This is a genomic window from Streptomyces sp. NPDC001709, from assembly GCF_053596375.1.
Window position 1 is genome coordinate 1 of sequence record NZ_JBSFGB010000006.1, and the last position, 226014, is coordinate 226014.

At 70.1% G+C, this 226014-nt stretch carries 222 protein-coding genes, 2 tRNA genes, 1 other RNA gene and 2 pseudogenes; 119 read left to right on the forward strand and 108 right to left on the reverse strand.

Annotated elements, in window-relative coordinates:
• A partial coding sequence (locus tag ACWC0C_RS10710; protein ID WP_450863206.1) for a transglycosylase domain-containing protein occupies positions 1-2273 on the forward strand: 2273 nt, incomplete at its 5' end.
• A 67-nt stretch (positions 2274-2340) separates the two neighbouring features.
• On the opposite strand, the gene ACWC0C_RS10715 is transcribed toward ACWC0C_RS10710, so the two are convergent.
• From ACWC0C_RS10715 to ACWC0C_RS10725, 3 genes are all read right to left on the reverse strand, one after another.
• Positions 2341-4455, reverse strand: a complete 2115-nt coding sequence (locus ACWC0C_RS10715; RefSeq protein WP_450863208.1) for a SpoIIE family protein phosphatase — start codon at positions 4453-4455, stop codon at positions 2341-2343.
• A gap of 259 nt (positions 4456-4714) precedes the next feature.
• The gene (fomD, locus tag ACWC0C_RS10720) at positions 4715-5404 is read right to left on the reverse strand and encodes a cytidylyl-2-hydroxypropylphosphonate hydrolase (RefSeq protein ID WP_449195742.1); all 690 of its coding nucleotides are present in this window, start codon (positions 5402-5404) and stop codon (positions 4715-4717) included.
• Positions 5405-5499: 95 nt separating this feature from the next.
• A complete protein-coding gene (locus ACWC0C_RS10725) occupies positions 5500-6897 on the reverse strand; it encodes a class II fumarate hydratase (protein WP_450863210.1) in 1398 nt (465 codons plus the stop codon).
• Positions 6898-7010: 113 nt separating this feature from the next.
• Here ACWC0C_RS10725 and ACWC0C_RS10730 point away from each other — a divergent pair, with 113 nt between their 5' ends.
• Positions 7011-8525, forward strand: a complete 1515-nt coding sequence (locus ACWC0C_RS10730; protein WP_450863633.1) for a ricin-type beta-trefoil lectin domain protein — start codon at positions 7011-7013, stop codon at positions 8523-8525.
• A gap of 277 nt (positions 8526-8802) precedes the next feature.
• On the opposite strand, the gene ACWC0C_RS10735 is transcribed toward ACWC0C_RS10730, so the two are convergent.
• The gene (locus ACWC0C_RS10735; protein ID WP_450863212.1) at positions 8803-10473 is read right to left on the reverse strand and encodes a fumarate hydratase; all 1671 of its coding nucleotides are present in this window, start codon (positions 10471-10473) and stop codon (positions 8803-8805) included.
• Between the two features lie 168 nt (positions 10474-10641).
• On the opposite strand from ACWC0C_RS10735, the gene ACWC0C_RS10740 reads away from it, so the two are divergent.
• Both ACWC0C_RS10740 and ACWC0C_RS10745 read left to right on the forward strand, forming a co-directional pair.
• On the forward strand, positions 10642-11361 hold the full coding sequence (locus tag ACWC0C_RS10740) for a DUF1707 SHOCT-like domain-containing protein (protein WP_449195739.1): 720 nt from the start codon (positions 10642-10644) through the stop codon (positions 11359-11361).
• A gap of 177 nt (positions 11362-11538) precedes the next feature.
• On the forward strand, positions 11539-11916 hold the full coding sequence (locus ACWC0C_RS10745) for a WhiB family transcriptional regulator (protein WP_449195738.1): 378 nt from the start codon (positions 11539-11541) through the stop codon (positions 11914-11916).
• Positions 11917-12041: 125 nt separating this feature from the next.
• On the opposite strand, the gene glpX is transcribed toward ACWC0C_RS10745, so the two are convergent.
• Positions 12042-13076, reverse strand: a complete 1035-nt coding sequence (gene glpX, locus ACWC0C_RS10750) for a class II fructose-bisphosphatase (protein ID WP_450863213.1) — start codon at positions 13074-13076, stop codon at positions 12042-12044.
• Between the two features lie 127 nt (positions 13077-13203).
• Between glpX and ACWC0C_RS10755 the strand changes: the two genes are divergently transcribed.
• Positions 13204-13731: a DUF4245 domain-containing protein gene (locus tag ACWC0C_RS10755; protein ID WP_449195736.1), complete on the forward strand. Its 528-nt coding sequence runs from the start codon at positions 13204-13206 to the stop codon at positions 13729-13731.
• Between the two features lie 67 nt (positions 13732-13798).
• Here the strand turns inward: ACWC0C_RS10755 and ACWC0C_RS10760 are convergent, their stop codons facing one another.
• From ACWC0C_RS10760 to xseA, 3 genes are all read right to left on the reverse strand, one after another.
• Complete coding sequence (locus tag ACWC0C_RS10760) at positions 13799-14389, reverse strand: malonic semialdehyde reductase (protein ID WP_449195735.1); 591 nt, start codon at positions 14387-14389, stop codon at positions 13799-13801.
• A 143-nt stretch (positions 14390-14532) separates the two neighbouring features.
• Positions 14533-14757: an exodeoxyribonuclease VII small subunit gene (locus tag ACWC0C_RS10765; protein ID WP_449195734.1), complete on the reverse strand. Its 225-nt coding sequence runs from the start codon at positions 14755-14757 to the stop codon at positions 14533-14535.
• Positions 14754-15962 carry an exodeoxyribonuclease VII large subunit gene (gene xseA / locus ACWC0C_RS10770; RefSeq protein WP_450863215.1) on the reverse strand — a complete coding sequence of 403 codons (1209 nt, stop codon included), beginning with the start codon at positions 15960-15962 and terminating at the stop codon, positions 14754-14756. Before xseA ends, ACWC0C_RS10765 begins: the two co-directional genes overlap by 4 nt.
• 138 nt (positions 15963-16100) lie before the next feature.
• Between xseA and ACWC0C_RS10775 the strand changes: the two genes are divergently transcribed.
• Both ACWC0C_RS10775 and ppgK read left to right on the forward strand, forming a co-directional pair.
• A complete protein-coding gene (locus ACWC0C_RS10775; protein ID WP_449195732.1) occupies positions 16101-17108 on the forward strand; it encodes a 4-hydroxy-3-methylbut-2-enyl diphosphate reductase in 1008 nt (335 codons plus the stop codon).
• 29 nt (positions 17109-17137) lie between these two features.
• Positions 17138-17884 carry a polyphosphate--glucose phosphotransferase gene (ppgK, locus tag ACWC0C_RS10780; RefSeq protein WP_450863217.1) on the forward strand — a complete coding sequence of 249 codons (747 nt, stop codon included), beginning with the start codon at positions 17138-17140 and terminating at the stop codon, positions 17882-17884.
• Positions 17885-17950: 66 nt separating this feature from the next.
• Here ppgK and ACWC0C_RS10785 read toward each other — a convergent pair whose 3' ends face one another.
• Complete coding sequence (locus tag ACWC0C_RS10785) at positions 17951-18514, reverse strand: DUF6542 domain-containing protein (RefSeq protein WP_449195730.1); 564 nt, start codon at positions 18512-18514, stop codon at positions 17951-17953.
• A 199-nt stretch (positions 18515-18713) separates the two neighbouring features.
• On the opposite strand from ACWC0C_RS10785, the gene ychF reads away from it, so the two are divergent.
• Together ychF and ACWC0C_RS10795 are read left to right on the forward strand one after the other, a co-directional pair.
• Entirely contained in the window at positions 18714-19802 is a 1089-nt protein-coding gene (gene ychF / locus ACWC0C_RS10790) for a redox-regulated ATPase YchF (RefSeq protein ID WP_449195729.1), read from the forward strand.
• A gap of 545 nt (positions 19803-20347) precedes the next feature.
• On the forward strand, positions 20348-21487 hold the full coding sequence (locus ACWC0C_RS10795; protein WP_450863218.1) for a hypothetical protein: 1140 nt from the start codon (positions 20348-20350) through the stop codon (positions 21485-21487).
• 17 nt (positions 21488-21504) lie between these two features.
• Here the strand turns inward: ACWC0C_RS10795 and ACWC0C_RS10800 are convergent, their stop codons facing one another.
• The 29 genes from ACWC0C_RS10800 to ACWC0C_RS10940 form a co-directional block, all read right to left on the reverse strand.
• Positions 21505-21885, reverse strand: a complete 381-nt coding sequence (locus ACWC0C_RS10800) for a glutamate ligase domain-containing protein (RefSeq protein WP_450863219.1) — start codon at positions 21883-21885, stop codon at positions 21505-21507.
• Complete coding sequence (locus ACWC0C_RS10805; protein ID WP_450863221.1) at positions 21885-22433, reverse strand: C39 family peptidase; 549 nt, start codon at positions 22431-22433, stop codon at positions 21885-21887. The genes ACWC0C_RS10800 and ACWC0C_RS10805 overlap by 1 nt, the downstream gene beginning before the upstream one ends.
• A gap of 12 nt (positions 22434-22445) precedes the next feature.
• Entirely contained in the window at positions 22446-23537 is a 1092-nt protein-coding gene (locus ACWC0C_RS10810) for a D-alanine--D-alanine ligase family protein (RefSeq protein ID WP_450863223.1), read from the reverse strand.
• Entirely contained in the window at positions 23534-24343 is an 810-nt protein-coding gene (gene dapF, locus ACWC0C_RS10815) for a diaminopimelate epimerase (RefSeq protein ID WP_450863224.1), read from the reverse strand. The genes ACWC0C_RS10810 and dapF overlap by 4 nt, the downstream gene beginning before the upstream one ends.
• Positions 24344-24402: 59 nt before the next feature.
• Positions 24403-24558, reverse strand: coding sequence for a hypothetical protein (locus ACWC0C_RS10820; RefSeq protein WP_450863225.1), 156 nt, complete (start codon positions 24556-24558; stop codon positions 24403-24405).
• Between the two features lie 182 nt (positions 24559-24740).
• On the reverse strand, positions 24741-25283 hold the full coding sequence (locus tag ACWC0C_RS10825) for an NUDIX hydrolase (RefSeq protein WP_450863226.1): 543 nt from the start codon (positions 25281-25283) through the stop codon (positions 24741-24743).
• Positions 25280-25666, reverse strand: coding sequence for a hypothetical protein (locus ACWC0C_RS10830; protein ID WP_450863227.1), 387 nt, complete (start codon positions 25664-25666; stop codon positions 25280-25282). Before ACWC0C_RS10830 ends, ACWC0C_RS10825 begins: the two co-directional genes overlap by 4 nt.
• A gap of 92 nt (positions 25667-25758) precedes the next feature.
• Positions 25759-26601: a helix-turn-helix domain-containing protein gene (locus ACWC0C_RS10835; RefSeq protein WP_450863229.1), complete on the reverse strand. Its 843-nt coding sequence runs from the start codon at positions 26599-26601 to the stop codon at positions 25759-25761.
• 27 nt (positions 26602-26628) lie between these two features.
• A complete protein-coding gene (locus tag ACWC0C_RS10840) occupies positions 26629-27138 on the reverse strand; it encodes a DUF6879 family protein (RefSeq protein ID WP_450863231.1) in 510 nt (169 codons plus the stop codon).
• Positions 27119-27385 (reverse strand): hypothetical protein, encoded by a 267-nt coding sequence (locus ACWC0C_RS10845; protein WP_450863233.1) that lies wholly within the window; start codon positions 27383-27385, stop codon positions 27119-27121. The genes ACWC0C_RS10840 and ACWC0C_RS10845 overlap by 20 nt, the downstream gene beginning before the upstream one ends.
• Positions 27386-27494: 109 nt before the next feature.
• Entirely contained in the window at positions 27495-27770 is a 276-nt protein-coding gene (locus ACWC0C_RS10850; protein WP_450863235.1) for a hypothetical protein, read from the reverse strand.
• A gap of 73 nt (positions 27771-27843) precedes the next feature.
• Entirely contained in the window at positions 27844-30012 is a 2169-nt protein-coding gene (nrdJ, locus tag ACWC0C_RS10855; RefSeq protein WP_450863237.1) for a ribonucleoside-triphosphate reductase, adenosylcobalamin-dependent, read from the reverse strand.
• Positions 30013-30014: 2 nt separating this feature from the next.
• Positions 30015-30404, reverse strand: coding sequence for a hypothetical protein (locus ACWC0C_RS10860; protein WP_450863239.1), 390 nt, complete (start codon positions 30402-30404; stop codon positions 30015-30017).
• Positions 30401-30784, reverse strand: a complete 384-nt coding sequence (locus ACWC0C_RS10865; RefSeq protein ID WP_450863240.1) for a hypothetical protein — start codon at positions 30782-30784, stop codon at positions 30401-30403. Before ACWC0C_RS10865 ends, ACWC0C_RS10860 begins: the two co-directional genes overlap by 4 nt.
• Positions 30781-31110: a hypothetical protein gene (locus tag ACWC0C_RS10870; RefSeq protein WP_450863242.1), complete on the reverse strand. Its 330-nt coding sequence runs from the start codon at positions 31108-31110 to the stop codon at positions 30781-30783. The genes ACWC0C_RS10865 and ACWC0C_RS10870 overlap by 4 nt, the downstream gene beginning before the upstream one ends.
• Positions 31107-32306 carry a hypothetical protein gene (locus ACWC0C_RS10875; protein ID WP_450863243.1) on the reverse strand — a complete coding sequence of 400 codons (1200 nt, stop codon included), beginning with the start codon at positions 32304-32306 and terminating at the stop codon, positions 31107-31109. The genes ACWC0C_RS10870 and ACWC0C_RS10875 overlap by 4 nt, the downstream gene beginning before the upstream one ends.
• A gap of 3 nt (positions 32307-32309) precedes the next feature.
• A complete protein-coding gene (locus ACWC0C_RS10880; protein ID WP_123995392.1) occupies positions 32310-32516 on the reverse strand; it encodes a hypothetical protein in 207 nt (68 codons plus the stop codon).
• Complete coding sequence (locus ACWC0C_RS10885) at positions 32513-32878, reverse strand: hypothetical protein (protein ID WP_450863245.1); 366 nt, start codon at positions 32876-32878, stop codon at positions 32513-32515. The genes ACWC0C_RS10880 and ACWC0C_RS10885 overlap by 4 nt, the downstream gene beginning before the upstream one ends.
• Positions 32875-33339: a hypothetical protein gene (locus ACWC0C_RS10890; protein WP_450863247.1), complete on the reverse strand. Its 465-nt coding sequence runs from the start codon at positions 33337-33339 to the stop codon at positions 32875-32877. Before ACWC0C_RS10890 ends, ACWC0C_RS10885 begins: the two co-directional genes overlap by 4 nt.
• Positions 33340-33373: 34 nt before the next feature.
• Positions 33374-33790, reverse strand: coding sequence for a CHC2 zinc finger domain-containing protein (locus ACWC0C_RS10895; RefSeq protein WP_450863249.1), 417 nt, complete (start codon positions 33788-33790; stop codon positions 33374-33376).
• A complete protein-coding gene (locus ACWC0C_RS10900) occupies positions 33787-33939 on the reverse strand; it encodes a hypothetical protein (RefSeq protein WP_450863251.1) in 153 nt (50 codons plus the stop codon). Before ACWC0C_RS10900 ends, ACWC0C_RS10895 begins: the two co-directional genes overlap by 4 nt.
• The gene (locus ACWC0C_RS10905; RefSeq protein ID WP_450863253.1) at positions 33936-34313 is read right to left on the reverse strand and encodes a hypothetical protein; all 378 of its coding nucleotides are present in this window, start codon (positions 34311-34313) and stop codon (positions 33936-33938) included. Before ACWC0C_RS10905 ends, ACWC0C_RS10900 begins: the two co-directional genes overlap by 4 nt.
• A 3-nt stretch (positions 34314-34316) precedes the next feature.
• The gene (locus ACWC0C_RS10910; protein WP_450863254.1) at positions 34317-35189 is read right to left on the reverse strand and encodes an AAA family ATPase; all 873 of its coding nucleotides are present in this window, start codon (positions 35187-35189) and stop codon (positions 34317-34319) included.
• Positions 35173-35583 carry a deoxycytidylate deaminase gene (locus ACWC0C_RS10915; protein ID WP_450863256.1) on the reverse strand — a complete coding sequence of 137 codons (411 nt, stop codon included), beginning with the start codon at positions 35581-35583 and terminating at the stop codon, positions 35173-35175. The genes ACWC0C_RS10910 and ACWC0C_RS10915 overlap by 17 nt, the downstream gene beginning before the upstream one ends.
• A 62-nt stretch (positions 35584-35645) precedes the next feature.
• The gene (locus ACWC0C_RS10920) at positions 35646-36083 is read right to left on the reverse strand and encodes a hypothetical protein (RefSeq protein WP_450863258.1); all 438 of its coding nucleotides are present in this window, start codon (positions 36081-36083) and stop codon (positions 35646-35648) included.
• A gap of 115 nt (positions 36084-36198) precedes the next feature.
• Positions 36199-36690 carry a hypothetical protein gene (locus ACWC0C_RS10925; protein ID WP_450863259.1) on the reverse strand — a complete coding sequence of 164 codons (492 nt, stop codon included), beginning with the start codon at positions 36688-36690 and terminating at the stop codon, positions 36199-36201.
• A gap of 46 nt (positions 36691-36736) precedes the next feature.
• Positions 36737-37672 (reverse strand): hypothetical protein, encoded by a 936-nt coding sequence (locus tag ACWC0C_RS10930; protein WP_450863261.1) that lies wholly within the window; start codon positions 37670-37672, stop codon positions 36737-36739.
• Positions 37669-38097, reverse strand: coding sequence for a hypothetical protein (locus ACWC0C_RS10935; RefSeq protein ID WP_450863262.1), 429 nt, complete (start codon positions 38095-38097; stop codon positions 37669-37671). Before ACWC0C_RS10935 ends, ACWC0C_RS10930 begins: the two co-directional genes overlap by 4 nt.
• Positions 38098-38357: 260 nt before the next feature.
• Positions 38358-38807 (reverse strand): hypothetical protein, encoded by a 450-nt coding sequence (locus ACWC0C_RS10940; protein WP_450863263.1) that lies wholly within the window; start codon positions 38805-38807, stop codon positions 38358-38360.
• Between the two features lie 257 nt (positions 38808-39064).
• On the opposite strand from ACWC0C_RS10940, the gene ACWC0C_RS10945 reads away from it, so the two are divergent.
• The 3 genes from ACWC0C_RS10945 to ACWC0C_RS10955 all read left to right on the forward strand — a co-directional run bounded on the left by ACWC0C_RS10945 (position 39065) and on the right by ACWC0C_RS10955 (position 41157).
• Positions 39065-39949: a hypothetical protein gene (locus tag ACWC0C_RS10945; RefSeq protein ID WP_450863264.1), complete on the forward strand. Its 885-nt coding sequence runs from the start codon at positions 39065-39067 to the stop codon at positions 39947-39949.
• Between the two features lie 40 nt (positions 39950-39989).
• Positions 39990-40697 (forward strand): hypothetical protein, encoded by a 708-nt coding sequence (locus ACWC0C_RS10950; protein ID WP_450863266.1) that lies wholly within the window; start codon positions 39990-39992, stop codon positions 40695-40697.
• Positions 40698-40767: 70 nt separating this feature from the next.
• A complete protein-coding gene (locus tag ACWC0C_RS10955; protein WP_450863268.1) occupies positions 40768-41157 on the forward strand; it encodes a hypothetical protein in 390 nt (129 codons plus the stop codon).
• A 56-nt stretch (positions 41158-41213) separates the two neighbouring features.
• Here ACWC0C_RS10955 and ACWC0C_RS10960 read toward each other — a convergent pair whose 3' ends face one another.
• The 24 genes from ACWC0C_RS10960 to ACWC0C_RS11075 form a co-directional block, all read right to left on the reverse strand.
• Positions 41214-41414 (reverse strand): DUF7439 family protein, encoded by a 201-nt coding sequence (locus ACWC0C_RS10960; protein ID WP_450863269.1) that lies wholly within the window; start codon positions 41412-41414, stop codon positions 41214-41216.
• On the reverse strand, positions 41411-42238 hold the full coding sequence (locus ACWC0C_RS10965) for a C40 family peptidase (RefSeq protein WP_450863271.1): 828 nt from the start codon (positions 42236-42238) through the stop codon (positions 41411-41413). Before ACWC0C_RS10965 ends, ACWC0C_RS10960 begins: the two co-directional genes overlap by 4 nt.
• Positions 42239-42308: 70 nt before the next feature.
• Positions 42309-42647 carry a DUF2746 domain-containing protein gene (locus ACWC0C_RS10970; RefSeq protein WP_450863273.1) on the reverse strand — a complete coding sequence of 113 codons (339 nt, stop codon included), beginning with the start codon at positions 42645-42647 and terminating at the stop codon, positions 42309-42311.
• A 2-nt stretch (positions 42648-42649) separates the two neighbouring features.
• Positions 42650-43957, reverse strand: a complete 1308-nt coding sequence (locus ACWC0C_RS10975; protein WP_450863275.1) for a tail fiber domain-containing protein — start codon at positions 43955-43957, stop codon at positions 42650-42652.
• A gap of 12 nt (positions 43958-43969) precedes the next feature.
• Entirely contained in the window at positions 43970-46447 is a 2478-nt protein-coding gene (locus tag ACWC0C_RS10980; protein ID WP_450863277.1) for a Gp37-like protein, read from the reverse strand.
• Positions 46432-47274, reverse strand: coding sequence for a phage tail family protein (locus tag ACWC0C_RS10985; RefSeq protein ID WP_450863278.1), 843 nt, complete (start codon positions 47272-47274; stop codon positions 46432-46434). Before ACWC0C_RS10985 ends, ACWC0C_RS10980 begins: the two co-directional genes overlap by 16 nt.
• Positions 47271-51653, reverse strand: a complete 4383-nt coding sequence (locus ACWC0C_RS10990) for a hypothetical protein (protein ID WP_450863280.1) — start codon at positions 51651-51653, stop codon at positions 47271-47273. Before ACWC0C_RS10990 ends, ACWC0C_RS10985 begins: the two co-directional genes overlap by 4 nt.
• A 46-nt stretch (positions 51654-51699) precedes the next feature.
• Positions 51700-51963, reverse strand: coding sequence for a hypothetical protein (locus tag ACWC0C_RS10995; RefSeq protein ID WP_450863282.1), 264 nt, complete (start codon positions 51961-51963; stop codon positions 51700-51702).
• Between the two features lie 110 nt (positions 51964-52073).
• Entirely contained in the window at positions 52074-52412 is a 339-nt protein-coding gene (locus ACWC0C_RS11000) for a phage tail assembly protein (protein ID WP_450863283.1), read from the reverse strand.
• Positions 52413-52517: 105 nt separating this feature from the next.
• A complete protein-coding gene (locus ACWC0C_RS11005; protein WP_450863285.1) occupies positions 52518-53255 on the reverse strand; it encodes a phage tail tube protein in 738 nt (245 codons plus the stop codon).
• Positions 53256-53332: 77 nt separating this feature from the next.
• The gene (locus ACWC0C_RS11010; protein WP_123995368.1) at positions 53333-53827 is read right to left on the reverse strand and encodes a hypothetical protein; all 495 of its coding nucleotides are present in this window, start codon (positions 53825-53827) and stop codon (positions 53333-53335) included.
• Complete coding sequence (locus ACWC0C_RS11015; RefSeq protein WP_450863287.1) at positions 53827-54210, reverse strand: DUF5403 family protein; 384 nt, start codon at positions 54208-54210, stop codon at positions 53827-53829. The genes ACWC0C_RS11010 and ACWC0C_RS11015 overlap by 1 nt, the downstream gene beginning before the upstream one ends.
• On the reverse strand, positions 54210-54539 hold the full coding sequence (locus ACWC0C_RS11020; protein WP_450863635.1) for a phage head completion protein: 330 nt from the start codon (positions 54537-54539) through the stop codon (positions 54210-54212). Before ACWC0C_RS11020 ends, ACWC0C_RS11015 begins: the two co-directional genes overlap by 1 nt.
• Positions 54540-54541: 2 nt before the next feature.
• Positions 54542-55000 (reverse strand): hypothetical protein, encoded by a 459-nt coding sequence (locus ACWC0C_RS11025; RefSeq protein ID WP_450863288.1) that lies wholly within the window; start codon positions 54998-55000, stop codon positions 54542-54544.
• 80 nt (positions 55001-55080) lie between these two features.
• Complete coding sequence (locus tag ACWC0C_RS11030; protein ID WP_450863290.1) at positions 55081-56142, reverse strand: hypothetical protein; 1062 nt, start codon at positions 56140-56142, stop codon at positions 55081-55083.
• Between the two features lie 78 nt (positions 56143-56220).
• On the reverse strand, positions 56221-56742 hold the full coding sequence (locus tag ACWC0C_RS11035; protein WP_450863292.1) for a hypothetical protein: 522 nt from the start codon (positions 56740-56742) through the stop codon (positions 56221-56223).
• Position 56743: 1 nt separating this feature from the next.
• Positions 56744-57868: a VG15 protein gene (locus ACWC0C_RS11040; protein WP_450863294.1), complete on the reverse strand. Its 1125-nt coding sequence runs from the start codon at positions 57866-57868 to the stop codon at positions 56744-56746.
• Entirely contained in the window at positions 57865-59286 is a 1422-nt protein-coding gene (locus ACWC0C_RS11045) for a phage portal protein (RefSeq protein WP_450863296.1), read from the reverse strand. The genes ACWC0C_RS11040 and ACWC0C_RS11045 overlap by 4 nt, the downstream gene beginning before the upstream one ends.
• A 33-nt stretch (positions 59287-59319) precedes the next feature.
• Positions 59320-60516 (reverse strand): terminase, encoded by a 1197-nt coding sequence (locus ACWC0C_RS11050; RefSeq protein ID WP_450863298.1) that lies wholly within the window; start codon positions 60514-60516, stop codon positions 59320-59322.
• A 127-nt stretch (positions 60517-60643) separates the two neighbouring features.
• Positions 60644-60970 carry a hypothetical protein gene (locus ACWC0C_RS11055; protein ID WP_450863299.1) on the reverse strand — a complete coding sequence of 109 codons (327 nt, stop codon included), beginning with the start codon at positions 60968-60970 and terminating at the stop codon, positions 60644-60646.
• A 37-nt stretch (positions 60971-61007) separates the two neighbouring features.
• Positions 61008-61436 carry a phage terminase small subunit gene (locus ACWC0C_RS11060; protein ID WP_450863301.1) on the reverse strand — a complete coding sequence of 143 codons (429 nt, stop codon included), beginning with the start codon at positions 61434-61436 and terminating at the stop codon, positions 61008-61010.
• Between the two features lie 23 nt (positions 61437-61459).
• Positions 61460-61684: a hypothetical protein gene (locus ACWC0C_RS11065; RefSeq protein ID WP_123995360.1), complete on the reverse strand. Its 225-nt coding sequence runs from the start codon at positions 61682-61684 to the stop codon at positions 61460-61462.
• Positions 61685-62009: 325 nt separating this feature from the next.
• Entirely contained in the window at positions 62010-62228 is a 219-nt protein-coding gene (locus ACWC0C_RS11070; protein WP_450863303.1) for a hypothetical protein, read from the reverse strand.
• Positions 62229-62421: 193 nt separating this feature from the next.
• Positions 62422-62931 (reverse strand): DNA cytosine methyltransferase, encoded by a 510-nt coding sequence (locus ACWC0C_RS11075; RefSeq protein WP_450863305.1) that lies wholly within the window; start codon positions 62929-62931, stop codon positions 62422-62424.
• A 1329-nt stretch (positions 62932-64260) separates the two neighbouring features.
• Between ACWC0C_RS11075 and ACWC0C_RS11080 the strand changes: the two genes are divergently transcribed.
• The 21 genes from ACWC0C_RS11080 to ACWC0C_RS11180 all read left to right on the forward strand — a co-directional run bounded on the left by ACWC0C_RS11080 (position 64261) and on the right by ACWC0C_RS11180 (position 74034).
• Positions 64261-64665, forward strand: a complete 405-nt coding sequence (locus tag ACWC0C_RS11080; protein ID WP_450863307.1) for a hypothetical protein — start codon at positions 64261-64263, stop codon at positions 64663-64665.
• A gap of 85 nt (positions 64666-64750) precedes the next feature.
• A complete protein-coding gene (locus ACWC0C_RS11085; RefSeq protein ID WP_450863308.1) occupies positions 64751-65377 on the forward strand; it encodes a hypothetical protein in 627 nt (208 codons plus the stop codon).
• A 73-nt stretch (positions 65378-65450) separates the two neighbouring features.
• Positions 65451-65517, forward strand: an RNA gene (locus tag ACWC0C_RS11090) — hammerhead ribozyme type II.
• A gap of 28 nt (positions 65518-65545) precedes the next feature.
• Positions 65546-66013, forward strand: a complete 468-nt coding sequence (locus ACWC0C_RS11095) for a hypothetical protein (RefSeq protein ID WP_450863310.1) — start codon at positions 65546-65548, stop codon at positions 66011-66013.
• Between the two features lie 33 nt (positions 66014-66046).
• Positions 66047-66292 (forward strand): hypothetical protein, encoded by a 246-nt coding sequence (locus tag ACWC0C_RS11100; RefSeq protein WP_123995353.1) that lies wholly within the window; start codon positions 66047-66049, stop codon positions 66290-66292.
• Positions 66293-66366: 74 nt separating this feature from the next.
• On the forward strand, positions 66367-66906 hold the full coding sequence (locus ACWC0C_RS11105) for an antirestriction protein ArdA (protein WP_450863312.1): 540 nt from the start codon (positions 66367-66369) through the stop codon (positions 66904-66906).
• A 32-nt stretch (positions 66907-66938) separates the two neighbouring features.
• Positions 66939-67226: a hypothetical protein gene (locus ACWC0C_RS11110; RefSeq protein WP_450863314.1), complete on the forward strand. Its 288-nt coding sequence runs from the start codon at positions 66939-66941 to the stop codon at positions 67224-67226.
• Positions 67223-67465, forward strand: a complete 243-nt coding sequence (locus ACWC0C_RS11115; RefSeq protein ID WP_450863315.1) for a hypothetical protein — start codon at positions 67223-67225, stop codon at positions 67463-67465. The genes ACWC0C_RS11110 and ACWC0C_RS11115 overlap by 4 nt, the downstream gene beginning before the upstream one ends.
• Before the next feature lie 54 nt (positions 67466-67519).
• Positions 67520-67705: a hypothetical protein gene (locus ACWC0C_RS11120; RefSeq protein WP_450863316.1), complete on the forward strand. Its 186-nt coding sequence runs from the start codon at positions 67520-67522 to the stop codon at positions 67703-67705.
• A gap of 17 nt (positions 67706-67722) precedes the next feature.
• Entirely contained in the window at positions 67723-67968 is a 246-nt protein-coding gene (locus tag ACWC0C_RS11125) for a hypothetical protein (RefSeq protein WP_450863318.1), read from the forward strand.
• Positions 67969-67998: 30 nt separating this feature from the next.
• Positions 67999-68406 (forward strand): hypothetical protein, encoded by a 408-nt coding sequence (locus ACWC0C_RS11130; protein WP_450863320.1) that lies wholly within the window; start codon positions 67999-68001, stop codon positions 68404-68406.
• Positions 68407-68481: 75 nt separating this feature from the next.
• Positions 68482-69063 (forward strand): hypothetical protein, encoded by a 582-nt coding sequence (locus tag ACWC0C_RS11135; RefSeq protein ID WP_450863322.1) that lies wholly within the window; start codon positions 68482-68484, stop codon positions 69061-69063.
• A gap of 16 nt (positions 69064-69079) precedes the next feature.
• Positions 69080-69406, forward strand: a complete 327-nt coding sequence (locus ACWC0C_RS11140) for a hypothetical protein (RefSeq protein ID WP_450863324.1) — start codon at positions 69080-69082, stop codon at positions 69404-69406.
• 75 nt (positions 69407-69481) lie between these two features.
• Positions 69482-70186: a hypothetical protein gene (locus tag ACWC0C_RS11145; protein ID WP_450863325.1), complete on the forward strand. Its 705-nt coding sequence runs from the start codon at positions 69482-69484 to the stop codon at positions 70184-70186.
• Positions 70187-70204: 18 nt separating this feature from the next.
• Entirely contained in the window at positions 70205-70768 is a 564-nt protein-coding gene (locus ACWC0C_RS11150; protein WP_450863327.1) for a deoxynucleotide monophosphate kinase family protein, read from the forward strand.
• Between the two features lie 29 nt (positions 70769-70797).
• Positions 70798-71238, forward strand: coding sequence for a hypothetical protein (locus ACWC0C_RS11155; protein WP_450863329.1), 441 nt, complete (start codon positions 70798-70800; stop codon positions 71236-71238).
• Between the two features lie 19 nt (positions 71239-71257).
• Positions 71258-71509, forward strand: coding sequence for a hypothetical protein (locus ACWC0C_RS11160; protein WP_450863330.1), 252 nt, complete (start codon positions 71258-71260; stop codon positions 71507-71509).
• A gap of 22 nt (positions 71510-71531) precedes the next feature.
• Positions 71532-71774 (forward strand): hypothetical protein, encoded by a 243-nt coding sequence (locus tag ACWC0C_RS11165; RefSeq protein ID WP_450863331.1) that lies wholly within the window; start codon positions 71532-71534, stop codon positions 71772-71774.
• Between the two features lie 60 nt (positions 71775-71834).
• Positions 71835-72530, forward strand: a complete 696-nt coding sequence (gene thyX / locus ACWC0C_RS11170; protein ID WP_450863637.1) for an FAD-dependent thymidylate synthase — start codon at positions 71835-71837, stop codon at positions 72528-72530.
• Entirely contained in the window at positions 72527-72709 is a 183-nt protein-coding gene (locus tag ACWC0C_RS11175) for a helix-turn-helix domain-containing protein (RefSeq protein ID WP_123995340.1), read from the forward strand. The genes thyX and ACWC0C_RS11175 overlap by 4 nt, the downstream gene beginning before the upstream one ends.
• 44 nt (positions 72710-72753) lie before the next feature.
• Positions 72754-74034: a tyrosine-type recombinase/integrase gene (locus tag ACWC0C_RS11180; RefSeq protein ID WP_450863333.1), complete on the forward strand. Its 1281-nt coding sequence runs from the start codon at positions 72754-72756 to the stop codon at positions 74032-74034.
• 216 nt (positions 74035-74250) lie between these two features.
• Here the strand turns inward: ACWC0C_RS11180 and ACWC0C_RS11185 are convergent, their stop codons facing one another.
• From ACWC0C_RS11185 to ACWC0C_RS11200, 4 genes are all read right to left on the reverse strand, one after another.
• Positions 74251-74832, reverse strand: coding sequence for a Uma2 family endonuclease (locus ACWC0C_RS11185; protein ID WP_450863335.1), 582 nt, complete (start codon positions 74830-74832; stop codon positions 74251-74253).
• A gap of 294 nt (positions 74833-75126) precedes the next feature.
• Positions 75127-76473 (reverse strand): SufS family cysteine desulfurase, encoded by a 1347-nt coding sequence (locus tag ACWC0C_RS11190; RefSeq protein ID WP_450863337.1) that lies wholly within the window; start codon positions 76471-76473, stop codon positions 75127-75129.
• A complete protein-coding gene (locus ACWC0C_RS11195; RefSeq protein WP_450863339.1) occupies positions 76460-77839 on the reverse strand; it encodes a family 2B encapsulin nanocompartment shell protein in 1380 nt (459 codons plus the stop codon). Before ACWC0C_RS11195 ends, ACWC0C_RS11190 begins: the two co-directional genes overlap by 14 nt.
• A gap of 397 nt (positions 77840-78236) precedes the next feature.
• Positions 78237-79403, reverse strand: coding sequence for a serpin family protein (locus ACWC0C_RS11200; protein WP_450863639.1), 1167 nt, complete (start codon positions 79401-79403; stop codon positions 78237-78239).
• A gap of 272 nt (positions 79404-79675) precedes the next feature.
• Between ACWC0C_RS11200 and ACWC0C_RS11205 the strand changes: the two genes are divergently transcribed.
• The 5 genes from ACWC0C_RS11205 to ACWC0C_RS11225 all read left to right on the forward strand — a co-directional run bounded on the left by ACWC0C_RS11205 (position 79676) and on the right by ACWC0C_RS11225 (position 84901).
• Positions 79676-80428 (forward strand): GntR family transcriptional regulator, encoded by a 753-nt coding sequence (locus ACWC0C_RS11205; protein WP_449195725.1) that lies wholly within the window; start codon positions 79676-79678, stop codon positions 80426-80428.
• Positions 80429-80830: 402 nt separating this feature from the next.
• Entirely contained in the window at positions 80831-81022 is a 192-nt protein-coding gene (locus ACWC0C_RS11210; protein WP_449195724.1) for an SPOR domain-containing protein, read from the forward strand.
• A 30-nt stretch (positions 81023-81052) separates the two neighbouring features.
• The gene (locus ACWC0C_RS11215; RefSeq protein ID WP_450863342.1) at positions 81053-81493 is read left to right on the forward strand and encodes a (deoxy)nucleoside triphosphate pyrophosphohydrolase; all 441 of its coding nucleotides are present in this window, start codon (positions 81053-81055) and stop codon (positions 81491-81493) included.
• Positions 81494-81613: 120 nt separating this feature from the next.
• Positions 81614-82042 (forward strand): ATP-binding protein, encoded by a 429-nt coding sequence (locus ACWC0C_RS11220; RefSeq protein WP_449195722.1) that lies wholly within the window; start codon positions 81614-81616, stop codon positions 82040-82042.
• A gap of 270 nt (positions 82043-82312) precedes the next feature.
• Positions 82313-84901 (forward strand): SpoIIE family protein phosphatase, encoded by a 2589-nt coding sequence (locus ACWC0C_RS11225; RefSeq protein WP_450863344.1) that lies wholly within the window; start codon positions 82313-82315, stop codon positions 84899-84901.
• A 37-nt stretch (positions 84902-84938) separates the two neighbouring features.
• Here ACWC0C_RS11225 and ACWC0C_RS11230 read toward each other — a convergent pair whose 3' ends face one another.
• Positions 84939-86570 (reverse strand): hypothetical protein, encoded by a 1632-nt coding sequence (locus tag ACWC0C_RS11230; protein ID WP_450863346.1) that lies wholly within the window; start codon positions 86568-86570, stop codon positions 84939-84941.
• Positions 86571-86651: 81 nt separating this feature from the next.
• Here ACWC0C_RS11230 and ACWC0C_RS11235 point away from each other — a divergent pair, with 81 nt between their 5' ends.
• Positions 86652-87749: a hypothetical protein gene (locus ACWC0C_RS11235; RefSeq protein WP_450863348.1), complete on the forward strand. Its 1098-nt coding sequence runs from the start codon at positions 86652-86654 to the stop codon at positions 87747-87749.
• On the opposite strand, the gene ACWC0C_RS11240 is transcribed toward ACWC0C_RS11235, so the two are convergent.
• From ACWC0C_RS11240 to ACWC0C_RS11255, 4 genes are read right to left on the reverse strand one after another with little or no spacing between them, the layout of a single operon-like run.
• Positions 87736-88500 carry a succinate dehydrogenase/fumarate reductase iron-sulfur subunit gene (locus tag ACWC0C_RS11240; protein ID WP_450863350.1) on the reverse strand — a complete coding sequence of 255 codons (765 nt, stop codon included), beginning with the start codon at positions 88498-88500 and terminating at the stop codon, positions 87736-87738. The genes ACWC0C_RS11235 and ACWC0C_RS11240 overlap by 14 nt on opposite strands.
• Entirely contained in the window at positions 88497-90434 is a 1938-nt protein-coding gene (locus ACWC0C_RS11245) for a fumarate reductase/succinate dehydrogenase flavoprotein subunit (RefSeq protein ID WP_450863351.1), read from the reverse strand. The genes ACWC0C_RS11240 and ACWC0C_RS11245 overlap by 4 nt, the downstream gene beginning before the upstream one ends.
• 22 nt (positions 90435-90456) lie before the next feature.
• Positions 90457-91278, reverse strand: a complete 822-nt coding sequence (locus tag ACWC0C_RS11250; protein ID WP_450863353.1) for a hypothetical protein — start codon at positions 91276-91278, stop codon at positions 90457-90459.
• Positions 91279-91302: 24 nt separating this feature from the next.
• Positions 91303-91596 carry a hypothetical protein gene (locus ACWC0C_RS11255; RefSeq protein WP_449195715.1) on the reverse strand — a complete coding sequence of 98 codons (294 nt, stop codon included), beginning with the start codon at positions 91594-91596 and terminating at the stop codon, positions 91303-91305.
• A gap of 289 nt (positions 91597-91885) precedes the next feature.
• Here ACWC0C_RS11255 and ACWC0C_RS11260 point away from each other — a divergent pair, with 289 nt between their 5' ends.
• From ACWC0C_RS11260 to ACWC0C_RS11290, 7 genes are all read left to right on the forward strand, one after another.
• Entirely contained in the window at positions 91886-94150 is a 2265-nt protein-coding gene (locus ACWC0C_RS11260) for an ABC transporter substrate-binding protein (RefSeq protein WP_450863355.1), read from the forward strand.
• 153 nt (positions 94151-94303) lie between these two features.
• Positions 94304-96220 carry a translational GTPase TypA gene (typA, locus tag ACWC0C_RS11265; RefSeq protein ID WP_449195713.1) on the forward strand — a complete coding sequence of 639 codons (1917 nt, stop codon included), beginning with the start codon at positions 94304-94306 and terminating at the stop codon, positions 96218-96220.
• Between the two features lie 403 nt (positions 96221-96623).
• Positions 96624-97658, forward strand: coding sequence for an ABC transporter permease (locus ACWC0C_RS11270; protein ID WP_449195712.1), 1035 nt, complete (start codon positions 96624-96626; stop codon positions 97656-97658).
• 58 nt (positions 97659-97716) lie between these two features.
• Positions 97717-99525 (forward strand): ABC transporter substrate-binding protein, encoded by a 1809-nt coding sequence (locus ACWC0C_RS11275; protein ID WP_450863357.1) that lies wholly within the window; start codon positions 97717-97719, stop codon positions 99523-99525.
• Positions 99526-99612: 87 nt separating this feature from the next.
• On the forward strand, positions 99613-100593 hold the full coding sequence (locus ACWC0C_RS11280; RefSeq protein WP_450863359.1) for an ABC transporter permease: 981 nt from the start codon (positions 99613-99615) through the stop codon (positions 100591-100593).
• A gap of 10 nt (positions 100594-100603) precedes the next feature.
• Positions 100604-101668, forward strand: a complete 1065-nt coding sequence (locus ACWC0C_RS11285; protein WP_449195709.1) for an ABC transporter ATP-binding protein — start codon at positions 100604-100606, stop codon at positions 101666-101668.
• A 38-nt stretch (positions 101669-101706) separates the two neighbouring features.
• Positions 101707-102837 carry an ABC transporter ATP-binding protein gene (locus tag ACWC0C_RS11290; RefSeq protein ID WP_449195708.1) on the forward strand — a complete coding sequence of 377 codons (1131 nt, stop codon included), beginning with the start codon at positions 101707-101709 and terminating at the stop codon, positions 102835-102837.
• 176 nt (positions 102838-103013) lie between these two features.
• Here ACWC0C_RS11290 and ACWC0C_RS11295 read toward each other — a convergent pair whose 3' ends face one another.
• Positions 103014-103757 carry a class I SAM-dependent methyltransferase gene (locus ACWC0C_RS11295; RefSeq protein WP_450863361.1) on the reverse strand — a complete coding sequence of 248 codons (744 nt, stop codon included), beginning with the start codon at positions 103755-103757 and terminating at the stop codon, positions 103014-103016.
• A 130-nt stretch (positions 103758-103887) separates the two neighbouring features.
• Between ACWC0C_RS11295 and ACWC0C_RS11300 the strand changes: the two are divergent.
• Positions 103888-104121 (forward strand): annotated as a pseudogene (locus ACWC0C_RS11300) (hypothetical protein); the annotation flags it as partial.
• A gap of 618 nt (positions 104122-104739) precedes the next feature.
• Here the strand turns inward: ACWC0C_RS11300 and ACWC0C_RS11305 are convergent.
• The 5 genes from ACWC0C_RS11305 to ACWC0C_RS11325 all read right to left on the reverse strand — a co-directional run bounded on the left by ACWC0C_RS11305 (position 104740) and on the right by ACWC0C_RS11325 (position 110838).
• Positions 104740-105783: an ABC transporter ATP-binding protein gene (locus tag ACWC0C_RS11305; RefSeq protein WP_449201346.1), complete on the reverse strand. Its 1044-nt coding sequence runs from the start codon at positions 105781-105783 to the stop codon at positions 104740-104742.
• 26 nt (positions 105784-105809) lie between these two features.
• Positions 105810-106847, reverse strand: a complete 1038-nt coding sequence (locus tag ACWC0C_RS11310; RefSeq protein WP_450863363.1) for an ABC transporter ATP-binding protein — start codon at positions 106845-106847, stop codon at positions 105810-105812.
• Positions 106848-106897: 50 nt separating this feature from the next.
• A complete protein-coding gene (locus ACWC0C_RS11315; RefSeq protein WP_449201348.1) occupies positions 106898-107878 on the reverse strand; it encodes an ABC transporter permease in 981 nt (326 codons plus the stop codon).
• A 97-nt stretch (positions 107879-107975) separates the two neighbouring features.
• Positions 107976-109730 carry an ABC transporter substrate-binding protein gene (locus ACWC0C_RS11320; RefSeq protein WP_450863365.1) on the reverse strand — a complete coding sequence of 585 codons (1755 nt, stop codon included), beginning with the start codon at positions 109728-109730 and terminating at the stop codon, positions 107976-107978.
• A gap of 79 nt (positions 109731-109809) precedes the next feature.
• Positions 109810-110838: an ABC transporter permease gene (locus tag ACWC0C_RS11325; RefSeq protein ID WP_450863367.1), complete on the reverse strand. Its 1029-nt coding sequence runs from the start codon at positions 110836-110838 to the stop codon at positions 109810-109812.
• A 482-nt stretch (positions 110839-111320) separates the two neighbouring features.
• Here ACWC0C_RS11325 and ACWC0C_RS11330 point away from each other — a divergent pair, with 482 nt between their 5' ends.
• From ACWC0C_RS11330 to ACWC0C_RS11350, 5 genes are all read left to right on the forward strand, one after another.
• Positions 111321-112940, forward strand: a complete 1620-nt coding sequence (locus tag ACWC0C_RS11330) for a peptide ABC transporter substrate-binding protein (RefSeq protein WP_450863369.1) — start codon at positions 111321-111323, stop codon at positions 112938-112940.
• Positions 112941-112945: 5 nt separating this feature from the next.
• Entirely contained in the window at positions 112946-113866 is a 921-nt protein-coding gene (locus ACWC0C_RS11335; protein WP_449201353.1) for an ABC transporter permease, read from the forward strand.
• Positions 113859-114839, forward strand: coding sequence for an ABC transporter permease (locus ACWC0C_RS11340; protein WP_449201354.1), 981 nt, complete (start codon positions 113859-113861; stop codon positions 114837-114839). The genes ACWC0C_RS11335 and ACWC0C_RS11340 overlap by 8 nt, the downstream gene beginning before the upstream one ends.
• Before the next feature lie 216 nt (positions 114840-115055).
• On the forward strand, positions 115056-116057 hold the full coding sequence (locus ACWC0C_RS11345; RefSeq protein ID WP_450863372.1) for an ABC transporter ATP-binding protein: 1002 nt from the start codon (positions 115056-115058) through the stop codon (positions 116055-116057).
• A complete protein-coding gene (locus ACWC0C_RS11350; RefSeq protein ID WP_449201356.1) occupies positions 116023-117120 on the forward strand; it encodes an ABC transporter ATP-binding protein in 1098 nt (365 codons plus the stop codon). The genes ACWC0C_RS11345 and ACWC0C_RS11350 overlap by 35 nt, the downstream gene beginning before the upstream one ends.
• A 116-nt stretch (positions 117121-117236) precedes the next feature.
• On the opposite strand, the gene ACWC0C_RS11355 is transcribed toward ACWC0C_RS11350, so the two are convergent.
• Positions 117237-119372 carry a prolyl oligopeptidase family serine peptidase gene (locus tag ACWC0C_RS11355; protein ID WP_450863374.1) on the reverse strand — a complete coding sequence of 712 codons (2136 nt, stop codon included), beginning with the start codon at positions 119370-119372 and terminating at the stop codon, positions 117237-117239.
• 164 nt (positions 119373-119536) lie between these two features.
• On the opposite strand from ACWC0C_RS11355, the gene ACWC0C_RS11360 reads away from it, so the two are divergent.
• The 9 genes from ACWC0C_RS11360 to ACWC0C_RS11400 all read left to right on the forward strand — a co-directional run bounded on the left by ACWC0C_RS11360 (position 119537) and on the right by ACWC0C_RS11400 (position 129884).
• Complete coding sequence (locus ACWC0C_RS11360) at positions 119537-119731, forward strand: hypothetical protein (RefSeq protein ID WP_270081818.1); 195 nt, start codon at positions 119537-119539, stop codon at positions 119729-119731.
• A 43-nt stretch (positions 119732-119774) separates the two neighbouring features.
• Positions 119775-122255: an MDR family MFS transporter gene (locus ACWC0C_RS11365; RefSeq protein WP_450863377.1), complete on the forward strand. Its 2481-nt coding sequence runs from the start codon at positions 119775-119777 to the stop codon at positions 122253-122255.
• A gap of 124 nt (positions 122256-122379) precedes the next feature.
• The gene (gene mshB / locus ACWC0C_RS11370; protein ID WP_450863379.1) at positions 122380-123234 is read left to right on the forward strand and encodes an N-acetyl-1-D-myo-inositol-2-amino-2-deoxy-alpha-D-glucopyranoside deacetylase; all 855 of its coding nucleotides are present in this window, start codon (positions 122380-122382) and stop codon (positions 123232-123234) included.
• A complete protein-coding gene (locus tag ACWC0C_RS11375; protein ID WP_450863380.1) occupies positions 123231-123647 on the forward strand; it encodes a DUF6113 family protein in 417 nt (138 codons plus the stop codon). The genes mshB and ACWC0C_RS11375 overlap by 4 nt, the downstream gene beginning before the upstream one ends.
• 159 nt (positions 123648-123806) lie before the next feature.
• Entirely contained in the window at positions 123807-126224 is a 2418-nt protein-coding gene (locus tag ACWC0C_RS11380) for a hypothetical protein (protein ID WP_450863382.1), read from the forward strand.
• Positions 126225-126404: 180 nt separating this feature from the next.
• Positions 126405-127334: an ABC transporter ATP-binding protein gene (locus ACWC0C_RS11385; RefSeq protein ID WP_449201362.1), complete on the forward strand. Its 930-nt coding sequence runs from the start codon at positions 126405-126407 to the stop codon at positions 127332-127334.
• Positions 127331-128071 carry an ABC transporter permease gene (locus tag ACWC0C_RS11390; protein WP_449201363.1) on the forward strand — a complete coding sequence of 247 codons (741 nt, stop codon included), beginning with the start codon at positions 127331-127333 and terminating at the stop codon, positions 128069-128071. Before ACWC0C_RS11385 ends, ACWC0C_RS11390 begins: the two co-directional genes overlap by 4 nt.
• Positions 128072-128076: 5 nt before the next feature.
• Positions 128077-129273 carry a sensor histidine kinase gene (locus tag ACWC0C_RS11395; RefSeq protein WP_450863641.1) on the forward strand — a complete coding sequence of 399 codons (1197 nt, stop codon included), beginning with the start codon at positions 128077-128079 and terminating at the stop codon, positions 129271-129273.
• On the forward strand, positions 129270-129884 hold the full coding sequence (locus tag ACWC0C_RS11400; protein WP_449201364.1) for a response regulator: 615 nt from the start codon (positions 129270-129272) through the stop codon (positions 129882-129884). Before ACWC0C_RS11395 ends, ACWC0C_RS11400 begins: the two co-directional genes overlap by 4 nt.
• Before the next feature lie 4 nt (positions 129885-129888).
• Here the strand turns inward: ACWC0C_RS11400 and ACWC0C_RS11405 are convergent, their stop codons facing one another.
• Both ACWC0C_RS11405 and ACWC0C_RS11410 read right to left on the reverse strand, forming a co-directional pair.
• A complete protein-coding gene (locus ACWC0C_RS11405) occupies positions 129889-130755 on the reverse strand; it encodes a transglutaminase family protein (RefSeq protein ID WP_450863384.1) in 867 nt (288 codons plus the stop codon).
• Positions 130756-131473: 718 nt separating this feature from the next.
• Positions 131474-132466: pseudogene (locus tag ACWC0C_RS11410) on the reverse strand (GNAT family N-acetyltransferase); the annotation flags it as partial.
• A 140-nt stretch (positions 132467-132606) separates the two neighbouring features.
• On the opposite strand from ACWC0C_RS11410, the gene fdxA reads away from it, so the two are divergent.
• Both fdxA and ACWC0C_RS11420 read left to right on the forward strand, forming a co-directional pair.
• Complete coding sequence (gene fdxA / locus ACWC0C_RS11415; RefSeq protein ID WP_023546973.1) at positions 132607-132927, forward strand: ferredoxin; 321 nt, start codon at positions 132607-132609, stop codon at positions 132925-132927.
• 128 nt (positions 132928-133055) lie between these two features.
• Complete coding sequence (locus ACWC0C_RS11420) at positions 133056-134147, forward strand: bifunctional succinyldiaminopimelate transaminase/glutamate-prephenate aminotransferase (RefSeq protein WP_450863642.1); 1092 nt, start codon at positions 133056-133058, stop codon at positions 134145-134147.
• 118 nt (positions 134148-134265) lie between these two features.
• On the opposite strand, the gene ACWC0C_RS11425 is transcribed toward ACWC0C_RS11420, so the two are convergent.
• Together ACWC0C_RS11425 and ACWC0C_RS11430 are read right to left on the reverse strand one after the other, a co-directional pair.
• Positions 134266-134685, reverse strand: coding sequence for an ATP-binding protein (locus ACWC0C_RS11425; protein WP_450863386.1), 420 nt, complete (start codon positions 134683-134685; stop codon positions 134266-134268).
• A 298-nt stretch (positions 134686-134983) separates the two neighbouring features.
• Positions 134984-135976, reverse strand: a complete 993-nt coding sequence (locus ACWC0C_RS11430; RefSeq protein WP_450863388.1) for a heavy metal transporter — start codon at positions 135974-135976, stop codon at positions 134984-134986.
• Between the two features lie 98 nt (positions 135977-136074).
• Between ACWC0C_RS11430 and dapE the strand changes: the two genes are divergently transcribed.
• Positions 136075-137154: a succinyl-diaminopimelate desuccinylase gene (dapE, locus tag ACWC0C_RS11435; RefSeq protein WP_450863390.1), complete on the forward strand. Its 1080-nt coding sequence runs from the start codon at positions 136075-136077 to the stop codon at positions 137152-137154.
• Positions 137155-137258: 104 nt separating this feature from the next.
• Positions 137259-138017, forward strand: a complete 759-nt coding sequence (locus ACWC0C_RS11440; RefSeq protein WP_449201370.1) for an LOG family protein — start codon at positions 137259-137261, stop codon at positions 138015-138017.
• A gap of 176 nt (positions 138018-138193) precedes the next feature.
• Here the strand turns inward: ACWC0C_RS11440 and folP are convergent, their stop codons facing one another.
• Entirely contained in the window at positions 138194-139054 is an 861-nt protein-coding gene (gene folP / locus ACWC0C_RS11445; protein WP_450863391.1) for a dihydropteroate synthase, read from the reverse strand.
• 137 nt (positions 139055-139191) lie between these two features.
• Between folP and ACWC0C_RS11450 the strand changes: the two genes are divergently transcribed.
• From ACWC0C_RS11450 to ACWC0C_RS11460, 3 genes are read left to right on the forward strand one after another with little or no spacing between them, the layout of a single operon-like run.
• A complete protein-coding gene (locus ACWC0C_RS11450) occupies positions 139192-139548 on the forward strand; it encodes a DivIVA domain-containing protein (RefSeq protein WP_449201372.1) in 357 nt (118 codons plus the stop codon).
• The gene (locus tag ACWC0C_RS11455; protein WP_450863393.1) at positions 139545-140135 is read left to right on the forward strand and encodes a DNA-3-methyladenine glycosylase I; all 591 of its coding nucleotides are present in this window, start codon (positions 139545-139547) and stop codon (positions 140133-140135) included. Before ACWC0C_RS11450 ends, ACWC0C_RS11455 begins: the two co-directional genes overlap by 4 nt.
• A gap of 5 nt (positions 140136-140140) precedes the next feature.
• On the forward strand, positions 140141-140782 hold the full coding sequence (locus ACWC0C_RS11460; RefSeq protein WP_450863395.1) for a GNAT family N-acetyltransferase: 642 nt from the start codon (positions 140141-140143) through the stop codon (positions 140780-140782).
• Positions 140783-140917: 135 nt separating this feature from the next.
• On the opposite strand, the gene chcB is transcribed toward ACWC0C_RS11460, so the two are convergent.
• Entirely contained in the window at positions 140918-141721 is an 804-nt protein-coding gene (gene chcB / locus ACWC0C_RS11465; protein WP_450863396.1) for a 2-cyclohexenylcarbonyl CoA isomerase, read from the reverse strand.
• Between the two features lie 372 nt (positions 141722-142093).
• Between chcB and ACWC0C_RS11470 the strand changes: the two genes are divergently transcribed.
• On the forward strand, positions 142094-142261 hold the full coding sequence (locus ACWC0C_RS11470) for a DUF3117 domain-containing protein (RefSeq protein ID WP_069778857.1): 168 nt from the start codon (positions 142094-142096) through the stop codon (positions 142259-142261).
• A gap of 84 nt (positions 142262-142345) precedes the next feature.
• On the opposite strand, the gene ACWC0C_RS11475 is transcribed toward ACWC0C_RS11470, so the two are convergent.
• Positions 142346-143044 carry an O-methyltransferase gene (locus tag ACWC0C_RS11475; protein WP_449201393.1) on the reverse strand — a complete coding sequence of 233 codons (699 nt, stop codon included), beginning with the start codon at positions 143042-143044 and terminating at the stop codon, positions 142346-142348.
• A 245-nt stretch (positions 143045-143289) separates the two neighbouring features.
• On the opposite strand from ACWC0C_RS11475, the gene sigE reads away from it, so the two are divergent.
• From sigE to ACWC0C_RS11500, 5 genes are all read left to right on the forward strand, one after another.
• Positions 143290-144000, forward strand: a complete 711-nt coding sequence (sigE, locus tag ACWC0C_RS11480; protein ID WP_449201376.1) for an RNA polymerase sigma factor SigE — start codon at positions 143290-143292, stop codon at positions 143998-144000.
• On the forward strand, positions 143997-145055 hold the full coding sequence (locus tag ACWC0C_RS11485) for a zf-HC2 domain-containing protein (protein ID WP_450863397.1): 1059 nt from the start codon (positions 143997-143999) through the stop codon (positions 145053-145055). The genes sigE and ACWC0C_RS11485 overlap by 4 nt, the downstream gene beginning before the upstream one ends.
• Before the next feature lie 134 nt (positions 145056-145189).
• Entirely contained in the window at positions 145190-147082 is a 1893-nt protein-coding gene (locus tag ACWC0C_RS11490) for a trypsin-like peptidase domain-containing protein (protein ID WP_450863399.1), read from the forward strand.
• A gap of 84 nt (positions 147083-147166) precedes the next feature.
• Positions 147167-147634 carry a sec-independent translocase gene (locus ACWC0C_RS11495; protein WP_449201379.1) on the forward strand — a complete coding sequence of 156 codons (468 nt, stop codon included), beginning with the start codon at positions 147167-147169 and terminating at the stop codon, positions 147632-147634.
• 239 nt (positions 147635-147873) lie between these two features.
• Positions 147874-148539 (forward strand): hypothetical protein, encoded by a 666-nt coding sequence (locus ACWC0C_RS11500; protein ID WP_450863401.1) that lies wholly within the window; start codon positions 147874-147876, stop codon positions 148537-148539.
• A 90-nt stretch (positions 148540-148629) separates the two neighbouring features.
• On the opposite strand, the gene ACWC0C_RS11505 is transcribed toward ACWC0C_RS11500, so the two are convergent.
• Genes ACWC0C_RS11505 through ACWC0C_RS11515 form a run of 3 tightly spaced genes read right to left on the reverse strand, consistent with a single transcriptional unit; the run spans position 148630 to position 151703 of the window.
• Positions 148630-149763, reverse strand: a complete 1134-nt coding sequence (locus tag ACWC0C_RS11505) for an Mrp/NBP35 family ATP-binding protein (protein WP_449201381.1) — start codon at positions 149761-149763, stop codon at positions 148630-148632.
• A 43-nt stretch (positions 149764-149806) separates the two neighbouring features.
• Positions 149807-150421 carry a DUF1003 domain-containing protein gene (locus ACWC0C_RS11510; RefSeq protein WP_449201382.1) on the reverse strand — a complete coding sequence of 205 codons (615 nt, stop codon included), beginning with the start codon at positions 150419-150421 and terminating at the stop codon, positions 149807-149809.
• Positions 150411-151703 (reverse strand): magnesium transporter MgtE N-terminal domain-containing protein, encoded by a 1293-nt coding sequence (locus tag ACWC0C_RS11515; protein ID WP_449201383.1) that lies wholly within the window; start codon positions 151701-151703, stop codon positions 150411-150413. The genes ACWC0C_RS11510 and ACWC0C_RS11515 overlap by 11 nt, the downstream gene beginning before the upstream one ends.
• A gap of 238 nt (positions 151704-151941) precedes the next feature.
• On the opposite strand from ACWC0C_RS11515, the gene ACWC0C_RS11520 reads away from it, so the two are divergent.
• Positions 151942-152691 carry a hypothetical protein gene (locus tag ACWC0C_RS11520; RefSeq protein ID WP_450863404.1) on the forward strand — a complete coding sequence of 250 codons (750 nt, stop codon included), beginning with the start codon at positions 151942-151944 and terminating at the stop codon, positions 152689-152691.
• A gap of 36 nt (positions 152692-152727) precedes the next feature.
• On the opposite strand, the gene ACWC0C_RS11525 is transcribed toward ACWC0C_RS11520, so the two are convergent.
• Together ACWC0C_RS11525 and ACWC0C_RS11530 are read right to left on the reverse strand one after the other, a co-directional pair.
• Entirely contained in the window at positions 152728-153243 is a 516-nt protein-coding gene (locus ACWC0C_RS11525; protein WP_450863406.1) for a hypothetical protein, read from the reverse strand.
• Between the two features lie 24 nt (positions 153244-153267).
• Positions 153268-154398 (reverse strand): magnesium and cobalt transport protein CorA, encoded by a 1131-nt coding sequence (locus tag ACWC0C_RS11530; protein ID WP_449201386.1) that lies wholly within the window; start codon positions 154396-154398, stop codon positions 153268-153270.
• 457 nt (positions 154399-154855) lie between these two features.
• Here ACWC0C_RS11530 and ACWC0C_RS11535 point away from each other — a divergent pair, with 457 nt between their 5' ends.
• The 4 genes from ACWC0C_RS11535 (at position 154856) to ACWC0C_RS11550 (ending at position 157977) form a co-directional block, all read left to right on the forward strand.
• Positions 154856-155440 carry a suppressor of fused domain protein gene (locus tag ACWC0C_RS11535; RefSeq protein ID WP_450863408.1) on the forward strand — a complete coding sequence of 195 codons (585 nt, stop codon included), beginning with the start codon at positions 154856-154858 and terminating at the stop codon, positions 155438-155440.
• 181 nt (positions 155441-155621) lie between these two features.
• Entirely contained in the window at positions 155622-156263 is a 642-nt protein-coding gene (locus tag ACWC0C_RS11540; RefSeq protein WP_449201388.1) for a DUF6758 family protein, read from the forward strand.
• 188 nt (positions 156264-156451) lie between these two features.
• On the forward strand, positions 156452-157309 hold the full coding sequence (locus ACWC0C_RS11545; protein ID WP_450863410.1) for a PHP domain-containing protein: 858 nt from the start codon (positions 156452-156454) through the stop codon (positions 157307-157309).
• A 62-nt stretch (positions 157310-157371) separates the two neighbouring features.
• Positions 157372-157977: a MarC family protein gene (locus ACWC0C_RS11550; RefSeq protein WP_449201390.1), complete on the forward strand. Its 606-nt coding sequence runs from the start codon at positions 157372-157374 to the stop codon at positions 157975-157977.
• Between the two features lie 68 nt (positions 157978-158045).
• On the opposite strand, the gene ACWC0C_RS11555 is transcribed toward ACWC0C_RS11550, so the two are convergent.
• Complete coding sequence (locus ACWC0C_RS11555) at positions 158046-158198, reverse strand: hypothetical protein (protein WP_099054875.1); 153 nt, start codon at positions 158196-158198, stop codon at positions 158046-158048.
• 207 nt (positions 158199-158405) lie between these two features.
• On the opposite strand from ACWC0C_RS11555, the gene ACWC0C_RS11560 reads away from it, so the two are divergent.
• On the forward strand, positions 158406-159311 hold the full coding sequence (locus ACWC0C_RS11560) for an NYN domain-containing protein (protein ID WP_449201394.1): 906 nt from the start codon (positions 158406-158408) through the stop codon (positions 159309-159311).
• A gap of 10 nt (positions 159312-159321) precedes the next feature.
• Here the strand turns inward: ACWC0C_RS11560 and ACWC0C_RS11565 are convergent, their stop codons facing one another.
• Positions 159322-160203, reverse strand: a complete 882-nt coding sequence (locus tag ACWC0C_RS11565; protein ID WP_449201391.1) for an alpha/beta fold hydrolase — start codon at positions 160201-160203, stop codon at positions 159322-159324.
• A 159-nt stretch (positions 160204-160362) separates the two neighbouring features.
• Positions 160363-162912, reverse strand: a complete 2550-nt coding sequence (locus tag ACWC0C_RS11570) for a DEAD/DEAH box helicase (protein WP_450863413.1) — start codon at positions 162910-162912, stop codon at positions 160363-160365.
• A gap of 506 nt (positions 162913-163418) precedes the next feature.
• Here ACWC0C_RS11570 and ACWC0C_RS11575 point away from each other — a divergent pair.
• Complete coding sequence (locus ACWC0C_RS11575) at positions 163419-164156, forward strand: ferritin-like fold-containing protein (RefSeq protein WP_449200634.1); 738 nt, start codon at positions 163419-163421, stop codon at positions 164154-164156.
• A gap of 142 nt (positions 164157-164298) precedes the next feature.
• Here the strand turns inward: ACWC0C_RS11575 and ACWC0C_RS11580 are convergent, their stop codons facing one another.
• The 4 genes from ACWC0C_RS11580 to ACWC0C_RS11595 all read right to left on the reverse strand — a co-directional run bounded on the left by ACWC0C_RS11580 (position 164299) and on the right by ACWC0C_RS11595 (position 166171).
• Positions 164299-164568, reverse strand: coding sequence for a hypothetical protein (locus ACWC0C_RS11580; RefSeq protein WP_449200635.1), 270 nt, complete (start codon positions 164566-164568; stop codon positions 164299-164301).
• 171 nt (positions 164569-164739) lie between these two features.
• The gene (locus tag ACWC0C_RS11585; RefSeq protein WP_449200636.1) at positions 164740-164967 is read right to left on the reverse strand and encodes a DUF3107 domain-containing protein; all 228 of its coding nucleotides are present in this window, start codon (positions 164965-164967) and stop codon (positions 164740-164742) included.
• A gap of 166 nt (positions 164968-165133) precedes the next feature.
• Complete coding sequence (locus ACWC0C_RS11590; protein WP_449200637.1) at positions 165134-165775, reverse strand: TetR/AcrR family transcriptional regulator; 642 nt, start codon at positions 165773-165775, stop codon at positions 165134-165136.
• A 168-nt stretch (positions 165776-165943) separates the two neighbouring features.
• Positions 165944-166171: a hypothetical protein gene (locus tag ACWC0C_RS11595; protein ID WP_449200638.1), complete on the reverse strand. Its 228-nt coding sequence runs from the start codon at positions 166169-166171 to the stop codon at positions 165944-165946.
• 286 nt (positions 166172-166457) lie between these two features.
• Between ACWC0C_RS11595 and ACWC0C_RS11600 the strand changes: the two genes are divergently transcribed.
• The 14 genes from ACWC0C_RS11600 (at position 166458) to ACWC0C_RS11665 (ending at position 183042) form a co-directional block, all read left to right on the forward strand.
• Positions 166458-167441 (forward strand): alpha/beta fold hydrolase, encoded by a 984-nt coding sequence (locus ACWC0C_RS11600; protein WP_449200639.1) that lies wholly within the window; start codon positions 166458-166460, stop codon positions 167439-167441.
• Positions 167442-167448: 7 nt separating this feature from the next.
• Entirely contained in the window at positions 167449-169233 is a 1785-nt protein-coding gene (locus ACWC0C_RS11605; protein ID WP_450863416.1) for a DUF3152 domain-containing protein, read from the forward strand.
• A 56-nt stretch (positions 169234-169289) separates the two neighbouring features.
• Complete coding sequence (locus tag ACWC0C_RS11610) at positions 169290-169385, forward strand: Ms4533A family Cys-rich leader peptide (protein WP_449200641.1); 96 nt, start codon at positions 169290-169292, stop codon at positions 169383-169385.
• 175 nt (positions 169386-169560) lie between these two features.
• On the forward strand, positions 169561-171279 hold the full coding sequence (locus tag ACWC0C_RS11615) for an ABC transporter substrate-binding protein (RefSeq protein WP_450863418.1): 1719 nt from the start codon (positions 169561-169563) through the stop codon (positions 171277-171279).
• Between the two features lie 4 nt (positions 171280-171283).
• Entirely contained in the window at positions 171284-172312 is a 1029-nt protein-coding gene (locus ACWC0C_RS11620) for an ABC transporter permease (RefSeq protein WP_450863420.1), read from the forward strand.
• The gene (locus tag ACWC0C_RS11625) at positions 172309-173307 is read left to right on the forward strand and encodes an ABC transporter permease (RefSeq protein ID WP_450863422.1); all 999 of its coding nucleotides are present in this window, start codon (positions 172309-172311) and stop codon (positions 173305-173307) included. The genes ACWC0C_RS11620 and ACWC0C_RS11625 overlap by 4 nt, the downstream gene beginning before the upstream one ends.
• Entirely contained in the window at positions 173304-174932 is a 1629-nt protein-coding gene (locus ACWC0C_RS11630; protein WP_450863423.1) for a dipeptide ABC transporter ATP-binding protein, read from the forward strand. The genes ACWC0C_RS11625 and ACWC0C_RS11630 overlap by 4 nt, the downstream gene beginning before the upstream one ends.
• A 201-nt stretch (positions 174933-175133) precedes the next feature.
• Positions 175134-176840, forward strand: a complete 1707-nt coding sequence (locus tag ACWC0C_RS11635; RefSeq protein WP_450863425.1) for a DUF3492 domain-containing protein — start codon at positions 175134-175136, stop codon at positions 176838-176840.
• Between the two features lie 383 nt (positions 176841-177223).
• The gene (locus tag ACWC0C_RS11640) at positions 177224-178396 is read left to right on the forward strand and encodes a hypothetical protein (RefSeq protein WP_450863427.1); all 1173 of its coding nucleotides are present in this window, start codon (positions 177224-177226) and stop codon (positions 178394-178396) included.
• Between the two features lie 325 nt (positions 178397-178721).
• Positions 178722-179681, forward strand: a complete 960-nt coding sequence (locus ACWC0C_RS11645; protein ID WP_449200647.1) for an NAD-dependent epimerase/dehydratase family protein — start codon at positions 178722-178724, stop codon at positions 179679-179681.
• Positions 179669-180418 carry a spherulation-specific family 4 protein gene (locus ACWC0C_RS11650; RefSeq protein WP_450863429.1) on the forward strand — a complete coding sequence of 250 codons (750 nt, stop codon included), beginning with the start codon at positions 179669-179671 and terminating at the stop codon, positions 180416-180418. The genes ACWC0C_RS11645 and ACWC0C_RS11650 overlap by 13 nt, the downstream gene beginning before the upstream one ends.
• Before the next feature lie 63 nt (positions 180419-180481).
• Positions 180482-181660, forward strand: a complete 1179-nt coding sequence (moeZ, locus tag ACWC0C_RS11655) for an adenylyltransferase/sulfurtransferase MoeZ (RefSeq protein ID WP_450863431.1) — start codon at positions 180482-180484, stop codon at positions 181658-181660.
• A gap of 180 nt (positions 181661-181840) precedes the next feature.
• The gene (locus ACWC0C_RS11660) at positions 181841-182671 is read left to right on the forward strand and encodes a hypothetical protein (RefSeq protein WP_450863433.1); all 831 of its coding nucleotides are present in this window, start codon (positions 181841-181843) and stop codon (positions 182669-182671) included.
• Positions 182668-183042: a winged helix-turn-helix domain-containing protein gene (locus tag ACWC0C_RS11665; RefSeq protein ID WP_450863435.1), complete on the forward strand. Its 375-nt coding sequence runs from the start codon at positions 182668-182670 to the stop codon at positions 183040-183042. The genes ACWC0C_RS11660 and ACWC0C_RS11665 overlap by 4 nt, the downstream gene beginning before the upstream one ends.
• Positions 183043-183154: 112 nt before the next feature.
• On the opposite strand, the gene ACWC0C_RS11670 is transcribed toward ACWC0C_RS11665, so the two are convergent.
• The 3 genes from ACWC0C_RS11670 to ACWC0C_RS11680 form a co-directional block, all read right to left on the reverse strand.
• Complete coding sequence (locus ACWC0C_RS11670; protein ID WP_450863436.1) at positions 183155-184714, reverse strand: alpha/beta hydrolase; 1560 nt, start codon at positions 184712-184714, stop codon at positions 183155-183157.
• A gap of 132 nt (positions 184715-184846) precedes the next feature.
• Complete coding sequence (locus tag ACWC0C_RS11675) at positions 184847-186391, reverse strand: alpha/beta hydrolase (RefSeq protein ID WP_450863438.1); 1545 nt, start codon at positions 186389-186391, stop codon at positions 184847-184849.
• Between the two features lie 75 nt (positions 186392-186466).
• On the reverse strand, positions 186467-189334 hold the full coding sequence (locus ACWC0C_RS11680; protein WP_450863439.1) for a lysylphosphatidylglycerol synthase domain-containing protein: 2868 nt from the start codon (positions 189332-189334) through the stop codon (positions 186467-186469).
• 186 nt (positions 189335-189520) lie between these two features.
• On the opposite strand from ACWC0C_RS11680, the gene ACWC0C_RS11685 reads away from it, so the two are divergent.
• The 6 genes from ACWC0C_RS11685 (at position 189521) to ACWC0C_RS11710 (ending at position 200387) form a co-directional block, all read left to right on the forward strand.
• Complete coding sequence (locus ACWC0C_RS11685; RefSeq protein ID WP_450863441.1) at positions 189521-189907, forward strand: MGMT family protein; 387 nt, start codon at positions 189521-189523, stop codon at positions 189905-189907.
• A gap of 257 nt (positions 189908-190164) precedes the next feature.
• The gene (locus tag ACWC0C_RS11690; RefSeq protein ID WP_450863443.1) at positions 190165-193569 is read left to right on the forward strand and encodes an ATP-dependent helicase; all 3405 of its coding nucleotides are present in this window, start codon (positions 190165-190167) and stop codon (positions 193567-193569) included.
• 117 nt (positions 193570-193686) lie between these two features.
• Entirely contained in the window at positions 193687-197211 is a 3525-nt protein-coding gene (locus ACWC0C_RS11695; protein ID WP_450863444.1) for a UvrD-helicase domain-containing protein, read from the forward strand.
• A 53-nt stretch (positions 197212-197264) separates the two neighbouring features.
• Positions 197265-198668, forward strand: a complete 1404-nt coding sequence (locus ACWC0C_RS11700) for a dipeptidase (RefSeq protein ID WP_450863445.1) — start codon at positions 197265-197267, stop codon at positions 198666-198668.
• Positions 198669-198817: 149 nt separating this feature from the next.
• Entirely contained in the window at positions 198818-199762 is a 945-nt protein-coding gene (gene nudC, locus ACWC0C_RS11705) for an NAD(+) diphosphatase (RefSeq protein ID WP_449200660.1), read from the forward strand.
• Positions 199763-199772: 10 nt separating this feature from the next.
• On the forward strand, positions 199773-200387 hold the full coding sequence (locus tag ACWC0C_RS11710) for a class I SAM-dependent methyltransferase (protein WP_450863447.1): 615 nt from the start codon (positions 199773-199775) through the stop codon (positions 200385-200387).
• A gap of 48 nt (positions 200388-200435) precedes the next feature.
• Here ACWC0C_RS11710 and ACWC0C_RS11715 read toward each other — a convergent pair whose 3' ends face one another.
• Positions 200436-200678 carry a mycoredoxin gene (locus ACWC0C_RS11715; RefSeq protein ID WP_449200662.1) on the reverse strand — a complete coding sequence of 81 codons (243 nt, stop codon included), beginning with the start codon at positions 200676-200678 and terminating at the stop codon, positions 200436-200438.
• A gap of 123 nt (positions 200679-200801) precedes the next feature.
• On the opposite strand from ACWC0C_RS11715, the gene ACWC0C_RS11720 reads away from it, so the two are divergent.
• The 5 genes from ACWC0C_RS11720 to ACWC0C_RS11740 all read left to right on the forward strand — a co-directional run bounded on the left by ACWC0C_RS11720 (position 200802) and on the right by ACWC0C_RS11740 (position 204750).
• Positions 200802-203054, forward strand: coding sequence for an ATP-dependent DNA helicase UvrD2 (locus ACWC0C_RS11720; RefSeq protein ID WP_450863449.1), 2253 nt, complete (start codon positions 200802-200804; stop codon positions 203052-203054).
• A 165-nt stretch (positions 203055-203219) separates the two neighbouring features.
• Positions 203220-203540 carry a hypothetical protein gene (locus ACWC0C_RS11725; RefSeq protein WP_449200664.1) on the forward strand — a complete coding sequence of 107 codons (321 nt, stop codon included), beginning with the start codon at positions 203220-203222 and terminating at the stop codon, positions 203538-203540.
• Between the two features lie 172 nt (positions 203541-203712).
• The gene (locus ACWC0C_RS11730; protein ID WP_023546912.1) at positions 203713-204081 is read left to right on the forward strand and encodes a WhiB family transcriptional regulator; all 369 of its coding nucleotides are present in this window, start codon (positions 203713-203715) and stop codon (positions 204079-204081) included.
• Positions 204078-204401 carry a hypothetical protein gene (locus ACWC0C_RS11735; protein WP_449200665.1) on the forward strand — a complete coding sequence of 108 codons (324 nt, stop codon included), beginning with the start codon at positions 204078-204080 and terminating at the stop codon, positions 204399-204401. Before ACWC0C_RS11730 ends, ACWC0C_RS11735 begins: the two co-directional genes overlap by 4 nt.
• A 136-nt stretch (positions 204402-204537) precedes the next feature.
• A complete protein-coding gene (locus tag ACWC0C_RS11740) occupies positions 204538-204750 on the forward strand; it encodes a hypothetical protein (RefSeq protein ID WP_450863452.1) in 213 nt (70 codons plus the stop codon).
• Positions 204751-204771: 21 nt separating this feature from the next.
• Here ACWC0C_RS11740 and ACWC0C_RS11745 read toward each other — a convergent pair whose 3' ends face one another.
• Complete coding sequence (locus ACWC0C_RS11745; RefSeq protein WP_449200667.1) at positions 204772-206142, reverse strand: ABC1 kinase family protein; 1371 nt, start codon at positions 206140-206142, stop codon at positions 204772-204774.
• The gene (locus ACWC0C_RS11750; protein WP_450863454.1) at positions 206135-207352 is read right to left on the reverse strand and encodes a TOMM precursor leader peptide-binding protein; all 1218 of its coding nucleotides are present in this window, start codon (positions 207350-207352) and stop codon (positions 206135-206137) included. The genes ACWC0C_RS11745 and ACWC0C_RS11750 overlap by 8 nt, the downstream gene beginning before the upstream one ends.
• A gap of 392 nt (positions 207353-207744) precedes the next feature.
• On the opposite strand from ACWC0C_RS11750, the gene ACWC0C_RS11755 reads away from it, so the two are divergent.
• The 4 genes from ACWC0C_RS11755 to ACWC0C_RS11770 all read left to right on the forward strand — a co-directional run bounded on the left by ACWC0C_RS11755 (position 207745) and on the right by ACWC0C_RS11770 (position 211703).
• Positions 207745-208341 (forward strand): M48 metallopeptidase family protein, encoded by a 597-nt coding sequence (locus ACWC0C_RS11755; protein ID WP_449200669.1) that lies wholly within the window; start codon positions 207745-207747, stop codon positions 208339-208341.
• A 129-nt stretch (positions 208342-208470) separates the two neighbouring features.
• Entirely contained in the window at positions 208471-210237 is a 1767-nt protein-coding gene (locus ACWC0C_RS11760) for a TerD family protein (protein ID WP_450863457.1), read from the forward strand.
• Positions 210238-210249: 12 nt separating this feature from the next.
• Positions 210250-210930: an AIM24 family protein gene (locus tag ACWC0C_RS11765; RefSeq protein WP_067128921.1), complete on the forward strand. Its 681-nt coding sequence runs from the start codon at positions 210250-210252 to the stop codon at positions 210928-210930.
• Positions 210931-210947: 17 nt separating this feature from the next.
• The gene (locus ACWC0C_RS11770; protein WP_450863459.1) at positions 210948-211703 is read left to right on the forward strand and encodes an AIM24 family protein; all 756 of its coding nucleotides are present in this window, start codon (positions 210948-210950) and stop codon (positions 211701-211703) included.
• A gap of 64 nt (positions 211704-211767) precedes the next feature.
• Here the strand turns inward: ACWC0C_RS11770 and ACWC0C_RS11775 are convergent, their stop codons facing one another.
• Positions 211768-212289: an NUDIX hydrolase gene (locus tag ACWC0C_RS11775; RefSeq protein ID WP_449200672.1), complete on the reverse strand. Its 522-nt coding sequence runs from the start codon at positions 212287-212289 to the stop codon at positions 211768-211770.
• Entirely contained in the window at positions 212286-213734 is a 1449-nt protein-coding gene (locus ACWC0C_RS11780) for a zinc-dependent metalloprotease (protein WP_450863462.1), read from the reverse strand. The genes ACWC0C_RS11775 and ACWC0C_RS11780 overlap by 4 nt, the downstream gene beginning before the upstream one ends.
• A 191-nt stretch (positions 213735-213925) precedes the next feature.
• Here ACWC0C_RS11780 and ACWC0C_RS11785 point away from each other — a divergent pair, with 191 nt between their 5' ends.
• From ACWC0C_RS11785 to ACWC0C_RS11800, 4 genes are all read left to right on the forward strand, one after another.
• Positions 213926-215038, forward strand: a complete 1113-nt coding sequence (locus ACWC0C_RS11785; protein WP_449200674.1) for an SDR family oxidoreductase — start codon at positions 213926-213928, stop codon at positions 215036-215038.
• Between the two features lie 87 nt (positions 215039-215125).
• The gene (locus ACWC0C_RS11790) at positions 215126-215587 is read left to right on the forward strand and encodes a molybdenum cofactor biosynthesis protein MoaE (RefSeq protein ID WP_450863464.1); all 462 of its coding nucleotides are present in this window, start codon (positions 215126-215128) and stop codon (positions 215585-215587) included.
• A 128-nt stretch (positions 215588-215715) separates the two neighbouring features.
• On the forward strand, positions 215716-215889 hold the full coding sequence (locus ACWC0C_RS11795) for a hypothetical protein (RefSeq protein WP_450863465.1): 174 nt from the start codon (positions 215716-215718) through the stop codon (positions 215887-215889).
• 50 nt (positions 215890-215939) lie between these two features.
• Positions 215940-217037 (forward strand): YlbL family protein, encoded by a 1098-nt coding sequence (locus ACWC0C_RS11800; protein WP_449200676.1) that lies wholly within the window; start codon positions 215940-215942, stop codon positions 217035-217037.
• Positions 217038-217116: 79 nt separating this feature from the next.
• On the opposite strand, the gene ACWC0C_RS11805 is transcribed toward ACWC0C_RS11800, so the two are convergent.
• Entirely contained in the window at positions 217117-217659 is a 543-nt protein-coding gene (locus ACWC0C_RS11805; RefSeq protein ID WP_449200677.1) for a PPA1309 family protein, read from the reverse strand.
• 164 nt (positions 217660-217823) lie between these two features.
• On the opposite strand from ACWC0C_RS11805, the gene ACWC0C_RS11810 reads away from it, so the two are divergent.
• The 4 genes from ACWC0C_RS11810 (at position 217824) to ACWC0C_RS11825 (ending at position 223100) form a co-directional block, all read left to right on the forward strand.
• A complete protein-coding gene (locus ACWC0C_RS11810) occupies positions 217824-220706 on the forward strand; it encodes a UPF0182 family membrane protein (RefSeq protein ID WP_450863644.1) in 2883 nt (960 codons plus the stop codon).
• Between the two features lie 41 nt (positions 220707-220747).
• A tRNA-Met gene (locus tag ACWC0C_RS11815) sits at positions 220748-220821 on the forward strand.
• A 204-nt stretch (positions 220822-221025) separates the two neighbouring features.
• The gene (locus ACWC0C_RS11820; RefSeq protein WP_450863468.1) at positions 221026-222885 is read left to right on the forward strand and encodes a sel1 repeat family protein; all 1860 of its coding nucleotides are present in this window, start codon (positions 221026-221028) and stop codon (positions 222883-222885) included.
• A 141-nt stretch (positions 222886-223026) separates the two neighbouring features.
• Positions 223027-223100: transfer RNA gene (locus ACWC0C_RS11825), tRNA-Met, on the forward strand.
• A gap of 105 nt (positions 223101-223205) precedes the next feature.
• Here ACWC0C_RS11825 and ACWC0C_RS11830 read toward each other — a convergent pair.
• A complete protein-coding gene (locus tag ACWC0C_RS11830) occupies positions 223206-223622 on the reverse strand; it encodes a Fur family transcriptional regulator (RefSeq protein WP_450863469.1) in 417 nt (138 codons plus the stop codon).
• Positions 223623-223778: 156 nt separating this feature from the next.
• Between ACWC0C_RS11830 and ACWC0C_RS11835 the strand changes: the two genes are divergently transcribed.
• On the forward strand, positions 223779-225230 hold the full coding sequence (locus ACWC0C_RS11835) for a catalase (RefSeq protein ID WP_449200680.1): 1452 nt from the start codon (positions 223779-223781) through the stop codon (positions 225228-225230).
• A 182-nt stretch (positions 225231-225412) separates the two neighbouring features.
• Here the strand turns inward: ACWC0C_RS11835 and ACWC0C_RS11840 are convergent, their stop codons facing one another.
• Positions 225413-225808 (reverse strand): CBS domain-containing protein, encoded by a 396-nt coding sequence (locus ACWC0C_RS11840; RefSeq protein ID WP_449200681.1) that lies wholly within the window; start codon positions 225806-225808, stop codon positions 225413-225415.
• Between the last annotated feature and the right edge of the window lie 206 nt (positions 225809-226014).

The window sequence follows — 226014 nt, forward strand, 5'->3', positions numbered from 1 at the left end:
CCGGCAGAGCCGGGGCCGCGCCCGGCCGGGCCGCGGCGCGCGCGTCCAAGCCCGGCAAGCCGCCCAAGGGCCGAATACGCAGGCTCTTCACCTGGAAGAAGGTCCTCGGCACGTTCTTCGGGCTCTGCCTGCTCGGCATCGGCGGCTTCATCGCCCTCTACATGCTGGTGGACATCCCCAAGGGCAACGCCCTCGCCAGGCAGCAGAGCAACATCTACAAATACAGCGACGGCACGATCATGGCCCGGGTCGGCAAGACCAACCGGGAGAGCGTGGACCTGGCTAAGGTGCCCAAGCCCGTCCAGCACACCTTCGTCGCCGCCGAGAACAAGACCTTCTACACGGACTCCGGCATCGATCTCAAAGGCCTGGCCCGCGGTCTGTACAACACGGCGATGGGCCGCGGCGCCCAGGGCGGCTCCACGATCACCCAGCAGTACGTCAAGAACTACTACCTCACCCAGAACCAGACGGTCAGCCGCAAGCTCAAGGAGATGGTCATCTCCTTGAAGGTCGACCAGAAGCTGACCAAGGACCAGATCCTCGCCGGCTACATCAACACCAGCTACTACGGCCGCGGCGCCTACGGCATCCAGGCCGCCGCCCAGGCCTACTACCGCACCGACGCCGAGAAGCTGACGGTCGAGCAGGGCGCCTACCTCGCCGCGCTCCTCCAGGCGCCGAGCCAGTACGACTGGGCCGTCGCGACCCCCACGGGCAAGAAGCTGGTGCAGAACCGCTGGAACTACGTCCTGGACAACATGGTCGGGCAACACTGGCTGGACCCCTCCGAGCGGCAGTCCATGAAGTTCCCGTATCCCAAGGACCCCCAGGGAACGCCGGGTCAGCAGGGCCAGAAGGGCTACCTGATCGACCTCGCCAACCAGCAGCTCGAGCAGCAGCTGATGAAGGACGAGAACATCAGCCGCTCCCAGGCGGAGGCCGAGGTGGTCGACCGCGGCTGGACCATCACCCTGAACATCGACAAGAAGAAGCAGGCCAAGCTGGTACAGGCGGTCAAGTCCCAGCTGACCGGCAATCTCGACCCGAAGAAGCGCAAGGTCGACGGCGCGGTGCAGGCCGGCGCCGTGTCGGTGGACCCCAAGACCGGCAAGATCGTCGCCATGTACGGCGGTGAGGATCTGTTCAAGCACTGGACCAACAACGCCACCCGCCGGGACTACCAGCCCGCCTCGACGTTCAAGCCGGTCATCCTCGCCTCCGCACTGGAGAACGGCGCCACCACCCAGGACGACAAGCCGATCAACGCCGACACGATCTACGACGGCACCAGCGGCCGTCAGGTCCTCGATCACGGGAGCAAGGTCGGCTTCGGCCCGCCGAACGAGGACAAGCGCGACTACGGCCCGATCACCGTCCAGCAGGCCATGAACAACTCCGTGAACTCCGTCTTCGCGCAGATGGGCGTGGACGTGGGCATGAAGAAGGTCATGAGCACGGCCCAGCAGCTCGGCATGGACACCGACGGCATGCAGGCGGTGCCCGCGCAGACCCTCGGCTCCATGGGCGCCAGCCCGCTGGAGATGGCCGGGATCTACGCCACGTTCGCCAACCACGGCAAGAAGGTGACGCCGAGCATCCTCAAGTCGGCCGAGCAGAGCACCCGTAAGGCCTCGATCCCCGACCCGATCGGCGGCCCGGTGATCAGCCGGACCGCCGCCGACACGGTGACCTCGGTGCTGACCGGCGTGGTCGACGACGGTACGGCGAAGACGCACGTGGCGGACAACCCGCTGCGCGACGGCCAGCAGGTGGCCGGCAAGACCGGTACCTCCGACGAGGACAGGTCCGCCTGGTTCACCGGCTACACGCCCGACCTGGTCACGTCCGTCGGTTTGTTCGGCGAGCAGAAGGGGTCCGGCCGCCATGTGTCGCTGACCGGCGCGGCCGGCCTGCTCGATCCCCTCGGCCGCCCCGGCCGCGTCAACGGCGGCGGCTTCCCGGCGCAGATCTGGGCCGCCTACACCTTCGGCGTGACGGACGGCGCCAAGTTCGACCTGGACACCACCCAGGGCGCGGCGGTCGCGCCGACACCGAGCCCGACCTACAACCGCACTCCGTCCAGCACCCCGTCGAAGACACCGACCAGCGCGCCGCCCACGTCGCACAAGCCGACCTCCCGGCCGCCGACCCGGACGCCGACCGGTACGCCGACCCAGTCACCCACGGGTACCCCGACGCAGTCTCCGACCACGAGTCCCACGCCGTCGGACAACATCTCCGATCCACCGCTCGACCCCGGCGTTCAGTAGCCGTAAAAGCGCCGAAGGGGCGCCCGGTACATACCGGGCGCCCCTTCGGCGCTTGACGTGCCGCCGCCTACACCCGGTTCAGCTCGAACCAGACCACCTTGCCCATGCTCAGCCGGGTCGCGCCCCAGCGCCGGGCCAGCTTGTTGACCAGGAACAGACCGCGGCCGCCCTCGTCCGTGGCCCGGGCCTGGCGCAGCCGGGGCAGTTGCGGCACGTCGTCGCCGACCTCGCAGCGCAGCACGTCCGTGCGCAGCAGCCGTAGCGTCACCGGCCGGGACGTGTACCGTACGGCGTTCGTCACGACCTCGCTGACCAGCAGCTCCACCGAATCCGACAGATCCTCCAGGCCCCAGCGGGCGAGCGCGCGCCGGGCCAGCCGGCGGGCCTGGCCGGGGGCCGTCTCCTCCGGCTCCAGCTGCCAGTACGCGACATCGCTCGGCGCGATCCCGTCGAAGCGGGCCGCGAGCAGCGCGATGTCGTCGTCCCGGTCGCCCGGGCCGAGCATGTCCAGGACCTCGTCGCACAGGGCTTCCAGCGGCGGCGGATGGTCCGGTCCGGTCAACTGGGCGGTCGCGGCGAGCTTTTCGCGCAGCTGCTCTATGCCGGTCCACACGTCCCGCAGCCGGGACTCCACCAGGCCGTCGGTGTACAGCAGCAGCGTGGCTCCGGCGGGCGCGTCCAGCTCGACCGCCTCGAAGTCCACCCCGCCGACGCCGATCGGTGCTCCCGGCGGCACCCGCAGCACCTCGGCCCGGCCGCCCAGGTGCAGCAGCACGGGCGGCGGATGGCCGGCGTTGGCGATGGTGATGCGGTGCGTGACCGGGTCGTAGACCGCGTACAGACAGGTCGCCATGCGGTCCGTGCCGAGCCGCTGCGCCTGCTCGTCCAGGTGGTGCAGCACCTCCTGCGGCGGCAGATCGAGATTGGCCAGGGTCTGCGCGGTGGTGCGCAGCTGGCCCATGATCGCCGCCGAGGTCATGGAGTGGCCCATGACGTCACCGACGACCAGCGCGACCCGGCTGCCGGGCAGCGGGATCGCGTCGTACCAGTCGCCGCCGACCCGCGCGGTCTCCGCGGCCGGCAGATACCGGGAGGCGAGCCGCACCCCGGTCGGGCGGGGCAGGGTCTCGGGCAGCATGGTGCGCTGCAGCTCGTCGGCGATGTAGGCCTCCCGGCCGTACAGCACCGCCTTGTCGATGCCGAGCGCGCTGTGCGTGGCCAGCTGGGCGGCCACCAGCAGGTCGTCGGCCTCGAACGCGAGCCGCTCCGGGCGGCGCAGGAACAGCGCCGCGCCGATCACCCGGCGCCGGCCGCGCAGCGGCGCGAGGATCGCGTGCTGCCCGGACGGTACGACCGTCTCGGCGCCGCCGCCGACCAGCTCGGGCAGCGCGGCCCGGGCGGCGGGCGCGTCGGCGAACACCGGGCGCACCCCGCGCAGCACCTCGTTCAGCGCGCCGCCGGGGCGCACCTCGCACAGCTCGGTGGTGAGCGAGGACAGCTCGGTCAGCGGGCTCGGCTCGGGCTCCGGGTCGAAGGCCGGCGGCAGCAGCACACCGTCGGTGTCCCGCTCCTCCGGAATCCGGTCGGTACGGCGCAGCCGCAGCACCACCGGACCGGTGGGCCGCTCGTCGCCGACCGGCAGCGGGTCGCGCAGATAGACCAGGATCGCGTCCGAGAACGTCGGCACGGTGGCCCGGCACAGGCCCATCACGATCTCGTCCAGATCGAGACCGCGCGCGATCCGCCGGGTGGCCGCGCCCACGAATCTCAGCCGGTCCCCGTCGCGCCGCATCGGCATCGGCCGGCCGGGAGGCAGACCGCGTCCCGTACGGCGCTCCTGACCGCCGGACGCCCGCTCCTGCTCGGCGCCGGGCTGCGGCGGAATGCCCTCCGGTGCGGGGCGCGGGCGGTGCGCGCCGGGTTCGGCGGCGGCGGGCTGGGAGTGCTCGGGGCCGTTGACTGGGGGCTCCTTCCCCTTGCCGACCGGGACCTGCGTCCCCTTGCCGTCCTTCCCCTTGCCACAGGGCGTGGCGGTGCCCGGTCCGGAGGAGGCTCCCTCCGCATGGGCCTGGACCGGTAAGGCCGGGTTCCCGGCCGGTTTCGGGGTACGCAAGAGCGCCCCGCGGCTCTCCGCGGGGTCGGCGCCCTGGGGGCGCTCGAAGGAGGTGGGCTGCTCCGTCACGCGTGTCGCATCCATCCGTACGGCACTGCACGCCGGGCGCGCAGTTGCTCCCGCAGAAGTCCCGATACCCGCAATACGTGCCCCAGGAACGGATTTCCCGCGTGGTCAGAGGTAGTTCCTGTGCCCTGGTGCCTCTCGCTCACGTGCTGCCGCCCCTCGGTGACGATCGGTCAAGCCCGGCACATGCTCCGGTAGTTGCTTGTGTGCGCCCTTGCGGAGGACGATCCTACGTTTCTTGCCCCGGGGCGCATCAAGGGTCTCATGAGGACACGTGCACGGGCGTACGGTCCCAGTCCTCGGGGAGAGAAGGTACCGCCCAGGACGGATCCGGGCGCCAGTGCTGCCAGCCGTCCGAGAACGGCGGCCCCCAGGCCTCGATCACCTCCACCGCGTCCCGCCCGGCCGCCCGGACCCGCTCGGCGGTCGCCGCGTCCATCAGCCCGTCCCGCTGGGCCTGCGCGAACTCGTCCTCGTCGCGCCAGTGCCAGCTTCGGTCGGGGTGCACGGAGATGTCCAGGAAGTAGTCCTCGGAGTCCACCCCGCCCGCCCAACGGGCCAGCGGCTGCTCAAGGTTGACGTACCAGTTCTTGAACCGCCAGCCCGGCTCCCAGAACAGCCACACCGACCAGGGCCGGCCGGGCTGGGCCAGCTTGAGCACGCCCGTGCCGAACCAGTGGTCCCGCTGCACCGTGCGCGGCTTGGTGTAGCGGGACTCCAGCGGCTCCAGATGCACGGGCTTGCCGTCGGCGAGGGCCGGCTTCATGCACTCGGTGCCCGGCGCCAGCCACACCGCAAGCAGATCCGCGTCATCGCGTACGACGGTGACGGGCCGGGCGATGTGGAAGTGCTCGCCGGCGTTCTCCCGGTAGCGCCACAGGATCCCGGTCCCGGGGGTCCAGTGGCTCGCACGTCCCGCGTCCATGCGTGTCATCGCTCCGTCGTCCGTCATGGACAGATATTAGGTGCCGTAGGCATACGACGCTGCGGTGCACGTCACGGTTGCGCCCGGCCCGGCGGCCGGTGGCCGGAAATGTTCGCCGGCGGTTACGGGTGCGTCATGCGCAGGACATCCAGGGCCTCGTCGAGCTGTTCCAGCGTCAGATCCCCGCGCTCGATGTACCCGTTCTCCAGCACGACCTGCCGGATCGTCTTGCGCTCCGCGAGCGACTTCTTGGCGACCTTCGCGGCTTCCTCGTAGCCGATGTACTTGTTCAGCGGGGTGACCACGGACGGGGACGACTCGGCGTACTCGCGGGTTCGCTCCCGGTCGGCGCTGATGCCGTCGATCGTCCGGTCGGCCAGCAGCCGTGAGACGTTGGCGAGCAGCCGGATCGACTCCAGGACGTTCTTGGCGATGACCGGGAGCATCACGTTCAGCTCGAAGTTCCCGGCGGCTCCGGCGGTCGCGATGGTGGCGTCGTTGCCGATGACCTGGGCGGCGACCATCAACACCGCCTCCGGCACGACCGGGTTGACCTTGCCCGGCATGATGGACGAGCCCGGCTGCAGATCGGGCAGCCGGATCTCGGCGAGCCCGGTGCGCGGCCCGGACGCCATCCAGCGCAGGTCGTTGGCGATCTTCGTCAGCCCGACCGCGATGGTCCGCAGCTGCCCGCTGGTCTCCACGATCCCGTCCCGGGCACCCTGCGCCTCGAAGTGGTCACGGGCCTCGGTGAGCGGCAGCCCGGTGGCCCGGGCGACCTCCTGGATGACGGCGGCGGAGAAACCGGGCGGGGTGTTGATACCGGTGCCGACGGCGGTGCCGCCCAGCGGCAGCTCGGCCAGCCGGGGGAGGGAGGCCGTCAGGCGCTCGACGCCGTACCGCACCTGGGCCGCGTATCCGCCGAACTCCTGACCCAAAGTCACCGGCGTCGCGTCCATCAGATGCGTCCGCCCCGACTTCACGACGTCGGCGAACTCCTCGGACTTGCGGGAGAGCGCGGCGGCGAGGTGGTCCAGGGCCGGGATCAGGTCGTGGGTGACGGCGGCGGTGGCGGCGATGTGGATCGAGGAGGGAAAGACGTCGTTGGACGACTGCGAGGCGTTGACGTGGTCGTTCGGGTGCACGTCCCGGCCGAGCCGCTCGCTCGCCAGGGTCGCGACGACCTCGTTGGTGTTCATGTTGGACGAGGTGCCGGAACCGGTCTGGAACACGTCCACCGGGAAGTGCTCGTCCCACGTCCCCGCGGCGACCTCCCCGGCCGCCTCCTGGATCGCCTCGGCGATCTCCTTGTCCAGCACGCCGAGTTCGGCGTTCACCTTGGCGGCGGCCGCCTTGATGCGGGCCAGCGCCTCGATGTGCGCCCGCTCCAGCCGCTGCCCGGACACGGGGAAGTTCTCCACGGCGCGCTGGCTCTGCGCCCGCCACTTGGCATGGGCCGGGACCCGGACCTCGCCCATCGAGTCGTGCTCGATCCGGTACCGCGGCTCTTCGGTCGTCATCGTCGTACCTCCGAAAAAGGGAGCACATGTCGTCGCATGTGTATTCCCTATGTGACTACTCGCCAGTAAATACCCGGGGTAACACCTGCTTCGGGGAGGCGTACATGAGTGTCATGAAACGCGTCGGATCCAGGATCAGATGGACGGCCGTCGCTGTCGCGGCGGCCGCCACCGTGTGCGCGGGCCTCACGGCCCCCGCCGCCCACGCGGCCCCGGCCACCGCGGGGGCCACCCCGCTCCCGCCCGACCTGGAACGCGTCCGCGCCGCCGAGGCCACCGCCCTCTACGGCGACCCGGCCGAGCGGCCCCTCGCCGACCGCAAGACCGCCCTGATCTCCCTCGGCGACAGTGAGATCTCCGGCGAGGGCGTCGGCACGTACGAGCCGGGCACGAACGGCCCGGACAACTGGTGCCACCGTTCGCCGGACGCCGCCATCCACCGCACCGGCATCCCCGCGGACGAGACGTACAACGTCGCCTGTTCAGGTGCCTCCACCGGCAACATCCGCATCGGCGGCAGCAAGCAGTACGCCGACGAACTCGTGCAGGGCGACAGCCTCGCCATCAAGGCCCGCAACACCCGGATCAAGATGATCGTGCTGGTCATCGGCGCCAACGACGACCTCCAGTTCGGCCCCGTCATGACCGACTGCGTCACCCGCTACGTCACCCTCCAGGGCCCCTGCCAACCCAAGTACGCGCCCGGCTGGCAGGCCCGCGTCGACGGCCTGGTCCCGAAGGTGGAGGCGACCGTCGCCGACCTCAAGACGGTCATGCGGGACGCGGGCTACGGCGACGACGACTACAAGCTCGTCGTCATGGGCTACCCGAGCCCCATCGGCCCCGACATCCACGACAACCCGAACTTCCCGGGCAAGCTCCCGGGCGGCTGCATGGGCTACGACTCCGACGCCGCGTGGGGCCGCGACACCGCCGTCCCGCTCTTCGAACGCGGCATGCGCAGGGCCGCCGAGGACAGCGGCGCGTACTACCTCGACGACTCCCGCCTCTTCCACGGGCACGAGGTCTGCATGGAGGACACCTGGGCGCGCGGCCTGTACATCGACCTCTCCAACCCGTTCCCGCCCGACTCCAACTCGGTACGGCAGTCCTTCCACCCCAACTACCGGGGCCACGGCGCCTTCGCGTCCTGCCTCACCCAGTTCTACGACTCCGGCTACCGCGAGGCGGGTTGCGCCGACCCGGCGAGCACGGGCAGCCCGAAGCTGTACCAGGGAGCCTGGGACGAGGCGTTCCGGCCGCTGACCGACGAGGCCACCGGTAACTGCCTCGACGCGTCGGGCGGTTCCAGCGCGAACGGTACGGCGATACTCGGCTGGGACTGCCACGGCGGCCGCAACCAGGGCTGGTGGTACGACCCCGAACAGCGCTCCCTGCACGTGGAGTTGACCCAGGACCGCTGCCTGGACGTGCCGGGCGGCTCCTACACCGCCGGCACCGGCCTGATCCTGTGGAACTGCCATGGCGGCACGAACCAGCAGTTCGTCCGCCAGTCGGGCTCGATCCGCCCGGCGGCGGCAACGGGGCTGTGCCTGACACAGGCGGCGGCGCGGGACCGGGTCCGGCTGCAGAACTGCGACGGATCGGCCGCCCAGCACTTCAGCTGACCACCCAGGGGGCTCCGCCCCCTGGATCCCCGGCCCACGCCCACCCACCACCCGACTCGGTGGGCCGAGAGGGCCCCTGGGCCGGGTCCTGGAAGAAGTCGTTCGACTTGTTCGTCCGGCAGCACCACTCAGCCCGTCCGGCGTCTGAGGACGAGGCCGTCCAGGCCGAAGCGGGGTCTGGGGGCGGCGGCCCCAGCGGGGTCGAAGGGGCGGAGCCCCTGGGGGTGGGACGGGTAGGGGCGGCGGGGGCGAAGTCCCGCCCTCGCCGCGACAGGCACTACGCCAGGCCGGGCCCGCGCACCGGAATCGTCGTGAACGTCGGCGCCGGAGCGGGATCCTGGAAGAAGTCGTTGCCCTTGTCGTCCACGACGATGAACGCCGGGAAGTCCTCGACCTCGATCTTCCAGACGGCCTCCATGCCCAGCTCCTCGTACTCCAGGACCTCGACCTTCTTGATGCAGTCCTGGGCGAGGCGGGCGGCCGGGCCGCCGATGGAGCCGAGGTAGAAGCCGCCGTGTGCGTTGCACGCGTCGGTGACCTGCTTCGACCGGTTGCCCTTCGCCAGCATCACCTTCGAGCCGCCCGCCGCCTGGAACTGCTCCACGTAGGAGTCCATGCGGCCGGCCGTCGTAGGACCGAAGGAACCGGAGGCGTAGCCCTCGGGGGTCTTCGCCGGGCCCGCGTAGTACACCGGGTGGTCCTTCAGGTACTGCGGCATCTCCTCGCCCGCGTCCAGCCGCTCCTTGATCTTGGCGTGCGCGATGTCGCGGGCCACGACCAGCGGGCCGGTCAGGGACAGGCGGGTCTTCACCGGGTACTTCGTCAGCTCGGCGAGGATCGTGTCCATCGGCTGGTTCAGGTCGATCTCGACCACGTCGGAGGACTCGTCGAGGTGCTCGTCGGTCGTCTCCGGCAGGAAGCGCGCCGGGTCCGTCTCCAGCTGCTCCAGGAAGACGCCCTCGGCGGTGATCTTCGCGACCGCCTGGCGGTCGGCCGAGCAGGAGACGGCGATGGCGACCGGGCAGGACGCGCCGTGCCGGGGCAGGCGGACCACGCGGACGTCGTGGCAGAAGTACTTGCCGCCGAACTGCGCGCCGATGCCGATCTTCTGCGTCAGCTCGAAGACCTTCTCCTCCAGCTCCTTGTCCCGGAAGCCGTGACCCAGCTCCGAGCCCTCGGCCGGGATCTCGTCCAGGTAGTGCGCGGAGGCGTACTTCGCGGTCTTCAGCGCGTACTCGGCGCTGGTGCCGCCGACGACGATCGCCAGGTGGTACGGCGGGCAGGCGGCCGTACCCAGCGAACGGATCTTCTCCTCCAGGAACTTCATCATGGAGGCCTCGTTCAGGACCGCCTTGGTCTCCTGGTAGAGGAAGGACTTGTTGGCCGAGCCGCCGCCCTTGGCCATGAACAGGAACTTGTAGGCGCCGCCGTCGGTGGCGTACAGCTCGATCTGGGCCGGCAGGTTGGAGCCGGTGTTCTTCTCCTCCCACATGGTGAGCGGAGCCATCTGCGAGTAGCGCAGGTTGAGGTTCAGGTACGCGTCGTAGATGCCGCGCGACAGGGCCGCCTCGTCGCCGCCCTCGGTCAGCACGTTCTGCCCGCGCTTGCCCATGACGAGCGCCGTGCCGGTGTCCTGGCACATCGGGAGCACGCCCGCCGCCGCGATGTTCGCGTTCTTCAGGAGGTCGAGCGCGACGAACTTGTCGTTGCTCGACGCCTCCGGGTCGTCGATGATGCGGCGCAGCTGGGCCAGGTGGGCCGGGCGCAGGTAGTGCTGGATGTCGTGGATGGCCTCCTCGGCCAGCTTGCGCAGCGCCTCCGGCTCCACCTTGAGGAACGTCCGCCCGTCCGGGCCCTCGACGGTGGAGACGCCCTCGGACGTCACCAGCCGGTACGGGGTGGTGTCCGCTCCCTGGGGGAGCAGGTCGGTGTACGCGAACTCAGGCATCTCAGCCCATTCCTCACTCTGACGGACGTCCGCCCGCCGACGCTGGCGGGCCTCACCAGCCTAGAACCTGCCGCCGACACGGAACCTGTGAGGTAAGGCTCAGTTCGACACGCCGGGGTTTTCCACAGCCCCTAGTCGCGATCTATCGCGTTTCGGTACGCTGTGCCCGTGGACCTTCAGAAGCACACCGAAGCCCCCGTCTCCGAGCTGCGTGCCTCGGACGCCGACCGTGATCGCATCGCCGAGATCCTCCGCGAGGCCCTGGCCGAGGGGCGGCTGACCGCTGACGAGCATGCCGAGCGGGTCGAGGGCGTCCTCGCCGCCAAGACGGTGGGCGAGCTCGAGGTCTTCATCCGGGATCTGCCCGCCGCCCACCAGCGCTCCGCCGTCCCCGCCTACACGCCTGTGCCGCCCCGCCCCACCCCGGGCGCGATCCCGCACGAGGCGGACGCCAACGTTGTCGCCGTCTTCAGCAGCGCGGTGCGCCGCGGCCGGTGGCGGGCCGGGCGCCGGATCCACGCGTACTCGGTCTTCGGCAGCGTCGAGATCGACCTCAGCGAGGCGATATTCGAGTACCAGCAGGTCGTGATCAAGGCGGTCTCGGTCTTCGGCGACGTCCAGATCCGCGTCCCGGAGAATGTGTCGCTGCGCGGCACCGGGGGCGGTGTCCTCGGCAACTTCGAGGTGGACACCCTGGACTCGGTCGAGTCCGAAGCGCCGGTCGTCTACGTCGACGGCTGGGCCGTACTCGGCAATGTCGAGGCGTCCCCCAAGCGCGGCAAGCGCGTGGCGGACATCCTGGACCGGGTGCAGAGCAAGGTCGACCGCAAGCTGGAGCGGGTCCAGGACAAGGTCGACCGCAAGCTGCGCAAACACCTGGGCCATTGACGGTCGCGAATCCGCCGGTGATCGGAGGGTTCCGCTCCGCCTGTGCGGCCACGTCGGGGGCGCGAACGAGCCGCGTACGCGCCTGCGACTGGGAACGCTGTGCATAGGCGCGCGCACAGCGGGTAGGGCTTGCTGCATCGTCTCTCTCGCTCGCGAAGCCGTCGTCAGGAGTAGACCGTGCTGCAACCGCCGCATTCGTCCCTGCAGGTAGCTGCCGTTCCGGCCCCGCGGGTGCCAGTGCGAGACAGGGACCAAGACGCTCCCTGGCACACCGAGGCGGTGTGCCGGCGCGACGAGGCCGGCCTGTTCTTCGCGCCGTCGAAGGAGCCGACCGCCGCCCGGCTGTCCCGCGAGGAGGCGGCCAAGCGTGTCTGCGCCCGCTGCCCGGTGATGGTCGAGTGCCGCGAACACGCCCTCCTCCAGCCCGAACCGTACGGCGTCTGGGGCGGCCTCACGGCAGCCGAACGCCGAGTGGTCCTGGCGAGGCGCCGCCGGCGGGAACTCGAGCTGAAGAAGGCGGCGAGGGCGACGACGGCCAACCGCATAGCTGGTTAGGAAGTGGAGTGGGGCGCCCCCTCAGCCCGGGGGCGCTTGCCTACTCAAGGGGCGCGGGGAACTGCGCGAGCAACCACGAACGACCCGCAGCCGCCAACGCTCCACGCGCCCCCTGTGACATGGCGCTACTTCGCCCGGTCGAAGTCGATCGCGCTGTAGGCCCGCAGTTTGCTCAGCCGGTGCTCGGAGTAAATCCTCCGCACCGTCCCGGACTTCGACCGCATCACGATCGACTCGGTGAGCGCGGTCTCCGACCGGTACTGGACGCCCCGCAGCAGCTCACCGTCGGTGATACCGGTCGCGACGAAGAACACGTTCTCCCCGGACACCAGGTCGTCGGTCGTCAGCACGCGGTCCAGGTCGTGCCCGGCGTCGATGGCCCGCGCACGCTCCTCGTCGTCCTTGGGCCACAGCTTGCCCTGAATGGTGCCGCCCAGGCACTTCACGGCACAGGCCGAGATGATGCCCTCAGGCGTGCCGCCGATACCGAGCAGCAGGTCGACCCCGGTGCCCTCGCGCAGCGCGTAGACGGAGCCGGCCACGTCGCCGTCGGAGATCAGCTTGATGCGCGCGCCGGCCTCCCGGACCTCCCTGATCAGGCCCTCGTGCCGCGGCCGGTCGAGGATGACGACGGTGACGTCCTCCGGCGTGGCCTTCTTCGCCTTGGCGATCCGCTTGATGTTCACGGCCACGGGCGCGTCGATGTCGACGAACTCCGCGGCCTCGGGGCCGGTGACCAGCTTGTCCATGTAGAACACGGCGGACGGGTCGAACATGGCGCCCCGCTCGGCCGCGGCGAGGACGGCGATCGCGTTCGGCATGCCCTTGGCCGTCAGCGTGGTGCCGTCGATCGGGTCGACCGCGATGTCGACCTCGGGACCGGTGCCGTCGCCCACCTGCTCCCCGTTGAAGAGCATCGGGGCCTCGTCCTTCTCGCCCTCGCCGATGACGACGACGCCGTTCATCGACACGGTGGAGACGAGGGTCCGCATGGCGCGCACCGCGGCGCCGTCGGCGCCGTTCTTGTCGCCCCGCCCCACCCAGCGGCCGGCGGCCATGGCGGCGGCTTCGGTCACCCGGACGAGTTCCAGGGCGAGGTTGCGGTCGGGAGCCTCGGATGGAACGTCGAGCTCGGACGGCAGGTGATGATTTTCGGTCATCGGAGCGCACCTTTCTGATACGACGACGGCCGGATGAGGGTATTGGACTTGACTCTATCGTTAGGCAGACAAAATGAGCAGGGGGCCCCACGGATGAGCGCATGGGGCACCTGCGACGATAGGGGGCGTGGCAGGTTCGAAAGGCAAGCAGCAGACGGCCCGGGACATGATTCTCTCCCTGGCCCTGATCGGCATCGCGGCGGTGGGCGTCTGGTTCTTCGCCATCCCGCACGACGATCACGCTCCCGATCTCAAGCAGGTCGACTACCGGGTCGAGCTGCTCACGGCCCGGCGCGCGGCGAGCTATCCGGTGGCCGCGCCCGAGGGTCTGCCGAGTACCTGGAAGGCGACCTCCGTACGCTTCCAGGGCGAGAACGGTGACCGCTGGCACCTGGGCTTCCAGACCCCGGACAGCCAGTACGTGCAGATCGAGCAGTCCACGCAGAAGCCGGCCGAATTCATCGACGAGGCCAGCCAGGGCGCGTCGGCGACGAAGAAGACCGAGACCATCGGCGGCCGCACCTGGACCCGCTACACCGGCGGCCGCTACGACGCCCTTGTCCTGAACGGCACGCGCGGCTCCACGACGGTGGTGGCCGGCACGGCGTCCTTCACGGAGCTGGCGAAGGTGGCGGCGGCGCTGAAGATGCAGTGAGCCCGCGCATACGACGAAGGCCCCCGGCGGTGCTGGGGGCCTTCGTCGTGTGTGGGGCGGGGGCGGCTCAGACGGTCGTGACGACGTCGTCGTAGGCCAGGCGCGGCGAGCGCGGGAACCAGGCGTCGGGGCCCGGGCGGCCGATGTTGACGACCATCAGCGGGGTGTGGTCGTCGTCGAGGAACTCCTTGCGGACGCCCTCGAAGTCCAGGCCGGTCATCGGGCCGGCGGCCAGGCCGGCGGCGCGGACGCCGATGATGAAGTACGCGGCCTGCAGGGAGGCGTTCAGCGCGGCGGCGCCCTCACGGGCCGGACGCTCGCTGAAGAACACGTCCTTGGCCTGCGGGAAGTGCGGGAAGAGGGCGGGCAGCTCCTCGTGGAACTCGTTGTCCGCGGAGAGGATCGCGACCAGCGGGGCGGCGGCGGTCTTGGCCTGGTTGCCCTCGGCCATGTGCCGCACCAGGCGCTCGCGGGCCTCGGGGGAGCGGACCAGGGTGATGCGCAGCGGGGACTGGTTGAAGGCGGTGGGGCCGTACTTGACCAGGTCGTAGATCGCCTCGACCTGCTCCTCGGTCACCGGCTCGTCGGTGAAGGTGTTCGCGGTGCGGGCCGCACGGAACAGCAGGTCCTGGGCGGCGGGGTCGAGAACGAGAGACATGCGTGAACTTCCTAGGTGGCGCCTTGGCCCGACGTACCGGACCGTGGTCCGGATCGGCTGACGGGACGACACTACGCCAGCGAAGTTCAATCTTCAACAAAACTCGGGGTGTGGTGTCCCGCATCACAACCCCGGCCCGATGCCTACTCGGCCTCCGCGGCCTCTTCCTCCTCCGCCAGCGCCGCGTCCAGCCGGGCCCGCGCCCCCTCCAGCCAGCGCCGGCACACCTTGGCCAGCTCCTCGCCGCGCTCCCACAGCGCCAGGGACTCCTCCAGCGTCGTACCGCCCGCCTCCAGGCGCCGTACCACCTCGATCAACTCGTCCCGCGCCTGCTCGTACGAGAGCGCCTCGTCCACCTTGCCGGTCATTCGCCTACCTTCACCGTGAATTCGCCGTCGGCGACGCGGGCCCGCAGCGCCTCGCCCGCCGTCACCTCGTCCGGGCCGCGCACCACGTGCCCGTCCGTCTTCTGCAGCACCGCGTAGCCGCGCTTGAGTGTCGCCGCCGGGGAGAGGGCCACCACGCGTGCGTGCGTGTGCGTCAGCTCCGAGTCCGCGCGGTCCAGGAGATGGCCCAGGGTCCGCCGGCTCCGCTCGACGAGGGAGGCCACGTGGTCGGCGCGCTCGTCGATCATCCGATGCGGATCCTCTATCGACGGCCGGGCGAGGGCGTGGGCCAGCCCGCGCTCCTCGCGCTCCACGAACGCCTGCACGCACCGCCGGGCCCGGTCCCGCAGCAGCCGCACCCGCTCGAACTCCTCGCCCACGTCCGGCACGACCTTCTTGGCCGCGTCGGTGGGCGTGGAGGCGCGCAGGTCGGCGACGTGATCCAGCAGCGGGTTGTCGGGCTCGTGCCCGATCGCGGACACGACCGGCGTGCGGCAGTCGGCCACGGCCCGCACCAGCTGCTCGTCGGAGAACGGCAGCAGGTCCTCCACGCTGCCGCCGCCCCGCGCGACGATGATGACGTCGACCTCCTCGAGCTCGTCCAGCTCCTTGACGGCCTGCACGACCTGCGGCACGGCGTGCACGCCCTGCACCGGGACGTTGCGCACCTCGAAGCGGACGGCGGGCCAGCGGTGCCGGGCGTTCTCCAGCACGTCCCGCTCCGCGGCGGAGGCGCGGCCGCAGACCAGACCGATCAGCTGCGGCAGGAACGGCAGCGGCTTCTTCCGCTCCGGCGCGAACAGGCCCTCGGCCGTGAGCGCCTTCTTCAGCCGCTCCAGCCGAGCCAGCAGCTCGCCGACGCCGACCGGCCTTATCTCGGCGGCGCGCAGGGAGAGCTGGCCCCTGGGTGCGTACCACTCCGGCTTCGCCAGTACGACGACACGGGCGCCCTCGCCGACCACGTCCGCCACGGCGTCGAACACCTGCCGGTAGCACGTCACGCTGACGGAGATGTCGTGCGACGGATCCCGCAGCGTCAGGAACACGACCCCGGCGCCGGGCCGCCGCGACAGCTGCGTGATCTGCCCCTCGACCCACACCGCGCCGAGCCGGTCGATCCAGCCCCCGATCAGCCGGGAGACCTCACCGACGGGGAGGGGGGCTTCGGGGGTGGTGTTCACAGCCATGCGCCGAGCCTAACGGCGAGCGCCGACAGCGCGGGTTCGCGCCGCTGGTCGCGCAGTTCCCCCCGCCCCTGGGAGGTTGCAGTGCCACACCGGGGACGCGATCCCGGCGCCGCCGAACGCGGCCTTACGATGGGACGCATGACCGCTTCGCCTGGCCGCCGTGTCCTGCTCGCCGCCCCCCGGGGCTACTGCGCCGGTGTGGACCGCGCCGTGATCGCCGTCGAGAAGGCCCTGGAACAGTACGGGGCCCCGATCTACGTCCGGCACGAGATCGTCCACAACAAGTACGTCGTGCAGACCCTGGAGAAGAAGGGCGCCGTCTTCGTCGAGCGGACGGAGGAGGTGCCACCGGGCAACATCGTCATGTTCTCGGCGCACGGCGTCGCCCCGGTCGTGCACGAGGAGGCCAGGCGCGGCCGACTCGCCACCATCGACGCCACCTGCCCCCTGGTCACCAAGGTCCACAAGGAAGCCGTCCGCTACGCCAAGGAGGACTACGACATCCTCCTGATCGGTCACGAGGGCCACGAGGAGGTCATCGGCACCTCCGGCGAGGCCCCCGAGCACATCCAGCTGGTCGACGGCCCCGAGGACGTCGCCAAGGTCGAGGTCCGCGACCCGTCGAAGATCGTCTGGCTGTCCCAGACCACCCTCTCCGTGGACGAGACCATGGAGACCGTCGACGCACTGAAGACGAAGTTCCCGGGGCTCGTCTCCCCGCCCAGCGACGACATCTGCTACGCCACCCAGAACCGCCAGCTGGCCGTGAAGCAGATGGGCGCCGAGGCCGAGTTGGTCATCGTGGTCGGCTCGCGCAACTCCTCCAACTCCAAGCGCCTGGTCGAGGTCGCCAAGCTCGCCGGCTCCCGCGAGGCCTACCTGGTCGACTTCGCCGACGAGATCGACGAGGCCTGGCTGGAGGGCGTCGGCACGGTCGGCGTCACCTCCGGTGCCTCCGTGCCCGAGGTGCTGGTCGAGCAGGTCCTGGAGTGGCTCGCCGAGCGCGGCTACGGCGACGTGGAGCTCGTCAAGGCGGCCGAGGAGTCCATCACCTTCTCGCTGCCCAAGGAGCTGCGCCGCGACCTGCGCGACGAGGCGGCCGCGCTGGTCGCCGAGCGCGGCGGCACCGGAGCTTCCGAGGAGTGACTGTCAGTCGTCCGTCGTAACGTGGTGCCATGCAGATCTTCGGTGTGGACATCGGCGGATCCGGGATCAAGGGCGCTCCCGTGGACCTGGACAAGGGCGACCTGGCCCAGGAGCGCTGCAAGGTGCTCACCCCGCACCCGGCGACACCGGATGGCGTGGCCGACGGGGTCAAGCAGGTCGTGGACCACTTCGGCTGGACAGGCCCGGTCGGACTGACCTTCCCCGGGGTCGTCACGGGCGGCGCCATGATCCGGACGGCGGCGAACGTGGACGCCAGCTGGATCGACACGGACGCCCGCGCGCTGTTCGGCGGCAGACTGGGCGGCCTGCCGGTGACCGTCGTCAACGACGCGGACGCGGCGGGCGTCGCCGAGATGCAGTTCGGCGCCGGCCGCGACCGCAGGGGCACGGTCATTCTGCTCACCTTCGGCACCGGCATCGGCAGCGCCGTCTTCGTGGACGGCGCCCTCGTCCCGAACACCGAGCTGGGCCACCTGGAGCTGCACGGACACGACGCCGAGAAGCGGGCCTCCAGCAAGGCCAAGGAGGACCACGCCCTGAGCTGGGAGCGCTGGGCCGACCGCGTCCAGAAGTACCTGGCCCATGTGGAGATGCTGTTCTCACCGGAGCTGTTCATCATCGGCGGCGGGGTCAGCCGCAAGTCCGACAAGTTCCTGCACTTCATCGAGGGCATCAAGGCCGAGATCGTCCCCGCCCAGCTGCAGAACAACGCGGGCATCGTGGGAGCGGCGATGAGAGCGGCCCAGCAGGCCTGACAGGAGCGCAGCGGCACCCTGCCGGCGCGGGCGAGTGACACCCGCCCGCCCAGCCGGCAGCTCCGTTCAGCCCCGGCGCCGGCGCCGCCGTACCCACCGCACCCGGCGTACGAGCACGATCACGCCGGCGGCGAGGGTCCCGCCGTACAGCCAGCCGGCCTGGGTGGCGAGCCCGGTGAACAGGCCCATCAGCCGGCCGGGCAGCCCCCCGCTGCCGTCGGCACCGGGGAGCAGCCCCACGGCGAACGCGATCGGTACGACCACGGGAGCGGTCAGCACGTCCCCGGCCCGCACCCACAGCGCGGTCAGCACACACACCGGCAGGAACAGCACGCCGTACACGGGCAGGTACCCGCCGAACAGCAGCGCGTCCAGGCAGCCGAGCAGGAACATCACCACGACACAGAGCAGCCCGCTGCCGAGCCCGGTGAGCCGGGGGCCGGGCAGCCGCGGCCCCGATGCCACCGGCCGGCCGATCCGCCCCGTCCGCCCCTGCCGCCCCGCCCGCTGCCCCGCCGGTCTGCGCTCCCCGCCCGGACCGCGCCGGGCCTGCGGAGGCAGATGCGCGGGCTGCCGCGGTGTCCCACGTCGCGGTCCGTCGTTCGGGGGTCGCCGGCTGTGTTGCTCCACTGGACCAACTTAGGTCTGTTTATGTGCCGAATAGCCCATCAGACACGCCGGTAGGAAGAGCTTGCCCAGGCGTTCGAAGCTCCCGCGAGCCACCTGGCGCGGACGCCGTAGACTGGTGGATCGGCTGGATCGGCCAGTGTCGGTCCCTGGCCCCGCCCCCCTGGCACCCCTGGCCCACTCATCTACGGGAAGTCGCAACGTGTCGCTCACGATCGGAATCGTCGGCCTGCCCAATGTCGGCAAGTCGACCCTGTTCAACGCCCTGACCAAGAACGACGTGCTGGCGGCCAACTACCCGTTCGCCACGATCGAGCCGAACGTCGGCGTGGTCGGCGTCCCCGACGCCCGCCTGACCAAACTGGCCTCGATCTTCGGCTCGGAGCGCATCCTTCCGGCCACGGTCGACTTCGTCGACATCGCCGGCATCGTGCGCGGCGCCTCCGAGGGCGAGGGCCTCGGCAACAAGTTCCTCGCGAACATCCGGGAGTCCGACGCGATCTGCCAGGTCATCCGCGCCTTCAAGGACGAGAACGTCGTCCACGTCGACGGCAAGGTCTCGCCGAAGGACGACATCGAGACGATCAACACCGAGCTGATCCTCGCCGACCTCCAGACGATCGAAAAGGTCCTCCCGCGCCTCCAGAAGGAGTCCCGGATCAAGAAGGACGTGGCCCCCAAGGTCAAGGCGGTCGAGGAGGCCAAGGAGATCCTGGAGAAGGGCGACACGCTCTTCGCGCACGGCATCGTCCAGGGCACCGAGCGCAACGAACTCCTGCACGACCTGCACCTCTTGACGACCAAGCCGTTCCTCTACGTCTTCAACGTCGACGAGGACGAACTGATCGACGAGGACTTCAAGAACGAGCAGCGCGCCCTGGTCGCCCCCGCCGAGGCGATCTTCCTCAACGCCAAGCTGGAGGCCGACCTCGCCGAACTGGACGAGGAGGAGGCGCTGGAGCTGCTGGAGTCCGTCGGCCAGCACGAGCCCGGCCTCGCCACCCTCGCCCGCGTCGGCTTCGACACCCTCGGCCTGCAGACCTACCTCACGGCCGGCCCCAAGGAGTCCCGCGCCTGGACGATCAAGAAGGGCGCCACGGCCCCCGAGGCGGCCGGAGTGATCCACACCGACTTCCAGAAGGGCTTCATCAAGGCCGAGGTCATCTCCTTCGACGCCCTGGTCGAAACCGGCTCGGTCACCGAGGCCCGCGCCAAGGGCAAGGCGCGCATGGAGGGCAAGGACTATGTGATGCAGGACGGGGATGTGGTGGAGTTCCGCTTCAACGTGTAGCAGGTCACATAGCACGGCACTCCTGATCTTGCAAACATGCAGGTCAGATGGGGTCCATCCCTTCGGGGGTGGGCCCCCTTTTCGTTCCCGTGCTGACTTGGTGCTGACCTGGAAGCACCTCCCATCACCCCTCGGAACCCCTTCCGTGCTGACTTGGTGCTGACTTTGGACGAGTGGCTACCGGGGGGTAGAGGGGGCCCAGGGGTGGGCTCGCGTCATCCGCCGGTATGAGCTGAATGCCCCCCGAGGATGATGATCTTTTATCGAGACATACCCCCTTCGGTCGAACGCGCGTTCCCATGTTCTAATCGGTGGACTCTCAGATTCCACTTATGGGGGGCCGCACCGCCATGCGCCATCGCAAACCCGTCTCTCGAATCCTGGCCATCCCTGCCAAGGGTGAGCCGCAACGCAGGCTCGCCATGCTGAGCTGGGGCATGGCTGCGGCCGGAATCGTCTACGCCGGAACCCTGGCGACAGTCGACGTGGCCGACGACGAGACGCCGGGCAACAGGGGGCAGAGGCCGGGCCATAGCGTCCCTGACGTGGCCGCAGAGGACTCGCAGAGCCAAGGAGGCGAGGCAGCCGCCCGCAACGCCGGAAACGGCTCCACACGGCCCGCCGAGAGCGACGGCTACATCCCGACCTTCTTCGACGGGCACGGAGGCATCTCCGGGGTGGAGTTCACCCCCGAGCAGCGGGAAGCCATCGTCCGCCAAGCCCTGAGCCGAGGTATGACGCAGGAAGAGGCTCACGAACTCGCCTACGGCTTCAGGCCGGGGGACGAGGACGACGGCGACGACGACGGCGCGTACGTCCTTGTCGACGGCGAGGTGTACCGACACCTCACGCCCGCCGAAGACGCCGATTTCACCGCCGCGAGCGACGGAGTTGAAGCCCCCGACGCCGACAGCTACATCGCCGCTGCGAGCCTGGACAAGAAGGTCGTCGCCCAGGACGGGCGAGCCAAGGGCGCGGCCCCGGCCGTCAGGGGCAGCAAGGCCGCGCCGGGCAAGAGTGGCTCCGCCGGCACGACGAGGAAGAAGGCGAGCAAGCCGAAGAAGAAGGCCAAGAGCGGCATCAAGGACAGCATCAAGGGCGCTGTGAAGCAGGTTGTTCCCGACCCGATCGAGGATGCCGTCAAGAGCCTGCCGGACGGCCTCGTGCCCTTCCGTACCTTCATGGCGGACATCAGCCTGCCCGGCACGGAACCTCAGTTCACGGTCTACGCGCTCGATATGGACCGTGACGCGGACGTGGAAGCCCTTCAGGTCACGGCTACTGCCCAGGTGTCCGAGTCGGTCACCGTCACGGCCGACGTGGTGGCCCCGATCGAGGAGTCCTCGGAAGCACCTCCGTGCATGGTCGAGGTGACGCTCACGGACCCGACCACGAACGAGGTGATCGCCGACCCGGCACCGGTCGTCGTGGAGAACCCGCAAGAGGTCTCCCAGGCCGCCATCGGTGAGATCGTCGATACCGTCGTGGACGCCACCCAGGTTGAGGCCAAAGGCGAAGCCGCGTCCGAGGTGACGAGCGAGGATCTAACGACCGTCGTCGAGGCCCAGGACGAGGCGGGGGTCGAACAGCCTGCCCCTTCCGACCCCACGCCCTTGCAGCCTGTCGACGCTGCCCCGGCGGTCAAGGAGGAGAGCGCCGACTCGGCGTTCGGTCTGGCGAGTTAGCGGGTCACCGCGCGCCATCAGTCGGCAGGCTGGCCGGACAGGTTCGTGACGGGCTGGCCAGAGAGTGACTGGGCGATCTGCCAGAGCTGCCCGCCGCGTGAAGCCTTGACCAGGACCGTGTCGCCTGGCTTCACGACGGTGTGGAGATAGGCGGCAGCGGTCTTGTTGTCGCCCACGATCGCAATGTCGGGTACGCCTGCGTCGCCCGCTGCGAGGGCGAGCTGCTTGGCGAGGTCTCCACCGACCGCCACGACGAGATCGACGCCGACTTCGGCCGCGAAGCGTCCGATCTCGCGGTGGGCGTCTACCGCCTCGTCGCCTAGCTCCAGCATCTCGCCGAGTACAGCGATCGTCCGGCCGGCAGTCGTCTCGGCCGTGTCGCCGTCTGCCTCGGGCATCAAGAGTCTCCGTTGGTCTTCAGGGGTTCGAAGGTGATTGCGCGGCCCGTGTACGAGCAGGACAGGCGGCTGAGGGGGACGCGATCGTGCGTCTGGCCCCATCTCGACGGGTCTCGGAAGAGGATCGTCGGGTCCGGGCCGTCCTCGTAGCCGTGAAGGATGACGAGGTGTCCGCCCTTGCGCCCATCGTCGGGAAACTGCTCGGTCACGGAGGCGATGAGTGGGGCATCGTCGAGGCGGCCGAGCAGTTCGTCGGCCGGTACCGGCTCTGCGGTCGCTGGCACTCCGAGGTCGGCTGCCAGGCTCGCGATCCCCGCGTGAAGGGCTCCACGCGGGGTCAGAACCTCGTGCTTGACCGCGAGCTTCAGGAGTTCCGTCACCGTTGGCGCCTCGCGCCCGTAGGCGAGCACGATCGCCCTCAGCGACGCCAGGCCGCACGCCCGGTTGGACCATTCGATCCTGTCTCCCAGTGCCCAGCCGCCGTGTAGATCCCACTCGGCGGGTTCGATGAGCTGTCGGCACAGGGGGACATCGTGGACGCGCGGCACAGCGGCAGGCTCCTACGGCGAGACGGCAGCCTCCCGCGTCGGCGTGGTGCTGGAGAACACGGGAGTGGGCAGGGGGACATCGTACGGCGGCCGGGCCAGGGCCTCATGAAGCATCGCCAGCACGACATCCGTGTGCGTGAGCCCGACCATCGCCGCCCCGACCGCGAAGTTGCTGTCACGGGACATGCCCGGCGTGGTGTTGACCTCCAGCACGAAGGCGTCGCCGTCCTCCGTGACGATGAAGTCGATGCGGGCGGAGCCGCGCAGCCCCATCCCGTCCCACAGCGTCCGCGCGTCCCTGCTGATCCTGTCCAGGGTGACGGGCTCCAGCTCGGCGACGCGGACGGTCACCGTCCCCTTGGAGTCCATGTCCAGTTTGGTGTCGGCGTCGTAGAACTCGGCTTCGGTCGCCTCGGTGGTCAGCGGCGGGAAGACGACGACGGACCCGCCCGGCAGCTCCAGCAGTCCTACGGTCACCGGAGTGCCGATCACGTAGTCCTCGATCAGTACCTCGTCACCCTCTGCGCCGGCAGCGTCCGCGAGGGCGCGGGGTAGCTCCTCCGCCTCACGGACGAGACTCATGCCGACGCTGGACCCGCCGAAGGGCGGCTTCACCATGACGGTCTGCCCGCCCCAGTTCGTCGGGCCGCCGGACCAGACACGCCAGCCGGGCGTCGGGACGCCGAGGGTCAGCATCACCCGCTTGCAGAGGATCTTGTCTGCGGCCACCGCGGATGCCTGCACCCCGCTGCCGCAGTAGGGCACGCGCAGGTAGTCGAGCAGGCCCTGCAACCGGCCATCCTCGCCGTACGGGCCGTGGAGATTGGAGAGGGCTACGTCGTACCCGGACAGCTCCTGAATGAAGTCGGGCTCGGTGGGGTCCAGCACCTTCCACTTCGCGCCGATCTCTTCCAGGGCCTCGCCCAGGGCGGTGACAGACCGCTGTTCGACGGGACACTTCGAGTGGTAGAGCCGGTCCTCGGCGGACACGGGGCCGTAGATGAGGGCGACGCCGAGGCCCTTGCGGCTCCGCCCCCACGCGCGGAGCGCTTCGGCGGCCACGTGTACCGGCTGGTCCGAACTGGAGTCGAGAAAGAGGGTCATGCGAGTACCCCTTCGAAGGTGTAGGTGACCGGCCCGCCAACCCATGCGGTCCGGTTCGGATGGCGCTCGTGCGGGCGGACGGTGAGAGGCTCACCGGCCTTGTTGTGCACCGTGACCTCGCGCTTGCCGACGAGGCCGCGCATGGTGGCGATGACGAATGCGGCGACAGCTCCACTGCCGCAGGAGAGGGTCTCTGCCTCGACTCCGCGCTCGTACGTGCGGATCTTCAGCGCCTGGCCGCCAAGGTGCTGGACGAAGTTGACGTTCGTGCCGAGGGGGGCGACGCGTTCGTGGTGCCGGACGATCCGGCCTACGAGTTCTGTGTCGATCGCGTCCACGTCGTTCACGACGGCGACGACGTGTTCGGTCCCGGTGTGCGCGCTGTCGAACCATGTCGGCTGGCCGTTGATGACGGTTTGTAAGCGACGGGGCTCGATCGCCCGGACCTCGGCTGTGACCCACACGGAGTCCGTGTCGATAACGGCTTCGTGCACGACGCCCGCCATGCGGAGCTTCCGGACGTTTGTCGCCCCGAGGCCGTCGTCGTGGTGGGCTGCCCAGGCCGCGCACCGCAGCGCGTTGCCACACATCGTGGCGACCGACCCGTCCGCGTTGAAGCACTGGACTTCGAGCATGGCGGGGTCGTCTTCAGCGGGACGGCTGACGACCAGGCCATCCGCCCCCACACCGGTACGCCTGGCGCACAGTTGCTCCGCCGTCTTGGCCCAGGCCGTGTCGTCCTTCTGGCCGGGGTCCGTGAAGAGTACGAAGTCGTTGCCCGCTCCGTGAATCTTGCGAAAGCGCATGCCAAAGCTCCTCGCGTCGAGAGGGTGAAGGGGGTCGTGCGGGCCCGAGGGGGCTGCGATCAGCAGTAGTCGATGGGCCGGTAAGTGGTCTGCGCCTCGCGCATGGTCCAGGGGGCACGTCCGGCGAAGTGCAGGACGCGGACCGAGGCGGTGCCGGTGGACCTCATGTCCTGTATTCGCTGGTACTGGCCGTCGAGGAGGATGAAATCGCCCACGCGGACATCAGACGGCGGCCGGTGCGTGGGGACCGTTCCGACTGGCGGAGGGGGCGGCTCGTCGTGCGTCGCCCTGGCACTCCTGTGCACGTACTGCATTCAGCCCCTCCAGATTCCGAGCAGGATGGCGCCGCCGAGCGCCAAAAGGCTTGCGATGTAGGCGAGTTGTTGATTGCGGGGGCTCACTGGATTCCGATCAAGTGGCTCTCTACGCGCCTGCGGACGGCCTCGATGCCGATTTCGGCGAGGGGCATCCAGGCCGCTGCGCCCATGTCGATCATCGAGGGGAAGACGGCACCGGAGTGGGCGCGGAACAGGTATCGGATGCCGACGCGGAGGCGCGGCCCGTAGCTGTGCTGGCCCGGCCTGGTCACGTCGACCAGAAAGGCGCCCTCAGAGCCGGGCTGCGTCCACACGTCGCGGATGCCGATCTGCTCGGTCAGCAGGCGTAGGGCCGCACCGCTGAGGGTGTCGTCCTCCTCTTCCGGCTGGGCCTCGGCGAGCGCATAGCCGTTCCCGTTCCGCAGGCAGAGGACGCGGCCCTCCTCGTTCACGACGACGGCCCCCGTCACCACGACAGGGCAGCGCTGGTCGTGGGTGCAAGCTCGGCGCCGCGAGTGGTCCACGGCGGCGTCGTAGACCGGCATCAACGCCATCTGTTCTTCTGGGTGTTTGGCGATGTAGTGGGACAGCTCCCGGACGATCTGGTCTTCCCTGACCGTCACGGCGCCTCCAGATCGTTCCGCGCGGTGTAGATCCACAGCAGCCGGCGCAACAGGGTTGCGACATCTCGGAGGTAGATGAAGGTTCCGAACGTCGGCGTCTCGCTGGTCGGCCTGTTCGGGAGTTCAATCAGCTTCCTCGCCTTGCGGACGATTTGCTGTACATCGCCGTCCTCCTGGGCGCCCAAGTCCGTGTCGAGGATGCCGCTCAACTCGTTGGCAAGTCGCGGCAAGTAGCGGTCCAACTGCTCGCGAGTCGTCGTGCCCAGGCGGAACGTGAGAACGGTGTCGCTAAGCGAGGATGCTTCCGCCACGCTAAAGGGGTCGCCGTCGTCCTCGAATTCGTCCGCAAGTACCTCCGACTTGCCCGGACTTGCCAATGCCATCACGTCCCTCCCAGGCACGTTTTGGAACCGTGCGCATAACGGTAGGAGGGGCGGCGAGCATAACTCCAGGAGTGTGCCCATACTTGCCAGGCTCAGTCGAGTGAATTGATGGCCCTGGTGATGATGTCGCGTGCGGCGTGCCCAGTGACGGAGAGTTCGGCCAGTGCCGTGAAGGTCTCGGCGTACATTGCGACCTCATGCCTTTGTACGACAGTCAGGTGCGCGGATACCAGTTCGACGTTCACAGTGTGATCGTCGAAGAGGAAGAACCCCTCGACGGGCATGAAAGGCCGTTCGATATCTCGCGGAATGATTCCGATACTCACTGTGGGCAGAGCCATGACTGTGAGCAGGTACCCGAGCTGTCCGGCCAGGACCGCCGGCCCGCCGACACGATGGTAGAGGGCGTCCTCTTCCAGCACGATGGAGAACTGGTGATTCCGGTAGACGATCTTCTGCTTCTCGACGCGGACTTCAACCGCGGAGTCGATGTCGTCGGCGAGGCCGCGGTGGTCGCGAATGGAAGTCAGCAGCGCCTTAATGTACGAGGCGGTCTGCACTGGGCCGGGAATCAGCCACGGCGAGTAGAAGCGGAAGCGCTGAGTGCGCTCCCAGAGCGGCAGGGCGGACCGCTGGGCATAGGTGAGGCCGTCGCGCTCCATCTCGCGCCACTCGACGTACATGCCTTCGATGCCCTGGGCCGTCGAAACCAGGTCTTCGGCCTGATCGTCCGCACCGCATGCGTGGCACCACGCACGAAGGTCGCGCTCCGAGGGCGCACGTGTGCCGCTCTCGAAGCGCGATGCCTTCGACTCGTGCCATCCGAGTCCTTGAGCCAGGGCTCTCTTAGTGAGCCCGGCCGACTTTCGGATTTCACCAAGGCGCCGTCCGAGCGACTTGCGGGCTTCCTGGACGCTCGAAGATGCCGGTTCCATTTTGCGGTGGCGATCCTATGCGAAGTTTCAGTACAGCTCGAACTCTGCGTGGGGCGTGGCTACGCTCCAGACGGCCTCGAATGCGGCTCCGCAGAGCTTTACGATCTCCGGGTCCTCTGTGAGTTCCGGCTCCGTAGGTTCGCCTTCACCGTCGAAGTGATTCACGTACACAAGGCTGGAGTCGAAAACCCAGAAGTCGTTTCCCGGCAGGGACAGGCCCGTCGCATTTCGCCGCGACAGCCAACGTACATCTTCACCCGCCGCGATATTCAGCCCCGCCGTCACCTCGTGCTCGAAGCGAATGTACTCGCTTACGGGAACCGAGACGATTCGCGCCCGTCGCACCTCGACTCCTCGGGACACGGCCTCCGAGACAATGGAGAGCCAGGCACCCCAGCGTTCCGCCGGGTCGATGGTCGCACCGGCCTGCCAGTCGAGGAAAACGGGGTCCGACTTCATGTAAGCGTCGCGCGACTCCAGATGGACGGCAGTCCTGTGGCAGTCGCGGAACAGCTCCTCAAACGTTGGGGCCGGCACCCTTCTTCTCCTCCGGGTCGGGGATGGCGGTGGCGGGGTCCTTGTCGATGTCGAGGAAGAACTTCGCCATGTACCGAGGGATGTCCACCACCGTTTCGTGGGCAGGGAGGTTCAGTTCGGCGAGTCGCTCCTCGTCCACAACCTTGAACCCCTGCACGAGGTACCTGTCCGTTTCCTCGTCCAAGTACACGGTGGGCGAGTTGCCGTTGGGGCTGTTCGGGTCCTTGCCGAGCATGCGCAGTGCCATGATGCCCTCCTCGTGAGGCTGGTGTCGCCCTCTGTGCCTGATCCTGCACGAAGCAGCACCGAGACGTCGAGAAACTTGCCAGGACTTGCCACGGGTGCCGAAGTTGACCTTACGCAGCCGGGGTCAGGGCGACGAGCAGAGGACCCGCGGCCTCGCTCCACTCTCGCCCGGCCTCGACTGCCGCCTTCCCGGCGACGTTAATGCCGTCCCGGACCGGGGCGAGGAACGTCTCGCGGAAGTGAGCCTGCGCATCGGGGTTCATGCCGCTCTCAGAGACGGCCGTCCCGATCTTCTCGTCGAGGACCGCAGCCGCCTCGCGGAAGTCGCTGCCGGTCCACTCGTCTGCGTGCTCGGCGACCAGCGCCCACGTCATCTTGAACGTCATGTAGCCATTCTACCTGCGGGAACGCCAGAAGGGCCCCTCGAAAGGGGCCCAACTTAGCTTCTACACAAGGCAGTTACCTGATCGGGCAAGCGCCGTTCGAGCACTCCTCGTCGGTGGAGTCCTCGACCCGATAGGACTCGTACGCCTCGAACTGCTCGCGGGTGATCCGCTCGTACGGGGCCTGCGGTCGGGTGCCGTCGACCATGATCGTGGTTCCCTTCAGGTGGGGCAGCCACTTCTCGATCACGTCCGCCGTCTCGTCCACGTCCAGGCCCTCGGGCACGTTCGCCGTGAAGCTCACCGCGTTGTCCGCGTACTCCGCCTGGTACATCGCCTGGAAGGCAAGCATCTGGCCGAGGGACAGCTCGTCGGCCGACTCCACCAGGTCCGCCGGGTAGCCGCGCGCCTCGACCTCTTCGACGAGCTTGTCCAGCGTGGGGAAGGAGACGACGGCCGTGTTCCCGGAGGCGTCGTAGACGCAGGGCTCGACCTCGTACCCTTCCGCCCTGAACTCCTCGACCTTCGCGGCCTGTGCCGGGTCGGCGAGCGAGAAGCGGACGCGCCGCAGGAACGTCCTGGCGTAGACGGGATGGATGCCCTCGGTCACGCCAGGCAGCTTGGCCACGGTGCCGGTCGGCGCCACGGTGGTCACCTTGACCGGCTCGGCTATCCGCAGCTCGAACGCGTACGTACGGGCGGCCTCCCGGACCGTGCGCTTCAGGCGGCCGAGGAGAAGCCGGAAGCGGGTGTGCGCCGGCGCTTCGCTGTAGCGGATGCCCTGCTTGGCGAGGAACCCCTGAACGCCCAGGTGGCCGACGCCGATTCGCCGGTTGGCGGCCAGGCGCTCGGCCTGCTCGGCGTCGTTCACGTCGCCGTACGTGGCCCGGATCAGGAAGCGGGTCATCAGCTCGTGGGCCCGCTTCAGGCCGGTCTCGTCGTACGCCTCGTGACCGTCGACCACGAAGGCGTCGAGGTTGATGTGCCCGAGGTTGCAGTTCTCCCACGGCATGAGCGCGATCTCGCCGCACGGGTTCGTCGCTACGACCGTGTTGGGCTCGCCCTCGTTGCTGAAGGTCGAGTTCCAGTAGCCGGGCTCGCCGTTCGCGAGCATTCCCTCGACGACCTTGCGGTGCACCTTGCGGGCCAGCTCCGTGCCGCCGGGGCCGAAGTCGTCGAACCGGTCGCCGGACAGGTACTCGATGAAGTCCTGGTCGATCTCGACCGACACATTGGTGGTCCAGTGCTTCGAGGGGTCGAGCTTGCACGACAGGAAGTCGTCGATGTACGGGTCCGCCCAGTGGCAGATCGCCATGCGGGCCGAGCGCCGGTTGCCACCCGAGACGACGCACTCGGCGATGGCATGGTCGATCTCCATGGCCTCGGTCGGCGTCAGGTGCCGGCGGTTCGTGCAGTCGTGGCACAGCTCGCGTGAGCAGTACGAGAAGCAGAACTCGCGGCGGGAGGCGTCGGACATGACGCGGCCGATCTCCTGCATCATGCGGCCGAAGGGGGCCGGGCCCGAGGCGACGCCGCCGAAGGTCTTCAGGCGGGCGCCCTTGCCACGCACGCGCGATACGTCGTACACGCGGTCGCTGTGCTTCACCTCGTCGTCGGTCATGAAGGTGTCGATCAGGTCCACCATCGCGGCGGCCCAGCCCTCGCGGGAGTCCTCGACCTCGAAGGCTCCGGCCCAGTCGGAGTCGTAGGCGGTCGAGAGGAGACCCGCGGCCTTCATCTCCTCGTAGTCCGGGTGCGAGGGGTCGCACACCACGTGAACGGTCAGAGCCCGGCGAGGCAGGCCGTACGGGACCAGGAAGCGGGAGCTGTAGTTCGCACCGACACCGCCCCCTTCCATGAGTCGCATGAAGCTGAACTCGAAGTGGCGGGACAGCTTCTCGCCCCAGCCTGAGACGTGGCAGTTGAAGAGGTACTGCCTGCCCTTCACGCCAGACGCCCACAGGTGGCGGCCAGCGGGGAGCACGGCGAAGCGGTCCATGAGGGCGACCAGCTCGTCATGCTCGGCCCGTACGGCGTCGCTCCAGCCCTCGGCCGGACCGTAGACGAGCGCCAGGTTGCCGGCGGCCACGCGGCGGACCGTCTCGGGCCACGTCTCGCGCGTGCCGTCTGCCTTGGTCCGGCTGTAGGTGCGCTCGTAGACGGTCTGACCGGTCGGGCCGAACGGGACGACGGGGGTGTTGATGGGGTTCTCCTTCTGGGTGGTGATGGTCAGCGGCTCGGCCAAGATCAGACCGGCCGGTTCAGCAGGACGGACAGAACCTTGATGACCCGCTTCAGGGTTCCGGCGCTGTATGCGGCGAGGTCGGACAGCACTTTGATCTGCGCCGCCGTCTCCTCGGCGGTCGGCGCCGTGAGCGCCAGATAGGCGAGGCTCAGGTCGATCCGGTCGCTCAGGTAGTCAATCGCCGTCGTGGCCTCCTGCTGAAGGCTGTCGAGGGCGGCTCGGGCCTGGTACTGGGTGACCTCGTTCTGGTTGTAGGGCCGGGAGATGACCGTGCCGTCGTCCTGGCGCTCGTAGTAGGTGAGGGTGGCGTCGTCCCAAAACTCGTACTCTTCCGGGCCCATACCGGCCGGGGGCTCCACGATCACCGGCCCCTCGGGCGGGGTCTCGCTCAAGCTGCGTCCTCCAACTCGTCGTAGCTGTCGATGTAGTCAGTGCCGTTGAGGTGGGCGGCGAGCTTGCCGACACCTCGTTCGAGCCGGTAGCGGACGGCGCGGTCGGTGACCGCCTCGCGGGCCGCTATCCGGCGGTCGTCCCAGTCGAGGGCGAAGTGCATGAACAGCGCTCGCTTCTCGACCAGGGAGAGAGGGGCGGTCGCCCAGCCCCGCCGGATGTCGGCGAGGTGGGCGAACAGGGTGCCGGCGGCCTTCTTGTCGACGGTCCCGCGCGGCATGTCGGCGTCCGGGGCCTGTGGGTTGCGGATGCCGTAGGCGGCTTCCACGTCCCACACGGCCGGAAGGAGGTGCTCGACGAGGCGCCGGTCGTAACCGCTCACACGCGGCCCCTCTCGGCCGCATTGCAGGCCGCCTCGTAGGAGGTGTGCCGGATGCGGCGCTTGGCCTCGGTCTTCACGCGGTCGACGAGATCGAGCACCAGGCGGTGATAGAGCACGCCGAGCCCAAGCGCGGGGTCCGCGAGGCACTCGTTCACCATCTGCGGCTTCGTCGCCAGGATGATGAGCGCCTCTTGCCGGGCGTCCTCGTACTCCATCGTCAGCGTGTCCTCGTAGCCGTCCGCGATGCGGCGGGCAGCCCGGCCCGCGAGGGCCACGACCTCGGGCAGGTCGAGGACCCGCCAGTCGACGCCCGGTGAGGCGCTCACCTGACCACCTCCTTGACCGGCACGTCGCCGTCCTTCGTGACCATGACCAGCAGTCCGGGCGCCCCGCGCGTGCCCTTCAGGTGCCGCCACCACGTCGACTCGGACTCCATGGCGGGGACCTGGATGAACGTCCTGGGCCCGTCCGTGTCGATGAACTCGTGATGCAGGTGACCGGCGAGGAGCAGATCCGCGGTGTGCATCGCGCTCGTCTTGTCGAACGCCTGGCCCCGCCACCACTCGAAGTGCTTGCCGGGCCGCCACTGGTGGCCGTGGGCGTGGGCAACGACCGTGCCCGAGCACTCGACGACGACCGTCAGCTCGTCCGTGTCGGGGACGTACACCTCGACATGCGCGTACTCCTCGCCCGCCAGGGCTAGAGCCTCGCCGACAGAGATCAGGGCGTCGGTGTCATGGCTGTCGTCGTAGCGGGTCATGCCCTTGCCGAGCACACGGACGGCCTCACCGTGGTTGCCGGGCACCGCGACGACCGTGAGTCGGGCGACCAGCGGGGCGAGGCGGAGGATCGCGTACGTCATGAGACGACGGGTCAACCGGATCTGCTCGGTAAGGGTGAGCTGGGTCCGGGCCACGTTCGAGCCGCCCTGTGAGACGAAGCCTTCGATGTGGTCGCCGAGCCAGGCGAGGTGGACGTGCTCGATCTTGTACCGCCACCGGTACTGAGACAGCAGGTCGGCGGCCTTGTCGATGCAGTCCATCGCGCGGTGCAGGGTGCCTTCGTAGCCGTCCCCGTCAACCTTGCCGAACTGCATGTCCCCGAGGGCGATGACGTACGTCCACTCGCCGTCCTCGGGCTCCGCCGAGCGGGGCGCCGGGATGTGGTCCTCGAAGACACGAAGCAGCTCGTCGACATTGGGACGCTCGAGAATCGCCGGCACCCTGCGGCGGCCGAAGGAGAAGCGGGCTGAAACGCCCGGCTCGCCGTTCGGCATGGTCCACTCGCTCGACCGGAAGCCGGTGATCTCCCACTCGGCGGGGTCGAGGTGGTGGGCGCGGAGCACATCGGCCGCCGTGGACTCCGGGTCGATTCCCTCGGGACCGCGCACGGTCACCTCGGCCGCGTCGCCAGTGACCTCGATCTGACGGGTGAAGTCCTTGTCGGGGTCGGCCTGGCGGCCCGCGAGGGCCGGGGCGGTCGGCGTGGCGAGAAGGTCGTTCAGCAGCTCGGACTGGTTCAAACTTTACACTCCATCACGAAGGGAACGGCGGTAGGTGCGGATGGTGGAGGCGGAGACGCGGTGTCCGTGCTTGCGCAGGACCAGGGCCAGGCGCTCGGCCGAGGAGCCGTCCAGCAGCCGGACGAGGACCGTCTCGCGTACGTCCGGCTCCAGCTCCTCGTACAGCCGCTTCAAGGTCGGGCCCGGCTCGCCCGGCAGGGGATCGCTCACTTCGGCCCCCTGTCGATCTGGGCCACGGCCGACACGGCGAGAGCGGCCAGCCGTACGAGGCCGCTGCGGATCTCGTCGACGGTGCGACCGCCGAAGGCGGCGAAGGCGGTCTGGACGGCCAGGCCGTCAACGCCGAGCGTCCCGGCGTCCTCGCGGGCCTCGTTGATCGCGGCCCAGTCGTCCGCCCGCATGCGGTAGTTGTCGGCCCCTCGCGAGGGCAGGTGTCCGCCGACGAGGTTCGGGGGAAGGTCGCCGACCGTCCGGGCCTGGTTGCGGACCTCCGTCAGGATGGCGGCCAGGGGATCGGCCGCACGGGCGGGCCGCTTGCCGGCGGTCTTCTTGGCGGTGGTCGCCTCGGTCACTGGGTGTCCTCCTTGATCAGGTCGAGGAGGGCGTGAGCGCCCCCCTGGATGTAGGTGTCGGTCACGTCGCCGCCACGCAGCCGTACGGCCTTCGCGGACCGCAGGGCCCGGCAGATGCGGGCGGTGAACTCGGCGCCCGCGTCGTCCGGGTCGCCCCACACGCGGACGCGGTTGAAGCCTGCGAGCATCCGCCTGTGGCGTCCTTGCCAGAGGGCGGCGCCGGGGATGGCGACCGCGTGAAGGCCGATCTTCCGCAGGATGATCCGGTCGAGTTCGCCCTCCGCCACGTCGAGCGTGTCCCCGGCCTGGTGAACCGAGTCGATCCCGTACATGCGGGGCGGGTCGTCCTTGATCGTGTTGTACTTCCCGTGGAAGTTGGCCCGGTGGTCGTGCTCCTCAAGGCAGCGGAAGCGGATCGTCAGCGGACTGCCATGCCGGTCGAGGTAGGGGATGGCGAGCATGCCCCGGTACTTCTCGTGGCCGGGAAAGGGCTGGTCACCGACGACGCCAAGCCGGTACGTAGTTGCCTCGTCCCGCCCGATCCCGCGATCGAGCAGGTACCTTGCGACGCCCGGCGTAAGAGCTGCCTGATAGGCCGCGGTCGCCTCCTCCAACATCTCGCGTTGCGAAGGCGAGAGAGGCTGCAAAACGCTTGGCTCCGACAAAGTCGGTCTTCTCCTTCTTCATGATCAGCGTGTAGGAGTCCCCGGCCTCGTTGCACGAGTGGCACTTCCACACCTGGCGGTCGGTGTTCCAGGAGAAGGACGGGGTGTCGTCCTCGTGGAACGGGCAGTGCGTCATGCCCTTCGCGCGGTGGTCGTCGAACTCGATCTCGTAGTGGGCGAAGACCGCTTCGAGGGTCGGCTTCTCGCTCTCGCCCTGGTGGTCGTTGTCGATCCGGCTGAACCTCATGAGGCCCGCCTTCCGACGAACCACCCCTTGTCGTCGTCGTATCCGAGGGATTCGAGCCCGGCGCCGGCAGCTGTCTCCAGATCGAACCGGCCCAGCTCCAGGACCAGGCGCTCGCGCTCGGCCTCTTCCTCGTACGTCAGCGCGGTCATTCGGCGTCCAGTCCGAAGTACGCCTCGACCGTGGTCAGGACGAACGCCTTGCGCCATCCCTTGCCCCGGCGCTTGACGACGACGATCGCTTCCACCTGATCGGGGTGAATGCCCCTGTGCTTGGCGAAGTTGAGCCGCTCGCGCTCGGCCTCGTCGAGGAACGGGCCCGGTTCGAGCTTGGCGTTCTTCGTCTCGATGACCGTGAACAGGCCGTCGTCTTCACGGACAACGAGGTCGCCCTCGTCCTCTGCACCAGCCAGCCGGAGCCGTTCGGCGTCCTCTCCTACGGACCGCAGGCCCGCGAGGAGTTCGGTCTCCCAGGCGGCGCCCTTGCGCCGGTTGGCACGGTTCCGCTCGGTCGTGGTTGGGGTCAAACTTTACACCGCCTTCTGATTGAGGATGCCGGTCGGAGACCAGGGCTGAGAGGGAGTGGCCATCGGCACGACCCGTTCGAGCTTCGAGAAGCGGGTCACCTCGGGGTGACAGCGCATCGACGCGTACCGCCTGGCCGTGGGATCACAGGGGCCCATGCGCTGTTTGATCACCGCGACCCGGTACTCGTGCGAGGTCGGGTCCAGGGCGACCGACAGGGACAGCTCGGGCTTCTCGCTGAGACCGCCCTTCACCTGGTCTCGGGACGGCGGGGCCCACGGGTCCGACTTCGCCTCCCAGCTCTTGTCGCTCGCGTGATGCAGGACGATCACGGTCGCGCCGGTCGCGCGCGCAAGCTCGGTGAGGCCGCTCATCACGGACATCTGCTCGGTGTAGTCCGACTCGGCGCCCTCGAAGTCCATGAGGTTGTCGAAGACCAGCACGGCCGGGTAGGCGTCCCACAGTTCGACGTACGCCTCCAGCTCCTCGTCAACCGTCTTCCAGGTGATCGGCGAGCCGAACGAGAAGGTGATGTTCAGGGGGGCCAGCGAAGAGAGGTACTCCTCGCGGTGACGGCCTCCGGCCGCCATGCCCGCCTCGACCATCTCTGTGGTGTCGCCGGTCGCCATCGACGCGAGCCGCGAGGACGCGGTGAAGGCGGACATGTCGGCGGAGAAGTACAGGGTGGGAAGGTTCATCTGCGCCACCCAGTACAGGGCGAAGCCGGACTTCTGCGTGCCCGACCGGCCCGCGATCATGATGACCTCGCCGTGACGCGGGCGGCATCCCATGCCGTACAGCGCATCGAACGCCTCGACGCGCGGCAGCTCCTTGCCGGACTCGGCATGCAGGGCCAGCGACCTAGCGGGGGTCAGCACTCGGCGGCTCCTCTCTGTGGACGACGCGGCGGATTCCCGCCGAACGGATCAGGGTCAGGCAGGCCAGGCACGGCTTGCGGGTGACGTACAAGGTCGAGCCCCGCAGTTGGGCGGGGTCGGCGTGGTGGATGGCGTTGGCCTCGGCGTGGACGGCCGCGCAGTTCGAGTAGTCCGAATCGCGGGCGCACTCCTCGACGGAGAGCCGACCGCGCGGACAGTTCGCGGCCGTTGCGCAGCCCGGCAGTCCCGCCGGCAGGCCGTTGTAACCGACGCTGAGCACGCGGTTCGTACGGGACAGGAGCACGGCGCCGACCTGGGCCCGCGTGCAGTCCGCACGAGTGGCCACGGCGTCGGCGATGCTCATCGCCCAGCAGTCCCAGTCGGGACGGTTCACGGGGTCCTCCAGACCCGAGGGCGGGGGCCAGCCTTGCGACCAGCCCCCAGCTCCTCGCGGGATCAGTCGAAGGACGGGGCCTCGGCGACGGCGGCCTGAACGGCGGCCTCGCGGGCCTGGGCGTACTCGATGACCTTCTGGCGGACAGCGGCGTCGTTCACGGGACGCCACACCCATGCCGGGTGTGCGCCCGGCCGCTTCGGCGGAACCTGGTCGAGCTTGACGATCGTGGCGTTGCCGACGACCTTTTCCAGGTCACGGGCGAGAAGGGTTTGCTCGACCCGCGTGCCCTTGTTGACCTCGGGGGCGAGCTTCTCCAGGGCCTCGCGGTCCTTGAACACGGTGATGTCGCACAGCGCCGAGTCCTTCGGACCGTTCGGGGTGGGGCGCTGGGCCTCGTACGAGTTGACCTCGATCAGGAACGCCACGGCGTCCTTCACATCAGCGGGCTTGAACCAGCCGCCGCCAGCGGTCGGGATCTCGACGAAGTTCAGGGTCACTCGGTTTCTTCTCCTTCAGTGCGGGTGTAGGGGGTGGGCTCGGAGAGCCTCGGTGTGATGACGGCGCCCAGTACGGACACCGCCAGGACCAGGGCGAGGACGACGACCATCGGCCTCATCCGTTCTTCAGGGCCCTGCCTCGGGCCTTGTAGGCGGCCATGACGGCGGGGTCGGCGAACATCGCCTGGTTCGCCGCCCACAGCTTTTGCAGGTCGGCGATGGTCGTCTGCTTCTCGATCTCGCCGAGAATCCAGACGGACGGGTTGTCGGCCTTGGGTTCAGGCTTGGCAGCCGTGGCCGCCGCCCAGGGGTCGTTCGCCGGGAGCTGCTCGGGAGCGCCGTCCGGGATGATCCGGGCGTCGAGGATCGAGGCGATGTTGCCCTTGCCGTGGGCGAGGTTCGTCGCATTGACGACCAGATCGCTCAGCGAGAGACTGGTTACATCTTTACACTCGAACCCGAAGTAGTCGCAGATCAGTTGACGGACCTGCCTCACGGAGCCACGGAACACGGCCCATGTGTCCTCGTAGCCCTTGCCGTACTTGATGGTGACGCCGATCGTCCCGTCCGGGTAAGACGTGACGAGTTCCGCCTGATCTGCGTTCACTTCACTCCCTTGGTCTCTGGGTACAAACTTAACACGCGGGCCGCAGTTAAGCGGCCTTCGGATCTGTGAGGCCGGTCACCCACGGAAGCATCGCGTTCTTCACGCTGCGCATGGCGCGGATCTCGCGGGCGAGCTTGGCCGCAGCCCAGCCGATCTCCAAGTCGACCCAGTACAGGGTGCAATCGGCGGAGCCCGCAGGCAGGTTGATGATGATGCCCCACTTCTGGGAGACGTGGCCGGGCAGAGGCGTGTACGCCTGGGCCGCCTCGTCCGCCGGCACCTCGCGCTTTTTCCACGCGGCGAACGCCTTCCTGTCCGCCGGGTCGACGGGGAAGCGGGTGTAGTCGTAGAACTCGCCCCGGCTGTAGACCGCGAGCTGGGACGCCATCTTGAGGGCGCCGTACTGGACGCTGCCCGTCTTCAGGTCGCCGATGAAGTGACCTTCGACGTGCTCGCCGTCCGGGCCGGGCCCGGCGTACTCCAAGAGCCGGTCGAACGTACCGCCCGTGCCCAGCTCGGGGACGACGACGAACTTCTCCACGGCCTTCACGGTGAACTCGACGGTCGCCCCCATGTAGGCGGCCATGTCGAGCTGGTCGCGCACGGCGGTGCCGGCGGGCAGGGGCTCACCGCGGTCTACGTACTCCGACAGCGTGTGAAGGTGCGTGCCCTTCTCCCGCTTCGTGTTCGCCCCGGCGATGTCGATCGCCTGCTCGGCGAGGGCCGTGAGCCTGCGTTTGTCGGCCTGGTCCTCCGGGTCGAGCTGCCTCACCACGTCCAGAAGGTCAGGCCGCTTGGCCGTCCCTACCAGGGTCATGCGCTTGTGCCAGTCGGACAGCGCACTCTTGTCCTCGATGCAGTCGATGAACGTCGTCGTACGGGTCAGCGCCCTGGGCTTGCCGCCCTGCTTCGGGATGACGAGCGGCCGGTCCCAGCCGTCACGAGGGACGGTCGGCGTCGGCGTCAGGTCGACGATCTTCAAGCGGTGGGCTCCATCTCTTCGGCGAACGGGTCTTCGGGGTTGGACGGGACGAGCCAGAAGCGCACCGTTCCGTCGTCCAGCAGCTCGGGCTCGTGCTCCTCTTCCGGGATCAGCTCCAGTCCGATGAGCTTCACCAGGTCGAGCGCCTTGCGCATGGAGGCCGCCGGGGTTTTCGTGTCGACGATCAGGGCACAGTCCCAGGCGGAGGGGTCTCCGACGAGGGACATACCAGTTGGTAGGTTCAACTTGACAGCGCTGAGCAGGGTCCCCTCCTTGATCATGTGTCGAGCCTTCTTGAGACCTGCGAGCCCGTACAGATCGGAGAGCGCTCCCTCGTTGCGCACGTCCTCGCCGTCCCGTACGAACAGGCACTTCGTGCCGTACGGCGGCGTCACGGGCTCAGCGCTCGTCGCCTTCAGCGGCATGCTGGACCCCCCCTCGATGTAAACATGAGACTTGCTGGTCACTGTTCTATGTGGTGGCCACACACAGTGTCAATGCGCGTCCGGTATCCGAACTCTGTGATCGTCCACACGTGACGTTCACCGGACGTTTACCGTCCGCTTAACTTACCTAGCTCCAGGTCAGGGGTGCATACGACCTGAGAATGAGAAACCCCCCGCTCGATCAGCCGGGGGGTGGATACGAACAGTCGTTCGAGAACGTTCGATAGTCGGTGTACTGTTCAGTCACGAGCCTTGTTGCCGGTCTTGGCGCGCGGCTCGCGGATCAGGTCCTTGTCGCGCTCCTCGCGCGGCACGTAGAAGAAGCCGTCCTCGGTCTCGCCGTCGTAGTGCACGACGAGCTTGTCCTCGTCGAGCATCCGCTTCCAGGACGCAAGGCGGCGCTCGTCGCGCTCGGTCAGCTCCTTGCCGGCGCGACGCCGAGCCTCGGCCCGCAGCATGAGGGCCGGGTACTGATGACGGTGCTCGTCCTTGATCTTCCAGGGAAGCAACTGGTCATCGCGTAGGTTCCGGCGTTCGAGCCCTCTGCGCCTTCGGTACGCCGACCACATGGGGACTGAGGTCTCGATGTTGTACTTCTCGCGGTACTGCGTCTGCATCCACTCGTACGTCTGGCCCTCTTCGAACCAGCGCTTAACTTCCTCTTCATCGACGATCTTGGACTTGGGCATGTCTCCCCCTTCATCGGCTTGCGGTCTCACTTCTGCACGCGGCCCTCATCCCGGAGGATGAGTCCTGAGCTTCAGTTGTCGATGTAAAGGTTGACCTTCAGACGTTGATCATGTCAAGCTGTGACCCGACAGAGATGTCGATCTTCAAGTGAAAACAAGTGACCCCGGCAGCGCGCCAACGCTCCGGGGTCTGGCACTGAGAGTGGTAGCTCCCAATGCGAATCCATCGTACCCGGCACGATCGGGACTTCACGGTGGTGCCTAATAGCACTGCCCGTAACCGAAAGCTGTCCTTCACCGCGCGTGGCCTGTGGCTGCACCTGATCTCCCTGCCCGATGGGGCCAGGGAAGACGTGCGCACCCTGGCCGACAACAACCCCGGCGTAGGCCGCAAGGGCGTCGCCAACGCTCTCGATGAGCTGGTGGCCCACGGCTACTACTTCCGGTTCACCATCCGCGACCCGGAGACCGGCCGCGTGTGGACCGAGACGGCCATCCATGACCTTCCCCAGACGGAGGTCTCCCCGGTTCCCGCATCTCCGGCAACCGGAGACCCGGCCCCTGGGAACGCGGGAACGTCCCCTTCGGGGGAAAGGAACTCCTCCAAGGACCAGGGAAAGATCCCTCCCTTCCCTCCGCAGGACAGCGACGCCCCGACCGGGGCTGAGCAGAGGGAGGGCACCAGCGAGAAGCAGGACAAACAGACCGCCGAGGCCGCCCGCATCCTGCGCCGCTTCGCCGCGATCGACAGCCGCCTGAAGCTGTCCGACCGGCAGGTGGGCAAGCTCGCCCCCGAGGTCGCCGACTGGCTCGACCGCGGTGCCACCATCGGCGAGATCACCGACGCCGTGACCCAGGGCCTTCCCGCGAAGGTCTACTCCGCCGCGCGCCTGATCGTTGACCGCCTCGACCGCAAGCGCCCCGAGCGCAAGCGGCAGTGGAAGCAGTACGCCGACTGCGAGGACGGCTGCGGCCGTCTGCTCCCCGCTGGCCAGGAGTCCGGCATCTGCGGCGTCTGCTCGGGCGTCGAGCTGTCCGCCTCCGTTCGCGAGCTGCTCGACGAGGCCGGGGCCGAGCGCGGCCCCCTCGCCCCCGAGGGCCTCGCCGCCTTCCGCGCCGCTCGCGCGGCCATGGCCAAGTAACCCCCTCCCCTTCACCTGCACCGCCTTGAAAGGCACACCCATGTCTACGTCTGCACGCCTGCCTCGTCTGCCCTGGTACGCCTACGTCGTCGGCGCCCTCGTCCTGGCCGTCGCCCTCGCCATGTCCGCCCCCGGCGAGTACCAGCTCGCCCGCACCGCCGGATGGGGCGAGTGGGTCGCCGCCGGCATGCCGGTCTGCATGAGCGTCTACGCCGTCGTCGCGGTCTGGTTCACCGAGAGCCGCGAGAAGGGGGAGAAGGGCCGGGGCTCGGCCGTCGCTGGTGCGATAGGCGCCCTGGGCATGACCCTGACGGGACAGGTCGTCGCCCACTGGATCGCGGCCGGGTACATGACCTCCTCCAAGGCCCTGGTCGCAGCCGTCTCGGCCGTCCCCGCGATCGTCGCCGGTCACGTCGCCCACATGGTCATCCGCTCCGCACGACCCGTGCAGGCCGAGGCTCCGCAGACCGTCGAGGGCCAGGGCCAGGACGAGCACCAGGACCAGGACGCCGAGCCCGTTCAGCCCACCCTCGACGGCATCGAGCCGCCGGTCGACGAGGTGGCCAAGGCCCGCGCCCGTCGCCGTCCCGGTCGCCCCGGCCCGAGCGACGAGGAGATCCGCAAGGCCGCCGAGACCCTCGCCGCCCAGGGCAAGGAGGTCAACGGCCCCAACCTCGCGAAGGTCATGGGTCGCGACCGCCGGACCGGCAGCCGCTACCTGAAGCGAATCCAGCCCCAGACCGCCTGACAACTTTGACCCAGCCCCCTCGCCTGCGGTGGAATCGTCGCGAGGAAGCCGCAGGCGAGGGGAGCGGAGAATGGATCTAACGATCACCGTGCGTGTTTGTGACATCTGCGAACGCAAGGACCGCCCCGCCACGCGGTACACGCTCACCCCTGAGAACGGTGAGGGCGTGACGCGCGACCTGTGCGCCGAGGACATTGCCCCCGTCGAGAAGGTCTTCGGCCCCCTGGTGCCGGCGGAAGAGGCGGAGCAAGGACCGCTCTACCTGAACGCGGTGGACGAGGGCGAGAAGCCCGAGCCTGCGGCGAAGAAGGCGACGGCCAAGAAGACGACCGCCAAGAAGACAACCGCGAAGAAGACGACGGCGGCCGAGAAGCCCCCGGCACAGCGGCGACGCCGTACCCGCGTGGCCACGCTGGATCAGATCGAGGCGGAGAAGAAGGCCAAGGCCAAGCAGTCCTGAGACGACGAAAGGCGCCCCCCTGCCGACCCGCGAAGGGCCAGCAGGGGGGCGCAGTGCTACTCGGAGTCCCGGCCTTCGACCAGGCCCAGGGCGGTCGCTACCTGAACGATCAGGGCGACCTCGGGCCGGTCGGCGTAGACGGTGGCGGCGACGCTCACGATCACGCCCAGGGCCGCGACGACGGCCCCGGCGCGCGAGCGGTAGCGGACGGGCAGAGCAGACAGGACGGCGGCGACGGGCTTGCGGTGCTTGCTCATCGGCGGCCCGCCTGCTTCTGGAGAGCGATGAAGCCCTGCGGCCCGATCTTCGGGTCGTGCAGGCCGCTTCGGTTCTTCGGGTTCCGGTCATGGAAGCGGGCCACCGCGCGCTGAGTCTCCGGTCCGTAGAAGTCGGTCACGGCTCCCTTGATTGGGCCGTACCCGGCCTTGATGAGGAGCTGCTGAAGCTCCTTGACCTGCTTGTGGTTGACGCCCGGCTTTACCGCAGGGTCAAGAGACACGATCGCGGTCTTCACCGGAGCGGGCTTCGGTGCCGGCGGCTTGGGCTTCGAGGGCTCGGGCTTCGGGGCCTTGTCCTTCCAGGCCGGGTCAGCCGACTTGATGCCCTCGGCGAAGGCCGGGTAGCCGTAGCCGAACACGTAGGCGTCCTTGCGGCGGTGCTTCTTCTCGTACACGCCGTCGCCCTCGGGGCTGCCGTCCGCGTTGGTGTTGCCCTCGATCGTGTAGATGAAGCCGTCCGGGTCGTCGTCGTAGTCGTAGACGAGGCCGGTGTGCGTCCCACCGTTCTTGCCGAAGAACACCTGGGCGCCGATCGCGGGGAAGGCCGAGAACCGCCCGCGCTGCTTGAACCAGGCGACGCCGGTCGCGCACGACGCGGTGCGCGGGTACAGGTCGGCGAGCCCGGCCTTCATGGCGCACCAGGACACGAACGTCGCGCACCACGCCTGAAAGTCGCTCCACTCCAGGCCAGGGGTCTCGTCGCTGTACTTCTGGTCGTTGTTCCAGTGACCGGTCTTCCGGCCCTCGTGGTAGCCCTTCTCGGCCCTGGCTATGCCGAGGATCTTCTGAGCCTGAGTGGTCAAGGGGGTGTCCTCCTTTGGGACATGCGAAAGGCCCCGTCCGTGGGGACAGGGCCTCGGGGAATGGGAGGTCTTAGGGGGCGGTCGTCGAGATGTGGGTGTCGAGCCGCTCGGAGACGGCCAGGCGCTCGATCCGCTCGTGGGACAACTCGGCGCGCAGTTCGCGGATGTCCCGGCTGTGCTCGGCCTGGCCGTCAAGGACGCGATCGAGTCCCGCGATCACGCGGTCCAAGTCGTCCCGGAGGTTCGTCGTGTGGGTGTTGGAGACCTGATCTCGGGCCTCTTGGGCGTGCTCGCGCACCTCGGCGAGGGCTGTCCCCTGGCGGCGTACCAGCTCGACCAGCACGCCGACCAAAGCCGCGGTGACCATGCCGCCGGCAGAGACCAATGCGACCTGTACGTCAGGGGACATGCTCAACGGGACAGCTCCGAGACGAGCTGCTCCAGTCGCTCGATCCGGTCGGCCTGGTCCTGCACGACGGACAGGAGCGCGACGCCGAGCAGGTCATAGCGCAGGGCGTCGATGCGTCCCTCTTCGTCGTAGGTGACGATCTCGGGGAGTGTCTCGGCGACCTCTTCGGCGATGAGACCGAACTCGTCCCGCAGGTAGTCGCCGCCCTCTTCCTTCGGGCGCCGGTCGTAGATGCGGGGACGCAGGGACAGAACTGCCTCGGGGTCGATGTCGATGTCCCGGATGTTCTGCTTGAAGCGGCGCGAGCTGGTGTTGCGCGCGAAGGTGCCGTCGCCCTGCACCCACACCGCGTAATACGTCCCGGAGCCAGACACGGAGTCGGCGTGCACGCGCTTCGTGCCGTTGGCCCAGGCGATCGTGTCGCCGGACTCAAGGTAGGACGAGTGCGAGTGAGACGAGGGCGGGAACGTGCTCGGCTTCGAGGTGATGGACGACCACGCGTGGGAGTGGGACGACGGCGGGAACGACGTGGGGACGTTATTGAGTTGCGTCCAGTCGTGCTCGTGCGAGGTGGGCGGGAAGCTCGTCGGCTTGCCCGTGACCTGCGTCCAGTCGTGCGTGTGCGCGGCCGGGGGCAGGGACGTGGGGGCGTCAGTGATCTCCGCCCACTTGTGCGTGTGCGCGGACGCGGGGAACGTCGCAGGCTTGCCCGACAGGTTGGCCCAGGAGACATTCGAGATCAGCGGCGTCCATGCCGTGTCGTTCCAGAACTCGAAAGCGGAGGTGTCGGCGTTGTAGCCGATCTGTCCCAGGCGCGGGCTCGTGGGACGGGTCAGGGAGTTCCAGACGAGGATGCGAGTCCCCACGAAGGGACGCGTCCTCTGAATGTCCCCGGACGCGATCGAGGTGACGCTCGCATTCACCGTGACCTGAGCCAGGGGCAATTCATAGATGCCCGTGTCCGTCTGGGTCAGGGCGGCCGGGGTCGTCGAGCCTGCGGTGCCCTGCTTCACCGCGAGGACGATGGAGTTCAGCGACGGGTCGAGTCGCAGGATCACTCGGTCGACCCGTACGGAGGTGCCGGCGGCCGGGATGGTGACGACCTCGGTCGCGGTCGACTGCACCATGTGCCCGCGCAGGAAGGCCAAGCCCGAGGAGACGTTCAGGTTCATGCCCGTACCGGCCGTGACCGTGAAGCCGGAGCCGCCGAACGAGGCGACGACTCCCGACTCCTGGAACTCCCGGAACATCTGGGAGAACTGGGTCTCCGTGACGGACTGGTTGTCGAACGGGTAGGACGTGATTGCCAAAGGGGAGACTCCTTACAGGGCCGCGCCGACATCCTCGATCGCGAGAGTCGAGAGGGTCGACGGCAGGAAGCGGACCATGCCGTACGTGGCGGCAGCCCGGCGGGTGTTGAGCCCCACGCCGACCGTGATCGGCCCGGCCGGGGGGTTGTTCAGGTAGAAGGTGGCGTCCATGCCGGTCGCTGAGTTCGAGTCGTCGTCGTACGTGGTGCTGTAGAACGTGCCGATCGCCGTCGAGGACGTACTGACCGTCGTACCGGTCGCCCATCGCACGGTCGTCATGGCGCTCTGCTTGGCGTACCGGATGTTCGTGTTGGCGTTGTCGCCCGTCGCGTCGGTGTCCACGGCCGCGATGCGGATCGTGACCTTGTAGCAACGGCCCGCGTCAGCCTGGAACTGCTGGGTGTAGACGATGGACTCGGTGTCGCCGACGTAGGCCGTCGTCCCGAGGGTCTGCAAGGCCAGCACTCCGCGCGGGGTCTGCTCGGCATGCGCGGCCGTCTTCCAAGCCGTCCAGCCCGCCGCGTCGTTCCCAGTGCGGAACCACTCCTCGGTGACTGTCGGGCTCAGTCGCCGCCACGTCTGGTGTGCGTACGTGCTGCCGACGGGGTGGAAGGTGGTCAGGACTCCGTACCGGCCGCCCGAGCCGAAGGACCATCCGCCGGCCGTGGCCTGCGTGGAGTCCATGACCACGGTGGACGTGCCGGTTGGGTAGGCGGACGGCAGCGATGCTTGGGTGACCGCCGTCGCGCTGAGGATGTTGTCGAAGGCCACCTGTCGCCACGGCCCCCACCCGGAGCCGCTACCGGAGCGCATCCACGTCTCGGTCGCGGAGGTGCCCGCCGCTCGGTGCCACGTCTGCGTAGCGTCGCCGCGCAGCTTGCGAGTAACGAGGATTCCCCACTTGCCGCCGAAGTCCCAGCCGCCGGACGTGGCCTCGGTGTCGGTCATGTAGAGGGTCGACACGCCCTCGGGGTAGCTCGCGACGGCCGTCGACTGCGTGACAGCGGAGGCGGTGAGCTGACTGTCGAAGGCCACCTGCCGCCAAGGCGACCAGCCGGTTGAGTTGCCGCCACGCACCCACATCTCGTGCGCCGTTGTGTTCGCGTGGACCCGGCGCCAAGTCTGCGTAGCGTCGCCGCCACTCCACACGCGGGTCGTGACGTAGCCCCACTTGCCACCGAAGTCCCAGCCGCCGGCAGTAGCCGCGGTGGCGCTCAGGTAGAACTCGGTCGTCGCGCCCTGCGGGTAGGCGGTGGGCGGCGTGGCCTGCGTGATGCCGCCGGGATCGACAACGCGAGGGCCGGGCGGGGTGGCCTCCGCTGTGCGCTCCAGCGAGGAGACGCGCGACTCCAAGTCCTTCTGCGCGGCAGCCGCCGCCGCGTCGGGATCGAGCGGAGTCGGGTCGCCCAGGGTCGCGCCGAGCCGGTAGCCGTCCTCGTCGACCTTCAGGACCATGCCCGTGACGACGGCCGCCATCTCCGTGCCGCCGACGATGACGGATACCTTGTCGCCGAGGAACCAGTCGCGTCCGAAGTCGAGAGCGCTGTCTTCCATCGGTACGGCCTGGGCCGCCTTCACGGTGGTGCCGCCGTCTGCGAGGGCCTCCGTACCCTTCTGCGTCAGCTCGGCCGTGTCGGTGGTCGACCGCTCGTCCACGAAGGATTCGATGCGGCGTCCCCAGTCGGACTCGGCGGCGAGCGAGTCGGCGTTGTCGACGCCGACGAACAGGCGGTTGGAACCGTCCCCGTCGCCGCCGACGATTACGCGAGTCTTTTGCGGCGTGGACACGGTGACCCGCTGACCGGCGAGCGTGTTGTTCACGACGCCGAGCCGGGCCTCCTTCGTGCGGTCGGCGACCGCGTACGTCTCGAAGACAAGGTTGGAGCCGCGCTGCACGATCCGGAAGCCCAGGCCGTTCGGGTCGGCCAGCTCCTTGCACAGCTCGCCGAGCTGCTGGAAGCGGGGGGACTTGCTGACGATCTGGCCGCGCCCGCCGTTCGTGCCCATGATGAGCCCGGTCCGGCGCCGGTTGGCCGGGGCGCCCGGCCCGCAGTTCGCGTTGACGTACGCGTGCATGAGGTTCTCGGCCGCGTCGGTCCGGTCGTCGTAGGCCCGGCTCTGCGTGGCGGCATCCCCGTTGGCCGGGTCGGGCCAGGCGAGCATGTCGGACAGGATGATCGTGTCGTCGACACCCTCGACGGTCAGCGTGCCCAGGGGATCGGTCGCGGTCACGGCCGTCTCGGTCTTCGTGACCGGCCCCGAGAACAGCACGTCGGCCGGACCGGTGACGATGATGCCGGCGCCCGGAGTCGACAGGACAGCGGCGAGCGGATGCTCCGCGTTGATCTGGAGCTTCCACGTGCCGACGTTGTTGTGGGTGTCGGTCGCCTCCATGGTCAGGAGATCCGCAGGGATGGCCCCCACGCGAGTCAGGGTCTTGTCCCGGACCTCGACGAGGAGATCCTCTTGCCGCACTAGATCACCACCCACTTACGAGGTCGCCACGAGACGACGATCCGCGAGGCGGTCGTCGTGTTCAGGAGCGAGACAGAGATCGTCGATGTCCCCGGAGGGACGGACCAGAAGCGGGGAGCGGTGGACAGGTAGCGGTACACGTTCGCGCCCGAGCCGTCCTTGACGACGCCCGTCCCCATGTCGACGGTGATGCTGCCCGTCGAGGTGATCGAGCCCGTGTACCAGAGCGTCTCCCCGCCGGGGCCGATGGCCTTGAAGTTGTCACCCGGCCCGAACACCTGGAACACCGGATACGCGGCCACGTCGCCGTCATTGGTCAGCTCTGCTGAGCCGATCGCCTGTGACGAGGAGAGCGGCATCGACGACATGGCCGACAGGAACGGGGCCGCCGTGGTGCCGCCGATCGTGACCGTCTGCGCGGAGTCCGCCAGGAAGTACGGAGAGGGGGCCCGCAGGGTGATGACGGTCTGAACGTCCCGGTCACCCGTGCCGGGGTCGATGTTGCCTCCGCCGATCCATCGGACCGGTGTCGACCAGCGGACCCCCGCCGCGTCGATGTACGTCAGGCTGCACTCGTCGGCCAGGACCCGCGCGAGGCGAGTCACCAGCTCGGCGAGGTGCGCCCGGTTGCGCCCCACGATGTCGAGGGGGATGTCGATGTCGCGGGGGAGGACGCGCCGCCCACGGTAGGCGGCGCCGTCCCCTGCGCCTTCAAGCCACTGCACGGAGAGCTGGGGCAGGCCCAAGCCGGTGATGCCGGCAAGGGCCTGGAACCCCACTCCGTCAGTCTCGAACCCGGCCAGGTCGAGCCTGTCCGAGGGGCTGCTCAGTTCGAGCTTCACCAGCCGACCATCCTTGCCCGCGAGGCAGCCGCGAACAGCTCCTCCTCGGACGAGAGGGAGCTACCGGAGCCCGCGTAGTAGTTCAGAACCTTCGTCACGGACTGGCCGCCACCAGCCGCCGAGAGGCCGCCCGAGACGGCGGCCGTGACATGCCGAGAGGCGCCCGACACTGCGCTCGCCGCGAGGGCGTTGGTCGCGCGCTCCACGTGCGTCTGCTGGTCCTCGACGCCGAGGCCGAAGCCCTTGCCGACGAAGTTGCCGAGCTTGCGGAACAGGCGGCTCGGGCTGTGGATGTCCAGCGCCTTCTTGATCGCGTTGACCATGGCGTCCGCGATCTTGAGCATTTGCTTCTCGATCGCGTCCTGCTGAGCTTCGAGACCCTTGACCAACCCTTCGGCCGCCTTGATCCCGGCGTCGTACATGTAGTGCGACGCGGTGGACCCGGCCGAGTTGGCGTACTTCTCCAGCTCCTTTTGCAGGTCGTTGATCTCGTTGACGCCGCTCAAGCCTGCGTTCGCAATAGCCTCGGCTGCGGCGAGGCCGGCCTCCGGTCCGGCGGAGGCGATCTGGTCGAACGTCGTGGAGTTCAGGCCCAGATCCTTGAGCCGCTTGAGGACGGCCGCGAACTTCTTAGCCTGCTCGACTGCGTTCTTCAGGCCCGACGAGATTCCGCTGAACGAGGTGTCCTCGATCTTCGTCACATCGCCAGTGCCGATGACCTGATCCGCGATCTGCTTCCGGTAGTTGGCGGCTTCCTCGCGGATCTTGTCGAGCTTGTCCTTCGCGGCTTCGAGCTTCTTCCCGATGCCCTCCCACTGGGCGAGCAACTGAAGGAGCTTGGTCCGGTCCTTGTTGATCCGGTCCTTCAATCCCTTAGAGGCGTTCTTCGGGATTTGCGCCGTGAGGTCTTGCAGCGACTTCTTGACCTTGTCGTACTGCGACTCAAGGCCCTTTATCAGACCCTTGATGATCAACTGGCCCGCGTTGTAAAGGAGCTTGGCGTCCTTCGGGGCCGGACCCTTCCAGTCCGTCAGCTTGCTGGTCAGCTCGCCGAGCTTGGACTTGACCGCACCGAACATCGACTTGATGCCGTCGATCAGACCGCCGATGATCTTCTTACCGGCGTCGAGCAGGATGCGGCCCGCTCCGGAGAAGACCTCCTTGACCTTGCCGGGCAGCTCCTTCACGGTGGTGACGCAATCGGACAGCTTCGACTTGAAGATGCCCTTCACTGCGTCCCAGGCCGCCGTCGCGGCGGTCTTGATGTCGGCCCACGTCTGACTGAAGAACTTGGCGATAGCCGACAGGGCCGCGCCCGGCGCCGCCTTCAGGTCGGCGAGGAAAGTCGACCACCGTGAGGAGAGCGAACTCCACAGCTCAAGGCAGATCGTCTTTACGGCCGTCCAGCCACCCTTGAACATCTCGCCGATGCCCTTGAGTAGCTTTCCTCCGACGCCGAGGATTCCGACGCTCAGGAAGATATTGAAGGCGCCCTTGATCGTGTCCCACAGGCCGGAAAGGAACGACTTGATTCCGTTCCAGAGCTGCTTCAGGCCGTTGCCGAAAGTCGACCAGTCGCCGGTAATCGTGCCCTTGAAGAAGCCGATGACCGTCTTGAAGACGCCGACGATGATGTCCCAGACACCGACGAAGATGTTCTTCAGTCCGGTGAAGACATCAGCCACACCCTTGATCGCGTCGACCAGGGCGCCCAGGAAGAGGCCCGCGATGAACTCGATCGCTGGTGCCAGAATCGGCATCAGGAAGTTCACCAGGGAAAGCAGTGCTTCGAGGAGCGGCTGAATCGCCTCCATGACGGCGGCGAATGCCTCGGAAATCTGGGGCAGGAACTCGGCGGCGAGTGACTGGATAACCGGGATCAGAGGCATGATCGCGGCCGTGAGAATCTGCATCAGAATCTCGATGACCGGCTGAAGCGCCTCCGACATGACGGACAGGGCCTCGGTGATCAGGGGGATGATCGGGGCCAGGCCCTCGACCAGTGCCGAGATCAGCGGCGTCACGGCCTCGACCACGGACATCAGGAGCGGTGCCAGCGCGGCGACCACGCCGCCCAGGGCCTCGCCGAGGAGCCCGATCAGGGGCTCGATCGCGGGGGCGAGCTGGGTGAACGCCTGCGAGAGCGGCGTCAGGATGGACGCGATCAGCGGACCGAGGCTGGTCAGCATGGAGCCGACCAGTTGCAGGAGTGCACCGAAGGCCGCGCCGAGCGGGGCCATCGCCGGGGCGAGGGCACTCACCGCGGATTCGATGCCGTCGAACAGGGCCTTGATGCCGTCGGTCACGGCGGGCTGCGAGAGGGCGCCCGCGATGGCGCCCAAAGCCGTGCCAATGACCGTGCCGACCTGCGGCAGGATCGTCGTCAGGAGCGAGCCGAGGGACTTGAAGAGGTTCTCGACGGCCGGGCCGGACTCGTCGGCGATCCGCTGCATCGCCTCGTGGGCCGAGGCGAAGACTGCGGTCATCCCCTTCTGGAAGCCCTCGCTGTCCACAGTCTTGTGGATGCGGTCGAGAGCGTCGGCAAGGGTGCCGAGCGTTGATCCGCCGGCGGACTCAGCCGCGCGAGCGAAGCCAGCGAGGATGCCGCCCGTGTCGGCCAGGATGGACCCGAGATCCTTCAGGGCTTGGATGCCCTGGTCGATCATGTCCTTGAGGCCGTTGTCGCCCTTCTTCTTCAGCCAGGCGTCGAAGTTCTCGCTGATCTTGACGAACCAGGACGCGAGGTCGGGCAGGTAACTCGTGCCGACTCGGCCGAGGGTCGAGATGATCGACGCGAAGGTGTCCGTGCCGTCCGTCGCGATGCTGATCGAGTCCGACAGGTCCTTGAACATCTGGTCCAAGGCCGGGGACAGAGAGGTGCCGAGGTTGGTCGCGAAGGAGCCGAAGAACCCGCCCAGCTCGGTAGCGGTCTTCGAGACGCCGGCAGTGAACTTCGGGAGCAGGTCATCGACGACGTTCCGAATGGGCTCGGCGGCCTTGTCCCAGAAGTTCTTCGAGATGGTGTCCTGGAGGCCGGACAGTGCCGACTTGACCTCGGGGACGACCTTGTTGAAGTCCTTGAAGGCGGCGATCGAGACACCCAGGCCCACGGCCATGCCGCCCAGAAGTCCGGGCAAAAGCAGGGCCGTTGGCCCGATCGACGCCAGCGACGAGGACAGCGAGGCGAGGTTGCTCGCCGCCGCGATGCCCGAGGCGCCCAGACCGGCGATGGCCGCCGCAAGGGTGCCGATCATCGGGGCGCCCTTGTCGAGGTTCTTGAGCGTGTCCCAGAGGCCCTCGAACATCTCGCTGATCACTCGGGCCCCGGAGAGCGCCTTCAGGGCAGCGACGGTTGCAGCCGCAGCCGAGGCGTTCACCTTCGGGATGATGTCGACGACCCGGTTACGCGTGAGGATCGCCATGTGCGTCATCACGCCGAGGATTCCGGTACGGGAGACCTCGGGCTCGACTTCCGACTTGAGCTTGTCGATCTTGTCTTGAAGATCGTCGATGTCGCGCTCGACCTTGCGCTTCGCGAGCGCGTCCAGCTCGGGCGTGATCTGCGCCTTCAGCGCGTGCATCTGCTCGAAGGCTGCTTCGAGCTGCCGCTTGATCTGGGCGACCTTCTGCTCGTCGAGCTTGGGCTTGATGCGGATGGCGTCGAGATCCTGCTGAATCTCGTCGGCCGTCTCCTGAGCAGCCCGGCGGGACTCGGCGAGCAGGTTGCGCTTCGCCTCTTCCAAGGACGCCTGGTCGAGCTTGACCTTCATGTCGGTCTCGGCGAGCTTCTGAAGCTCTCGCTCGATCTCCGACACGGCGGCGTCGACCGATGCCTTGCTGTCCTTGTCGACCCGGAGGTTGATGTGCCCGATCTCGTCGAGGCGGTCCTCGAACATGTGGATCGCGGCGTTGAGGCTCGGCTCGTTGATGTCGACGGCGATGTCCGTCTCGCCAAGCGCGACGAGGGCGGCCTTCACCTTGCCGATGGCGGCCATGACCGAGCCCTGGTTGTCGAGGTTGACCCCGATGTGCAGGTCGGACAGCTCGGCATCCGCCTGCCGGCGAACCCGGCGGGCCTCGTCTACGACCTGACGGCCGGTCGCGTTGAAGGTGATCCGGTGCTGGTTCGCGCGGGCCTGGTACTCGCGTACAGCCTTGGCGACCTCGCTGGACATGCCGTTGAGGTCGAGCTTCGTGTAGAAGCGGATCTTGCGGGTGTCGGTGGCCTTGTTGTCCTTGTTGATCGCCCGGACCGCTTCAAGGACATCCTTGCGGGCGCCGCTCGCGTCCGCCTTCGTGCGAATGGTGACCGCGATGTCGTGCTCAATCTTCTTGAGCTTTTCCTTCAGGTCATCCTTGAAGCCGGAGGTGTCCGGCATGACCTTTACCGCTACGCGGCCGACAACATTCGCATCCGACACCGGCTTACCTCCGCTGGAAGTGTTTGTAGATTTCGGCGACGGAGCGCAGCTTCTTGGCCTTCTTTTCCGGGGCCTTCTTTGGCTGCGGTCTCGGGTAGGACGGAATCTTGGGGGCCTTGTTCTTGCCCCACTGGCCGGTCGCCCTGGTGTTCTGGTTGATCGCGTCGAATAGGTCGGCGGTCATGTGCCGGTCCTGACCCCAGCCGAAGAACTCACGGCCGCCCGACGCGAGCGCGACCGTAAGAGAGGTGTCGGGAAGCCTCTGCACAAGCAGAAGGACGAGAGACGGGGAAGGGCCCCGGCCTGCTATCACTTCGGCAAGGTCGATGCCGAAGTGGAAGAGCAGGTCCGGGTACAGACCCTCGCCGTATTCGTCGATCAGCCCTGCGAGGCCGAGGCTTCCCCCGCCTGAGTGCTCTCGCCGTAGTGGCCGAAGATTTCGGCGAGGATCGCGAGGTCGCCGCCCACCTCGTCGAGCAGGTTCGCGGCGGCCTTCTCGGACTGCGCCACGGTGCGGATCGCCTCGGACAGAAGCTCGGCCTGGTCGCTGTCCTCCTTGCCCATCTGCTCCTGAAGGGCGAGCAGCGCATCGCGCCGAGCCTTGGGCAGGCGCAGCGGGTTGAGCAGTCGGACGGTCTCGCCGCCGACCTCGATGTCGGTCGAGCCGTACTTGCGCTCAGCGGCGGCGCGGATGTCGTCGAGGGAGTAAGAAGCCATGGGGTTGCGGACCTCCAGAGAGAAGACAGACAGGGGGGAGCGGACCGAGGAGAGAGGGGGAGGCCCGGCGCGGGCGGGTCCGCAATGCGCCCGCGCCGGGAGTCATCACGCCTGGCCAGCCACCCAGGCGGTTCCGTTCCAGTACGCCTTCGAGCCGTCGCCGAGGATCACGTGCTGACCCGTGGTCCATGCGGTCGTCGGGGTGGCGATCACGCTGGACATGCCGGCGAGGTTGGCCGGGGTGGTGGCGCCGTCAGGAGTGAAGGAGCCGGGGGTGCCGGCGGAAGCACCGGTCGCCAGTACGCCGCCGAGAGGCGTGATCGCGTACGTCCAGGTGTTGTTGCCGTAGGCCATCGGCTTGACGCCGAGCGGCAGACCGGCGAGGGACTCGGTGTCCGAGATCGCCATGTCGTCGGCGCGGTAGATTTCCGCTCGGGGCGCGTAGAAGGCGAAGTGGTTGTCGCCGTCCACGAATACCGCGAGGAACGCCGACTGAGTGGGCTCCGGGTTGGTTGGAACGCCGACCGAACCGTCCGGCAGAATCGGCGCGTTGGCGCCGAAGTACAGCTTCAGCCCGGCAGTGTCGAACTGCTGGAGCGTGAAAGTCATCGTCTCCGTACGCGCGCTGTACTTCGTGCGCAGAGACTTGTTCTGGAGCGACCCGATCGTGGTCGCCTCGCCGCCCTCGGAAGTGATTCCGAAGATGTCTTCCAGGGAGGTGTGACCGACGTTCTGCCACGGGGAGGTAGGCGTCAGGAGATCGGCGGGCATTGCCGTGCCGACCGGCGCCGTCAGGTAGTTACCGGACCCGACGACAAGAACTGCGTTGTCGTTGATCGCCAAGAGGCTGCATCCTTACTCGCGCACGCAAAAAGGCCCGGCACCCCGAATGGGGACCGGGCCTTGCGTGATGGGAACTATCAGGGGGTGTAGGGGCGAGTCCGTGGCTTACGGATCTGCACGTCGTAGATCGACTCGTAGCGCCACACCCCCGTTGGGAGGTCGGCGTACTGGACGGGGCCGGTAGCGGTCGCCCAGTCCGAAGCGCGTCTCGGCGCGGAATTCAGGTCCACGCGGATGATGTGGCCAAGGCGCGGATAGACCTTCTGGTTCAGCCAGGCGTCGCGCATGACGACGCGGACGGCCTCGCCGAGAATCGCCGCGTCCTCGTCCCCGTTGGGGTCCGGCGCGAACGTGTTGATGACGATGCGGGCCGCGTCCGTGAAGCGGGTGTCGCCCTGCCATTCGCCCCACGTCGGGTCGCGGCGGACCAGGACGAGGGGGAACTCTTCGTGCAGGTCGACGAGGGACTTCACCCGGACGCCGGGCAGGCCCTCGCGCAGCACGGCCAGGAGGAGATCCTCGACCGGCGACAGCTCCGCCATGGCCTTGATGTGGTCGGGGATGCCTGCCATCAGTCGAGGTGCACCTTCCCCTTCCGCTTCTTGGGGAGGTTCGCGGCGCGGGCCAGGATGAACAGGCCGTCCATCGCGCCCACCGTGGCGAGGTACGTGGTGCCGTCCTTGCGGGTCCGGACCTCGACGGAAGCGGCGCGGCCGTACTCGATCGACAGGGCAGCGGCCTTGCCGCGCTCGTCGTCCAGGACCACGTACTTGTCGACATCGCCGTCCACCACGTCGATCTGTGCGTGGCCTTCGAGGCGATGCTGAAGGAGCAGCTCCTCGGCGCGGGCAGCGATCTCGAACCGGGCCTCGTCAAGGGCGTCCTGAACGCCGGGCAGGAGAGCGATGTACTTCTCCAGCTTGTGTCGACCCACCTTGTCTTCGATGTGCGCCATCAGGGCCGCTCCCTCACGTCGATCGACCAGTGCCGGGTGCGGCGGTCGCCGTGGTGGTATGCCGGCGGAGTCACCACGTCCCACATGCGGCCCTGCCAGCGGACGCGGGACCAGAGGGTGACGCCCTCGACATGGGCGTCCACGATCATCCGCGTCACGTTGATCTGCTGCTGGCCGGGGACCTCGGCCTTGCCGGACCGCTGCGGGATGAAGGCGGCCCTCACTGTGATCGGGTTGTCCTCGTCCACGGTGATCACCTTGTTCCCCCGGTTGTCGGTGATCTCCTTCGTGGCCCACACGGTCGCCATCTGGCCCCGCCTGCGTTGCATGCTCACCAGGGGCTCACCTCATCCCCGAACAGGGGGAACGGCGAGGCGGGGGAGTAGTCGACCGGCACGCGGCCGACATCGGCCGCACGGGGCTTCGTGCCCCAGGCGGAGACGACCACGCTGGAGATCCCGCGCTTGCGCCCGGCCAGCTCCTCAAGGAGCCGGATCTCCTCGCGGGTGAAGTACACGGTGCCCGCATCACGGCCGATGTCCGACCAGGCGAGCGTCTCGTCCCCGGCCCGGCTCTGCGTGTAGCCGTTCGGGTTCCGCATGTACCTCGCCGCGGACTTCAGCACGAGCGTCTTCACCAGCCGGGGCGCGGTGTCCTCGGGCCAGTCACGGCCGTAGGTGGCCGCAAGGTCCGAAGCGTCTTCCAATGCGCCGGCAGCGATGCGCAGCTCGTCGGCGTCCAACTCCCAGTCGAGGCGGCCCTTCAGCTCGTCGAGAGTGGCGTACGCCAATGAGACTCCTCTCGGGAGAAGGGACGGCGGAGCTGGGCCATCTGCAATCAGGCCCAGATGAACCAGCTCCGCCGGTCAGGTCAGGCGTTGGCCGGGTCCGTCTCGGCCTTCATGCCGGTCGGGGTCCACACCTTCGCGTCGGAGACGCCGGTGATCGTGGCCAGCTCGCTTCCGGCCGCCGGGTAGTCGGACTTGCCGTCGAGCTGGAGCTTGATGCCGCGAACGAAGTGCTCCTGAGTGGAGACGATCTCCTTCTCGTTCGCCTGGTCCCAGCCGACGAGCACGTCCGTCACGGACCGGAAGCCCGCGTACGTGTTCACGACCGAGCGGTCCTGCATGTACAGCGGGTCGTAGTCGCGGACCCATCGCAGGGCGATGTTCTCGAACGAGGTGGTCGCGCCGTAAGGAACCGACTGCGGGACGCTCGGGGCGCCGGACAGGAAGATGAACGCCGAGGACGCGAAGGCGTACGCGGTGTCGGCAGGGATGGTCTGGTCGACCACGATGCGGAAGCCCATGCGGTCGCCGATGCTCGCGGTACGCAGCGCGGACTCGGCCTCGCTGTCACCGACGTTCTGCGCGAGGTTGAGCTTGTCGTCGTTCAGGAGCGCCGACTCGAACTCGGTGCCGACCAGAAGGTAACGGCCCTCCTTCGGAGCGTGAAAGGCGTTCAGCACGCGCCGGGCCTCGATCAGCGCACCGCGAAGGTTCTGCTGAGCGTTGCCGATGGTGGCGTTGTAGGTCTGGCCGGTCAGGAGGTTGACGGCTCGGCGCTGGAGGCCGCGAGCCACAGCCTTGGACTGCGGGCGCAGGAGCTTCGACCAGTTGTCGATGTCGAAGTCGTTCTGCTCGTCGGTGAGCTTGACCGCCGAGTACACGTTGCCGCCGAAGGTCACGGCGATGGTCCGCTCGCTGTACTCGTCGAAGACGATGGGGTTCGAGCGGTCGTTACGCCACGCGTAGTCGTGGAACGGCAGGATGCCTTCGACCTTCATGGAGATCGTGTCGTTCTCGGCACCCTTGAACTGGTCGACGCCCTGCTTCTGGAACAGGTTGGGGATGATCAGCTCCTGCTCAAGCATCCCGACTGCGGTGTTGACCAGCTTCTGAGGCTTTACGACCTGATGCTGTGCGGTGGCCAAGGGGTGTTACCTCCGGGGCATGAAAAGACCCCCGGCCGGTTCAGCACGGGGGTTCAGAAAGGGGGGTCATCGGAGGCGCTAGAAGCGCCTGGTTCGCCGCGCGAGCTTGCGCGGGTCCATCTCTCCGTCGTCCTCGTCGGACGGATCGAGGCCGCCACCGAGAGAGGGCGGGGCGGCAGGGGTGACGAGAGCCTGAAGGGCCTTCGCGTCGGCCTCCAGCTCCTCGGGGGTGTCGCCGCGCAGGCGACCCGCCAGGGCCTCGGGGAGGTCGAACTTGCGGGCCACGGTGAAGATGAGGAGAGAGCGCTCAAGCTCGGCGTTCTTGGCCTTCACGTCCGCGAGGGCGGCCTCGAACTCCTCCGGGCTCTTGGCTCCGGAGAGCCTCGTCTCGGCGTCCCGCAGTCGAGTGCGGTATCCGGCCGCCTCATTGCGGACCTTCGCCAGTTCCTTGCGGGCCCAGTCGGGCAGCTCGTCTTCCTCGCTGGTCGACGATCCGCCGGCACCGGCCTTGTCGTTCGGCTTCTGCTCCTCGTCCGGCTTCTGGCCGGGCGGGGTCTCGCCGCTCGGGGTCTCCTCGTCGTTGGGCTTCTCGTCAGACACTTCACGCCTCCGGGGCCGTGCTCGTGGACTGCCGCGCCTCCTGGGCTGCGGCTCGTTGTTGCTTGCGGATGAACCGGCGCCAGACGCTCACCGCGTCCTTGCCGGTGTGACCCTTGGTGACCTCTGGCCACAGGGACTCGTACTGCCGCGAAAGGGCGGTCAGTTCGCTCGACTGGTACTGATCCCGATTCCAGATCGGCATCGCGTAGCAGTGGCAGTTGTCGTGGTACTTGTCGCCGTCCGCGAAGGTGGCGGACTCGCGGGACTTGTAGACCGGGCCCCGGCTGATCAACATGGCGCACCAGCCGCACGGGGTGCCCGTACGCGACAGGCGCACGTATCCGAGGGCCCGCCGGTCGCGGGTCATGTGCGTCCAGTTCGTTGACCGGGCGCCGTTCATGGCGATGCGGGAGGCCGCGGCTGCCTGCTGCGATCCCGCCTGCCGCTTGGCCTCGTCGGGGTCGGCGTCCTCGACGGTCATGCGCCGGTCGAGGTTGGCCGGACCGAGGGCTTCGAGGACGATCCGAAGCTCCTCTTCGGCCTGGCGCTCGATCCGGTCCTCTTCCTCACGGAGCCCGTTCAGCTCCTCGACGAGGATGCGCTCCCAGTCGTCTTCGCCGTCCTGTCCGTCGCCCTGGTCCTGGTCGTCGATGACGGCTGCCGAGTCGTCGCCGGGCGTCTGGCCCTGGTCGTCGTCTTCGGGCGCCGTTTCATCGGTGCCGGCGGACCTCGAGTTTTTCTCGCCTGTATCAGGCGGGGGGTCGGACGGGCTCTCGGAGGGCGGCTCGTACGTGCCCGCCAGGGCGGCGAACTCTCGCCGCAGGTCGGCGAGTGTCACGTACGTGGGCTCGGGGTGATACGGGTCGGCGACCGTCGTTCCGGTCTGGAGCGCTCGGGCGAGCCGGTAGTAGGCCCGCGCCAAGTCGCGTGACTGGCGACGACGGGACATGACGAGCGTGATGGCCTTGCGCAGCCATCCGCCCGCCGTGGCCGCCCGCTGGTCGACCGGAACGTCCGCCCACAGGGCCAGGGCCTCAGCTGTGGTCTGCGCGCCGATCTGCGTCAGCGCGACGTGGAAGGCGGCCGAGACTTCATCGGTCTCGGCCTGCCTCGACTTCCGCGTCATGCAGCCGCCGGCATCGAATCCGCGGTGACCGGCTCGGGCGTCGCGCGGTTCAACGCGGACGCGAGCTGACCCACCGAGTCTTCCTCGTCAGCAAGGTCGTCCCACTCGTCCAGCTCGGTTTGCGTGACGTTCGGGACGCGCTTCCACAGACCCTTCGCCGGGATACCGAGCTGCTCGCGCAGCTTGCCCAGCGCGTCAGCGGCCTGCGCGAGGCTGCGCTGTTCCATGTCGCGCCAGATGACCTCACCCTTGAAGTCGTCGGCAGCGCCCTGGCCTTCCAGCTCGGCGGCCAGCCTGAACACTCTCTCCCAGGCTTCACCGAACACCGTGCGGAACTCCTGGATCTTGCGAGACAGCGCCGTCTCGGCGGCCTGGAGAGCCTCGGCCGAGAGGTTGGCGATCTGTCCGAGCAGATGGTGAGGCGGTACCTGCGCGACGGCGCTGAGGTGCCGGATGCTCATGTCGATCGAGTCGATGAACCCGCCGAGCGGGGTCTCGTCGAGGCTGCCGAACTTCACGTCGGGGTCCTCGGCGAAGAGGAACCGCTTCGCGTTGTGGTTGATCGGCAGGGGGATCGGGTTGCCCTGATCGTCGTAGACGACCTCACCCGTCTCCGGATCGCGCTGGACCGGCGGGGCCATGCCCGTGACGGTCCGGACCTTCACCGAGGCGTACGTCTGGGCGACGAGGAGATCGAAGATGGTCTGGTTGATCCGGTTCTGGAGCGGGATCATCGGCTCGATCACGCCGACCGTGCGGCCTTCGAGGTCCACCGACGCCGCGAAGCGGGTCACCGGACACTCGCTCGCGCCGTGGCGCCTGCCCTTGCCGACCTTCACGCCGTCCGCGTCGTCCAGCGACTTGAAGGTGACCGCGTACTCGAAGGTGCCGTCCCACATGCGGGCCCGGCCGGGAGTCTCGGCGTGCGGCCAGGTCACCACGGTCAGCGCCGCGTACGGGGTGTCGTCGTTCGCCGGGTCCTCGTACAGGGCAGCCGTCCGCAGCGCGGACAGGCCCTTCGTCAGCACCACGCCCTTGACGCGCTCGGTCAGCGTGAACGAATGCCCGTACGTCAGAGCGCCCTTGTAGACGGCGGACTGCCGGGCGTCGAGGCGGGAACGCTGCCAGTGCTCCCACTGGGGAGAGGACAGATCCGTCGCCGAGCCCTTGCCGTCCTCGTCGCCCGCCCGGTAGCCGTCCACGTAGAGGGCCTGTGCCGGGGTGTTGACGAGGAGCGGGGTCCAGTTCGATATGGACCGCTTCGCGAGGAGCCGATACTCGTCGTCGGCCATCGCGGGCATGTACGGATCGTCGTGACGCCCGTGAAGGTAGTCGTCGATCCGGGTCAGCCGGTCCTTATCCCGGCCAAGGATGGCGAGGAGCTGCACCGCCAGGGAGGCGGGTTGGGTGTCGGCCATGAACTCACCACCCTTGGTTACATCTTTACACTGCTACAGGAAGAAGCCCCGGCCAGTCCGCTTACGGACCTTCCGGCCACGGGCGCGCAGGTCGAACAGGGCCTCGTGCGCGAGCATCAGGGCCGCGTACGCGTCGACCTTCTTGGGGGACTCGCGGCTCTCCTTGCCGAAGGAGACGCCGTAGTTGTTGGTCCGGCGCCGCGCGTTCAGCACGTGCCGGCGGAGCTTCAGGTCGCCGTCGTGGGCGAGCTTGCGATCGAAGATCGAGCGCATCAGGCGCTCGTTCGCCAGGGTCGCGGCCTTGAGGCTGGTCCTCATGTCCCAGCCGATCGCGTCCTTGCCGGGCGCCTTCACGGCCAGGCCCTCGCCGTACGCCTGCGACCACTCGGAGATGTAGGACTCCCAGAGGGCAACGTCGGCGTACATGCCCTGCACCTCGAACGCGCGGAACGCGTCGTGCACGGCGCTGTCCACCTGGTCGCGGGGGACCTCCCAGTCCTTCCCGGCCGGACCGTCCGGCTTCTCCCACAGCCCCAGCACGAAGGCCGCCATGTCGCTGACGCGCAGAGCCACCAGGGCCGTGCTGTCGTCACGGAGGCCGCCGTCGAAGCCGATCGTGATCTCGTCGCCGGGCTGGAGCGTCAGCGCGTCGTTACGGAGCACATCCCATTCGGCCGGGCCGAAGAGGGCGTCCTCGGCCGCAACGATCTGGTTCAGCCACATACGCCGCGAGCGGCTCGGCGCGATCGTCGTGTCGAGAATCGACTGAAGGATCGTCTCGACCCGCAGCCACACCGCGTCACCACGGATCTTCGGCAGGACGATACGGATCGCCTCGGGCGTCAGGGGTGTCGCCGGGTGGGCCTCGATCGAGTCGTACATGAAGCCGATGTCCGCAGCGCGGCCCTCGCGGATCTTCTCGAACGCCTCACGCATCTTCTCGGCGACGGAGTCCTCGCCGGGGAGGTACGCGTTCGTGATCGCCAGATAGCGCGAGTCCTTCTTCGTCGCGTTGCCGTCGATCGTCTCGTACATGCGGTCGCCGTTGTTGCCGGTCACCCAGTGGTGCGTCTCGTTGAGCACCGTGAACGTGACTCGGCCGCCCTCAAGGGCGCGGAACGACGACGTGACCGCTTCGAGCCTCTGCCGGCCACCGTTCGCGCGGATCAGCTCGGCCCCGGCCTTGATGCCGTACGTCTCGATGAGCTTGTCCGACATCAGGGACGGCATCAGCGTCATCGTGTTGCGCGTCTGGTCGCGGCTGACGGCCGCGATCTGCACCCACGCCTGGGGGTGCGGGACGCCGACCGGCTGCCCGGCCTGGTCCCAGTGCGAGAAGCGGGAGGGCCCGACGAACTCAACCAGGGAGATGACCGCGAGGAGCGGGTCCTTGCCCTAAGCCCCAGCCCTTGAGGCGCTGGAGGACTCCCTTGCGGTAGATGAAGCGGCCGTTCTCGTCGACCGCGTACCACCACAAGACGAAACGGAGCTGCTCGCGCGTGAAGCGCCAGGGCCCGCCGTCCTCGGCTTTGAGGAACTCGGCGCACCAACCGGCGATTTGCCAGCCGAGCGTGCGCTCGGGGAGCTTCCAGGAACCGTCCGGCTCCTTCGTCCACGTCGGACCGAGGAACGACGGTTCGAGGGCGTCGATCTCTTCTGCTGTGAGGGCTGGAATGGGACTCACCTCCCCTCATGGTTGGGCCGCCCGAAGGGCGGCTCACCTACTTGGCGAGGCCCAGCTCCTTCTTGTAGTCGGCGATGGCGAGGACGGCCGCGGACTGCTCCTCGGGCTCGGGCTCGTGCAGCTCGATACGCACGCGGCGTCGGTCGCCCTCGGCGACGAGGAGCCGCTCGAAGGCGCTGTAGATGGTCTGGAGCATCTGTCCCGACCGCTTGCCGGACTTCTTGTAGTAGGAGAGGTCTTCGCACAGCGAGTAGGCGAGCGCCCAGTCGGACTGCTGGTAGAAGTCGGCCTGGCCGGACTCCTTCAGGGAGTCCCACAGGCGCTTCGCGATGGGGTGCCAGTTGCGGTCAGCGTTCGGCACCTTCGTGGGCCGGGCGACGCCTCGTGTCACCGACTGAACGTCCGAGCCCTTGCGCTCTCGGGGGCGAGCCAGATCAGCTTCACGGTTGGGTACGGGGCCGGGCACCGGCTCACCTCCTTCATGTCAGGTCAGAACATGCCGCCCGTCAGGAAGTGGGCGGAGACCCAGGCCAGGAACGCGACCAGGACGAAACGGCGGAGCCGGGTTGTCCGGTCCGGCACGGTGCCCTTCGCGGTGTGGAACCACTTCCAGACATGCTCGGACAAGGTGTCGCCGGGTTCCTTCAGGTACAGGGCGGCGCCCTCGATCACGACGAACAGGCCGATCCATGCGACCCAGGCAGCAGTGAACACGGGCGCCTCCCTTACAGAAGCCCCGGATGGGCCTCGGTCCGCTTGAACCGCTGATTGATCCGTCGCCGCTGTGCGGCCAGAGCGAGGGCTCCCTCGCGTGAGGACTTGGCCCGGTGATGAAACCCGCAGAGTGCTCGAAGGTTGGTCTCTCGATGGTCATCACCAGGCACGATGTGGTCCACGTCCGTAGCCGGTTCCTCGCAGCGCTGCCCGTACTGATCACGGGCCGTGCAGCGATGGCCGTCTCGGCGCAGGACGCGGAGTCGGATCTTCGGCCAGTCCGCCGGCAACCGTTCGCGTCGGTCTGAGGAAGCCCAGTTCGGCATCACACCCCCAGGGCGAGGAGTGCCGCGAACGCGGCGGAAGCCTGTTGCGGGACGACGCCGTTCCCGAGGATCTGAAGCTGTTGCCCGCGCGTCAGGCCGGGGACGGCGGTGACGTAGCCGAGGGGGAGGCCCATGAGCCACTCGACCCACTCGACGGTTACGCGGGGGCCGCCCTTGCGGCCTGCCTCGGTTGGCGGGGGAGCGGCACGGTCGGTCACTGCCTCCCACTGCCGGATAGCGGGGAGGTACTCACCCCACCAGTGCGCGGGGGAGTTGGGGCCGTCGACCGCAGGCTCGGGCTCGCGGCCTTCGAGGATCGCTTCCGAGTACGGGAGCAGGTAGCACGCTTCGTCGTCGAGGGTCGGGCCATGCCCCCCAGCTCGACGTTCAGCCGGCGGGCGAGCGCCGCCGTTAGATCCCAAGTTCGAGGTCGGGGTCTTCAGGGGTCGCGATACAGAACCACCGGTCACGGAGGTGAGGGGCGTGAGCTGCGGTAGCTCGAACGCACACCCACCGCGCGCTATACCCGATCTCGGCCAGGTCACCGAGGACGACTTCGAGCCCGCGCGTCCGGATGTTCGAGACGTTTTCCAAGAAGAGGATTCGCGGTCGTATGACGCGAACTGCTTCAAGGACGTTGACCCAAACTCCAGAGCGAGCGCCTCGAATTCCAACCCGGTTCCCCGCAATCGAGATGTCCTGGCAGGGGAACCCTGCGGTGATCACGTCGACCAGGCCCACGAGCTGAGCCCAGTTGATCTCGCGGATGTCGCCGAGGTTGGGAGCGTTCGGGTACCTCTCAGCGAGGACGGCGCTCGGGCCTGGCGCGCTTTCCGCCACGTAGACGACGCGCCCGCCGATGAGGGGAGCGACAGCCATGCCGACGCCGCCGTACCCTGCGCAGAGTTCGAGGATCTTCAAGCAGGCCCCCCATGCGCGAAAGACGCGATTACGTGCGTACGTCTTTCGTCTTCATTCAGGTGGCCCCCTCCGGGGGCCAAGCCTGCAATTCGCGGACGCGCGAAATACGTAAGGCGTCTTCATGCTGGCGAGCCCCGACAGGGGCTCAAGCCTTGCTACTCGCGACTTACGTACTTACATATAGAAGTCGCTAGATGATCTTGATTCCGGAAAGAAGAAAGCCTGTGACCTCGCTCACACCCCGGCGGCGCCCGAAGGGCGACGGCGGAAGGGTGACGGCGGAAGGAAGCGGCGGCGAAGGAGTAGGGCCGCCCGGAGGGCGGATAGCGTGAAGACGCCAGCGGCGAGGGCCGCCCGGAAGGGCGGCACTGCGGGAAGACGCGAAGACGTACTTCGGGCGGGCGAGCGCGGCCGAGCTGGGCCGCGCTGACGGCGTGGTGAGCGACGCTGGGCCCCATCCGCCGGCGCTCATTCCTGTGCACTCGTGGCGACCACCCTGCAGAACGCTCTCGCCGCCGCTGACCTGCACATTTACGACCTGGAGGGCGGGCGAGCGCGGGGGCGTGGTCGACCTTGGAACCGTGGCAGAATCCGAGCTGCTAAGACCCGGCGGCCCCTCTTCCGTTGCCGGCTGGGTCATACCCCCACCCATCCCCAGGCGTCGGCGCAAGTCGGTGCGAGATCGAACGCAAGGGCAAGAGGCCGGTGGATTGGGTGTAATCGGACATGCGGTGACATACGTACACACAGCACCTCGCATCGGATGTACGTGGTCACAGTGTGAGCAATGACGCATGCATGCACGGATGAGACAGCGACAGACAGAGCGCGTGAGACACGCACACAGCAGGACGCGCAGTCGTCGACCAGACATGACGGACGTTGCACGCTGCCTGTCTGCCTGCCTGCGTCACGCGCACGCGTAGGGGAGGGCAGGCACGGCGTACGTACGGGCCGAATGGACAGGCACCCCGAGCAATGTGTTAAGGTGTGACCACACCGCACCGAACGGCACGGCAACGGGCCGAACGGGAAGGGCAGGCAGGACCGGGAAATCGCAGCTCACGCAAGGGGGTTGCGGATCGGACCGGGAAGCGTGTTAAGGTGTGACCACCGCAAGCTGAACGGGCCGCAAGGTCCGGGAGGGAAGCGACCGGCCAAGAGTCCGGGCGGTAGGACAATGGGAGTGCCTACCGCTGACCAGGCCAAACGCGAAACTCCGAACAGCGAGCATGGTAAAGTTGGAACCACGCCGAACCAGCCCGGTTCGGCCAAACAAAGCGGGCTGGTGTAAACTTGAGACCAGCCAAGCCTGAAGGGTAAGGTCACATGACCGAGTACGTGTTCTCCGACACCGACCGCCAGTACGGCAAGGCGGTGGGGGTCAAGAAGTCGGACGGCGACTTCCGGTGCTACGGGTGCGTCGACTTCAGCTTCTACGAGCGGAACGTCTCCGAGCAGGACGCCGAGGAGCGCTGCACCTACTGCGGCGGGTTCATCTTCATCACGGCGCAGATGGTCGCCGAGATCGAGGCCCCGAAGCCGGTCCGCCCGGTCAACCTCCAGAAGCGCGACGTGCAGCGGTTCGACCTGCTGTCCATCGCCTACAACCTGCGCAACCGCCTCGACGAGGTGTCCTTCGCCTACGACAAGGCGCGTCAGCGGATCGCGGAGCTGGAGGCCCAGCTCGCCGAGCGGGAGGACGCCGGGTTCGTCGAGACCGTCGACGCCTAAGCCCGAATGTAAACCTGTAACCAGGCCGCCCCTTCCCACACAGGGAGAGGGCAGGGGCGGCCCCCTCCCCTGAATGCGAGCACACATGTCGACCATCGTTGCCCCCTCCGACGCCCGCTGGTACCTGATGCTGATCGTCGAGGACGACAGGGGCGAGACGACGTACATCGACCACTACCTCGACGACGAGCCCGACGACGTGTGGGATTTCATCCCCGAGGGCTGGGATCTGCTCGAAGACGAGTCCGAGGAGATCATCCGAGGCGCGTACGACTGCGAGTGCTGCGGGATGCACATCATGAATGCCCGCGAGTGCCAGTCCTGTCGCGACTCCGAGTGCGACCCGGCCGAGACATGGCACTGCTTCTCGAATTACTGCGATGGCTCGGGGTGCACCTTCGAGGGCGAGTGCGAGCCGAACCATGAGGTCCGGGTCTGGCGTGAGAACGGCGACCTGGTGGGCCTGTGGGAGGTCGAGGCACAGGCGAACGGCCGGGTCCTGGTGACGCAGCGCGAGGGATACGAGCGCGACGCCGAGTCCCGCTTCACCTCGCTGTGGTCGGCCTGGCAGTACGCCCAGGGCTGCGCCGAGATGCACGCACAGATGCTCCGCGACGAGTGCGATTGCGGCGAGGACGACTGCGGCGTGATTCACGAGCACGGGATCTCCGTGCAGGAGGTCACCTCGAACAGCGATCTCGCACGGGCCTGACCCACCCCTGAACTGCCGTCCCTCCCTGACCTCCCCCTCTCGGGGAGGGGCGGCCCAACTCCCCCGGATGCAAAGGCGAAACACCCCGCATGGGGTGTCAGCGGGAGGCGGTTCCTCCCCTCTGACGATGCCAGCCCGCATCGAACCATCCCCGAACGTGAGGACTACATGAGCACGTCCCTGCCCGACGCGATCAAGGCTGCCGCCGGCATGGTGGACCAGCACCGCGGAGTGGTCTGCCTCGCCCTGTCGACCGACCGCGAGGAACTGCGACTCGCCGCCCAGCGATTCCGCAGCCGCGCGATTCACAACCTGGCCAACGAGTACGACGACGAGTCCGGCCTCGCGGGTCACGTGGGCACCGCGCTGACGAACCGCGTGAACACCCCGGCCTTCTGGGTCGAGCACCACTGGCAGACCATCTTGGCCGCCGTGGTCCGCCGGGAGGCGGCAGACCTCGCCCACCGCCGCTCGATCTTGAAGTGGCTGGGCTCGTACGAGGGCCCGACCGATGCGCCGGTCTTCAAGGTGCAGTCCTGGCAGTACAAGTCGGCCGGTCAGCGCGCCGAAGCGCTCGCCCAGGTCAAGGCCGCGCTTACCGCAGTGCGCGACGCCTCCACCCCCGCCGCTGCCTAACCCTTCCCCAGTCACTCGAAAGCGAGCCACATCATGATCAAGCCTGACGACCAGATCGCCTTCATCGCCCCCGAGTGCGGCGCGCTGTCCCTCCTCCTCCGGATCGGTGACGTGGTGGTCGCCGGATTCTTCGAGCCGCTCGAAGCCGACCCGCTCGCCCAGACGGTCATGTCCTTCGACCTGCCGACATACGAGGAGCGCGAGGCCGCAGCGAAGGCCCGGATCGACGAGGCCGCCATCGCTCACATCCTCGACGGCTGGGACCTGATCTCCGTCTGACCCCCGCCCATTGGCCGCCCCTGCCCAAACAGGGAGTGGGAGGGGCGGCCCCCTTACCGCGAAAGCGAGGACGCATGATCACGGCCCGTAAGGTCGACCCGCAAGTCTGGATCGGTTGCCTGGCCTGCTACAACGCCGGTCGCCTGGTGGGTGATTGGTACGCCGCCGACACGGCCGATCTGGTCACCCCGGCCGACCTGCACAAGCGGGAGACCTCCCACGAGGAACTGTGGGTGATGGACCACGAGGGTTTCTGCGGAGCCCTGGAGGGCGAGTGCTCGCCGTCCGAGGCGGCTGAGATCGCCGAGGCCCTGGCCAGCCTGACCGAGGACGAGGCCCAAGCGTTCGCCTGCTGGGTCGAGGTGTTCGGCGAGCAGTCAGACCGCGCGCACTGGATCGACAAGTTTCGCGACGCCTACCGGGGCTTCTACGACGACGAGGCGAGCTACGCCCAGGAGTGGGCCGAGATGACCTCCTCGGACGAGGACAAGGAGCGCATGACGCGCTGGCCCTTTAATGAGATCGACTGGACGAGGGCGGCCGAGGAGCTGTTCAGCGGCGGCCTGCACGCCGAAGAGGTGTCCGGCGGCATCCACGTCTTCTGGTCCAACTGACCCGCCCGGCTTCCACCGCACGGAGTGTAAACATGATGCCAACCATCCGGAACGCCGAGTCGATCGCGCTCGAAAGGATCAAGAACCTCGTCGCCGACGTGCTCAAGACCGCCCGAGAGGTCACCGCCTGGCGCAACGACTACGACCCAGGCACACAGGAGTGGTACACGCTCTGCAACCTCGCCGAGACCGCCGAGAGCCTCGCCCTGGCCCTGCCAGTCGAGATGCTCCCCGACAAGGAATGGCGCTACGTCAGCCCCGCCGAGTACGCGGCAGTCGACGAGCTGCTCGCCCTGCTCGAAGGGACCGAGGGCAAGTGAAGAAGCTCCTCCGCGCCATCGTCGCCGGATTCAGCGCCGCCGTCTTCCTGATCCTCGCCGACGCCGTGGGCGTCCACCACGAGCCGAAGCCTCCCCGGCACATCCCGACCTTCGACGAGCGCATGCAGAAGCAGGGACGCGTGCTCTGGGGCGAGATCGACGGACATGCCGACTGCTGGGCCCTGATCGGTGACACCTCGTACGTCACCTGCCGCGACGGCTACAAGACCACTTCCTGACGCAAGCGGCCCCTCCCACAGGGAGAGGGAGGGGCCACCCCAGAAAGGCTACCCGTGATCACGATCATCTGCGCCGAGTGCAACAAGGCCCCCTTCGGCGTCCAGCCCTCCGGCCGCTTCCGCTGCGACAACTGCGGCTCCGAGATCCTCCCCCGCGATCTGGTCTTCGACGAGGGCGAGGTCTGGGTCATCGACTCCGCCGGCACCCTCGGCTACCTCCCCGCCCCCGACCACGCCTGAACCGAAAGGCCCACCACATGAACGCCCAGCCGGACGGCCTGAAGAACCTCCGCGACCACATCGACCTGACCGAAGAGAAGGCCCAGATCGAAGCCGACATGAAGTACGCCGTGACCTTGGAGTTCGGCCCGTACCTCGGCTACCTCGCCCACTACGGCCAGAAGATCCGCACCCTCGCCGCTGCCTACCGACAGCACGAGATCGCACACCGAATCCTCGAACGTCACGCCGACGAGACCCTCGACCGCCTCAACAACGCCTGACCTCCCCAACTCGCCTGAAAGGCAGGACACATGACCGCCCCGTTCCTCGCTTCCTTCCTGCGCGCCACCCCGCGCAACCTGGAGAGCCTCCAAGCCGCCTGGGCCCGCATGACCGAACTCGGTTACGCCCCCCGCACCACTCCGGTCCCCGAGCCGGAAGGCTGCACCCGCACCCGATGCGCGGGCGCCCACCACGGCTACCCCGGCAGCGAACACCGCTGGGCCCTGGTCGACGAGCTGTGCGACGCCGAGATCGAGGTCTACTACTCGCACATGCGGGACCGGAAGGGCGCCAACCCCGCACCGCCTCGCCGTCACAAGGGCTGCCCGTACTCGGGCTCGGCGAACGCCGCGAAGCGCGCCGCCCGATACGCCGAGATCGGCCGCCCGATACCCGCCTGGGACACCGAGGCCCTCGCCGCAGCCCCGGCCGCCTGATCACCTCTCGCACCACGGGCCGCCCTCGCACACAGGGAGAGCCGGGGCGGCCCCCACCCCACGAAGGAACCGAACATGACCGATGTACTCGCCACCACCGAAGACGGCCGCTTCCGCGTGCGCCTGGTGCTCGACGAGCACCCCGAGAACCCCCGCAACGACGCCGAGACGCTCGTCCACGTCATCACCATCGACACCCACCTCGGCCAGTACCACCCCGTCGACAAGGACGGCGGCCCGCTCGCCTGGGCGTGGGAGCGCCTGAAGTGGAACCGCTGGACCGGCGTGGACATCTTCACCCGCTACGTCTCGATCTACCACGGCGGGATCGTGCTGGAGTCCAGCCCAGAACGGGGGCCGCGCTCCCTCTGGTACGTGACCGGCGAAGAGGCCCGCGCCATCGACGGCGGCCTCCTCACCGAGGGATACGTCGAGGCCGAGATGCAGGAATACGAGGCATGGGCCGAGGGCGACGTGTGGGGCTTCGTGGTCGAGGAGCGCGTCGGCTGGACCCGTGACGACGACCCCGACGAGTCCATGGAGACCTGGGAGCACGTCGACTCCTGCTTCGGCTTCTACGGCAAGCCGTACGCCCGAGCCCAGGCCCGCGAGGCCCTCCGCTTCTACGCCGCGCGCCCCGCCGGCACCACCGTCTGACCCGAAGGGAAGTCCCATGAAGACGCACACCGACCGCCTGACCCTCTCGGACGGCGCGAGCATGCGAGTCCGCATCGAGCGCGGCCTCACGGGCGACGCCGTGTTCCACGAGCAGAACGCCAACAACCCACGCGGCGGAGGCCGGATCTACTGGAGCGGCGAGGGCCTCTACCTGATGTTCGGCGACGAGCTGCTCCGCATGCAGAACGCCCGCTTCGAGATGGCCCAGACCCTCTCCGACGCCGCCGAGAAGGCCCTCGCCTTCTTCGTCGAGTGCGCTGAGAACTGCATCCAGCACGCCAAGGCCGAGGGCATCCCCGTCCACGCCTGCTACGCCGCCTGACCGTCACGAGCACACCAGCCGCCCCCGTCCATACAGGGAGAGGGCAGGGGCGGCCCTCACAGAGAGCACACCACCATGAGCATGGACACCTTCAAGTACGCCGGGCACGTCGGCCTGTCCTTCGGCACCGTCACATTCGAGCGGTCGACCACCGAGCCCGACGACAAGCCGTGGGCTACTCCCGACCGGCCCTGGATCACCACCTACCGCGTGACCGGCCCCCGAATCCGCGGGACGGTCCAGATCGCCCCCGTCTACGACGAGCCGCTCGTCACCTGGCACACGAACGGTCCCAACGAGAACGCCTGGGAGTTCCTCCCGTCCGGCCTGTACGTCGGGTATGGCCGAGCCTCGTACGCGGCCTGCGAGGGCGACCTCGAAGTGTGGGGCTCGCGTCTGGCCGAGGGGCTGCACGTCTACACGAAGCGCGAGACGAAGCGCGACTTCTCGGTCCGCCGCCTGGAGACCGGCATCGGCGACTACCCGGCCCCGAAGGGAGTCCGCGACAAGACGCGCGAGCTGATCTGGGCCCTGGTCGAGCTGCACCAGGCCGACGCCGCTCTCGTCCACGAGAAGGCCGCCGCGCATACCCGTGCCCAGCGCGCCACCCGCACCTTCGATCTGCGCGAGGAGTACCGCGAGGTCGACCGGATGCTCCGCGAGCTTCAGGGCCGTCACGCCGACCTGCAAATGCGCCTGTCCCTCATGGAGGGCGCCTGGTCCTTCGAGACCGCCATCGACGAGGCAGCCCCGGCCGCCGCCGACACCACCTCCGCCTGACTGGAAAGGACAACTCCCGTGACCATTCCCCTGATTGGACTTGCCGGCGCCGCCCGCTCGGGCAAGGACAGCGCGGCTCAGGCCCTCCTCGACGCAGGCTGGTCCCGCCGGGCCTTCGCCGACAAGGTGCGCGACATCCTGTACGCGATGAACCCTGTCCTCGACGAGCCGTCCTACTCCGACGGGTTCACCACTCTGCGGTACGAGGTCGACCAGTACGGCTGGGACGCCGCGAAGGAGACGTATCCGGAGGTACGCCGCTACCTCCAGCGCCTCGGGACCGAGGGCGGCCGAGGAGTCCTCGGCGAGAACGTCTGGGTCGACGCCCTGTTCCGCGACTTCACGACGTGGGGCGCGACCGTCATCACCGACGTGCGCTTCCCCAACGAGGCCGAAGCTATCCGCGCCCATGGCGGCCTTGTCGTCGCGATCGAGCGGCCCGGCCAGGAGCCCATCCGAGAGGCAGGCCACGTCAGCGAGAACGCCCTCGCCGGGTACCTCTTCGACGACGTGATCCGCAACGACGGCACCTTGGCTCAGCTTCACGACCGCGTGATGCAGCTCATCCCGATCACCATGTAAACATGGAACCACCGTGTTAAGGTGGAACCATGCGAATCACCCCCCGCAAGGAAGAGGTCGAGGCCGTGAAGGCGCTCTTGGAGGACCCCACCTTCGAGAGCGCCGACCAGATGGCCAAAGCCCTGATCAAGGAGATGGGCGAGATCCTCCAGATGCGCGACTGGGTGGCCCTGGTCCACACCTGGAAGGACGGAAGCCGCGGGCTCAACTGGGCCCCGTTCGGCAACGAGGCCGAGGCGAAAGCCTTCGCCAACAAGCTCGCGATCGGGGGCACCGGCCGCCTGGTCAAGCTCTACGCCCCCGGCGTCACGCTCGCCAACATCGACGGCAAGAAGGGCTGGAAGGGCTGGAAGGGCTGGTGCTTCCACCCCGATTGCGGCCACGCCCCCTTCACCCACTCGCTTGCCGGCGCCGCCCGAGGCGCCTGTCAGATACCCACCTGCCCGTGCGACAAGTTCCGGGCGACATGACCGCAGAACGGATACCTCCATGACGAACGCACTCCGCGCCCCGAAGATGACCGAAGCCGAGATCGCCGAGCTGCGAGACCTCCGCCAGGGCAACCGTGTCACCGAAGCCTTCCTCGTCCGCCTTGCCGCCCACTACCTCAAGGCCGAGGCTGACGGGGTACTCAACCCGGCTCGCCACCTCGCCGAATACCTCGGCGTCCAGCGTCAGACGGTCCTCACCTACATGCGGATGGCCCGAAACAGTGGCCTGATCGCAAAGAAGCGTCCCTGATCAGCCAAGGAGAACCCTCCCCGTGAAGACCGTCGAGTTCCACACCTGCGACTGCTCCGACAAGCGAGCCTTCGGCGACCGCCGCGCCGCCGAGAAGGCCCTCGGCCGGGCCCAGGCCAAGCGCGACCGCCAGGCCCAGCGCTGGGAGGGTCGCCACCCGCAGAACCGTGAAAACCGCGTCTACCAGTGCGATTTCGGCATGTGGCACCTCACGAAGCAGTCCCGCCGCTCCTACGAGGAGCACGCCGCACGCAACGCGGCCTGAATGTAAACCTGAGACCAGAAAGGGTCAGCCGTGACCAGCCCCTTCAACCTCCGCTCCGACATGCGCGTCGAACTCGTCGACCACAACCTCTCGGACCTCGCCGTCGTACGGGCCGCCCGTGTCTCCACCCTCGGCGCCCAGGCCCGCCAGGACGAGACCGGCCGGACTCTGGCCGCCAGCGACGAGGGCCTGATCAAGTACCTCATGCGCGAGCGTCACGGCAGCCCGTTCGAGCACGGCAGTCTCACCCTGTACATCGAGGCCCCGATCTTCGTCTTCCGCGAATGGCAGCGCCACCGCATCGCCTCGTACAACGAAGAGTCCGCCCGCTACCGCGAGTTGAGGCCCGACTTCTACCTCCCCTCCGTAGGCCGCAACCTCGTCCAAACCGGCAAGCCCGGCCACTACCGATTCGAGCCCGGCACCCCAGAGCAGTTCGCCACCGTGGACGCCGAGCTGTTCCGCGCCTACGAGACCGCCTACCAGTCCTACGAGCGGATGCTCTCCGCCGGCATCGCCCGCGAGGTCGCCCGCGCAGCCCTCCCGGTCGGCATCTACAGCTCGATGTACGTCACCCTGAACCCCCGCGGCCTCATGAACTTCCTGAGCCTGCGTACCCACCGCGAGGACGCCGCCTTCGTCTCCAACCCTCAGCGCGAGATCGAGATGTGCGCCGAGAAGGCCGAGGCGATCTTCGCCGAGCTGATGCCGGTCACCCACGCCGCCTTCGAGGCGAACGGGCGGGTGGCGCCTTGACGGCAGGGGGGAGCAACCGGCTGCTGACCCCGGAAGAAGTGGCCGAATGGCTGAAGGTCAGCGACATCACCGTGCGGAACAAGTACCGCCACTGGGGGTTGAAGGCCCAGAAGGTGGGGCGGCTCCTGAGATTCCGCGAGCGCGACATCGTCGCGTACCTCGAAGACCACTACGGATAGCGGCACACCTGTGCCTGAAACAGAGACAAGAGATAGGGGGCCGCATGGCCACGGTGTTCCAGAAGTGCAAGACCGACCCGCAGAGCAAGGAGTACCCCTGCGACAAGGCGCGATGTGGGCACAAATGGACTGTCCGCTACAGAGAGCCTGGCGGCCGGACCGCGCGTCAGCGAGAGAAGACGTTCGACAAGAAGACCGGTCCGGACGGAGCTGACGCCTTCGCCTCCAAGGTCGAGCACGACAAGGGGATGGGGATCTACCTCGACCCCCAGCGTGGCGCTATAACGCTTCGGGCCTGGTCGCGGGAGTGGTTGGATCGGCAGATCCTCGCCGAGGGCACCCTGCGCAACTACGAGGGGTTCACGAAGAACCACCTCGTCCCCCACCTCGGCCGCAAGACTCTCGCCGGGCTCGCGAAGGCCGACTTCGAGCGCTTCGTAGCGGCGCTGCACCGCAAGGGCGAGGGCATGGCCGCTTCGACGATCAACGACCGGATGAAGTTCGTGGCCGCGATGCTTGAGGCTGCCGTCGTTGAGAAGCGCATATCCGAGAACCCAGCGAAGGGTGTCAAGATCCCTCGGACGAGTTCGCTCGCCGTGGACGAGGACGAGATTCCCAGCCTCGAAGAGGTCGAGCTGTTGGCGAAGCACATCTCGCCTCAGTACCGGCTGTCGATCTACTTGCAGTCGGGGGCTGGCCTCCGGATCAGCGAGACCCTGGCCTTCGCGAGCGAGTGCCGGCGGACCGACTTCATCCGCGTCCGCTGGCAGGTCAGCTCACAGGCCAACCGTGGGGACCGCCGTACGACCTTCGTCCCGCTGAAGCATCGGGCCGAGGGGGAGTACCGAGACATCCCGGTCGCTCCGTTCATCGACGAGGAGATCGACGCCCACTTGGAGCAGTGGGATTCGATCCCGGTTGCCTTCAAGGACAAGGCGGGCAAGGACCGACAGCTCGAAGTCTTCTTCGCCCCGCGTGAGCGAGGCAAGGGCACCATGCCCACGGCAACGACGTACGGCTACCACTTCAAGAAGGCATGTCGGGCCGCCGGTCTGGTCGACGTGAACGGCAAGCCGAAGTACACCCCGCACTCGCTGAGGCACTTCTTCGCGTCGACTGCTCTTGCAAACGGCATCCCGATCCACGAGGTCTCGCGCTGGCTGGGCCACAAGTCGATCAAGACCACCGTGGACATCTATGGGCACCTCGTTCCGGGTGCCTGGCACCGCTGCCGTGAGGTCATGCAGAATGCCATGAGGCCCGTGCCGGTGGAGGTCCCGAGCGAGGCTCCGCGAACCCCGGAGGGGTACGACGAAGTGGCCTAGGTGCTGACCTTGTTTTTCCGTGCTGATTCTGTGCTGACTTGGATCTCTCAGAAGCCCGTTTCCGCAGGTGAGAGCGTTGTGGTGGACGTTCCGCTTCAATGTGTGATCGCTGCTTTACCGAGCGCTAGGTGATTCGTCAAGCGCGCAGGTCGGAAGGGGCCGGGCTCTGGCGAGCCAGGCCCCTTCCGCGTTCCTGTGCTGACTTGGTGCTGACTTTCAGTTGCCCCGCGATGGGGTGAGCTTGTCGAGGTCCACGTTGATCTCGAAGGGCACAGGACGCTTGAGGGTGCCCCGGAAGATACCCGCCGGCGCGTAGACGCCGGTCGGTTCGTCGAGTTCGTAGACGTGCACGACAGGAGCGCCATCTTCTTCCTCGATGCACCAATAGTGCGAGATCTTGGCTTCTGCGTACTTGTGTAGCTTCACCGTGCGGTCACGGTGGGCGGATTCCGGTGAGACGACCTCGATGACGAGCCGGACCTCTTCCGGCGCGTACCACGTGCGGTCCGGGTCGTAGGGCGCGGTCGTCACCAGCAGATCCGGCTCCGGCCGGTTTCGCTCGTCGAGGCGGATCGTCATCTCCCGTTCGACCTCGAAACCGGCGGGCGCGGTGGCCATGAGTGTGGTGGTGAGGGAGGTGACAAGGCGGCCATGCCAGGACCGCTGGGGCGACATCATGAAGACGAGGGCTCCGTCGATCAGCTCGGTGTGGCGTGGCGCCTCGGGGAGGCGGTCCAGATCCTCCGCGAACCAGCCTTCCGCGCGCGGCGGGCGCATCCAGTCGGGCAGTGCGGTCATGGCTAAACCGTAGCGACTCGGCGAGGCCTGGGCCACGAGATCGTCAAGAGGCCACCGCCCTTCCTGGCTGTCCTGAAAACCCCGGACCTGCCGCCCGTGCTGATTCTGTGCTGACTTGGATCTCTCAGAAGCCCGTTTGCGCAGGTGAGAGCGTTGTGGCAGGCGTTCCCCTTCAACGTGTAGCGCATGGTGCACCACCACTTGGGCCTGACCCGACGGGCCCGCCCGTATGACCCTGGTCGGGGTCGTACGGGCAGGCCCTTGTGTGCCGGTCGGGGCGGTGAGCGCCCGGATTCAGGTGGACTGCAGTTCCAGCAGTGCCGACACCAGCCGGTCCACCTCCTCCCGCGTGTTGTACAGCGCCAGCGACGCACGGGCCGCCGAGTCGAGGCCGTAGTGGGCCAGGGCCGGCTGGGCGCAGTGGTGCCCGGCCCGGACGGCTATGCCGTCGTGGTCCAGCCAGTCGGCGATCTCGGCCGGGGTGTGGCCGGGCAGGGTGAAGGTCAGTACGCCGATCCGCTCGGCCGCCGCGCCCAGCACTTCGAGGCCCGGGACCTTGGCCAGGGCTTCCTGCGCGTAGGCCATCAGTTGCGTCTCGTAGTCCGCCACCGCCTTGCGGTCGAAGGCCGTCAGCCAGTTGAGGGCGGACAGCAGGCCGGCCACGCCGGAGATATGGCCGGTGCCCGCTTCGAAGCGGTGCGGGACCGGGGCGAACGTCGTCCGGCCGAAGCTCACCGACTCGATCATGTTGCCGCCCGACTGCCACGGCGCCATGGCCTGGAGGATCTCCGGTTTGGCGTACAGGGCGCCGATGCCCGTGGGCGCGTAGATCTTGTGGCCGGAGAAGGCGTAGAAGTCGGCGTCCAGGTCCGTCACGTCGACCGGGAAGTGCGCCACCGCCTGTGCCCCGTCCACCAGCACCTTCGCCTGGTAGCGGTGCGCCAGCGCCGTCATCTCCCGGACCGGCGGCACGGTGCCGAGGACGTTCGAGGCATGGCTGATGACCACGAGCCGGGTCCTCATGGAGAGCAGATCGGCGTACGCGTCCTGGTCGATGCCGCCGTCCGGCCGCAGGGGTACGGGCACGACGCGCGCGCGTGTCTCCTTGGCGACCAGCTGCCAGGGCACGATGTTCGCGTGGTGCTCCAGCACCGGCACCAGGACGTCGTCCCCGGGGCCGAGGTTGGCGCGCCCCCAGCTCTGCGCGACCAGGTTGATCGCCTCGGTCGTTCCCCGGACGAAGACGATGCTCTCGGGCGAGGGCGCGCCCAGGAACCGCGCGACCGCGGCCCGGCCCGCCTCGTACATCTCCGTCGCCTCGCGCGCCATCGTGTGCGCGCCCCGGTGGATGTTGGAGTTGGCGGAGGCGTAGAACGCCGCCAGCGCCTCGATCACCTGCCGGGGCTTCTGCGTGGTGGCGCCGTTGTCCAGCCAGATCAGCGGGTGGCCGTTGACCGTCCGGTGCAGGATCGGTACGTCCCGGCGGGCCACCTCGGGCGAGAAGCCCTGGGAGGCACCGGACGGCTGGGGAACGGCAGGAGCAGGAGCCAGGGCTTGGCCGGTGGGCTCGGGAACCCTCGTCAGGACCTGGGCAGTCGGCGCCGTCAGGCCGGGGAAGCCGGCAACGTCAGGAGTAGTCATGGTACTTGGACACCTCGACGTTCTGGAGGACCGCGAGCGCGTCCTCCACCAGCACCGCCGCGTTGAAGTACGCCGTCATCAGGTACGACGTGATGCCCTTCTGGTCCACGCCCATGTTCTTCATCGCCAGACCCGGCTCGACCTCGTCGGCGACGTTCGACGGCCGCAGGCCCACCACGCCCTGCTCGGCCTCGCCCAGCCGCATCAGCAGGATCTCGGTCGTCCCCACGCCCGCGCCCCCGGAGAAGCGCACCTTGTCCGACGGCAGCAGCGGCACTCCACGCCAGGTCAGCAGCGGGCTGCCGAAGCGGTTCTCGATCACCGGGGGCACGCCCCGGCGCGTACATTCGCGGCCGAACCCCGCGATCGCCTTCGGGTGGGCGAGGAAGTACGCGGGCTGCTTCCACACCCGCGTCAGCAGCTCGTCCAGGTCGTCGGGGGTCGGCGCGCCGGTGCGCGTCTGTACGCGCTGCCCCGGGGCGACGTTGTTGAAGAGCCCGAACTCCGGGTGGTACAGCATCGAGGCCTCCTGCCGCTCGCGCAGCGCGTGAACGGTGAGGTTGGCCTGGGCCCGCGTCTGGTCGATCGGCCCGTTGTAGAGGTCGGAGACGCGGGTGTGCACGCGCAGCACGGTCTGGGCGAGCGTCATGTGGTACTCGCGGGGCGCGTCCTCGTAGTCCACGAACGTCCCCGGCAGGTCCGGCTCACCCTCGTGCCCAGCGGTGAGGTCGACGGGGACCTCGGCACCGGCCATGACGTGGGCGCCGGCGACGTACGCGTCCACCGCGCCGCGTAAGGTCTCGTTCCGCTCGCCGAGCCGGGCGAGTTCCGCGCGGTCCAGGCAGAGGGCGGTGCCGGCGGTCAGCGCCTGCACCCGGTAGGGCATGGCCTCGGCGCGGGTCCACGCGCCGAGGTCGAAGAACTGGCCGTCGCCGATGACGTCGAGGAGCGCGTCCGCGCCGTACTGCCCGGTCGCGCGCTTCTCGGCGCGCCCGTGCACGATCACCCACAACCGGTCGGCAGGGGCGCCCTCCTGGGCCAGCACTTCGCCGGGTTCGAAGGTCACCTGCGTGAAAGCGCACGCCAGTTCCTCCAGCAGCGCGTCGTCCGCCTCGCGCAGGTACGGCAGTTCGCGGAGGTCGCCCGCGATGACGCGCGGCGCGCCGTCGTCGGTCGTGCTGATGCGGTCGTCGCCCAGGACGTACGTACGACGCCGGTTGACGCGGTAGACGCCCGACTCGACGTCCACCCAGGGCAGCGCGCGCAGCAGGTAGCGCGGCGTGATGCCGCGCATCTGCGGTGTCGTCTTGGTGGTGTTGGCGAGTTGCCGTGCGGCATCCGGGCCGAGGCTCAACCGCTCGCTCATGACGAACTCCTCCCAGGTAGGGGTGGGAACGAGGAGGGATCGTCGTCCTGTCGCCGGGTGGACCACAAGGGGGGTATTTATCGCAGATAGCATGAAGTGTCTGGATTACACGCCTTACGGGAATCGCGCGCCTGTCCGAGCGGCCCTTGTCGCCGCAGGCCGCAGCGTGCGAGGGCGGCAGGGGTTCTCTGTCCGGCTTGGGGCGGTGGTATCTATGAATCATCCATAGAGGGCCGAATTTCACCTCATATGAATGCTTTGTGAATCCCAAAGAGTCGGTTATTGTCTGTTGAAAGTGGTTGGCGCCGTAGCGTTATCGAAGTCCGGCGAAGTCGGTGTTCGGCGGTATCGAGAGAAATGCTCCTCCGCCCGCCTTGAACCCCCGCGAAAACCCCTCCTAAAGGGCCCTGGGGAAGCCCATGACCGGTTCCGGCGCCGGATCCGTCACCCAGCCCGCCACCAGCACCAGCCGGGACTCGCGGTCGACGGCGAGGAAGCCGAAGGGGCGGTCGAAGACGGCGCGGACGACCGTGGACTCGTACCGGTACTGCGGCGGCGCGCTCCCCGGCGCTGCCATCACGGCCGTCACCGCGGCCGCCCGGAAGCCCAGCGCGCCGAACTGGGCCACCGCGGACTGGCGGGCCTGGCCGATGGCGAGCGGGTAGTCACTGACGCCGGGGAAGTGGGCGTGCCGCGCGTCCGTCGCCGCCGTGAGCCCGAACAGCCCGGCCAGGGCGAGCAGATCGTGATCGGCGCGCACCTCGTACGCCACCGTCCGCACGTCCAGCGTCAGCGGTACCGGCTCGACGGCCGGCTGCTGCTCGACGTACAGGCCCGGCCCGACATGCCCGTGCGGCAGCGAGCCGCCGCCGGTGAGCGGCAGCGCCCGTTCCACGATCCCCACGCCGGCCGTGAGCACCTGACCCGGGGTCATCCGCTCCTCGCCGAGCACCAGGTGGACGTCCACGCCGTTGTCACCCGGCACCGTCAGCGCGGTGACGAACCCGTCCGGCGTGCTCGTCACACCGACCCGGTCCGGCCGAGGGCTCCGCCGGTGCAGCCCGCGCAGCGTACGGCCCTGCCAGGGACCGGCGTCCGGCGTGAGCGGCAGCTGGTCGAAGGGCTGCCGCCAGGTGGTGCGCAACGCGAGGGCGCTCGCCAGCACCATCCGCGCGTCCCGGGTCAGCGTCACGGGCATCCGCTCGACCAGCCCGCCGGTCCGCTCGGCCGCCCAGGCGTCCAGCCGCTCCTGCGCGGTGACGAGGTCGTCCCCGAACACGCCGTACGCCCCGGCCGGCAGCCCGGCCCGCCACTCCTCGCGCAGGGCGAGCGCGTGATGCGTCCACAGGCCGAGCGCGGCGTCCATCCCGGACACCGACGCGAGCGCCGCCAGCAACTCCCGTGCGGCACCCGCCGCCTGACCCGCCGGCACCCCGAGGGCCTCGCTCAGCTCCGCCCGCGCCGGTCCCGCCGCCCCGTCGGCCAGGAAGGCCAGCAGGGGCCACACCCCGGGCGCGGAGAACACCGTGCCCTCCGGCAGTGCATGCGCCCAGCGGGCCGTCATACCGTTCACTTGACGGACCGTCTCGGCGGTCACCTTGCTCACGCGTTCCCCTCCTGCTGATCCCCGACCCAGGAGCACGGTACCGGTGTCCACACCCCCGCCCTCCGGCCCGCCCATGGGTGTGAGCGCACCCATACGGGGGAGAAAGTGCCTGGGTAAAGCCCACCCCGGCCCCATGTCATCACATCGAGTGATTCTCTGGCCCTTGCTTGCATGGCACAACCCACGGTTGCCAGGCTGTTGCTGTCTGTACAACCTGATGGGAGCGGCCAGTGACTTTCGGTGAGCAGCCGGCGTACCTGCGTGTCGCGGGTGATCTCCGCAAGAAGATCGTCGACGGTTCACTGCCGCCCCACACCCGCCTGCCGTCCCAGGCCCGCATCCGCGAGGAGTACGGCGTCTCGGACACGGTCGCGCTGGAGGCCCGCAAGGTGCTGATGGCCGAGGGGCTGGTCGAGGGCCGCTCGGGCTCCGGGACCTATGTGCGCGAGCGGCCCGTGCCCCGCCGTGTGGCCCGCTCCGGATACCGCCCGTCCGGCGGCGCCACGCCGTTCCGGCAGGAGCAGGCGGACGCCTCGGTGCGCGGCACCTGGGAGTCCAGCAGCGAGCAGGCCGAGGCCGGCGCCGCCATCGCCGAGCGGCTCGCGATCGAGGTCGGCGACCGGGTCATGCGCACCAAGTACCTGTTCCGGGAGGCCGGCGAGCCGATGATGCTCTCCACCTCCTGGGAGCCCCTCGCCGTCACCGGCCGCACCCCCGTGATGCTCCCCGAGGAGGGCCCGCTGGGCGGCATGGGCGTGGCCGAGCGCATGCGCGCCATCGACGTCATCGTGGACAACGTCACCGAGGAGGTGGGCGCCCGCCCCGGCCTCGCCGAGGAACTCCACATCCTCGGCGGCGTCCCCGGCCACGTGGTCCTCGTCATCCAGCGCACGTACTACGCCTCCGGCCGCCCGGTGGAAACAGCGGACGTGGTGATTCCGGCGGACCGGTATCGGGTCGCCTATCACTTGCCGGTGAGGTGATCGGCCGAGTGTGTGCGCCCCTTGAGTGAGGTAGCGCACACCCCGGTGTGCCCCGCGGGCCGCCGGATGGGGCGCGTGACCTGGGACAGCGGGCGACCGGGGGCCGTAATTCGGCCGTTTTCGCTGGTGAACAGGGGTCACTCGGATATGCCCCCGACTCGGGACGGCGGCGCTCACGACGGCGCGTTCGCTTCTGTGCGCCCCCACCCTTCTGGCTGGTTGCGTACCTCTTTGTGAAAAGGCGTATTCGCTGCGTGAAGGTTGGGCGTACGCTCGGGCATATGCGTATTGCGGTTTCCTTAGGCGGGGCACGGCGGGGGGCCGGAACCCCCCGGGCGAGCGCGGCCGGACGTGGGGGAAGGTGGGCCGGTGCGAGAAGGAGCGACGCGAGGGGCGGGGACCATGAGTGAGGGGACGGTCTCGCTGCCCTGGATCGTGATACGGCAGGACGACAACGGCAATCGCTACCGCGTCGGCAGGTACGCCACCCGCGCCGAGGCCCAGAAGATCGCCGACAGCCTCGACGACCGGGGGCACAAACAGCTCTACTGGGTCGAGCGCATCGCCCAGAACGGGGACGGCGCCCGCAACTGACCTCGCGGGCCCTCCCGTAGGCTCCGCCCCATGACGCCCAGCACGCCCATGGCACCCAGGACGGACCGGATCGTGGTGGTGGGAGCCGCCCTGCTCGACGGCGACCGGCTGCTCGCCGCCCGCCGTAGCGCACCCGCGGACCTGGCCGGCCGCTGGGAGCTGCCCGGCGGCAAGGTCGAGCCGGGCGAGCGGCCCGAGCACGCCCTGGTGCGCGAACTGCGCGAGGAACTCGGCGTCGACGCCGAGCCGGTCGAGCGCGTGCCGGGCGAGTGGCCGCTGCGGGCGCCGTACGTCCTGCAGGTGTGGACCGCCCGCCTGCGCCCCGGCTCGCCCGCCCCCCGGCCCCTCGAGGACCACGACGAGCTGCGCTGGCTCACCCCGGACCGGATCTGGGAGGTCGACTGGCTCGACCAGGATGTCGCCGCGGTCCGGGAGGTGGCCGCGCGGCCACCGCACCACCCGAGCTCTTAGGTGCGCGGTTCGCCAGGCGGAGCGCCCCGTACGCCGTTCGTGCCACAGTGCGCCCTCTCAGGCGGTACTGCCCCCGGGATATCGGGTATGTGCCCATTAACCCCATGAAACCGGACATGGGTGGGCTCGCTGGCCTGGGAAGTGATCGGCGTGATCGACACCGATGGCGACTGCGCCGAGTGGACCTTTCCCGCGGAACCGGGCGCCGTGCGCACCGCACGCGCCGCGGTCCGCGGCCAGTTGCACGGCTGGGGCCTCGACTGCCTCGCCGATCTCGCCGCGTTGCTGGTCAGCGAGCTGGTCACCAACTCGCTGCGGCACGCCACCGGCCCCATCGGGGTACGGCTCGTCCGTCCCGTCAAACTGGACGACACCCTGCTGGTGGAGGTCTCCGACCCGCTGCCCGACCCGCCGCGCGAGCGCGTCGCCCGCGACGAGGACGAGGGTGGCCGCGGACTGCAACTGGTCGCCGGCTCCTCGCGCCGCTGGGGCACCCGGCCCGGCGTGAGCGGAAAGACCGTCTGGTTCGAACTGGCAGTGCCGGGGTGAGCCGGAGGCGTGCGGGGAGCACGGGGGGTGTACAGCGGGCGGGAGTGCGTCCATCGTGCGCTCCGGGGGCGCGGCCGGTCCCTCGGTGCGTGATTCGAGGGCGTGTTCCCTGGTTAGAAGAGTGGAAGTGTTGTCACGGACGGTCCGAAAAACATCTGGACCGAGCTGTGATCGTGAACACCGTGTCGTGCGGCGCCGTAGTGCTGGATACTGCGGGCAGCCGCCTTCGGTGACCGGTGCCGACGCGGTGAGCTGGAGGGGACGGTTCGCGTGAGCGAGATACCAGCGAAGGCCACGGAGTCCGAGGACCCGTCGGACGGCGCGAGGAACCAGGCCGCGGAAGCTGCCGCGGCACCCGGCGACGCCATGTGGCAGAGCAGTCCGCCCGGTTCGATCTACGACTACATCAAGGTCGCGTCCTTCTCCATCAACACCGGCGGGCTGGTCGACCAGTGGAGCCTGCGCGCCGAGCAGCTCTTCGGCATCCCCGCCGCCCGTGCCGTCGGCATGGACCCGATAGAGGCCTTCGTCGACCCCGATCTGCGCGAGCGCGGCCAGCGCAAGATGGCCGAGATCCTCGACGGACGGGAGTGGACCGGGGTCGTACCCTTCCGGATGCCGGACACGGCCGACGGCGCGCGCGGCGAGGAGGGCCTCGCCGAGGTCTACGTCATGCCCACCCGGACCGCGGAGGGCGACAAGGCGGCCGTCTGCATCGTCGTGGACGTCCGCACCCTGCGCAGCATCGAGACCGACCTCGCCGCCTCGCAGGCCATTTTCGGTCAATCCCCGTTCGGATTCCTGCTGATCGACATCGATCTGAGGGTCCGTCGGGCGAACCAGAGATTCGCCTCCATCTTCGGCGGATCCCCGGACGACCACCGTGGCAAGGGCGTTCACGACTATCTGCCGCGCGGTGAGGCCGAGCGGGTTTCGGCCACCCTGCGGCGGGTGCTGGAGAGCGGCGAGTCCATCACCGACATGCACGTCACGGGGTACGTCCCCGGCTCCGAGGAACGCCGGCACTGGTCCGTCAACCTCTACCGCGTGCACAGCGGCAGTGGCCGGCCCATCGGCATCGCCTGGCTCGGCACCGACATCACCGCCCGCCGGGCCGCCGCCCGCGAGGCCGCCGCCGCCCGCCGCAACCTCGCCCTGCTCAACGAGGCCGGCGCCCGCATAGGGAACTCCCTGGACCTGGAGACCACGGCCCGCGAACTCCTCGACGTCGTCGTCCCCGGCTTCTGCGACCTCGCCACCGTCGACCTCTACCAGGGCCTGCTCACCGGCGACGAGACCCCGCCCGGCCTCGCCGACGGCAGCGCCGAACTGCGCCGCGTCGCCTTCGCCAGCGCCGTCTCCGGCGCCCCCTTCGCCGCCTCCGGCGAGCCCGTCGAGGTCGGCGCCGTCCACCACTTCCCCTTCAACTCGCCCTGCGCGGACGCCCTGCGCACCGCCCGCCCACGGTTCCTGCCCGCCCAGGACGGCGGACTGGTGCAGTCCACGCTGGCCGTGCCGATGGTCGCACACGACACGGTCGTCGGCCTCGCCCAGTTCGCCCGCACCAAGGGCAGCGAGCCGTTCGGCGACCGCGACCGGGACCTGGCCGTGGAACTGGCGGCACGCGCGGCGGTCTGCATCGACAACGCGCGCCTGTACCGCCGGGAGCACGAGCGGGCGCTGATCCTGCAGCGGTCGCTCCTGCCGCCGGGCGACCCCGAGGCCTCCGGGCTGGACATCGCCTGCCGCTATCTGCCCGGCAACGCGGCCACGGAGGTGGGCGGCGACTGGTTCGACGTCATCGAACTGCCCGGCCACCGAACGGCGTTGGTCGTGGGCGATGTGATGGGACGGGGCCTGCGGGCGGCGGTCGCCATGGGTGAACTCCGTACGGCGGTACGGACCTTGGCGCTGCTGGATCTCGAACCCGCCGAGGTCCTGTCGGCGTTGGACGAGATCGCGCGGGGGCTGGGCACTCCGGGCGGGGTGCAGCAGGCGACGCGCACGGCACGCCAGCCGCGCGACGCCGACCTCTCCGAGGTGTACCTCGCGACCTGCGTGTACGCCGTCTACGACTCCGTCACCAGACGCTGTACGTTCGCCAACGCCGGCCATCTGCCGCCGGTGCTGGTCGAGCCCGGCGAGTCGGCCCTGATGCTGGACGTGCCGCCCGGCATGCCGCTCGGGGTGGGCGGCGAGCCCTTCGAGGAGGTCGAGGTCGACCTGCCGGAGGGCGCGCTGCTGGCCCTGTACACGGACGGCCTGGTCGAGTCCCGCGACCACCCCCTGGACGAGGGCCTGCAGGCGTTCGTCGGCGCGCTCACCGACCCCTCCCGTCCCCTGGAGGACGTCTGCGACCACGTCCTCAACACCCTCGACACCCACCACGGCGAGGACGACATCGCGCTGCTGATGGCCCGGGTGCAGGGCCTGCCTGCCGAGTCCGTCGGCGACTGGACGCTGCCGCGCGAGCCGCGCAGCGTGGGGCGGGCGCGGGAGTATGCGCGGGGGCAGCTGCTGAGCTGGGATCTGGAGCCGCTCGTCGACACGACGGAACTGCTCGTCAGCGAACTGGTCACCAACGCGCTGCGGTACGGCGAGGGGGAGATCCGGCTGCGGCTGCTGCTGGACCGCACGCTGGTGTGCGAGGTGTGGGACTCCGGCCTGGTCCAGCCCAGGCGCCGACGGGCGCGGGACACGGATGAAGGGGGCCGGGGGCTGCAGCTGGTGGGGTTGCTCAGTGCGGCGTGGGGCTCGCGGCGGACGCCTCGCGGCAAGACGGTGTGGTTCGAGCTGCCGTTGCCCGGTGGGGAGGCGGGACTGACGGACCCGGCGGAGGCCTTGCTGAGCCTCTTCTGACCGGCTGCACGCACCAGCCCCCGCTCACCTGCGTTGATCAGGCCCCGTTTCCTCCCTCCGTTTCCTCCCTGCGGCTTGATCCGCCGGACAGGCCCTGGGCAGGCGTCGAGAAGCGGTGGCGGGACCTGGTCTGCGGGCCGCCGTAGCTCGCCGGTGGCCCCCCGTCCGCGTCCTCTGCCAGCAGCACCCCGCCCAGAACCGCACCGGCGAGCCCCGGCGCGTCGCCGTCGGTGCCCGCGTACGGGTGGCCACGGGACCGTACGTCCCGTTCGGCCAGGTCGCGGGCCTCGCGGGCCAGGGAGTCGGCCGTACCGGCGTGGTCCGCGCCCAGTTCCCGTGCCGCCTCCGCCAGGCGGACCCGGGCCTCAGGGCCCACGGCGCCCCGGTGCACCGCGACGAAGTCCTCCGCCCCGGCGACGGAACCCCTGGCCACCAGCAGCGCCGCGGCGGCCGGCGCGCCGGTGTGGCCCGTCTCCAGCCGTTCCACGGCGCGCGCGATCCGGCGCAGGGCGTCCAGCGGGTCGTAGGGGCCCGCCGTCAGCTCCTCCCGTACGGCAGCCTGCACACCGTCCGCGTGGGCCAGCCGTGCGTGCAGCTCACCGCTGGTCAGGGGCACCCGCACCGCCCCTTGCCGAACCGCCGCGATCTCCGCCTCCGCGCCGGTCAGCGCGGCCGGCACCAGCTCGGCCGCCTCCCGCAGCCGTGCCGCCAGTCGTTCCACCCCGGTCACCAGGACCCCGGCCTGGGCCACCGCGCCCTCGGCGGCGCGCAGCTGCCCGGCGGCCCGGGCGCCGTCGCCCGCGTCGGCACTCTGGCGGGCCTCATTGAGCCGCATGGTCGCGAACACCAGCCTGTCCTTGGCCTGTTCGACGTATCCGGTGACGGACGAGACGGCCGCGGGCGTACAGCGCTCGTGCAGGGCGGTCAAGGTGTCCTCGGCGGTCAGCGTGCGCCCCGTCAGCTCCCGGAACCGCCCCTCGGCGACCTCCAGCGCCCCGGCCAGCCCCGGCCCCTCCAGCTCCCGCAACCGGTCCAGCGCGGGGGCCTGCGCGTCCAGCCGGCGTCCCGCCTCCGCGCACCGGCCGACCACACCGATCAGCGCCTGCCGCCGCACGGTGTCGTCCTCCGGCACCCCCTGCTCGTACCGCCACCAGATCGCACAGGCGGCCGCCAGCTCGGTCTCGGCGGCCCGCAGGGCATGGACGAAGGGTTCGGTCTCCGTCTCGCCGAACCGCTCCTGGACGAAGCCGAGTTCCTCTCGGCTCGTGCGTACACAGTCGTCGGCCAGCACCAGCGCGGCACGGGCCTGGCGCTCGAAGTCGGCCGGGGTGGGGGCGGGCGGGGCGACGGAGACGATCCCGGGGGTGGTGCGGGTGCGGGCGCGGCGGGTGCGGCGCAGGTAGCCGTATCCGGCCAGCACCACGGCGGTGACCCCGGCGAGGAGCGGCAGTACGAGGTCGGCGGTGGACGCCCCGTCCTGCTGCGGTGCGGCGGCGCTCGCGACGGTCCCGGCCGGCGCCACGGGAACCGGATCTCGTGCCTCGGCCGTCATCACCGGCAACACCAGCCAGCCGACCCCGACCGCCACACCCAGCACGGCATGCGCCACCCGCACCCGTATGTGCGCGGTGGCACGCCGGGGCCGGCCCCGGATCAGGGAGGACGTCACATTTCGGAGCGTATGGGCAGGTAGACGCCTTCGCGAGCGGGACGGATACGGGTGGGGGACGGATCGAGCAGGGGGTCAGGAATGCACGACAGGGGAGCGGACGGGCCGGGAGCGGACGAGCTGGGAGTGGACGGGCCGGGACCGGACGGGGCTGCGGGTGGCAAGACGAATCGCCGCCGCTTCCTTCGCCGCACCGTGATCGCCACCCTCCTCACCCTGCTCCTCCCCCTCCTCACCGCCGAAACAGCCCTCCGCCTCAACTACACCGGCACCCCCGAACCCGGCACCACCACCCGCCACCAGGACGCCCTCTGGCTGGGCCACGCCTGGGTGGACGGCCGCAAGACGGCACAGGACGTGCGGACCCTCGCCCACCGGCTGGAGAAGACCGGCGTCCGCGACCTCTACGTCCACTCCGGCCCGCTGGAACACAACGGCACGCTCCCCGGCTCGGCCTACCCCAAGGCCCACTGGCTGACGTCGGCGCTGCACACCGCGGCGCCCCAGGTCCGCGTCCAGGCCTGGCTGGGCGACAAGCTGGCCGGCGAGACCCCCGACGGGCTGCGCCTGGACCGCGTCGAGACCCGCACCGCGATCCTCGCCTCCGCCCGCCGCGTCCTCGCCACCGGTTTCGACGGTGTGCACGTCGACCTGGAACCCCTGCACTCCGGCGACCGCGACTACCTCGCCCTCCTCGACGACCTGCGCGCCCTCACCCGCGCCCGGCACGCGGTCCTCTCCGTCGCCGCCCACCAGATCGACCCGCTGCCCGCGTTCCACTCCTTCTGGGGCGCGACCACCGGGCACCCCAAGTGGTGGTCGCAGTCCTACTTCGGGCAGGTGGCCCGCCGCGTGGACCAGATCGCCGTCATGTCGTACGACACCATGCAGCCCCTGCAGGGCCTCTACGGCGGTTACGTGGCCCAGCAGACAACCCTCGCCCTGGAAGTCACCCCGGACACCACCGACCTCCTCATGGGCCTGCCCTTCTACCACGAGAACCGCTTCGGCCACCGGGCCCGCGCCGAGACCGTCCCGGCCGCCGTCCGCGGCGTCCGCCTCGGCCTCTCCCGCACCGCCCCCGACCGCATCCGCTTCGGTGTGGCCCTGTACGTCGACTTCGCGGCAACGGAGGCGGACTGGCGCGCCTACGAGGAGGACTGGGTCACCGCCTCCTGATCTTCGAGCCCAGCCACACCAGCGGGTCGTACTTGCGGTCGACCGCGCGTTCCTTCAGCGGGATCAGGGCATTGTCGGTGATCTTGATGCCCTCGGGGCAGACCTCCGTACAGCACTTGGTGATGTTGCAGTAGCCGAGGCCGTGTTCGTCCTGGGCCGTGCGCCCCCGGTCCAGGCCGCTCTCGTCGGCCGCGTCCAGCGGATGCATGTCCAGCTCCGCCACCCGCATGAGGAAGCGCGGGCCGGCGAACGCCGTCTTGTTCTCCTCGTGGTCGCGGACGACATGGCAGGTGTCCTGGCACAGGAAGCACTCGATGCACTTGCGGAACTCCTGCGAGCGGTCCACGTCCTCCTGCGCCATCCGGTACTCGCCCGCACCGACACCGGCCGGCGGCACGAACGCGGGGACCTCCCGCGCCTTCCGGTAGTTGAAGCCGACGTCCGTCACCAGGTCCCGGACCACCGGGAAGGCGCGCAGGGGCGTGACGGTGATCGTCTCCTCCCGGGAGAACACCGACATGCGGGTCATGCACATCAGCCTCGGCCGCCCGTTGATCTCCGCGGAGCACGAACCGCACTTGCCCGCCTTGCAGTTCCAGCGGACCGCGAGGTCGGGTGCCTGGGTGGCCTGGAGACGGTGGATGATGTCCAGGACCACCTCTCCGTCGTGCACCTCGACCCCGAAGTCCTCGAGGCCGCCCCCGTCCACATCGCCCCGCCACACCTTGAAGCGGGCCTCGTAGCTGCTCACTCGTACAGCTCCTCTTCGGCGAGGTACTTGACCAGCTCCTCCTTCTCGAAGAGGGCGAGCAGGTCCGGGCGGATGGGGTCGGTGGTCTCGCGGGTCAGGCGGATCTGGCCCCGCGCGGGGTCGGTCGCCGCGAGGCCGCCGGTGGGGTCGGCCAGGGTGCACAGCAGGTTCACATTGCGCCAGGCGCGGTCCATGGTGGGGTGGTCCTCGCGGGTGTGTCCGCCGCGCGACTCGGTGCGCTCCAGCGCCGCCCGCGCCACGCACTCGCTGACCAGCAGCATGTTGCGCAGGTCGAGGGCGAGGTGCCAGCCCGGGTTGAACTGGCGGTGGCCCTCCACGCCGGCCCGGCGGGCCCGTACCCGCAGTTCGCCGAGCTTGTGCAGGGCCTGCTCCATCTCGCCCTCGCGGCGGATGATGCCGACCAGGTCGTTCATGGTCTGCTGGAGTTCCTGGTGCAGGGTGTACGGGTTCTCCGGCGGGCCCGCCTCGCCCTCCCGGTCCGTCTCCGCCGAGAACGGGCGCAGGGCCTCCGCCGCGGCCGTGTTGACCTGGGCGTCGTCCACCGGCGGGCGGCCCCCGGCGAGAGCGGCCGTGTACTGCGCCGCGTGCCAGCCCGCCCGGCGCCCGAAGACCAGCAGGTCGGAGAGCGAGTTGCCGCCGAGCCGGTTGGAGCCGTGCATGCCGCCCGCCACCTCACCGGCCGCGAACAGCCCCGGCACCCCGTGTGCCGCCGCCGTGTCGGAGTCGACGGCGATGCCGCCCATCACGTAGTGACAGGTCGGCCCGACCTCCATCGCCTCCGCCGTGATGTCGACGTCCGCCAGCTCCTTGAACTGGTGGTACATCGAGGGCAGCCGACGCCGGATCACCTCGGCGGGCATCCGGGTGGACACGTCCAGGAAGACCCCGCCGTGCGGCGAGCCCCGGCCCGCCTTCACCTCGGCGTTGATGGCGCGGGCCACCTCGTCGCGGGGCAGCAGATCGGGTGGTCGCCGGTTGTTGTCCGGGTCCTCGTACCACCGGTCGGCCTCCTCCTCCGACTCGGCGTACTTCTCCTTGAAGACGTCCGGGACGTAGTCGAACATGAACCGCTTGCCCTCGGAGTTCCGCAGGACACCGCCGTCGCCGCGCACCGACTCGGTGACGAGGATGCCCTTCACCGACGGCGGCCAGACCATGCCCGTCGGATGGAACTGCACGAACTCCATGTTGAGCAGGGGCGCCCCGGCCAGCAGGGCCAGGGCGTGCCCGTCACCCGTGTACTCCCACGAGTTCGACGTCACCTTGAAGGACTTGCCGATGCCGCCGGTCGCGACCACGACCGCGGGGGCCTCCAGGACGAAGAAGCGGCCGGTCTCGCGCTCGTAGGCGAACACGCCCGAGACCCGGTCACCGTCCTTCAGGATCCTGGTGACCGTGCACTCCTGGAAGACCTTCAGCCGGGACTCGTACTCCCCGGTCTCCTTGAAGTCCTCCTGCTGCAGCGCCACGATCTTCTGCTGGAGCGTGCGGATCAGCTCCAGGCCCGTGCGGTCGCCGACATGGGCCAGGCGCGGGTACTCGTGGCCGCCGAAGTTGCGCTGCGAGATCCGGCCGTCCTTCGTACGGTCGAACAGCGCGCCCCAGGTCTCCAGCTCCCACACCCGGTCCGGGGCCTCCTGCGCGTGCAGCTCGGCCATCCGCCACTGGTTGAGGAACTTGCCGCCGCGCAGGGTGTCGCGGAAGTGGACCTGCCAGTTGTCGTGCTCGTTGACGTTGGCCATGGCCGCCGCGATGCCGCCCTCGGCCATCACCGTGTGCGCCTTGCCGAAGAGCGACTTGCAGATCACCGCCGTACGGGCGCCCCGTTCGCGTGCCTCGATCGCGGCCCGCAGCCCGGCGCCGCCGGCACCGACCACGACGACGTCCCACTCCTGGCGGTCGACCACGGACATCAGCTCAGTACCTCACTGGTCTCTAGAAGAAGCGGGGATCGGCGAAGACGCCGGACGCGACGAGATAGACGTAGAAGTCGGCGAGCGCCACGCTCAGCAGCGACGCCCACGCCAGCTGCATGTGGCGGGCGTTGAGCCTGCCGACGAACTGCCACGCCCGGTAGCGCACCGGGTGTGTGGAGAAGTGCTTCAGCTTGCCGCCGACGATGTGCCGGCAGGAGTGGCAGGAGAGTGTGTACGCCCAGATCAGCACGATGTTGGCCAGGAAGACCAGGGTGCCGAGCCCCATGTGGCCCCAGCGGTAGTGCGTGTCCCGGAACGACAGCACGGTGTCGTAGGTCAGCACGCCCGCGACCAGCAGGGCGGCGTAGAAGAAGTACCGGTGGACGTTCTGCAGGACCAGCGGGAAGCGGGTCTCGCCGGTGTACGTCCGGTGCGGCTCGGCGACCGCGCAGGCGGGCGGGGACGCCCAGAAGCTGCGGTAGTACGCCTTGCGGTAGTAGTAGCAGGTCAGCCGGAAGCCGAGCGGGAAGATCAGGATGATGATGGCGGGGGAGATGCCCCACCAGCTCCCGAAGAGGTCGGCGTTCGGCCCGGCGTGCATGGTCCGGCAGTTCTGCGCCAGGCACGGCGAGTAGAACGGCGAGACATACGGTGCCGCGTAGTAGTCGGCGTTCGCGAAGGCCCGCCAGGTCGAGTAGACGACGAAGGCCAGCAGACCGGCCGCGGTGACGGCGGGTGCCAGCCACCAGCGGTCGGTCCGCAGGTGCGGGGCGGCGATCGCGGCGCGCGTACCGGTCCGTACGCCGCCGCTGTTCTGTTGGGGTTCCGTACCAGTGGCCAAGGCAGGACTCCGGTAGGTCGGGGGTCAGGGGGCGCGGCGGTCGCGGGCGCCCAGGCCCTCGTCGTCCGAGTCCGTCCACAGGCTGAAGTCGTAGGGCGCGTCGGAGATGGTGACGAGGTCGGGGCGGCGGGCGGTGTCCGGGGTGGCGTCGGCAGCCTCACGCAGCAGCCCGACGCTCTCCCGCAGGTGGTCTGCGTCCAGCCGGACCCGGCGCATCTCCAGGCCGCCGCTGCCGAGCTGGTGTTCCAGGCGCCCCAGCGACCGGTACAGATCGTCGAGGGAACGCTGGACCGAGGTGATGTCGTCGTGCACGGACATGACTTGCCCTCACTTCCGCGGGTCCGGCCGACCCTGGGCGATGACGTTCATGCGCCTTGGAGTGTTGCGCGTCACACGTGCCGATGTGAAGCCATGTGCAGCGATTGGCGGAGGCGTACGGATGCATCGCGCGGTGCGTTGGGCCGCACGGGTGGGGTTACCGCCCGTCGCCGCCGTGTCGCCCGCTGTGGCCGGATCCTTTCCTCTTCAGTGGGCCGCATAGGTCTGATCAGCTCCATATACCGCCAAAGGTGATCATAACGCTCGCGGCTCCCCGGAGGTAGCAGAGATGTCCCACGATGGCCCGCGCCCCGTAGGGGCGACGGCGCCGCAGACGACCGACGGCGGTACACCCCGGCGCCTCGGGCGGAACGTCACCGCCTTTGTCGCCGCCGGCGCGCTCGCGGTGCCGTTCCTCGCCGGCTGCGGCTCCGACGACAAGGTCAGCAAGCCCCTCGCCGCGCAGGACATCGCCCCGGTGGCCCGTGACCTGGTCGCCGACGGCGGCACGCTGAAGTGGGCCGTCGACGCCCTCCCCGAGACCCTGAACACCTTCCAGGCGGACGCCGACGCCGGCACCAGCCGCGTCGCCCAGGCCGTACTGCCGTCCATGTTCCGGCTCGACGCCACTGGCCGGCCCGTGCCCAATCCCGCCTATCTGGAGTCGGCCAAGGTCATCGAGACCGAGCCGCGCCAGGTGGTGCAGTACAAGCTGAACCAGCAGGCCGTCTGGAGCGACGGCCGGGAGATCGGCGCCGCGGACTTCGTCGCCCAGTGGCGCGCCCTGTCCGGCAAGAACAGCGCGTACTGGACCGCCCGCAACGCCGGCTACGACCGCATCGAGAAGATCGAGCGCGGCGCCGGCGACCTCCAGGTCCGGGTCACCTTCTCCCGCCCCTACGCCGACTGGAAGTCGCTGTTCTCCCCGCTGTACCCGAAGGACGTCACGGGCACCCCCGACGCCTTCAACGACGGCGCCCGCCGCAAGCTGAAGGTCACCGCGGGACCCTTCACCGTGAACAAGGTCGACACCGCCCACAAGGACGTCGTCCTCACCCGCAACCCGCGCTGGTGGGGCAAGCCCGCCAAGCTGTCCGAGATCGTGCTGCACGCCGTACCCCGCGACAAGCGGGCCGAGGCGCTCGCCGACGGCAGCGTGGACCTCGCCGACGTCGACCCCGCCGACGCCCAGCGGATCGGGCTCGCCGCCCGCGGCACCGTGAACCCGCTGCAGGGCGCCGGCCGGACCTCCGTGAAGAAGCTCCGGGCCTGGGCGCTCGCGCACGGCTTCGACCGCGACAAGGCCAAGGCCGGCAAGAAGAAGCTGCGCAAGGCCATCACCAGGTACCTGGACGAGCAGCAGGCGCTCCGCGACTTCTACGTCCGCAAGTCCCTGGAGCCCGCCTACACCCAGCTCGCCCTCAACGGCTCCGAGGGCCCGCTCGCCGACGAACGGGTCCGCCGGGCCGTCGCCCGCGCCCTGGACCGGGCCGAACTCGCCAAGCTGGTGCTCACCCCGCTGGGCCTGCCCGCCATCCCGGTCGGCAGCCACCTCGCCCTGTCCGGGCAGCCCGCCTACGCCGACGGCAGCGGCGCGGTCGGCGGCCAGGACACCAAGCAGGCGCAGGCGCTGCTCGCCGACGCCGGCTGGGTGCCCGGCGCCCCGGTCAAGGAGCGGAAGAAGGGCGAGAAGGCGGCCGGCTCCGAGAGCGACAAGAGCGAGAAGAGTCACAAGGGCGACAAGGACGATGAGGGGGACGAGAGGGAAAAGTCCGACGGCGGCAGGGACGGCCAGTACATCGTCGGCGAGGACAACGAGAACGACGAGGGTGACCAGGGCAACGGGGACAGCGGCAACAGCGGCGACAACAAGAGCGGCGGACGGGGGGACGGCGGCGACCGGCACCTGGCCCAGCAGGGCAGGCACGGGGGCGCGCCGGGCGCCTACGCCCCCAAGGGCACGGCCGCGCCGGCCGCCGCGGCGGCACCGCTTACCAAGGACGGCAAGCCGCTGCTGCTCCGCTTCGTGCTGCCGTCCGGCCCCGGCTCCGACACGCTGAACTCGGTCGCCGAGCGGATCTCGGCCATGCTGGAACGGGTCGGCATCCGGACGACGATCACCAAGGTGTCGGACGAGAGCTACTTCAAGGACCACATCGCCTCCGGCGACTACGACCTCGCGCTGTACTCGTGGCCGTCCTCCGCGTTCCCCGCGACGGACGACCGGCCGGTGTACGCGAAGCCGGTACCGGCCGCCGACGGCTCGGTGAACGTCGAGCAGAACTACACGCGGGTCGGCACCGACCAGGTGGACCAGCTCTTCGACGAGGCCGCGGCGACCCTGGACGAGGGCGAGGCGGTGTCGCTGATCCGCAAGGCGGACGCCAGGATCTGGGCTGCGGCGGGGTCGATTCCGCTTTATCAGCGGCCCCAGCTGGTGGGGGTGCGGAAGAACGTCGTGAACGCCGGGGCGTTCGGATTCCAGACGCCGGTCTACGAGGACATGGGCTTCTCGAAGAAGGGGGCGCCGGTCTCGGCCAGTCCCACGAACTGATCTCCGCGGAGATCATCACATGGCCCTGAGGAAGCCGACTCCCTCGGGGCCACGTACGATGGGGTGAGGCCGTGGCGTGTCAAGCCCGGCAGGGCCCGCGTAACGCAGACGTACGCGCAGGCTTTCCTCACACTCCGGGAGTACGGCAACCTTATGGCTGCGTCCATTACGCGTCACGACATCCGCAACGTCGCCATCGTCGCCCACGTCGACCATGGCAAGACCACCATCGTCGACGGCATGCTGAAGCAGGCCGGCGCGTTCGCCGCCCACCAGCTCGACTCGGTCGACGACCGCATGATGGACTCGAACGACCTGGAGCGTGAGAAGGGCATCACGATCCTCGCCAAGAACACGGCGGTCAAGTACCACCCGAAGGACGGCGGGGACCCGATCACCATCAACATCATCGACACCCCCGGCCACGCCGACTTCGGTGGCGAGGTCGAGCGCGGTCTGTCGATGGTCGACGGTGTGGTGCTGCTGGTGGACGCCTCCGAGGGCCCGCTGCCGCAGACCCGCTTCGTGCTGCGCAAGGCCCTCCAGCAGCGCCTGCCCGTCATCCTGTGCATCAACAAGACGGATCGTCCGGACTCCCGTATCGACGAGGTCGTCAACGAGACCTACGACCTCTTCCTCGACCTGGACGCGGACGAGGAGCAGATCGAGTTCCCGATCGTCTACGCCTGCGGCCGTGACGGCATCGCCTCGCTGACCAAGCCGGACGACGGCACGGTCCCGGCCGACAGCGACAGCCTGGAGCCGTTCTTCTCCACGATCCTGGAGCACATCCCGGCCCCGACGTACGAGGAGGGCGCGCCGCTCCAGGCCCACGTCACCAACCTCGACGCCGACAACTTCCTCGGCCGTATCGCGCTGCTCCGCGTCGAGCAGGGCGAGCTGCGCAAGGGCCAGACGGTCGCCTGGATCAAGCGCGACGGCTCCATCAGCAACGTGCGCATCTCCGAGCTGATGATGACCGAGGCGCTCACCCGCAAGCCCGCCGAGGTGGCCGGCCCGGGTGACATCTGCGCCGTGGCCGGTATCCCGGACATCATGATCGGCGAGACCCTGGCCGACACCGAGAACCCGGTTCCGCTGCCGCTGATCACGGTGGACGAGCCCGCGATCTCCATGGTCATCGGTACGAACACCTCGCCGCTGGTCGGCCGGGGCGGCACCGGCAAGGGCGCGGACGCCAAGTCGGCCGTCAAGGACCGCAAGGTCACCGCCCGCCAGGTCAAGGACCGCCTGGACCGCGAGCTGATCGGTAACGTCTCGCTGCGGGTCCTGGAGACCGAGCGTCCGGACGCCTGGGAGGTCCAGGGCCGTGGTGAGCTGGCGCTCGCCATCCTGGTCGAGACCATGCGCCGGGAGGGCTACGAGCTGACCGTCGGCAAGCCGCAGGTGGTCACCAAGGACGTCGACGGCAAGGTCTACGAGCCGGTCGAGCGCATGACGATCGACGTGCCCGAGGAGCACATGGGCGCGGTCACGCAGCTCATGGGCGTCCGCAAGGGCCGGATGGACAACATGTCCAACCACGGCTCCGGCTGGGTCCGCATGGAGTTCGTCGTCCCGTCGCGTGGTCTGATCGGTTTCCGGACCGAGTTCCTGACCCAGACCCGGGGTACGGGCATCGGCCACTCGATCCACGAGGGCCACGAGCCCTGGTTCGGCACGCTGCAGACCCGTAACAACGGCTCGCTGGTCGCCGACCGCGCCGGTGCCGTCACCGCGTTCGCGATGACGAACCTCCAGGAGCGCGGCGTGCTCTTCGTGGAGCCGGGCACCGAGGTGTACGAGGGCATGATCGTCGGTGAGAACTCCCGCTCCGACGACATGGACGTCAACATCACCAAGGAGAAGAAGCTCACCAACATGCGGTCCTCGACGGCCGATGTGGCCGAGTCGATCGTGCCGCCGCGCAAGCTGTCGCTGGAGCAGTCGCTGGAGTTCTGCCGTGACGACGAGTGCGTCGAGGTGACCCCGGAGGCCGTTCGCATCCGCAAGGTGAACCTCGACCAGCGTGAGCGTGCCCGCGCCGCGAGCCGCGCCAAGCACGGCTGATCCGCCGGTAGTTGAGCCCGGGTTGTCCCCAGGATGGGGGCACCCGGGCTTTTTGCAACCCAATTTCGGGTGGCCTATGTCCGACATGCGGAGATCGCTGCCCGATAGCCAAGTAACAAGTCCGTTTCGTGCCCTCTTCCGTCGAACGGTTTGTCCAGATATTGGAAGCTTTAGCGGCGATCCGTGACTGAATTGAGATCTACGGGCAGTGGTCGGTGGTCGACCCATGGCAGATAGTTAGCCGCGAAGCGCTCGGGTCAATGGGTCTCGCACTGTGGGGACAGTGCCGACTCACGAGCACCAGGGGGTGTCTGTCCCTCCGTCAGGGGTGTCGGAGGGAAGACGGAAACCCTCTCTTGTTGGTGAACGCGTGGAGTCACTCATACCTTGAAACGGACGAACCGTGACAAGTCCTATCGACATTGAGGGCGGCGGGACTTCGGTCGTCGTCGACGGCGAACCAGGGCCGGAGGCGAAGGGCGAAGCCGTCAAGCTCGAAGGCCGGTCTCCCGGCCAGCTGATGTGGATGCGCTTCAAGCGCGACCGCACCGGCGTGATCTCGGCCTACGTCGTGGGCTTCTTCTTCCTGATCGGCCTGCTCGCCCCGCTGATCTCCAAGCTGTACGGCAAGAACCCGTACACGGTGTACGCGGACGAGCGACCGGAGCTGTTCGACAGCGCCGGCGTGCCGGTGCAGCCCAACGGCGGTATCAGCGGCGATTTCTGGTTCGGACTCGAACCCGGCAACGGCTACGACGTCTTCACCAAGCTGATCTACGGCATCCGCACCTCGCTGATGATCTCGGTCGCGGTCACCGTCGCGGTCGTTCTGACCGGCATTCTGCTCGGCGTCACCGCCGGCTATGTCGGCGGCAGGACCGACTACTTCATCGGCCGGGTCATTGACTTCCTGCTGGCCTTCCCGGCGCAGCTGTTCTTCATCGCGAGCATGCCGGTCGTGGTGTCGCTGTTCGTCAGTCCCCGCGACGAGACCCCCACCTATGTCCGGGTGGTGGCCCTGATCATCGTCCAGTGGTTCCTGGGCTGGATGGGTCTCGGCCGTATCCTGCGCGGCACCGCACTCGCCCTGCGGGAGCGGGAGTTCATCGAGGCGGCCCGGGTCAGCGGTGCCTCCTCGTGGCGGATCATCCGCAAGGAGATCCTGCCGAACGTCGTCACGCCACTGCTGGTGCAGGCGACGTATCTGCTGCCCGGTTTCGTGACGGCCGAGGCCGGTCTGTCCTTCCTGGGCGTCGGCATCGTCGAACCGACGCCGGACTGGGGGCAGATGTTCTCCAAGGCGTCCACCGAACTGGTGATGCAGAACGACATCACCTACATGTTCTTCCCCGGCGTTTCGATGATCATCTTCGTCGTCGCGTTCAACCTGCTCGGGGACTCGGTCAGGGACGCCTTCGATCCCAAGACCGCGCGCTGACCGCAGTACGTCAACCACACGAAACGTCAGTTTTCAAGGATGGGTGGGAAATTTCGTGATGAGTAGGGGCGGACGCCACACATACGCCGCGCTCTCCGTGCTCGCCGCCGGGGCTCTCGTGCTCACCGGTTGCAGCAAGGGCGGCAGCGACTCCGGCGGCAACGACAAGAAGGACCAGCAGGACGCCAAACGCCAGCAGGCGTCGATCAAGTTCGGCGACGCGGCCGAGTCCACCGGCCCGGCGACGCCCGTGCCCGGCGCCAAGTCCGGCGGCACCATGGAGGTGCTGCAGCGGGACTCGTACGCGCACCTCGACCCGGGGCAGATATACGTCTCCGACCAGATGTCGGTCGCCCAGCTGCTGCACAGAGGCCTGACCGGCTACAAGGCCACGAGCGACGACGGCAGCAAGCACGAGGTGGTCGGCGACCTCGCCACCGACTCCGGCACCACCACCGACGGCGGCAAGACCTGGAAGTACACGCTCAAGGACGGCATCAAGTTCCAGGACGGCACGCCGATCACGTCCAAGGACGTCCGCCAGACCTTCGAGCGGCTCTTCGCGCCGTTCATCAACCAGGGTCCCACCTACATCCAGCAGTGGCTCGCGGGCACCTCCGGCGCCGCCTACCGCAAGCTGCTGCCGGACGGCCCGTACAAGGGCAAGCATCTGCCCGACTCCGTCCTGGAGACCCCGGACGACAAAACCGTCGTCTTCCACTTCAAGACCCCGCACCCCGACCTGCCCTACGCGCTGGCGATGGCGGGCTACTCGGTGGTCTCCCAGAAGGGCGACACCAAGCAGAAGTACGACAAGGCACCGCTGGTGACCGGCCCGTACAAGATCCAGTCCTTCAAGTCCGGCAAGTCGATGGTGCTGGTCAAGAACACCAACTGGGACCCGAAGACGGACCCGATCCGCCACCAGTACGTGGACCAGTTCAACATCTCGTTCAACCAGCAGTTCGAGACCTCCACCAAGGCCCTGCTCGCCGACAGCGGCGCCGACCAGGCCGGCATCAGCTTCAACAACCAGGTCGACGCGGGCAACCTGTCCCAGGTCCTCAAGGACCCGAAGATGAAGTCCCGCACGGTCTCCGGCTACCAGCCGTACGTCGGCCAGATGAACATCAACATGAGCCACCCGGCCATGAAGGACAAGACGGTCCGCGAGGCCATCGCCTACGCGCTGCCGGTCACCCCGTTCGTGCGCGCCTACGGCGGCACCGACGCCATGGAGGTCGCGGGCGGCCTGATCTCCCCGACCGTCTCCGGCTACGACCCCTCCTTCGACCCGTGGGGCAAGAAGAAGAAGCCCGCCGGTGACCCGGAGAAGGCCAAGGAGCTGCTGAAGAAGGCCGGCAAGCTCAACATGAAGCTGACCTTCGGCTACATCAACACCCCCGAGGGCCAGCAGTACTCCACCGCCATGGCGGCGGGCCTGCAGAAGGCCGGCTTCAACGTCCAGCGCCAGGAGATCCCGGCCGAGACCTACTACGACCAGGTCTCCAAGCTGAACAACAACTACGACATCTTCCACACCGCGTGGGGCGCCGACTGGCCGTCCGCCTCGACCGTGCTCCCGCCGCTGTACGACGGCCGCGTGATCGCCGACGGTGCGCAGAACTACTCGCAGGTCAACGACCCGAAGATCAACAGCGAGATCGACCGGATCAACAAGATCACCGACCCGGTCAAGTCCGCCGCCGAGTGGGAGAAGCTCGACCAGTACATCGTGAAGGACAGCGTCAACGTCGTCCCGACCGCGTACTACAAGCAGACCCAGATCGCCGGTTCCAAGGTCGGCGGCCTCGTCTACGACGACGTGATCGGCGGCGTCGACCCTCGTCGCCTCTTCATCAAGTAACCGTCCCCGCCCGGTACCCGGCGCGCTCCCTCAACCGGGGCGCGCCGGGCGCCGCGAAGGCCGCCGACGTCTGAGAGCTGCCCTGTCATGCTGCGCTTCCTCGTCCGCCGGATCATCGGTGCCGTCGTCATTCTGTTCCTGCTGAGCATCGTCACGTTCGTGCTGTTCTTCGGGGTGCCCCGGGACCCGGCGCTGATGATGTGCGGCAAGACCTGCAACCCGGACAGCATCGCGAACATCCACCATGTGCTCGGCCTGGACAAACCCATCACCGAGCAGTACTGGATCTTCCTGCACAACCTGTTCCTGGGCAGCAGCCAGTTCGCCCAGGGCCCGTGCCCCGCCCCCTGCTTCGGCTACTCGTACCACACCAACGAGCAGGTCTGGGCCACGCTGATGGACCGGCTGCCCACCACCGTCTCGCTCACCCTGGGCGCGGCCGTGTGCTTCCTGCTCGTCGGCCTCGGCACCGGGCTGCTCGCCGCCTGGCGGCGCGGCACACTGATCGACAAGACGGCCACCGCGGGTGCCATGGTCATCAGTTCGCTGCAGATCTACTTCCTCGGCCCGCTGGCCCTGGCGATCCTCGTCTACCAGACCCACTGGTTCGACAAGCCCGCCTACAACGAGTTCACCCACGACCCCCTCACCTGGTTCACCGGCCTGATCATCCCCTGGGTGGTCCTGTCCACGATCTTCGCCGCGCAGTACACCCGTATGGCGCGGTCCTCGATGATCGAACAGCTCCAGGAGGAACACGTCCGCACCGCCCGCGCCAAGGGCATGTCCCGGACCTACGTCTTCTTCCGCTACGCCTGGCGCGGTTCGCTGATCCCGATCGTCACCATCTTCGGCATCGACCTCGGCTCGCTGTTCGGCGGCGCCATCATCACCGAGTACACCTTCGGCCTGCCGGGGCTCGGCAACCTCGCCGTGCAGTCCGTCTTCTTCAGCGACCTGCCGCTGCTGCTCGGCGTGATGCTCTTCTCCGCCAGCATGATCCTGCTGTTCAACATCGTCGTCGACGCCGCGTACGCCTTCATCGACCCGCGCGTGCGGCTGTCCTAGGAGCACTGCCGTGACCACTCAGACCAAGACAGCCGGTGCTCCGACCCCGGCCGGCACGGGCCCCCTCCTCTCGGTCCGGGACCTGCACGTCAGCTTCAAGACCGAGGACGGCGTCGTACGGGCCGTGGACGGGCTCTCCTTCGATCTGGAGCGCGGCAGGACGCTGGGCATCGTGGGGGAGTCCGGCTCGGGCAAGTCGGTGACCAACCTGACCATCCTCGGCCTGCACAACCCCATGTTCACCACGGTCGAGGGTGAAATCCTCCTGGACGGCCGGGAGTTGACCACGGCCCGCGAGTCGGAGCTGGAGAAGCTGCGCGGCAACAAGGTCGCCATGATCTTCCAGGACCCGCTCACCGCGCTCTCCCCGTACTACACCGTCGGCCGGCAGATCGCCGAGCCGTACATGAAGCACACCGGCGCCTCCAAGAAGGTGGCCTGGGAGCGCGCGGTGGAGATGCTCGGCAAGGTCGGCATCCCGAACCCCAGGGAACGGGTGAAGGACTACCCGCACCAGTTCTCCGGCGGTATGCGCCAGCGCGCGATGATCGCCATGGCCCTGGTCTGCGACCCCGACCTGCTGATCGCCGACGAGCCGACGACGGCCCTGGACGTGACGGTCCAGGCGCAGATCCTCGATCTCCTCAAGGACCTGCAACAGGAGTTCGGATCCGGCATCATCTTCATCACCCACGACCTGGGGGTGATCGCCGACATGGCCGACGACATCATGGTGATGTACGCGGGCGGCGCGGTGGAGCGGGGCACCACCGACGAGGTGCTCAGGTCTCCGCGGCACCCCTACACCTGGGGCCTGCTGAACTCGATGCCGCGCCTGGACTCCGACCTCGGCGCCCAGCTCTCCCCGATCCCTGGCACCCCGCCCTCGCTGCTCACCCCGCCGTCCGGCTGCCGCTTCCACCCCCGCTGCACCTATCCGGAGCGGGTCGAGGGCACGGGCCGCTGTGTGGGCGAGCGCCCGCTGCTGGCGCCGGACCGGGCCTCCGCGTGCCATCTCACGGAGGAGCAGAAGCGGACCATCTTCATCGAAGAGATCAAGCCCCGTCTGGGCTAGGTCGTCGTAGCCGTCGTACGTCCTAGGAGGACAACGTCATGACAGAGGACATCGTCCTCCCGGCCCCGAGCGAGAAGGGCGCCGGCGCGGACGGGGAGCCGCTGCTGGAGGTCTCCGGGCTGACCAAGCACTTCCCCGTCAAGGGCGGCTTCCCGATCCGCCGGACCATCGGCGCGGTGCAGGCCGTGGACGGCGTCGACATCACCGTGCACGCGGGGGAGAGCTTCGGCCTGGTCGGCGAGTCGGGTTGCGGCAAGTCGACCACGGGCCGGCTGATCACGCGCCTGCTGGAGCCGACCGGCGGCACGATCAGCTACCGCGGCCGGGACATCAGCCGCGCGACGCGCAAGGAGCTGGCCCCGATCCGCTCCGAGATCCAGATGATCTTCCAGGACCCGTACTCGTCGCTGAACCCGCGGCAGACGGTCGGCAAGATCATCTCGGGCCCGATGGAGATCAACGGGATCGAGCCGGAGGGCGGCCGGGAGAAGCGGGTCCGCGAACTCCTGGAGATCGTCGGCCTCAACCCCGAGCACTACAACCGCTTCCCGCACGAGTTCTCCGGCGGCCAGCGGCAACGCATCGGCGTGGCGAGGGCGTTGGCCCTGGAGCCCAAGCTGATCGTGGCGGACGAGCCGGTCTCCGCCCTGGACGTCTCGATCCAGGCCCAGGTGGTGAACCTGCTCCAGAAGGTCCAGGACGAGCTGGGGATCGCGTTCGTCTTCATCGCCCACGACCTCGCGGTGGTCCGGCACTTCTCGCAGCGCGTCGCGGTCATGTACCTCGGCAAGATCATCGAGGTGGGCGACCGCGACTCCATCTACACCCGGCCGCGCCACCCGTACACCCACGCCCTGCTGTCCGCCGTCCCTGAAGTGAACCTCACCCAGGACGACACCGCCGGGCGCGAACGCATCCGCCTGGCCGGCGACGTCCCGTCCCCGATCTCCCCGCCCTCCGGCTGCCGCTTCCGCACCCGCTGCTGGAAGGCCCAGGACAAGTGCGCGACGGAGGAACCGCCGCTGGTCCAGATCTCCGGCAACCGCGACGGTCACCTGACGGCCTGCCACTTCCCGGAGGAGCCGACGACCGAGGCCCGGGACGAGGACATCGTGCTGGATCCGGCGCTGGCGGCGCTGGAGGACTCCGCCGGATCCGGCGAGGACTAGGGCCTGTCCGGCGGATCATGCCGGAGACGCGGGGGCCGGCACGCCCTCCGCCACTGCCTTCAGGGCGTGGGGGCACCCCCGGCGGCGTTGTCGTCGGCCGCCGACGCGCCAGCCCCCGCTCACCTGCGTTGATCAGGCCCCGTTTCTTCCCTCCGACTTGATCCGCCGGACAGGCCCTAGTGGGCCGCCATGGCCACGGTGATGATCTCGGGGCTGGCGGGGGTCAGCGGCTCCCGCCCCCAGTCCCCGTACTGCTCGACGACCGTGAGGCCGGCGTCGGCGAGGTGGCGCTCCAGTGCCTCGGAGTCCAGAAAGCGGAGCACGCTGTGGCTGACCCGGGGAGCGGGCCAGCGGTCACTGTCGTAGGTCTCCGTGAAGCGCACCCGGCCCCCGCGGAGCCCGTCACCCTGGACCTCGTGCCACACCCGCACGGGGGTGCCGTCGGCGGCGGTGATCTCGTGCACCCGGTCCGGAGTCCACCGCTCCCAGGCGCGGGCGCCCGGATTGCGGGTCTCGAACACGAACCGTCCCCCGTCGGCGAGGGCCGCGCGGGCGGCGCGGAGACACACCCGGATCTCCTCGTCCGACACCAGCTCCTGGAACGCGTGCCCGGTCATGATGACGAGGTCGAACTCCCCCTGCCACCGGCGCACCCGCACATCCCCGAGCACCCACTCGATGTCGGGCCGGGCCCGCCGCGCCTGTACGAGCATGGCCGCGGCCGGATCCAGCCCCATCAACCGCCCTTGATGCCCCTCGGCCCGCGCCCGCCGCAGTAACTGCCCCGTGCCGCACCCGATGTCCAGCACCGAACGGGCCTCCCGCACCAGACCGAGGTAGAAGTCGCTGTCCGCGCCCCAGGAGTTGAGGCTGTCGTACAGCGCGGCGAGCGAGAGATCGGCAAACACGTGATCCACCACCGCGGCAGTCTGACACACCATGTTGAACGGTGCGTCAGGATCCGGTGCAGTTCTTGAGCGAGTCTCAACTCTTGGTGGGGCGGGTGTACTTCAGGGAGTGGATGAAGGGGGCGAAGGCGGTGGGCGGGAAACCCTTGCCGTGCTCTCGGCGATGACACACGGGCGTGGACGGCAGGCTGAGGCCATGCTGGAATCCCTGGCCGCCGCCCTGCGGACCATCGACCCCGACAGTGCCGCAGTCTTCGTGCAGTTCGTCGACTCCTGCCTGGCCGACCCCCAGGCGAAGCAGATGTGGAGGGACCTGATGACGGCGATCCAGTACTTCTGGCGACACCCGCTCGCCGAGCAGGTGCGTGAGGAAGGCACCTCAGCGCGCAGTACACGCCACCAACGCGGCGGAGTTGTTCGTCACGGAGTGAGCAGGTGGCCGTAGGGCCGCTCGCTTCTCGGTCAGTGTCGTGCCTCCGCGAGGTGAGTCAAGGGCGCTTCCGTTCCGCTGCACTCCACTCCCGCGTCGGCTGACGCCGATGGCCCTCCGGGCCACCCTTGACACACCTCGCTCCAGCCCGGGGAGGAAGCGAGCGAGCGGCCCGGAAGAGCGGTGGGCCTGGGCGGCGTCGGGCCCTCAGCGGGCTGAGTCGCCGCTGTGGGGGTGGGGACGCGGTCGCGTCTCGCGTGCACGCCGGGTCGGCTCAGCGGCGAGCCGCTGGTGGAGGGAAATGGCAGATTTGAGCCAGGTGTGTCAGCGGGGCGGAGGCTTCTCTTCGAGAAATCGCCATAGGGCCCGGCTTCCGGTGGCGCATGTCTGCCAATCGGTCCCTTTCTGCGAGAGCCCTGGGGTGGACCGCGCTCGGGTATGACGAAGGCCCGCACCTTGGGGAGGCGCGGGCCTTCGTCCCCTGGAAGCGGACGTTCAGGGGCTCGGGTCAATGGGCCGGTGAAAGTCCGTTCCGCGAGGGGCGGCTGACGAAAAAGGGGTGTGTCAGACCGCGGCCTCGGGGTCCTTGGCGAGGCGGGGGGCCGGGATGGCGTCCGCCGTCTCAGGATAGTGGCACGCCGTGAGGTGGCCCGGCTTGTTGCCCTCCACCTGCACCAGCGCCGGTGCCTCCGTCGCGCACTTCTCCGTCGCCTTCCAGCAGCGGGTGCGGAAGCGGCAGCCCGAGGGCGGGTTGATCGGGGAGGGCACGTCGCCGGCCAGGCGGATGCGCTCGCGCGGCTCCTCGTCCACCGTCGCCTCCGGTACGGCGGACAGCAGCGCCCGCGTGTACGGGTGGCGCGGGTTGCCGTACAGGTCCTCGCGGTCGGCGATCTCCACGATCTTGCCGAGGTACATCACGGCCACGCGCTGCGAGAAGTGGCGGACGATCGCGAGGTCGTGGGCGATGAAGACGAAGGCGATGCCGAGTTCCTGCTGGACCTTCTGGAGGAGGTTGACGACCTGGGCCTGGATCGAGACGTCCAGGGCCGAGACCGGCTCGTCGGCGACGATCAGCTTCGGCTCCAGGGCCAGCGCGCGGGCCACGCCGATGCGCTGGCGCTGGCCGCCGGAGAACTCGTGCGGGAAGCGGTTGAAGTGCTCCGGGTTGAGGCCCACGATCTCCAGGAGCTCGCGGACCCGGTTCTCGCGGCCGCCGGGCGGGTTGATGCCGTTGATCTCCATCGGCCCGGAGATGATCTTGCCGACCGTCTGCCGCGGGTTCAGCGAGGCGTACGGGTCCTGGAAGATCATCTGGATCTCGGAGCGGATCGGCGCCAGGTCCTTGCGGCCCGCGTGCGTGATGTCCTGCCCGCGGTAGGTGATCTTGCCGCCGGTCGGTTCGAGGAGGCGGGTGATCAGGCGGCCCGTGGTCGACTTGCCGCAGCCCGACTCGCCGACCAGGCCCAGGCTCTCGCCCTCGGCCACCTGGAAGTCCAGCCCGTCCACGGCCTGCACCGCACCGACGGTACGCCGGATCGGGAAGCCGCCCTTGATCGGGAAGTGCTTGGTCAGTCCGGAGACGTCCAGGAGGGGGTTTGTGTTGCTCATGGTGGTGAAGTCCCGTCTGCTGTCCGTCAGTTGTGCCGGGTTCCGGCGAGGTCGGCGAAGAGTTCCCGCTTCTGCTCCGTGGTGAGGTGGCAGGCCGATCCGCGGCCTTCCACGACCTCCAGCAGCGGTCGGTCACTGGAGCACTTCCCGCCCGCGACCTTCTCCGTGAAGGCGCAGCGCGGGTGGAAGCGGCACCCGGACGGCGGGTTGAGCAGCGACGGCGGCGAACCCGGGATGGGCGTCAGCGGCACGTCCACCGGGCCGTGCAGGCTCGGCATCGAGTTCAGCAGGCCCACCGTGTAGGGGTGGTCCGGGGTGCGGAGCACCTCCTGCTTGGTACCGCGCTCCACACACCGGCCGCCGTACATCACCAGCACGTCGTCGGCGATGTCGGCGATGACGCCGAGGTCGTGGGTGATGAAGATGATCGCGGTGCCGAACTCCTGCTGCAGGTCCTTCAGCAGGTCCATGATCTGGGCCTGGACCGTCACGTCGAGGGCCGTGGTCGGCTCGTCCGCGATCAGCAGCTCGGGGTCGCAGACCAGCGCCATCGCGATCATCGCGCGCTGGCGCATACCGCCGGAGAACTGGTGCGGGTAGTCGTCGACCCGCATGTCCGGCTGCGGGATCCCGACCCGGCGCAGCATCTCGATGGCGCGCTTACGAGCCTCGGACTTGGAGCAGCCCGTGTGCTTGCGGTACGTCTCACCGATCTGCGTGCCGATGGTGTGGTACGGCGACAGCGAGGCCAGGGCGTCCTGGAAGATCATGGCCATCTTGTTGCCGCGCAGCTGCTCCAGTTCCCGCTCGGAAGCGGTGAGCAGCTCCTTGCCGTCGAGGACGATCTCGCCTTCGATGGCGGTCCGGTCGCGGTCGTGGAGGCCCAGGATCGTCAGGTTGGTGACCGACTTGCCGGAGCCCGACTCGCCCACGATGCCGAGCGTCTGGCCCTTGGCGAGGTCGAAGCTGAGACCGTCGACGGCCTTGACGATGCCGTCCTCGGTGGAGAAGTGGACCTTCAGGTCCTTGATCGAGAGGAACGGCTGCTGATCGGTGCTCGTCACGGGGACGCTCCTGAGGGGGGTGATGCGAGGGGTCGGGAGTGGGGCGGAGGTCAGGCGAGCCGGATCCGCGGGTCGATGAGGGCGTAGACGGCGTCGACGACGATGTTGAAGAGCACGATCGCGCCGGCGGACAGCATGGTGACGCCGAGCAGCATGGGCAGGTCGCTCTTGTCCACGGAGTCCACCGCCAGGCGGCCCACACCCTGGAGGCTGAACGTGTACTCGGTGATCATCGCGCCACCGATGAGGGTGGCGAGGTCGATACCGAAGATGGTGACGATCGGTCCCATGGCGCCACGCCAGGCGAACCGGAAGAAGACGTTGCGGCGGGACAGGCCCTTGGCCCGGGCCGTGCGGACGAAGTCCTCGCTGAGCGTCTCCACCAACTGCGAACGCGTCATACGGGTGTAGTTGGCGGTCCAGATCAGGGCCAGCACCAGCCAGGGCAGCAGCAGTCCGGAGGCCCAGGCGGCGGGGTCGTCGGTGAGCGGCGTGTACGACGGGTTGTCGAGGATGCCGAGCTTCGCGACGAGGAAGTACATCGCGATGTAACCGACGAAGTAGATCTGCAGCGAGGACGCCACCAGCGAGGCCGAACTGGCCACCTTGTCCTGCCACTTGCCCTGCTTGACGGCGGCGATCATGCCGGTGCCGACGCCGAAGACCAGGAAGACGGCGGCGGAGCCGAGGGCGAGCGAGAGGGTGAGCGGCAGACGGTCCATGATCGTGCCGAGGACCGGCTCGCGGTTGGCGAAGGAGTAGCCCAGGCAGGGCGCGTTGCAGTGGCCGAAGCCCGCGTAGTCCCGCCCGACGAAGATGCCCTTGAGCCAGTCCCAGTACTGGACCGGGAGCGGGTGATCGATGCCCAGGTTGTGCCGGACCTGCTTGAGCATGTCGGGCGTGCAGTTCTTGCCGCAGGACATCATGGCGGGGTCACGCGGGATGGCGTAGAAGAGCCAGAAGGTGACGGCGCTGATGATCAACAGGATGACCAGCGCGCCGAAGACTCGGCGGACAAGGAAGCGGAACATGGGGCGTGACTTTCCGGACGGGGCGCCGTCGCCGGGATAGGGGGGTGGGCCGGAGGGGGCGGCCGGGTCGCGGCCGCCCCCATGGGGTCGTGCGGGCTTACTTCTTGGCGTACAGCTTGCAAAGGGCGACGCAGGTGTTGGCGCTGTCGTAGATCACGTGGCCGACCTTGGAGCCGTACATCCAGTTGCGGATGGAGTGGTAGTCCGGGACACAGCCCGCCAGCTCCATGATCTGGCGGTCGACGTCGCCCCAGGCCTTGTTGGCCTTGTCCAGGTCCGTGATCTTCGAGGCGGCGTCGATGGCCTTGTTGACACCGGCGTTGTTCAGCTGCGCCCAGTTCTGGCCGCCCTCGTGGATCTGGCTGCCGTGCCAGGTGAGGTAGAACTCCGAGTAACCGGCGGGCCAGTCGGGGCTCCAGCCGGCGGCGAACAGGTCGTAGCCGTTGTCGAGCTTGCTGATCTGCGTGTAGAAGGTCGTCTTGTCGACCTGCTTGTTGACGACCTGGAAGCCGGCCGCCTCCAGCGCGTTCTTGATCGCGACGGCCTGCTTCACCGAGTTGTCCGACTGCTGGTAGGCGATGACCAGCTTCTGGCCGAGCTTGCCGGCCTCCTTCAGCAGGGCCTTCGCCTTGACCGGGTCGCCGCCCGGCTTCTGCAGCTTCCCGTAGAGGTCGAACTTCTGGTAGCCGGGGATCACCGGGCTGAAGACGGTGGTGGCCATCTCGCTGGTGGCCGCGCCGCCGCGGATGGTCTGCAGCTGCTGCAGCGGCCAGGCGTAGTTGATGGCCTGACGGACCTTGACGTCCGTGATCCGCTTGGTGTTGATCGGCCAGTAGTAGGTGACCGTGTCGACCTCGATGAGGACGCGCTTCTTGAGCGTCGGGTTGGTGAGGACCGTCTGCACGCGCTCCGGAGCGACCTCGTTGAAGATCGACATCGTGTACTGGTCGTTGCCCTTGTCCGCGATGTAGCGGTCGGTGGACGCCAGGTTCTGGAAGCCGAACTGGAAGACGAACTTGTCCGGGTAGGCGTTGCGGATCGAGTCCGTCTTCGGGTCCCAGTGCTCGTTGCGCACGAAGGTCATCGACTTGCCCGGCTGACGGTCCGCGATCTTGTACGGGCCGCTGGAGAACGGACGCTTGTCGTACTTCTCCTTGGTGTCGTGCTTCTTCGGCACCAGGGCGTAACCGCGCATCGCGAGGGTGAAGTTGAAGTCACCGCGCGCCTCGTTGAGGTGGAAGGTGACCGTCTTGCCCGAGATCTCGATGGAGTCGAGGTGCTTGCCGCCGTAGGGGCCCTTGTAGCCCTTCGAGCCCTCCAGCCAGTTCTGGACGTAACGCGGGCCCTCGGTGATGAAGTCGGCGAAGATGCGCTCGAAGGTGTGGCGGACGTCGTCCATCGTGATGTCGGACCCGTCCTCCCACTTGAGGCCGTCCTTGAGCGTGAAGGACCAGGTCTTGCCGCCGTCCTTCGTGGTGCCGGCGTCCGTGGCGGCGTCACCGACGAGGGTGGCACCGCCCTTGTCGTCGATCTTGTAGCCGGTCAGACCACGCAGGACCGGGACGGTGATGGCCGCCTCGGTCGAGTTGTAGATCTGAGCCGGGTCCAGGTGGTCCATGTCGAACTGGTCGAGGGACCAGATCGTCCCGCCCTTGACCGCGCCGGGGACCTCGGGCGCCGGACCGGTCGAGTCGGCCTTGGTGCCGACATCGATCTTGACGGTCTTGCTGCCGCTCACCGAGGGAACCTTGTCCGACCCGCCGCCACTGCTGCTGCTGCAGGCGCTCAGCACCAAGGTCGAGGCCGCCGCGACACCGGTGGCGATCAGGAAGTTTCTACGGGAAAAGGACATGGTGAGCCTGCCTAGGGGGTCGATCGGAACAGACGGGACCAGCCGGTCGTCGTCGAACCGGGCCGGAGTGGAACGTGGATTACCGCTTGGACTTCGGGTCGAGCGCGTCGCGCACCGAGTCACCGAGGAGGTTGAAGGCGAGGACGAAGATCACCATCGACAGGCCCGGGAAGAGCATGAAGGTGATGTCCTGCGTGTAGAACTGGGCGCCGCGCTGGATCATGACGCCCCAGTCCGGCGTCGGGTCGATCATGCCGACGCCGAGGAAGGCGAAACCCGCCTCTGCGGTCACGTACGTGGGGAGCATCAGCGTGGACTGGATGAGGATCGGCGTCCACAGGTTGGGCAGCAGCTCCTTGAACACGATGCGCATCGGGGACGCGCCCGTGACCTTGGCCGCCTCGACGTACTCCCGCTCGCGCAGACCGATGACCTGGCCGCGCAGCAGACGAGCGATGGACGCCCAGCCGAAGACCGTCAGCATGAAGATCAGGACCACGGCGCGCAGGCTGGTCGGGATGTCGTCGTCGGCGGCGACGAACAGGCCGAAGACGACCGGCATGAAGGCGATGGTGAACAGCGTGGACGGGATGGACAGCACGATGTCGATGACCCGGCCGACGAAGTAGTCGGTCTTGCCGCCCAGATAGCCCGCGGTCACGCCGACCAGCACGCCGATGACCATCGTGAGCACGGTGGCGGCGAGGGCGAGGCCCAGCGAGTTGCGGATGGCGTACAGCAGGAACGTGAAGACGTCCCGGCCCAGCTGTGGCTCGATCCCGAACCAGAAGTCCGAGCTCATGCCGCCGTTGGGGCCCGCCGGGTACGAGAACGCGTTGAGCAGGCTCGGGTCCTGGCTCGCGTACGTCGTGTACGGGTTCTTCCCGTACAGCTTCGCAATCAGCGGCGCCGCGATCGCGATCACGAAGAAGAAGATCACGACATAGGCGGATATAACGCCCGTCTTGTCGCGCTTGAAGCGCTTCCAGGCGAGCCGCCCCGGGGACCGGCTCTCGCTGCCCTTCGGACCGCTCGAAGTGGTCGACTTCTCGACGGTCTCGTCGGTCACCTCAAGCGGGGCAGCCGCGGATGGAGTTGGGGGGGTCATGGTGCTCCTGGCCCAAGGGAGGGTCTGATGACTCCGCAGGGCGCTCCCCTACGGGCTACGCCGGACTTTTTCAACGCAATTCATTCAAGGTCAATAAATTCTGGTCCGCCTTGGTTGCGTCTTTACGTTCTTTACTCGCACTTGATCGATCCGTAGCTACGCGGGTAGCACGCCGTAATCAATCCGTGCTTTTCATCGGACCAACCGGACTAAGCGGGCAATGAGTTCGTTATGCGGACGCTCGAGTGCCGAAATGCGTACATCGGCACGTCGCAATCCAACGTTTCGGCATCGTTGTGCGGAGATCTGTTGCGCCGTTCCCTCAAGATCGTCCACGCGTCCCGTGCGGCTGCCCGCACGGTTGCCCGCATTCGGTCGACCTGTCCCCCTAACGGCCCCTCAATCCGGCCGCGGGCGTGCCGTATGCGCTATATGAGCCGATATTGGCCTGTATTGGATTGGTGATCGCGGAGGAGGCAGCCATGCGGGGAATCACGCACGCCCGATGGGCCGCCTGTGTGATCGCCCTGGGGCTGCTGGCCACCGCCTGCGGTGGCGGCCAGGGGTTCGGCGGCGCCGGGGTGCTGACCTCCTCCTGGGGCGACCCGCAGAACCCGCTGGAGCCCGCCAACACCAACGAGGTCCAGGGCGGCAAGGTCCTCGACATGATCTTCCGGGGCCTGAAGAAGTACGACCCGAAGACCGGCAAGGCCCAGAACTGGCTCGCCGCCTCCATCGACACCAAGGACTCGCAGACCTTCACCATCAAGGTGAAGGACGGCTGGACCTTCTCGAATGGCGAGAAGGTGACCGCCCACTCCTTCGTGGACGCCTGGAACTACGGCGCGAGCCTGAAGAACAACCAGAAGAACGCGTACTTCTTCGGCTACATCGAGGGCTACGACAAGGTCCACCCCGACAGCGGCGCCCAGACCGCCGACACCCTGTCCGGACTGAAGGTGGTCGACGACCACACCTTCACCGTCCGCCTCAACCAGAAGTTCTCCAGCTTCCCCGACACCCTCGGCTACAACGCCTTCGTCCCGCTGCCCCGCTCCTTCTTCACCGACCACGCCGCCTGGCTGAAGAAGCCGGTCGGCAACGGGCCCTATGAGATCGAGTCGTACACCAGGGGCTCGGCGATGAACCTGAAGAAGTGGGGTGCCTACCCCGGCTCCGACCCGGCGCGGAACGTCGGGGTCACCCTCCTGGTCTACACCGACAACAACACCGCCTACACCGACGTGCTGGCCGGCAACCTCGACCTGGTCGACGACGTGCCCGCCGCCCAGCTCAAGAACGTCGAGACCGACCTGAACGGCCGCTACATCAACACCCCGGCCGGCATCCTGCAGACCCTGGCCTTCCCCTACTACGACCCGAAGTGGAACACCGGCGGGGCACGGAAGGTCCGCACCGGCCTGTCCATGGCGATCAACCGCAAGCAGATCACCGAGACCATCTTCCGGGGCACCCGCACCCCGGCCACCGACTGGACCTCCCCGGTCCTCGGCGCGGCCGGCGGCTACCGGGCCGGGCTGTGCGGACACGCCTGCGACTACGACCCCGTGCAGGCCAAGAAGCTGATCCAGGAGGGCGGCGGGATCCCCGGCGGCCGGCTGACGATCACCTACAACGCGGACACGGGCTCGCACAAGCAATGGGTGGACGCGGTGTGCAACTCCATCAACAACGCGCTGGACAACGACAGGGCCTGCGTCGGCAACCCGGTCGGCACCTTCGCCGACTTCCGCAACCAGATCGCGCAGCACAAGATGACCGGACCCTTCCGGGCCGGCTGGCAGATGGACTACCCATTGATCCAGGACTTCCTGCAGCCGCTGTACTACACGGGCGCCTCCTCCAACGACGGCAAGTGGTCGGACAAGCGGTTCGACCACCTCGTCGACCGGGCCAACGCCGAGACCGACCCCGCCCAGGCCATCGCGCTCTTCCAGCAGGCCGAGGGCGTCGTACGGGACAACATGGCCGCCGTCCCGCTCTGGTACCAGAACGGCAGCGCCGGCTACACCGACCGGCTGTCCCACGTGACGCTCAACCCCTTCAGCGTCCCCGTCTACAACGAGATCAAGGTCGGCTGATCCCCATGGGGCGCTATGTGGCGAGACGGCTGATCCAGATGATCCCGGTGTTCATCGGGTCCACGCTGCTGATCTTCCTGATGGTGAACGTGATGGGCGACCCCATCGCCGGCCTGTGCGGCGAGCGGGCCTGCGACCCGGCGACCGCCGCCCAGCTCAAGCGGGAGTTCGGCTTGGACAAGCCGCTCTGGCAGCAGTACGCGACCTACATGGGCAACGTCTTCACCGGCGACTTCGGCACCGCCTTCAACGGCCAGAAGGTCACCGAGCTGATGGGGACGGCGTTCCCGGTCACCATCCGGCTCACGATCGTCGCCATCCTCTTCGAGATCGTCGTCGGCGTGACGCTGGGTGTGGTGACGGGCCTCAGGCGCGGTAGGCCCATCGACACCGGGGTGCTGCTGGGCACCCTGGTGGTGATCTCCGTACCCACCTTCGTCACCGGTCTGCTGCTCCAGCTGCTGCTCGGCATCAAGTGGCAGTGGACCAGCCCGTCCGTGCGCTACGGAAGCTTCGACGAGCTGATCGTGCCCGGCCTGGTCCTCGCCTCCGTCTCCCTCGCCTACGTCACCCGGCTGACCCGTACCTCCATCGCGGAGAACAAACGGGCCGACTACGTCCGTACGGCGATCGCCAAGGGCCTGCCCGGACACCGGGTCGTCGTACGGCATCTGCTGCGCAACTCGCTGATCCCCGTGGTGACCTTCATCGGTGCCGACATCGGGGCGCTGATGGGCGGTGCGATCGTCACCGAGCGGATCTTCAACATCCATGGCGTCGGCTTCCAGCTCTACCAGGGCATCCTGCGCCAGAACACCCAGACCGTCGTCGGCTTCGTGACCGTCCTCGTCCTCGTCTTCCTCGTCGCCAACCTCCTCGTCGACCTCCTGTACGCCGTGCTCGACCCGAGGATCCGCTATGCCTGAACCGTCGTACGAGCGTGAGGGGGCGATCGCCGGGACCGGCATGGGCGGGGCGATGGACCTGGGGGCGAGCGAGGCGGCCACCCTGGAGCGGACGCCGGGCGGGCCGGAGGGCACCGGGCCGGCCGGAAAACCCCGCTCCCTCTGGTCGGACGCGTGGCGGGACCTGCGCCGCAACCCCGTCTTCGTCCTCTCGGGCCTGGTCATCCTCTTCCTGGTCTTCATCGCCCTGTGGCCCTCGGCGATCGCCTCCGGCAGCCCCCTGAAGTGCGACCTCGCCAGGGCCCAGGACGGCGCGGGCCCGGGCGCGCCCTTCGGGTACGACGGCCTGGGCTGCAACGTCTACACGCGCACGGTGTACGGCGCCCGTACGTCGGTCACGGTGGGCGTGCTGGCGACGCTCGGGGTGGCCGTCCTCGGGTCGGTCCTGGGGGCCCTGGCGGGTTACTTCGGCGGTGTCTGGGACTCGGTCCTGTCCCGGATCACCGACATCTTCTTCGCCATCCCGGTCGTCCTGGGCGGCCTCGTCCTGCTGTCGGTGGTGACGAGCAACACGGTCTGGCCGGTGATCGGGTTCATGGTGCTGCTCGGCTGGCCGCAGATCTCCCGCATCGCGCGCGGCTCGGTCATCACCGCCAAGCAGAACGACTACGTCCAGGCCGCCCGCGCCCTCGGCGCCTCCGACTCCCGCATCCTGCTGCGCCACATCGCCCCGAACGCCGTAGCGCCCGTGATCGTGGTGGCGACGATCGCGCTGGGCACTTACATCGCCCTGGAGGCGACCCTGTCGTACCTCGGTGTGGGGTTGAAACCGCCCAGCGTCTCCTGGGGCATCGACATCTCCGCCGCCTCCCCCTACGTCCGCAACGCCCCGCACGCCCTCCTGTGGCCCTCGGGCGCCCTGGCCGTCACGGTCCTGGCCTTCATCATGCTCGGCGACGCGGTCCGCGACGCCCTCGACCCGAAGCTGAGGTGAGGGTCGTGCCAGGGGAAGTTCGGGGCGTGTCCGGGGAGTTCGCGGGTGGTGGGAGGGGTGGTCCGGGCCGGTGGGGGCGGGCGACGGCGGGACAGGCGGGGGAGGCGCGTCCGGTCGGAGTGGCCCCGGGGCGTGCCGCCGATGGCCGTGCCGTTTCGGTCATGTCGGCGACGAGGGTCCGCGGTGTCGTCGGTCCGAGGGTGAGGTGAGGGTGGCGTGCTGCTCGAAGTGCGGGATCTGCACGTGGAGTTCGGGACCCGCGACGGGGTCGCGCATGCCGTCAACGGGGTGGGTTTCGAGGTGGACGCGGGGGAGACCCTGGCCGTGCTCGGGGAGTCGGGTTCGGGCAAGTCGGTGACCGCGCAGGCCGTGATGGGGATCCTCGACACTCCGCCCGGAAAGGTCACGGGCGGGCGGATCCTGTTCCAGGGGCGGGATCTGCTCACCCTGAAAGAAGAGGAGCGCAGGAGGATCCGCGGCGCCGGGATGGCGATGATCTTCCAGGACGCGCTGTCGGCGCTCAATCCCGTCATCTCCGTGGGGGACCAGCTCGGCGAGATGTTCGTCGTGCACCGCGGGATGTCGAAGAAGGACGCCCGGGGCAGGGCCGTAGAGCTGATGGAGCGGGTGCGCATCCCGGCCGCCGCCCAGCGGGTGCGGGACTATCCTCACCAGTTCTCCGGCGGTATGCGCCAGCGGATCATGATCGCCATGGCGCTGGCCCTGGAGCCGGCGCTCATCATCGCCGACGAGCCCACCACCGCCCTCGACGTCACCGTGCAGGCCCAGGTCATGGACCTGCTCGCGGAGTTGCAGCGCGAGTACCGCATGGGGCTCGTTCTCATCACCCACGATCTCGGGGTCGTCGCCGATGTCGCCGACCGGATCGCGGTGATGTACGCCGGGAAGATCGTCGAGTCCGCGCCCGTCCGCGACATCTACAAGGCGCCCGCCCACCCCTACACCCGCGGCCTGCTGGACTCCATCCCGCGCCTGGACCAGAAGGGGCAGGAGCTGTACGCCATCAAGGGCCTGCCGCCGAACCTGATGAACATCCCGCCGGGCTGCTCCTTCCACCCCCGCTGCCCGATGGCGCAGGACGTCTGCCGCACCGACGAACCCCCGCTGTACGAGGTCTCCCGCACCCGCGGCAGCGCCTGCCACTTCTGGAGGGAGTGCCTCGATGACCACGACGACCTCGACGACCTCGACGACTGAGCCGATCCTCGAAGTGAGCGGGCTCGTCAAGTACTACCCGCTCACCCAGGGCATCCTGTTCAAGAAGCAGGTCGGCGCGGTGAAGGCCGTCGACGGCGTCGACTTCACCCTCGGCAGGGGCGAGACCCTCGGTATCGTCGGCGAGTCGGGCTGCGGCAAGTCGACCCTCGCCAAACTGCTCTGCAACCTGGAACGGCCGACGGCGGGGTCCATCAGGTTCAAGGGCGAGGACATCACCAAGCTGTCGGGCCGAGCGCTGAAAGCCGTGCGCCGCAACATCCAGATGGTCTTCCAGGACCCGTACACCTCCCTCAACCCCCGTATGACGGTGGGCGACATCGTCGGGGAGCCGTACGACATCCATCCCGAGGCCGCACCCAAGGGCGACCGCCGCCGCAGGGTCCAGGAGCTGCTGGACGTGGTCGGCCTCAACCCGGAGTACATCAACCGCTATCCGCACCAGTTCTCCGGCGGCCAGCGCCAACGCATCGGCATCGCACGGGGGTTGGCCCTGCGCCCGGAGATCATCGTCGCCGACGAACCCGTCTCCGCGCTGGACGTCTCGGTCCAGGCCCAGGTGATCAACCTGCTGGACCGGCTGCAGTCGGAGTTCGACCTCTCCTACGTCTTCATCGCGCACGACCTGTCGATCGTGCGGCACATCTCCGACCGGGTCGGCGTCATGTACCTGGGCCGGATCGTGGAGATCGGCCGGGAGGCCGAGATCTACGACCACCCCACGCACCCGTACACCCAGGCGCTGCTGTCGGCGGTGCCGGTGCCGGATCCCGACGCCCGGGAACGCCGCGAGCGGATCATCCTCGCCGGAGACGTGCCGTCGCCGACGAACATCCCCTCCGGCTGCCGTTTCCGCACCCGCTGCTGGAAGGCGCAGGAGCGCTGTGTCCGTGAGGTGCCCGCCCTCGCCGTCCCGGACGTCTTCCGTGACACCTCGGGCCCGGCGGCCCATGACTCGGCGTGCCACTTCGCGGAGGAGAAGCAGGTGGTTCCGGCGGAGGGGGAGTCGCCCGGGTCAGGGGGACATGGCAACGGGCCGGGATGACATGCCGCACCCCGGCCCGTTTACGGCACCCGCACGGCCGTACGCTGATCAGCCTCCCGCGTCCGTATATCGGTACCGCTTCCGTGAAGTTGCCTGCGTGTTAACGCAGTTGGCGGTCATTTGTCCGGGTGTGGCAGTGAACGCCGGAGGAAGTCCAGCTGCAGCCGCAGCAGGTTCTCCGCGACGGCCTCCTGCGGGGTCATGTGCGTCACCCCGGACAGCGGCAGCACCTCGTGCGGGCGGCCCGCGGCGAGCAGGGCGGAGGACAGCCGCAGGGAGTGGGCGACGACGACGTTGTCGTCCGCGAGACCGTGGATGATCATCATCGGGCGGTGCGGCTCGGCCGGGTCGACCAGACCCTCGTCGCCGATCAGCGAGTTGCGGCGGTAGACCTCCGGCTGTTCGTCCGGGTGGCCGAGGTAGCGCTCCTGGTAGTGGGTGTCGTACAGCCGCAGATCGGTGACCGGGGCGCCGACGACCGCCGCGTGGAAGACGTCCGGGCGGCGCAGTACCGCCAGCGCCGCGAGATAGCCGCCGAACGACCACCCGCGGATCGCCACCCGGCCCAGGTCCAGCGGGTATTCCTCGGCGAGCGCGTGCAGCGCGTCCACCTGGTCCTGGAGCACGATGGCCGCCAGGTCGTCGCGGATCGACTTCTCCCAGGCCGGCGAGTGTCCCGGGGTGCCCCGGCCGTCGGCGACGACCACCGCGAAACCCTGGTCGGCGAACCACTGGGAGGTCAGGTGGGCGTTGTGCGCGGCGAGCACTCGCTGCCCGTGCGGGCCGCCGTAGGGGTCCATGAGCACGGGCAGGGGAGTGTCCCCGGGGTAGTCCCGGGGCATAAGTACGGCGCACGGAATTCGGCGTGCGCCCCCCTGGGTGAGGGTGACCCGTGGGGACAAACCAGGATTTTCGGCGTACGACCGGACAGTCGCCGCCGGTTTTCCGTCACTCAGCACCTGGACACGAGCCCCCGGGCTGTCAGGCGTCGCCGACACCAGTACCGTCACGCCCCCGGCGCGCACCGCCGAGTGCACGCCGGGCTCCTGCGACACGCGCGCCACGCCCAACTCGTTCACCCGGTACACATGGACTTCGCCCGTCTCCGGCTGCTCCGCCTCCGCGCCCGCCGAGGCGGAAACGAGCACGTCGTCGGCGCCCACGTCCAGCACCGCCCGGATGTGCAACTGGCCGCCGGTCAAAGGCCGTTCGCCGACCGCCAGCACCCGCGCGCCGCCCTCGTCCGCGATACGGACAAGCTGCCCGGAGGGGCTCCAGCAGGGCACTCCAGGGAACAATTCAAGCCAACTTGGATCTTCGTCCGCGTGCACCATCCGGGTCGACCCGGTGTCCGGGTCCACCGCCAGGATCAGCTGGCTGCGCTGGTCCCGCGCCTGCACCAGCAACAGCGGCGCACCCTCCGCTGACCAGTGCACTCGGGCCAGGTACGGATAGCGGGACCGGTCCCACGTCACCTCAGTGCGCTCCCCGTCGAGGCCGAGTGCGAACAGCCGTACGTCCGCGTTCGAGGTGCCCGCGGCCGGGTACGCGATGTCGATCGGCTCACGTTCCGGGCGGGCCGGGTCCGCGATCCACCACCGCCGCACCGGCGTGTCGTCCACGCGCGCCACGAGCAGCCGGCTCCCGTCCGGCGCCCACCAGAAGCCCCGCGAACGCCCCATCTCCTCGGCCGCGATGAACTCGGCCAGGCCGTAGGTCACCTGGCGCGACTCCGGTTCCGCGAGCGCCCGATCGTCCTCGCCCTCGGCGCCCACGACCCGCAGCGCGCCGCCGGCGACATAGGCGATGTGCCGCCCGTCGGGCGACGGACGCGGGTCGATCACCGGCCCCGGAACGCGGAGCTCGCGCGCCGTGCCGACCCGCAGCTCGGCCGTGAACAGCCGCCCTGACAAGGCGAAAGAGGCCAATTCCACGGCGGCGTCCGTCGCATAGCCGACGATGCCGGCACCCCCCTCCCGGCTCCGCTCGCGGCGCGCCCGCTCCTGTGCCGAGAGCTCTTCGGAGGTGCCGCCGAGGAGGGCGCCCGGATCGGCCGCAGGGCGCTCGGTGCCCTCCGGAAGATCCATGACCCAAAGGGAGTTGGCCCGGTCGGTGCCGGATCCGGAGCGCAGGAACGCGACACGCGAACCGTCGGGAGCCACGGTGAACGCACGCGGCGCGCCGAGCGTGAACCGCTGCGTCCGGGCGTGCCGACGGGGGAAGGAGTCAGACTCGGTCGTCTCGGTCGTCATAGGCCGACCATATTGGCCATGCGCCCCCTTGTGCGGCCATGCGCCGAGCGATGCGCGAGCACGGATAGTTATGATCACTACCGCAGTGTGGGTATGAACCTGCTGGCGTCTGCATGGATTTGCTCAACTGATCTAGATCTGGCGATCTTTGGAGGTGAGCCGCCGTGGCACTCTCGATTTCGGCGGTGGTGCTGCTGGCGATCATCGTCTTCCTGCTGATCAAGAAGTCAGGGCTGAAGGGCGGCCACGCGGTCGTCTGCATCCTGCTCGGCTTCTACCTCGCCTCCTCGACCATCGCTCCGACGATCAGCCAGCTGACGACCAACGTGGCGAGCATGATCGGCAGCATCAAGTTCTGACATGGCCTCGCGCACGCTTGGATAGTTCCACTATCTTCCAGCTGTGGACCAGCTGCGCTCCGAAGACCCGACCCGTGTGGGCCCGTACCGTCTGATCGCCCGGCTGGGCGAGGGCGGGATGGGCCTGGTCTATCTGGGCCGCGACGAGGGCGGGCGCACGGTGGCCGTGAAGGTCGTGCAGGCCGAGTACGCCGGGCACCACGAGTTCCGCAGGCGTTTCGCCCGTGAAGTGGCCGCCGCCCGGCGGGTGGGCGGGAGCTGGACGGCCGCCGTCCTCGACGCCGACCCGGACGCCGCCGTTCCCTGGGTGGCCACCCAGTACATTCCCGGGCCCGACCTGAGCACCGTGGTCGCCAAGGACTTCGGGCCGCTGCCCGAGCACTCGGTGCACTTCCTCGCGAGCCGCCTCGCCCTCGCCCTGCAGACCGTCCACGGGGCGGGTCTGATCCACCGTGACCTCAAGCCCTCCAACGTCCTCGTCACCGTCGACGGCCCCCGCGTCATCGACTTCGGCATCGCGCGGGCGATGGACAGCCTCTCCGGCGACAGCCTGCACACCCGCACCGGCATGCTGATCGGCTCCCCCGGCTTCATGTCGCCGGAACAGGTCCGAGGCCTGGAACTCACCCCGGCCAGCGATGTGTTCTGCCTCGGGGCCGTCCTCGTCTACGCCGCCACCGGGCGCCTTCTCTTCGGTGCCGCGGAGACCGGCCTGAACGCCCACCTCTTCCGCGTCGCCGAGGACGAGGCGGACCTGACCGGCGTCCCCGAGTCGCTGGCCGGCCTCGTCCGCGCCTGCCTGCACAAGGACCCGGCCGAGCGGCCCACCCCGCGGCAGGTGGCCGAGCGGGCGCAGACGGAACGGGACGGGGAATGGCTGCCGGGCACCGTACTGGCCCAACTCGGCCGCCATGCGGCCCAGCTGCTGGACTTCGCCCCGGTGCCCCGCCCGGAGGCCCCGGTGCCCCGCCCGGAGCCCCCGGTGGACGCCCCCACGGACCCTTCTGCCGCGGCCGCACAGCGGGACCCGCGCGTCGCGCTCGCGCGGTCTCAGGCCCAGCCCCAGCCGCAGGTCCCGCCTCAGCCGCAGACGCCGGTTCCCATGCCCCCACCGCCCGCTTTCGCCCCGACAACGCCCTTTTCGGAAGTCGACGTCGTGGTCGAGCCGTCTTCGGGTCCGCGCCGCGGGCGCTGGTGGGGGCTGGCGGTGCTCGTGCTGGCGCAGCTGTTGGTGCTGTTCCAAGCGGACGTGGGGATGTGGCCGTTCATCGAGGCCGACTTGCACCTGAGCAGCCGGGGCCCGTTGACCCTCGTCCACGGGTGCTTCTTCGGCGGCCTGCTGCTGTTCGGCGGGCAGCTCGCGGACCGCGTCGGGGGAAGACGGACGCTCGTCACCGGCCTGGTCGGGTTCGCGCTGGGCTCCCTGCTCGGCGGCACGGCCGCCGATCCCGCCATGATGTTCCTCGCCCGCGCCCTGCAGGGCGTCTTCGCCGCGCTGATCACACCGTCCGCGCTCGCCCTGGTGAGCACCGGCTTCACCGATCCGAAGGAACGCCGCAGGGCCTTCGGTATCTATGCCTCGGTCAGTGCCGGCGGCGCGGCGTTCGCGATGCTGCCGACCGCATGGCTGCTGGAGGCGGTGGACTGGCGCATGTGCTTCTACGGCGCCGTCCCCCTGTCCGTCATCGCCCTGATCGGCGTGCTCAACCTGGTGCACGACGGCCCACGCCGCCCCGGCGCCCGCTTCGACGTGCTCGGTGCGCTGCTCGGCTTCGCCGGGGTCGCGGCGCTCATCTTCGGCCTCTCCCATGGCGGGTGGGACGGCTGGAACGGCCCCCTGGCCGTGGTCCCGCTCGGGGGCGGCGCCCTCGTGCTCGCGATCTTCCTGTGGTGGCAGACGAGGGCGTCGAACCCGCTCGTTCCGCCGTACATCGTGCGGGACCGTGGCCGTGTCGGCTGCTACCTGACCCTGATCCTGTCCGGCCTCGGCGGACTCGGCTTCTCCGCGGCCCTGGTCGACTACCTGGTGCGCGACCTCGGCTACACCCCCATGGCGGTCGGAACGGCCTTCCTGCTCCTGTTCGTCGTGCTCCTCATCGGCGCCACCCAGGTCTCCGGACGCCTGCTGCACCGCGTCCCGCCCCGCGTCCTGGTCGTGGCGGGCCTGGCGACGACGGCTCTCGGGCTGGCGCTCCTGAGCGGCGGGAGGACCGACGGGGGCTTTCCGGCCCAGATACTGTCCGGCATGCTCGTGATCGGCTTCGGAACCGGCATCGCCGCCATGCCGCTCTTCACCCTCGCGACCGACGCCATCGCCCCACAGCACTCCGGTGCGGCGTCGGCGGCCCTCACCACGAGCCAGTACCTGGGCGGAGCGATCAGCACGGCGCTGCTCTCCACCATGGCCTACCCAAGCGGCCTCTGGTTCGGGGTCGGCGGCACCCTGCTCGCGGCCGTGGCCGCCGGCCTGCTCGTCGGCGTTCGGACGCGTACGGCACGAAGCGGGTCCACGCAGTCGGCGTGAGCGCGAGTCGGGGCCTGCGGTGTGCTTGGAGTCGCGGACGTGGAGGGTGCGGGAGGCCATCGCGATCTCGACGGAGGGTCTGCCGCGCTACGAGGACGAGACCGCCGCCTCGTAGGGTGGGCCCATGACGGAACTGCCTGCTCGGCGTCTGCTGCTGGTGCACGCGCACCCGGACGACGAGTCGATCAACAACGGCGCGACCATGGCCAAGTACGCGGCCGAGGGCGTGCACGTGACCCTGGTCACCTGCACCCTGGGGGAGCGGGGTGAGGTCATCCCGCCCGGGCTGCGGCATCTGACCGGGCCCGCGCTGGGCGCGCACCGGCGCGGGGAGCTGGCCGAGGCCGTGCGTGCGCTCGGTGTGCGCGATGCCCGGCTGCTCGGCGGAGCCGGGCGGTACGGCGACTCCGGGATGATGGGCATTCCGGACAATGACGACCCGGGCTGCTTCTGGCAGGCCGACGTGGACAAGGCCGCCGGACATCTGGTCGAGGTGATCCTGGAGGTCCGCCCCCAGGTCCTCGTGACCTACGACGACCACGGCGGCTACGGGCACCCGGACCACATCCAGGCCCACCGCGTCGCCATGCGCGCCGTCGAGCTGGCGGACGAGCGCGGGCACCGGATCGACAAGGTGTACTGGAACCGCGTCCCGCGCTCCGTCGCCGAGGCCGCCTTCGACCGGCTCCAGGACGAGCTGCCCGCGCTGCCGTTCGAGAAGAGCGCCACCATGGCCGACGTACCCGGCGTGGTCGCCGACGAGCAGGTCACCACCCGCGTCGACGGCACCGCCTTCGCCTCCGCCAAGGCCGCCGCGATGCGTGCCCACGTCACCCAGATCGAGGTGGCCGAGCCCTACTTCGCGCTCTCCAACGAGCTGGCCCAGCCGCTGTTCACCACCGAGTACTACGAGTTGGTGCGCGGCGAGGCGCGGCCCGGGGAGACCGACCTGTTCGCGGGCATCGAGGAGACGGCATGAGCGACAACGGTCCCGGGTCCCTGCTCGCCCAGCCGCTGCAACGCCCCTCGGCCGGCCGGGCCGCCGCCCACATCGGCCTCTTCCTGCTCGGCGGCGTCATCGCCGTTGCCGGGACCCTCGTCCAGGCCGCCTGGTTCCCCGGCGGGCTGCTGCTCGCCCTCGCGGGCGCGGCCGGGCTGTTCCTCGGCGGAGCCTACGCCACCGGCGGCCGGGGCGGGGTGGTCGCGCCGGTGGCGGGCTGGTTCGTCACCGTCATCCTGCTCATCGGCTCGCGGCCCGAAGGCGACTTCCTGTTCGGCGCGGGAGGCGGCTCGTACCTCTTCCTGTTCGGCGGCATGGCTCTCGCTGTGATCTGCGCCACCCTTGGAGCCGGGGGGCAACCTCGTGGCGGTGCTGCCCGACTTGGCAAGTGACGTACCACTTCGCCTTGCGGCGCACGTGCGAGTCCGGTGTGGGTTTCCCCAGCGGTCATGGGATAAGCGCCAGAGGTGGCCAGTATGGTGGTGCGCGCCGCCGAGCCGCCCGCTGTGTGAGGTCGATACGGGCGGTGGAGCCAACCGGGAGAACCTGCCTTGAGTCGTGAAACTGACACTCCGTCCTCCGGGCCGCATGGGCGCGGCGGAGCCGCATACCCCTCCGGCACGCCGCCGTACGGGACCCCCATGGCTTCCGAAGACGGTACGGACGCGGGCCGTTCGGCCACGCGGCCGGAGGAGAAGAAGACCGAGACCACGCTGACCACCCGGATCCGGATCAACATCCCCGGATCCCGGCCCATTCCGCCGGTCGTCGTGCGCAAGCCCGTCGGGGACTCCGACGGCGCCGGGGACGAGAAGCCCGCCGACACGCGGCCCGCCGCCGACCGGACGCCCGCCGGCGCCGCCGAACCGGCCCCCGATCCCGCGGCCCAGGCCGAGGAGAAGACCAGCGACTGGTTCGCGCCCCGCAAGTCCTCCGCCGGCAAGGGCGGTCCGGGCGGCGGCGGCACGAACGGGGCCGGAATCTCCGGCGGTTCCGCGCCCGCCCCCGGTACTTCGGGCACCCGTTCGGGTGGTCCGGGAGCATCCGGTGCGGCCGGTACCACCGGCGCGCGCTCCGGCGGCCGTCCCGGCGGTGTGGTCGGTTCCATGAGCGTCCCGGGCGGCTCCCGTTCCGGCACCACGAACGGCAAGGGCCTGCCCGGCGCCACCGGCGGCCCCGTCGCCCCCGGGCACGGTGGCGGCACCGGCTCCTTCGACGTGACCGAGGCACTGAACGCGGGCCCCCGCAGCGGCGGCTCCCGGCCCGGCGCGTCCGACGGCGAACCGCGCCGCGACGACCTGCCGTACTTCTCGGAGAACGGCGGCCAGGACGGCTTCGGCGGCAAGGGCACGGCCGGTGACGGCTTCCCCGGCAGCCCGGGCGGAGACGGCCAGAACGGCTTCGCCGGTACGGCGGGTCCGAACGCGGGAAGCGGGCACCGCGGCCTCGGCGGCCCCGGTGGTCCCAGCGGCTTCAGCGGACCGAACGGCCCCGGCGGTGCCGGCGGCCCGCAGGGCCCGGTCGGCCCCACCAGCGGCCCGGTCACCGGCGACGGCCCCCTCGTTCCGTCGGCCGGCGACCCCTTCGACGACCTGTCCGGTCCGGGCGGTTCGTTCGGCACGGGCGGCTACGGCGGTCCCGGCGGCGGCCAGGACACCCAGCCCCGCCGCAGCGCCCTCGCCGACATCGCCGACCTCGAAGGGCCGGCCGGCCCGGGCGCCCCCGGTGGCCCCGGCCGCGCGGATGCCGGTCCCGGCAGTGGCCCCACCGGTCTCGGCCCGGGCGGCGGACTCAGCGACGACACCGCGATCCTCACCCCGCAGAAGCCGGCCCCCGAACCGGGCACGTCCGGATACCGCTCCCCGGACAACGTCTCCGGACACACCGTCACCAGCGGCATCCCGGTCCTCCCCGGCGCCGGCGGCTCCCCGTTCGGCGGCGCCGCCTCCGACGGCCCGGGCTCGCAGACCCAGTCCAAGCCGGCGCCGGCCGCCGCGCCCAAGGCGCAGGCCAAGCCGAAGAAGAAGGGCCGCAGCAAGCTGGTGCTGCTGGGCGTCGGCGCGGTCGTCGTCACGGGCGGTGCCTACTGCGCCGGACTGCTGATGAACCACACCGACGTCCCCAAGGGCACCACGGTCCTCGGTGTGGACATCGGCGGCGGTACCCGTGACGACGCCGTCAAGAAGCTCGACGACGCCTTCGGCGGCCGGGTGAACAAGCCGCTGAAGCTCTCCGTCGGCGGTAGGACGGTCACGCTGACCCCGGGGAACGCCGGTCTCCAGTTCGACTTCCAGGCCACCGTGAGCAAGGCCGCGACCAGCGACTACAACCCCGTCCACGTCATCGGCTCCCTCTTCGGGCAGAAGCGGGTGATCGAGCCCGAGATGCCGGTGGACGAGGAGAAGCTGCAGGCCGCCCTCCAGCAGGCCGGCGGCGGCTCCGGCTCGGTCGTCGAGGGCGGGATCGACTTCAAGCCGGGTACGGCGGTCGCCGTCTACGGCAAGGCGGGCAAGGCCATCGACGCCGCCCAGTCGACCCAGGCGGTCGAACAGGCCTACCGCACGCTGGTGGAATCGGACACGGCGACCCCGGTCACCGTCCCGACGACGACCAAGCAGCCGACGGTGTCGAACGCGGCGGTCGACGAGGAGATGAAGCTGTTCGCGAAGCCGGCGATGTCGGCCAAGGTGACGGTGTCGGCCGGCGCGGGGCACGTGGTGCTGATGAGCCCGGAGAAATCGCTCTGGAAGTTCCTCAAGGTGGTGCCCACCGCGGACGGCAAGCTGGTCGACAAGCCCGACCTGAACGCCCTGCAGCAGCTCTACGGCGGCGCGTTCGACGGCGTGCTCATCACCCGAGCCAACGGCAAGAAGACGCCGGTCACCCCGCAGGACGTCTACGTCGCCCTGCGCCAGGCCCTGATGAGCAGGACCAACCGGGTGGCGGTCATCGAGACCAACCCCAGCTGAGCGCTCCGCGGGAAGCGTCACGACGGGTCCGCGGTCGCCCGCGGGTCCGTCGTGGCCGGTCGCGCAGTTCCCCGCGCCCCTTCGGGGCGCCTGTCACCCGTTCGGCATGACATCTGTCATCCGGCACTCAGGACCCCCGACACTGCCGGGACCGGGGCCCTGGCCGTGAGCATGGACGGCATGACGACAACTGCGGCACCGGCCACCACCACCCCGGTGGTCGGCTTCGACCAGGTGACCAAGACGTACGGGAGTGTGCGGGCCGTCGACGGGCTCTCGCTCCGGCTGTACCCCGGCGAGACCGTCGCCCTCCTCGGCCCGAACGGGGCCGGCAAGTCCACCACCCTCGATCTGCTCCTCGGCCTCAAGCACCCCGACGCCGGCACGGTGAGCCTCTTCGGCGGCACCCCGCGTGACGCGATCGTCGCCGGGCGGGTCGGAGCGATGCTGCAGAGTGGCGGCCTGATGGACGAGGTCACCGTCGAGGAGCTGGTGAAGCTCGGCTGCTCGCTGCACCCGAAGCCGTACAAGGCCGCGGATGTCATGGCCCGCGCGGGGATCACGCAGATCGCCGACCGCAAGGTCAACAAGCTCTCCGGCGGCCAGGCCCAGCGCGTCCGCTTCGCGCTCGCCACGGCCGGCGACAGCGACCTGATCATCCTGGACGAGCCGACCACCGGCATGGACGTCTCCGCCCGCCAGGCCTTCTGGGCCACCATGCGCGAGCAGGCCGACCAGGGCCGGGCCGTCCTCTTCGCCACCCACTACCTCGAAGAGGCCGACGCCATCGCCGACCGGGTGCTCGTCCTGCACCGCGGGCGGCTGCTGGCGGACGGCACCGCCTCCGAGATCAAGGCCAAGGCCGGCGCCCGCCGCGTCTCCTTCGACCTGGAGGGGGCCATCGACGAGAGCGCCCTGCGCGCCCTGCCCTTCCTGACCTCCATCGACGTATCCGGACAGACCGTCCGCATCCAGTCGACCGACGCCGACGCCACCGTCCACGCGCTGTACGGCCTCGGTGTCTACCCCCGCAATCTCGAAGTCGCCGGACTCGGTCTGGAGCAGGCCTTCGTCGCCATCACGGAGGCCGAGGAGGCCAAGCAGTCATGAACGCCCTGATCAAGCTCGAACTGACCCGCGCCCTGCGCAACAAGAAGTTCCTATTCTTCTCGGTGCTCTACCCCGCGATCCTCTTCCTGATCTTCTCCAGCAGCTCCGGCTCGGACCAGAAGGTCGACGACACCGGCCTGACCGTCGCCACCTACCTGATGGTCTCCATGGCCTCCTTCGGCGCCCTGACAGCCGTCCTCATGGGCAACAGCGAGCGCATCGCCAAGGAGCGCGAGAGCGGCTGGGTACGGCAGCTGCGGCTGACCCCGCTGCCCGGGCGCGGCTATGTCCTCGCCAAGACCGCCAGCGCCGCCGTGGTGAGCCTGCCGTCGATCATCGTCGTGTTCGCCGCCGCCGCCACGATCAAGCACGTCCACCTGGACCCCTGGCAGTGGCTCGCCCTCACCGGCGTCATCTGGGCCGGCAGCCTCGTCTTCGCCGCGCTCGGTGTCGCCCTCGGCTACCTCGCCTCCGGTGACGCGGTCCGCCCGATCACGATGATCGTCTACTTCGGTCTGTCGATCCTCGGCGGCCTGTGGATGCCGTCCACCACCTTCCCGAAGATCCTCCAGGACATCGCGAAGTGGCTGCCCACGCACGCGTACGCTGCTCTGGGGCGGGCGATCGAACAGAGCCAGGCCCCGCACGCGACGGACATCGCCATCCTCGCCGGCTACTTCGTCCTGTTCGCGGGCGGCGCTGCCTGGCTGTACCGGAAGGACACGCTGAAGGCGTGAGCACGATGACGGAAGACCCGCAGGCCCGCGAGAAGCGGCGGGAACGCCAGGTGCGGATCGGCCAGGGCCCCCGCAACCGGCGCGAGCTGACGGTCAAGGTGCTGTGGATCGGCGTCTGGCTGGTCTTCCTCAGCTCACCGATCGACGACCTGACGAGCGGCCACCACACCACGAACGCCACGGTGGCCGGCTCGCTCGGTCTGCTCGCCTTCGTCGTGGCCTACCTGTCGCTGGTCTTCCGGAACATGGGCCGGCCCACCTCCTCCATGAGGATCGTCGTCCCGCTGATCACGGTCCTCGGCATCCTCGCGCCCGTGCTGGCCTACACCCTCGGCAGCGCCTGGCTCGGCCTGTTCGTCTACCTCTCGGTGGCGTGCGGGGCGACCCTGCCGGTCCGGGCGGCCTACTGGGCGGTCCCGGCGTCGGGCGCGGCGATGTACCTCGTCGGTCTGCACTCCAGCGAGAAGGAGGCCCGCGGGCTGCTGTTCCTGGTCGTGATGATCGGGTTCTCGATGGTCGGCGTCGGTCAGCTCGTCCGTACGACCGTCGAGTTGCGCAAGGCCCGGGCCACGGTCGCCCAGCTCGCCGCCAACGAGGAGCGGCTGCGCCTCGCCCGCGACCTGCACGACCTGCTCGGTCACTCGCTCTCCCTGATCACGCTGAAGAGCGAGCTGGCCGGCCGGATGCTGCCCGACCACCCCGGCAAGGCGGCCCAGCAGGTCGCCGACATCGAGCAGGTCAGCCGGCAGGCCCTGGTCGACGTCCGGGAGGCCGTCACCGGCTACCGGCGCCCCCGGCTGGCCGCCGAACTCGCCGGTGCCCAGGTCGCCCTGACCGCCGCCGGTGTCATCGCCGAGGTGCCCGCCGAGCCGGACCTCGACGGCGTTCCCGAGGAGTCCGAGGCCGCGCTCGCCTGGGCGCTGCGCGAGGCGGTCACCAACGTGGTCCGGCACAGCGGCGCCGAGAAGTGCCTCATCCAGCTCACGCACCGGCAGACCCTGGACGGCGCGGTCCTCGAACTCTCCGTCGAGGACAACGGATCCGGCGGCAGCGGCAGCGGGCCCGGCAACGGCCTGACCGGCCTCACCGAGCGGCTGGAGAAGACCGGCGGCGCCCTGGAGGCGGGCCGGATCAAGCACGGGTTCCGGCTGGTCGCCCGCGTCCCGGCGGCCTTGCGGGGGGACGTAGGATCCGGGGCATGACGAGCACGATCAAGGTCCTTCTCGCCGAGGACCAGTCGATGGTCCGCGAGGCCCTGGCCGCGCTGCTCGGCCTGGAGGACGACATCGAGGTCGTCGCCCAGGTCGCGCGCGGGGACCAGGTGCTGGCGGCCGTCGGCGCGCACGGCGTGGACGTGGCGCTGCTCGACATCGAGATGCCCGGCTGCACCGGCATCGAGGCGGCCGCCCAGGTCCACCGGGAGTTTCCGCAGGTCAAGCTGGTCGTCCTGACCACCTTCGGCCGCCCCGGCTATCTGCGCAGCGCCATGGAGGCGGGCGCCGACGCCTTCCTCGTCAAGGACGCCCCGGCCGCCCAGCTCGCCGAGGCGATCCGCAGGGTGCTGTCCGGCGAGCGGGTCATCGACCCCACGCTGGCGGCGGCGGCCCTCGCCGAGGGCGCCAATCCGCTCACCGACCGCGAACGCGAAGTGCTCCGGGCGGCCGCCGACGGCTCCACCAACGCCGAGTTGGCGAAGACCCTGCACCTCTCCCAGGGCACGGTCCGCAACTACCTCTCCACGGCGATCCAGAAGCTCGCGGTACGCAACCGGGCGGAGGCGGTGCGGATCGCGCGGGAGAAGGGGTGGTTGTGACGGGTCAGTTGAGCATCGCTCGCGCGGTGTGCGCCTGTTTCCGTGCGCTTTGGGCGGTTGGTTCGTCGACGACCTCGATCAGGTCGGCGTAGGCGTCCAGTTCCTCGGCGCCCGATCTGAACTCCCCGCGCTGCACGAGCAGTTGTCCGCGTTCGTACCGTAGCCGGGCCGGATGTGAGGGGATCAGCAGCGCCAGCTCCACGGCTCGCAGGGCGACATCCGACCGCTCGGGCCGGGCGGCGGCCCACGCGCGGATGTTGTTCAGGATCCGCTGTACGACGTCCAGCGGCGACGCGGGCTCCAGCATCGTGGCGTCGAGAGGTGCCCCCGTGGCCCCCACCACGAGCATCTCGGCATCCGTCCCCGTCAGCACACGCCCTCCGTCGAACGGATCGGCCAGCACCTGCTCCTCCGCCGGGCCGAAGCCCACCACGAAGTGCCCCGGCAGCGCGACCCCGTACGCCGGGGCTCCCGCCCGCCGCGCGACCTCCAGCCACACCACCGACAGCAGGATCGGCAGCCCGCGCCGCCGGCGCAGCACCTCGTGCAGCAGGGACGACTCCAGCCGCTGGTAGTCGCCGGGCGTCCCGTGGAAGTCGTAGCGCGCCCCGAGCAGCCGCCGTACGGCCTCCGCCCACGCGTGCGGCCCACCCGGCCGGTACGGCAGCTCGCCCGCGAGCCGGTCCAGCTCCAGCTGCGCGGCGTCGATCCCGGCCTCGTCCAGCGAGCCGTCCGCCTCGGCGCCGATCAGCAGACACAGCGCCGACAGATCCGGCCGCTCGGCCCGCGCCTCCTCGGCAAACCTCCGACGCAACTCGGCCGACCGCTCCGGCCGGGGCGGATACGGCGGCGGCAGATAAGGACGACGCATGCCAGCCTCATGCCCTCCCACAACGTTTCTACGACAACCCCACACCAACCGCCCCCGACACCGGTGCCCGACCTACGAGGACACCGGTGACGGGCCGAGCAGTGCGGCCCCGACTCCTGCGCACGCCTACGACCCGGCGCCACCCACCGCCCACCACCGGCCCCTGGCCCGGGCTTACCTCCGGCCGCGCGTCGCTCCCTCCCGGCCCGTGCTCCGGGCGTGCGGCGTCGCCGGGCGCCGGGTGCCGGCGGATGGGTCGAGTGCCGTGGCTCTGGCGGCCGGGCGCGCCCATGGCCTGGCGCCGAGCGGCGTCGGCTTCCGCCTCTTGGCCCGGGCCTGCGGATCCGCTTGTCTGCGGCCTCGCGGCGCTCCCTTCCGGGACTTGTTCCGGACCTACGAGGTCACCGGTAGCCGGATGCCGCCCGACGGGCCGAGCTGTGTGGCTCTGGCTGCCGGGCGAGCCCACGGCCTGGCGCCGAGCGGGTTCCGGACCTGCGGCGTCGCCGGGCGCCGGGTGTCGGTGGGTGGGTCGAGTGCCGTGGCTCTGGCTGCCGGGCGCGCGGATGGCCTGGTGACGTGCGGCGTCCGCCTCCGAGTCCTGGGCCGGGCCTGTGGGCTCGGCCGTTTCCCGTCCCGCTCCGGATGCCGTCGAGGTCTGGTCCCCGACTCCGCCGGCTGCCCGGTCCCGGTCCCCGGCCTCGTCCGTTTCCCGGTGCTCTTCCGGGGCCCGGTAATGGTGGTACGTGTGGTGCGGTGTGAAGCCCAGGGCGGCGTAGAGCTCGCGGGCGGGCTCGTTGTCCGTTTCGACCTGCAGCCAGGCCGCCGACGCGCCCTCGTCCAGGGCGCGGCGGGCCAGCGCGGCCATCACCTGGGTCGCGAGACCCTGGCGGCGGTGTGCGGGATTCACCTCGACCGCCGCGAAACCGGCCCAGCGTCCGTCCACGACGCACCGCCCGATCGCCGCCGGGGGCTCCCCCTCGGCGCCGGGCACCGTCGCGAACCACACCGACGGACCGCCGCCGAGCACCCGCAGGGCCACCTCGCTCACCCCCTTGCGCTGGTACCGCGCGAGCCACGCCTCGTCCGCCCGCCGGGACAGCGTCACACCCGTGCCCTCGGCCCGGTCCGCGACCGGCGCCAGCGCACCGGTCCACACCTCGGCGCTCACCTCCCGCACCCAGCCGCGCCGCTCCAGCTCCGCGCACAGCAGCTCCTGTGTGCCCTCGGCTCCGGTGGCCGTCTGGACGTAGGCGGGCAGGCCACGCTCGCCGTACCAGCGTCGTACGGCCGCAAGGGCCGCGTCGAGCGGAAGGCCGGGGTCGCCGAGCGGCAGCACACTGTTGGCCCGCCGCGTGAACCCGTCGGCCGCGCGCAGCTCCCACTCCCCGAGCCGCTCGGTCTCCAGCGGTCGCCACGCCCGCGAGGAGACCCGCGCGAGTTCGTCGTACGAGGCGGCGGGTCCCCGGCGGCGTGCCGGAGCGGCCGGTACCACCTTGCCCGCGACCAGGGCAGACTCGGCGATTCGGACACTCTGCCCGTCCCGCCGTGTGATCATGAGCACGCCTTCGTCCCATGATGTGAGAACACCCACCGTGTCGGTGAACTTCTCCGGTGCCGCTCCAGGTTCCCTCAAGCGCCGTACAGACACGCGTTTCCCCACGTCAGCAGGGGTGATACGGACTTCCAGACGTCCTGCCGCCGAGATTTCCACTGGTCAGTTCACCCCTCCTGTTCGGATCATGCCCCGGAACGGAGATACTAGGGGCGGGCATCGACGACGCCGCGCTCCCGCGCGCCAGGCGGCGGAGCCTGTGGAGGCCCGCCAGCGCCCTATCGAGGAGGAACGACAGCGTGACCTACGTCATCGCGCAGCCTTGTGTCGACGTCAAGGACAAGGCGTGCATCGAGGAGTGCCCGGTCGACTGCATTTACGAGGGCTCGCGGTCCTTGTACATCCACCCGGACGAATGCGTCGACTGTGGTGCCTGTGAGCCGGTCTGCCCGGTTGAGGCGATCTTCTACGAGGACGACGTCCCGGAGGAGTGGAAGGACTACTACAAGGCGAACGTCGAGTTCTTCGACGAGCTCGGCTCTCCCGGCGGCGCCAGCAAGCTGGGGCTGATCGAGCGCGACCACCCCTTCGTCGCCGCGCTGCCGCCGCAGGGCGAGTGACGATCTCTTAAGCGCCAAGCGGCCGTCCACACCCGCGCCGCCTCGGTCCCGTACGGCCCGATCACCCCGATCACCGCCGCACGGGACCGAGGCGTTTGCCGCACCGTACGAAAGTGAGCCTGATTCCCTTGTCTGCAGTCTCCGACCGGCTCCCCACCTTCCCCTGGGACAAGCTGGAGCCGTACAAGAAGACGGCCGCCGCGCACCCCGACGGGATCGTCGACCTCTCCGTGGGCACCCCCGTCGACCCGGTGCCCGAACTGATCCAGAAGGCCCTGATCGACGCGGCCGACTCCCCGGGCTACCCGACCGTCTGGGGCACCCCGGCGCTGCGCGACGCGATCACCGGCTGGCTGGAGCGCCGCCTGGGCGCCCGCGGGGTCACCCACCGCCATGTCCTGCCGGTCGTCGGCTCCAAGGAGCTGGTCGCCTGGCTGCCGACCCAGCTGGGCCTCGGCCCCGGCGACAGGGTGGCCTACCCGCGCCTCGCCTACCCCACCTACGAGGTCGGCGCCCGCCTCGCCCGCGCCGACTACGAGGTCTACGACGACCCGCGCGACCTCGACCCCGCCGGCCTGAAGCTCCTCTGGCTGAACTCCCCGTCCAACCCGACGGGCAAGGTCATCTCCCAGCAGGACCTGACGGACATCATCGCCTGGGCCCGCGCCCACGACATCCTGCTGTTCTCCGACGAGTGCTACCTGGAGCTGGGCTGGGAGGCCGACCCGGTCTCGGTCCTGCACCCGGACGTCAACGGCGGCTCCTACGACGGCATCGTCGCCGTCCACTCCCTCTCCAAGCGCTCCAACCTGGCGGGCTACCGCGCGGCCTTCGTCGCCGGTGACCCGGCCGTCCTCGGCCCGCTGCTGGAGATCCGCAAGCACGGCGGCATGATGACCTCCGCGCCCACGCAGGCGGCGGCGGTGGCCGCCCTGGGCGACGACGCCCACGTCCACGAACAGCGCGAGCGCTACGCCGCCCGCCGCGAGGCCCTGCGCGCCGCGCTGCTGGGCCACGGCTTCCGCATCGAACACAGCGAGGCCAGCCTCTACCTCTGGGCCACCCGCGACGAGTCCTGCTGGACCACGGTCGCCCACCTGGCCGACCTGGGCATCCTGGTCGCACCGGGCGACTTCTACGGCGAGGCGGGCGAGAAGTTCGTACGAGTGGCCCTGACGGCGACGGACGAACGAGTCCAGGCGGCGGTCAGCCGCCTCTAGCCGCCGTGGGCAGAGGTTTCCGACTGCCCAGCCGCCGCAGACGACGCCGCCGCAGACAAAAGCCGACGGGGCCCAGGGAACTCCCTGGGCCCCGTCGGCGGCATTCAAAGCCGACCGCTTAGCCGAGCGGCAGCGCTCCGCCCTGCACCGGCAGCTGCGGCAGCCCGGACTTCGTGGTGGAGGACGCGGCGTCCCCGACGACGCTTCCCGCCGCCCCGGCAGCCTGCCCCGCGGCCTTCTGCGCGACCGGAGCCGTCTTCTTCACGGCGTTGGTGCCGGTCTTGGCCGCGCCCGGCAGGGTCTGCCCGACGGCCTTGCCGCCCGTGGCGGCCGCCAGGGAGGTGGCGTTCTGTGCGGCGCCCTCGACGGTGCCGCCGACGTTCGCCGTGTCCGGGGCGGTCAGACCACCCGTGTTCGGGGTCGCCACCGGCAGGTTCGTGGCCGCACCGGCGGAGCCGGCCGCACCGACCCCGGCAGCCGCTCCCGCTGCGACGAGCAGCGCGGCACGGGCGATCCGGCGGGTCAGAGGGAGGGACATGATGCTCCATTCGACGGGAGAGAACGGTGTCTGTGTCCGGCCCGGCTCCGGGCTCGGACGCCGTGACTACCGCTCGAAGCCCGCGAAGGTTGCGGACGCCCCAGGTAAAGAATGGATAACGCATCGCATTATCAGGTGTGGATAAAAACGGGCAAAGAACGTCTGCCCGAAATCCCGCAGAATCCTTACAGCCCTTGATTTCCAAGGGATTCCGGAATCGGCACTCGTTTCGCCCGGAGCGTGCGCCGGACCGGCGCCGCGCAACCCCTGGGAGCGATCCCCCGTACTACTGTCCGGTCTACTGTCCGGTCACGATCCGGACGATCCCCTCGGACGTCTCCGTAACCCCGGCCCCGCCCGAAGCGGCCGGCTTCCACCGGCCGCCGTCGCTCCCCGAGGCCCACTCCCGCCCCGCGTACGACACCCGCTGGATGTGCAGCGTCGAGGAGTTGGCCACGGCCCACTGGGCCAGCTGCCAGCCCCGCTGGCGCTCACCACGCCCGATCGCGTCCACCTTCGTGCCCTGCGGCACGGGCACGGTCACGGTCCGCCCCTGCGCGGTCGCGGTCACGCTCGGCGAGGGGGACGGAGCCGGCACGGGCGTACCGCCCACCTCCGCACCGGCCTCCTGCAGCGCGTCCCGTCCGAAGTCCCGTACCAGCGCGGCCCGTACGGCGTCCGGGCCGGTCGCCGTCGCCGCACCGTCCGGGCGGCCGTCGCAGGTCAGCGTGGCCGCCGCACGGCCGGTCAGCGCCGCCGCCAGCAGCTTGGCGTCCGGCTCGTGCTTGGCGTACGCCTCCGGGTAACCGCTGCGCTGCACCTCCTGGGCCGCCTTGGTCAGCGGCAGATCGGTGTAGTTCGGCACCTTGGCCAGATGCGCGTAGAAGATGCCCGCCGCGTACGCGGGGTCCATGATCTGCTGCTCGGTGCCCCAGCCCTGCGAGGGCCGCTGCTGGAACAGGCCCAGCGAGTCCCGGTCGCCGTGCTCGATGTTGCGCAGCCCCGACTCCTGCAGCGCGGTCGCCAGCGCGATCGTCACGGCCCGCTCGGGCATCCCGCGCCCGGTCCCGACGGCCGCGATCGTCGCCGCGTTCACCGCCTGCTCCGGCGTGAACTCGTACGACGTCCCGTCACCGCCGGCCGAGACCACCTTGCAGCCGCGTGCTCCGCCGCCTCCGGTGACGTACTGCACCACGAGGTACGCGGCGACGCCGCACAGGACCAAAAGGGCCGCACCGAAACGGAAGAGGCGGCCGCGGTGTTTGGGACGGGTGGGGGACGGCTCTGACACGCGTACAAGGTACTGGAGGTCCGTCGGACCCTCACGAGGGGTTACCGGGACAGCGCTTACCCCCGGGCCCCGGCGAGCGGCGCGCTAGGGTCGACGCCATGGCCGACACCTCGCTTGACCTCACGCTCGACGCCGCCGCGCTCACCGCGCAGCTGGTGGACTTCGCCTCCGAGAGCGGCACCGAGAAGCCGCTCGCGGACGCGATCGAGACCGCCCTGCGCGCCCTGCCGCACCTGACGGTCGACCGCCACGGCAACAACGTGATCGCCCGCACGAACCTGGGCCGCGCCGAGCGCGTGATCCTGGCCGGCCACATCGACACCGTCCCGATCGCGGACAACGTGCCCTCCCGCCTGGACGAGGACGGCGTGCTGTGGGGCTGCGGCACCTGCGACATGAAGTCGGGTGTCGCGGTGCAGCTGCGCATCGCCGCCACGGTCCCCGCCCCCAACCGGGACATCACCTTCATCTTCTACGACAACGAAGAGGTCGCCGCCGAGCTGAACGGCCTCAAGCACGTCGCCGAGGCCCACCCGGAGTGGCTGGCGGGCGACTTCGCGGTCCTGCTGGAGCCCTCCGACGGCGAGGTCGAGGGCGGCTGCCAGGGCACCCTGCGCGTGCTGCTGAGGACGAAGGGCGAACGGGCCCACTCGGCGCGCGGCTGGATGGGCTCCAACGCCATCCACGCGGCGGCCCCCATCCTGGCCCGCCTCGCGTCCTACGAGCCGCGCTGGCCGCTGATCGACGGCCTGGAGTACCGCGAGGGCCTGAACGCGGTGCGCATCGGCGGGGGAGTGGCCGGCAACGTCATCCCCGACGAGTGCGTGGTCACAGTCAACTTCCGCTACGCCCCCGACCGCACCGAGGAGGAGGCGATCGCGCACGTCCGCGAGGTGTTCGCGGACTGCGGGGTGGAGGAGTTCGTGATCGACGACCACAGCCCCGGTGCGCTGCCCGGCCTGTCCCACCCGGCCGCGGTGGCCTTCATCGAGGCGGTGGGCGGCACTCCGCGGCCCAAGTACGGCTGGACGGACGTCTCCCGCTTCTCCGCGCTCGGCGTCCCCGCCGTCAACTACGGCCCGGGCAACCCGCACTTGGCGCACAAGCGCGACGAGCGGGTGGAGACGGCCAAGATCGTGGCGGGCGAGGAGCGCCTGCGGACCTGGCTCACCGCGTAGGACGCCCGTACGGCGCACGCGTGCCGGACACGCGCATGTCCCCCCTCCGTAACCGGCGTGGATCTACGCTGAGGTGGTACCACCCGCGATCGGAGGGAGCACACATGCCTACCGGCAACCCCGAGGGGAAGAAGATCCCGCCGGACGAGCAGCGGCTCGGACCGGTCCTCCGGCGGCGGGGACAGGTGACGGCCAGCACGACCGACCAGCGGCTGCTGGACGAGCGCGCCCCCACGGACTGGGTCCACACCGACCCCTGGCGCGTGCTGCGCATCCAGTCGGAGTTCATCGAGGGCTTCGGCACGCTGGCCGAACTCCCGCCTGCCATCAGCGTGTTCGGCTCGGCACGCACACCGGAGGACTCGCCGGAGTACGACGCCGGGGTGCGGCTCGGCCGGGGCCTGGTGGAAGCCGGCTGGGCGGTGATCACGGGGGGCGGCCCGGGTGCGATGGAGGCGGCCAACAAGGGCGCCTGCGAGGCCGGTGGCGTCTCGGTGGGCCTGGGCATCGAACTGCCCTTCGAGCAGGGGCTCAACCCCTACGTCGACATCGGCCTGAACTTCCGCTACTTCTTCGTCCGCAAGATGATGTTCGTGAAGTACGCGCAGGGCTTCGTGGTGCTGCCGGGCGGCCTGGGCACCCTGGACGAACTCTTCGAGGCCCTGACCCTCGTCCAGACCCAGAAGGTCACCCGCTTCCCGATCGTCCTCTTCGGCAGCGAGTACTGGGGCGGCCTGGTCTCCTGGCTGAAGAACACCCTGGTGGCCCAGGGCAAGGCCGCCGAGAAGGACCTCCTCCTGTTCCACGTGACGGACGACGTGGAGGAGGCGGTGGCCCTGGTGTCGAAGGAGGCGGCCCGCTAGCGAGCCGTCGACGCGGGGCTTCGGCCGACGTCCACAGGCAACCGGCGTTGCAGCTCACCCCCGGGGGGCTCCGCCCCCCGGCCCCCGGCCTTTGCCCACCCACCACCCGGCGAAGGCAATGGCTAGGTGGGTGTGGTGGGCAAGACGGGGGTCCAGGGGGCGGAGCCCCCTGGTGGCTACGCCAGGCCCCGGCGAGCCACCGCAGGGACCCGGTGCCCGGCGATGGACGCCACCATCTCCAGCACCTGCCGGGTCTCGGCCACCTCGTGCACCCGGTACACCTGCGCCCCGAGCCACGCGGACACCGCGGTCGTCGCCAACGTACCGATCAGCCGCTCCTTCACCGGCCGGTCCAGCGTCTCGCCCACGAAGTCCTTGTTGGACAGGGACACCAGCACCGGCCACCCGGTGGCCACCATCTCGTCCAGCCGCCGCGTCGCCTCGAGACTGTGCCGCGTGTTCTTCCCGAAGTCGTGTCCGGGATCGATCAGCACCGACTCACGCGGCACCCCGAGCGACACCGCCCGCTCCGCCAGCCCGAGGGTCACCTCGAGAATGTCGGCCACGACATCGTCGTACGTCACCCGGTGCGGACGGGTCCGCGGCCGCACGCCCCCCGCATGCGTGCACACCAGCCCCACCCCGTACCGCGCGGCGACCTCCGCGAGCCCCGGATCGACCCCGCCCCAGGCGTCGTTCAGCAGATCCGCCCCCGCCTCGCACACCGCCTCGCCGACCTCGGCCCGCCAGGTGTCCACGCTGATGATCACGTCCGGGAAGCGGCGCCGTACCTCCGCCACGAAGCCGACCGTCCGCCGCGCCTCCTCCTCGGCGGTGACCTCCTCGCCCGGCCCGGCCTTCACCCCGCCGACGTCGATGATCGCGGCGCCCTCGGCGACCGCCTGCTCCACACGCGCGAGGGCCGGCTCGTCGCGGAAGGTGGACCCCTGGTCGTAGAAGGAGTCCGGAGTCCGGTTCACGATCGCCATGATCACCGGCTCGTGGGGCCCGAATTCCCGCCTGCCCAGCCTGAGCATCCGCTGTGCCCTCTCCTCGTACGTCCCGCAGTACAGCCGCCTGTGACCCTAACTGTCAGACTCGCATGGCACGATCGGACGCAGACAGATTCAGCGTCCGGCACAACGTCCGGCACGGAGCGTGGGGACCCCTGGCGATGGTGATGTTCTTGTTCCTGGTCGTCGCGCTGGCCGTCGTGGTCGCCGCGGTGACACTCGCCGTGGTGGGCGGCGGCGGGAGCGGCCCGCTGCCCGAGGTGGCACCGGAGCGGTTGCAGGACCCGCTGCCCCCGGACCGCCCGGTGGGCCGCGCGGACGTGGAGACCCTGCGCTTCCCGGTGGCCCCGCGCGGGTACCGCATGGCGGATGTCGACGACGCCCTCGGCCGGCTCGCCGCCGAACTCGCCGAGCGGGACGCCCGCATCGCCGACCTGGAGTCCGCGCTGGCCGGCGCGAGAGCCGCGGCGGCACACGTCCGCATGGAGAAGCCCGAGCACCCGGAGGACCAGCGATGAGCGACGGAGCCGCCCTCGCCGGACCCGACGGCGCCCTGCGCTGCCCGTGGGCCCTGTCCACCGAGGACTACGTGTCGTACCACGACGAGGAGTGGGGCCGCCCGGTCCACGGCGACGACGCCCTCTTCGAGCGGATCAGCCTGGAGGCCTTCCAGTCGGGCCTGTCCTGGATCACGATCCTGCGCCGCCGCGAGGGTTTCCGCGAGGCCTTCGCCGGCTTCCGCATCGAGAAGATCGCCGCGTTCACCGACGAGGACCGCGAGCGCCTGCTGGCGGATCCCGGCATCATCCGCAACCGCGCCAAGATCGACGCCACGCTCGCCAACGCGCGCGTGCTGGCCGACTGGTCCGAGGGCGAGCTGGACGAGCTGATCTGGTCCCACGCCCCCGACCCGGCCGGCCGCCCCGTCCCGAAGACCCTCTCCGACGTCCCGGCCGTGACACCGGAGTCCACGGCTCTGTCCAAGGCCCTGAAGAAACGGGGCCTCAGATTCGTCGGCCCGACGACCGCGTACGCCCTGATGCAGGCGTGCGGCCTGGTCAACGACCACCTGGCGGCCTGCGCGGCCAGAAGCACGGGTGCCTGACGCGCATGTCCCGGACCCTGGCCGACATCCTGGACGCGGCGGCCCACGGGCACTTCCCGCCGCCCGACGGCGGTACGACCGTGGTGCCGCAGCCCAGCCACCGCGACGCCGGAGTGATCGCCTTCACCGCGCACTCCGTGGTGTTCACCGACGAGGACCCGGACTGGGTGCGCGGCACGCTCGCCTCCCTCGACTGCGACGAGCTGGCGGCCGCGATGAACGCCCGCTTCCTGGCCGCGTTCCTGGCCCGCACGGGCCGGTCGACCGACACCATAGACCTGCTCACCGTGGCGAGTTCCCTGCCCGGCGACCCCCCGCTGGAGCTGCGCGAACTCGCCGACCCCGACCATCCGCGCGTGCACAGCGCCCGCAAGCGCCGCGACGACGTCCGCGTCTGGGCGACGGACGGCGGAGTGCTCGTCCTCGGCCGGGGCGTGGCGGGCCGCTGGGAGACGGCGATCGAGGTGGACGAGGCCGCCCGGCACCGGGGCCTGGGCCGGACCCTGGCCACGGCCGCCCGCCACCTCGTCCCCCCGGGCGAATGGATCTGGTCCCAACAGGCCGCCGGCAACGCCCGCAGCGTCCGCGCCTTCCAGGCAGCCGGCTTCCGCCCGGTGGGCGCGGAGGCCCTGCTCATCGCACGCTGAGCGCTCCGCTGGAATTGCCGCGATGTCGTTCGTCTGCGGCGCCGTCGTGGCTGGTCGCGCAGTTCCCCGCGCCCCTTCGGGGTGCTGCCTGACCGCGAGGTCCGGCGGGCCGGCCTCCCCCGGGTCCCTCCGCCCTCACCGGCCCAGGTACTTCGGCTTCTCCTTGTTGACGAACGCCTGTACGGCGATCGCGTGGTCCTCGGACCGGCCGGCGCGGGTCTGCAGCTCGTCCTCCTTCTCCAGGGTCTCGGCGAGGGAGTGCGTGAGGCCGTAGGACACCGCCTCCTTGATCGCCGCGTACGCCACCGTCGGGCCCTCGGCCAGGGCTCGTGCCGTCTTCTCGGCCTCGGCGCGGAGTTCGGCGGCGGGTACGAGGCGGTTGGCGATGCCCAGGTCCAGCGCGTCCTGGGCGCTGATGCTGCGCGGGAAGAGGAGCAGGTCGGCGGCACGGCTCGGGCCGATCACCCGGGGCAGGGTCCAGGAGATCCCGGAGTCGGCGGTCAGGGCCACGCCCGCGAAGGACGTGTTGAAGGAGGCGGTGTCGGCGACCAGCCGGTAGTCCGCGGCGAGCGCGAAGCCGAACCCGGCCCCGGCCGCGACCCCGTTCACCGCGGCGACGACCGGCTTGGGCGCCCCGGCGAGGGCCTTCACGATCGGGTTGTAGTGCTCCTTGACCGTGCTCATCGTCTGCCCGGTCCCGGTCTCCCGGTCGGACACGAGCAGCCCGATGTGCTCCTTGAGGTCCTGGCCGACACAGAACGCCCGGTCCCCGGCGGCGGTCAGCAGGATCGCCCGTACGGCCGTGTCCCCGGCCGCGGATTCCGCCGCCTCCCGGAGGGCGACCTTGGTCGCGATGTTCAGCGCGTTCATCGCCTCGGGGCGGTTCAGCGTGATCGTCGCGAGTCCGTCGCTCACCTCGTAGAGCACGGTGTCGGCCATGGCGCATCCCCTCCGGTGTCACGGATGACGTACCGCTCAGTACGTCCCTGTATGAAGGACAGCATGGCGGAGATCGCCGTCCAAGAGCCGGACCGGACGTGTGACCTGCGTCAAAGAAAACCGCGGTGGAGTCGGTCGGCGGATCTCCGTGCGGCGGTGCAGTATCGCAGCCACATCCCCGAATTGGGTGGTTTTGCTCGCGCGCGTTGCCCAAGCGATGCCGACTGATGTTGGTCATCGGGTCCTGCGATGCGGGATAATGGCTGGGAAGCAATGTGTTCGATGCCGGTGTCGCGTGTCCGTTCCGGAACCGCGGAAGCCCTCCGGGGGCTCTCGGCAGACGATGAGCTGGTTTCAGGAAGGGGAACGAGCATGGCGGCCATGAAGCCGCGGACGGGTGATGGCCCGCTCGAGGTGACCAAGGAGGGGCGGGGCATTGTCATGCGCGTTCCGCTCGAAGGCGGCGGTCGACTCGTCGTCGAGCTAACCCCTGACGAGGCCAAGGCGCTCGGCGACGCCCTCCAGGACGTTGCCGGCTGACGCCCCAGCGATCCTGCCTTCCGGCTGCCCCGGCATCGTACGCGGTGCCGGGGCAGCCGCGTATCCGCCTCCGAGGCCGGCCGGTCAGCGCTTGACGGCGCACAGCAGGCCGTCGCCCACCGGCAGCAGCGACGGCACCAGCTCCTGGCTCTCGCGCACCGTGCGCAACAGCTCCCGCAGCCGCAGCACCTCCGTCGGCTGCGGTCCCGAGTCCACCGTACGGCCGTTGGCGAAGACCCCCTCGAAGACCACCAGTCCGCCCGGCCGCAGCAGGCGCAACGATTCAGCGAGATAGTCCGGGTACTCCAGCCGGTCCCCGTCGCAGAAGACGAGGTCGTAGCCGGCGTCCGCGAGCCGGGGGAGTACGTCGAGGGCGCGGCCGGGGATGAAGCGGGCCCGGTTGCTGGCGAATCCGCAGGCGCGGAAGGCCTGCCGGGCGAACTGCTGGTGCTCCGGCTCCGGGTCGACCGTGGTGAGCACCCCGTCCGGGCGCATCCCGTGCAGCAGATGGATTCCGGACACCCCGCAGCCGGTGCCGATCTCCGCGACCGCCTTCGCGTCCACGGAGGCGGCGAGCAGACGCAGCGCGGCGCCCGTGCTGGGCGACACCGAGCGCAGCCCTGCCTGGCGGGCCCGGTCGCGGGCCCACCGCAGCGCTTCGTCCTCGGCGACAAAGGCGTCGGCGAACGCCCAGCTCGTCTGCCGGTTGCCGGTAATGACGCTCTCCTGTCCCCGTGGTTGCCTGGGCGTGACTGTATCCGTTGGCGTCGGGAACCCGCAGATGGGACCGGGCGTTTAAAGGGTTGAGACGGTGGCCCGGGACGCGACGGGGGTAAGACGGGGTGCAAGGGGTGGATCAGTACGCCGAGCAACTGCTGACGCAGCCGTATGAGCCGTATCAGCCCAGATCAAATTCTCGTAAAACCGCTTATGGGGAGCTAACGGGCGAGGTGGCTATGGTAGGGGCTCCACTGGACACCACCAGAGCTGACAGGGGAGGTGCGGCTGCGCCTGGAGATCGGGGCGGAGTGCTGCGGCGCTTCCTCGGATCGGCGGGCAGGCCGAAATCCGTGACCGACACCGCTGCTGACCACCACGCCGGTCCCGCCGCAGGCGAGGCCCAGACCGCGACCTTCTCCACCGACGCGGACGGGCAGGCGTGGACTCCGCCCACCTGGGAGGAGATCGTCAGCACCCACAGCGGCCGGGTCTACCGACTGGCCTACCGCCTGACGGGCAATCAGCACGACGCCGAGGACCTCACCCAGGAGGTCTTCGTCCGAGTCTTCCGTTCCCTGTCGACGTACTCGCCCGGCACCTTCGAGGGCTGGCTGCACCGCATCACGACCAACCTCTTCCTGGACATGGTCCGGCGCAAGCAGCGCATCCGCTTCGACGCCCTCGGCGAGGACGCGGCAGAGCGCCTGGCCAGCCGCGAGCCCACCCCGCAGCAGCTCTTCAACGACGCGCACTTCGACGCCGACGTCCAGCAGGCCCTGGACACCCTCGCGCCCGAGTTCCGCGCCGCCGTCGTCCTGTGCGACATCGAGGGCCTGTCGTACGAGGAGATCGCCGCGACCCTGGGCGTGAAGCTCGGCACGGTCCGCTCCCGTATCCACCGTGGCCGCTCCCAGCTCCGCAAGGCCCTCGCGCACCGCTCCCCGGAGGCCCGCGCGGCCGAGCGGCGCTCGTTCCTGGCCCGTGTCCCCGCTCTGGGGGGAGGGGGCGCGACCGCGTGAGTGGATCTCGACCCAAACCTGCGGAGGCACACCTCGCAGAGCAGCACCTGGGAGACCGGCTCTCCGCCCTGGTGGACGGGGAACTCGGTCATGAGACGCGTGAGCGGGTCCTCGCGCACCTGGCCACCTGTGCCCGGTGCAAGGCGGAGGCGGACGCCCAGCGCCGACTGAAGAACGTGTTCGCGGAGGCGGCCCCGCCGCCGCCCTCGGCGAGCCTGCTGGCCCGCCTCCAGGGCCTTCCCGGAGGGGGTGACCTGGACGGCGATGGCATGCCGCCGCCCGGGGGAGGCCTCTTCGGCCGCGACTGCGACGACGAGACCGCCAGAACCGCCGGAGCGGCCGGAACCACCGCGGCCTCCGGAGTCTTCGGCGTCTTCGGCGTCTTCGGAGTGAGGCGCGGCGAGCGCTTCACGTTCGGGTACGTCCCCGCCGACTCGCGGCATGCCCTCCCCGCGCCGGAGGAGCGCGGCTTCCGCATCCATCCCGTCGGCCGCCCGGACGACGGCCGCTCCGCCTCGCGGGGTCTGCGGTTCGCCGTCGCCGCCGCCGGCGCGGTGTCGCTGGCCGCGGTCGCCCTCGGCGGCGTGACCGCCGGCGTCCCCGGTGACACCACCGCGGAGGCCCGCGGCGGCTCCGGCACCGGCAGCAACGTGGTCCCGGCCCGCTCGGCCGGCACGGGCGCCGGCACCGGCGCGGCCACGCCCGACACCCAGCGCCGTCGCGCGGTGGGACCGCTGCTCGCCCAGGGCGGCTCACAGCTCGGGCAGTCGACGGCCGTCCCGACCTCGATCTCCGCACCGCTGGTGCCCGGACTGCCGTCCTCCGGCATCAATCAGGCCCAGGGCGACGCGATGCACAGTCTGACCGCGCCGGTGATGGCCGGGGCGGCCGCCTTCTCGCCGCTGATACGTCCGCTCGACGACACCGTGGTCTACCCGCTCAACGCCTGGTCCACGGTCCCCGGAGTGACCGGCTCCGGTCTGCTGTCCGCCCCCGTCCCCGACACCACCCCCGCTCCCTCGTCGTCCCCCGCCGCACCCCAGCAAACTCCCTGACCGGCCACTGCGCCACGGCCCGCGAACCTGGTTGAATCCTGTGAGGGCCGTTCCCGTGGTGTTGACCCGGGGGCGTAGTCGACGTTCCGCTGCCGCCGCCGAAGCGCGCGGCCGCGGCCAGCCGTGGGGAGAGCATGAACGAGGGGAACCGTGTCCCACCGAAGGAGGCCCCGGAGGGAGCGGCGGAGGTGACACCGGCCGCCCGAACCGAGGCCAGCGGTGGCGTCGGTGGAGCCACAGGTGACGGGGACTTCGAGCTGGCCAAGCCGGCCCCGGGACCGGCGGGCGGTGCCGAGGCGGACGGTGCCGAGGCGGACGGGGGCGCTACGGCGGCCGTAGCGCCCGGTGCCGGGGATATGGCCTGGGCGGCTCCCACCGAGCGGCCCAAGCCGTTGCACGACCCCGACCCCTACGGCACCCCGCCGTACGGCGAGCCGGGCCCCTGGGCGCCCGCACCGCCCGTACAGCACCCGACGGCCACCCCGGCCCAGGGCACACCCACGCCACCCCTGGCCTCGGCCCCCGCGCCGGTACCCGGCCCGCCCACACAGATGGCGAGCACACCCGCACCCGCACCGGGACCGCACACGCCCGTGGCCGACGCACCGGCGCCCGGCACCACGCCCCTGCCCACCCCCGTCGCCGCCGGCCCCAGTGTTCCGGCCCCCGGCGCTCCGGCCGCGGGAATGCCCGCCCCCGGTACTCCGGCCGCAGGCGTTCCGGCGCCCGGAGCCCCCGCCCCCGGCGCCTCCGCCCCCGTAGGCCCCCCGGCGGGCCCCGTTGCGTCACCCGGTGCGGAGGCTCGGTCGGGGCCGCGTTATGACCCCTGGGCCGCCGGTTCCCCCGCGGAGCAGGTGGTCGCGCAGGGGGCTCTGCAGCAGACCGGTGCCGGTGTGCTGACGGAGGAGCAGCGGCGGCGGCGGGGGAAGCGACTGCTGGTGGTGTGGAGCCTTGTGGTCGCCCTCGTCTCCGCCGGTATCGGCGGGGTCGCCGGCGCCTATGTCGAACGCGAGGGCCTCGGCGGTGGCGTACATCTGCCGCAGGCCGGGCGCGTGCCCGCCGGGCGGGCGCCGAACAGTGTGGCCGGGATAGCCGCCCGTGCGCTGCCCAGCGTCGTCACCCTGCACGTCACCGGGACCGACCAGGCCGACACCGGCACCGGCTTCGTACTCGACACCCAGGGCCACATCCTCACCAACAACCACGTCGTCGCGCCCGCCGGATCGGACGGCGCCATAACCGTGACGTTCAGCAGCGGCGAGACCGTGAAGGCCGAGGTCATCGGACACGACAGCGGCTACGACCTCGCCGTCGTCCAGGTGCACGGTGTGCACGGGCTCACCCCGCTGCCCCTCGGCAACTCCGACGACGTCCGGGTCGGCGACCCCGTCGTCGCCATCGGCGCCCCCTTCGACCTCGCCAACACCGTCACCTCCGGCATCATCAGCGCCAAGGAGCGGCCCATCACGGCCGGCGGTGAGAAGGGCGACGGGAGCGACGTCAGCTACGTCGACGCGCTGCAGACCGACGCGCCCATCAACCCGGGCAACTCAGGCGGACCCCTGCTCGACTCCCGGGCCCGGGTCATCGGCATCAACTCCGCCATCCGTTCCGCCGACGGCGGCTCCGACTCGGAGAGCGGCCAGGCCGGCTCCATCGGCCTCGGCTTCGCCATCCCCGTGAACCAGGCCAAGCGCGTCGCCGAGGAACTGATCAACGACGGCCATGCGACCCACCCCGTGATCGGCGTCACGCTCGACATGGCGTACACCGGCGACGGCGCCCGCATCGACGGCAAGAGCGCGTCCGGCGGGCCCGCCGTGAGCAAGGGCGGCCCGGGTGAGCAGGCAGGTCTCCAGGCGGGCGACGTCATCACCGAGGTCGACGGTCAGCGGGTGCACACGGCCGAGGAGCTGATCGTCAAGATCCGCGCCCACCGGCCGGGCGACCGGCTGCGGCTGACGGTCCGGCGCGGCGGCACGGACCGGGAGGTTCTGCTCCGGCTGGGCGCGGCGGAGCAGAACTGACACAAGTCTCACCTCGGGACGGTACCGGTCGGACAGGAACGCCGGGTACCGTTGAGCGACCGAGGACATCGCAAGGAGCGTCAGGTGTTCAATGACATAGGACCACTGGAGCTGGTGACGATCATTGTGCTCGCCGTGCTCGTTTTCGGTCCGGACAAGCTCCCGAAAGTGATCCAGGACGTGACGCGCACGATCCGGAAGATCCGCGAGTTCTCGGAGAGCGCCAAGCAGGACATCCGTAGCGAACTCGGCCCGGAATTCAAGGACTTCGAGTTCGAGGACCTCAACCCCAAGACGTTCATCCGCAAGCAGCTGGACAACGACGAGCTGGGGCTGAAGGAGATCCGCAACGGGTTCGACCTGAAGAAGGAGATGGCCGAGGTCACGGACGCCGTACACGGGCGCGAGAGCGAAGCGTCCGCGTTGTCCTCGTCGGCCTCGTCATCTGCGTCGTCCTCGGGTTCCGCCTCCTCGGGGCGCGTCGACATGACCAAGAAGCCCGAGGAGCCCGGCAAGGACGACCTGCCGCCGTTCGACGCGGACGCCACCTAGGCGCATCCCCGGCGCCGACACGCGCACGGGGGCGTACACCGCGCACGTGACGCGTTTCATAGCACGCACCCGTCGCATACGGCCTGAACAGGTCGTTCACACGACCCACGCATCCAGCGCCTGTGCTGCTGCTCTCACCGGTGTGGTTATGCTGCCAAGTTGTTGTGCGGACCGGACGAGTACGCCCGAAGGGGGGCGGGCCGCCCCGGTCCGACGAGAGCGAGGAGGCGTCCGGGCAGATGGAGACGACGAGTCGGGTGGGCGCGCAGGCGCCGGCCGCGGAGGGCGGACAGCAGCTCCCCTCCGCCCGGCGTACGGTCGACGGTTACCTGCAGGCGCCCTTCCCGTGGTACGGCCTCGACGAGGCGTTCACCGGAGCGCGCTGGCTGATGCAGGTGGGGACGGCGGCCGACGGCGCCGTCGAGCACGGTTCTATCGGGCACGGTGACGAGCCCTCCGTACGCAGCGAGACCGGCTCCGTCGGTGAGCCGCGGGAGAAGTTCGCGGTGGTCGTCACGGTCGCCGCGCAGCCGTCCCGGAGGAGCGCCGACGGTACGGGGCTGCTGGAGGCGACGTCGGTGTCCTCGGCGGCGTGGCTGGCCGGGGTGGGGCTGCTGTCGTTCACCTGGCCCGGGCAGATGGACCACAGCCTGCGGGACGACTGGCTGGACCAGCAGACGGAGACCGCCTGGGCGCTGGCCGACGATCTCGAGGGGCCGGAGTGGAGCAGGCTCTCGCTGCCGGTGGACGGGGTTGCGGCCTCTTTCTATTACCGGGAGTCGGAGTTCGGTTGGGTGCTCGCCGGTACCACCGAGGCGGGGGTGCACTTGGGTGCGTACGGGCGGGGGATGAGCGCGTACGGTCTTGGGTTCGCCGTGGTGAAGGACGTCTCCGCCTACGCGTGACAGCCGCTCACACATGAACGAAGGGGCACCGATCGATCTCGGTGCCCCTTCGTCGTCGAGGTCCGCGTCATCAAGCCCTGCGAAGAATCCTCAGAACTTGTTCTTCGGCGTGATCCCCAGCGACAGGCCCGACAGCCCCCGCTGGCGGCCGCCCAGCTTGCCCGCGATCGCCCGCAGGGCGGAACCCGCCGGGGAGTCCGGGTCGGTCAGGACCACCGGCTTGCCCTCGTCGCCGCCCTCGCGGAGGCGGACGTCGATGGGGATGTTGCCGAGGACGGGGACCGTCGTACCGGTGGTGCGGGTCAGGCCGTCGGCGACCAGCTGGCCGCCGCCCGTGCCGAAGACGTCGACCATCTCGCCGCAGTGCGGGCAGGGCAGGCCGGACATGTTCTCGACCACGCCGACGATCTTCTGGTGGGTCTGTACGGCGATGGAGCCGGCGCGCTCGGCGACCTCGGCCGCAGCCTGCTGGGGGGTCGTCACGACCAGGATCTCGGCGTTCGGGACCAGCTGGGCGACGGAGATCGCGATGTCACCCGTGCCGGGCGGGAGGTCCAGCAGCAGGACGTCCAGGTCGCCCCAGTACACGTCCGCCAGGAACTGCTGGAGTGCCCTGTGCAGCATCGGGCCGCGCCAGACGACCGGGGCGTTGCCCGGGGTGAACATGCCGATGGAGATGACCTTCACGCCGTTCGCCGACGGTGGCATGATCATGTTCTCGACCTGGGTCGGGCGGCCGTCCGCGCCCAGCATGCGCGGCACGCTGTGGCCGTAGATGTCGGCGTCGACCACGCCCACCTTCAGGCCGTCGGCCGCCATCGCCGCCGCGAGGTTGACCGTCACCGAGGACTTGCCGACGCCGCCCTTGCCGGAGGCGACCGCATAGACGCGGGTCAGGTTGCCCGGCTTGGCGAAGGGGACCTCGCGCTCGGCCTGGCCGCCGCGCAGGGCCGCCGCCAGCTCCTTGCGCTGCTCGTCGCTCATCACGTCCAGCGTGACGTCGACGCGGGTGACGCCCTCGACCCGGGAGACCGCCTCGGTGACGCGCTGGGTGATCGTCTCGCGCATGGGGCAGCCGGAGACCGTCAGATACACGGTGACCGCGACCGTGCCGTCCTCCCCGATCTCCACCGATTTGACCATCCCCAGTTCGGTGATGGGTCGGTTGATCTCGGGGTCGTTCACCGTCGCCAGTGCCTCGCGCACCGCGTCTTCCGTAGCCATAAGGACGATGGTACGGCGCGCCGAGGGGCCTCCGGGATGCCCCTCAGTGGTCGTCTGTGTCACGTCCCGGAGACCGATCCGACCGTTCCGCCGGGAATACGACATGCCCGGGGTGCCCGTCGTGCCGTCGCCTCTCCTCCAGCTCCTTGACCATGTCCTGCAGCTCCGAGCGGATCCAGTCGCGGGTCGCGACCTCGCCCAGCCCCATGCGCAGCGCGGCGATCTCCCGGGTCAGGTACTCGGTGTCGGCGATGGACCGCTCGTTCTGCTTGCGGTCCTGCTCCAGGTTGACCCGGTCGCGGTCGTCCTGCCTGTTCTGCGCGAGCAGGATCAGCGGGGCCGCGTAGGAGGCCTGAAGGGACAGTGCCAGGGTCAGGAAGATGAACGGGTAGTTGTCGAAGCGCAGGCCGGCGGGCGCGGCGATGTTCCACAGCACCCACAGGATGATGACGACCGTCATCCAGACGATGAAGCGCCCCGTGCCCAGGAAGCGGGCGATCCGCTCCGACAGCCGGCCGAAGGCTTCCGGGTCCCACTCGGGCAGGACCCTGCGGCGCGGCGGGCGCGGCTGGTCCAGGCGGGGTGTCCGGTGCCGGGTGGCGGCCGTGGCACCCGCCGGGCTGCGCTCGCGGGTCGCGGTGTCACGCTCAGGAGCCATAGCTGCCCACCCCCTCGTTCTCGTCGTTCAGGTGGAACTCGGTCTCCCGCCAGTCCTCGGGCAGCATGTGGTCCAGTACGTCGTCCACGGTGACCGCGCCGAGCAGCGAACCGGACTCGTCCACCACGGGCGCGGCGACCATGTCGTACGTGGCGAAGAACCCGGCGATGACGCGCAGCGCCGCGTCCGGGTCGAGCGGCTGCAGGTCGGTGTCGACCATGGAGCTGACCAGGGAGTAGGGCGGCTCGCGTAGCAGCCGCTGGAAGTGGACCGTGCCCAGGTACTTGCCGGTCGGGGTCTCGTCGGGCGCGCGGCAGACGTAGACCTGGGCGGCGAGCGCGGGGGAGAGGTCCGCGTTGCGGACCCGGGCGAGCGCGTCGGCGACCGTGGCGTCCGGGCGCAGCACGATCGGCTCGGTGGTCATCAGACCGCCGGCCGTGTGCTCCTCGTACGACATCAGGCGGCGCATGTCGGCCGCGTCGGCCGGCTGCATCAGGCTCAGCAGCCGCTCCTTGTCGTCCTCGGGCAGCTCGCCGAGCAGGTCGGCCGCGTCGTCGGGGTCCATGGCCTCCAGGACGTCCGCCGCGCGCTCCTCCTTCAGCTTGCCGAGGATCTCGATCTGGTCGTCCTCCGGGAGTTCTTCGAGTACGTCGGCCAGGCGGTCGTCGTCCAGGGCGGCGGCGACCTCGGCGCGCCGCTTGGGGGAGAGGTGGTGCAGGACGTTGGCGAGGTCGGCGGCGCGCAGCTGCTCGAAGGTGGCGAGCAGGCTCTCGGCGCCCTGCCCGTGCTCCTCCAGGGAGAAGCCGGTGACGGCCGACCACTCGGCGGTCAGCGTCTCCCCCTTGGCCCGCCGGAAGGCGCCGCTCTTCTTCCCCTTGCGCACGAAAACCCGGTCGACCTCCCAGTCGCGGCGGGCCGGCAGCTGCTGCACGGACACGTCGAGGACGGTGACCTCCTCGCCGGTCTCCACCAGCGTCACCCGCCGGTCCAGCAGTTCGCCGAAGACCAGCCGCTCGGTGGGCCGCTGCTCGAAGCGCCGGACGTTCATCACGCCGGTGGTGATGACCTGCCCGGACTCGACGCCGGTGACCCGGGTCATGGGCAGGAAGATACGGCGCCGGGTGGACAGTTCGACGACCAGTCCGAGGACGCGCGGGGGCCGGCGGCGCACGCGCAGCATCACGACCAGGTCGCGCACGCGGCCGACCTGGTCGCCGTTCGGGTCGAAGACGGGGACCCCGGCGAGGTGCGAGACGAAGATCCGGGGGGCGCCGGCTGCCATGGCTCTGCTTCCTCTGCTGACGTGGCCTGGGAATCGCCCTGTGCTCGGGTGTTCCGCTCTCTTTGTGAATTGATCGATGAATTGCTCGGATTTGCCCGCTCGGGTGCGCTTCAGGCTAGCCCGTACCGGTCGGATACGCCCTGGTGGGGGGTCCGGACGGACTCGCTCCGCCGGGCGGCCGGGGCACGGGTACGCTGCCGTCCACCGCTCAGGATCCGTCAGAAAGGCGACCCCACCTGTGACTGCGATTCCCCAGGGCCGTACCCGCCGGGCCGCGCTGGTCACCGCGATCTGCGCCTGTGCCGTGACGGGGACGGCGGTGCTGACCGGGTGCGGCGGCGAGGATCCGGACGCGGGGACGAACGGTGTGGGCAAGCTGCCCGCCGACCGGATCCAGGCCAAGACCCGGGCGGCCGCCCAGGGCGCCCCGGCGGTACGGCTGTCCGGCACCGTGGTCACCAGCGGCCGGACGTACCGGCTGGACATGCGCCTGAAGGCCGACGGCGGTACCGGGTCGGTCACCTCGAAGGGGGCGACCTTCAAACTGCTGCGGGTCGGCAAGCAGCTGTATCTGAAGGCCGACGCGGACTTCTGGAACCAGGCAGACGGCAAGGACGGCAGTGGCGACGCGGCCGGCAAGCTGAACGGCAAGTACGTGAAGGTGCCGCAGGGCGACCCCGCGTACAAGAAGTTCAGTGGCTTCACGGACAAGGACGTCCTCCTCGACGGACTGCTCACTCTGCACGGCTCGCTGGCGACGGACGGCCACCATGACGACGCGGGTACCCGCACCATCCGCATCACCGGCGACAAGGGCTCCGGCGGCAGCCTCGACGTCTCCCTTCAGGGCACGCCGTACCCGCTCCGCCTGGTCCGCGCCGGCGGGGCGGGGACACTCAGCTTCTCCGACTGGGGTAAGGACTTCGCCGTAGCCGAGCCCGCGAAGGGTGAGACGGTGGATTACGGGAAGCAGCTGCCGACGTCGTAGAGCCGTCGTTGTCCGAACCCTGCTCGACCCTTGGCGTTACTTTCGTTTCCGCCGTTTCGCGAGCAGCTTCGGCAGGCCCGCCGGAATCGGCTTCCGCGTAGTCGCCGGCGTCGGTACCGGAGCCTCGGCCAGGCTGCCGGCAGGCAACGGCACCACGGACCCGGCCCAGGCCAAGCGCAGCACCCGGCACTCACGCGCCCAGCGGGCGGGCATCTCCTCGCCGTCCGGGGCGTTCAGGCGTTTGCCCTTCAGCTCGGCGACGGCCGCCTCCCACTCCTCGGAGCCGGAGCGCAGCTCGGTCACGGTCGCCGGGAACATCACCAGCCGGCCGCCCTTGTCCTTGCTGCGCACGGTCACCTCGGCGGTGCCCCCGTCGACCAGCGCCTCCAGCGGCTGCTCGCCGGGGCCGTCGCCGACCAGGCACACCGCGCCCTCGTGCCACACGTGCCACAGCGCACGCGCGGCGGAGGCACCGGCGCCCCTGACCCAGATGAGGCCGGACTTCTTCGCGGCCTCCTCGATGAGGGCCTGGTCGAGCAGCTCGCTTGTCATGTGCCCAGCCTATCCAGCGCCCGCTCAGAGCCAGCCGTTGCGCTTGAGCACCCGGTGGATGCCCACGCACATGGCGATGGTGAGGCTCAGGACGAGCGGGTAGCCGTACTTCCAGTGCAGCTCGGGCATGTGGTCGAAGTTCATGCCGTACACGCCGGTCACCATCGTCGGTACGGCGATGATCGCGGCCCAGGCGGTGATCTTGCGCATGTCCTCGTTCTGCGCGACGGATGCCTGCGCGAGGTTGGCCTGGAGGATGGAGTTGAGGAGCTCGTCGAAGCCCAGCACCTGCTCCTGGACCCGGGCGAGGTGGTCGGCGACGTCTCGGAAGTACTTCTGGATGTCCGGGTCGATCAGCCGCATCGGCCGCTCGCTCAGCAGCTGCATCGGGCGCAGCAGGGGGGCCACCGCCCGCTTGAACTCCAGCACCTCACGCTTGAGCTGGTAGATCCGCGCCGAGTCCACACCACGGGAGACCCCGCCCTTGCGGCCCGGCGAGAACACCTCGGTCTCCACGTCGTCGATGTCGTCCTGCACGGCGTCGGCGACCGCGATGTAGCCGTCCACCACGTGGTCCGCGATCGCGTGCAGCACCGCCGAGGGGCCCTTGGCCAGCAGCTCGGGGTCGTCCTGCAGCCGGTGCCTGAGCGCCCGCAGCGAGCCCTGGCCGCCGTGCCGGACGGTGATGAAGAAGTCCCGGCCGGTGAAGCACATGACCTCGCCGGTCTCGACGACCTCGCTGCTGTCGGTCAGCCGGTCGTGCTCGACGTAGTGGATGGTCTTGAAGACGGTGAAGAGCGAGTCGTCGTACCGCTCCAGCTTGGGCCGCTGGTGGGCCTGCACCGCGTCCTCGACGGCCAGCGGGTGCAGCCCGAACTCGCTCGCGATACCGGCGAATTCGGCCTCGGTCGGCTCGTGCAGCCCGATCCACACGAAGCCGCCGTCCCGGCGCACCAGCCGCATCGCCTCGTGCGGGCTGAGCGGCTTGGCGCTGGCGACGCGGGTGCCGTCGCGGTAGACGGCGCAGTCCACGACGGCCGACGGGGTGGCCGGGTCGCGGGTGGTGTCGTACGAGGCGTTCGACACGCTCGTGGGCTTGCGCAGCGAGACGCGGGACGGACGGACCACGGCGCGCAGGTCGCGGATCATCGACATGGGCAGGCTCCTTCGCGACAGGCAACGAAAGGCCGCCGGCGACGGGTGGAACTACCCGGAATGGGGACGTCCTGCTGGAGATGTTTGGCACGTCCACAAAGCGGGGAGCACCGCACCGTTGCGGTGGCGACTTCGCTACTGATGCAGAACTGATTCAGATCAGGCAAAGCGAAAAGACGTGCTCTTCCGATGGGCAACGCGCACGGGAAGGTGGCAGCAGAGAGCCAGAAACCAGCCAGTGACTACATCAGCGGGCGGAAGAGCGAGTGGTACTGCACGGTCGACTTCGATCCATGACAGCCCCACCTCCTCCGGCCGGTCCCTCGTAAGGGAGTCCCAGTGTCGGGACTTGACGACACGCTCTGCGTGCTGCCCCGAACCACCGGCTCAGCGTAGCAGCCGCCCTATGTGTCAAGGCGCCGCTTTGCCCGCTGCTGACGAGTTCTATGCTCGCCGCATGGTTGATGTTCTTCCTCTGGTCGAGGCTCGGTTGACCACCGCGCTGGGCGAACCGGACGCGCGCGCCGCCATCACCTTTCTCGGCACGGACCGCATCGAGGTGCTCCGGTTCCAGGAGGGGGACGTCGTGCGGTACGCCACCCTCGGCATGTCCGCGCACCCCATGGCCGACCCCACCGCGATGCTCGCCGACCCGGTCAAGGGCCCCCGCGCCGAGCTGGTCCTCTCCGTCCGCGCGGGCCTCGCCGACACCGACAAGGTGCTCCGTCCGCTCGCCGTACTGGCCGCGTCCCCGCAGGTGGAGGGTCTGATCGTGACCCCGGGCGCCTCCCTGGACGTCGGTGACCCGCTGTGGCCCGGCGCCCGCTTCACCTCGGTCCTGGTGGGTGAGCCCGGCGGCCTGGTGGAGGATCTGGAGCTGGGCGACCCGATGGATCCCGTACGGTTTCTGCCGCTGCTGCCGATGACTGCGAACGAGGCCGCCTGGAAACGGGTGCACGGCGCCCAGGCCCTCCAGGAACGCTGGCTCGCGAACGGAACGGACCTGAGGGATCCCTCCCGTGGATCCGTCCCGCTCGACTGATCCGGCAGTGACCGAACTCACCAACGCGAGGCTGGAGTCGGGCAGTTGGTGTGTAGGTTGACGCACCTAATTAATTCAATGTGCATCTAGTTCTGCCCGGTCAGTGGCGCTCCGTCGCTCTGCCGTCCGGACGGGTGATCGTCCTTGACGTGGGCGGGCAGGGGTAGGACCGTGGAGCCCTATGAGGGGCGAACCCAGTTGCCCGAGGTGCGGTGGCCGGGTCAGGGCGCCCGGTCTCTTCGCCGATTCGTGGCAGTGCGATGTGCACGGCACGGTGTATCCGCTGCAGCCCGTGATACCGCCCAGTGTCGAAGCCCTCGGTGCCGTTGTGCACCGCACGCACGTCCCGTTGTGGATGCCCTGGCCGCTGCCGGTCGGCTGGCTCTTCACGGGCGTGGCCTACGCCGGTGACGACCGTAGCGGCGGCCGCGCGACCGCCGTCGCCTGCTCCGGACCCGGCCCGCTCGGCGGCCCCGGTGAACTCATCCTGGTCGCCGAGGAACTGGGCGTCGGCCTCGGCGCGCGGTACGCGGGCATAGACGGCCCGGACCCGGGGTCGTACATGAACATCGAGAAGCCGCCGCAGACCAAGGTCCTGGCCGCGGGCCGACCGACCCCGCTCTGGCACGTCTACCGCACCCCCGACGACCGCGCGGTCTTCGCCGGCGAGGCGCTCGGGATGTGGCTCTGGGCGGTGATGTGGCCCGAGCAGTCCGGCCTGCTCATGTACGACGAGCTGGTGCTGACCGATCTGCGGGACGTGGGGGCGGAGGTGGACCTGGTGCCCTGCGGAGCGTTGTCGCCGCGCTTGCTTCGGCCGTAGCCCACTGAGGTGCCGGGTTCTCGCCGTGGGCGGGTGCGGGTGCGTTGTGGTTGCTCGCGCCGTTCCCCGCGCCCCTTTGAGGTGGGTGCAGTAGGGGGCACTGCAGGGTTGCGGGTGTGACAGGAGTACTTGAAAACCCCGCTATCCTTAGGTGTCCCCTTCCGTAGCCGTTCCCGTCTGGAGTCACCGTGCGCATCGATCTGCACTGTCACTCCACGGCCTCCGACGGTACGGATACCCCGGCCGAGCTGGTGCGCAATGCCGCCGCTGCCGGGCTGGACGTCGTCGCGCTGACCGATCACGACACCACCCGTGGCTACGCCGAGGCGATCGCCGCGCTGCCCGAGGGGCTCACCCTGGTCACCGGCGCCGAGCTGTCCTGCCGTATCGACGGCGTCTCGATGCACATGCTGGCCTACCTCTTCGACCCCGAGGAGCCCGCGCTGCTCGCCGAGCGTGAGCTGGTGCGGGACGACCGGGTGCCGCGGGCCAAGGGCATGATCGCCAAGCTGGACGCGCTGGGCGTGCCGGTCACCTGGGAGCAGGTCGAGCGGATCGCGGCCGGCGGTTCCGTCGGGCGCCCGCATGTCGCGACGGCGCTGGTCGAGCTGGGCGTCGTACCGACGGTGAGCGACGCGTTCACCGAGGAGTGGCTGGCCGACGGCGGCCGGGCCTTCGTGGAGAAGCACGAGACCGACCCGTTCGAGGCGATACGGCTGGTCAAGGGCGCGGGCGGGGTCTGCGTCTTCGCGCATCCGGCCGCCGCCAAGCGTGGTCGTACGGTCCCGGAGTTCCGGATCGCGGAGCTGGCCGAGGCCGGCCTGGACGGCATCGAGGTCGATCACATGGACCACGACGCCGACGCGCGTGAGCGGCTGCGGGGCCTGGCGAAGGAGCTGGACCTGCTGGTCACGGGCTCCTCGGACTACCACGGCAGCCGCAAGACGGTGGCGCTGGGCGCGTACACGACCGACCCCGAGGTGTACGGGGAGATCACACGGCGGGCCACGGGAGCGTTTCCCGTGCCCGGGACCGGCGGATTCTGAGGCCGTCAGCGGCTCTCGCGCGCCCCTAGTTCACCCTCTTCCAGCAAGGCCAGTACCTCCCCATGTTCGACATCGCCGTCTTCGGCTCTCTGTTCCTGACCCTTTTTGTCATCATGGATCCCCCCGGGATCACTCCGATCTTCCTCGCCCTGACCGCCGGCCGTCCGGCCAAGGTGCAAAAGCGCATGGCCTTCCAGGCCGTGTGCGTGGCGGGCGGGGTCATCGCCACGTTCGGCGTCCTGGGCCACCAGATCCTGAACTACCTGCACGTCTCCGTCCCCGCGCTGATGATCGCGGGCGGTCTGCTGCTTCTGCTGATCGCGCTGGACCTGCTCACCGGCAAGACCGACGAGCCGAAGCAGACCAAGGACGTGAACGTGGCCCTCGTGCCGCTGGGCATGCCGCTGCTGGCCGGGCCCGGCGCGATCGTGTCCGTGATCCTCGCCGTGCAGAAGGCCGGCAGTGTCGCCACGCAGATCTCGGTGTGGTCCGCGATCCTCGCGATCCATGTCGTGCTGTGGCTGGTGATGCGTTACTCGCTGCTGATCATCCGGGTCATCAAGGACGGCGGCGTCGTGCTGGTGACGCGGCTCGCGGGCATGATGCTCTCCGCCATCGCCGTGCAGCAGATCATCAACGGCGTCACTCAGGTGATCCGGGGGAGCTGAGCCCCTGGGGCAGGCCCTCGTCGGCCCGGCTCCCCCGGAAAGCTTGAGCGGCGCTGTACGCCTGAGCGTTACGAGGCCTGGGTCTCGGCCGGGCGGATCCACAGCCGCTGCCCGATGGCGGCGGCCTGCTGAACGATCCGGTTGACGGAGGCGGCGTCCACGACGGTGCTGTCCACGGTGGTGCCGTCGACCTCGTCGAGTCGCATGATTTCGAAGCGCATGGCTTCTCCCTTCGTCTGGTCATCCTCCTGCGGAGAACTACTGATGGTGACAGGCGGTGCATCCGCCGTCATGAGTAGTCAACGCGGTGCTTGTTACAAACATTCCCTACGCTAAAGAAATTTTTCGAACAGCTAATTACTGACCGGTAAGTGGGGAGTGCGGAACCGGACGGGACCGGTTGTGTTCGCAGCGTGACCACCGGGACAATGGAGACGATGAACGACGACCTGGCGGCCCTGGGCGCCCGTATCGACCGCACGAACGAGCTGCTGGAACGCATGCTCGCCGAGGTGGCGAAGACGCCCTCCACCCACGCGATCTTCGTCGACGCGGGCTATCTGTACGCGGCCGCGGGCCGGCTGGTCGCCGGGACCGAGGACCGCCGGGCCTTCGACCTGGACGCCGAAGGCCTGATCGAGGCCCTCATCGACCGCGCCCGCTCGGTCTTCGCGGACAGCCGCCTGCTGCGTGTCTACTGGTACGACGGCGCCCGCCGCCGCATCCACACCGCCGAGCAGCAGACCATCGCCGAACTTCCCGACGTCAAGGTCCGCCTGGGCAACCTCAACGCCAACAACCAGCAGAAGGGCGTGGATTCCCTGATCCGCTCGGATCTGGAGTCACTGGCCCGCCACCGCGCCATCAGCGACGCGGCGCTCCTCGGCGGCGACGAGGACCTGGTCTCGGCGGTCGAGGCGGCGCAGGGGTACGGCGCCCGGGTCCATCTGTGGGGCATCGAGGCACCCGAGGGCCGTAACCAGGCCGAGCCGCTGCTCTGGGAGGTCGACAGCCAGCGCACACTCGACCTCGACTTCTTCAAGCCGTACGTGTCCCGGCGCACGGCCGCCGCCTACGACCCCACGACCACGGCCCGCCCCACCCGCGACGACGTCCGCTTCGTCGGCGCCCAGATCGCCGCGAAGTGGCTGGCCTCCCGGGGCCGCGAGGCCCTGGTCGAGCTGCTCCCCGGCCACCCCTACCTGCCCGGCTCCGTCGACCAGGACCTACTGGTCGAGGCCGAGGGGCTGCTGCAGTACTCCCTGCGCGGCCAGGCGGACCTGCGCCGCGCCCTCAGGGACGGTTTCTGGGACCATCTGCAGGCGCAGTACTAGCCCTTCTCGACTAGGCCTGCTCGACGGTGCCGTCCCAGAAGTCGGCGAGCGCGCGGGCCGTGGCGAGTGGCTGGTCGGTGTTGGGGGAGTGCTCGGCGTCCTCGATCACCGTCCGCCGTGCCCGCAGCCGTACCGCCATCTCGTCCAGCAGGGGCAGCGGCCAGGTGTCGTCCCGCGCGCCGGACAGGATGTGGAACGGCAGCGGTACGGCGGCCAGTTCCGCGACACGGTCCGGTTCCGTGCACAACTGGCGCCCGGTGGCGAGGAGTTGCGCGGACTTGGTGCCCAGCCAGCGGCGCCGCAGGTCGTCCCGGTCGTCGAAATCGCCGTCGAGCGCGGCCGTCTCGGTCTCCTCGGGCGGCTCCATCAGCTGGATGGCCTCCCATACCTCCGCCATGCTCATCACCGCGAGTGCGTCCCGCAGCAGCTTCACGCGCTGCTGCTGGGACTCGGAGATCTGGGCGGGCCCGGAGGCCATGAGGGTCAGCGACCGGAAGGGCGCGTGGTCGAGCAGCACGGCGGCCCTTGAGATCTGCCCGCCCAGGGAATGGCCCAGCAGATGCACCGGCTGCCCGAGCGCCTCGGCCTGCGCCAGCACGTCCCGCGCCAACTCCTGCTGCGCATAAGCGGATTCGTCGGCCTCGGGCCCGTCCGACTCGTACTGCCCGCGCCCATCCACGGCCACGGTCCGGTATCCGCGCCGCGCGAGCGGCACATGCAGCGGATTGAAGTCCTCCTTGCTCCCGGTGAACCCCGGCAGCAACAGCGCGATCCCGCGCGGCTCGACCCCGTCGGCCACGGGGGCGTCGACGACGGCGAACTCACCGCGCGCGGTCTGTAGGAAGTACGCACGGGCACCGGGCGGCGGGACGAAGGTGGCGGGCCTGCTCATGGGGAGAGGCTATCGGGCCGGGGCCGGTGGCGAATGGGGGCCCTGTGTCGCACCCTGTCGCACCCTTCCGGTGCCGGCAAACGACCCCCACTCCCGCCCAAACGCGACGGCCAGGTCCTCTCCGCTGGAGGACCTGGCCGTCGGTGAACGGGTGCCGGATCAGCCTTCGGTGACCTCGACGGCCGCCGCGGCCTTGCGCGTACGGCGACGCGGCTTGGCCTCCGGCTCGTCCGTGGCCTGCGCCGGAATCTCCGCGGTGGCCGTCTTGCGCGTGCGGCGCGGCTTGGCTTCCGTGCCTTCGGCGGTGTCGACCGCGGCGGCGGCTGTCTTCCGGGTGCGGCGGGGCTTGGCCTCGGCCTCGGGGGCGTCGGTCGTCTCCGGTGCGGCAGCTGCCTTCTTGCGGGTCCGGCGGGGCTTGGCCTCCGTGCCTTCGGCCGTCTCCACGGCGGCCTCGGCGGCGGCAGCGGCCGTCTTCCGGGTCCGGCGGGGCTTGGCCTCGGCCTCGGGGGCCTCGGTCGCTTCCGGCGTGGCGGCGGCCGTCTTGCGCGTGCGGCGCGGCTTGGCTTCCGTGCCTTCGGCGGTGTCGACCGCGGCGGCGGCCGTCTTGCGGGTGCGGCGGGGCTTGGCCTCGGCCTCGGGGGCCTCGGTCGCTTCCGGCGTGGCGGTGGCCGTCTTGCGCGTGCGGCGCGGCTTGGCCTCCGTGCCTTCGGCGGTGTCGACCGCGGCGGCTGTCTTGCGGGTGCGGCGGGGCTTGGCCTCGGCCTCGGGGGCCTCGGTCGCTTCCGGCGTGGCGGCTGCCGTCTTCCGCGTGCGGCGCGGCTTGGCCTCCGTGCCTTCGGCCGTCTCCACGGCGGCCTCGGCGGCGGCAGCGGCCGTCTTCCGGGTCCGGCGCGGCTTGGCCTCGGGCTCCGTGTCCGCCGGGGCCGCCTCGGTGACCGCGGCGGCGGTCTTGCGGGTGCGGCGGGGCTTGGTTTCCGTGCCCTCGGCCGTGGCGACCGCCGTCTCGGCGGCGGGCTCGGCCGTCTTGCGGGTACGACGGCGCGGCTTGGCCTCCGGAGCCTCCACGGCCACGGCCTCGGGCTCCGCGGTCACCGGAGCCGGCGCCGCCTCGGCAGCGGTCGTCTCAGGTGCCGTCTCGGTCACCGCCGGCTCCGCCGACTTGCGGGTACGACGGCGGCGCGGCTTGTCCGGGGTCTCCAGCTGGGCCGGGCCCTCGGCCGTGTCCACCGTCTCGACGGCGGCCTCGGTGGCAGCCTCGTTGGCCGTCACCGGCTGCGCCGGCGCTCCGCCGCGCGTACGCCGACGGCGGCGCAGGGTGCGGGGAGCCCCGGGCTCCTCCACGCCGGTGGCCTCGGCGGCGGACTCGGTGGCCGGCGCCGCAGGGGTCGTAGTGGCGTCGACCGGTGCTCCGTTGCGGGTGCGGCGGCGACGGCGCGGGGTACGGGCCGTACGCTCGCGCTCGGCGGTGCCGGACTCGGGGCGGCCACCACGGCCACGGCCGCGAGCGCCACGCCCACCGGTCTCGCCGAGGTCCTCCAGCTCCTCCGCGTCCAGACCGGCACGGGTCCGCTCCGAGCGCGGCAGGGTGCCCTTGGTGCCCTCGGGGATGCCAAGGTCGGAGAACAGGTGCGGGGACGAGGAGTACGTCTCCACCGGGTCGTTGAAGTCCAGCTCCAGCGCCTTGTTGATCAGCTGCCAGCGCGGGATGTCGTCCCAGTCGACGAACGTGATCGCCGTACCCTTGGCGCCCGCGCGGCCCGTACGGCCGACCCGGTGCAGGTACGTCTTCTCGTCCTCGGGGGACTGGTAGTTGATGACGTGGGTCACGCCCTCGACGTCGATGCCGCGCGCGGCGACGTCGGTGCAGACCAGGACGTCCACCTTGCCGTTGCGGAAGGCGCGCAGCGCCTGCTCGCGGGCGCCCTGGCCGAGGTCGCCGTGGACCGCGCCGGAGGCGAAGCCGCGGCGCTGCAGCTGCTCGGCGATGTCGGCGGCCGTACGCTTCGTACGGCAGAAGATCATCGCCAGTCCGCGGCCGTCGGCCTGCAGGATGCGGGCGACCATCTCCGGCTTGTCCATGTTGTGGGCGCGGTAGACGAACTGCTTGATGTTCGCGACCGTCGCGCCCTCGTCGTCCGGCGCGGTGGCGCGGATGTGCGTGGGCCGGGACATGTAGCGGCGCGCGAGGCCGATGACCGCGCCCGGCATGGTCGCCGAGAACAGCATGGTCTGGCGCTTGACCGGCAGCATGTCGATGATCTTCTCGACGTCGGGCAGGAAGCCCAGGTCGAGCATCTCGTCGGCCTCGTCGAGGACCAGGCACTTGACGTGCTTCAGGTTCAGCTTCTTCTGGCCCGCGAGGTCGAGCAGTCGGCCCGGGGTGCCGACGACCACGTCGACGCCCTTCTTCAGGGCCTCGACCTGGGGCTCGTAGGCCCGGCCGCCGTAGATCGCCGCCACGCGCACGTTACGGACCTTGCCGGCCGTCAGCAGGTCGTTGGTGACCTGGGTGCACAGCTCGCGCGTGGGGACGACGACGAGCGCCTGCGGGGCGTCGGTGAGGGCCTCGGGGGCGGCGCGTCCGGCCTCGACGTCGGCGGGGACGGTGACGCGCTCGAGGAGCGGGAGACCGAAGCCCAGCGTCTTGCCGGTGCCGGTCTTGGCCTGGCCGATGACGTCCGTGCCGGAAAGGGCGACGGGGAGCGTCATCTCCTGGATGGGGAAGGGGGTGATGATGCCGACGGCTTCAAGGGCCTCGGCGGTCTCGGGAAGGATTCCGAGTTCACGAAACGTCGTAGTCAGGGTGCTGCCTCTTCTGTGTGGCGCGGCGCGAGGCGAGCGCGGGGGTCATGTGCGACCGTGCCGGGGACGTCGGCTGCCGTACGGGCGAACCACTTGGGCAAGCCGTATGACACGGGACCTCTGCCGACGCTCTAGCGCTCGTACCGCTGAGGGTGTCCCTCCGGTCGTCGTACGTACTTCCGCCGTACGGCCAGGGAGGGCTGTCGGGTCGGAGCCGATCGGGCCACCGACCGGGCATCCTCATGCGTGCGGCCTGTCGGGAGACGTCGAACATCGTCGGCGCACTCTGGCAGGCGCATTACCACCATACCCCGGATTCGCGCACATGCGATGGCCGATTTCGTCACGTAGTCGTGGTCACAGTGGTTGGCCGGGGGCTTGAGAGGGGCGCTGAGCGGGCTATTGTGCGCCTCATGACTAGCTCTGACAAGCCTGAGAACGACTCCGCAGCGCCCACGGGCGTCGCCGCCCAGGACTGGGCGCAGGCCTCCGCCGAGCCGCAGTACCGCGCCGCCGTCGTGGATCTGCTCGGCGCGCTCGCGTACGGCGAGCTGGCGGCGTTCGAGCGACTCGCGGAGGACGCGAAGCTGGCGCCGACCCTCGCGGACAAGGCGGAGCTGGCGAAGATGGCCTCGGCCGAGTTCCACCACTTCGAGCGGCTGCGGGACCGGCTGACCGAGATCGGCGAGGAGCCTACGGCGGCCATGGACCCCTTCGTCGCCGCGCTGGACGGTTTCCACAGGCAGACCGCGCCCTCGGACTGGCTGGAGGGCCTGGTCAAGGCGTACGTCGGCGACTCGATCGCGAGCGACTTCTACCGGGAGGTCGCGGCGCGCCTCGACTCCGACACGCGTGAACTGGTCCTCGCCGTCCTCGACGACACCGGGCACGCCGGGTTCGCGGTGGAGAAGGTCCGGGCCGCCATCGACGCCGACCCGCGCGTGGGCGGTCGGCTGGCGCTGTGGGCGCGGCGGCTGATGGGCGAGGCGCTGTCGCAGTCCCAGCGGGTGGTCGCGGACCGGGATGCGCTGTCGACGATGCTCGTGGGCGGCGTGGCCGACGGGTTCGATCTCGCGGAGGTCGGGAGGATGTTCTCGCGGATCACCGAGGCGCACACGAAGCGGATGGCCGCGCTGGGCTTGGCTGCGTAGCGCTCTGTGGGCGTGGGTGCGGTGGGTTGCGCGGCTGCGGGTCCGTTGGGGCTGGTCGCGCCCACGCGGCGGAGCCGCATAGTGAACGCAGCCCCGCGCCCCTAGGGGGTTGTTGCCCGCGTCCCTTGAAAAGACGCCGTCGCTACGCCGTCAGGGATCGTCGGCGCAGCCTGCCTGACGGGCGCAGCAGCAGGGACAGGGACGCTGCCGAGATGATCGCGGCGCCCAGGAGGCTCAGCCAGGCCACGCCGGGACCGAGGGCGGTGTGGGTGACGAAGTCGCCGAAAAGGGCGCCCGCGATGCCCGTCGAGTACACGAGCGGGCGGGCCGGCAGGCGGTGGGACAGGCGGTGTGAGGCGGCCCAGGCGAGGATCAGACCGAGCACTGCGGAACCGAGTGCTTCCAGGATCATTTCGGGGTCCCTCCCACGGCCGGTCTGCCCAGATACGTCGTAGCCCGTCATACCCGTGACCTGCGGAGTGCAATCCTCCGCTGTGGAGGACTTGTGCTCCAACTGTGTGCACGGCCCATGAAGAAGGGCCCGGCGGCTCACGGCCGCCGGGCCCTTCCTCATGACCTCGGCCTACAGCGCGCCGAATCCCACCTTGCGCACGGTCGGCGCGCCGATCTCCACGTATGCCAGGCGGTCCGTCGGCACCAGGACCTTGCGGCCCTTCTCGTCCTCGAGGCTGAGGAGCTGCGTCTTTCCGGCCAGGGCCTCGGACACCAGGCGCTCGACCTCGTCGACGCTCTGACCGCTCTCCAGAACGATCTCGCGGGGCGCGTGCTGCACGCCGATCTTGACCTCCACGGCTTTGTCCCTCCGACGGTCAGTGATGTGCGCGATCTTCCGCGCCGTACCCAGCACACATTAGTCCGGCTCGGGGACCTACACGCTGTCGGCCGGAACGCCGACAGCGAACAGCGCACGGGAACAAACGACCGTCAACGGTGTGGCGCCCGGGAACGAGCAGCCGTCAGTGGTGCTCGCTGCCGTGCAGCGGGAAGCCGGCGATGCCCCGCCAGGCCAGCGAGGTCAGCAGCTGCACCGCCTGGTCGCGCGGCACGCTGCGGTCGCTGTGCAGCCAGGATCTGGCCACCACCTGGGCGAGACCACCGAGGCCGGAGGCGAGCAGCATCGACTCCGCGCGCGACAGGCCGGTGTCCTCGGCGATGACGTCGCAGATCGCCTCGGCGCAGTCGTTGGTGACCTTGTCGACGCGCTCGCGCACCGCGGGTTCGTTCGTCAGGTCCGACTCGAAGACCAGCCGGAACGCGCCGCCGTCGTCCTCGACATACGCGAAATAGGCGTCCATGGTCGCCCGGACGCGCTGCTTGTTGTCGGTCGTCGACGCCAGCGCGCCGCGCACGGCCTGGATCAGCGACTCGCAGTGCTGGTCGAGCAGGGCGAGGTAGAGGTCGAGCTTGCCGGGGAAGTGCTGGTAGAGCACCGGCTTGCTCACACCTGCGCGCTCGGCGATGTCGTCCATCGCCGCCGCGTGATACCCCTGAGCGACGAAAACCTCCTGGGCGGCGCCCAGGAGCTGGTTCCGTCGGGCTCGGCGCGGCAGACGGGTGCCACGTGGGCGTACCGCCTCAGTTTGCTCGATGGCTGTCACGCCGCCTCCCAAAGTCGTCCATATCGCGGTGTCAGCCGCGCGGCCATCGTACTTTTCGGTAACCGTGGTGTGCGCGGTGCGAGCGCAGAATTTCACGTACCGGACGGCGGCGAAAGCCGCGATCATCCTGTGAACAGCCTCTCGCGCGGCTGTAGGAGCCGGTGGGGGTCAGCGGTAGTCGTCCTCGTCGAGCGCGACCACGCGCGTCTGTTCGACCTGGTCGGCGACGTTCGCCGCCCGGTCCGGGTCCACTTCCGTCAGGGGGTCGTCGCGGTCCGGCGCGATGTCGGCGTGCTGCTCGGCGGCGTCCACCTCGGGTGCCTCGACGTCGACCTCCGCAGCCGTCTCGGTCTCCAGGTCCTCGGTCGTGTCGGGCTCGGTGGGGTCATAGGCCATGGTGGGCTCCCTTCCTACGAACGTCCCCGGAAGCAGCAGGGGCTACAGCGGGTGCCCTCTGTATGAGCCTAGGAGACTGCTGATCCGGACGCCATGCCGTCTCGCCCGTTCGTAGCCCCTGTTTATCGGTGTTCACCGGTGTTCACCGCTCGGGTGAAAGCGGTCGGCGATCGCACGGAACCGGTCGCTCCCGGACCGCGCGCAGTCCGATTCCCCCGTCACCCGCGGCTCACTCTGTGACGGCGAACACATGAGCCTCGGCGTGATCACCTCGTAACATTGCCGCATGTCTTCGACCGAGTCGCCCTCCGTGCCGGCCGCCAGCGTGCTCCCCAAGGTGGCGCCCGTCCGGGTCGGAGAAGGCGAGCGGATGCGGTCCGTGGGGCTGCCCGGAGTCACCCTGTCGGTCCGTTCCCGCCGTACCGCGCGCGCGGAGCTGCCGCCCGCGCTGTACGTCCACGGGCTCGGCGGTTCCTCGCAGAACTGGTCGTCGCTGATGGCCGAGCTGGACGGCGTCGTCGACAGCGAGGCGGTCGACCTGCCGGGCTTCGGTGACTCCCCGCCCCCGGACGACGGGGACTACTCCGTCACCGGGCACGCGCGCGCGGTGATCCGCCATCTCGACGCGGCCGGCCGCGGCCCGGTCCACCTCTTCGGCAACTCGCTCGGCGGAGCGGTCACCACGCGCGTGGCCGCCGTACGACCCGACCTCGTCCGTACGCTCACGCTCGTCTCGCCCGCCCTGCCGGAGCTGCGCATCCAGCGCACCGCGGCGCCGACCGCACTGCTCGGCGTGCCCGGTGTCGCCGCCCTGTTCAACCGGCTCACCAGGGAGTGGACGGCCGAGCAGCGGGTGCGCGGGGTGATGACCCTCTGCTACGGCGACCCGACGCGGGTGTCGCCCGAGGCGTTCCAGGACGCCGTGGAGGAGCTGGAGCGGCGGCTGCAGCTGCCGTACTTCTGGGACGCGATGGCCCGCTCCGCGCGCGGGATCGTCAACGCCTACACGCTCGGCGGACAGCACGGGCTGTGGCGCCAGGCCGAGCGCGTGCTCGCGCCGACCCTGCTGGTCTACGGCGGCCGTGACCAGCTCGTCGGCTTCCGCATGGCCCACCGGGCCGCCCGCGCCTTCCGCGACTCCCGCCTGCTGTCCCTGCCGGACGCCGGACACGTGGCGATGATGGAGTACCCGGACGTGGTGGCCACGGCGTTCAGGGAACTCCTCGCGGACTGCGAGCACGACGTCGCCGACTCGGGCACGGGGAGCTGAGGCCCGCGTGGGACGCCACAGCCGCCGCGGCCCGGCCCCGAAGGACGACTCCGCGGACATAGCAGCCAGGCGCACGGCACAGGGGGATGCGGACACTCCGGGGGAGGGGACCGGACCGGCGGCGCCCTACCGGAGGTCGTACGGGGAGGGCGCGCGGGGACCCCAGGGGCCTGGTGGTTTCCCCGGCGCTTCCGGAGCTTCCGGTAGTCAGGGTTTCGCGGGTCTTCCCGGTGCGAGGCCTGTGTCCGGCCCGTCCGGTACCGCCGCCGCACACGTGCCAGGGCAGCGTCAGGCACCGCCGGCCGGCACCGGTACAGCCGGTCATCCGCCGCGGGGCCCGCAGTGGCCGTCGGCATTCCCGGACGGTACGCCCGCTCAGGGGGTGCCGCGTTTCGGCGACGGCACGCCTGGGCGTGGGGTGCCCCGCTACCCCGACGGCACGCCGGCACACGGTGTTCCGAGGTTCCCTGACGGGACCCCTGCGCACGGCGTTCCGCGTTTCCCCGACGGCACCCCCGCGCATGGCGTGCCCCGGTTCCCTGACGGCACCCCCGCACACGGCACGCCGAGGCTTCCCGACGGCACCCCCGCGCACGGTGTCCCTCACCTCCACCAGGGTGCTCCCCTTCGCGGTGGTCACCCCGAGCAGCGGGAACCCGGCGGTGGATGGGGCGAGTTCGCGGGGGCGGCCGGTCCCGGTGTCGTACTTCCCCGGCAGCGGCCGACGGGGCGCGGGCCCGGTGCCGGACCTCGGCAGGACTACCTCGACGCCTTCGCCGACGGACGGGACGGCGCTGTAGGGGGCGAGGGCGACGTCGACGTCTTCGCGCCCCGTCCGCACCAGCCCCGCCCCGCCGAGCCGCACCCGGCCGACGCGCCGGAGGCGGACGGCGGCGACGCCCCCGCCGTCGGCCTGCCCACGCAGAGCCCGGCCGGCCTGCCCACGAGCCCCGCCGGCCTGCCCGAACAGCGCACCGTCGACCTTCCCGCACAGCGCTCCGGCGGCAAGGGGCGGGCCTTCACCGGCATCGCCGCGGCCGCTGTCACCACCGTGCTCGCGGTGGTCGTCGCCGGGCAGGTGGCCGCGAAACACGACGACGACGCCGTACAGTCACGGTCCGCCACCGACCAGGCCCCCGACGCGGGCGCCCAGGGAGGGGAGAGCCCGTCCGCCTCGCCCGGCACGGTCACGCTGTCGTACGAGCAGAAGATGGACCGCACGTACCCGCTCGGCGCCACGCTGAAGGCCTCGGGGAAGTTCGACGCCGTGCCCGGGTTCGCCAAGGCGCCCGGCAAGGGACAGAAGTACACCTACCGCGTGGACATCGAGCAGGGTCTCGGTCTGGACGGCGAGCTGTTCGCCGAGGCCGTGCAGAAGACCCTGAACGACGACCGCAGCTGGGCCCACGGCGGCGCCCGCACCTTCGAGCGGATCTCCTCCGGCAAGCCCGACTTCGTGATCACGCTGGCCAGCCCCGGTACGACCGCCACGTGGTGCGCCAAGTCCGGGCTGGACACCACGGAGGACAACGTCTCCTGCGACTCGGCAGCCACCGAACGAGTGATGATCAATGCATACAGGTGGGCCCAGGGCAGCACGACATATGGGGACAAAATCCACGCCTATCGGCAGATGTTGATCAATCATGAGGTCGGTCACCGGCTCGGCCACGGCCATGTGACGTGCCAGAAGAACGGCGAACTCGCCCCCGTCATGCAGCAGCAGACCAAGTTCCTGGACCATGACGGAATCCACTGTCTGCCCAACCCCTGGCCCTATCCCAGGAGTTGACGGACGCCGCTCATGTCACATTGACATGAGTCGCAAGGTCGTTCATATTTCTGCCCATGTGGTCCCGTCACGCCGCCCAGGAGAGCGCAGCCATCGAGCTGGCGCTCATCGGCGTGACCGCACTCTGCGTGGCCGACATCCACTGTCGCTGACGCCGCCGCCCTGGCGTTCGCGTCGCGACTTTTCTCTTTTCCTTCGTCCGTGACCGTGTCACGGCGTTTTTCGACGACCCGACGCCGAGGCCGACGTCTGTCCGCAGCCGTCTCACCCCTCGTCCACATGTCTCATCTTTCGAGAAACCCGCTCACCCGAGAGGTCGTCATTCCGATGCGTCAAACGTCCGTCATAGCGCGCCGTGTGGCAGCGGCATCCGTCAGCCTGGTCGTGGCAGCGGGCGCCGCCGCCTGCGGCCCTGAGGACAACGATGCCAAGGGCTCAGGTGGCGACTCCACGCCCCACAAGGGCGGCACCCTCACGGTGCTGAACTCCGAGCAGCAGACCGACTTCGACCCCGCCCGCCTCTACACCTCCGGCGGCGGAAACGTGCCCTCCCTCGTCTTCCGCACCCTCACCACCCGCAACCGCGAGAACGGCGCGGCCGGCGCCAAGGTCGTCCCGGACCTCGCCACCGACACCGGGCGCCCCAGCAAGAACGCGACCGTGTGGACGTACACCTTGAAGAAGGGCCTCAAGTACGAGGACGGTACGCCGATCGCCTCGGCCGACATCAAGTACGGCATCGAGCGCTCCTTCGCCCCCGAACTCTCCGGCGGCGCGCCCTACTTGAGGGACTGGCTGGTCGGCGCCGCCGACTACCAGGGCCCGTACAAGGACAAGAAGGGGCTCTCGGCGATCGAGACGCCGGACGCGCGGACCATCGTCTTCCATCTCGACAAGCCCGAGGGCGAGTTCCCGTACCTCGCCACGCAGACGCAGTTCACCCCGGTGCCCAAGGGCAAGGACAACGGCACCAAGTACGAGGAGCACCCGGTCTCGTCCGGCCCCTACAAGGTCGTCAAGAACGAGAACGACGGCGAGCACGTGCTCCTGACGCGCAACACGTACTGGTCGGCGGCCACGGACGACGAGCGCAAAGCCTACCCCGACACGATCGACGTCCGCTCCGGTCTGGACTCCTCCGTGATCAACCAGCGGCTGTCCGCGTCCCAGGGCGCGGACGCGGCGGCGGTCACCACGGACACCAACCTCGGCCCGGCCGAACTCGCCAAGGTCAGCGGCGACAAGGAGCTGGCCGCGCGCGTGGGCACCGGCCACTTCGGCTACACCAACTACATCGCGTTCAACCCGACCGTGAAGCCCTTCGACAACCCGAAGGTGCGGCAGGCGATCGCCTACGCCGTCGACCGGTCCTCGGTGGTCAACGCGGCCGGCGGCAGTGCGCTGGCCGAGTCCGCGACCACCTTCCTGCCCAACCAGAAGTCCTTCGGCTACACGCCGTACGACCCGTTCCCGGCCGGTGCCTCCGGCAACCCGGCCAAGGCCGAGGAGCTGCTCGCCCAGGCCGGTTACAAGAGCGGTCTCACGGTGACACTGACCCACTCCAACGCCAAGAACTTCGAGACCAGCCCGGAGATCGCGACCGCCCTCCAGGACGCCCTCAAGAAGGCCGGCATCACGGTCAAGCTGCAGGGCCTGGAGGACAACGACTACCGGGACAAGATCCACGGCGTGAAGACCGAGCCCGGTTTCTTCCTCGCGCACTGGGGTGCCGACTGGCCCTCCGGCGGCCCCTTCCTCGCCCCGATCTTCGACGGCCGGCAGATCGTCAAGGACGGCGCGAACTTCAACACGGGCCTGCTCAATGACAAGTCGGTCAATGACGAGATTGACGCGATCAACAAGTTGACCGACCTTGACGCCGCCGCCAAGCGCTGGGGTGCACTGGACAAGAAGATCGGCGAGAAGGCCCTCGTCGTGCCGCTGTTCCACCCGGTCTACAAGCGCCTGTACGGCAAGGACGTCAAGAACGTCGTCATCAGCGACTGGACCGGCGTCCTCGACATCTCCCAGGTCGCGGTGAAGTAGCGCCGTGAGCGAGGCACTTGTCGCCGTCGAGGCCGCCGGGACGGAGTCGTCCGTCCCGGCGGCATCGGGGGCACGTCAGTTCTGGCGGCGGCTGCGCACGCAGCGCGCCGCCCTGGTCGCCGCGGCCGTCGTCGCGCTGCTCGTCCTGATCGCGCTCGCCGCGCCGCTGCTCACCGCGCTGGAGGGCCAGGACCCCAGCACGTACCACCCGTCCCTGATCGACTCCGCGCGCGGGGGCGTGCCCATCGGCTCCTTCGGCGGCATCGGTGCCGACCACTGGCTGGGCGTCGAACCGCAGACCGGACGCGACCTGTTCGCCCGGCTGGTCTACGGGGCGCGGGTGTCGCTGGGGGTCGCGCTGGCGGCGACGGTGGTACAGGTGCTCCTTGGCCTCGTCATGGGCGTGGCCGCCGGTCTGGGCAACCGCTGGGTCGATCTGATCCTGAGCCGCATCACCGACATCTTCGTCTCGATGCCGCTGATGATCATGGCGCTCGCGCTGCTCGCCGTCGTCCCGAACAGCTTCCCCCGCCCCGTGCTCGTCGCCCTCGTCATCGCCCTGGTCTCCGGCTGGAGCACGACCGCGAAGATGGTGCGCGCCCAGACCCTCACCCTCAAGAACCTCGACTATGTCGCCGCGGCCCGGCTCAGCGGCTGGGGCACCTGGCGGATCGCCGTACGCGAACTGCTCCCGGGGCTCGCCGCTCCGGTCATCACGTACGCGGCCCTGCTGGTCCCGACGAACATCAGCGGCGAGGCGGCCCTGTCCTTCCTCGGTGTCGGCGTGAAGCCGCCGACGCCTTCCTGGGGACAGATGCTGACCTCCGCCGACGTCTGGTACCAGGCGGCCCCGCAGTACCTGCTGCTGCCCGCCGGCGCCCTGTTCGTGACCGTGTTCGCGATGACGGTCCTCGGCGACGGAGTCCGCGTCGCCCTCGACCCGCGCGCGGCCTCCCGCCTGCGCATCGGCACCGGCCGCAAGCGTGAGGCCCGCGCGGAGACGGCCGTACCGAAGAAGGAGGACCGGGCATGAGGGGCCTCAGCGGCTTCGTCCTGCGCCGCGTCATCGGCGCCGTGGTCACCCTGTTCATCCTCTCGGTGATCATCTACGTCGTCTTCTACGTCACCCCCGGCAACGTCGCCCAGATCACCTGCGGCCCGCGCTGCTCGCCGGAACAGGTCCACCAGGTGGCCCGGCAACTGCACCTCGGCGACCCGCTGTACGTGCGCTACTGGCACTTCCTGCAGGGTCTCTTCGTCGGCCAGGACTTCTCCACCGGAACGTCCGTCGAGCACTGCTCGGCGCCCTGCCTCGGCCAGTCGTACCAGACCGACCAGCAGGTCACCGACATCATCCTGACCAAGCTGCCGGTGAGCTTCTCGCTGGTGCTCGGTGCCATGGTGATCTGGCTGCTGCTGGGCGTCGGCACCGGCGTGCTGTCCGCCTGGCGGCGCGGCCGGTTCAGCGAGCGTGTCCTGACCGCGGTCACCCTCGCGGGCGTCGCCACCCCCGTCTTCGTCATCGGCCTGGTGCTGATGGTCGTCGTCTGCGGCGAACTCCAGCTGCTGCCCTTCCCGCAGTACGTGAACTTCACCGACGACCCCGAACAGTGGGCCTGGAACCTCCTGCTTCCCTGGCTCTCCCTCGCCCTCGTCGAATCGGCCAACTTCGCACGGCTGACCCGGGCGTCGATGCTGGAGACGCTGGCCGAGGACCACATCCGTACGTTCCGCGCCTACGGTGTCGGCGAGCGCGCGGTGATCGCACGGCACGCGCTGCGCGGTGCGACGGCCTCCGTGATCGCGCTGAACGCGGTCACCTTCGGCTCGGCCGTCGGCGGCGCCGTCCTCACCGAGACCCTGTTCGGCCTGCCCGGCATCGGCCAGGAACTGGTGCACGCGGTGAAGGTCGTCGACCTTCCGGTGGTCGTCGGCATGGTCCTGGTCATCGGCTTCTTCGTGGTCCTCGCCAATGCCGTCGCGGACGTCCTGTACGCGGTGGCCGACCGACGGGTGGTGCTCGCATGAGCCTGGTGGAAGTCACGGACCTGAGCGTCGAGTTCGGCTCGCTGCGGGCCGTCGACGGACTCTCCTTCAGCCTGGCGAAGGGCGCCGCGCTGGCCCTCGTCGGCGAGTCCGGCTCCGGCAAGTCCACGGTCGCGGGCGCCCTGCTGGGCCTGCACCGGGGCACGGGAGCCCGGGTCACCGGCTCGGTCCGGGTGGCCGGCACGGACGTACAGGAGGCCACGGACGAGGAGTTGCGGCGGCTGCGCGGCGCCAAGGCCGCCATGGTCTTCCAGGACCCGCTGTCCTCACTGGACCCGTACTACGCGATCGGCGACCAGATCGCCGAGGTCTACCGCGTGCACACGCGCGTGTCGCGTCGTACCGCACGCGCGCGTGCCCTGCAGGTGCTTGAGCGGGTTGGAATTCCGGACGCACTGCGACGGTCCCGGTCCCGCCCGCACGAGTTCAGCGGCGGCATGCGCCAGCGCGCCCTCGTCGCCATGGCCCTCGCCTGCGAGCCCGACCTGCTGATCGCCGACGAGCCGACCACCGCCCTCGACGTCACCGTCCAGGCCCAGATCCTCGACCTGCTGCACACGCTGCGCGAGGAGACCGGCATGGGTCTGCTGCTCGTCACCCATGACGTGGGCGTCGCCGCCGAGAGCGTGGACGACATCCTCGTCATGCGGCACGGCAGGGCCGTCGAGCGCGGCCCGGTCGGCACGGTCCTCGCGGCGCCCGCCGAGGCGTACACCCGCGAACTCCTCGACGCCGTCCCGCGCGTGGACGCCCGCCGCACCGGCTCCCAGGCCTCCGACGAGGTCGTGCTGGAGGCCACCGGGGTGCGGCGCGAGTTCGGGCGCGGCCGACGGACGTTCGCGGCCGTGGACGACGTCTCGCTGACCGTCCGCCGCGGCGAGACCCTCGGCGTCGTCGGCGAGAGCGGCAGCGGCAAGACCACGCTCGGCCGGATGCTGGTAGGGCTGCTGGAGCCGACCGCCGGCGCGATCCGTTACGAGGGCTGCCCGCACACCACGGTGAACCCGGCCGTCCAGATGGTCTTCCAGGACCCCGTCTCCTCCCTCAACCCCCGCCGCAGCGTGGGCGAGTCCGTCGCCGACCCGCTACGCGCGCGTGGCATGGGGATCGCCCCGCGCGAGCGCAGCCGAGAGCGGGGGAGCGACGAGGAACGCATCCGGGGGCGCGTGGTGGAACTGCTGGAGCGCGTGGGGCTCGACAGGGCGCACTACGACCGCTACCCGCACGAGTTCAGCGGCGGCCAGCGCCAGCGCATCGGCATCGCCCGCGCGCTCGCCGCCGAACCGCGCGTCATCGTCTGCGACGAGCCGGTCTCCGCGCTCGACGTCACCACGCAGGCCCAGGTGATCGAGCTGCTGGGCGAACTCCAGCGGGAACTCGGCCTCGCGCTGGTCTTCATCGCGCACGACCTCGCCGTCGTACGGCAGGTCAGCGACCGGGTGGCGGTGATGCGCCGGGGCCGGATCGTCGAGTACGGGCCGGCCGACGAGGTGTACGACAGCCCCCGCGAGCCGTACACCGAGCAGCTCCTGGCCGCCGTACCCGCGCTCGACCCGGAGCTTGCGGCCCGGCGGCGTGCGGCCCGGCGTGAACCCGCCGTGGCGTAACGTTTCGCGCTTGAGTGATGACGCTCTGAACCCATACCGCGACGGAACGCGACCCGCACGCGAAAGTTACGACCGTTCACCCCTTTTGGTGGCGCGATGGACAACCGTCCGTCGCGCCACCGCCTTGTCCGCTTACGTTCGTCCCGCTGCGAACCGCCGGGACAACGGCGGCTCACCGGACGGGAGATCGGGGGTGCACACGTGCGCATCGGACTGCTTACGGAGGGTGGCTACCCGTATGTGAGCGGTGACGCCGGACTCTGGTGCGACCGGCTCGTGCGCGGGCTCGAGCAGCACGAGTTCGACATCTACGCGCTCAGCCGCAGCCGACACCAGGAGGACGACGGCTGGGTCGCGCTCCCGCCGCACGTCGGCCGGGTGCGTACGGCGCCGCTGTGGACGCCCGAGGACGACGGGGCCGCCCTCGGACGGCGCACGCGCCGGCGCTTCACCGAGCACTACGGCGAACTGGTCGGGGCGTTGTGCGCCGGGACCGCCGCCGACGCCCCCTCCGAGGGCGGGGCCGCCGATCTGCCGGACCGTTTCGGCAGTGCCCTGTACGGACTCGCCGAACTCGCCCGCGACAAGGGCCCACTGGCCGGCGCCCTGCGCTCGGACGCCGCCGTACGCACCCTGGAGCGCGCCTGCCGCGCCCCCGGCGCGCTGCGCACGGCGCGCGAGGCGCGCGTACCCGATCTGCTCACCGTCGCCGCGCACCTCGAACGCGGCCTGCGCCCCCTCTCCCTCGACTGGTACGGCGACGACGGCCTCGGCGCGGCCGACCTCTGCCATGCCGCCGCCGGAGGCTCCGCCGCCCTCCCCGGGCTGCTCGCCCGGCACTTCTGCGGCGTACCGCTGCTCGTCACCGAGTACGGCGTGCAGCTCCGCGCCCACTACCTGACCCTCGGCCCCGACACCGCCGCCCCCGCCGTACGCGCGCTGCTCGGCGCCTTCCACAGCCGGCTCGCCGCCGAGGTCTACCGGCGCGCCGAGATCCTCACCCCCGGCAACGCCCACGCCCGCCGCTGGCAGGAACGGTGCGGCGCCGACCGGGCCAGGATCCGCACGGTCCACCCGGGCATGGACGCCACCCGCTTCGCGGAGGTCGGCGAGGCCTCGGACCGCGCCGACCCGGACACGCTGGTCTGGGTCGGCCGCGTCGAACCCGCCAAGGACCTGATCTCGCTGCTGCACGCCTTCGCCGAGGTGCGCAAGGAGCAGCCCAAGGCGCGCCTCAGGATCGTCGGCGCGCCCTGCGGACCCGAGGGCGCGGCCTACCTCGGCCACTGCCGGGCGCTCGCCGCGCAGCTCTTCCCCGACGAGGCGGAGGGCGCGCACGCCGTCGGCGACAACCCGGTCTCCTTCGAGGAGATCGGCAGCCCGGAGGCCCCGACGCTCCCCGAGGCGTATGCCGCAGGCGCCGTCGTCGTCCTCTCCAGCGTCGTCGAGGGCCTCCCCATCGGCCTCGTCGAGGCCATGTTCTGCGGCCGGGCCACGGTGTCCACCGACGTGGGCGCGGTGGTGGAGGTCATCGGCGGCACGGGGCTCGTCGTGCCGCCGCGCAATCCGCGGGCGCTCGCCGAGGCGTGCGTGGCGCTGCTGCGCGACCCCGAGCGCCGGGAGCGCCTCGGCGCCGCCGCGCGCGCCCGGGCGCTCGAACTGTTCACCGTCGAGCAGAACATCGCGGCATTTCACGGCATTTACCTGCAGATCGTTTCGCACTGTCCCGTCCGCAGGGTCGTCCTCGACGCGGCCGGCGAGCCCCTGCCGTTCGCCACCCCCGCCGAGTCCCACGTCCCCGGTCGCTGGACCGGCCCCACGGCCCGTGTGCTCCCCCTGGGCGTCCCCGGCTGGGCCACGGGCACACCGGTACGTGCCACGCCGCTGGCCGCTGCCGAGGGGGCGTGATGGCCGTACAGGACGACGACCGCCTTGACGGAGACACCGAAGGTGGGGTGGGCGAGTTGAGCGAAGGGGGCGCACTGGGTGCGCTGGGTGCGCTGCGCGCATGGGGAGACCTTGGCGCACCCGGTGGCGGGGCGGCGGACGAGCCGGAGGGGGCGCGGTCGGCTGATGGTGTGTCAGGGGCTTCCGGTGACGGGGGTCGGTTGGCGAGTGCGTTGGGCGGGCTGGACCGGCCCGGGAGGCCCAGCGGTGCCGAGCCGTGGGACTCGCGGTCGGGAGCCTGGCTCGGGGGAGACGGGAGCGGTGAGGCGGCCTGGGCCGACGGGACCTCGTCGGATCGTGCAGGGCGCGGGGATCGCGCGGGTCGCGCGGGCTCGTCCGTGCCGATGGCCAACTCGCGGTCCGGCAACGGGAAGTCGGGCAGCCAGGAGCCGGGGAAGCGGCGCGGCGCCGTACCCCGGCGGGGAGCCGCCGACCCCGTCAAGGCCCTGCTGCACCGGCACCGTGAGCTGTGCGAGCGGGCCGTGGACCCGTTGGAGATCGCCGCCGGGCTGGAGGCGCACGGTGTCACCGACCGGACCGCCGCCCGCTTCCGCCACCGCGACGTCTTCTCGCTCGCCGAGGAGCTGTACGCGCGCGTGCCGCGCGATGGTGAGCAAGGCCCGAAGACCCAGCCCCTGCCCGTACCCCGCGTCCGCGCGGAGTGGGTCCTGCTCACCCTGCTGCCCGGTGCCCTCGGCGCGGCCACCGCCGCCGGGCTGCGCCTCATCCACGGAAACCCCCGCCTCCTGGTTGCCGTCGCCGGCATCCTGGCCGTCGCGCTCGCCACGCGTGCCGCACTGCGCCGCAGCCCCCTCGCCGGCCCGCCCGGCACACACGCCTGGCGCACCGGAAACGGCACGCGCGCGTGGACGCTCTGGCTGCTCGGGTACGCCCTCCTCGGCGACGGTCTCCTCAGTGCCGTCGTGACGGGCGGCCCCGGCGCCCTGCCGACCGGCGCCCCGGACGGCCCCTGGCCCACCGCCACCGCGCCCGCCCTGGCCCTCGCCCTGGCCTGCGCCCCGGCGGCCTGGTGCGCCCACCTGCTCGGCGCGGGCGCCCGCCGCAGGCTTGCCGGCAGCCGGGGCCTGGAGGACTTCACGGCCGCCGCCAGGCCGTTGCTGCTCGGCACGTTCGCCCTGTTCCTGGGCGCGCTGACCGCACTGCTCCTGGTGTGCGGCACCGTCCTGCACGCACCCGCGGCCTACCCGCAGACCCTCGCCCTGGGCGCCCTGCTGCTGCTCGCCCGCCTGCTCACCGTGCACCACCACCGGCACGCCCCCGCCGTGGCGCTCGGTGCCGCGGCGGCCACGGAGACGGTGGCCCTCGCCCTGCCGCTGGCCGCGAGACTGCCCGGCTGCGCCGTCCTGGCGGTCCCCGTCCGCACCCTCGTGAACGCCTGGGGGGAGGCCGCCGTCCCGGCCCTCGCCTGCGGCACCGCTGCGCTGGCCCTGCTGCTCCACGCCGGCCGCACCCTCACCCGGGCCTCGGCGCACGCGCCCACGGGAGTCCCCGAGTGAACCTTCCGCCACCGGCCCGAACCACCGCCGAAGGCGGCCGCACCACCCCTTTTGTTTGAAGGAGAAGCCAGATGACCACCTCCCGACTCGGAGCGTCCGGAGCCCCCGGAACCGCCGGCGCGTCCGTAGCTGCCGCAGCGGCAGGCCCAGGAGCCGCCGGGACCGCCGGAGCCGGGGTCCAGGGAATCACCGGATCCGCCGGCACCGAAAGAGCGGGCGGCCCCGGCACGCCCTCCTGGCCCGATGCGCCCTCTTGGCCCCATGCGCCCTCCTGTCCCACCGGCCCCGCCGGTCACGCCGTCGCGCACACCCCGGGAGCCGCCCGATGAGGGTCCTGCTGATCGGAGCCAACGGATACATCGGCCGTTTCGTCGCCGACCGCCTGCTCGCCGACCCGGCCGTCCAGCTCACCGCGCTCGGCCGCGGCGACGACGCCGACGTCCGTTTCGACCTCGCCAGCGGCAGTCCCGGCGCCCTCACCCGCTTCCTCGACGCGGTGCACCCCGGGGTCGTCGTCAACTGCGCCGGAGCCATCCGGGGCGGCGCCCGCGAACTCACCCGGCACAACACCGTGGCCGTCGCCACCGTCTGCGAAGCCCTGCGCCGCAGCGGCTGCGGTGCCCGTCTGGTGCAGATCGGGTGCAGCTCCGAGTACGGGCCGAGCCAGCCCGGCTCCTCCACCGCCGAGGACGCCGTACCCCGCCCCGGCGGTCCGTACGGAGTGAGCAAGCTCGCCGCGACCGAACTGGTTCTCGGCTCCGGCCTGGACGCCGTCGTGCTGCGCGTCTTCTCACCGGCCGGCCCCGGCACCCCGGCCGGCTCCCCGCTGGGCCGGCTCGCCGAGGCGATGCGGCGCGCGATGCAGTCCGGCGACGGCGAGCTCAAGCTCGGCGGCCTCGGCGTGCAGCGCGACTTCGTCGACGTACGCGACGTCGCCCGCGCCGTGCACGCCGCCTCCCTCTCCGCCGCGCAGGGCGTCATCAACATCGGCTCCGGCCGCGCCGTCCGGCTCCGCGACGCCGCCGCCGTCCTCGCGCGCGTGGCCGGATACGGCGGTGCCCTGCACGAACTCGACGCCCCGCCCGGCCCGCTGCGCAGCGCCATCGGCCATCCCCGCGCCGACTCCGACCACATGGCCCCGGTGGCGTACCCGTACCCGGACGGCTGCGGCAGCTGGCAGCAGGCCGACGTGCGCACCGCGCGCGACCGGCTCGGCTGGCGGCCCCGCATCAACCTCGAAGAATCCCTGGCCGACATCTGGATGGAGGCGGCATGCCGCATCTGACCAGCACGACCGCAGGCGCCACGAGCACCGGCCTGCGCACCGCCCTCGGCGTACCCGGCTACGCCCACCCGCTCGTCGCCCCCGCCCAGTGGGCCGAACTCGCCCGCCCGGGCACCCCACTGGACTGGGTGGTCCTGAACGTGGCCGCGGGCCCCGGTACCCGTCCGGACCCGCACTGTCTGGAGGCCGCGGGGAGGCTGCGCGGCGCCGGCGTCCCGGTCCTCGGCCATCTGGACCTCACCCACGGCGCCCGCCCCTTCGGCGATCTGCTCTCCGACGCCCACCGCCACCTCGACTGGTACCGGGTCGACGGCTTCCTGCTGGACCGCTGCCCCACCGACCGCACCGAGCTCCCCGAGGTCCGCCGTGCGGTCACCACACTCCGGGCGATCAGTGACACCGCCCACATCGTCCTCGGCCACGGCAGCCACCCGCACCCCGGGTACGCGGAGCACGCCGACCAGCTGGTGACCTTCGCCGGCGCCTGGTCCGACTACCGCTGGTCGCAGGTCGCCGAGTGGACCGCGGACTATCCGCCCGACCGCTTCTGCCACTTCGTGCACAGCGTGCCCCGCGGCCACCTGGAGGAGGCGCTGCGCATCGCCCGCTGGCAGGGGGCCGCGACGATCTACTTCACCGACCACACGGACCGCCGCGGCCGCGCCGACCCCTGGGAGACGATGCCCGGCTACTGGGACGAAATCGTCTCGCGTATCGGAACAGGTGTCTCGGAATGAAGAAGGCCGTGGCAGTGTTACGGGGAGAACAATTGTAGTGATTGACCGACCAACGGAGTCCCCGTGTCGCTGCCACCCCTGGTCGAGCCAGCTCCTGAGCTCACCGTAGACGAGGTCCGCAGGTACTCCCGCCACCTGATCATCCCCGACGTCGGGATGGACGGGCAGAAGCGGCTGAAGAACGCCAAGGTGCTCTGCGTGGGCGCCGGCGGACTGGGCTCGCCGGCGCTGATGTACCTGGCCGCCGCCGGTGTGGGCACCCTCGGCATCGTGGAGTTCGACGAGGTCGACGAGTCGAACCTGCAGCGCCAGATCATCCACAGCCAGTCCGACATCGGCCGCTCCAAGGCCGAGTCCGCCCGTGACACCGTCAAGGGCATCAACCCGTACGTGGACGTGGTCCTTCACGAAGAGCGGCTCGAGGCCGAGAACGTGATGGACATCTTCAGCCAGTACGACCTGATCGTCGACGGCACGGACAACTTCGCCACCCGGTACCTGGTCAACGACGCCTGCGTGCTGCTGAACAAGCCGTACGTCTGGGGTTCGATCTACCGCTTCGACGGCCAGGCATCCGTCTTCTGGTCCGAGCACGGCCCCTGCTACCGCTGCCTCTACCCGGAGCCCCCGCCCCCCGGCATGGTCCCCTCCTGCGCCGAGGGCGGCGTCCTGGGCGTGCTGTGCGCGTCCATCGGCTCCATCCAGGTCAACGAGGCCATCAAGCTCCTCGCGGGCATCGGCGAGCCGCTGGTCGGCCGCCTGATGATCTACGACGCCCTGGAGATGCAGTACCGCCAGGTCAAGGTCCGCAAGGACCCGAACTGCGCGGTCTGCGGCGAGAACCCGACCGTCACCGAGCTCATCGACTACGAGGCCTTCTGCGGCGTCGTGTCCGAGGAGGCCCAGGCGGCGGCCGCCGACTCCACGATCACTCCGAAGCAGCTCAAGGAGTGGATCGACGAGGGCGAGAACATCGAGATCATCGACGTCCGCGAGCCGAACGAGTACGAGATCGTCTCCATCCCGGGCGCCAGGCTGATCCCGAAGAACGAGTTCCTCATGGGCGCCGCCCTGGAAACCCTCCCGCAGGACAAGAAGATCGTCCTGCATTGCAAGACGGGTGTCCGCAGTGCGGAAGTCCTCGCCGTCCTGAAGTCCGCGGGCTTCGCAGACGCCGTCCACGTCGGCGGCGGCGTCATCGGCTGGGTCAACCAGGTCGAACCGCACAAGCCCGTCTACTGACAGCGGCCTCGCTGACCAGCGAGCGATAAGAAGCCCACGGCTCTGACCAGCTCAGACGCCGTGGGCTTCTGTCGTTGCTCTTGATTGCCATGTACTTTGTAGTGCAAAGTTACCCCGGTGGGCGACCGCCCGGCGGTCTGCTCACGAGCGCTACTGAAGCGCCAATCACAAGGGGGATAGATGGGAACATCCGCACCGAGCGGCGCGGAATCGGAGCCGAGGGCGACCGCGGCCGCCTTGTTGGCCGCGACGGAAGGCCTCCGGACCAGGACCCGCACGCAGACGAACGGCGCTTGGACTCCTCTCCTTGGCTTCGGACTCCTCGCACTGGCGGCTGTCCCGATCGCCCGGTACGCCTTCAACTTCGGAGCCCACGGGCGCGACATCGCGTCCTATCCAGCCTTCGCCTACGCCGAGCTGAGCGGCCTGTGCGTCGTCCACGAACCGGGAACCCCCTGCCTGAAGGGCGAGTTCGACGGCGCCGTACTGCGTTTCACGGCCTGGGGCGTGTGGTTCGCGCTCCTCCCCCTCGCATGGTTCGTCTTCGCCCGCTGGTACCGGCTGCGTGGCGAGGTCCGGGGCATCGTCCCCCGACGTGGCATGTGGGTCCGCGTGACCATCGCAGCCACCACAGCGATCACGGCAGCCCTGTTGGCGCTGCTGTTCGGCAAGGACCAGCCATGGGAGGCCGTACTGCTGGAGAACAGTTATGCCTCCCCGTGGTACCTGGTCGGCATCGGACTCCTCGCCCTCGGCTTGGCCGAACGCAGTTGGATCGCCGCAGCAGCCGGCACCGCTCACGCCCTTCTGCTCACGGGGTACCTGGGAGCCTCCTGGGGCAGCGGATGGCTCCCCTGGCAACACCCCGCCCACCCCGGCTGGGCCGACGGACCGCAAACCAAGGCCTTTCTGCTCGCCGCCATCCTGCTCCTCGCCGGTCTGTGCGAGTGGACGGCGGTCCGCCGCCGGGCCGCGCCCGATGCCGCAGGTGAGGGTACGGTCCTCTCATGAGCGTCGAAGGCTCGACCGCTGCGCCGGGCAACCAAGAGGGACTGCATCCGACCCAGGCGCTGGATGACACCGTCCACCAGCGTGTGCGGCTCGGCGTCCTCACAGTTGCCCGCGAAGCCGACCGGGTCGAGTTCGGCTTCCTGAAGAAGCAACTGGCCGTCACCGACGGAAATCTCTCCCGGCACCTGAAGGTGCTGGAGGAGTCCGGAATGATCACCGTGGAAAAGGGCTACGCCGGTCGACGCCCCCGAACATGGGTTGCCCTCACCCGCGAAGGTGCGCAGGCCCTGGACGCCGAACTCCGTGCCCTACGTGCACTCGTGCTACGCCTGGAGAACCCCCGACTCGCTACCGGCACACCCGACAGGTGATCACCGGTTTAGGAGAGGGGCTGGGGCGTCGCGCCAGAAGCAGGCCCTGGCGACTCTCACCCTCGGGGCGGTGGATCGAGCCCTCGAGGACGGCCTGGACGCGGATGACATGTCAGGAGCAGACCTTGCCGTCCTTCGGCACCGTCCCGTTCACCAGGTAGGCGTTCACCGTCGAGTCGACGCAGTCGCTGCCGTTGCCGTACGCCCCATGTCCCTCGCCCTTCCAGGTGAGTTCGACGCCGACCCCCTTGCCCAGCCCGTCGGCCATTCTGCGCGCGCCCTCGTACGGCGTCGCCGGGTCGCCGGTGTTGCCGACGAGCAGGATCGGTGCCGCTCCCGGCGCGCTGACCTGCGGGGTGTCGAACTGGCCCGGCACCGGCCAGTCGTGGCACCAGCCGGCCGTGTCCCAGCCCAGGAAGTCCCCGAACACCGGCGAGATCCGCTCGAACTCCGCCAGCCGCCTCTTCGTCTCGGCGAGCGTCGGCCGCTCCTTCTCGTCCAGACACGATATGACCCGCTGGGCGTGGGACGTCGTGCCGTAGTGCCCCGAGGAGTCCCGCTCGTTGTAGTCGTCCGCGAGGGCCAGCAGCGGTGAACCGTCGCCCTGCTCCGCCGAGTTGAGCGCGCTGGTCAGCCGTGGCCAGCTCGACTCGCTGTACAGCGGCAGGACGATCCCGGTGACCGCGAGGGTCTCGGTCAGCTTCCGCCCGGACTCGGCCGGCAGCGGCCGGGTGTCGATCCGCTTCAGCAGGGCCGCGATCTTCCGGGTTCCCTGTGCGGGGTCCTGGCCGGTGGACCTCAGATAGTCGTCCAGCGCCCGCTGGAAGCCGCGGGTCTGGTTCTCGGCATGGCCCACCGTGTCCGCGGTCGGGTCGACCACCGCGTCGAGGATCATCCGGCCCACCCGCTTCGGGAACAAGTGGGCGTACACACCGCCGAGTTCGGTGCCGTAGGAGATGCCGAAGTAGTGCATCCGCGTGTCGCCGAGGACCTGGCGCATCAGGTCCATGTCGCGCGCGCTGTCGGTGGTGGACACATGGGACAGCAGTGTGCCTGCGGCCTTCTGGCAGCCCTTGCCGAAGTCGGCGGCGTCCTGGAGGTACGCCTTCTCCTCCTGTGGGGTGTCCGGTGTGGCGTCCACGTCCTCGGCGGCCTCGATCTGCCGGTCGCCGCGGCAGCGGACGCCCTCGCTGGCACCGACCCCGCGCGGGTCCCAGCTCACCAGGTCGTAGCGATCATGGAGTGTCGAGACGGTGTCCGCGTAGTACGGCATCATCGACACGCCCGAGCCGCCGGGGCCGCCGAAGTTGAACAGCAGCGAGCCGATGCGGTGCCCGCCGGTCGCCGGTGAGCGGATCAGCGCGAGACCGATCGTCGCACCTTCGGGTTCGGACCAGTTCAGCGGGACCGTGAGCGTTGCGCACCGCCAGTCGCCGCTCGGCGCGGGGGAGTCCCCCGTGGCCTTGCAGCGGTGCCAGTCGAGGTGCTGGGAGGTGAGGGAGGCGGGCAGGTCCGTCGCCGGAGCCGGTGCGGGAGCCGTGCTCGTCCCCTTGCTCTCGTTGCCCTCGTGCCCTTTTCCCTTGCCGTTGTCGTCCCCGCCCGACGAGCCGCCGCAGCCGGCCACCACAAGCGCCGCGGCCACAGCGGCCGTCCAGCGCAGGAATCGCCTCATACGCACCCCCTCACAGGCCCTTCGCGTCGTGCCGCGCCGGGCGTTCAGGCCATGGTAGGCACTCCCGGTCCAGCCCGTGATGGCCTGTGGATAACGCTCTGACCAGCGGTTTCTTCGCGGCTTCGGGGTGTTTCAGGAGCAGACCGCGCCGGCCTTCGGTTCCGCCCCGTCCAGCAGATAGCCGTTCACCGCGCTCTGCACGCACCGGTTCTTGCTGTCGTACGCACCGTGTCCCTGGCCCTTGTACGTCAGCTCGACGGCGACGCCCTTGCCGAGCGCGTCCACCATCTTCTTCGCGCCCTCGTACGGCGTGGCCGGATCGCCGGTGTTGCCGACGACGAGGATGGGCGCCGAGCCGGGCGCGCTGACGTCGGGATGATCGGCGGCGCCCGCCACGGGCCAGTCGGTACAGCTGAGCATGCCCCAGGCCAGGTAGTCCCCGAACAGCGGCGAGACGGCTCGGAATTCGGGCAGTTTCCGCTGGACGTAGTCGACGGTGTACCGCGGCTTCTCGTCGGCGCAGTTGATGGCGATGTTCGCCGCCGTGATGTTGCTGTACTCGCCGTTCTCGCTGCGGCCGTTCATCGAGTCGGACAGCAGCATGAGGATCTTGCCGTCGCCCGCGTACGCCTGCTCAAGACCCTCGGTCAGGTACTCCCAGAAATCCTTCGAGTACAGGGACTGTGCGATGCCGTTGATCGCGGCGGTCTGGGTGAGCTCACGCGGCGCGATGCCGGGGATCGGCTTCTTCTCCAGGTCGTTCAGCAGTTTCGCGATGCGGTTCTTGACGTCCTGCGGGGTGCTGCCGACGGGGCATTCCGAGGTCTTCGAGGCGCAGTCCTCGGCGAAGTTGTCCAGCGCGAGCTGGAAGCCCTTGGCCTGTCCCAGCGCGCTCTGTTCGGGGTCCTGCGTGGGGTCCACGACGGCGTCGAGCACGGCCCGGCCGACGTTCCCCGGGAACAGATGGGCGTACACGCCGCCGAGTTGGGTGCCGTAGGAGATGCCGAAGTAGTGCAGCTTTTCGTCGCCGAGGACCTGGCGGATCAGGTCCATGTCGCGGGCCGCGTCCGTGGTGGCCACGTGCGGCAGGATCTTCTTGGAGTTCTTCTCGCAGGCCGCGTTGAACTGCTTGGTCCGGTTCAGGAGTTGGGTGCGCTCGGTGCTGTCGTCGGGGGTCGCGTCCTGCTGGAAGTACACGTCCAGCTGGGAGTCGCTCTCGCACTTCACCGGTGCGCTGCGGCCGACCCCGCGTGGGTCGAAGCTGACCAGGTCGTAGCGGGTGCGCAGGGCGGCGTAGTCCTCGGCGAACGCGGGCAGCGTGCTGACGCCGCTGCCGCCGGGGCCGCCGAAGTTGAACACGAGCGAGCCGATCCGCTTGCTCGCGGGGCCGCTGGCCCTGGCGCGGATCAGGGCGATGCCGATGGTGTCGCCCTTCGGGTTGCCCCAGTCCATGGGCGCCTTCATGGTGGCGCACTGCCAGGTGCCGCCGCCCGGCAGCGGCGAGGGTGCGCTGCCACCGCCCTCCGCCTGGGACGGAGCGGGGCAGTCCTTCCAGTCCAGGTTCTGCGCCGCGAGGTCGCCGTCCTTGGCGCCGTCACCGCATCCGGCCAGCACGGCGGACAGCAGCACGGCGGTGGTGGTCAGAGCGGTAGCGCGCAGCCGGGAGGGATTCGCCATGTTCCCCATCCTGGGGGCGCGCACGCCGGTGCGCGCGGGGCACGGGCCGTACGAGGTACGCGCACCCCCGTGCCCTTACAAGGCTCCCTTGCGGGTGAGGTGGTTGAACGCGAGCCAGCCCGGCAGCACCGGCAGCCACAGCGTCAGCAGGCGGTACAGCAGGACGGCCGGGGCAGCGACCTCCTTGGGCAGACCGAAGGCGATCAGACCGAGCGTGAGGCTCGCCTCCACCGCGCCCACGCCGCCCGGGGTGGGCGCCGCGGACCCGAGCGCGTTGCCGGCGAGGAAGACGACGGCGACGCTGGCGAGGCTGAGCGAGACCGAGCCGTCGCCGAACGCCCGGACCGAAGCGTCCAGGCACATCACGAAGCAGGCCGTCAGCAGCAGCATGCCGCCGATACCGGTGATGAGTTTCTGCGGCCGCTGGAGCACATCGAGCATGCGCGGGACGACACCGGCGAACAGTGACCTCACGCGCGTGACGACGAATTTCCGCAGGAATGGCACCGAGGTCACCACGAGCACCAGCACGGCCACGGTCAGCAGACCCGCGATGACCGTCCGGGACGGCGACAGCGACGGTGTCTTCTCGGTGCCGGTGAGATAGCCGAAGGACAGCAGCATCAGGATGTGGGCGCCGAGCCCGAACAGCTGCGAGGCGCCGACGCTCGCCACCGCGAGCCCCGGGCGCACGCCGGCGCGCTGGAGGAAGCGCGTGTTGAGGGCGACACCGCCGACCGCGGCCGGCGCCACGATCTTCACGAACGACCCGGCGACCTGCGCGGCCACCGCCCTCGGGAACGACACTCGCTCGGGCACGAACCCCAGCAGCGCCATCGACGCGGCGACGTAGCTGAGTGCGGAGAACAGCACCGCGGCGGCCACCCAGCCCCACTGGGCCTGCGCGAACAGCGTGCCGAACTCGATGTGGGTGAGCTGCGTCAGCAGGTAGTACGCGCCGATCGCGCCCGCGATGAAGCTGATCAGCGTGCGCGGCCGGACCCGCTCCAGCCGGGCCGGCTCCACGGGGGCCTGCGGCCTGATCCGTAGCACCTGGTGCCGGATCTGGGTGAGCAGATCCTCCTCGCGGGCCTCTTCGAGGGCTTCGTCGATGGCCCGCCGCTCCGCGCGCTCCTCGGCCCGGACGGTCTTCTTGTCGGGCTTCTCCAGGGCGGGGCGGCTCGTCTCGGACGCCTCGTCCAGGCGGGCCGCCTTGGCCTGCCGGGACGCCTCCAGGACCGCCTCCCGTTCGCGCTGGGCGCGCTCCCGGGCCAGTCGGCGCAGCGTCGCGCGCGTGGAGCGCGTCAGCGCGATCGGCTGCAGCATCGGCAGGCAGTCGGCGACCGCGTCGGGGCCGAGCACGCCGACCGCTGAGGCCACCGCCCGTTCGGCGCCCACCCGCAGGCCGAGCGTTGTGACCAGCTGGGCCACGTCCATGCGCAGCAGCAGCTCGCCGGCCGCGATCTCGCCGCCGCGCAGCTCGGTGAGGATCACCCTGCCGGAACGATCCACCAGAATCGCGTCACCTGCCAGTCTGCGGTGTGCGATGCGCCGCGACTGCAGCGCCTGCACCTGGTGCCAGGTGTTGCGCAGCAGCTCGTCGGTGATCTCCTCGTCGGCCAGCGAGTCCAGCGTGCGTCCGCCGGTGTGCTCGTAGACGAGCATCACGGCGTCCGGGCCCAGTTCGGAGGTGGCGATCAGCTTGGGCGCGTTGGCGCCGGCCGCGATCGCCGCGTACGCCAGCAGTGCCTCCTGTTCCAGCGCCTGGCGCAGCGACTGGAGGCTGGAGCGGGTGGCGAAGCCGCGCAGGGTGAGATTGCGCCACGCCCGGTAGAAGAAGCCCTGGGCCTGCTGTTCCCGGTCCACGACCGTGACGTCCAGCGGCGGGCCGTCCTCCAGGGTGACGAAGTAGCGCCGGCCGCGGTCGCCGTTCTCCGTCTCCACGGCCTCCTCGCGGCCCGCGCTGACGGGGTGGAAGCCGACGTGCCGCAGGCCCGCCATCAGGGTCTGCCCGGTGGGGCGGACGTTGGGGGAGCCGACCGCGTACAGCGTGCCGTAGGCGATCGTCCAGCCGATCAGCACCGTCAGGATGATCGAGAACGGGGTCGTGTAGCCGGTGACCAGCATCGAGAACGCGTCCAGCAGCAGCACCATCCACAGCACCGCACGCCATCGGGGTCTGCGGGACATGCCCACGGCCGTCATATAGGCGATGACGGGTGCCAGATAGCCGTGCACGGGGTCGGTCAGTGCGTGGATGTCGCCCGGCGAGGGCTGGGTGAGCGCCTCCTGGATCGAGCCGGGGGCGGCCCGCGCGACCCACAGGTCGGTCGCGAGGGTCACTCCGTGGGCCAGGACGGCCGCGAGGACGCCGTCGGCGATGCGCAGCCCGTCGCGTTTGATCAGCCGTTCGATCGCGAAGGCGACCGGCACCAGCAGGATCGCGATGCTGGACACCAGCCCCGCGATCTTGATGAGCAGGTCGGGGGCCTGCCCGGTGCCCTTGTTGATGTCCTGTTCGAGGCCCGAGGTGGTGCCGTGCGCGAACGCGGCGATCGCGAGCAGCACCACGATGGCGAGCACGCCCACCAGGAGCCGCATGAGGTCGGAGGGTCGGTGTACGCGCGCGGGGAGCAGCGGTTCGTCGCCCTCCACGGCCTCGGCGTGCGGATCGTCGTCTGCGCCCGGACCGTGGTCGGGGGGCGTGTTCTCCGGGACGTGCGCCCCCTCGGTGTCGTCGTTGTCGCCCCCACGCGCGCGCGTGCCGTCGTCGGTGGGAGCGCCGGCTTCGTTGTCCCGCGCACGCGTGCCGTCGTCCGTGGGCGGACCGGTGCTCTTCTGCTGCGCGCCGCCGGCCCTGCCCGCGCCGCCGGTGGCGTCGGGGCGTGCGGCGGCGTCAGGGGTGCCCGCCGCGCCTTCGGGGTGCACGCCCTGCTGATTCATGGTCTCTTCTTGGTCTCGTATCACCAGTCACCGCCCGCACGATGGTGGCATGCCCCACCGACACACGCGGGCATCAGGGTGCGGATGCGCGGGCGCACAGTCTGCCGGAAGCGCCGTCCGGGGGCGAGAGGGCCGTTCCTCGTGCTCCGCGCGGCTTTGTCGGTGGGGTGCGGCAGGATGGGACGAATGAGCGAGCAGAGCCCTGCCGAGGACACCCGCGAGGAGTACGGGGACGCCCTGCCGGAGTACGCCGAGCGGGTTCTCGACGTGGCCGAGCGGATTCCGCCGGGGCGCGTCATGACGTACGGGGATGTCGCCGAGTGGCTCGAGGACGGGGGACCGCGCCAGGTCGGCCGGGTGATGTCCCTCTACGGCGGCGCCGTCCCGTGGTGGCGTGTCGTACGGGCCGACGGGGTGCTCCTGCCCGGCCATGAACTGCGTGCGCTCGCCCACTACCGCACTGAGGGCACGCCGCTGAAGGAGGCGGCCAGGAGCGCCGAGGGCCATCTGCCGCGGCTCGACATGCGGCGGGCCCGATGGGACGGCGGGGCGGGCGCAGGGGGTCACACCTGACAGCTTCCGCCATCGGATGGCGTCGGCGAGAGCCCGTGGCCCGTTTGGGTGACGTGGGGGACATCCGTGGCATGACGTACGTTCGTGGGATGTGGGACGCACGTGGCGTGAGCGCCACGAGGGAAGAAGCGGAAGCCCTGCTTCTGTCCGGTGCGGCGGCGTAGCGTCGGCTGCACGCGTCCCCCTCACCCCGCGGCCACCGCCTCGCACGCGTGACCGCCCGCCCGCCAGCACAACCACCAGGACCGGCCGATCACGTGAGCTCCTCTTCCTCCACCAGGCGTCTGCCGCACCACCAGGTGCGGCAGGGGGGCCGTGGCGCTTACCGACTGGTCCGTACCCCGCCGGCCACCGTGGACCCCCCTCGTCTGGACGCGGCACAGCGCGCCGTGGTTGACCACCGGAGCGGACCCCTCCTCGTCCTTGCCGGTCCCGGCACCGGCAAGACCACCACCCTCGTCGAGTCCGTGGCCGCTCGGATCGCCCGGGGCGCCGACCCCGAGCGCATCCTGGTGCTCACGTTCAGCCGCAAGGCCGCCGTCGACCTGCGCGACCGCATGGCCCGGCGTATCGGCGCCGCCCGCGCGCCCCAAGCGACCACGTTCCACTCGTACTGCTACGCGCTGGTGCGCGCCCACCAGGACAGCGGCCGGTTCACCGAGCCGCTGCGCCTGCTCTCCGGACCCGAGCAGGACGTCACCGTCCGCGAGCTGCTCGCCGGGCAGCCCGAGCTGGAACGCCTCGGGCTCACCCATGTGCGCTGGCCCGACGAACTGCGCGCCTGCCTGACCACGCGCGGCTTCGCCGACGAGGTCCGCGCGGTCCTCGCCCGCACCCGCGAGCTGGGCCTTGCTCCCGGCGCGCTGGACGCCTTCGCCCGCCGTATCGGCCGCCCCGACTGGCGCGCCGCCGCCGCGTTCCTCGCCGAGTACCTGGACGTGCTCGATCTGCAGGGCGTGATCGACTACGCGGAACTGGTCCACCGCGCGGTCCTGCTCGCCCGCCGCCCCGAGACCGCCGCACGGCTCGCCGCCCAGTACGACGCCGTGTACGTCGACGAGTACCAGGACACCGACCCCGCCCAGGTACGGCTCCTGCACGCGCTGGCCGGCGGCGGACGAACCCTGGTCGCCTTCGGCGACCCCGACCAGTCGATCTACGCCTTCCGGGGCGCCGACGTGAACGGCATCCTCGACTTCCCGGCGGCCTTCCCGCGCGTGGACGGCCGCCCCGCCCCCGTCGAGGTGCTGCGCACCTCCCGCCGCTCGGGCGCCGCCCTGCTGGCCGCCACGCGCCTGATCACCCAGCGCATGCCGCTGCCCCGGCTGCCCGCCGCCAAGGTCCGCGCCCACCGCGAGCCCGCCGCCGTACGGGACGGGGGCCGTGTCGAGGTCTACACGTACCCGACACCAGGTACAGAACTGGACAACATCGCGGACATCCTGCGCCGCGCGCACCTGGAGGACGGCGTCGCGTGGAGCGACATGGCCGTCCTGGTCCGGGCCGGATCCCGCACCCTGCCGACCATCCGCCGCGCCCTCACCACGGCGGGCGTCCCGCTGGACATCGACGGCGACGACCTGCCCCTGCGCCACGAGCCGGCAGTGGCCCCCCTGCTGACGGCCCTGCGCGCGGTGGCCACGGCGGAGACCCGGAACCACGGGGAGAACGCGGCGGGGGAGGGCGAGCCACCCGCCGACGCGGAAGCGACGAAGGCCCAGGAAGCCGGGGCCGAAGCAGCCGACACCGGCGCCGAAGACGCCGTGCGGCAGACGGCGGACGCCGTCTCCTGGCTCGACACCGAGACCGCGCTCACCCTCCTCGCCTCCCCCCTCGCCGGCATGGACCCGGCCGACCTGCGCCGCCTCGGACGTGCCCTGCGCGACGAGGAGCGGGCTGCCGGCAATCCGCTGCCGCCCCCCTCCGACGTACTGCTCGCACGGGCGCTCGCCGAACCCGAGCGCCTCGCCGTGCACGACCCGGCGTACGCGCGCGGGGCGCAGCGCCTCGGCGCGCTGCTCCGCAAGGCCCGCGAACGCCTCGCGGGCGGCGGTACGGCCGAGGAGGCGCTGTGGGACCTGTGGGAGGGCACGCCCTGGCCCGCGCGCCTGGAGCGGGCCGCCCGGCGCGGTGGCGCGGCCGGCCGCAACGCCGACCGGGACCTGGACGCCGTGTGTGCGCTGTTCGCCACCGCCGCGCGCGCGGAGGAGCGCACCGGAGGTCGCGGCGCCCTGAACTTCCTGGAGGAGGTCGAGGCCGAGGACATCGCCGCCGACACACTCGCCCGCCGCGCGGTACGCCCCGACGCCGTCCGCCTGATGACCGCGCACCGCGCCAAGGGCCTGGAATGGCGGCTGGTCGTCGTCGCCGGTGTCCAGGAGGGCCTGTGGCCCGACCTGCGCCGCCGCGGCTCCCTCCTGGAGGCCGACCGCATCGGCCGGGACGGACTCGCCGAACCGCTCCCCCCGGGCGCGCTGCTCGCCGAGGAACGCCGGCTGTTCTACGTCGCCGCCACGCGCGCGCGTGAACGCCTGGTCGTCACCGCCGTGAAGGCACCGGCCGACGACGGCGACCAGCCGTCCCGCTTCCTGACCGAACTCGGCGTCGAGCCCCGGGACGTCACCGGCCGCCCCCGCCGCCCGCTGTCCGTGGCCGCGCTCGTCGCCGAACTGCGCGCCACCACGGTCGACCCGCGCGCGTCCGCCGCCCTGCGGGAGGCCGCCGCCCGCCGGCTGGCCCGGCTGGCCGCACTGGCCGACGAGGACGGCCGGCCGCTGGTGCCGTCCGCGCACCCCTACCGCTGGTGGGGCATGTACGACCCGACCGAGAGCAAGGTGCCGCTGCGCCACCGGGACCGGCCGGTGGTGCTCTCCGGCAGCGCCCTCGACCAGCTCGCCAACACCTGCGCGCTCCAGTGGTTCCTGGGCCGCGAGGTCAAGGCCGACGCCCCGGCCACCACCGCACAGGGCTTCGGCAACGTCGTGCACGTCCTCGCCGACGAGGTCGCCTCCGGCCGCACCCCGGCCGACCTCGACGTCCTGATGGAACGCCTGGACTCGGTGTGGAACGCGCTCGCCTTCGACGCGCCCTGGAAGTCGCAGCAGGAGAAGGACAACGCGCGCGTGGCGCTCGAACGCCTGCTGAACTGGCACGTGCTGGACCGCGCCGGGCGCACTCCGGTGGCGAGCGAGCAGGACTTCGATGTCACCCTCGACGTGGGTGACTACCAGGTCCGCATCCGCGGCCAGATGGACCGTGTGGAGGCGGACGGCGAGGGCCGCGCCTACGTGGTGGACTTCAAGACCGGCAAGCAGGCACCCAGCGCCGCCGACGTGGCCCGCCATCCCCAGCTCGCCGTCTACCAGCTCGCCGTCCACGAGGGCGCCGTCGACGAGGCCTTCGACGGCGTGCGCCCCGAACCCGGCGGTGCCGAACTGGTGCACCTCAGACAGGGCGCCGCCAAGCGCGACGGAGGCGACGGCCTGCCCAAGGTGCAGCCCCAGGAGCCGCTGTCGGGGGAGTGGGTCGGCGAACTGCTGGCCACCGCCGCGGGCAAGGTCCTCGACGAGCGGTTCGCGCCGAGCACCGGCCAGCACTGCACGCACTGTGCGTTCCGCGCCTCGTGCAGCGCCCGCCCCGAGGGGCGGCACGTGGTGGACTGAGCCACCGGGAAGCTACCGGAGTGACGCACGGCACCCCACGCGCTGACCTGCGTCTCTTCCTCCCCGGACGGCCGGTCCGCGCCCGGCTGTCAGTCCTCGCCGCTAGCCTCTTTCGACATGTCCGCCCGTATCACCGACCCCGAGCAGCTCAAAGAGCTCCTCGGCATCCCGTTCACCCCGGAGCAGACGGCCTGCATCACCGCGCCGCCAGCCCCGCAGGTGATCGTGGCCGGAGCCGGGTCGGGCAAGACCACCGTGATGGCCGCCCGCGTGGTCTGGCTGGTCGGCACCGGCCAGGTCGCACCCGAACAGGTCCTCGGCCTGACCTTCACCAACAAGGCCGCTGGTGAACTGGCCGAACGCGTCCGCAAGGCACTGATCAAGGCCGGCGTCACCGACCCCGATGTCATCGACCCGGACAACCCGCCCGGCGAGCCGGTCATCTCGACGTACCACGCCTTCGCCGGCCGCCTCCTGACCGACCACGGCCTGCGCCTCGGCCTGGAGCCCACCTCCCGGCTGCTCGCCGACGCCACCCGCTACCAGCTCGCCGCGCGCGTACTGCGCGAGGCCCCCGGCCCCTACCCCGCGCTGACCCGCTCCTTCGCCGACCTCGTCAGCGACCTCCTCGCCCTCGACTCCGAACTCGCCGAACACCTCGTCGGCCCCGAGGAGCTGCGCGCCTGGGACGCCGACCTGCTGCACGCCCTGGAGGGCGCCAAGCTCACCAACGCCGACCTGCGCAAGGTCCCCGAGACGGCCGCAGCCCGCCGTGAGCTGGCCGACCTCGTCCGGCGCTACCGGGTCGCCAAGCGCGAGCGCGACCTGCTCGACTTCGGCGACCAGATCGCCCTGTCCGCCCGCCTCGCCCGCATCCCCGAGGTGGGCCGGCTGCTGCGCGAGGAGTTCCGCGTGGTGCTCCTGGACGAGTACCAGGACACCTCCGTGGCCCAACGCGTCCTGCTGGCGGGCCTGTTCGGCGGCGGTACGGGCCATCCGGTGACCGCGGTCGGCGACCCCTGCCAGGCCATCTACGGCTGGCGCGGCGCCTCCGTCGCCAACCTGGACGACTTCCCCGCGCACTTCGCGCACGCCGACGGCAGCCCCGCCACCCGTCAGGCGCTCAGCGAGAACCGCCGCAGCGGCGGCCGCCTCCTCGACCTCGCCAACGGCCTCGCCGGGCCCCTGCGCGCCATGCACGCGGGCGTGGAGGCCCTGCGCCCGGCCCCCGGCGCCGAGTACGACGGCACGGTCCGCTGCGCCCTGCTGCCCACCCATGCCGAGGAGATCGACTGGATTGCCGGCTCCATCGCCCACCTCGTGCACACCGGCACGGCCCCCGGCGAGATCGCCGTGCTGTGCCGCACGGCGACCGACTTCGCCGAGATCCAGGGCGCCCTCGTGGCCCGGGACATCCCCGTCGAGGTGGTCGGCCTGTCCGGGCTGCTGCACCTGCCCGAGGTCGCCGACCTCGTCGCCGTCTGCGAGGTCCTGCAGGACCCCGGCGCCAACGCCTCCCTGGTGCGCCTGCTGACCGGACCGCGCTGGCGCATCGGCCCCCGCGACCTCGCCCTGCTGGGCCGCCGCGCCCGCCTGCTGGTCGCCCACGCGCGCGTGGACGACACCGACGACCCGGACCGCCGGCTCGCCGCGGCCGTCGAGGGCGTCGACCCGGCCGAGGTGATATCGCTCGCGGACGCCCTCGACACCTTCCTCGAAGCCCCGATGGACAGCGAGGGGGACGACGACGGGCTGCCGTTCTCGCCGGACGCGCGCGTGCGCTTCGCGCGCCTTGCCGCCGAGCTGCGCGACCTGCGCCGTTCGCTGTCCGACCCGCTGATGGACGTCCTGCACCGCGTGCTCGCCGTCACCGGCCTGGAGGTGGAGCTGTCGGCGTCCCCGCACGCCCTGGCCGCCCGCCGCCGCGAGACCCTGTCCAACTTCCTGGACATCGCCGCGTCCTTCGCGGCGAGCGACGCGGAGGCCACCCTGCTCGCCTTCCTCGGCTTCCTGCGCACCGCCGCGCAGTACGAGAAAGGCCTCGACAACGCCCTGCCCGGCGGCGAGAACACCGTCAAGGTGCTCACCGCCCACAAGTCCAAGGGCCTGGAGTGGGACGTCGTGGCCGTACCCGGACTGGTCAAAGGCACGTTCCCCAGCGCACAGGGCCGCGAGAAGTGGACGGCGCAGGCCAAGGTGGTGCCGCACGCCCTGCGCGGCGACACCGACACCCTGCCCGACGTCGACAGCTGGGACGCGCGCGGCATGAAGGCCTTCCACGAGGCCATGAAGGACCACCAGCACACCGAGGAGCTCCGCCTCGGCTACGTCACCTTCACCCGCCCCCGCTCCCTCCTCCTCGGTTCCGGCCACTGGTGGGGCCCCAGCCAGAAGAAGCCGCGCGGCCCCTCCGACTTCCTCCAGGCCCTCCACGACCACTGCGCCGCCGGACACGGCGAGATAGAGGCGTGGGCCGAGGAGCCCGCCGAGGACGAGGAGAATCCCGCCCTGCACACAGCCGGCGGCGACCAGGTGTGGCCGCTCCCGCTGGACGCCGCCGCCCTGGCCCGCCGCCGCGCGGCCGCCGAGACCGTCCTCACCCACCTGGACGCCCTCGCCGCCCAGGACCCCGGCCACCCGCCGGCCGCCCAGGACCCCGCCGCCCCCGACGACCCGGACTGGCCCCCGCCCCCGGACGACGACCCCTACGGCGAGGAGCCGTACGACGAGCATGACGCGGACTTCCCCTACGACGAGGACCCGTTCGGCGACGAGGACCCGTTCGGCGACGAGGAACCGCCGTACGACAGGGATGCCCCCGCCCCGGACGCCCCCGCCCACCGGGACGCCTCCAGCGCCGGCCGGCCCACGGTCCCGCACCAGGTGCCCGCCCCCCGGCACCGCCCCGCCGAGGCGCAGTACGACACCGCCCTCACCCCCGAGGAGGCCCGCACCATCGCCTCCTGGGACCGGGACCTGGACGCGCTCACCGGAGAGCTGCTGCGCGCCCGGCAGGCCGTCACCGACGTCCCGCTGCCCGCCACGCTCACCGCATCCCAGCTGCTGAGCCTGGCCGAGGACCCGGACGGGCTCGCACAGGAACTCGCACGCCCCATGCCGCGCCCCCCGCAACCGGCCGCGCGCCGGGGCACCCGCTTCCACGCCTGGGTCGAAGCCCGCTTCGAGGAACTGACGCTGCCCCTGCTGGAACCCGACGAGCTGCCCGGCACCGATGCCGAGATCACCGACGAACACGACCTGGAAGCCCTGAAGGAGGCCTTCGAACGCAGCGAATACGCCCGGCGCACCCCCTACCGGGTCGAGGCCCCCTTCCAGCTCACCCTCGCCGGCCGCGTCGTACGGGGCCGGATCGACGCCGTCTACAAGCACGGCGACGGCGACGAGGTGACATACGAGATCGTCGACTGGAAAACCAGCCGCACCCGCACCGCCGACCCGCTCCAGCTCGCCGTGTACCGGCTGGCTTGGGCCGAGCAGCAGGGCGTACCGCCCGAGGCGGTCACGGCCGCCTTCCTGTACGTCCGCAGCGGCGAGGTCGTACGTCCGCACGACCTGCCGGACCGGGCCGCCCTGGAACGGCTCCTCACGGAAGACGCCGGAGTGGCACATCCGACAACCTGAGTGTGACGAACCGCCCGCCGAGGATGTCAGTGCGGGCCGATAGGCTCGTGAGCATGAGCCAGACCCCGGACAGCGCCGTCCGCACGTACATCGAGCAGCACCGCACCGCGTTCCTCGACGACCTCGCGGCATGGCTGCGCATCCCCTCCGTGTCGGCCCAGCCCGACCACGCGCCCGACGTGCGGCGCAGCGCCGACTGGCTCGCCGCCCAGCTCAAGGAGACCGGCTTCCCGACCACCGAGGTCTGGCTGACCCCCGGCGCCCCGGCCGTCTTCGCCGAGTGGCCCTCGGACGACCCCGAGGCACCCACCGTCCTCGTCTATGGCCACCACGACGTGCAGCCCGCCGCCCGTGAGGACGGCTGGGACAGCGCCCCCTTCGAGCCCGTCGTCCGCGGAAACCGTCTCTACGCGCGCGGGGCGGCCGACGACAAGGGGCAGGTGCTCTTCCACACACTCGGCGTCCGTGCCCACCTCGCCGCCACCGGCCGCACCGCCCCCGCGGTCAACCTGAAGCTGCTGATCGAGGGCGAGGAGGAGTCCGGCTCTCCGCACTTCCGGGCGCTCGTCGAGGAGCACGCGTCCCGGCTCGCCGCCGACGCCGTGATCGTCTCCGACACCGGCATGTGGTCCGAGGACACCCCGACCGTCTGCACCGGCATGCGTGGCCTCGCCGAGTGCGAGATCCGGCTGTACGGCCCCGACCAGGACATCCACTCCGGCTCCTTCGGCGGCGCCGTGCCCAACCCGGCCACCGCCGCCGCCCGCCTGGTCGCAGCCCTGCACGACGAGCACGCACGCGTGGCGATCCCCGGCTTCTACGACGGCATCGTGGAGCTGACCGACCGCGAGCGCGAGCTGTTCGCCGAGCTGCCCTTCGACGAGAAGCGCTGGCTGGGCACCGCCAAGTCCCACGCCACCCATGGCGAGGCCGGCTACAGCACCCTCGAACGCATCTGGGCCCGCCCGACCGCCGAGGTCAACGGCATCGGCGGCGGCTACCAGGGCCCCGGCAGCAAGACGATCATCCCGTCCACGGCCATCGTGAAGCTGTCCTTCCGGCTGGTCGCCGGCCAGGACCCCGACCATCTCGAGAAGGCCGTCCGCGCCTGGGCCGAGACGCAGGTGCCCGCCGGGATCCGGTACGAGATCGTCTTCGGCGCAGCCACGCGTCCGTGCCTGACACCGCTCGACCACCCCGCGCTGCAGTCCGTGGTCCGCGCCATGAGCCGCGCCTTCGAAAGACCGGTCCGCTTCACCCGCGAGGGCGGCTCCGGACCCGCCGCCGACCTCCAGGAAGTCCTCGGCGCCCCCGTGCTCTTCCTGGGCATCTCCGTCCCCTCCGACGGCTGGCACGCCCCGAACGAAAAGGTCGAGCTGGACCTCCTCCTCAAGGGCGTCGAAACCAGCGCCTACCTGTGGAGCGACCTGGCCGAGCACTGGCGCCGCACGCCCTGACCCGCCGACGACGCACGGGAGGGCACCGCGTGCGGGGCACACTGGAACGACCGCCCCGACCGCCCAGCCAGCGCCCGGTGCCTCCTGCCGTACGTCCCGCCGAACCGCCCGTCGAACGAACCGCTGCACTGGGGGAGTTGGAAGCACCCGTGACCACCTGGACCGACGACACAGCCGATCGACCCATCTCACTGACCGCCCCGAGCGGCATCGACCGCGCCGCCCACCACCGGCTGGACGAGGCCTGGCTCGCGGCGGCCTGGAGCCACCCGACGACCCGCTGCTTCGTGGTCTCCGGCGGTCAGGTACTCATCGACGAGACCCCGGACGGCCGGACCGAACTCGTCATGACACCGTCCTTCGAAGCCCCGCTCACCGAGGCGCACCGCTACTTCCTGGGCATCGACGAGGACGGCGTCAGCTACTTCGCGCTCCAGAAGGACGCGCTGCCCGGCCGTATCGACCAGTCCGCGCGTCCCGCCGGGCTGCGGGAGGCGGGCCTGCTGCTGTCGCCGCGCGACTGCGGACTCATGGTGCACGCGGTCGGCCTGGAGAACTGGCAGCGCACCCACCGCTTCTGCTCCCGCTGCGGCGAACGGACGGTCATCGCCGCCGCCGGCCACATCCGCCGCTGCCCGGCCTGCGGCGCCGAGCACTACCCGCGCACCGACCCCGCCGTGATCATGGCCGTGACCGACGCGGACGACCGCATCCTGCTCGGCCGCCAGGTCCACTGGCCCGAGGGCCGCTTCTCCACGCTCGCCGGCTTCGTCGAACCCGGCGAGTCCATCGAGCAGGCGGTGCGCCGCGAGGTGTCCGAGGAGGTCGGTGTCACCGTCGGTCCCGTGGAGTACGTGGCCAGCCAGCCCTGGCCCTTCCCGTCCAGCCTGATGCTCGGCTTCATGGCCCGCGCCACCTCCACCGAGATCGACGTCGACGGCGACGAGATCCACGAAGCCCGCTGGTTCTCCCGCGAGGAACTGCACGAAGCCTTCGAATCCGGTGAGGTGCTGCCGCCCTACGGCATCTCCATCGCGGCCCGCCTGATCGAGATGTGGTACGGCAAGCCGCTGCCGACGCGCAGCTTCGTCTGAGGAACCACCGGTGCCCGGCGACCCGTACTGGAACCACAACGTCCACTACCACCGCGCCGTGCTGGCCGCCGTACCCGACGGCTGCGGCGCGGCCCTGGACGTCGGCTGCGGCGACGGGCTGCTGGCCCGCAAACTCGCGGCTCGGGCGGCGAAGGTGACGGGCGTGGACCGCTCGCCGGAGATGATCCGGCAGGCCCGCGCACAGCAGCCCCAGAACGTCACCTTCGTCGAGGCCGACTACCTCGACGGCAGCGCGCTCCCGGAAGGCGGATACGACTTCGTCAGCGCGGTCGCCGTCGTGCACCACGCCCCCTTCGAGGACGCGATCGCCGGCCTGACCCGTCTGGTCGCACCCGGCGGGCGGCTGGTCGTCGTGGGGATGGCGTACAACCACACCCCGCTGGACTGGGTGATCAGCGGCTGCGGGGTGCCCGCGAGCCTGCTGTACCGCCGGCTGCGCGGCGGCAAGCACGGCCCGGCCGGAATGCCCGTCGAGGACTCCACGATGCACTGGGGCGAGGTCCGCAAGGCCGCCCGCCACCTGCTGCCGGGCTGCCGATTCCGCCGCCACCTGCTCTGGCGCTACACCGCGGTGTGGGACAAGACACGGCAGGGCGGCCCCTGAGGGATCAGGGGCCGCCCTGCCGTGGTCACCGCGGAAATCCGCGGAGCATCATGCGGCGAGCTTCTGCTTCACCTGGGCCAGCGACGGGTTCGTCAGCGTGGAGCCATCGGCGAAGAGAACGGTCGGGACCGTCTGGTTTCCGCCATTCGCCTTCTCAACGAAAGCGGCGGACTCGGGGTCCTGCTCGATGTTGATCTCGGTGTAGCCGATGCCCTCGCGGTCGAGCTGGCTCTTCAGCCGCCGGCAGTAGCCGCACCAAGTCGTGCTGTACATCGTCACAGTGCCCTGCATGTCTCGCGCTCCTCAGGCAGCTCGAAAAGTTCGTCCGGGGAAAGAACGTACGCCAGCCGCCCGCCATTCCCGCCGAGGTATCCACAGACGGCTGTGACGCCTGCCGCATTCATACGACTATCGGTGCCCGCCTGTGGACAACCGACCCGGCAGTCCCGGGCGACCTGGCAGCATGGCGGTGTGACAGCAGCAACGCACTCCACCCTCTTCCCGCAGGCACCGGACTCGGCCGACGCGGTGCTCGAAGGGCTCGACCCCGAGCAGCGCGCGGTGGCCACCGCCCTGCACGGCCCGGTGTGCGTCCTGGCCGGAGCGGGCACCGGCAAGACCCGGGCGATCACGCACCGCATCGCCTACGGAGTACGGGCCGGCATCCTCCAGCCGTCCAGCGTGCTCGCCGTCACCTTCACCAACCGCGCCGCCGGAGAGATGCGAGGCCGGCTGCGCCAGCTCGGCGCGCATGGCGTCCAGGCCCGCACCTTCCACTCCGCCGCCCTGCGCCAGCTCCAGTACTTCTGGCCGAAAGCGATCGGTGGCGGCATGCCCCGGCTCATCGACCGCAAGATCCAGCTCGTCGCCGACGCGGCCGCAATCCAGGGCACCCGGCTCGACCGGGGCGAGCTGCGGGACGTCACCGCCGAGATCGAGTGGTCCAAGGTCACCCAGACCATCCCCGCCGACTACCCGTACGCGGCTGCGAAGGCCGGACGCGAGACCCCGCGAGACCCCGCCGAGATCTCCCACCTCTACGCGGCCTACGAAGACCTCAAACGCGACCGCGCGGTGATCGACTTCGAAGACGTCCTGCTGCTGACCGTCGCCATCCTGCAGGACCGGCACGACATCGCCGAACAGGTCCGCGCGCAGTACCAGCACTTCGTCGTCGACGAGTACCAGGACGTCAGCCCCCTGCAGCAGCGGCTGCTGGAGCTGTGGCTCGGCGACCGCGACAACCTGTGCGTCGTCGGCGATGCCAGCCAGACCATCTACTCGTTCACGGGCGCAACACCCGACCACCTCCTCGACTTCCGTACCCGGCACCCCCGCGCCACCGTCGTCAAACTCGTCCGCGACTACCGCTCCACCCCCCAGGTGGTCCACCTCGCCAACGGACTGCTCGCCCAGGCCCGCGGCCGCGCCGCCGACCACCGGCTGGAACTGGTCTCCCAGCGCGCCCCCGGCCCCGAGCCGGTCCACACCGAGTACACCGACGAGCCCGCCGAGGCCGAAGGCGCCGCCCGCCGCATCCGCGAGCTGATCGACGCGGGCGTCCCGGCCGCCGAGATCGCCGTCCTGTTCCGCACGAACGCCCAGTCCGAGACCTACGAGCAGGCCCTCGCCGACGCCGGAGTCCCCTACCAGCTGCGCGGCGCCGAGCGCTTCTTTGACCGGCCCGAGGTGCGCAAGGCCGGCATCGCCCTGCGCGGCGCGGCCCGCTTCGGCGGCAACGACTCGCTGCTGGACGACGTCGTGGACCTGCCCTCCCAGGTGCGTGCCGTCCTGTCCGGGGAAGGCTGGACCACCGAGCCCCCGGCCGGCTCCGGCGCCGTCAGAGAGCGCTGGGAATCCCTCGCCGCCCTGGTCAACCTCGCCCAGGACCTCGCCGCCGCCCGCCCCGGCGCCACCCTCGGCGACTTCGTGACCGAACTGGACGAACGGGCGAACGCCCAGCACGCCCCGACCGTCCAGGGCGTCACCCTCGCCTCCCTACACGCCGCCAAGGGACTGGAGTGGGACGTCGTCTTCCTCGTCGGCATCGCCGAGGGCATGCTGCCCATCACCTACGCCAAGACCGACGAACAGATCGAGGAGGAACGCCGGCTCCTCTACGTCGGAGTCACCCGCGCTCGAGAACGGCTCCATGTTTCCTGGGCCCTGTCCCGCTCGCCGGGCGGTCGCCCCAACCGCCGGCCGAGCCGCTTCCTCGACGGGCTGCGTCCCGGCACCACCGCCACCGTCGGCCGCACCGGCAGCGGCGCCACCGGAGGCGTCGAGCCCGGGAAAGCCGCGGGTGCCGCCCTCGCTCCCCGGCGCGCGCAGCGCACCCCCGCCCGCTGCCGGGTCTGCGGCCGCACCCTCACCGACGCGGGTGAAATGAAGCTGATGCGCTGCGAGGACTGCCCCTCGGACATGGACGAAGGGCTCTACGAACGGCTGCGGGAGTGGCGGGCGGGCCAGGCCGAGCGCAGCGGACAGCCGGACTTCTGCGTCTTCACCGACCGCACCCTGATGGCCATCGCCGAGGCACGGCCGGAGAGTCCCGCCGAGCTCTCCCGCATCCCCGGTGTCCTCAGCCGCAAGCTGCGCAGCTACGGAACCGATGTTCTGGCCATCTGTGCAGGTCGCGAGGTTGGGGAAGTCGGCGGCGGCGACTGATACGAACTCGTCGAAAAAATAGTTTGCGCATGCCCCAGCAATCCCCATAGGTTCTAGGCACGGAAGCAGCGGCCTTCTCCAAGGCCCCGCCTCCGTGTTGTACTTGCATATCCGAGCGGACTGGCTCACCCCAGTCCCCAGAGACGCCGAGAGGAGGCGAGTCCAGTGATCAGCATCAACACCAGCACCATCAGCACGGCCAAACTGACCGATCGCTCGACCGTCTCCGCGTGCATGCTCGGCGCCTCTCACCAGGGCACCGGTCTGTCCGGCATTCGTGCCGAGCGTCCGGCGTCCTCCCTCGCCCTCACGGGCCTCCCCGTCCGTGAGCGCAATGAGCGACCGACCAAGGCACTGGAAGCGGTAGCGGCACAGGCGCAGGCCTATGCCTTTGCGGCGGCCGGTGCCGGATTCCGGAAGCTGACGACGCAGCACCACCAGATGTGGGCCTTCCGTGGGCCAAAACCCTGGAGTGATCCAGCCTGATCCGATCAGGCCGGCGCCTTCAGGGCCGCGGAACCCCATCCGGGATCCGCGGCCCTTCTGTTTTCCCCGAACGGGGACGACGGACCGAGGGGGCCTCGGGACAAGAAAAGAACCCGGTACCTAGCCGACACCCGGTCAACCGGCCGGAACGACCAGACGAGGAAGACCAACCGTGCAACTCGAAGCGCACGCCCCGTCCGTACCGCCTTCGCAAACGATCCCCCCGCCCGGCCTCACGGAGGACTCCACCTTGACCCCCCTCACCGCGCTCACCGCGCTCGACGACGCCATCGAGAACCTCGGCGTACCCGTCCCCTGCCGCTCCTACGACCCGGAGGTCTTCTTCGCCGAGTCGCCGGCGGACGTGGAGTACGCCAAGTCCCTCTGCCGCACCTGCCCGCTGATCGAGGCCTGCCTCGCCGGCGCCAAGGAGCGGCGTGAGCCCTGGGGCGTCTGGGGTGGCGAGCTGTTCGTCCAGGGTGTCGTCGTCGCCCGGAAGCGGCCGCGTGGTCGCCCGCGGAAGAACCCGGTCACGGCATGAACACCGCAGGAACGATCGACCGTCCCCTCACGCACGACCCCAAGAAGCAGGCCCCGATGAAGCCGTCCACCAGCGAGCCCGCAGGCTCCGCGACTCCAGACGTCACCACCGCCGGCGCGAGTGAAGCGCGCCAGAACAGGACCCGAGAGATGCAACTCATGCAAGAAGCCCTGGCTCGTGCGCATATGCACGACCGACTCCATGAAGCCGCGCGGGAACGCCGGGCCGTGCGCCTGGCGGCCGCCCAGCGGATGCAGCGCCGGGCCGAGCGCGCCTCGCTGCGTGCCCGCCGCGCGCTCGCCATGGCGGTCATGCAGTAACGATCACACCTGAGAAGCGGTGGCCTCCCGGCCCGGGAGGCGAAGCCTTCTGCGCGGGGGCCGGTCCGGCCGAACGGACCGGCCCCCGCGGTGCGTTGCGCAGGCGATCAACCGCCCACGGAGTTATCGTCGCCGGGTGACGAGTCTTCCCGGAGGAAGCGATCAGGGCGGCTCCACCCCGGAGCACCGCATGCTCGTGTGCGCCCGCTGCGGCACCCCGGCCGACGGCCCCCCGCCGGCCACCTGGACCTGCTCCGTGGAGAACGGCGTCCGCCAGTACTTCTGCGACGCCTGCTCCAGGGAGAATCTGAGGGCGATCGAGGGGCGGCTGGACTCGGCGTGGTGGTGAGCCCTGTGGCCTTCGGGGCGGTCAGGCCTCTGCCGCCGTCTCCTCCTCCGTCGGATCGTCCTCCGGGACGAAGCCCGGCAGCCACTCCTCCAGTTCCTCGCGGAGCCGGACGGTTGCACCCAGTTGGCAGAGCACGCCGATCGTGCTCAGGGTCACCCGGTGGATCAGCAGATAGGCCGGCGGCAGGTTGAGCCGCTTGCCCAGCTGGTAGGCGGGGGAGCGGGGGTCGGCGATGCGGGCGGCCTGGTTGCGCATCCAGGCGCGGGTGAAGGTGAACGCCTCGGCCCGGGCCGGTTCGATGATCGGCAGCAGATAGTCGAGGACCGCGTCGGGGTCCAGCTCTATGGACTCCTTCACGAACCCTTCCTCGCAGAGGAGTTCATAGACCGTCTCGGCTTCGCCGGCCAGGGTCATGCGGAGGGAGAAGCCGATCGGCAACGGCAGTCCGCCGGGCAGCCGGTCGACCGTGCCGAAGTCCAGGACGCCCAGGCGCCAGTCGTCCTCGCCGTCCGGGCCGCCGGGCAGCAGCCGGAAGTTGCCGGGATGCGGGTCGGCGTGCAGCAGGCCGGTGCGGGCCGGGCCGGAGAAGAGGAACCGTGCCAGGAGCTGGCCGGCCCGGTCGCGCTGCTCCTGCGTACCTGCCGAGATCACCTCCGACAGCGGGATGCCGTCGATCCACTCGGTCACCAGGACCTGCTCGCACTGGTGCACCACGGCCGGGACCACCACGTCCGGGTCGTCGGCGAACTCCTCCGCGTGAGCGGTCTGGGCCTGTGCCTCCAGGCCGTAGTCCAGCTCCTCGGAGACGCGGTCCTTCAGCTCCGCGATGAGCGGCTTGATGTCCATCCCGGGAATCAGCGGCCCCAACAGGCGGGCGAATCGGCTCAGTTGACCCAGGTCGGAGAGCAGGGCCTCGCCGGCGCCCGGGTACTGCACCTTGACCGCCACCTCGCGGCCGTCGTGCCACACGGCCCGGTGCACCTGCCCGATCGAGGCCGCGGCGGCGGGCTTGTCCTCGAACTCCTCGAACAGTTCTCGCCAGTCCGGGCCCAGTCGCTGCTCGAGCACGGCGTGCACCGTGCGGGTCGGCATCGGGGGCGCCGCCTCCTGGAGCTTGGTCAGGGCCGCGCGGTAGGGCCCGGCGATCTCCTCGGGCAGTGCGGACTCGAAGACGGACAGGGCCTGCCCGAACTTCATCGCACCGCCCTTCAGCTCGCCCAGCACTTTGAACAGCTGCTCCGCCGTGCGCTGTTGCAGTTCCCGGCCGACGATCTCCGCGGACTCGCCCACGATTCGCTTGCCCAGCCCCCAGGTCGCCCGGCCGGCGATGCCGAGCGGGAGCGCGGCGAGCTTGGCGGTACGGGTGACCGCCTTCCGGGGAAGATCAGACATGCGCCCTCCAAGTCCCAGTCGGCCGCGCCGCGCCCGCCTTGCGTCGCCGCTCCGTCGACGGCCGTTGCACCGCCATTGTCTCGCGCGGCCCGCCGCCGGTTGAGGAGTGTTCCCCCTTCTTACCTCTCTGCGCCGCGCCGCACCCGCATGCCGGATGCGGCCGGACCGGTCGGGAGTGCCAGTCCAGGCCGGGCGTGGACACCTCCCAGCGGGTGCCCGTGCTGGACGGCGACTCGCCGTCGAGGAAGGCCAGCGCGTGCGCCGCGGCCAGTCCGGCGACCGCCGTGGCCAGCGTCAGATCGCAGGCTCCGACCCGGCGGGACCTGGCGCAGCGCCACTGGGCGGTCAGCCGGAGCCAGGCCGGGTCCCGGTCCCTGCGGCCGAGGTGCAGACAGCCGGCGCAGCCCGACTCACCGGGCAGGACGAGCGGTCCGACGACACCGGTGCCTTCGACGACACCGGCGTACAGGTGCGGCGTTCCCGAGGCCATGAGCGGCTCGGCGTCGGCCGGGTCGGGTGCGTGCACGGCCACGTCGTCCCGGGGCGCGAGGATCACCAGGGCGAGTCCGGGGTCCTGGGCGCCGGAGCCGGGGGAGTGGGCGTGGCGCGGTGGGCGCTCGGGCGCGGCGCGGCGCACGGCGGCCCGCGCGGCGGTGTCCCGGCGCTCGCCGATCGCCTCGGCGGGCAGTCCGCCCGGTGCCACGTCCCACGGCTCCACGCGTCCCACGTCGCTCACGTCGACCTCGCCGACTCCGGCGCCCGACAGCGCCGACGCCAGTACGGCGCCGACCCGACCCGCGCCGCGCACCCGCACGCGCAGCGCGCGGCGGGCGGCGAGCCGGGCCAGTGCGGCTCCCGGCTCGGCCGTGGTCAGGGACAGTGCGGCGAGGTCGGGGCGCAGCCGCCGCAGGACGTCGGTCTTTTCGCGCAGCGCGTCCGCGGCCGGTCCGCCGCCGCGCGCGTCGTCGACCAGGCCCGCGCGGGTCAGCCGCTCCAGCATGGTGTCGACCTGGCCGGCCGGGAGGTCCATGCGGCGCCCCTCCTCGCGCAGCAGCGGCAGCCCGCGCGTGCCGTTGAGCAGATCCAGGAAGTCGCGCGTCGCCGGGTCCATCGGTCCCAGCGTCAGCGCGTGCGCCGGGGTCATCCCGAACTGCACGGTGTCGCGATCACGCCAGCCGCGCCGCAGCGCGGGCTTCATCATCGGATGCATGTCTGGCCCCCGTATCCGTTGAAAGCATCCCGAACATCTGGTCGACATCTGGTCGCCGGTGGAGCCCGTCGTGCCCCGCCGACGCCTGTCAGCATGCCGCACCTGTCCGTCCGGCGCCGAGGGTTATCCACAGGCCGGGGGTTTCGTCATATAAGACGATCTAGGGCGGTCGGGCGGAGTTCGCCGAGCCGATCCGGCGAAGCTGACAAATCGATCGGATAAACGCACCTAAATCAGACTTGTGGATGCGGTGAACCGGTCTTGTGCGGCCGGATAAAACGGATGTGCGGATCAGTCGTAGGAGTCATAGGAATCAAACGCATGGTGGGGGATCGGCATCGAACCCTCCCGGAGCCGGGACTTTGGCCATGCCCAGCGGGTAACGTCGGGGCGTGCCCGCCGACCCACTGCACCGCGCCGGAAAGCCACAGCGCAGCACGACGAGCCAGCCGCCCGGCGGCTCGGGGGCGAGCGCGATCGAGGTCCGCAGGAGTTCCCGGCGACGCCGGACGGTCTCCGCGTACCGCGAGGGCGATCGCACCGTCGTACTGATCCCCGCCCGGATGTCGAAGGCGGAGGAACAGCGCTGGATCACCGTCATGCTCGACAAACTCGCCGCCCAGGAGAGCAAGCGGGTGCTCGGCGACGCCGAACTGGCCGAGCGTGCCGAGCGGCTGTCGGCGCAGTGCTTCGACGGCCGGGCCCGCCCCGCCTCCGTGCGCTGGGTCACCAACCAGAACACCCGCTGGGGTTCGTGCACCCCGGCCGAGGGCAGCATCCGGCTCTCGCACCGGCTGCAGGGGATGCCCGAGTACGTCATCGACTACGTCCTCTGCCATGAGCTGGCCCATCTGCTGGTCCCCGGTCACGGGCCCGACTTCTGGCGGCTGCTGGAGGCGTACCCGCGCACCGAGCGGGCCCGCGGCTACCTCGAAGGCGTCGTCGCCGCGGAACGGCTGCCGCATGTCCCGGGGGCGCGCGGGGAGTGAGCCGGGCGCCGGGCGTCCGGCTACGGGTGCGGTTGTGTACCGGGTCTGTACCGGCTGCGTCCGATGTCGGACTTTGCCGTTAGCCTGGCGCGACGCACTCACATTCGGGATGGGGGACGGTCGTTACGCATGGCCAGGGAATTCCAACGCGGCCACAAGGCCAGGGTCAGTGACCTCACGGTGGGCACAGATCTGTACGTAGGTGTGCAGATCTCCGCCCCCGGACTGACCTTCGACATCAGCTGCTTCGGTCTGGACGCCGACGAGCGCCTCTCGGACGACCGGTACTTCGTCTTCTTCAACCAGCCGAAGTCCCCGGAGGAGTCCATCCAGCTGCTGGGTGCCCAGGCGGGTGACACGGAGTCGTTCCGGGTCACGCTGGACCGCATTCCGTCGCACATCCGCAAGCTCTCCTTCACGGCGACCCTCGACGGCACCGGGCAGATGTCGCAGATCGCCCCCGGCTATCTGCGCATCGTGGCGGGCGGCGAGGAGGTCGCCCGGTACTCCTTCAACGGCACGGAGTTCTCCACCGAGCGAGCCGTGATGCTCGGTGACCTCTACTTCAAGGACGTCTGGCGGTTCGCCGCGGTCGGGCAGGGCTTCGACGGCGGCCTGGAGGCGCTGCTGAAGAACTTCGGCGGCGAGGTGCTGGAGGAGGAGGCACCCGCCGCCCCGCAGCAGCCGCAGACCGGCGCCGCCCCCGGCTTCGCCCCGCCCGCGTTCGCCGCCCCGGCGACCCCCGCGCCTGCGCCCGTCCCGGCGCCGGCCCCTGCGCCCGCCCCGGCCCCCGCGCCGCAGCCCGCCGCACAGGGCTTCGCCCCGCCGCCGGGAGCCACGCCCCCGCAGGGCTTCACGCCGCAGCCCGGCCAGACCCCGCCCGGCCAGACTTCGCCCCCGGCCCCGGCCCCCGCGCCGAACGTGCACGGCGCGCCGACGGTCATCGCTCCCCTGGCCCCGCCCGCCGGCGGCACCGTCCATCCGCCCGCCCCGGCCCCCGCGCCGTACGGCCAGCCGCCCCAGCAGCCCTACGGCCAGCCGCAGCAGCCGTACGGTCAGCCGCAGCAGCAGCCGTCCTACGGCGGTCAGCCCGGCGCGCCGGTGCCCCCGGGCTACGGCCAGCAGCCGCCCTCCTACGGCGGCCAGCCCACCGCGCCCATGCCGCCGGGCTACGGGCAGGTTCCCGGCCAGCAGCCCGGCGGCTACGGGGTGCCGCAGGCCGCCCCGCAGGGCGGTGCCGGTGTGTCGGCCGCGCTCCAGGCGTTCAAGGAGACGCCGACCGGGCAGCGCTGGACGCAGCAGAACAAGAAGCTCATCCGCGTCGACCTCGGTATCGGCGGGCAGCCCGTACTGGCCAAGCAGGGCAGCATGGTGCTCTACCAGGGCAAGGTCGACTTCGGTTACAAGGGCGCCGGGTTCGCCGGGCGGATCGTCGGAGGCGCCACCGGCCAGGAGATGCAGTTGATGCGCTGCACCGGCCAGGGCCAGGTGTTCCTCGCCGAGAACGCCACCCACCTGCACCCCGTCGAACTGCAGGGCGACGCGATCTGCGTCTCCGCCGAGAACGTCCTCGCCTTCGACGAGACCCTGCAGTACGAGGTACGCCGCATCGAGGGTCACGGCATCCCCGGTGGTGCGCTGTTCACCATGCAGTTCCAGGGCACCGGCACGATCGTCGTCAAGACGCACGGCACGCCCGTGGTCCTGCCGGTCACGCCGACCACCTTCGCCGACTGCAACGCCGTCGTCGCCTGGTCGGCCGCCTCCCAGGTGATCGTATCCAGCCAGGTCCGCATGCGCCGCAACGCCTACCCGGGCGACACCGGAGAGAGCGTCAACCTCCAGTTCCGGGGTGCGCCCGGCAACTTCATCGTCGTCCAGCCGTACGAGGTCTAAAGGGAGCCCGTCATGAACCAACCGCTCGCGGGCTACGCCCCCGCACCCGTCACCGCCCGCATGGAGAACCACGGCAGCCACATGCTGAAGGTCGCCATGCAGACCGGGAACGACCTCCTCGCGCGCGTGGGCTCGATGGTCGCCTACGAAGGCTTCATCCAGTACGAGCCCAACCCGCCGGCCGTCCGCCAGATCGCCCGCGACTGGATCACCGGCGAGGGCGCGCCCCTGATGAAGTGCACCGGCGACGGCCTGCTCTACCTCGCCGACTACGGCGCGAACGTCGTCGTGATCAACCTCAACGGCGACGGCATCTCCGTCAACGCCACCAACCTGCTCGCCTTCGACGCCCACCTCAGCTGGGGCGTGGAGCGGGTGAAGGGGCTCGCGAAGTTCGCCGGGCAGGGTCTGTGGAACACCAGGATCTCCGGGCAGGGCTGGGTCGCGCTGACCTCCCGGGGCAAGCCGATCGTCGTCGACTGCGGCGGCGGCGAGGACGAGACGTACGTCGACCCGGACGCGCTCGTCGCCTGGTCGCCCAACCTGAAGGTGAAGGGCAAGCGCAGCTTCAAGGCGCAGTCGCTGATCGGCCGGGGCAGCGGTGAGGCCTACCAGATGGCCTTCTCCGGCCAGGGCATCGTCGTCGTCCAGCCCAGCGAGGACAGCACCGACCGCATCCGGATCCGGGGCTGAGGGGGAACCAGAAAGCCATGCAGAGCCCGCTTTTCGCGCACAACGACCTCCAGACGCAGGAGCGCTGGAGCCTGCAGAACTCGCAGCTGCTCCGCGTCGTCCTGGAGGGCCACGACGACATCCTCGCCCGCAAGGGCACCATGGTCGCCTACCAGGGCCTGGTCGAGTTCGACGCCGAGTACCGCAGCAACAACCAGGCGCGCGCGCAGGCGTACACCGGCGAGGGCCTGGACCTGATGCGCTGCCACGGGCAGGGCACGGTGTATCTCGCCAACCTCGCCCAGCACGTGCACATCATGGACGTCGAGCAGGACGGGCTGACCGTCGACAGCTCCTACGTCCTCGCCATGGACTCCTCGCTGCACTACGAGGTCATCGCCGTCGACAGCCTCTACGGCATCTCCGGCTCCGGGAAGTACCAGCTGAACATCACCGGGCGCGGCAGGGTCGCCCTGATGACCTCGGGTGCGCCGCTGCTGATGCAGGTCACGCCCGACAAGTACGTCAACTGCGACGCGGACGCGATCGTCGCCTGGTCCACCGGGCTCCGCGTGCAGATGCAGGCCCAGACGCATTCCTCCGGAGTGTGGCGGCGGCGCGGCAACACCGGTGAGGGCTGGGAGCTGAGCTTCATGGGCTCCGGGTTCGCGCTCGTCCAGCCCAGCGAGCTGCTGCCGCCGCAGAACGCGGTGATCGGGCAGGGCCTCGCCGCGCAGTTCGGCATGGGGCAGCAGGGGGCGCGCGGGCAGAACCAGGGGAACGTCTGGAGCTGAGCGTCCGGTAAACCGACGTAAGGGGCGCCCGCATGGTCGGGCGCCCCTTACACATGCCTGCGGCTCAGAGGCGCGCGCGGGTCGCTTCCAGCAGGCGTACGACCGACTCGTCGGCCACATCCGCGACCTCGTCGTAGGCGAACCAGCGCAGGTCCAGTGACTCGTCGCTGATCGCGTGCTCGGCGCCCGCCGGGGCCAGGGCCGCGTACTGGACGTCGTAGTGCCAGTGACACGGCGCCGGGATCGGGTGCCGGTCCAGGCGGACCGGGCCGCCGGGCAGCAGGCTCAGCCCCGGGACGCCGGACTCCTCGGTGGCCTCGCGCAGGGCCGCCGCCGCGAGCGAGGCGTCGCCCGGCTCGCAGTGGCCGCCCATCTGCAGCCACATCCGCAGCTTCTTGTGCAAGGTGAGCAGGACCCGGCCGTGCTCGGGGTCGACCACCAGGGCACTCGCCGTGACATGACCCGCGTGGCAGGCCTTCCACACGCCGTCCGGGTGGGCCGCCAGATGGTCCAGGTAGGCCTGGCGCAGCTCGTCCTGGCCCTCGTACCCCTTCAGGACGAGGACCGCGTCGTCGTGGAGGCTCACTCGGTGTCGTCGCCCTTGCCGTCGCCCTTGCCGTCGTCCTTCTTCAGGTTCGGCTTCCCGGCGGAACCGCCCGCCGCCTCCCCGAGCATCTTGTCCAGCTCGGAGAAGTCCAGCTGCTCGCGGTGCACGAAGCCGTCCGGGTCGTCCAGGTCGGTCGCCGTCGGCAGCATGTCCGGGTGGGCCCACAGGCCGTCCCGGCCGTCGACCCCGCGCGCGTCGGTGAGCGAGGCCCACAGGCGGGAGGCGTCGCGCAGCCGGCGCGGGCGCAGCTCCAGGCCGATCAGCGTGGCGAACGTCTGCTCCGCCGGGCCGCCCGTGGCACGGCGGCGGCGCAGGGTCTCGCGCAGGGCGTCGGCGGACGACAGACGCGGCTTGGCGGCCGCGTGGACCACGGCGTCCACCCAGCCCTCGACGAGCGCCAGAGCGGTCTCCAGACGGGCCAGGGCGGCCTTCTGCTCCGGGGTGTCCTCGGGCTGGAACATGCCCTGCTGGAGCGCGTCCTGCAGCTGCTCGGGATTCTGCGGGTCGAACTGGCCGACCACGTCCTCCAGCTTGGCCGTGTCGACCTTGATCCCGCGCGCGTACCCGTCGACCGCGCCGAACAGGTGCGAGCGCAGCCACGGCACGTGCGCGAAGAGGCGCTGGTGGGCGGCCTCGCGCAGGGCCAGGTACAGCCGCACCTCCTCCTGGGGCACGCCGAGGTCCTTGCCGAAGGCCTCCACGTTGGCCGGGAGCAGCGCGGCCTTGCCGGCCGGGCCGAGCGGCAGGCCGATGTCGGTGGAGCCGACGACCTCGCCCGCGAGCACGCCGACGGCCTGCCCGATCTGTGTGCCGAACATGGCGCCGCCCATCGAGCGCATCATGCCGATCAGCGGGCCCGCCATGGCCTGCATCTCCTCTGGCAGGACGTCGCCCATGGCCGCGCCGACCCGCTCGGCGACCGGGTCGACCAGCTCCTGCCAGGCGGGCAGGGTCGCCTCGACCCACTCCGCGCGGGACCAGGCCACCGCCGAGGCCGAGCCCGACGGCAGGGACGTCACGTCGTCCAGCCACAGGTCGGCCAGGCGGACGGCCTCCTCGACCGCCTTGCGCTCGGCCTCGCCCACGCTGGCGTCCTTCGTGCCGTCCGGGGTGCCCTGGGCGACCGTCTGGCGGGCGATCTGCTTGGCCATGTCCCAGTTCACCGGGCCGCCCTCGTAGGAGAGCATCTGGCCCAGCTGCTGGAACGCGGCGCCCAGATCGGTGGGGTTCAGGGACCCGAACATGGCTGCGAGCGGATTGTCGGCGCCGGGGCCGCCAAAGCCCTCGGCCCCGGGCAGGCCGCCGAAGCCGAACGGGTTGGCCGGTCCCTGCCCACCACCGCTCTGCTGGTCCTTCTTCTTGCCCTCGTCGCCGTCTTCCGGCTCCTCCGGCGGAAGGCCGAATCCGAATGGGGTGTCACTCACGGGATTCCTCGGCTGGTAAGGCCGCCGGTTCTCTCCGGCGGCGCGGCTGCCCGACAACACCACCCAGCGTAGACACCCGGACCCGATCGGGCCTCGGTGCTTCGCCCACGGTAGGCCTGCGGCAGGATGGATGCACCTGGTACGTACGCGTCACTCGCGCTCGTACTGAAGACAACCGCTGGAGACGCCCGGTGAGTTCCCCAGATCCGCAGGTTCGCGCAGCGCGAAACCCCTCAACCCCTTCCGCCGTGCGCGGACCCGTCGTCGCGGTCACCGGCGCCGCCACCGGAGTCGGCGCCCTGCTCACGGAGCGGCTCGCCGCGTGTGAGGAGATCAAGCAGGTCGTCGCCATCGACGAGCGGCGCGGGGAGTGCGCCGCCGCCGAGTGGCACATCCTCGACGTGCGCGACCCCGCCATCGCGGACAAGCTGCGGGGTGCGCACGTGGTGGTGCACCTGGCGCTCGACCTGGACCTCGGAAGCGACGCGGCCGCTCGTACCGCCTACAACGTCCGGGGGACCCAGACCGTCCTCACGGCCGCCGCGGCGGCCGGCGTGCACCGGGTCGTGCTGTGCACCTCGGCGATGGTCTACGGCGCACTCCCGGACAACGAGCTGCCCCTTTCGGAGGACGCCGAGCTGCGCGCGACCGCGGAGGCCACCGGGGTCGGGGACCTGCTGGAGATCGAGCGGCTGGCGCGGCGGGCGCCGCGGGCGCATCCGGGACTGAACGTCACCGTCGTACGGCCCGCCGTGCTGGTCGGGGGTACGGACACCGCCCTGACCCGGTACTTCGAGTCGCCACGGCTGCTCGTCGTCGCCGGATCGCGGCCGGCGTGGCAGTTCTGCCACGTGGAGGACCTGTGCAGCGCCCTGGAGTACGCCGTCCTGGAGAAGGTCGACGGGGAACTGGCCGTCGGCTGCGACGGGTGGCTGGAGCAGGAGGAGGTCGAGGAGCTGAGCGGGATCCGGCGGATGGAGCTGCCCTCGGCGGTCGCGCTCGGCGCGGCGGCCCGGCTGCACCGGATCGGGCTCACGCCGTCCCCGGCGGGGGACCTGGCGTACACGATGTATCCCTGGGTGGTCAGCGGGAGCCGGTTGCACGACGCCGGGTGGCGGCCGCGGTGGACCAACGAGGAGGTGCTCGCGGAGCTGCTGGAGGAGGTTTCCGGACGGCACACGGTGGCCGGCCGGCGCCTCGGCCGCAAGGACGCCACCGCCGCGGGTGCCGCCGGGGCCACGGTGGCTCTGCTGGGTGCGGCAGCCGTCGTACGGCGGGCCCGGAAGGCACGGCGGCGCGCGTAGCCCTGTAGGAGACTCCAAGGAGCCCCGCGCGCGTGCCTGGTGAAACTCGTATTCCCCGTTGTCACAGGCGTGCGGCACGATGGGGGTATGGCACACGGCAACGAGCACCCCGGTGAGCAGGCGGCGCGGGATCCCATCAAGTTGATCGGCGTCCGGGAGACCGCGCTCTCCGTGGACGAGGTGTTCCAGGCCGTCGGGGACGACGCGGCCGGGGGCGTCGCGCTGTTCGTGGGGACCGTGCGGAATCACGACTCGGGCGCCGACGTGGACGCGCTGGGCTATTCCTGCCACCCGAGTGCCGAGGCCGAGATGCGGCGGATCGCCGAGAAGGTCGTGGCCGAGTATCCGGTGCGGGCGCTGGCCGCCGTGCACCGGGTGGGGGACCTGCGGGTGGGGGATCTCGCCGTGGTCGTCGGTGTGGCCTGTCCGCACCGGGCCGAGGCCTTCGACGCCTGCCGCAAGTTGATCGACGACCTCAAACACGAAGTACCCATTTGGAAGCACCAGAAGTTCTCCGACGGTACCGAGGAATGGGTCGGGGCCTGCTGACATTCGTCACCCGGAGCACACCTAAACCTCCGGTTGCGTAACCGCCCCCCTCGCGTGAGCGTTGTCAGTGCGGATGGTTAATCTGCTGATCGGTCAGTTGCGGACGCTCATGGCGTTGGGAGGTCGGCATGGGGGCGCTTGTCTGGCTGCTGATTCCGCTTGTGGCCGGGGTCGGCGGCGGACTGTGGGGCAGTTGGGCCAATCGGACGCGTAGGGCGCGCGGCGACGGTCCCGAGCTGGACGGCTATGCCCGGTTCCGCGAAGCCATGGAGAAGTCCCACACGGGTGCCGACGGCGCGTGACGGGGGTGCCCTGACGGTGCGCTGACAGTGGCGTCCCGTACTGTCGTTCCATGCCACGCCGCACCGCGACGATGCTCGCCTCCACCCTGATGCTGATCGCGCTCCTGTGCGCGGGAGTGCTCATCCCCGTGCCGTACGCGGAGATGTCCCCCGGCCCGACCGTGAACACGCTGGGGGACCACGACGGCGAGCCGGTGCTGCAGATCACCGGGCACCAGACGTACAAGACCGACGGCAACCTGAACATGACGACCGTCCGGGTGACCAGCGCCGACTTCCGCATGAACCTGGTGGAGGCCGTCTACGGCTGGCTGGACCGCGACACCAAGGTCGTCCCGCACGACACGCTCTACCCGAACGGGACGACCGAGGAGCAGTCCACGCAGCAGAACGCCGAGGAGTTCAGCCAGTCCCAGGAGAGCGCCAAGGTCGCCGCCCTGAAGGAGCTGGGCATCCCGGTGAAGTCCTGGGTGATCGTGTCCACCGTGGTCAAGGACTCGCCGGCCGAGGGCAGGCTGCACGCCGGTGACGTGATCAAGGCCGTCGACGGCACGGCCGTGAAGCAGCCCTCCGACGTCGCCAAGCTCGTCACCAAGCACAAGCCCGGGCAGAACGTCGTCTTCACCGTCGTCCCCGTCAAGGAGCAGGCCGCCGCCGAGAAGGCGCACAAGACGGCGACGAAGACCCAGAACGTCACCATCACCACGACCACCTCCGACGACAGCGGCGCCAAGCGGGCCATCGTCGGGATCTCCGCCGGGACCGATCACACCTTCCCGTTCACCATCGACATCAAGCTCGCCGACGTCGGCGGGCCCAGCGCCGGTCTGATGTTCGCGCTCGGCATCTACGACAAGCTGACCCCGGGCAGTCTGACCGGCGGCAAGTTCGTCGCCGGTACCGGCACCATCGACGACAACGGCACGGTCGGGCCGATCGGCGGCATCGAGATGAAGACCGTCGGCGCGCGCGACAAGGGCGCCCAGTACTTCCTGACACCGGCCGACAACTGCGCGGCCGCCGCCAAGGACACCCCGAGCGGACTCAGGCTGGTGAAGGTCAAGACGATCGGCGACGCGCTCGGCGCGCTGAAGGACATCCGCAGCGGGAACACCGCGGCGCTGCCCCAGTGCACCACCAAGGGCTGAGCGGACCGCGACACGGCTGGGGGCGCCCCTGTGGGCAGGGGCGCCCCCAGTGCCGTATCCCAGGGCAAAGGGCCGGTCGTCAGTCCGCGAACGTCGCCGCCAGGGCCTCCGCCAGGCCGGGCACCAGGTCAGGGCCCGTCAGGACCTCCGTCGGGGAGTCCTTCTCGCGCAGCCGCAGCGCCGACTCCCGGCCGCCGTCGCGCAGCACGGCGACCGTCATGCGCACCTCCTGGCGCTCGGGGTGCTCGGCCACCCACTTGGCCAGCTTGGCCTCGCTCAGGTTCTTCGGGACCTGCGCCTCGGCGGACGGCGGCAGCATCAGGCGCTCCACCGAGAGCGCGCAGCCGGCCACCGCGTCGGGCCAGGCGATGGTGCCGAGGAACTCGTCCAGCGGCTTGCCGGACGGGAGCTCGTCCTGCTCGATCGGGGTGAGACCGGTGGAATCGGACTCGCCCTCAAGGCCCAGCTGGGCCGCGAGCGCGGGTTCCTGAGCCCGCAGCCGTGCGGTGTCGACGAGGGCGAAGAGGCGGGCGGGCTGGTTCCAGCCGAGGCCGGAGACGTACTCGTCGATCTCGAGTACGGCCCGGGTGAGCGGGCTCGCTGCCATGGGAGTGTTGGACATGGTCACAATCCTGCCTCGTTCACCGCCGGAATCGGGAACCGAGCACAGCGTGAGTAAGTTGCATAGGTGTGGGTCCGCGATCACGGGGGGCCACGGCGGGCCCGCGAACACGAGGGCCTGACGGATCGACAGCGAACTTCGAGGTGCGCACCTTGGCTTTCCAGATGCCGGACCGCGGCGGAGGCCCGACGGGGCCACGGATCAGAGCGGGCCGCCCGTCCGGGCGGGTCCGGGCCCTGCTCATGACACTGGGCGTCCTGGCCGTCCTCGGCATGGTGTTCACCATGTTCGCGGGCTTCTGGACGGACTGGCTGTGGTACCGGTCGGTGCACTACTCGTCCGTGTTCACGATCACGCTGTGGACCAAGATCGGCCTCTTCTTCGTCTTCGGTCTGCTGATGGCGGTCGCCGTGGGGGTCAACATCTGGCTGGCGCACCGCCTGCGGCCCCCGCTGAGCGCCATGTCCATGGAGCAGCAGAGCCTCGACCGCTACCGGATGGGTATCGCGCCCTACAAGAAGTGGCTGCTGTTCGCCGTCACCGCGCTCGTCGGGCTGATCGCCGGCGCCTCCGCGGCCGGCCAGTGGCGGACCTGGCTGATGTGGGTCAACGGCGTGCCGTTCCACCAGAAGGATCCCCAGTTCCACCTCGACGTCTCCTTCTACGCCTTCGACCTGCCCTGGTACCGCTTTCTGCTCGGCTTCGGCTTCGCCGCCGCCATCCTGTGCCTGATCGCCGCCGCGCTCACGCACTACCTGTACGGCGGGCTGCGCGTCACCAGCCCCGGCGCGCGGGCCACCGCCGCCGCGACCGGGCATCTGTCGGTGCTGCTCGGCATCTTCGTCGCCCTGAAGGCCGTCGCCTACTGGCTCGACCGGTACGGCCTGGCCGTCAAGTCCAGCGACTTCAAGGCGACCGACAACTGGACCGGCCTGCGCTACGTCGACGCCAACGCCTATCTGCCGGCGAAGACGATCCTGTTCTGCATCGCCGTCATCTGCGCGCTGCTGTTCTTCGCCACGCTGTGGCGGCGCACCTGGCAGCTGCCGGTCATCGGCTTCGGCCTGATGGTCCTCTCGGCGATCCTGATCGGCGGGCTGTACCCGGCGATCGTGCAGAAGTTCCAGGTCCAGCCCAACGAGCAGGCCAAGGAAGCCCCGTACGTCCAGAAGAACCTGAAGGCGACCCGCGAGGCGTACGGCATCGACGACACCAAGGTCACCGAGTACGCGGGCAAGTCCACGACCTCGGACAAGACCAAGCTGCGCGACGACGGGAACGACGCGGCGAGCATCCGCATCATGGACCCGAACATCGTCTCGCCGACGTTCCAGCAGCTGCAGCAGATGCGGAACTACTACGGGTTCCCGACCAACCTGGACGTCGACCGGTACCCCACCAAGGACGGCAAGGAGCAGGACACGGTCATCGGCCTGCGCGAGCTGAACCTGGACGGCGTCCCGAAGAACAACTGGATCAACGACCACTTCCGCTACACGCACGGCTACGGCATGGTCGCCGCCAAGGGCACCGAGGCCACCGACGGCCAGCCGGTCTTCACCGAGTCCGACCTGCCGTCCAAGGGCGACCTGCCCACGTACGAGCAGCGGATCTACTACGGCGAGAAGACCACCACGTACTCCATCGTCGGCGGTCCCCAGAAGGAGATCGACTACTCCGACGACAGCGGTGAGAAGACCACCAGCTACCAGGGCAAGAGCGGGGTCAACCTCGACAACCCGATCAACCGGGCCGCGTACGCGGTGGCGTTCAACGAGCCGCAGATCCTCTACTCGGGCGCGATCGGCAAGGGCTCGCGGATCCTGTACAACCGCACGCCCAAGGAGCGCGTCGAGGCGGTCGCCCCCTGGCTGACCATCGACGGGGACGCCTACCCGGCCGTCGTGAACGGCCGCATCCAGTGGATCGTCGACGCGTACACGACGTCGAACGGCTACCCGTACTCCTCCCGTACGACCCTCGGGGATACGACGGCCGACTCGCTGACCGCCACCAACAACAACCGCACGGTGGTGGCCCAGCAGAACCAGGTCAACTACATCCGCAACTCGGTGAAGGCGACCGTCGACGCATACTCCGGCGAGGTCAAGCTGTATCAGTGGGACACCCAGGACCCGGTGCTGAAGACCTGGATGAAGGCGTTCCCGGGCACGGTGCAGCCGAAGAACGCCATCTCCCAGGACCTGATGTCCCATCTGCGCTATCCGCAGGACCTGTTCAAGGTCCAGCGCGAGCTGCTCACCCGCTATCACGTGACGGACGCGCAGACGTTCCTCACCGGCAGCGAGGTGTGGCAGGTGCCGGACGACCCGACGAACAAGTCGGGCAACGCGGTGCCGCCGTACTACCTGAGTATGAAGATGCCCGACCAGAGCGAGCAGGCGTTCTCGCTGTCGACGACGTTCACGCCCAACGGGCGGGACAACCTGAGCGCGTTCATGACGGTCGACGCCGAGGCCGGCAGCGGCGACTACGGCAAGATCAGAATCCTGAAACTGCCGACCAGCACGACGGTCGACGGGCCGAAACAGGTGCAGAGCCAGTTCAACTCCGAACAGGACATCGCCGCGGCGATCAAGCTCCTCAAGGGCGGCGACTCCGAGGTCGAGTACGGCAACCTGCTGACCGTGCCTCTGGACGGAGGACTGCTCTATGTGGAGCCGGTCTACGTACGCGGTGGCGGACTGAAGTACCCGCTGCTGCGCAAGGTGTTGGTCACCTACGAGGGCAGGACCGCGTTCGAGAACACGCTCGGCGAGGCCCTGGACAAGGTCCTCGGCACGACGGGGTCGACCACGACGCCACCGGACACGGGCACCGGCAATCCGCCCAGCACCGGTAATCCGACGGTCAGACAGGCACTGCAGGACGCCCAGAAGGCCTTCGACGCCGGACAGCAGGCGCTGAAGAACGGGCCGGACTGGGACGCGTACGCGAAGGCGCAGAAGGATCTTCAGGACGCGCTGAAGCGGGCCCAGGAGGCACAGTCCAAGCCTGACAAGACGAACGGCAAGAGCGGGAGTTGATCAAGTGCCCCTCGCGCCGTGGTACGGTTGTCCAGCAACGGCGCGGGGTGGAGCAGCTCGGTAGCTCGCTGGGCTCATAACCCAGAGGTCGCAGGTTCAAATCCTGTCCCCGCTACTGCAGTCGAAGGCCCGGATCCCATGGGATCCGGGCCTTCGTGGTGTGCGAACTCATGTACTGAGGGGAGGGACGGCCGCGCCGCCGTGGGGAGTTGAGTGGTGTGTGTTTGACTTGTCTCCCTGTGGGCATGTCGACAAAACGCTGAAGTGACCTCACGGGCTGCGGTATACCGGGTGTACCCAGGTTGCAGGTGGTGCGACGATGGACGTTATGGGGGACAAGGCAACTCTGTTCGAGTCAGGGCGATTTGTGCAGCCTTCCGTTGAGGAGCCGACCCGGGACGAGTTGACCGATATGGGGGACGCGGCCGAAGAGGTACGCCTCGGGCTCGCCGCGCAGAGCGGCGACGCCGAGGCGGCGAGCGTCCTCGGCGCCCTGCTGCTGCGCCGCGGTGACCTCGACGGAGCCGAACCCCACCTGCGGGCCGCCACCGCGGCCGGTGACCGGGCCGCCGCCAACAACCTGGGTGTCCTTCTGCATCAGCGCGGCTACCCCGAGGAGGCCGCCGGCTGGTGGCGCATCGCCGCCGTCGCCGGTTCCGCCGCCGCCGCGCACGCGCTGGGCCGCTACCACCGCGAGCGCGGGGACGAGCCCGCCGCCGAGTACTGGCTGCGCCAGTCCGCCGAGCAGGGGCACGTCCTCGGCGCCTATGCGCTCGCCGACCTGCTGGAGCACCGCGGGGATGTCGGCGCCGAGCACTGGATGCGGGCGGCCGCCGAGCGCGGACACCGGGAGGCGGCCTACCGGCTGGCACGGGCACTCGACCGCACGGCCGGACGTGAACTCGACCGTACAGCCGAACGTGAGCTCGACCGCACGGCCACACGCGAGGAGGAGAGCGGCGGCGACAACGCTGTCGCCGAGGCGGAACAGTGGTACCGGCAGGCCGCCGCGCGCGGTCACCGGCGTGCCGCGCTGTACCTCGGGGCGATCCTGGAGAAGCGCGGGGAGCTGAAGGAGGCCGGGCGCTGGTATCTGACCTCCGCCAAGGACGGCGAACCCCGGGCCGCCTGTGCGCTGGCCTTCCTGCTGCGCGACGCCGGGGACAGCGAGAGCGCGGCCGTGTGGTGGCTGCGCGCCGCCCAGGACGGCGACGGCAACGCGGCCAACGCGCTCGGCGCCCTGCACGCCGAGCGCGGCGAGACCCAGACCGCCGAGCGCTGGTACCGGGCGGCGCTGGACGCGGGCGACGACAACGGCGCGTACAACCTCGGGCTGCTCTGCGCCGAGCAGGGGCGGACCGCGCAGGCCGAGCAGTGGTACCGGCGGGCCGCCTACGCCGGGCACCGGGAGGCCGCGAACGCGCTCGCCATCCTGCTGCTGCAGGGCAGTGACGCCACCGGTGCCGAGCCGTGGTTCTCCAAGGCCGCCGAGGCCGGGAGCGTGGACGCCGCGTTCAACCTCGGGATCCTGTACGCCGGACGCGGCGAGGAGACCATGGCCCTGCGCTGGTACGAGCGGGCCGCTGCCGCCGGGCACACCGAGGCCGCGCTCCAGGTCGGGATCGCCCGGCTGCGTGAGGGGGAGGAGCAGGAGGCCGAGCGGCATCTGCGGTGCGCGGCGGGCGGGGGCAGCGCGGAGGCGGCGTACCGGCTGGCGGCGCTGCTGGACGCGCGCCGGCCGCCGGAGCCGGCACATGAGCTGGGCGAGATCGTGCACGAGAAGACCGAGTGCGAGGAGTGGTACGAGCGCGCCGCCACGCAGGGGCACCGGCGGGCTCAGGTGCGGGTGGGGATGCTCGCGGCGGCGCGGGGGGACGTGGTCGAGGCGGCGCGGTGGTACCGGGCCGCGGCGGAGGCCGGGTCGCGTAACGGCGCCTTCAATCTCGGGCTGCTGCTGGCGCGGGAGGGGAGTGAGCCGGAGGCCGCGGTGTGGTGGACGCGGGCCGCTGACGCCGGGCACGGCCGGGCGGCGCTTCGGCTGGCTCTGGTCTACGCGCGTCAGGGGGAGCTGGCGGAGGGGCAGCGGTGGGCCGACCGGGCGGTGGCGCTGGGGCCGGCGGAGGTTTCGGAGCGGGCGGGGCGGTTGCGGGATGCGCTGCGTGAGGAGCTGTCGGCGTGACCGCTGCGGGACGCTGCGCTTGGCTTTCGCGGGTTTTCCCATCCGCCCGCCCGATTCGCTTGGGAACAAGTGACCCCCGCCACGTCCCCGGTAACTGATTTGCTTCCGCCCACTCCCCTCGCGTAATGTCGTGTTCACCGACGCGGGGTGGAGCAGCTCGGTAGCTCGCTGGGCTCATAACCCAGAGGTCGCAGGTTCAAATCCTGTCCCCGCTACTGAAGGCCGAGGGCCGGAATCCAGAGATGGGTTCCGGCCCTCGGTCGTTTGCGGGTTTCCGGGCAGCAAAAAGAGGGGGCTTGCGCCCCCTCTCCAGCGTTCTCCTACGCCTTCGCGCAGTCCGGGCACAGCCCGCGGTACGTCACCTCGACGTCCGACACCGTGAAGCCGAAGCGCTCCGTGTCGGGGAGGTCGGCGAGCGGGTTGCCCGTCGGGTGGACGTCGCGGATGGCGCCGCAGTGGGCGCAGACCAGGTGATGGTGCGGCCGGTGCGCGTTCGGGTCGTAGCGCTTGGCGCGTTTGTCCGTCGAGACTTCCAGCACCTCGCCGAGGGAGACCAGCTCACCCAGCGTGTTGTAGACGGTCGCCCGGGAGATCTCGGGCAGCTTCGCGACAGCCCGCGCATGGACCTCGTCGGCCGTCAGATGGACGTGTTCGCCGTCGAGGACCTCGGCCACGACGCGCCGCTGCGCGGTCATCCGCCATCCGCGTCCACGCAGCCGTTCCAGAAGGTCGCTCATGGATATCAGCCTAACAGCAAGGGGGACCAGGACGGGAATAGGTGTGAGTTTGGATCACTGTTTGACTTAGAACTTGTCCAATGTAGGATCGGGAACGGCTTTGGTCACAGGACAGGACTGGGGCAGGACTAGTCAGCACTGACGCAGGAGGCGCGCGTGACGCAGGGACCGCTCACCACGGAGGCCGGCGCTCCGGTCGCCGACAACCAGAACAGCGAGACGGCGGGCGTCGGCGGGCCGGTCCTCGTCCAGGACCAGCTCCTGCTGGAGAAGCTCGCCCACTTCAACCGGGAGCGCATCCCGGAGCGCGTCGTGCACGCACGGGGCGCCGGCGCGTACGGCACGTTCACCGTGACCGCCGACGTCACGAAGTACACCCGGGCCGCCTTCCTCTCCGAGGTCGGCAAGGAGACCGAGGTCTTCCTGCGCTTCTCGACGGTGGCCGGCAACCTCGGCGCGGCGGACGCCGTCCGTGACCCGCGTGGCTTCGCGCTGAAGTTCTACACCGAGGAGGGCAACTACGACCTCGTCGGCAACAACACCCCGGTCTTCTTCATCCGGGACGCGATCAAGTTCCCGGACTTCATCCACACCCAGAAGCGCGACCCGTACACCGGCAGCCAGGAAGCCGACAACGTGTGGGACTTCTGGTCGCTGTCGCCGGAGTCGACCCACCAGGTGACCTGGCTGTTCGGCGACCGTGGCATCCCGGCGTCGTACCGGCACATGAACGGCTACGGCTCGCACACGTACCAGTGGAGCAACGAGGCCGGTGAGGTCTTCTGGGTCAAGTACCACTTCAAGACCGACCAGGGGATCAAGAACCTGACCGCCGAGGAGGCCGGACTGCTCGCGGGCCGGGACCCCGACTCCCACCAGCGCGATCTGCGCGAGGCGATCGAGCGCGGCGAGTTCCCGAGCTGGACCGTGCAGGTGCAGATCATGCCGGCGGCGGACGCGGCGACGTACCGCTTCAACCCGTTCGACCTCACGAAGGTGTGGCCGCACGAGGACTACCCGCCGATCGAGATCGGCAGGCTGGAGCTCAACCGCAACCCGCAGAACATCTTCGCCGAGGTCGAGCAGTCGATCTTCAGCCCCGCGCACTTCGTGCCGGGCATCGGCCCGTCCCCCGACAAGATGCTCCAGGGGCGCCTCTTCGCGTACGGCGACGCGCACCGCTACCGCGTCGGCATCAACGCCGACCACCTGCCGGTGAACCGTCCGCACGCCACCGAGGCACGTACCAACTCCCGTGACGGCTACCTCTACGACGGCCGGCACGGCGGGGCGAAGAACTACGAGCCGAACAGCTTCGGCGGGCCGCAGCAGACGGGCCGTCCGCTGTGGCGGTCGACCGCCGTCGACGGCTCCACCGGCAACCACCCGACGCCGGTGCACGCCGAGGACGACGACTTCGTGCAGGCGGGCAACCTCTACCGGCTGATGTCGGAGGAGGAGCGGGAGCGCCTGGTCGCGAACCTGGCGGGCGCGATCGCGCCGGTCTCGCGCGAGGACATCGTCGAGCGCGCGATCGGCAACTTCGCGGGCGCCGACGCCGACTTCGGCAAGCGGCTGGAGGCGGCGGTGCAGGCGCTGCGCGGCTGAGCTGCGACTGAGTCACGGCCGAGTCGGCGGCACCGTCTGTGACTCCGCCGGTGACTGGGCCGGTGCCTCTGCCGGCGCCTCTGCCGGTGCCTTGAAGACCTGGGGGACCCCCAGGGCGGGCCGGACCCCACGGTGCTCGGGGTCCGGCCCGTTCCACTTGCTTGGAGAGTCGTTCCGCTCGCTCAGAGCGCCGCCGCGGGTTCCCGGGCCGGGGCCCAGCAGCGGATGATGTCGCGGACCGAGACGATTCCGGCCACCTCGCCGCGGTCGAGGACGACCAGGTGCCGGAAGCCGCCGTGGGCCATGGCGCGGGCGGCCTGCTCCAGGGTCCAGGTGGGTGCCGCGAAGACGACGTCGGTGGTGGTGTGGGCGTGGGCGCGTTCCGTGTCGGGGTTCTGGCCGAGGCCGACGGAGTTGAGGATGTCGCGTTCGGTGAGGATGCCGATGCCGCCGGCGTCCGGGTCGAGGACGACGGCGGCGCCGATGCGGCGGGCGGACATCAGGGCTGCTGCCTGGCGGAGGGTGTGGGCGGGGCCGACGGTGAGGATCACCGTGCTCATGGCGTCTCGGACGAGCATGGGGTGTGCCACCTCCTTGGAATCCACCGGGCTAGTTCCTGGAGTCCGTGGGGCTGGTTCCTGGAGTCCAGCGAGCTAGTTCTTGGATTCACAAATTCACAAGTGGGGGTGGGATCAGAGTGCCAGGCAAAGGACAGGTCAACAAGGGGGCGCGCGTGGCTAGTTGAGGGCGTGTGTGCGTGCAGCCCTTCGACCAGTCAAGTACC

What these genes read in the sequence shown, in the direction of transcription:
- fomD (WP_449195742.1), bottom strand. Translation starts at nt 5,404, where the DNA reads ATGACGGACGACGGAGCGATGACACGCATGGACGCGGGACGTGCGAGC.
- ACWC0C_RS10725 (WP_450863210.1), bottom strand. Translation starts at nt 6,897, where the DNA reads ATGACGACCGAAGAGCCGCGGTACCGGATCGAGCACGACTCGATGGGC.
- ACWC0C_RS10730 (WP_450863633.1), top strand. Translation starts at nt 7,011, where the DNA reads ATGAAACGCGTCGGATCCAGGATCAGATGGACGGCCGTCGCTGTCGCG.
- ACWC0C_RS10735 (WP_450863212.1), bottom strand. Translation starts at nt 10,473, where the DNA reads ATGCCTGAGTTCGCGTACACCGACCTGCTCCCCCAGGGAGCGGACACC.
- glpX (WP_450863213.1), bottom strand. Translation starts at nt 13,076, where the DNA reads ATGACCGAAAATCATCACCTGCCGTCCGAGCTCGACGTTCCATCCGAG.
- ACWC0C_RS10760 (WP_449195735.1), bottom strand. Translation starts at nt 14,389, where the DNA reads ATGTCTCTCGTTCTCGACCCCGCCGCCCAGGACCTGCTGTTCCGTGCG.
- ACWC0C_RS10765 (WP_449195734.1), bottom strand. Translation starts at nt 14,757, where the DNA reads ATGACCGGCAAGGTGGACGAGGCGCTCTCGTACGAGCAGGCGCGGGAC.
- xseA (WP_450863215.1), bottom strand. Translation starts at nt 15,962, where the DNA reads ATGGCTGTGAACACCACCCCCGAAGCCCCCCTCCCCGTCGGTGAGGTC.
- ACWC0C_RS10775 (WP_449195732.1), top strand. Translation starts at nt 16,101, where the DNA reads ATGACCGCTTCGCCTGGCCGCCGTGTCCTGCTCGCCGCCCCCCGGGGC.
- ppgK (WP_450863217.1), top strand. Translation starts at nt 17,138, where the DNA reads ATGCAGATCTTCGGTGTGGACATCGGCGGATCCGGGATCAAGGGCGCT.
- ACWC0C_RS10800 (WP_450863219.1), bottom strand. Translation starts at nt 21,885, where the DNA reads ATGCCCGAGGCAGACGGCGACACGGCCGAGACGACTGCCGGCCGGACG.
- ACWC0C_RS10810 (WP_450863223.1), bottom strand. Translation starts at nt 23,537, where the DNA reads ATGACCCTCTTTCTCGACTCCAGTTCGGACCAGCCGGTACACGTGGCC.
- dapF (WP_450863224.1), bottom strand. Translation starts at nt 24,343, where the DNA reads ATGCGCTTTCGCAAGATTCACGGAGCGGGCAACGACTTCGTACTCTTC.
- ACWC0C_RS10830 (WP_450863227.1), bottom strand. Translation starts at nt 25,666, where the DNA reads ATGGCATTGGCAAGTCCGGGCAAGTCGGAGGTACTTGCGGACGAATTC.
- ACWC0C_RS10835 (WP_450863229.1), bottom strand. Translation starts at nt 26,601, where the DNA reads ATGGAACCGGCATCTTCGAGCGTCCAGGAAGCCCGCAAGTCGCTCGGA.
- ACWC0C_RS10845 (WP_450863233.1), bottom strand. Translation starts at nt 27,385, where the DNA reads ATGGCACTGCGCATGCTCGGCAAGGACCCGAACAGCCCCAACGGCAAC.
- ACWC0C_RS10850 (WP_450863235.1), bottom strand. Translation starts at nt 27,770, where the DNA reads ATGACGTTCAAGATGACGTGGGCGCTGGTCGCCGAGCACGCAGACGAG.
- ACWC0C_RS10890 (WP_450863247.1), bottom strand. Translation starts at nt 33,339, where the DNA reads ATGCTCGCCATCCCCTACCTCGACCGGCATGGCAGTCCGCTGACGATC.
- ACWC0C_RS10895 (WP_450863249.1), bottom strand. Translation starts at nt 33,790, where the DNA reads ATGAGGTTCAGCCGGATCGACAACGACCACCAGGGCGAGAGCGAGAAG.
- ACWC0C_RS10900 (WP_450863251.1), bottom strand. Translation starts at nt 33,939, where the DNA reads ATGACCGCGCTGACGTACGAGGAAGAGGCCGAGCGCGAGCGCCTGGTC.
- ACWC0C_RS10935 (WP_450863262.1), bottom strand. Translation starts at nt 38,097, where the DNA reads ATGCCGCTGAAGGCGACGAGCGCTGAGCCCGTGACGCCGCCGTACGGC.
- ACWC0C_RS10940 (WP_450863263.1), bottom strand. Translation starts at nt 38,807, where the DNA reads ATGCCCAAGTCCAAGATCGTCGATGAAGAGGAAGTTAAGCGCTGGTTC.
- ACWC0C_RS10950 (WP_450863266.1), top strand. Translation starts at nt 39,990, where the DNA reads ATGTCTACGTCTGCACGCCTGCCTCGTCTGCCCTGGTACGCCTACGTC.
- ACWC0C_RS10955 (WP_450863268.1), top strand. Translation starts at nt 40,768, where the DNA reads ATGGATCTAACGATCACCGTGCGTGTTTGTGACATCTGCGAACGCAAG.
- ACWC0C_RS10960 (WP_450863269.1), bottom strand. Translation starts at nt 41,414, where the DNA reads ATGAGCAAGCACCGCAAGCCCGTCGCCGCCGTCCTGTCTGCTCTGCCC.
- ACWC0C_RS10970 (WP_450863273.1), bottom strand. Translation starts at nt 42,647, where the DNA reads ATGTCCCCTGACGTACAGGTCGCATTGGTCTCTGCCGGCGGCATGGTC.
- ACWC0C_RS10990 (WP_450863280.1), bottom strand. Translation starts at nt 51,653, where the DNA reads ATGCCGGACACCTCCGGCTTCAAGGATGACCTGAAGGAAAAGCTCAAG.
- ACWC0C_RS11000 (WP_450863283.1), bottom strand. Translation starts at nt 52,412, where the DNA reads ATGGCTTCTTACTCCCTCGACGACATCCGCGCCGCCGCTGAGCGCAAG.
- ACWC0C_RS11010 (WP_123995368.1), bottom strand. Translation starts at nt 53,827, where the DNA reads ATGGCAGGCATCCCCGACCACATCAAGGCCATGGCGGAGCTGTCGCCG.
- ACWC0C_RS11015 (WP_450863287.1), bottom strand. Translation starts at nt 54,210, where the DNA reads ATGGCGCACATCGAAGACAAGGTGGGTCGACACAAGCTGGAGAAGTAC.
- ACWC0C_RS11020 (WP_450863635.1), bottom strand. Translation starts at nt 54,539, where the DNA reads ATGCAACGCAGGCGGGGCCAGATGGCGACCGTGTGGGCCACGAAGGAG.
- ACWC0C_RS11040 (WP_450863294.1), bottom strand. Translation starts at nt 57,868, where the DNA reads ATGACGCGGAAGTCGAGGCAGGCCGAGACCGATGAAGTCTCGGCCGCC.
- ACWC0C_RS11045 (WP_450863296.1), bottom strand. Translation starts at nt 59,286, where the DNA reads ATGGCCGACACCCAACCCGCCTCCCTGGCGGTGCAGCTCCTCGCCATC.
- ACWC0C_RS11050 (WP_450863298.1), bottom strand. Translation starts at nt 60,516, where the DNA reads ATGCCGTCCCTGATGTCGGACAAGCTCATCGAGACGTACGGCATCAAG.
- ACWC0C_RS11080 (WP_450863307.1), top strand. Translation starts at nt 64,261, where the DNA reads ATGACCGAGTACGTGTTCTCCGACACCGACCGCCAGTACGGCAAGGCG.
- ACWC0C_RS11085 (WP_450863308.1), top strand. Translation starts at nt 64,751, where the DNA reads ATGTCGACCATCGTTGCCCCCTCCGACGCCCGCTGGTACCTGATGCTG.
- ACWC0C_RS11095 (WP_450863310.1), top strand. Translation starts at nt 65,546, where the DNA reads ATGAGCACGTCCCTGCCCGACGCGATCAAGGCTGCCGCCGGCATGGTG.
- ACWC0C_RS11100 (WP_123995353.1), top strand. Translation starts at nt 66,047, where the DNA reads ATGATCAAGCCTGACGACCAGATCGCCTTCATCGCCCCCGAGTGCGGC.
- ACWC0C_RS11105 (WP_450863312.1), top strand. Translation starts at nt 66,367, where the DNA reads ATGATCACGGCCCGTAAGGTCGACCCGCAAGTCTGGATCGGTTGCCTG.
- ACWC0C_RS11110 (WP_450863314.1), top strand. Translation starts at nt 66,939, where the DNA reads ATGATGCCAACCATCCGGAACGCCGAGTCGATCGCGCTCGAAAGGATC.
- ACWC0C_RS11125 (WP_450863318.1), top strand. Translation starts at nt 67,723, where the DNA reads ATGAACGCCCAGCCGGACGGCCTGAAGAACCTCCGCGACCACATCGAC.
- ACWC0C_RS11130 (WP_450863320.1), top strand. Translation starts at nt 67,999, where the DNA reads ATGACCGCCCCGTTCCTCGCTTCCTTCCTGCGCGCCACCCCGCGCAAC.
- ACWC0C_RS11135 (WP_450863322.1), top strand. Translation starts at nt 68,482, where the DNA reads ATGACCGATGTACTCGCCACCACCGAAGACGGCCGCTTCCGCGTGCGC.
- ACWC0C_RS11140 (WP_450863324.1), top strand. Translation starts at nt 69,080, where the DNA reads ATGAAGACGCACACCGACCGCCTGACCCTCTCGGACGGCGCGAGCATG.
- ACWC0C_RS11145 (WP_450863325.1), top strand. Translation starts at nt 69,482, where the DNA reads ATGAGCATGGACACCTTCAAGTACGCCGGGCACGTCGGCCTGTCCTTC.
- ACWC0C_RS11155 (WP_450863329.1), top strand. Translation starts at nt 70,798, where the DNA reads ATGCGAATCACCCCCCGCAAGGAAGAGGTCGAGGCCGTGAAGGCGCTC.
- ACWC0C_RS11160 (WP_450863330.1), top strand. Translation starts at nt 71,258, where the DNA reads ATGACGAACGCACTCCGCGCCCCGAAGATGACCGAAGCCGAGATCGCC.
- thyX (WP_450863637.1), top strand. Translation starts at nt 71,835, where the DNA reads ATGCGCGTCGAACTCGTCGACCACAACCTCTCGGACCTCGCCGTCGTA.
- ACWC0C_RS11180 (WP_450863333.1), top strand. Translation starts at nt 72,754, where the DNA reads ATGGCCACGGTGTTCCAGAAGTGCAAGACCGACCCGCAGAGCAAGGAG.
- ACWC0C_RS11185 (WP_450863335.1), bottom strand. Translation starts at nt 74,832, where the DNA reads ATGACCGCACTGCCCGACTGGATGCGCCCGCCGCGCGCGGAAGGCTGG.
- ACWC0C_RS11190 (WP_450863337.1), bottom strand. Translation starts at nt 76,473, where the DNA reads ATGACTACTCCTGACGTTGCCGGCTTCCCCGGCCTGACGGCGCCGACT.
- ACWC0C_RS11195 (WP_450863339.1), bottom strand. Translation starts at nt 77,839, where the DNA reads ATGAGCGAGCGGTTGAGCCTCGGCCCGGATGCCGCACGGCAACTCGCC.
- ACWC0C_RS11200 (WP_450863639.1), bottom strand. Translation starts at nt 79,403, where the DNA reads ATGACGGCCCGCTGGGCGCATGCACTGCCGGAGGGCACGGTGTTCTCC.
- ACWC0C_RS11210 (WP_449195724.1), top strand. Translation starts at nt 80,831, where the DNA reads ATGAGTGAGGGGACGGTCTCGCTGCCCTGGATCGTGATACGGCAGGAC.
- ACWC0C_RS11215 (WP_450863342.1), top strand. Translation starts at nt 81,053, where the DNA reads ATGACGCCCAGCACGCCCATGGCACCCAGGACGGACCGGATCGTGGTG.
- ACWC0C_RS11235 (WP_450863348.1), top strand. Translation starts at nt 86,652, where the DNA reads ATGCACGACAGGGGAGCGGACGGGCCGGGAGCGGACGAGCTGGGAGTG.
- ACWC0C_RS11245 (WP_450863351.1), bottom strand. Translation starts at nt 90,434, where the DNA reads ATGTCCGTGGTCGACCGCCAGGAGTGGGACGTCGTCGTGGTCGGTGCC.
- ACWC0C_RS11255 (WP_449195715.1), bottom strand. Translation starts at nt 91,596, where the DNA reads ATGTCCGTGCACGACGACATCACCTCGGTCCAGCGTTCCCTCGACGAT.
- ACWC0C_RS11260 (WP_450863355.1), top strand. Translation starts at nt 91,886, where the DNA reads ATGTCCCACGATGGCCCGCGCCCCGTAGGGGCGACGGCGCCGCAGACG.
- typA (WP_449195713.1), top strand. Translation starts at nt 94,304, where the DNA reads ATGGCTGCGTCCATTACGCGTCACGACATCCGCAACGTCGCCATCGTC.
- ACWC0C_RS11275 (WP_450863357.1), top strand. Translation starts at nt 97,717, where the DNA reads ATGAGTAGGGGCGGACGCCACACATACGCCGCGCTCTCCGTGCTCGCC.
- ACWC0C_RS11280 (WP_450863359.1), top strand. Translation starts at nt 99,613, where the DNA reads ATGCTGCGCTTCCTCGTCCGCCGGATCATCGGTGCCGTCGTCATTCTG.
- ACWC0C_RS11290 (WP_449195708.1), top strand. Translation starts at nt 101,707, where the DNA reads ATGACAGAGGACATCGTCCTCCCGGCCCCGAGCGAGAAGGGCGCCGGC.
- ACWC0C_RS11305 (WP_449201346.1), bottom strand. Translation starts at nt 105,783, where the DNA reads ATGAGCAACACAAACCCCCTCCTGGACGTCTCCGGACTGACCAAGCAC.
- ACWC0C_RS11315 (WP_449201348.1), bottom strand. Translation starts at nt 107,878, where the DNA reads ATGTTCCGCTTCCTTGTCCGCCGAGTCTTCGGCGCGCTGGTCATCCTG.
- ACWC0C_RS11320 (WP_450863365.1), bottom strand. Translation starts at nt 109,730, where the DNA reads ATGTCCTTTTCCCGTAGAAACTTCCTGATCGCCACCGGTGTCGCGGCG.
- ACWC0C_RS11325 (WP_450863367.1), bottom strand. Translation starts at nt 110,838, where the DNA reads ATGACCCCCCCAACTCCATCCGCGGCTGCCCCGCTTGAGGTGACCGAC.
- ACWC0C_RS11330 (WP_450863369.1), top strand. Translation starts at nt 111,321, where the DNA reads ATGCGGGGAATCACGCACGCCCGATGGGCCGCCTGTGTGATCGCCCTG.
- ACWC0C_RS11335 (WP_449201353.1), top strand. Translation starts at nt 112,946, where the DNA reads ATGGGGCGCTATGTGGCGAGACGGCTGATCCAGATGATCCCGGTGTTC.
- ACWC0C_RS11340 (WP_449201354.1), top strand. Translation starts at nt 113,859, where the DNA reads ATGCCTGAACCGTCGTACGAGCGTGAGGGGGCGATCGCCGGGACCGGC.
- ACWC0C_RS11350 (WP_449201356.1), top strand. Translation starts at nt 116,023, where the DNA reads ATGACCACGACGACCTCGACGACCTCGACGACTGAGCCGATCCTCGAA.
- ACWC0C_RS11355 (WP_450863374.1), bottom strand. Translation starts at nt 119,372, where the DNA reads ATGACGACCGAGACGACCGAGTCTGACTCCTTCCCCCGTCGGCACGCC.
- mshB (WP_450863379.1), top strand. Translation starts at nt 122,380, where the DNA reads ATGACGGAACTGCCTGCTCGGCGTCTGCTGCTGGTGCACGCGCACCCG.
- ACWC0C_RS11375 (WP_450863380.1), top strand. Translation starts at nt 123,231, where the DNA reads ATGAGCGACAACGGTCCCGGGTCCCTGCTCGCCCAGCCGCTGCAACGC.
- ACWC0C_RS11385 (WP_449201362.1), top strand. Translation starts at nt 126,405, where the DNA reads ATGACGACAACTGCGGCACCGGCCACCACCACCCCGGTGGTCGGCTTC.
- ACWC0C_RS11390 (WP_449201363.1), top strand. Translation starts at nt 127,331, where the DNA reads ATGAACGCCCTGATCAAGCTCGAACTGACCCGCGCCCTGCGCAACAAG.
- ACWC0C_RS11395 (WP_450863641.1), top strand. Translation starts at nt 128,077, where the DNA reads ATGACGGAAGACCCGCAGGCCCGCGAGAAGCGGCGGGAACGCCAGGTG.
- ACWC0C_RS11400 (WP_449201364.1), top strand. Translation starts at nt 129,270, where the DNA reads ATGACGAGCACGATCAAGGTCCTTCTCGCCGAGGACCAGTCGATGGTC.
- ACWC0C_RS11405 (WP_450863384.1), bottom strand. Translation starts at nt 130,755, where the DNA reads ATGCGTCGTCCTTATCTGCCGCCGCCGTATCCGCCCCGGCCGGAGCGG.
- ACWC0C_RS11425 (WP_450863386.1), bottom strand. Translation starts at nt 134,685, where the DNA reads ATGTCCCTCCCTCTGACCCGCCGGATCGCCCGTGCCGCGCTGCTCGTC.
- dapE (WP_450863390.1), top strand. Translation starts at nt 136,075, where the DNA reads ATGGCCGACACCTCGCTTGACCTCACGCTCGACGCCGCCGCGCTCACC.
- ACWC0C_RS11440 (WP_449201370.1), top strand. Translation starts at nt 137,259, where the DNA reads ATGCCTACCGGCAACCCCGAGGGGAAGAAGATCCCGCCGGACGAGCAG.
- folP (WP_450863391.1), bottom strand. Translation starts at nt 139,054, where the DNA reads ATGCTCAGGCTGGGCAGGCGGGAATTCGGGCCCCACGAGCCGGTGATC.
- ACWC0C_RS11450 (WP_449201372.1), top strand. Translation starts at nt 139,192, where the DNA reads ATGGTGATGTTCTTGTTCCTGGTCGTCGCGCTGGCCGTCGTGGTCGCC.
- ACWC0C_RS11455 (WP_450863393.1), top strand. Translation starts at nt 139,545, where the DNA reads ATGAGCGACGGAGCCGCCCTCGCCGGACCCGACGGCGCCCTGCGCTGC.
- ACWC0C_RS11460 (WP_450863395.1), top strand. Translation starts at nt 140,141, where the DNA reads ATGTCCCGGACCCTGGCCGACATCCTGGACGCGGCGGCCCACGGGCAC.
- chcB (WP_450863396.1), bottom strand. Translation starts at nt 141,721, where the DNA reads ATGGCCGACACCGTGCTCTACGAGGTGAGCGACGGACTCGCGACGATC.
- ACWC0C_RS11470 (WP_069778857.1), top strand. Translation starts at nt 142,094, where the DNA reads ATGGCGGCCATGAAGCCGCGGACGGGTGATGGCCCGCTCGAGGTGACC.
- ACWC0C_RS11490 (WP_450863399.1), top strand. Translation starts at nt 145,190, where the DNA reads ATGAACGAGGGGAACCGTGTCCCACCGAAGGAGGCCCCGGAGGGAGCG.
- ACWC0C_RS11500 (WP_450863401.1), top strand. Translation starts at nt 147,874, where the DNA reads ATGGAGACGACGAGTCGGGTGGGCGCGCAGGCGCCGGCCGCGGAGGGC.
- ACWC0C_RS11505 (WP_449201381.1), bottom strand. Translation starts at nt 149,763, where the DNA reads ATGGCTACGGAAGACGCGGTGCGCGAGGCACTGGCGACGGTGAACGAC.
- ACWC0C_RS11510 (WP_449201382.1), bottom strand. Translation starts at nt 150,421, where the DNA reads ATGGCTCCTGAGCGTGACACCGCGACCCGCGAGCGCAGCCCGGCGGGT.
- ACWC0C_RS11515 (WP_449201383.1), bottom strand. Translation starts at nt 151,703, where the DNA reads ATGGCAGCCGGCGCCCCCCGGATCTTCGTCTCGCACCTCGCCGGGGTC.
- ACWC0C_RS11525 (WP_450863406.1), bottom strand. Translation starts at nt 153,243, where the DNA reads ATGACAAGCGAGCTGCTCGACCAGGCCCTCATCGAGGAGGCCGCGAAG.
- ACWC0C_RS11530 (WP_449201386.1), bottom strand. Translation starts at nt 154,398, where the DNA reads ATGTCGATGATCCGCGACCTGCGCGCCGTGGTCCGTCCGTCCCGCGTC.
- ACWC0C_RS11535 (WP_450863408.1), top strand. Translation starts at nt 154,856, where the DNA reads ATGGTTGATGTTCTTCCTCTGGTCGAGGCTCGGTTGACCACCGCGCTG.
- ACWC0C_RS11540 (WP_449201388.1), top strand. Translation starts at nt 155,622, where the DNA reads ATGAGGGGCGAACCCAGTTGCCCGAGGTGCGGTGGCCGGGTCAGGGCG.
- ACWC0C_RS11550 (WP_449201390.1), top strand. Translation starts at nt 157,372, where the DNA reads ATGTTCGACATCGCCGTCTTCGGCTCTCTGTTCCTGACCCTTTTTGTC.
- ACWC0C_RS11555 (WP_099054875.1), bottom strand. Translation starts at nt 158,198, where the DNA reads ATGCGCTTCGAAATCATGCGACTCGACGAGGTCGACGGCACCACCGTG.
- ACWC0C_RS11560 (WP_449201394.1), top strand. Translation starts at nt 158,406, where the DNA reads ATGGAGACGATGAACGACGACCTGGCGGCCCTGGGCGCCCGTATCGAC.
- ACWC0C_RS11565 (WP_449201391.1), bottom strand. Translation starts at nt 160,203, where the DNA reads ATGAGCAGGCCCGCCACCTTCGTCCCGCCGCCCGGTGCCCGTGCGTAC.
- ACWC0C_RS11570 (WP_450863413.1), bottom strand. Translation starts at nt 162,912, where the DNA reads ATGACGCTCCCCGTCGCCCTTTCCGGCACGGACGTCATCGGCCAGGCC.
- ACWC0C_RS11575 (WP_449200634.1), top strand. Translation starts at nt 163,419, where the DNA reads ATGACTAGCTCTGACAAGCCTGAGAACGACTCCGCAGCGCCCACGGGC.
- ACWC0C_RS11580 (WP_449200635.1), bottom strand. Translation starts at nt 164,568, where the DNA reads ATGATCCTGGAAGCACTCGGTTCCGCAGTGCTCGGTCTGATCCTCGCC.
- ACWC0C_RS11595 (WP_449200638.1), bottom strand. Translation starts at nt 166,171, where the DNA reads ATGGCCTATGACCCCACCGAGCCCGACACGACCGAGGACCTGGAGACC.
- ACWC0C_RS11600 (WP_449200639.1), top strand. Translation starts at nt 166,458, where the DNA reads ATGTCTTCGACCGAGTCGCCCTCCGTGCCGGCCGCCAGCGTGCTCCCC.
- ACWC0C_RS11610 (WP_449200641.1), top strand. Translation starts at nt 169,290, where the DNA reads ATGTGGTCCCGTCACGCCGCCCAGGAGAGCGCAGCCATCGAGCTGGCG.
- ACWC0C_RS11615 (WP_450863418.1), top strand. Translation starts at nt 169,561, where the DNA reads ATGCGTCAAACGTCCGTCATAGCGCGCCGTGTGGCAGCGGCATCCGTC.
- ACWC0C_RS11625 (WP_450863422.1), top strand. Translation starts at nt 172,309, where the DNA reads ATGAGGGGCCTCAGCGGCTTCGTCCTGCGCCGCGTCATCGGCGCCGTG.
- ACWC0C_RS11630 (WP_450863423.1), top strand. Translation starts at nt 173,304, where the DNA reads ATGAGCCTGGTGGAAGTCACGGACCTGAGCGTCGAGTTCGGCTCGCTG.
- ACWC0C_RS11640 (WP_450863427.1), top strand. Translation starts at nt 177,224, where the DNA reads ATGGCCAACTCGCGGTCCGGCAACGGGAAGTCGGGCAGCCAGGAGCCG.
- ACWC0C_RS11645 (WP_449200647.1), top strand. Translation starts at nt 178,722, where the DNA reads ATGAGGGTCCTGCTGATCGGAGCCAACGGATACATCGGCCGTTTCGTC.
- ACWC0C_RS11650 (WP_450863429.1), top strand. Translation starts at nt 179,669, where the DNA reads ATGCCGCATCTGACCAGCACGACCGCAGGCGCCACGAGCACCGGCCTG.
- ACWC0C_RS11660 (WP_450863433.1), top strand. Translation starts at nt 181,841, where the DNA reads ATGGGAACATCCGCACCGAGCGGCGCGGAATCGGAGCCGAGGGCGACC.
- ACWC0C_RS11665 (WP_450863435.1), top strand. Translation starts at nt 182,668, where the DNA reads ATGAGCGTCGAAGGCTCGACCGCTGCGCCGGGCAACCAAGAGGGACTG.
- ACWC0C_RS11670 (WP_450863436.1), bottom strand. Translation starts at nt 184,714, where the DNA reads ATGAGGCGATTCCTGCGCTGGACGGCCGCTGTGGCCGCGGCGCTTGTG.
- ACWC0C_RS11675 (WP_450863438.1), bottom strand. Translation starts at nt 186,391, where the DNA reads ATGGCGAATCCCTCCCGGCTGCGCGCTACCGCTCTGACCACCACCGCC.
- ACWC0C_RS11680 (WP_450863439.1), bottom strand. Translation starts at nt 189,334, where the DNA reads ATGAATCAGCAGGGCGTGCACCCCGAAGGCGCGGCGGGCACCCCTGAC.
- ACWC0C_RS11685 (WP_450863441.1), top strand. Translation starts at nt 189,521, where the DNA reads ATGAGCGAGCAGAGCCCTGCCGAGGACACCCGCGAGGAGTACGGGGAC.
- ACWC0C_RS11695 (WP_450863444.1), top strand. Translation starts at nt 193,687, where the DNA reads ATGTCCGCCCGTATCACCGACCCCGAGCAGCTCAAAGAGCTCCTCGGC.
- ACWC0C_RS11700 (WP_450863445.1), top strand. Translation starts at nt 197,265, where the DNA reads ATGAGCCAGACCCCGGACAGCGCCGTCCGCACGTACATCGAGCAGCAC.
- ACWC0C_RS11715 (WP_449200662.1), bottom strand. Translation starts at nt 200,678, where the DNA reads ATGCAGGGCACTGTGACGATGTACAGCACGACTTGGTGCGGCTACTGC.
- ACWC0C_RS11735 (WP_449200665.1), top strand. Translation starts at nt 204,078, where the DNA reads ATGAACACCGCAGGAACGATCGACCGTCCCCTCACGCACGACCCCAAG.
- ACWC0C_RS11745 (WP_449200667.1), bottom strand. Translation starts at nt 206,142, where the DNA reads ATGTCTGATCTTCCCCGGAAGGCGGTCACCCGTACCGCCAAGCTCGCC.
- ACWC0C_RS11750 (WP_450863454.1), bottom strand. Translation starts at nt 207,352, where the DNA reads ATGCATCCGATGATGAAGCCCGCGCTGCGGCGCGGCTGGCGTGATCGC.
- ACWC0C_RS11760 (WP_450863457.1), top strand. Translation starts at nt 208,471, where the DNA reads ATGGCCAGGGAATTCCAACGCGGCCACAAGGCCAGGGTCAGTGACCTC.
- ACWC0C_RS11765 (WP_067128921.1), top strand. Translation starts at nt 210,250, where the DNA reads ATGAACCAACCGCTCGCGGGCTACGCCCCCGCACCCGTCACCGCCCGC.
- ACWC0C_RS11770 (WP_450863459.1), top strand. Translation starts at nt 210,948, where the DNA reads ATGCAGAGCCCGCTTTTCGCGCACAACGACCTCCAGACGCAGGAGCGC.
- ACWC0C_RS11790 (WP_450863464.1), top strand. Translation starts at nt 215,126, where the DNA reads ATGGCACACGGCAACGAGCACCCCGGTGAGCAGGCGGCGCGGGATCCC.
- ACWC0C_RS11795 (WP_450863465.1), top strand. Translation starts at nt 215,716, where the DNA reads ATGGGGGCGCTTGTCTGGCTGCTGATTCCGCTTGTGGCCGGGGTCGGC.
- ACWC0C_RS11800 (WP_449200676.1), top strand. Translation starts at nt 215,940, where the DNA reads ATGCCACGCCGCACCGCGACGATGCTCGCCTCCACCCTGATGCTGATC.
- ACWC0C_RS11805 (WP_449200677.1), bottom strand. Translation starts at nt 217,659, where the DNA reads ATGTCCAACACTCCCATGGCAGCGAGCCCGCTCACCCGGGCCGTACTC.
- ACWC0C_RS11810 (WP_450863644.1), top strand. Translation starts at nt 217,824, where the DNA reads ATGCCGGACCGCGGCGGAGGCCCGACGGGGCCACGGATCAGAGCGGGC.
- ACWC0C_RS11820 (WP_450863468.1), top strand. Translation starts at nt 221,026, where the DNA reads ATGGACGTTATGGGGGACAAGGCAACTCTGTTCGAGTCAGGGCGATTT.
- ACWC0C_RS11830 (WP_450863469.1), bottom strand. Translation starts at nt 223,622, where the DNA reads ATGAGCGACCTTCTGGAACGGCTGCGTGGACGCGGATGGCGGATGACC.
- ACWC0C_RS11840 (WP_449200681.1), bottom strand. Translation starts at nt 225,808, where the DNA reads ATGCTCGTCCGAGACGCCATGAGCACGGTGATCCTCACCGTCGGCCCC.